Genomic DNA, 223,608 nt, shown 5'->3' with positions numbered 1-223,608 from the left:
AGGGCGCGAACAGCGGCGACTCCACCAGGCCCAGCACATTGGGGAAGGGCAGGGGCGAGCGGTAGATCGGCAACTCGAACACCGCATGGCCGCCGTCCTTGCCGGCCACACGCTCGGCCAGCCGCTTGCCGGCCCAGGTCGAGAACGACACGCCGTTGCCGCCGTAGCCCACCGCATACCAGATGGTCTTGTGATCGTCCGGCTGCGTGATGCGCGGCATCATGTCGTGGCTCATGTCGACCCAGCCCCACCACGAATAGTCGATCGGGATGCCGGCCAGCGGCGGGAACTTGCGCGCGATGGCATCCGTGAGCAGCTTCAGGTGCACCGGGTCTTCGGCGTCGGCGCCGCTGACCGAACTGCGGCTGCCCAGCTGCAGACGGTTGCCCTTGAGGAGGCGGTAGTAGAAGCGCAGCGTGCGCGTGTCGGTCAGGAAGGTGAGGGACTTGAAATGGGTGGCCGCCATTTCCGCATCGGTCAGTGGCCGCGTGACGACCGAGTTCGAGAGGATCGGCATGATCCGGTTCTTCAGCAGCGGGTTCAGCGCCTGGCCGGTGTAGCCGCCGGTGCACACCGCCACCCGCTTGGCCCGGACGATGCCACCGGGCGTGCGCAGGTGGTGCACGCCGTCGATGGTTTCCCAGCCCTGCACCGGGCTCGAGGTGTGGACCTTGACGCCCAGCGCACGCGCCTTGCGCAGCAGGCCGAAGGTGAACTTGAGCGGATGGATGCCCACGCCCTCGGCCTCGAACATCGCACCCACCGTCTCGCGCTCGTCGCAGTAGTTGCTGCGCACCTCCTCGGCGCTCATCATGCGGGTGGCGTAGCCGAAGGTCTCGCGCATCAGCGTGGCCTCGGCCTCGAGTCCGGCCAGCTTCTCGGGACGGTGCGCCAGGTGCAGATGCCCGCCGTCGCAGGCGTCGCAGTCGATCTGCGTGGTCAGGTGCCTGAAGTTCTCGAAGCCGTCGCGGATCTCGGCATCGAGCCGCTTCGCCGTGTCGATGCCCCAGCGTGCGATCCATTGCGAGCGCTTGAGACGGCCGCTGGCGTTCTGGCCCTGGCCGCCGCTGCGGCTGGAACAGCCCCAGGCCGCCTGGTTGGCCTCGAGCACCGTGGCCTGGATGCCGTGCTCCTGCGCGAGATAGAGCGCGGTCGACATGCCGGTGGCGCCCGAACCGATCACCACCACGTCGACGTCGATGTCCCGCACCACCGGTCCGTCGTCCTCCGGCGGCGTGCCGGCGCTGGCCACCCACCAGGTCGGCGCGTAGGCCCGGCCCGCACCGGGGTCGGTCGCTACCAGCGGGTCGTAGCGCGGGTCGTAGGGCTTGCGCGTCGGCGTGGACGGCGCTTCGGTGAACGGCGCGGGAGCGATCGTCGTCATGAGCGGCGCCCCGGCTTACTTGGCGGCCGGCTGGTTGGGCCGCGTCTTGCGGAACACGTTCTTCAGGTGGATCTTCCCGTCCCTGAAGCCGAACACGTCGATGCCGTCGGTCTCGATGCGGCTGCCGTCGGCCGCAGTGCCGGTGAAGGTCCACTGCGAGGTGCCGAAGTCGCCGTGCACGAAGTGCTGGCCGTTCTCCCACTGCGCATCGGGCACCGCCTGCCACGCGGCGGCGAAGGCCTTGCGCACGGCCTCGGTGCCGACATGGCGCGTGCCGCAGGCGTCGGGGCCCGCCGCGGTCTGGAAGATGCAGTCGGGCGTCATGAAGCCCATGAGGGCATCGATGTCGTGGCGGTTCCAGGCCTCGCTGAAGGCGGCGAGGGTGGCGGTGCTGACGGAAGGGGTGGGGGCGGTCAAGGTGGGAACTCCTGGAATGAATGAGGACAAGCGTAGGCAACGCGCTGTCCGCGCGCTAGGGCCAGTTCGGGGGATTCGACCGATCCAGACGCAGCGTCTGGATCGCACGGCGCTTGCGCGCGACCACGCGGGCCGTAGACTGCGGCCCACCATGACCTCCTCGCGATCGACCCAATGGGCCCAGCTTTTCGCGCTGCCCGATCAGCCGGCGCTGCCGCTGCAAGGCCGGCTGCGCGCCGCGGTGGTGCGGGCCATCCTGGAGGGCCGGCTCGGCCCCGGCGCGCCGCTGCCGTCCTCGCGTGAACTGGCCGCGCTGCTCGGGCTCAGCCGCAACACCGTGACCTCGGCCTACCTGCAGTTGATGGACGAGGGTTTTCTCGAGGCGCGCCCGCGCAGCGGCGTGTTCGTGGCGCCCGGCGCGCGGCCGCTGGCGGCGGCGCCGGCCGAACCGCTGGTGGGACGCAGCGGCCAGTCGGGCCAGCCGCCGGACTGGTCGATCCGCGTGCTGCGCTCGCTGCTCGACCAGCCCACGCTGGCCAAGCCCGACCAGTGGCGCAGCTACCCGTACCCCTTCGTCTACGGCACGCACGACCCGCAGCTTTTTCCCACCGAGGATTTTCGTGAATGCTGCGCACGCAGCCTGGCGCGCTCGCAGCTGCCGCACTGGACGCCGGACTTCGAGACCGACGACGTGCCCGACCTGATCGAGCAGATCCGCACCCGGCTGCTGCCCAAGCGCGGTGTGTTCGCGCTCAAGGAAGAGATCCTGGTGACGGTCGGCGCGCAGCATGCCTACTACCTGCTGGCCGAGGCGCTGTTCGACGAGCGCAAGTTCGTCGGCCTCGAGGAACCGGGCCATCCGCACGCGCGCAACAGCTTCTCGCTGCGCAACCCGCGCTGGGTAGAAGTCGCGGTCGACGACGAGGGCCTGGTGGTCGATGCGCTGCCGGCGGTCGACTACCTCTTCGTCACGCCCTCGCACCAGAGCCCGACCACGAGCACGCTGAGCCTGGAGCGGCGCCAGTGGCTGCTGCGCAAGGCCGAGCTGCAGGACTTCGTCATCATCGAGGACGACTATGAAGCAGAAAACCTGTATCAGGGCGCGCCCATGCCGGCGCTCAAGAGCCTGGACAAGACCGGGCGCGTGATCTACGTCGGCTCGGTCTCCAAGAGCCTGTCGCCGGCGCTGCGGCTGGGCTACATCGTCGCGCCCCGCGCGCTCATTACCGAGCTGCGCGCGGTGCGCCACGCGATGGTGCGGCACCCCAGCGCCTTCCTGCAGCATGCCTACGCGCTGTTCCTCTCGCTGGGGCACCACGAGTCGCACGCGCGGCGCGTCAACCAGGCCATGCAGGAGCGGCTGGCGCTGGCGGCGCAGGCGCTGCGCGACCACCTGCCGGATTTCGATTTCCAGCTGCCGCAGGGCGGGGCCTCGCTCTGGGTCCAGGCCCCGGCCTGGGTCGACGCCGCCGAACTGGCATTGATGGCGCGCAGCCACGGCGTGCTGATCGAGGCCGGCGACGTTTTCTTTGCCAAGCCGCCGTACCCCTGTCCCTTCTTCCGCCTGCGCCTGTCCTCCATCGCCACCGCGCAGATCCCGGCCGGCATCCGCGCGCTCGGCCTGGCGGTGGAAGAGCTGGCGCTGGCGCGCGGCGAGCAGCGCCCGCCCATCACGCGGCCGCACTGAACGATCGCGCACAAGGCGCGTGCACGCGGTGCGGCGTGCGCACCACAACGAGGGTAAGTCCCGAGCCCCTGGCTCCATCCCCTCGAGGGTGCTGGCACTTCCGAGCGCGCCGCGATGCGTGCACAGTGGCTTCGCGCAGCAGCGTGGTCTCGCGTCTGCTTCATCCACCCCTTCGAGGAGATATCCGATGAACCGTTCCAAGCGTCTCACCCTGCAAAGCGCAGCCGCCCTCGCCACCGTCGTGCTCTGCGGCGGCGCCCTGGCCCAGGCCAAGGCCAAGGAAGTGACCTTCGCGCACCAGGACATGCTGGTGCCGCTGCGTCTGGTGATGGAGTCGGGCGAGGTCGAGAAGGCGACCGGCTACAAGATCAACTGGCGCATGTTCTCCGGCGGCGGCGACGTGATCCGTGCCATGGCCTCGGGCGACGTGCAGATGGGCGAGACCGGGTCCAGCCCGCTGACCGCCGCGGCCAGCCAGGGCCAGGACATCCAGCTGTTCTGGATCTCGGCCGACATCGCCGACGCCGAGGCCCTGGTGGCGCGCAACGGCAGCAACATCAACGGCATGAAGGACCTGGCAGGCAAGAAGGTCGCGACGCCCTTCGTCTCGACCGCCCACTACCAGCTCATGGCTGCGATGAAGATGGAAGGGGTCGACCCGCGGAGCGTCAACGTGATGAACATGCGCCCGCCGGAAATCGCCGCCGCCTGGGAGCGCGGCGACATCGACGCCACCTTCATCTGGGACCCGGTGCTGTCGAAGGTCAAGGCCAACGGCAAGAGCATCGCCACCTCCGGCAGCATCGGCAAACGCGGCGCACCGACTTTCGAGGGCATCGTGGTCAATGCCAAGTGGGCCGCCGCCAACGAGCCCTTCATGATCGCCTTCGTGCAGGCGCTCAACCGCGCCAACGACGAGTACAAGGCCTCGGCCAAGGGCTGGACCGCGGATTCGCCGCAGGTCAAGGCGATGGCCAAGTGGACCAAGGCCGACCCGAAGGACGTGCTGCCGGTGATGAGCCTCTACAGCTTCCCGACCATGGCCGAGCAGCTGTCGCCAACCTGGCTGGGCGGTGGCGCGGCCAAGGCGATGGCGGGCACCGCGGCCTTCCTGAAGGAGCAGGGCCGGGTGCAGGAGGTCAAGCCCGACTACAGCGCCTTCGTCACCACGACCTACGTCACCAAGGCGATGGCGAAGTAAGCGCGTCATGCCGACGCTCGACATTCGCGACCTCACGGTCAACTACGCGGTCAAGGGCGGCACGCTGCAAGCCCTGGCACCGGTCAACCTGAAGATGCACGACGGTGACTTCGTCGTCGCGCTGGGTGCTTCGGGCTGCGGAAAGACCACGCTGCTCAACAGCATTGCCGGATTCCTCCCGCCCTCGACCGGCGAGATCCTGCTCGATGGCCAGCCCGTGGTCGGCCCCGGCGCCGACCGCGGCGTGGTGTTCCAGAAGCACGCGCTGATGCCCTGGCTCAACGTGCGCGACAACGTGGCGCTGGGGCTGCGCCTGGGCGGCATGGGCCGTGCCGAGCGCGACCGCATCGCCGAGGAGAAGCTGGGCCTGGTCGGTCTGACGCCCTACGCCGACCGCGCCGTCTACGAGCTGTCGGGCGGCATGCAGCAGCGCGTGGGCATCGCGCGCGCGCTGGCCAGCGATCCGGCCGTGCTGCTGATGGACGAACCCATGGGCGCGCTCGACGCTTTCACGCGCGAGTCGGTCCAGGAGATCCTGCTCCGGGCCTGGTCCAAGTCCAACAAGATGGTGTTCTTCATCACCCATTCGGTGGAGGAGGCGCTGTTCCTCGCGACCCGGCTGATCGTGATGAGCCCGAGCCCGGGCCGCATCTCGCATATTTACGACGACATGCCTTTTTCGCGCCAGTTCCTCGCCCATGGCGATGCACGCAAGGTCAAGTCCGAGCCGGAGTTCATCCGCCTGCGCGAAGAGGTGCTGTCGATCATCCATCACCGGGAGGCCGCCCATGTCTGAAGTCACCGTCGCCGTCCCCGTCGCGGTGCCTCCGCCCTCGACGCCGTCCGCCGCACCCGCGCCGGCCGCGGGCGCCGCCCTGCGGACCAGCGCGTTCAAGGTGCCGGGCGAAGGCTCCAGCGGCACCATCAGCGTGGTCACGGTGGTGGCGCTGCTCGCGCTGTGGGCCGTCGTCACCAACATCGGGTGGATCAAGCCGCTGTTCCTGCCTTCGCCGCAGGCGGTCTTCCAGCAGTTCCACGAGTACCTGACCGGCCAGGCCAACGACAAGCCGCTGTGGCAGCACTTCCTGGCCAGCATGTTCCGCGTGTTCTCGGCCTTCCTGCTCGCGTGCCTGACGGCCATCCCGGTCGGCATCGCGATGGGCATGAGCCGCTGGGCGCGCGGCATCTTCGACCCGCCGCTCGAGTTCTATCGGCCGCTGCCGCCGCTGGCCTACCTGCCGCTGATCATCATCTGGTTCGGCATCGACGAGCTGCCCAAGGTGCTGCTGATCTTCCTGAGCTGCTTCGCGCCGCTGGCGCTGGCCGCGCGTTCGGGCATGCGCAGCGCGTCGCAGGAGCAGATCAACGCCGCCTACTCGATGGGGGCGAGCTACCTGCAGGTGATCCGGCACGTGATCCTGCCTTCGGCGCTGCCCGACATCCTGGTGGGCATGCGCATCGCCATCGGCTTCGGCTGGACCACGCTGGTGGCCGCCGAGATGGTCGCGGCCAACATGGGGCTGGGCCAGATGGTGCTGAACGCCTCCAACTTCCTGCGCACCGACATCGTGATCATGGGGATCATCGTGATCGGCGTGGTGGCCTACCTGTTCGACCTGCTGATGCGTTGGCTCGAACGCCGGCTGGTGCCATGGAAGGGGCGCATGTAGGGGCGGAGGCGCACGGCCTGCACGCGTATTGAAAAAGGCCCTCGCATGCGCGAGGGCCTTGTCATTTCAGCGGCTCATCGCACGGCTTCGCGACCGCGGGGCCCCGGTGGGTTGCGAACGGCATCGACCGGGTCGTCGGTGGGCAGCGGCGTGCGTCCGATCAGCCATGCGCACCAGGCCGACACGGCCCCCGCGAACACCACGTACATGCAGATCAGCCAGGGCTGGCCGCCGCCCGACTTGAGCAGCGCGGTCGCGATGATGGGCGTGATGCCCGAGGCGAAGATGCCCGAGAACTGGTAGACGAAGGAGATGCCGGTGTAGCGCACCTTGGCGTCGAACAGGTCGCAGAAGAGGGCGGCCTCGGGCCCGTAGACCGAGGCGTACAGGATGCCGAACGGAATGATGATGGCCAGCCAGATCATGAACATGCTGCCGCCGCTGTGGGTCATCAACCAGAACGCGGGGAACGACGACACCGCCGTGATGAGCGAGCCCCACATGTAGACCCGCGGACGGCCCATGCGGTCGGACAGCCGGCCGAAGAAGGGAATGAAGAAGCACATCACCACGGCGGCCGCCATCACGCCCAGCAGCGCCTCGGTCCGGCTGATCTTGATGGTGCTCGTCAGGTAGTTGATCGAGAACACGCCGAAGATGTTGAAGAACACGCCGTCGATGTAGCGTGCCCCCATGCCCTTGAGCACGTTGCCCGGGTAGCGCCGGAGCATGTCGAAGAAGGGGATGCGCAGCTCGGCGTTCTTGGCCTTCACGGCGGCGAACTCCGGCGTCTCCTGCACGTGCAGCCGGATGTACATGCCGACCACCACCATCACGCCCGAGATCAGGAACGCGATGCGCCAGCCCCAGGCCATGAATTGCTCGTCGGTCAGCAGCCACGACAGCAGCGCCACCACGCCCGAGGCCAGGCACAGGCCGATGGCCAGGCCGATCTGCGGCAGCGAGGCATAGAAGCCGCGCTTCTCCTTGGGCGCGTACTCGTAGGCCATCAGCACCGCGCCGCCCCACTCGCCGCCCAGGCCGATGCCTTGCGCGACGCGCAGAAGCAGCAGCAGCAGGGGTGCCGCGATGCCGATCTGCGCATAGGTCGGCACCAGCCCGATCAGGAAGGTGGCCACGCCCATGATCATCAGCGTGATGACCAGCATGCTCTTGCGGCCGATCTTGTCGCCGAAGTGGCCGAAGATCACGCCGCCCAGCGGGCGCGTGACGAAACCCACCGCGAAGGTGGTGTAGGCCAGCATCGTGGACACCACCGGGTCGCTGCCGGGGAAGTAGAGCTTGTTGAAGACGATGCCCGCCACCACGCCGTACAGGAAGAAGTCGTACCACTCGATGGTGGCGCCGACCAGCGCCGACACCACCACCTTGCGAATCTTCTTCTCTTCCGCTGTCATTGCACTCATGTGTTTGTCTCCAATGAAGTGTCGTTGGGATGCCCTCGCGGGGCCTGCGTGTCTACCGAAATCGTGCGGGTTGCCTTGCGTCTTCGCGGACCATGTCGACGGCCTTCTCGGCCATCATCACGACCGGCGCGTTGGTGTTGCCCGAGACCAGCGTGGGCATCGCCGAGCAGTCGATCACCCGCAGGCCCGCGATGCCGTGCACGCGCAGCCGCGCGTCGACCACGGCCACTGGGTCGTCGCCCATGCGGCAGGTGCCGCTGGGATGGAAGATGGTGGCGCCGTGGTCGCGGCAGAACGCGAGCAGCTCGTCGTCGCTCGCGGCCTGCGGGCCGGGCTTGACCTCGCGCTTCACGTAGGGGCGCATGGCGGGCGCATCGGCGATGGCGCGCGCCGCCTTCAGGCCGGCCACCGCGGTGCGGCGGTCGAGTTCCGTCGACAGGTAGTTCGGTTGCATCGACGGCGGTTCGAAGGGATCGATCGAGCGGATGCGGATGTGGCCGCGCGATTCGGGCCGCAGCTGGCACACCGACATCGTGAAGCCGGAGTAGGGGTGCACCCGGCCGCCCGCCATGTCGGCCGAGAGCGTGGCCACGTGGAACTGGATGTCGGGCGTCGCGCTGACGGGGCGGCCGTGTTCGTCCTTCAACGCCTGCATGAAGCAGCCGCCCTGGTTGATGCCGATGGCCAGTGCGCCGGTGCGATGCAGCAGCCACTCCAGTCCCAGCCTGGCCTGTCCGACCCAGGAGTTGAGCTGGTCGTTGGTCGTGATGGGTCGGGTGCATTCGTAGCCCACGCGGATCTGCAGGTGGTCCTGCAGGTTCTCGCCGACGCCGGCCAGGTCGTGCAGCACCGGTACGCCGCGCGCCTCCAGCAGCGCGCGCGGGCCGATGCCCGAGAGCTGCAGCAGCTGCGGCGACTGGATGGCGCCGGCCGACAGCAGCACCTCGGCACGGCAGCGGGCGGTCTTCATCTCGCCGCCCTGGCGGTAGCGCACGCCCACCGCGCGCCGGCCTTCGGTCAGCAGGCCGGCCGCGAAGGCCTCGGTCTCGATGCGCAGGTTGGGCCGGCGCTTGACCGCCGGCGGGAGATAGGCCTTGGCGGTGCTGCAACGCAGGCCGTGGTGGGTGTTGAGCTGGAAGTAGCCCGCACCTTGCTGGCGTGCGCCGTTGAAGTCCTCGGTGCGCGGCACGCCGATCTGCTGCGCGCCGTCGATGAAGGCCTCGATCAGTTCATGCCGCGCGCCGATGTCCGACACCTTGAGCGGGCCGTCACCGCCGTGCAGCGGACTGCTGCCGCGCTGGTTGCCCTCGGAGCGGATGAAATAGGGCAGCACCTCGTCGTAGCCCCAGCCCGCGTTGCCCAGCGCGGCCCAATGGTCGTAGTCCTCGCGCTGTCCGCGGATGTAGATCAGGCCGTTGATCGAACTGCTGCCGCCCAGCGTCTTGCCGCGCGGCCAGTAGATGCGGCGCCCGTTCATGTTCGGGTCGGGGTCGGTCTCGAAGCGCCAGTTGACCTCGGGGCTCCACATCGTCTTGCCGTAGCCGATGGGCAGATGGATCCAGGGCGAGCTGTCGCGCGGGCCGGCTTCCAGCAGCAGCACGCGGGTGGCCGGGTCTTCGCTGAGGCGGCCGGCGAGCACACAGCCCGCCGAACCGGCGCCCACCACGATGTAGTCGAATTCGTTGAGATTCATTCCGGGACTCGGTTGCGATGGAACAATCGCCGCATCGGTCCGGATCGTAGGTCAATGATTTTCGGAACGCAATGTTCCACTTTAGAGGTTTACCCGCATGACGTCCTCACGACGCGACACTGCTGTCGTCCCGTTTTCCGCGCCCGAGGCGCTGTCCGCGGAGGGCACAACCGGCTCATCCGCCGAGCGCAGCCTGCGGCTGCTGGCGCTGCTCGCGAGCGAAGGCCGGGCCCTGACGCTGGCCGACCTCGCGGCGCGTCTGGCCCTGCCCAAGGGCACCGCGCACCGCATCTGCACACAGCTGCTGGCCGCCGGTTTCCTGGCGCGCGACGTGGACGAGCGCGCCTTCAGCGTCGGTCCGGCGCTGCGCCAGCTGGCCTTCGACACGCTCAACCACGGCGTGGTGCGCGGACTGCGCCACGACGTGCTGTCGGAGCTGGTGCGACAGATCGGCGAGACCTGCAACTTCACCACCCTCGACGGCACCCAGGTGCTCTACCTCGACCGGGTCGAGGCCCAGTGGCCGTTGCGCCTGACGCTCGAGATCGGCTCGCACGTGCCGCTGCACTGCACCGCCAGCGGCAAGCTGCTGCTGGCCCAGATGCCGCGCGAGGAACGCGACGCCGTGATCGCCGGCCTCACGCTCACGCGCATGACGCGCAACTCGATCGTGGCCGCGTCCCGGCTGCGTGCCGAGTGCGACGCCATCATCGAACGCGGCCATGCCTGCGACAACGAGGAGTTCATCGCCGGGCTGGTGGCGGTGGCGGTCCCGGTGCGCAACGCGGCCGGCGCGGTGCGTGCCGCGATCGCGGTGCATGCGCCCTCGGCGCGCATGTCGCTCGACGAGGCGCTGGCGCAGCTCGACGCGCTGCAGACCGCGGCCCGGCGCATGGGCGCGCTGCTCTGAGCGTCGCGGCGCCCGGGGCTACGCCAGCAGACCGTACAGCGACCTCAACACGCTCACCGCCGCCAGTCCGATCAGCAGGTTGAGTACATGCCGGCGGAACTGTTCGGGCGAGACACCCGCGAACGAGCGCCCGCCGAACCAGATGCCTGCGAGCATGGCCGGCGCCAGCCACACCGCCCAGCGCAAGGTGTCCGGGCCAAGCAGACTGCCGCTCGCGTGGGCCGCGCCGGGCATCAGTGCCGCACTGGCCAGCGCCACCACGTCGCTGAACAGCAGCAGGGCGATCATGGTTGCGCGCAGCCGCGCCGGCGGCATGTTGACGGTGCTCAGCAGCACGGCCAGCGCGATGCCGCCGATGGCGGCGACGCCGTTGATGAAGCCCGACAGCACGCCCGCCAGCAGCCGCACGCCGCGGGTCGGCAGCAGCGCCGCGCGGTAGCCGCGCCGAAGCAGCAGGGCCGCTGCCATCAGCAGCGCGCCGATCAGCAGGCGCAGCGGCGTCTCGGGCAGCCAGGCCAGCAGCGCGACGCCGACCGGGATGAACAGCAGGTTGCCGAGCGCGAGCCAGCCGATCCAGCGCATGTCGACATCGCGCGCGATGCCGCGCAGCTGGCTCAGGCTCGCCAGGATCTCCAGCGCGAAGATGGCGGGCACCACCTTCGCCGGCGAGACGATCAGCGACAGCCCTGCCACCGAGATGGCGGAGAAGCCGAAGCCCGCGAAGCCGCGCACCATGCCTGCGGCGAACACCACGCACAGGCTGTAGGCGAGCAGCAGCGGCGGGAGCGGCGCATCGAGCAGCGCTGTCATTCGAACAGGGGCGCGAGCCGCAGCCGCTGCACCTTGCCCGATGGCCCGCGCGGCAGGTCGTCCACGAAACGGAAATGGCCCGGCGTCTTGAAGCGGCCCAGCGTGCCTTCGCAGAAGGCGCGCAGCGCGGCCTCGCTGCAGTCCGCGCCCTCGCGCAGCACGATGCACACGCCGATCTCCTGGCCGTAGTGCCGGTCGGGCACGCCCACGGCCGCAGCCTCGCGCACGGCCGGGTGCTGCAGCAGCGCCTCGTCGATCTCGCGCGGCGCGATGTTCTCGCCGCCCTTGATGATCAGCTCCTTGATGCGGCCGGTGATGAAGAAGAAGCCGTCACCGTCGCGGTGTCCCAGGTCACCGGTGCGCAGCCAACCGTCGGGCGTGAAGCTCTCGCGCGTCGCCTCGGGGTTCTTGTAGTAGCCGCGCATCACGTTGGGGCCGCGCAGCGCGAGCTCGCCGGTCTGGCCATCGGGCACCTCGTTCAGTGCGGCATCGATCACGCGCGCCTCGCAGCCCGAGGCGCGGCCGACCGAGCCGAGCTTGCGCCGCGCCGCCACCATGGGGTTGGAGAAGGCGGGGGCCGCGGTTTCGGTGAGGCCCATGGTCTCGACGATGCCGATGCCGAACATCGCCTCGAATGCGCGATGGTGCTCGGGTGCCAGCGCGGCCGAGGCCGAGCGGCAGAAGCGGAGGTCGGCGGTCAGTTCGCGCGGCACCGGCCCGCCCTCGAGCAGGTAGGAAATCATCGTCGGCACAACGTTGATCCAGGTGCAGTGCGTGGCCGCGGCCTGCGCCCAGAAGCGTCCGGCCGAGAAGCGCGGCGGCATCGCCAGGCTGCCGCCGTGCGCCAGCGGCGCCAGCATGGTCACGACGAAGGCGTTGATGTGATAGAGCGGCAACACCGCCAGCACGCGGTCGGCAGGCGTCAGGCCGTGCTCGAGGCCGATGGCGTGCGCGTTGGCGGCGAGGTTGGCCTGCGTCAGCATCACGCCCTTGGGCTGCCCGGTGGTGCCCGAGGTGTACATCAGCAGCGCCAGTGCCTCGGGCAACGGGGGGGGCAGTTCGACGGCCGTCGCCGCCTGTTCGCCGGGCAGCGTGGGGGCGTCGGGGTCGACGACCCAGAGCGCCACCGTGCGCTCGACGGTCTCGAGCATGGCGCGCACGCGCGCTTCCCATTCGGGCGCGACGCACACCACGCGGCAGTCGGAATGCGCGAGCACATAGCGCATCTGCTCGGGCTGGGCCACCAGGTTCACCGGGTTGACGCACAGGCCCGCATGCAGCGCGCCCAGCAGCAGGCGCAGCGTCTGCAGGCCGTTGGGCATCACCAGCGACACGGTGTCGCCGGGCTGCGCGCCCTGCGCCTGCAGCAAGGCGGCCACGCGTCGGCAGCCTTGTGCCAGCTGCGCGCAGTCGATGGCCTGCCCGGCCGGCTCGGTGGACAGTGCGTAGACGGCCGTCGGCCGCAGGCGCGCCTGCCGCTCGATCAGCGCATGGACGGTGGTGGCTGCCGCCGACGGCATCGCGGCATTCACGCCGCACCGTGCCGGGCGAAGAAGGCGCCGAAGATCTCGTCTTCGGTCGGCATGCGCTCGGGGATGGGCCGCGAGATGCGCGTGATGTTGAGGTAGTGCCGGTAGTTCATGTTCTCGGAGAAATTGTTCTTGCCCCAGGTGCCGCAGCCCATCGAGAGCGAGAAGGGCAGGCCGTTGTCGAAGTTGCCGCCCGTGGCCAGCGCATGCGGCTGGTCGACGATGACGCGCGACACCGGCAGCGTGAGGCCGAGGCGCAGCGCGCGCTCGGGCACCGTGCTGTGCAGGCCGACCGAGTGGCCCGCGCCTTCGTAGCCGTAGATGCGTTCGACCGTGGCGGCGGCGGCATCGAAATCGGCGGCACCGTACACGGTGAGCACCGGGCTGAGCTTCTCGCCCGAGAAGGGATGGTCGTGGCCGACGCCGGACTCCGCCACCATCAGGATGCGCGGGTCGCGCTCGGCGATGGCGAGCCAGGCGGCGCGGCCCGCCGGATCCTGTGCCGCCGCGCGCTCCGCGATGACGCGGGCCGACTGGCCGATCACCGCGGCCGACAGCCGGCCTTCTGGCCACATCAGCGACTGCAGCACGCGCTTCTGCGGCGCGTCGAGCATCACCGCGCCGCGCGCCTCGAGCGCGGCCAGCAGCGCGGGGCGTGCCGCATCGATCACCACCAGGCTGTTCTCGGCCGAGCAACTGGTGGCGTTGTCGAAGGTCTTGGAGCGCAGGATGCGATCGGCCGCAAGGGCCGGGTCGGCGGTCTCGTCGACGATGCTCGCCACGTTGCCCGCGCCCACGCCGAAGGCCGGCGTGCCGCTGGCGTAGGCGGCGCGCACGTTGGCTTGCGAGCCGGTCGCCACCACCAGGTCGCACAGTGTCATCAGTTCGGCGGTCGACTGCTTGCTGACCGGCGAAGGCAGCAACTGCACCAGGTCGCGCGGCGCGCCGATGCGGTCGAATTGCGCATGGATGAACGCGATCAGCCGCGCCGCGGTGGTCCAGCCCTTGGGCGAGGGCGCGACGATGACGGCGTTGCGGCCCTTGAGCGCATTGATGATCTTGTTGGCCGGCGTCGCGCCCGGGTTGGTGGACGGCGTGACGGCGCACACCACGCCCACCGGCCGTGCGATCTCGACGATGCCCAGCGCGTGGTCTTCCGCGATCACGCCGACGGAGCGCGTGCCCTGCAGGTCGCGCAGCAGGCCGAGGGTCTTGCGGTGGTTCTTGCGCACCTTGTCCTCGACGTTGCCCACGCCGGTGTCGGCCACTGCGAGCGCCGCGAGCTCGCGGTTGCGGCCTGGCTCGATGATCGCCCAGCCGGCGGCGGTGACCGCCATGTCGACCTGCTCCTGCGTCCAGGTGTCGTAGATGCGTTGCGCAGCGCGCGCGCGCGCCACGAGATCGGCAATGGGGCTCTGTGCGGAGGAGTTCGAGTGGTCCATGGTCGTCATTGTTGTTTGCTGCGAATGCATTCTTGCGGAATCCTGCGGGAAACACCGCGGAACCGGCTTTGCCGGGCCGCAGGTGTTGCCCCCGGAAGGGGTTGGCGCTGCCACACGAAGTGGGCAAGCCTGGGGGAGAGCCACATTCAATCTACCTTGATGCGGGCCTCTTTCGCCAGCTTGGCCCAGCGCACGAGCTCGGTGTCGACCACCTTGCCCAGCGCCTCGGGGGGGCCGCCCACGCCCTCGCTGCCCTGGGCCAGCAGCTTGTCGCGGATCTCGGGTTCGCGCACCACGGTGTTGATGGCCTTGTTGAGCTTGTCGATCACGGCCCTGGGCGTTTTCACGGGCACGAACATCGCGTACCAGGAATCGACCTCGAAATCGGCGACGCCGGCCTCTTGCATGGTGGGCACGTCGGGGAAGGCCGCGCTGCGCTGGGTGGTCGAGACGGCCAGCGCCTTGAGCTTGCCGGCCTTGACGAACTGCGCGGCCGCGGGAATCGACACCCACAGCAGCGGCACCTGGCCGCCCATCACATCGGTCACGGCCGGTCCCCCGCCGCGGTAGGGAATGTGCGTCATGCGGGTGCCGGTGCGCAGCTTGAGCAACTCGCCCGCCAGGTGGCCGGGCGAGCCGTTGCCCACCGAGGCAAAGGAGATCGTGTCCGGCCGGGATTTGGCCAACGCCACCAGCTCGGCCACGGTGCTGGGCGCGAACTGCAGGTTCGCCACCAGGATCTGCGGCAGCGATGCCACCATGCCGACCGGCTCGAAGTCCTTGGCCGTGTCGAAGGGCAGCTTGGGGTAGATGCTCGGGTTGATGGTGTGGGAGGACAGGGTGAACAGCACGGTGTAGCCGTCCGGCGCGGCCTTGGCCGCCATGTCGGTGCCGATGGAGCCGGCCGCGCCGCCGCGGTTGTCGATCAGCACCGGCTGGCCCATCAGCGTCTGGAAGCGCTCCTGCACGATGCGCGCGATCACGTCGGTGCCGCCGCCTGGCGGGTAGGGCACGATGAGCTTGATCGGTTTGCCAGGGTAGTCGGTGCCGTTCTGGGCCGGTGCGGCGCTAGCTGCCAGCGCGACGGCGGCCAGGAGGCCGGCCCGCAGCAGGGGGACGAGTCGATTCATTCTGCATGTCTCCGTCTTGGGGGGTGAGCGCCGTTGGAAGGCGCGTCGCAGACGCCGGCCCGTGCCGGTAGCCCAGCGTGCCGCTGGCGTCGCGCGCGCAGGCCATGACCTGTTCGGCGAGTTCGCGTGCCTGGGTGCGCGCAAAGCGGATCGAGGGCACGCTCATGCCCAGGGCGGCGACCGCCTCGCCTCGCGCATCGAAGACGGGGACGCCGAGCCCGCAGACCCCGAGGCGCCATTCCTCGCGGTTCTCCGCAAAGCCGCGGCTGCGCGTGCGCACCAGCTCGGCCTGCAGCGTGTCGAAGTCCAGGATGCTGTGCGGCGTGTGGGCCACCAGCGTGCCCAGCCGCTGTCGCAGCGCGGGCAGGTCGGGCTGCGCGGCCGCCAGCAGCGCCTTGCCCGAGGCCACGCAGTAGGCCGGCGCGCGCCCGCCGATGCGCGAGTACGCCGCCACCGGCAGCGGGCTGTCGAACTTGTCGAGGTAGACGATCTCCGCGCCGTCGAGCGTGGCCAGGTGGATGGTCTCGCCGGTGGCCTGTGCCAGCGCCGCGAGGTGCGGGCGCAACAGCGCGGTGATGTCGGACACCTCGGCCACGAGCGCGCCCAGTTCGAACAGCCGCAGGCTCGGCCGGTAGGCGCTGGTGGCCGGGTCCTGCGTGGCCCAGCCGCATTCGACCAGGGTCTGCAGCGTGCGATGCGCGTTGCTGCGCGCCATGCCGAAGGCCTGGGCGAGATCGGTCACGCGGCAGTCGCGCTGCCGGCGTGTCATCCATTCGATGGCGGCGAGGCCCTTGGCCAGTGTGGAGTCCATGGTGCAGAAAAATCAGTGGTGTTCTAAATAACAGAACATTGTTCGCGAATATGGAACAACTTTAGGCAGGTGGACGGACGCTGTCAACCGCGCCAGCCGCGGGGTCGTCCCGGCCCTACCATCGGCAGCCAGGGGAGCCGACACACCGATGCATGCACGGAGGACATCACCATGCGCCTGAAGATCTGGAACGGCCTGCGCTTCGCGCTGGCGCTGCTCACGCTCGCAGCCATCGGCTGGCAACTGACGATCCATCTCGCGCTGGGCTTCCCGGCGCTCAACTTCTTCAGCTACTTCACCAACCTGTCGAACCTGTTCGCGGCGGCCGTGCTGTGCGGCGTGGCATGGCGCGCCAGCAGCGCTCGCGAGCCCTGGCCCGCCGGCGACCTGCTGCGTGCGGTGGCGGTGGTCGACATGGTCGTGGTCGGCATCGTGTTCACGCTGCTGCTGCGCGACGTCGACCTCGGGGCGCTGCGGCCATGGATCAATGTCCTGCTGCACGGCGTGATGCCCTGCGCGATGCTGATCGACTGGCTGCGCGTGCCGCCGGCCCGCCGGCTCGGCATGCGTGCCTGGTGGCTCTGCCAGGTCGTTCCGGCAGCCTACCTGGCCTACGTGCTGCTGCGTGGTGCCGCGACCGGCTGGTATCCCTATCCGTTCCTGGTGCCGGCCAAGGTCGGTGGCTACGGCGGCGTGGCCCTCTATGCGGCGGGCATCGCGCTGACCTTCGCGCTGGTGGGCTGGGCCGTGCTCGCGCTGGGGAACCGGCGGCTGCGAGCCCCGGCCTAGGCTGGCAATGCGCCAGTGCTGGCGCGCAGCATCAGCGTGACCGGCAAGGCCCGCTGCGGGAGCTCGGGCCTGCCGTGCAGCTGTGCCAGCAAGCGCTGTCCGGCCTGCTCGCCGATCTCGCGGATCGGCAGGTGCACGGTGGTCAGCGGCGGGTGCAGGAAGGGCGCGAAGTCGTTGTCGTTGAAGCTCGCGATCGACAGCCGGCGCGGCACCTCGATGCCCGCCTGGGCAAGCGCGGAGAGCGCACCGGCGGCCAGGTAGTCGCTGCCGCAGACGATGGCGGTGACCGGAGGCTGGCGCCGTGCGATGGTGTTCATGGCGTCGAAGCCTTCGCGGAAGCCGTGCTCCGTCTCGCTCATCGCGTCTTCGCACAGCGTCAGGCCCCGCTTGGCGATGGCGAGGCTCAGGTCGCGCAGTCGGCGGCGGGCGCGTTCGCTGTCGACGGTGCGGCCGCCGATGTAGCCGAGGCTGCGGTGGCCGAGTGCAGCCAGGTGGTCGACCACAAGGGCCGCCGCCGCGTACTCGTCGAAGCCCACGCTGTGGCCACCGGCCTCGGGCGGCGCCCACATGGTCACGAACGGCGTGCGGTTGGCGGCGAGCATGGCGAGCACCTGCGGCGGCTGCTCCGCCCCGAGCAGCGCCACGGCGTCGACGCCGCGCTCCAGCAGGGCGCGCAGGATGCTCGTCTCGTAGGCGGGCCGCGGGTCGGGCGCCGACAGCAGCAGCGTGTAGCCCTCGGCCGCCAGCGTGCTCTCGAGCGCCTGCACCAGTGCGGGAAAGGACGAACTCCCGAAGCGCGGCACGATGGCGCCGACCGTCATGGTGCGGCGCATGGCCAGCGCGCGGGCCGCGCCGTTGGCCACGTAGCCGAGCCGTTCGACCGCAGCCATCACGCGCAGCCGCGTCGCCTCGCTGATCATGTCCGGCCTGCTGAGGGTGCGCGACACGGTGCCGGTGGAGACGCCGGCCAGGCTGGCGACGTCGGCCAGCGAGGCGGCGCGCGGGGCGTCGGTGGAAGAGGGTGCGTTCATGTGTGGCGGCGGGAGTGCAAGGATCTTAGCCGCGCGTGCAAGCGCATGCAGCGTCTCGGTGCTAACCCCAGGACAAGGGGGAACCGATCGCGCCTATCCTTGATGCAAGCGCTTGCATTAAGCGCTGGATGGGCGACTTCGAAACGCCCGCACGCCCCACCTGCTGGAGACACACCATGAAGCCGACCGTGCATTCCCGTCGTTGCCTGCTCGCCATCGCCGCCGTGGCCAGCGGCCTTTTCGCGACGCCCGCTGCCTTCGCCCAGGCGACGAACTGGCCGATCGCGGGCAAGCCGATCCGCATCGTGGTGCCGTTCCCCGCGGGCTCGGGCTCCGACGCGACCGCGCGCGTGATCGCCAAGCTGATGACCGACGAACTCGGCGGCGCCAACGTCATCGTCGACAACAAGCCGGGTGCCGGCACCTTCATCGGCGCGCAGGACGTGGCGCGATCGCCGGCCGACGGCCACACGCTGCTCTACACCATCGTCATCACGCACACGCAGAACCCGCACCTCTACGCCAAGCTGCCCTACGACCCGGTGCGGGACTTCACGCCGCTGGCGCAGATGGTCAAGTCGGCCACGGTGCTGATCGCGCCGCCCGATGCGCCCTTCAACAACGTGCAGGAACTGGTGAGTTACGCCAAGGCCCATCCGGGCCAGCTCAACTACGCCTCGTTCTCCCAAGGCTCGACCTCGCACCTCAACGGCGAACTGCTGCAGATGCGCACCGGCACGAAGATGACGCACGTGCCCTACAAGGGCACGGCCGACGCCTCGCGCGCGCTGGTGGCGGGCGAGGTGCAGCTCTACTTCGACGGCACCGCGACCGCGGTGCAGCTGATCAAGGCCGGCAAGGCCAAGGGCCTGGGCACCGCGACACCCACCCGCGTGCCGGTGCTGCCCGACATGCCGACCATCGGCGAGCAGGGCGTGAAGGGGCTGGACATCGTGGGCTGGCAGGGCCTCTTCGGGCCGGGCGGCATGGACCCGGCCGTGGCGAAGAAGATCGGCGACCTGCTCGCGAAGATCGCACGCTCGCCCGACATGCTGAAGCTCATCGAGACGCAGGGCAACGAGCCCTCCGGCGCCGCCGGCCCGGCCTTCGCCGCCATCGTGAAGAACGACAGCGAGCGCTGGGGCGAGGTCATCAGGGCCGCCAACATCAAGCTGGACTGAAGAAAGAGGAATCCCCATGTTCGACACCATCATCCGCGGCGGCACGCTCGTCGACGGCAGCGGGCAGCCGCGTTTCACGGGCGACGTCGGCATCCGCGACGGGCGCATCGCCGAGGTCGGCGGCAAGCTCGGCGCGGGCCGGCGCGAGATCGACGCCAGCGGCGCCATCGTCACGCCCGGCTGGGTCGACGTGCACACGCACTACGACGGCCAGGTCACCTGGGACCCGTACCTCAGTCCCTCGACCGACCATGGCGTGACCAGCGTGGTGATGGGCAACTGCGGCGTCGGCTTCGCGCCGGTGCATGCGGACAAGCGCGACTGGCTCATCAGCGTGATGGAGGGGGTGGAAGACATCCCCGGCACCGTGCTGGCCGAAGGCATCGACTGGCAGTGGGAGAGCTTTCCGGAGTATCTCGACGCGCTGGAGCGCATGCCGCGCGCGCTCGACGTGGGCGCGCAGATTCCGCACTCGGCACTGCGCACCTACGTGATGGGCGAGCGCGGCATCACGCACGACGAGGCCACGCCGGCCGACATCCAGGCCATGGTGGCGCTGGTGCGCGAGGGCATGCGCGCCGGCGCGCTCGGCTTCTCGACCAGCCGCACCATCATCCACAAGTACGAGGGCCGCAAGTACCCGCCGGGCACCTTCGCGTCGCCCGATGAGATTCTCGGCATCGGCCGCGTGCTGGGCGAGGTGGGCCACGGCGTGTTCCAGATGACCTCGAACCACTACCAGATGGAAACCGAGCTGCCCTGGATGACGCAGCTGGCGCGCGACAACAACCTGCCGGTGGCCTTCGCGCTGGTGCAGACCGACCAGACGCCCGACACCTGGAAACGGCTGCTGGCCGCGCTCGACGAGACGCACCGCGAGAACGTGCCGCTGTACGGCGCGGTGGCCGGCCGGCCGGCCGGCATCCTGATGGCCTGGCTCGGCTCCACCCATCCCTTCATGAGCCATCCGCTGTGGCAGCAGATCGCGCCGCTGGCGTGGCCCGAGAAGCTGGCCCGCCTGCGCGATCCCGCGGTGCGGGCGCAGCTGACGGACATGGTTGCGCTCATGGGGTCGGCGCAGTACGACACGCGTACTGCCTACCTGACCCAGAGCTTTCACAAGATGTATGCGCTGGGCGCCGAGCCCGATTACGAACCGCCGCAGTCGCAGAGCATCGCCGCCATCGCGCAGCGCGACGGCCGCACGCCGCTCGAGGTGGCCTACGACATGTTGATGGACCTGGACGGCAAGGGCATCGTCTACTTTCCCAGCTTCAACTACGCCTACAACGACCTGAGCCAGCTGCACACCGAGCTGCAGCACCCGCGCACGATGATCAGCCTGGCCGACGGCGGCGCGCACTGCGGCTACATCTGCGATGTGAGCATGCCCACCTACATGCTCACCCACTGGGCGCGGGATCGGCATCGCGGCCCGACGCTGCCGCTCGAGCTGATGGTGCAGCGGCAGACGCGCGACACCGCGCGCATCTACGGCATGGAGGACCGCGGCCTGCTGCAGCCGGGCTACCTGGCCGACATCAACATCATCGACTTCGATCGCCTGCGCATCCCGCCGCCGTACGTGGCCTTCGACCTGCCCGCCGGCGGCCGCCGCCTGGTACAGACTGCCGAGGGCTACCGCGCCACGCTGAAGGCCGGCGAGACCATCATGGAAGACGGCGAGCGCACCGGTGCGCTGCCGGGCAGGCTGGTGCGCGGGCCGCAGCGGCGAGCCTGAGGCCGCGGGGCCGGTCCCACCGTTTCGCAGCGCCTCGCGGCGCGGTCCGGGGGCACCGGTCGGTCAGCGGCGCAGCCGCGCCATCAGTCCCACGATCTCCGCGAACACCGCGTTGCCCACCGAGGCGGCCACGTCGATCACCTGGCTGTTGCGGTAGCAGAGGCTCAGGTCCAGGCCGACACCGATGCCGCCGATGGCGATGCGGCCGGCCTGCTCGTGGCGCGCCACCACGTCGCGCAGATGATGGTCGAGGTAGTGGGCGTCGTTGGCGAGTTCGGTGGCGCTGTCCATCGGCGAGCCGTCGGTGACCACCAGCAGCAGCTTGCGTTCTTCGCTGCGCGCCAGCAGGCGGGTGCAGGCCCAGTCGACCGCTTCGCCGTCGATGCCTTCGCGGAACAGATCGGCTTTGAGCAGCGCCGCGATCGACGGGCGGGCACGACGCCAGGGCGTGTCGGCGCTCTTGAACACCAGGTGGCAACGCTCGTTGAGCCGGCCCGGGTGGGGCGGCTTGCCGGCGCGCTGCCAGTCGCGCCGTGCGCGGCCGCCGTTCCAGGCGCCGGTGGTGTAGCCGAGGATCTCGCTGGCCACGCCGGCCTGTTCGAGCGCACGGGCGAACACGTCGACCAGCATCGCGACGGATTCCGCGTGCTGCTTCATCGAGCCCGAACAGTCGATCAGGAAGGCGAGGGCGCAATCGGCCATCGGGGCCACGCGCTCCGTGCGGAACAGGCGCCGTTCGGCGGGCGACGCGATCAACTGTGCCAGCCGGCGGCCGTCGATGTGGCCTTCCTCCTGGCCGCCGTCCCAGCCGTCGCGCGCGGGTCGGGCGAGCAATGCGCGCAGCGTACGGGCCAGTCGTGCGACGTTCACGCCCTGGTCCGCGATGCGGCGGTCGAGCTGTTCGCGATGGGCTCCGAGCACCTCCTTGCGTGCGAGCGTCGCGGCCTCGTGCTCGCGGTCCCAGGCGGTCGTGAAGACGCGGTACGCCCCGACGGCATCGTCGAGCACCTGGCTGCGGCCCGACGGGGCGGTGGTGATGCGCTCGACGACGTCGGCATCCATGTCGGCCACCAGGCTGAAGAGGCTGCGCCGGGTCTCGGCCTCGGCGCGCTCCGTTCCGGCATCGGCTTCTTCTTCAGCATCGGCCAGCAGGTCCGCGACGGTGCGGGCAATGGCACGCGCGTGCACCGCGCAGGCGGCCTGGTCGGCACGGTCGCGGCGCAGGCCGGCGAGTGCGTGGCCGATCAGCGGCGACAGCGCGAAGCGCGTGGCTTCGAGCATGTCCTCGGTGGCCTCCACCACCTGCTGGCCGCTCACGCGGGCACGGCAGATCTGCGCCACCGCATAGACCAGCAGCCCGCGCGCGGTGTCGGTCATGCCCGAGTGGTGGAAGGCCAGCGACCAGGCCTCGTGCCGGTGGCGCAGGTTGTGCACCATGCCCGGCATGGCCTCGGGCGCCAGCGCCTCGACGCGGAACTGCTCCAGCATCTCGAACAGGAAGCGCTCGACCTGCGGCTCGGGCTTCAGCCTTTCGTGCAGCGCCGCGTCGGACCGCGACAGCCGAAGGCCGAGGCCGTCGGCCACACCGCGGAAGGAGCCGAGGTCGTCGGTCTCCGGCGACGGGTGCAGGTGCGGCGCGAACCAGGGCAGGGGGTCGCGACCGCGGTGCAGCCGGCGGCCGCGGAAGTGCAGGTCGCGCTCGCCGCTGACCGCGCGCACCACCGCCGCACACAACTCGTCCAGTTGCTGCGCGTGGCGGATGCGCTGCTGCAGGTCGTTCACCGGTCTTCCCTCCGGGCGACACGCACGGGCCCGGCGGAGCTCACAGTTCCTTGTCGAAGCAGCGCTGGAAGTACTCGCCCACCAGCGGCCGTTCGGCCTCGTCGCACTTGTTCACGAAGGACAGGCGGAAGGCCAGCGCGGTGTCCTTGAAGATCTCGACGTTCTCGGCCCAGGTGATGACGGTGCGGGGCGACATCAGCGTCGACAGGTCGCCCGCGGCGAAGCCCTTGCGCGTGAGCTCGGCCACCGCCACCATCGAACGCACGAGCGCGCGGCCGGCGTCGTCGGCCAGCGCAGGCACACGTGCCTGCACGATGGCCACCTCCTCGTCGGCCGCCAGGTAGTCGAGCGAGGCGACGATGTTCCAGCGGTCGATCTGCGCGTGATTGAGCCGCTGCGCGCCGTGGTACAGGCCGTTGAGGTTGCCCAGGCCCACGGTGTTGGCCGTGGCGAACAGGCGGAAGAAGGGGTGAGGGCGCAGCACGCGGTTCTGGTCCATCAGCGTGAACTGGCCGTCGCGCTCCAGGATGCGCTGGATCACGAACATCACGTCGGGCCGGCCGGCGTCGTACTCGTCGAAGATCAGCGCCACCGGCCGCTGCAGCGCCCAGGGCACGATGCCTTCCTGGAATTCGGTGACCTGCTGGCCGTCGCGCAGCACCACGGCGTCCTTGCCCACGAGGTCGAGCCGGCTGATGTGCCCGTCGAGGTTGAGCCGCACGCAGGGCCAGTTCAGGCGTGCCGCGATCTGTTCGATGTGGGTCGACTTGCCGGTGCCGTGCAGGCCCTGCACCATCACGCGCCGGTCGCGCATGAAGCCGGCCAGGATGGCGAGCGTCACGTCGGGATTGAAGCGGTAGACCGGGTCGATCTCGGGCACGTGGGCGTCGCGCTCGCTGAAGGCCGGCACTTGCAGGTCGCTGTCGAGGCCGAAGGTGTCGCGCACGCTCAGCAGACGATCGGGCCGTTGTTCGGTGATATCGCTCATGGGGTGTTCTTTTCGGCGGAGGCCGAGGACTTCAGGCCTGTGCGCGGCGTTCGGGGTCCGCGTCGGCGGCGATGCGGCTCAGCGCCTGGGCCGCGCGCTGCAGCGCGGGCATCAGCGCCTTCGCCTTGGCCGGGTCGAGCCGCATGATCGGCGCCTGCACCGCCACGCACAGGTTCGACGGCCCGCTCGCGCTCGGCACCAGCGCCGCGATGCACAGCAGGCCGGGCAGGAATTCCTCGTTGTCGATCGCGAAGCCGTCCTTGCGCACGCGGGCGATCTCGCGCTCGATCTGTGCCGGGTCGGTCAGCGTCTTGGGTGTGTAGGCCTCGAGCGTGCCGTTGGCCAGCAGGCGCCGGCGCTGGGCCGTCTCCATCTGCGCCAGGAAGATCTTGCCGCTGGCCGAGCAGTGCACCGGAACGCGCGAGCCCGGGTGCAGGTAGAAGCGCAGCGGCGCCACGGTCTCGACCCGGTCGAGGTAGACCACCTCGCTGCCGGAGAGCGCGGTGATGTTGCAGCTCTCGCCGACCTCTTCGACCAAGTGCCGCAGCACCGTGTGGCGCGCACCGTGCAGGCTGTCGTTGAGCAGCAGGTTCTCGGCCAGCCGGCGCAGCCGCGTGCCCATGCCGTAGTGGCGGCCGTCGACCTCGCGCTGCAACAGCCCCGCGTTTTCCAGTTGCTGCAGCATGCGATGCAAGGTCGGTTTGGGCAGGCCGGTCTGTTCGACCAGTCCCTGCAGCGAATAGAGATGGTCTTTTGCGGCAATGGTTTCGAGCAGCCCGAACAGGCGCATCGCGGGCGTGTCGGCGCTGGCATCGACGCCGTCGGGCCGCACCTCGGTCTTGGAACTCTTGACGATCTTCATGGCGCACGATCATACGCAAATGCCAAAAACAGTACAGGGCGTTCCGTTTTCTGAAATTGTTTGACGCGGACACGATGGCGTCCTATAGTCGTCGACAGGAGAAAACGGAACCGCATGTTCCATGTTTTTGAAGTCCGGCAAACCGCCAATCCCGACCCCAGGAGACAGACCATGAGCCAGCAGCCCCCCGCCACCGCCGCCCGCGCCGCCGTCACCGGCGTGCAGAAGATGACCCCCTCCGAAGCCTTTGTCGAGACGATGGTGGCCCAGGGCGTGACCGAAATGTTCGGCATCATGGGCTCGGCCTTCATGGACGCCATGGACATCTTCGCGCCGGCCGGCATCCGCCTGATTCCGGTGGTGCACGAGCAGGGTGGCGCTCACATGGCCGACGGCTATGCCCGCGTGTCGGGCCGCCACGGCGTGGTGATCGGGCAGAACGGCCCGGGCATCTCGAACTGCGTGACCGCGGTGGCCGCCGCTTTCTGGGCGCACAGCCCGGTCGTGATGATCACGCCCGAGACCGGCACCATGGGCATGGGCCTGGGGGGCTTCCAGGAAGCCAACCAGCTGCCGATGTTCCAGGAGTTCACCAAGTACCAGGGGCATGTGGTCAATCCCAAGCGCATGGCGGAGTTCACGGCGAGATGCTTCGACCGCGCCATCTCCGAAATGGGGCCGACGCAGCTCAACATCCCGCGCGACTACTTCTACGGCGAGATCGAGGTCGAGATCCCCAAGCCGATGCGCGTGGAGCGCGGCGCGGGCGGCGAGAACAGCCTGAACGCGGCCGTCGAATTGCTGGCTTCGGCCAAGTTCCCGGTGATCCTTTCGGGCGGCGGCGTGGTCATGGGCGATGCGGTCGAGGAGTGCAAGGCATTGGCCGAACGCCTGGGCGCGCCGGTGGCCAACGGGTACCTGCGCAACGACTCGTTCCCTGCGAGCCATCCGCTGTGGGCCGGCCCGCTGGGCTACCAGGGCTCGAAGGCCGCGATGAAGCTGATCGCGCAAGCCGACGTGGTGATCGCGCTCGGTTCGCGCATGGGCCCGTTCGGCACGCTGCCGCAGCACGGCATGGACTACTGGCCCAAGGACGCGAAGATCATCCAGGTCGAGGCCGACCACACCAACCTCGGGCTGGTGAAGAAGATCACCGTGGGCATCCATGGCGACGCCAAGGCCACGGCCAAGGAGCTGCTCAAGCGCCTGCAGGGCAAGACGCTGGCCTGCGATGCCACCAAGGCCGAGCGCGCGGACAGGATCAAGGCCGAGAAGGCCGCATGGGAAAAAGAACTCGACGAGTGGACCCATGAGCGCGACCCGTACAGCCTGGACGCCATCGAGGAAGCCAAGGGCGAGAAGACGCCGACGGGCGGCAGCTACCTGCATCCGCGCGAGGTGCTGCGCGAACTCGAGAAGGCCATGCCGCCGCGCGTGATGGTCTCCACCGACATCGGCAACATCAATGCGATCGCCAACAGCTACCTGCGCTTCGAGGAGCCGCGCAGCTTCTTCGCGCCGATGAGCTTCGGCAACTGCGGCTACTCGCTGCCCACCATGATCGGCGCCAAGTGCGCCGCGCCCGACCGCCCGGCGGTGGCCTACGCCGGCGACGGCGCCTGGGGCATGAGCATGGTGGAGATCATGACGGCGGTACGCCACGACATTCCCGTGACCGCGGTGGTCTTCCACAACCGGCAGTGGGGCGCCGAGAAGAAGAACCAGGTCGACTTCTACAACCGCCGCTTCGTGGCGGGCGAACTGGAGAGCGAGAGCTTCGCCGGCATCGCCCAGGCCATGGGTGCCGAGGGCATCGTGGTCGACAGGCTCGAGGACGTGGGTCCGGCGCTGAAGAAGGCCATCGACATGCAGATGAAGGAAGGCAAGACCTGCGTCATCGAGATCATGTGCACCCGCGAACTGGGCGACCCCTTCCGCCGCGATGCGCTGGCCAAGCCCGTGCGCTTCCTCGACAAGTACAAGGACTACGTCTGAGCGCGCGCTGACGGTCATCACGCCATGACTTCAGCGCTGCTCTCCGAGACCGGCGCAGCGGCCACGCATCCCCGGCTCGACGACCTGGTTCGCCGAGCGCGGGAGCGCGCGGCCGACGCGCCCCTGCGCATCGCGCTGGTCTATCCGTGCGACAGCGCCGCCATCGACGCGGCGGCGCGCATCGCCGACGCGGCACTCGCCGTGCCGGTGCTGGTCGGCCCGCATGCAGCGATCGCCAGGGCGGCTGAGGCCGCGGGCATCGACATCGCCCGCTTCGAGATCGTCGACAGCGCCGAAACCGACACCGAAGCGGGGCCGGCCGAGGCTGCGCGCCGTGCCGTCGCGCTCGCGCGCGAAGGGCGGGTGCAGGTGCTGATGAAAGGCTCGCTGCACACAGACGAACTGATGTCGGCCGTGGTCGACCGCGCGCACGGCCTGCGCGGCACGCGCCGCATCAGCCACGCCTTCCTGTTCGACCTGCCGCGCTACCCGAAGCTGCTCGGCCTGGCCGACTGCGTGGTCAACATCGCGCCCGACCTGAAGACCAAGGGCGACATCCTCGGCAACGCGGTCGACCTGCTGCAGGCCTTGGGCATCGCGCGGCCCAAGGTCGGCATCCTCGCGGCGGTGGAGTCGGTCAACCCCGGGATCCCGGCGACGCTCGACGCGCAGGCGCTGGTCGCCATGGCCCGGGAGGGCGCATGGCCCGGCGCGTGGGTCGAAGGCCCCTTCGGCTTCGACAACGCGATTTCGGCCGAGGCTGCGCGCATCAAGAAGATGGAGTCGCAGGTCAGCGGCGACGCCGACCTGCTGATCGTGCCCGACCTCAATGCCGGCAACATGCTCTACAAGAGCTTCAACTACCTCGGCGGCGGCGAGTGCGCGGGGCTGGTGCTGGGCGCGCGCGTGCCCATCGTGCTGACCTCGCGCGCCGATTCAGTGCTCGCACGCATCGCGTCGGTGGCGCTGGCGGTCCTGACCGCGCCTCGCTGAAGCCTGCCGCGGGCACGGGCCGATGCCCGTCAGAGCGAGGCCCTCATGCAGTGTTCGACGAAGGCGAGTGCGCTGCGCCCCAGGTGCTTGTCGCGGTGCGTCACGATGGCCAGGTGGCGCAGTGCCTTGGGCAGGCGGGTGCGCAACTCGACCAGCCAGCCCTGCGCCAGCGCTTCCGCCACGGCATAGCGCGACACGCAGCCCAGGCCCACGCTGCGCGCGACGAACTGCTTGATCGCCTCCGTGCTGCCCAGCTCGAAACCGACGTTCAACTGGCCGAGGTGCTCCAGCAGCCAGCGGTCGGCGGCCTCGCGCGTGCCGGAGCCGCGCTCGCGCAGCACCCAGTCGGCTTCGCGCAACTGGCGCAGGCCCGCGACCTGCCCGGCGAGCGGATGGGTCGGCGAGGACACGATGACCATCTCGTCGCTGAGCCAGCGCTGCGTCGACAGTTCGGGGTGCGTCTGCGAGCCTTCGATGAAGCCGAGGTCGACGTCGAAGCCGGCCACCGCCTCGATGGCCTGCGTGGTGTTGCCGATCTGCAGCCGCACCTGGCTGTCGGGGTGCGCATCCTTCCAGCTGGCGACCAGGTCGGGCAGCAGGTACTCGCCGATGGTGAAGCTGGCCGCCATGCGCAGCGGCGCGGGATGCGCATTGGCGAACAGCGACTGCATGTCGGCCGCCTGTTCGAGCAGTGCGGCTGCCTTGGCGCGCAGCGCATGGCCGTTCTCGTTGAGCAGCAGCCGCCGCCCCACCCGGTCGAACAGTTTGACCTCCAGCACGGCCTCGAGTTCGGCCAGCGAGGCACTGGCGGCCGATTGCGAACGCGCCACGCGGGTGGCGGCGCCGCGCGTCGAACCTTCGCGTGCCGTGGCGACGAAGACTTCGAGCTGGCGCAGGTTGAGGCGCAATCGCGAATCGGTCAGCTGATCGGTTTTTCGGGTCATGATAAGAAATATTCTCCGCTTTTTTGTTTGAGCGCAATCCTTAGGATGAACGCGCCCACCCAAAGAACCGAAGGACCGCCAGTGTTCAAGTTCCTCTCGCGCGAGCCGATCCACGATCCGCTCGACGCCCCGACGCCGACCGACGAGACCACGGTCAAGACCACCACCTGCTACATGTGCGCCTGCCGCTGCGGCATCCGCGTGCACCTGCGCGAGGGCGAGCAGGGGCCGGAGGTGCGCTACATCGACGGCAACCCCGAGCATCCGCTGAACAAGGGCGTGATCTGCGCCAAGGGTTCGTCGGGGATCATGAAGCAGGTGTCGCCCGCGCGGCTCACGCGGCCGCTGCTGCGCAAGCCGGGCAGCGAGCGCGGCGCCGGGGAGTTCGAGCCGATCAGCTGGGAGCGCACCTTCGAGATCCTCACCGAACGCCTGGGCAGGATCCGCGCGACCGATCCGAAGAAGTTCGCGCTGTTCACCGGGCGCGACCAGATGCAGGCGCTCACCGGCCTGTTCGCGCGCCAGTTCGGTACGCCCAACTACGCGGCGCACGGCGGCTTCTGCTCGGTGAACATGGCCGCGGGAATGATCTACACGATCGGCGGCAGCTTCTGGGAGTTCGGCGGGCCCGACCTCGAGCGCGCCAAGCTGTTCGTGATGATCGGCACCGCGGAGGACCACCACAGCAACCCGATGAAGATCGCCATCAGCAAGTTCAAGCGCGACGGCGGCCGCTTCATCTCGATCAACCCGGTGCGCACCGGCTATTCGGCCATCGCGGACGAGTGGATTCCCATCAAGCCCGGCACCGACGGCGCGCTGTTCATGGCGCTGCTGCACGAGCTGATCGCCAGCAACCTGATCGACCACGCCTTCCTCAAGCGCTTCACCAACGCGCCGCAGCTGGTGGTGCTGGACGAGGGCGAGCGCGAAGGCCTGTTCGCGTTCGATCCCGACCCCGCGCGCGGCCCGCCGGGCGACGGCCGCCATCCGCACAACAAGCTGATCTGGGACCGCGCCGACGGTACCGTCAAGGCCGCCTACCCCGAAGGCATTGGCGAATGGTGCGACCCGGCGCTCGAAGGCCACTACACGCTGGCCGACGGCACCCGCGTCGCGCCTTCGTTCCAGCTGCTGCGCGAACGCGTGGCCGACTGCACGCCCGAGTGGGCCGCGGCCATCACCGGCATCGATGCCGAGCGCATCCGCAAGCTGGCACGAGAGATGGGCGAGACGGCGCTGCACCAGGCCTTCGAGATGCCCATTCCCTGGACCGACGCCTGGGGCAAGGTGCACCCGACCACGCAGGGCCGGCCGGTCGCCTTCCATGCGATGCGCGGCCTGGCGGCGCATTCCAACGGCTTCCAGACCATCCGTGCGCTGGCGGTGCTGATGAGCGTGCTGGGCACCATCGACGCGCCCGGCGGCTTCCGCCACAAGGCGCCGTACCCGCGCCACATCGTGCCGAACTACCGGGCCTTCAATTCGCCCGAGATGATCAAGCCCAACACGCCGCTCAACGCGGCGCCGCTGGGCTTCCCGGCCAGCCCGGACGAGCTCGCGATCAACGCCGACGGCTCGCCGATCCGCATCGACCATGCCTTCTCGTGGGAGCACCCGCTGTCGGCGCACGGGATGATGCACAACGTGATCACCAATGCGGTCAAGGGCGATCCCTACCGCATCGACACGCTGCTGATCTTCATGGCCAACATGGCATGGAACTCGAGCATGAACACGATGGGCGTGCGCGAGATGCTCAACCGCAAGGACGAGAAGGGCGAGTACATGATCCCCTTCCTGGTGGTGTGCGATGCCTTCCAGAGCGAGACCGTGGCCTTCGCCGATCTGGTGCTGCCCGACACCACCTACCTCGAGCGCCACGACGTGATGGGCATGCTCGACCGGCCGATCTCCGAATTCGACGGCCCGGTCGATTCGGTGCGGATTCCGGTGGTGCTGCCGACCGGCGAATGCAAGCCCTTCCAGGAGGTGCTGATCGAGCTGGCCTCGCGCCTCAAGTTCCCGGCCTTCACCACGCCGGAGGGCGGGCGCAAGTTCACCGGCTATCCCGATTTCGTCGTCAATTTCCAGCCGCAGCCGGGCATCGGTTTCCTGATGGGCTGGCGTGGCAAGGACGGCACCGAGCACCTGAAGGGCGAGCCCAACCCGAAGCAGTGGGATGCGTACGCGAAGAACAACTGCGTGTTCCAGTACCACATGCCCGAGACCATGCACTACATGCGCAACTGGAACCGGGCGTACCTCGACTTCGCCAAGGACCACGGCTGGCGCCAGCGCAACGACCCGGTGCAGATCGCGATCTACTCCGACACGCTGCAGAGCTTTCGCCTGGCCGCGCAGGGCAAGACCGCGGGGCGCCAGCCGCCTGAGGAACTGCGCGAACGCATCGACACCTACTTCGATCCGCTGCCCTTCTGGTACCCGCCGCTGGAAGACGGCGTGACCGACCGCGAGGCCTACCCGCTCAACGCGCTGACGCAGCGGCCCATGGCGATGTACCACTCGTGGGATTCGCAGAACGCCTGGCTGCGGCAGATCCACAGCCACAACTACCTGCACGTCAATCCGGTCACCGCGAAGGCCGCGGGCATCGAGGACGGCGGCTGGTGCTGGGTCGAGAGCCAGTGGGGCAAGGTGCGCTGCATGCTGCGCTACAGCGAGACGGTCGAGCCCGGCACGGTCTGGACCTGGAACGCCATCGGCAAGGCCGACGGCGCCTGGCAACTGGCGCCTGGCGCCGACGAGGCGCGCAAGGGCTTCCTGCTGAACCACCTGATCACCGAGGAGCTGCCTTTCGCCAATTCGCACGGCGGCACCACCATCAGCAACTCCGACCCCATCACCGGCCAGGCCGGCTGGTACGACGTGCGCGTGCGCATCCGGCCGGCCGGGCCAGAGGAGCCGAAGGAGACCTTCCCGCAGATGGCGAGCATGCCCAGCACGCCGGGCGTGGTCGGCAAGGCTGCGAGCGTTCTGACCTACTTCGCCGGAGGGCGCCGGAAATGATCCAGTGGCTCAAGGACCTGATGGCGGGCGCCTCGCAACCGATGGCGCTGGTGGAGGAGGGCGTGCGGCCCGTGTCGATCTCGCGCGGCGGCGGTGCCAGCGTGCGCGCCGACCCGGGCGAGACGCTGGCCAAGCAACTCGCCCTGGTGATCGACCTGAACGTGTGCGTCGGCTGCCATGCCTGCGTGACCTCGTGCAAGCAATGGAACACCTCGGGCAGCGCCGGCCCGCTGGCCGACGAGAAGCCCTACGGCGCGGACCCGACCGGCACCTTCTTCAACCGCGTGCAGACCTACGAGGCCGGCGCGTACCCGGCCACCGAGACCATCCACTTTCCCAAGAGCTGCCTGCATTGCGAGGACCCGCCCTGCGTGCCGGTCTGCCCCACGGGCGCCAGCTACAAGCGCAAGGAAGACGGCATCGTGCTGGTCGACTACGACAAGTGCATCGGCTGCAAGTACTGCGCATGGGCCTGCCCCTACGGCGCGCGCGAACTCGACGAAGAGCGTCAGGTGATGACCAAGTGCACGCTGTGCGTCGACCGCATCTACGACGAGAAGCTGCCCAAGGAAGACCGCAAGCCCGCCTGCGTGAAGGCCTGCCCGACCGGCGCGCGCATCTTCGGCGACGTGAAGGACCCGAACTCCGAGGCGTCGATCGCGATCCGTGAACGCGGCGGCTATTCGCTGATGCCCGAGTGGAACACCAGCCCGGCCAACCAGTACCTGCCGCGCCGCGTGACCGAGGTGGCCGGTGGCGGCTCGACGGTGCAGCCGACCGTGGGAGGCGAGCCATGAATCCGGCCTTCTCCGTCGTCATCTTCACCACCATCGCCGGTGCCGCGCAGGGCATGGTGGTCGCGCTCGCGCTGGCGCGCCTGGCCGGGATGGCGCTGGCGCCGTCGTTCCTCGGCACCGCGCTGATCGTGGCCGAGGCCATGCTGCTGATCGGCCTCGGCGCGTCCTTCGGCCACCTGGGCCGGCCCGAACGCGCATGGCGCGCCGCGATGATGTGGCGCACCTCGTGGCTGTCGCGCGAGGTGATCGTGCTGCCGGCCTTCATCGGGCTGGTCGCCCTCTGGTGGGGGGCGCTGCATCGGGGCATCGACACCGTGTGGCTGCCGCTCGCCGCCATCGTGCTGGCCGCCTTGCTCTGGTACTGCACGGCCATGATCTACGCCTGCCTGCGCTTCATCCAGGAATGGGCGCAGCCGCTGACGCTGGTCAACTTCACGCTCACCGGGCTGTCGTCGGGCCTGGTCCTGACCAGTGCGCTCGCCGCGCTGCTGGGCCAGCCGCAACTGCTGCAGGCCACCGGCCCGGCCGCGCTGGCCGTCACCGTCATCGCGTGGTTCACCCGCACCATGGCGCTGCGCCGCAACGCGGTGCTCAAGCACCGCTCGACGCTGCAATCGGCCACCGGCATTCGCGCGCCGAACCTGGTGCAGAAGTCGATGGGCATGTCGGCCGGCTCGTTCAACACGCGCGAGTTCTTTCACCATGCGAGCCTGCTCGCGATGAAGAACGTGAAGCACGCGCTGATCGTGCTGGGCTTTGCGCTGCCGACCCTGCTGCTGCTGTGGGGCGTGACGGCCGCTTCGGGCCTGGCCTTCGTGCTGGCGCTGGCGGTACAGGTGCCGGGCCTGGTGGCGGACCGGTGGTTCTTCTTCGCGCAGGCGAAACACCCGCAGAACCTCTACTACCAGGTGGTTTCCTGAGCGGACAGGCACCGTCGGCATCGACGCGCCAGAGTATATTCAGGCCGTATCCAGGCCACCGCGGCGACGCTCCGCCGCACCACCGATGCCCGTCATCCCCCTGACCCGTTCCGCCCCCGACGACGATTCCGCCATCCGCGCCGACACGCTGGCCGACCAGGCCTACCGCCGTCTTCACCGTGCCCTCATGACCGGCGGCCTGCTCCCCGAACAGGTGTTGACGGTGCGCGGCATCGCCGAGAGCTACGGTGTGAGCCTGACGCCGGTCCGCGAGGCGGTGCAGCGGCTGGTCGCCGAGCGCGCGCTGACCATCGAAAACGCCCGGACCCTCCGCGTGCCGCGGCTCGGCGTCGAAACGTACCGGGAGATCCTGCGCATCCGGCTGGCGCTCGAACCGATGGCCGCGCGCGAGGCCGCCGCGCGCATGGGCAATGGCGAAATGGACCGGCTGGACCAGGTGGTGGCCACGCACCTCGCGGCGATCCAGGCCGGCAAGGCGCATGAAACACTGAGCGCCAACACGGATTTCCACATGTCGATATATCGTGCCAGCGAGCAGCCCGTGCTGGTCGGCATCATCGAGAGCCTGTACCTGCGCGTGGGGCCCACGCTCAACCTGCTGTTTCCCAGCTACTGCGGCAGCCTGACGGGCCATGAGACCCATCTGGAGGCGATCGACGCCTTGCGGAGGCGCGACGGCGACGCACTGGCGAAGGCCATCCGCGACGACCTCACCGAGGGCGCCAAGTTCCTCGTGCGCCTGCTCAAGCCCTGAGCCGGACACCGCCCAATTCAGAAAATCGCAGATCGATCTGCGGAAAATGCGGTTGAGAATATATTCAAAGAGGCTTATTCTGGATCGGAACCCGGGGTCGACGCCCCGTCCTTCGTTCCCGCCCTCCCTGAAAGGCCTCCGATGAAGCTCAATCTGTCCCGCCGCGAATTCAGTCTGACCGCGGCCCACATGATGGTCGGTTCGATGGCGGGAGGGGCGTTGATCGGCGCCGGCCCGGCCTTCGGGCAGGCGCAGAAGACGGTCAATCTCGGCACCTTCGGCGGCATCGACGTGCAGAACTACATCCGCGCGAAGAACGCGATGGCCAAGACCTTCGGCAACGCCAAGGTCGACTTCGTGACCGTGCGCGCGGGCTCCGAAGTGATCGCTGCGATCGCCGGCAACAGCCTCGACATGTGCAACCTGGGCGCGAGTCCCATGGTGGTGGGCTATGCCAACGGCGTGCAGGCCTCGCTGGTCTACATCTACAAGAACATCATCGACAGCGAGGCGCTGGTGGTGCAGAACAGCGCCAACATCAGGAAGCTGGCCGACCTCAAGGGCAAGCGCGTGGGCTTGCCGTTCAACACCTCGGTGCATTTCGCGGCGCTCGCCGCCTTCAAGACCGCCGGCCTGGGCTTGAACGACGTGCAGCTGATCAACATGCGCGCGGACACCATCGCCTCGGCCTGGACGCGCCGCGAGATCGACGCGAGCTACATCTGGGTGCCGGTGATCCCCAAGCTGGTCGAGGACGGTGGCACCGTGCTGTTTCAGACCGGCGATCTCAACAAGGCCGCGGGCCTGGTGATGTTCGACGCCTTCCTGGTGCGCGACGAATTCAAGAAGAAGAACCCCGAGCTGGTGCTCGCCTTCCTGAAGGATTTCGAGCAGATCGCCGTGACCTTCAAGCAGAACCCGAAGGACGTGGTCGACACCATGACCAAGTTCCTCGGCGTGGACGAGGCGGCCGTGATGCGCTCGCTCAACACCTTCTATCCGGTGCCCGCGAAGGAGCAGCTCAGCGCGCAGTGGCTGGGCAAGCCGGGCGAGAAGAACTCGGCGGTGGTCAAGACGCTGCAGGTGCAGGCCGAGTTCCTGAAGGAGACCGGACAGATCAATGCGCTGCCCAAGGACATGAACGGGCTGATCGACAGCAGCTTCGTCGCGCAGCTCGCCTGATGCACGGCGACCTGCGTGCGAACGGCGGTGCCACGGCGGCGCCGTCGGGGGTCAAGGCCCGCTTCGACAACGTCACCAAGCGCTTCGGCAGTGGAGAAGGGGCCGTGCAGGCGCTGGAGCCGATCTCGCTCGACATCGCCGAGAACGCCTTCGTGTGCCTGGTCGGCCCCTCGGGCTGCGGCAAGAGCACGCTGCTCAACATCCTGGCCGGCTTCGAGACGCCGACCACCGGGCAGGCGCTGATGGACGGTGTGCCGGTGCGCGGCCCAGACCCGCGGCGCGGCGTCGTCTTCCAGCAGGGCGCGCTGTTCACCTGGATGAGCGTGCGCGACAACGTGGCCTTCGGTCCGCTGGCCACCGGCAAGTCCTCGGTCGAGGCCCACCGCATCGCCATGCAATACCTCGAGATGGTGGGGCTCACGGCGTTTGCCAAGCGCTACCCCTACGAGCTGTCGGGCGGCATGCAGCAGCGTGTGGGCATTGCGCGCGCGCTCGCCAACGACCCCGAGATCCTGCTGATGGACGAGCCCTTCGCGGCACTCGACGCACAGACGCGCGAGCTGCTGCAGGAGGAGATCAAGCGCATCTGGCAGAGCACGCGCAAGACGGTGCTCTGGATCACGCACAGCATCGAAGAGGCGTTGTTCCTGGCGACCGACATCGTCGTGATGTCGGCGCGGCCGGGCCGCATCAAGGCCCGGCTGGCGCCGCAGTTCGCGCTCAGCGAAGACCCCGCGGTGGTGGCCAGCGTCGAGTTCGCCCGCATGAAGGCCGAGATCTTCGCGCTGCTGCGCGAGGAGTCGCTGACCGCACAGCGCCAGGAGGTCGAGCGATGAGCGGCGCGACGCATACCGGCAGCCGCCGCACGCGGCGCTCGCTGTGGATCAACCTCGGCTCTTTCCTGGGCCTGCTGGGGCTCTGGCTGCTGGTCACCACGCCGATCGGCGAGAAGCCGATGGTGGCGCCGCTGTTCCTGCCCTCGCCCGGTTCGGTGTGGGACACCTTCCTCACGCTGCTCCGGAACGGCTACCAGGGCAAGACGCTCGGCCACCACCTGGGCATCAGCCTGTATCGCTTCGGCATCGCGTTCGTGGTGTCGGTCGTGGTCGCGGTGCCGCTCGGGCTCTGGATGGGCATGAACGAGACGGTGAAGGCGGTGCTCGATCCGCCCATCGAGATCAGTCGCCCGATGCCCAAGCTCGCGCTGCTGCCGCTGCTGATCATCTGGTTCGGCATCGGCGAGCTGGCGAAGGTGGTGATCATCGTGCTGGCGCTGTTCCCGATCCTGTCGATCAGCGCGATGCAGGCGGTGCGCGGCGTGGGCCGGCGCAAGGTGCAGGCGGCGCTGGCACTCGGTGCCTCGCGCGGGATGATCTTCCGCCGCGTGATCTTTCCGGCCAGCCTGCCCGGCATCTTCACCAGCGTGCGCGTGTGCATCGGCCTGGGCGTGACGATGCTGGTCGGCGCCGAGATGATCGCCACCAGCGCGGGCATCGCCTACATGGCGATGTCGGCATCGGACTTCCTGCTGACCAACGTCGTGATCGTGGGCGCGCTGATCATGGCCGCGCTCGGTTATCTGCTCGACCTGTGCGCCCGCGCGCTCGAGAACCATGTCGTTCACTGGGGCGGCAAGGAGGGCTGACGGCCCGTGTGTCCATCCGAACCCACAAGCGCACACGCGGCGCACTGGAGACTTCAATGACGATGCTGCCCAAGGAAGGCATCCCGTGGCCCGCGCTGAAGGCGCAGTTGCAGGAGGCCGGCAAGAACGACGTCGACTGGCGCGGTGGCCGCGTGCCGATGTTCATCCACTACGCGGGGGAGGACGTGCTCGACGTGGCGCGCCAGGCCTACCAGATGTATTTCTCGGAGAACGGGCTGGGGCTGCGCGCCTTCGGCAGCCTGGAGCGCTTCGAGTCCGAGGTGGTCGCGATGGGCCTCGGCCTGCTGCATGGCGGCCCACTGGCGCGTGGCGCCATGACCACGGGCGGTACCGAGAGCATCTTCCTCGCGGTGAAGGCGGCGCGCGACCAGGCGCGCCAGCGCCTCCCGTCCAGGGCGACGCCGCAGATCGTGATGGCCGCCAGCGCCCATCCGGCCTTCGACAAGGCCGCGCATTTCATGGGCCTCACGCCGATCCGCACGCCCTTGCGTGCCGACTTCACAGCCGACCCGGCGGCCATCGCCGCGGCGATCACGCCCGACACGGTGATGGTGGTCGGCTCGGCGCCTGCCTTCCCGCATGGTGTGGTCGATCCGATCGGCGAGATCGCCGCCGCGGCCAGTGCGCGCGGGGTGTGGATGCACGTCGATGCCTGCGTCGGCGGCTACTTCGCGCCTTTCGCGCAACAGCTCGGCGTGGAACTGCCCGACTGGGACTTCTCGGTGCCCGGCGTGACCTCGATCTCGGCCGACCTCCACAAGTACGGCTACACCGCCAAGGGCGCTTCGACGCTGTTCTTCCGCGATGCCGATGGCTTCGCCGGCATGGGCTGGTACTTCGATCAGTGGCCGCGCGGCCAGTACTTCACGCACACGCTGGTCGGTACCCGGGCCGGCGGCGCCATCGCTGCCGCATGGGCCGTGATGAACTACCTCGGCGAAGACGGCTATCGGCGTGTCGCCGCGCGCGTGCTCGCCACACGGCGCGCACTGCAGGATGGTGCGGCCGCGCTCGGGCTGCCGACGCTGGGCAACCCGCAGCTCTCGATCCTGGCCTACGGTTCGCCCGCGCACGACATCGCGGCCATCGGCGCCGGGCTGACACGTCGTGGCTGGGTGGCGGGTTACGTCACCGAGCCCGCCGGCTTGCACCACATGCTCAATCTCACGCACGAGCCAGTGGTCGGGCGTTATCTGGACGATCTGGCCGCGGCCATCCAGGAAGCGCCGACACCGCGGGGCGCGGCGCCGCGGGTGGACGCGCGCTACTGAAACGCTAGGGCCTGCCCTGGTGCGGCCGAAGCGCGCCGACCTTGAACGAGGTCGTCTCAAGGCGCCACATGGCCGTATCGCTCGTCGACACCGCCACAACACCGGCGGCCAGCGCGCTGCGCACGTCGTCGACAGGACTGCAGTGCTTGCGGCACGCACGTTGAAAACAAATGGCTAACACGTCGTCCGCCAGCCTGAGGATTCGGTCCTTCAGAAAGAAAAGTGATCGGCTTACATTTTTTCACTAGACCGGCCTCTGGCGAATCATTGTCGTTAACATTGCCGCGGCTTTGAGGGGGGCATGCGAGCCAGGCTCCCTGCCTTGCGTCTGGCACGGCAGCCGTCCCCATTCGTTTCGGTGCCCCGCGTCATCCCGTCCTATGAAAAATCTCACCCTTCGCCAGCGCATCCTGGCCAGCTTTGCCGTGATCCTGGGCATCATGGCCTCGATGGCGGCGCTCAACCTCACACGCCTGGTGACGATCGAACGCGAGGCCGACGTGCTGCGCACCGGCTCGGTGCCGGGCCTGTTCTACAGCGCGTCGCTGCGTTCGACCTGGGGTGCGAGCTTCATTCAGTTGCGTGACGTGCTTGAACAGCCGACGCCCGAAAGCCGGCGCAGCCTGCTGGCGGCTCGCGCGCGATTCGACACGCATTTCGACGAATTGCTGGCTGGCTATGACGGCACCTTGCATTCGGCGGAAGAGGCGGTGCTCGCCAAGGATTTTCATCAGGCGGTCGCCGAATACCGGCGGCTGCGTGACGTGCTGCTGGCCGATGAAACGATGGCGGCCCAGGGCCGCGCCCGCGCGGCCGTGCAGGAGCAGCTGCTGCCGCAATTCACCCGCGGCAGCGAGGCGCTGGTGGCGATCCTCGCCGTCAACAAGAAGCAGGCCGACATCGCGAGCGCGAGCATCGGCTCGGCCATCTCGAACGCCGAGAAGGGCATCCTCGTCTCGCTGGCCGTGGCGCTGGTCGCGGCCTTCGCCTGCGGCATTCTGCTGATGCGCGCGATCACCCAGCCCATGGGCAGCATCGTTCGCGGGCTGACGCAACTGGGCGCGGGCGACCTGACCCGGCGGCTCGACCTGGCACGAGAGGACGAGTTCAATGCGATCCAGCTCGGCTTCAACACGACGGCCGACGAACTGTCGACGCTGGTGAGCAGGGCGCAGCGATCCGCGATCCAGGTGGCGACCTCGGTGACCGAGATCGCGGCCACGTCGCGCCAGCAGCAGGCCACCGCGACCGAGATCGCGGCGACGACCACCGAGATCGGCGCGACCTCGCGCGAGATCTCGGCCACCTCGCGCGATCTGGTGCGCACCATGACCGAAGTGTCCGGCGCGGCCGAACGCACGGCCGAACTCGCGGGCAGCGGCCAGACCGGCTTGGCGCGCATGGAAGACACGATGCGCAACGTGGTCGATGCCGCGGGCTCGGTCAATGGCAAGCTGGCCGTGCTCAACGAGAAGGCCGGCAACATCAACCAGGTGGTGACGACCATCACCAACGTGGCGAACCAGACCAACCTGCTGTCGCTGAACGCGGCCATCGAGGCCGAGAAGGCCGGCGAATACGGACGCGGCTTTGTGGTCGTGGCGACCGAGATCCGTCGTCTGGCCGACCAGACGGCCGTGGCCACCTACGACATCGAGCAGATCGTGCGCGAGATCCAGTCCTCGGTGTCGGCCGGCGTGATGGGCATGGACAAGTTCTCCGAGGAAGTGCGCCGCGGCATGGCCGACATGCAGCAGGTCGGTGAGCAGTTGTCGCAGATCATCCAGCAGGTGCAGACGCTGGCGCCGCGCGTGCAGATGGTCAACGAGGGCATGGGCGCGCAGGCGACCGGGGCCGAACAGATCAACCAGGCGTTGTCCCAATTGAGCGAGGCGACGCAGCAGACCGTCGAGTCGCTGCGCCATTCCAGCTCGGCCATCGACGAGCTGAACCTGGTCGCGAACGACCTGCGAAGCGGCGTCTCGCGCTTCAAGGTGTGAGTTTCGTGCGCAGGCTGTTCCTGCTGTTTCGCCTGGGTGACGATCGCTATGCGGTGGCGGCCGATGCGGTGGTGCGTGTGCTGCCCCTGCAAGTGCTGAAGCAACTGCCGGGCGCACCGGACTGGGTGGCCGGCGTGCTCGTGCATCGGGGGGCGCCGGTGCCTGTCATCGACCTGAGCCGCATGGCGCTCGGCCGGCCTTCGCGGCAGCTGACGAGCACGCGCATCGTGCTGGTGAGCCACCGCCATCGCGGTCAGGGGGCGGCGCACACGCTGGCGCTGATGCTCGAAGGCGTGACCGAGACGGGTCACCGCAATCCGGCCGACTTCGTGCCCTGCGGCCTCGACAGTCCGCGGGCCCGCTACCTCGGGCCGGTACGCGACGAACCGGAGGGCATGCTGCAGTGGGTGGACGTCGACGCGTTGCTGAGCGAAGAAGCCCGCGCCTTGTTGTTCCCCGACGCCATCGCAGGGGCGCCCGCATGCAGCTGACGACGAACCCGCGCTTCGGCGAACTGCTCAAGCAGCGCATCGGGCTGGATGCCGCGTCCATCGGCGATGCGGCGATCGCGCGCGCCGTGCGCCTGCGCTCGACCGCCTGCGGCGCCGCCGACGACGAACGCTACTGGGCCCTGCTGCAATCCGACCCGGCCGAGGTGCAGCAGCTGATCGAGGCGGTGGTCGTGCCCGAGACCTGGTTCAACCGCTACCCGGAGTCGCTGGTCACGCTGGTGGACGTGGTGCGCGAGCGCCTGTCGCGCAGCGCGAAGGTGCGCATCCTCAGCATTCCCTGTTCGACCGGCGAGGAGCCGTACTCGATCGTCATGGCTTTGCTCGATGCAGGCCTTCCGGCCGACAGCATCTCGGTGGACGCGGTCGACGTCAGCGAGCGGGTGATCGCGTTCGCGCAGCGTGCCGTGTACGGCGCGAACTCTTTCCGCGGCGACGTGGCGGGCCTGCGCGAGCGCTACTTCACGTCGTCGCCGCACGGCGAGGTGCTGGCCCGGCGCGTGGTCGAGCGCGTCAGCCTGCGCGCGGGCAACCTGTTCGATCCGCAGTCGCTCGCCGGCGGGCAGCCCTACGACATCGTCTTCTGCCGCAACCTGCTGATCTATTTCGATGCGGCCACCCAGGAGCGCGCGCTGGACGTGCTGACGCGCGCGACGCACGCGACGGGCGCGCTCTTCGTCGGGCCGGCTGAAGCCAGCCTGCTGACCCGGCACGGCCTGCGCGCGATGGCGCCGCACGCCTTCGGCTTCCATGTCGCGCGCGCGCCGGTCGCGTCCCGCGCCTTGCCGGCCCGTGCGACATCGCCGATGTCGAGGCCGGCGCCGGTCGCCGCGCGGCGTGCGCCGGTGCGGGCGCATCCTGCGGGCCCGCCATCACCGCCCGTCGTCGCACCGCCGCCGGACAGCGAAGGCATGGAAGCGCTGCGTCGACTGGCCGACCGCGGGCCGGCGATCGAAGCGCTGGCCGCCTGCGAACGCTGGCTCGCGGCACATGCTCCGGCGGCGCAGGTCTATGGCCTGCAAGGGGTGCTGCACGATGCGCTGGGCCAGACCAGACAGGCGGAGGCCGCCTACCGCAAGGCCCTCTATCTCGAGCCCTCGCATGCGGAATCGCTGGTCCATCTGGCCGCGCTGCTGGAGGCGCAGGGCGACCTCGAGGGCGCACGCCGCCTGCAGGCGCGCAGCGCAAGACAGGACCGCCGCCATGTCTGAGGACAGGCCACAGGTGGCAGTGGACGACTGCTGGAATCGCATCGGCATCCATGGCGACAAGCGTTGCGAACTGCTGGCGGCGCACGTGCACTGCCGCAATTGCCCGGTCTATGCGCGCACCGCGAGGGAACTGCTCGACCGCTTTCCGCCGAGCCTGGCGGTGGCGTCGACGCCGGTCGACGAGGATGCTGCGCGCGCTTCGCACAGGGCGCACCACGCGCTCGCGCTGCTGGTGTTCCGCGTGCAGGGCGAGTGGCTCGGCCTGCCGACCCGCGTGCTGGAAGAGGTGGCGCCGGTGCGGCCGGTGCATACGCTGCCGCATCACTGGAGCCCCGCGCTGCTGGGCATGACCAACGTGCGCGGCACGCTGACCGTCTGCGTTTCGCTGGCCCAGTTGCTGGGCATCGACCTGCAGCGCACGCCCGAGGCGCGCGCGCGCCAGGGCGCGCCCCGGATGCTCGTGATGGCCGGCGCCAACGGCATGGGCCGACCCGTCGTGCTGCCGGTGGACGAAGTCGATGCCATCTACCGCGTCGACGAGACCGCGATGCAGGCGCTGCCCGACACCCTGTCGCATGCGAGCGTGAAGTGCGCGCGCGGCATGGTGCGCTGCGGGCCGCGCACGGTCGGCCTGCTCGACGCCGCGCTGCTGGCCCAGGCCATCGATCGGAGCCTGGCGTGAATCCCGATCAGATCCGCGACGCCTCGATGCTGGAGCTGTTCCAGATGGAGGCCGAGACCCAGGTCCAGGTGCTGAACGCCGGCCTGCTCGCGCTGGAGCGCGATCCGCGCGCGGCCGTGCACCTCGAAGCCTGCATGCGTGCGGCCCATTCGCTCAAGGGGGCCGGCCGCATCGTCGACCTCGAACCCGCCGTGCGCATCGCGCATGTGATGGAGGATTGCCTGGTCAAGGCGCAGGAGGGCCGGCTGGTGCTGGCGCCGGCCGACATCGATGCGCTGCTGATGGGGGCCGACCTGCTGCTGCGCGTCGCCACGCCCGGCATCGACCTGACGCCGGAGATCGGCGCGCTGCAGGCACGGCTGAGCGGCCAGCCGGCTGCGGGCACGGCCTTCGCGCCGGCCGCACCCGTGCCCGTGCCCGTGCCGGTCGCATTGCAGAGTCCGGCCGCGCCCGAAGCATCGGCCGCGGTGCCGGACGAGGAGCGCGTGCTGCGCGTGACGGCCGACACGCTCAACCGGCTGCTGGGCCTGTCGAGCGAGACATTGGTCGAGTCGCACCGGCTGGCCCCCTTCAACGCGTCCATGCTGCGGCTCAAGCGCCAGCAGCGCGGCGCCAGCCAGGCCCTCGAGACGGTGCGTGCGCTGCTGTCCGAGCAGCCGGCCGACGCGCGGCTTCAGGCGGCGCTCGATCAGGCGCTGCAGATCATGGGCGACTGCGAGCGCGGTCTGGGTGCGCGCATGGGCGAGCTCGACCAGTTCGGCTGGCGCATGAGCCACCTGGCCCAGCGCCTCTACGACACCACACTGGCCTGCCGCATGCGGCCCTTCGGTGATGGCCTCGGCGTGATGGCGCGCTCGGTGCGCGACCTCGGCCGTTCGCTCGGCAAGCAGGCGAGGCTGGAGATAGACGGCGCCTCGACCCAGGTCGACCGCGACATCCTCGAGAAGCTCGAGGCGCCACTCACCCATCTGATGCGCAATGCGCTGGACCACGGCATCGAGACGCCGGAGGCGCGGCTGGCGGCGGGCAAGCCGGCCGAAGGCGTGGTGCGGCTCCAGGCGCGGCACAGCGCCGGCATGCTGGTGATCGAGATCGGCGACGACGGCAAGGGCATCGACCTCGGTCGCCTGCGTGCCGAGATCGTGCGCCGCCGCCTGTCGACCGCCGAGACCGTGGACCGGCTCAGCGAGTCGGAGCTGCTCGAGTTTCTGTTCCTCCCCGGTTTCAGCACCCGCACCGAGGTCACCGAGATTTCGGGCCGCGGCGTGGGGCTCGACGTGGTGCAGAACATGGTGCGGCAGTTGCGCGGCGCGGTGCGGGTGCACCAGCAGGCCGGGCAGGGCATGCGCTTCGTGCTGGAAATGCCGCTGTCGCTGTCGGTCATGCGCAGCCTGCTGGTGGAGATCGGCGGCGAGAACTACGCCTTTCCGCTGGCCTATGTCACGCATGCGCTCGAAGCGCCGCGCGCCGGCATCGAGCAGATCGAAGGGCACCAGCACCTGCGCTTCCTCGACCGGCACATCGGGCTGGTGTCGGCGCGCCAGCTGTTGCAGTACGACGAGCCTGCCGCCACCAGCGACACGGTGAGCGTGGTGGTCGTCGGCGAGCATGGCGCCATGTTCGGCGTGGTGGTGGACCGCTTCGTCGGCGAGCGCACGCTGGTCGTGCAGCCGCTCGATCCGCGGCTGGGCAAGCTGCAGGACATCCAGGCGGGCGCGCTGATGGAAGACGGCGCGCCGCTGCTGATCCTCGACGTGGAAGACCTGCTGCAGTCGATCCGCAAGCTGATCGCGGGCGGCCGGCTGGCGCGCGTGGACGCGGGCGGCGCGGTCGCCGACGCCGCGCAACGTAAGCGCGTGCTGGTCGTGGACGACTCGCTGACGGTGCGCGAACTCGAACGCAAGCTGTTGGCCAATCGCGGCTACGACGTCGCGGTCGCGGTCGACGGCGTCGACGGTTGGAATGTGTTCCGCTCCGAGCCCTTCGACCTCGTGGTCACCGACGTCGACATGCCGCGCATGGACGGCATCGAGCTCGTGACGCGCATGAAGCGCGACCCGCGCCTGCAGCACATCCCGGTGATCGTGGTCTCCTACAAGGACCGCGAAGAAGACCGTCAGCGCGGCCTCGACGCCGGCGCCGACTACTACCTCGCGAAGAGCAGCTTCCACGACGAGGCGCTGCTCGACGCGGTCGAGGACCTGATCGGAAAGGCGAGCGCATGAAGATCGGCATCGTGAACGACATGCCCCTGGCGGTCGAGGCGTTGAAGCGGGCCATCGCGCTGGAGCCGAGCTTCCAGGTGATCTGGGTCGCCGGCACCGGTGCGGAAGCCGTCGAGCGCTGCGCCGCGCAACGGCCCGAGGTGGTGCTGATGGACCTCCTCATGCCGGTGATGGACGGCGTGGAGGCGACACGGCGCATCATGGCCGAGACGCCGTGCGCAATCGTCGTCGTCACCAGCGACGTCGCGGGGCAGACTGGCCGCGTGTTCGACGCGATGGGTCACGGCGCGCTCGACGTCGTCAGCACGCCGGTGCTGGGGCCGGGCGACATCCGCGAGGCCGCGGCGCCGCTGCTGCGCAAGATCCGCAACGTGGGCTGGCTCATCGGCCGCTACGACCCGGCGCGCGTGCCGCCGGCGCCCGCGGTCGGCCATGGTCCGTCCGCACCGGCGGCGCGGCTGGTCGCGATCGGCGCATCGGCCGGCGGCCCGGCCGCGCTGGCCGAATTGCTCAAGGCGCTGCCGATCGATTTTCCGGCAGCGATCGTGCTGGTGCAGCACGTCGACGCGCATTTCGCCGCCGGCATGGCCACCTGGATCGATGCCCAGACCGTGCTGCCCGTGCGGCTGGCGGTCGATGGCGAAGTGCCGCGCGCCGGCACCGTGCTGCTCGCCGGCACCGACGACCATCTGCACCTGCGGCCCGACGGCCGCCTGCGCTATACGAACGAGCCGGCTGCCGCGTTGTACCGCCCGTCGATCGACGTGTTCTTCCAGGACCTGGCCACCCACTGGCGCGGCGAGGCCGTCGGCGTGCTGCTGACCGGCATGGGGCGCGATGGCGCTCGAGGCCTGAAGGCCATGCGCGATCGCGGTTTCCTGACCATCGCCCAGGACCGCGCCAGCAGTGCGGTCTACGGCATGCCGAAGGCGGCGGCCGAGCTCGATGCGGCGAGCGAGATCCGCCCCCTGCGCGAGATCGCGACCCGGCTGATGGCCAGTTTTCCGACGCCGCGCGCGCCGGCCCCTCGAGGATATTGAATGCTCCCGATCCCAGACCCGTCTTTCGTCCTGCCCGAGCAAGGCGCGCATTCCACGATGGTGCTGCTCGTCGACGACCAGTTCATGGTGGCCGAAGCGGTGCGCCGCGCGCTGGCCGCGGCGCCGGAGATCGCCTTCCACTTCTGCTCCGATCCTGCGCAGGCACTGAGCAGCGCGGTGCAGACCCGGCCGACCGTGATCCTGCAGGACCTGGTGCTGCCCGGCGTGAACGGCCTGTCGCTGGTCGAGGCCTACCGAGCGCACCCGGTGACGCGCGACATCCCGATCATCGTGCTGTCGACCAAGGAAGATTCGGCGGTCAAGAGCGCGGCCTTCAGTGCGGGCGCCAACGACTACCTGGTGAAGCTGCCCGACAGCGTCGAGCTGATCGCGCGCATCCGTTACCACTCGCGTTCGTACCTCGCGCTGATCCAGCGCGACGAGGCCTACCAAGCGCTGAGGCAGAGCCAGCAGCAGCTGCTCGAGTCGAACCTCGAACTGCGTCGCCTGACCAACTCCGATGGCCTGACCGGGCTGGGCAACCGCCGCTACTTCGACGAGTACCTCGACGCCGAATGGGACGGCTGCGTGCGGGATGCACGCCAGATCAGCGTGCTGATGATCGACGTCGACCATTTCAAGGCCTTCAACGACCAGTACGGCCATGTCCCCGGAGACGAGGCGCTCAAGCAGGTGGCACGCACCATCCTGGCCTGCTGCGACGGCTCGTCCGGCCTGGCCGCGCGCTTCGGCGGCGAGGAGTTCTCGCTGGTGCTGCCCGGCCTGCCGATCGGCAGCAGCCGGCTCATCGCTGAGAAACTGCGCCGCGCGATCGAGGCGCTGCAGATCCCGCATTCGGCCTCGTCCTCCGGACCGTGGCTCACGGTGAGCGTGGGGGTGAGCGCGACGGTACCGCAGGTCCGCGGCACCTCGTCGAAGCTGGTGGAGTGCGCCGACCGCGCCCTCTACGAAGCCAAACGGCTGGGACGCAACCGCGTGGCGGTCGGCGAGATCTCGTCCCCGGGGTCTGCCGCAGCCTGATCGGACCCACCTGCGGCGGCGTCTGAAGGCCCTTCGGGCCGGGGCTTCGATCTCGACGTCGCGGCCCGGCCGCGGGCCCGCGCGTCGGCCATGCGATGGCTCAGGTTGCAGGGGGGCGATTCGACTCAGCCATAAACGCTGAGCGACGCCAGGATCTGCGTGAAATAGTCGGTCGCCAACTGCGTGGCCGCCTTGGCGTCGCGGGCCTCGATCGCATCGACGATGGCCGTCAGCTCGCGCAGGGTCTTTTCGCGCACGAAGGCGCCTACGGGGCTGTGCAGGCTGGAGCGTCCGTCGTACTGCACGGCGCGGCGGTCGGTCACCACGGCTTCGAACACCTGCATCAGGAAACGGTTGCGCGTGGCGCGGTAGATCGCCTGGTGCACGCCGTAGATGCCTTCCTTGAAGTCGATCCACTGGTCGGCGTCGCGCACGGCCGCGAGGTGGTGGCGCATCAGCGCGAGGTCCTCTGCATCGGCCCGTTGCGCCGACAGCGCCATCATGGCCGGCTCGAACAGCAGGCGGCCTTCGAGGATCTCGCCATAGGTCGGCACATCGTCGTGGTGGGCGGCAACCGGCAGATCGGTTTCATCGAGCAACTGCAGCAGCGAGTCGGCCAGGAAGGTGCCGCTGCCGACCTTGCGCAGCAGCAGACCCTGGCTGCTCATCATCGCCAGTGCGTGGCGCACGGTGCCGCGCGTGGTGTGGAACTGCGTCGACAGGTCGCGCTCGTTCGGCAGCTTGTCGCCAGGCTTGAGCACGCCGTCCTGTATCGACTGCAGGATCGCACGATAGACCTTCGATGCCGTGGCCTTGTCCTGGGCGCCGATGCGCTCCGACAGGTCGGCCATCGGTCCGGTGGGCGCAGCGCCGGCGTTCGACGGAAGCCCGGAGGTTATGGTTTTATATTTCGCCAAAATGGTTGACCAATGCTGAACTGCAATCCTAGAATAAATCCAGCTCCATGCGGGAACTCGCAAGGAGCATGCACCAGAATTGGTTAACCAATTGCAGTGAACGCTGCGATTTTCCCAGATAACCCGGCCGCTGCACCACCTTGGGGGCGCAAGGGCCCAACTTCACCCTTCATGGCACTGGATTCGAACACCGCGACCGACCTGACGCCCGAGATGCGGCTCGCCGGCCTGGGCCTGGCCTTGCCATCGGCACCCGAGCCGGTCGCCAATTTCGTTGCCTGGCGGCGCGTCGGTCCGTTGCTCTACCTGTCGGGGCAGGGGCCGCTGGAGGCCGATGGACACCTGCATGTCGGCCGCGTCGGTGAAGAGGTCGACATCGAGGCCGCCTACCTGCACGCCCGGCTCACCGGCCTCAACCTGCTGGCCGTCGCGAAGGACGCGCTCGGCGAACTCGGCCGGGTGCGCAGCGTGGTCAAGCTGCTGGCCTTCGTGAACGCGGCACCGGGTTTCGCGCAGCATCCGAAGGTCATCAACGGTTGCTCCGACCTGTTCGTGGCGGTGTTCGGCGAGACGATCGGTCGCGGCGCGCGCTCGGCGATCGGTGCGGGCTCGCTGCCCGGCAACCAGACCGTCGAAGTCGAAGCCATTCTGGAAGTGGACTGACGCATGGCCTACCAGTTCCAGTTCGAGGCGCTTGCGCCGTACACCGGCCAATTGATCGACGGCATGGTCCATACGCTCGCGTATGCCGCGTCGAGCATCGTGCTCGGCATGGCGATCGGGGTGGTGGGCGCACTGGTGCTGATCTACGGCAGCAAGCCGTTGCGCGGCGCGACGCGCGTCTACGTGGAGTTCTTCCGCAACACGCCGGCGCTGGTCCAGCTGTTCCTCATCTACTTCGGCCTGCCGAGCCTCGGGCTGCGGCTCGATGCGCCAGTGGCGGGCGTGATCTCGCTGGCGCTCTATTGCGGCGCCTACATGGTCGAGGTGTTCCGCTCGGGCCTGCTCTCGGTGCCGAACGGCCTGTCCGAGGCGGGGGCCGCGCTCGGCCTGCGTCGCCGGCAGGTGCTGATGCACGTGCTGTTCGTGCCGGCGCTGCGCAACGTTTTCCCGTCGCTGGCGAGCCAGATGGTGCTGACCCTGATCGGCACCAGCCTGATCTCGCAGATCGGTGTCGAGGACATCTTCCATGCGGGCAGCTTCATCGACTCGCGCACCTTCCGCAGCTTCGAGGTCTACCTGGTGATCTGCGCGATGTACTTCGTGGCGGTGCAGGCCCTGCACATCGTGCTGGGTTTCGTGCAGCGTCGCCTCTTTCCGAAGGAGTTCTGAGATGCGAAGTCTCTCCATCGCCGACCTGTGGCTGATCCTCGGCGCGATCCGCTGGACTGTGGCACTGGCACTGACCGCGCTGGTGATCGGCAGCGTGATCGCGCTCGGCATCGCCGTGGCGCGCACCTCGCGCCAGGCCTGGCTGCGGGTCGTGGCACGCATTTACGTGGAACTGGTGCAGGGCACGCCGCTGCTCGGCGTGCTGTTCCTGCTGTACTTCGGCGTGCCGATGCTCATGGGCATCCAGATCGATGCGTTCACCGCGGCGTCCATCGCCTTCTCGCTGTCGGCGGGCGCCTTCCTGGGCGAGATCTGGCGCGGCAGCGTCGAGTCGGTGTCCAAGGGGCAGTGGGAAGCCGCGGCCTGCGTCGGTCTGCGGCGCTGGCAGGTGATGCGCCATGTGGTGTGGCCCCAGGCCGCCCGGGTCGCGCTCGCACCGACCGTGAGCTATCTCGTTCAACTGATCAAGAACACCTCGCTGGCGGCGCTGGTCGGGCTGGTCGAGCTGACGCGTTCGGGCCAGATCGTCGCCGGCTCGACGCTCGCGCATCTCCCTGTCTTCTGCGGCGTGGCCCTGTGCTACTTCGCCATCTGCTATCCGCTGGCTCGCCTGGCACTTTCCCTGGAAGGACGCATGCATGTCGCTCGTGCGAATTGAATCGGTCGAAAAGCACTTCGGTGACAACCATGTGCTGCGCGGCGTCTCGACGGAGGTCGCCAAGGGAGACATCGTGGCGCTCGTGGGCCGCAGCGGGTCCGGCAAGAGCACGCTGCTGCGCTGCGTGAACGGATTGGAGACCATCGGCTCCGGCCGCATCGTGGTCGACGGCGTCGATGTGCACGCGCCATCGACCGACCTGGCGCTGCTGCGCCAGCGTGTCGGCATGGTGTTCCAGAGCTTCAACCTGTTCCCGCACCTGTCGGCATCGGCGAACGTCACGCTGGCGCCAGTGCTCACGAAGAAGATCACGCGCGACGAAGCGCCCGCGCTCGCCCGGCAGATGCTGGAGCGCGTCGGCCTCGGCCAGAAGCTCGATGCCATGCCGTCGCAGCTTTCGGGCGGACAGCAGCAGCGGGTGGCGATCGCGCGGGCCCTGGCGATGTCGCCGCAGCTCATGCTGTTCGACGAGGCCACGTCGGCACTCGACCCCGAACTCGTGGGCGAGGTGCTGCGCGTCATGGAAGACCTCGCACGCGACGGCATGACCATGATGGTGGTCACGCACGAGATGGCCTTCGCGCGCCGTGTCGCGTCCGAAGTGCTCTTCATGAACCAGGGCCGCATCTGGGAGCGCGGCACGCCCGAGCGGATGTTCGGCGCGCCGCAGACCCCCGAGTTCCAGCAGTTCGTCCAGTCGGTCGTCTGACCGCCTTTTGCTTCTTCCCATTCCGTTCACTTCCAGGAGTCTTCCCCATGTCTACACCTGCATCCCTGATCGCTGCCGCGCTGTTGTGCGTCGCGCCGCTGTTCGCGCACGCGGACAAGCTCGCCGACATCAAGTCCAAGGGCGTGATCCGCATCGCGACCACCATCGATGCAGCGCCGTGGGGCTTCACCGACGCGGCCGGCAAGCCGACCGGGCTCGACGTCGAGCTGGCGGAGAACGTAGCGAAGGCGATGGGCGTCAAGCTCGACCTGCAACAGGTGACCGGCGCCAACCGCATTCCGTACCTGCTGTCGAACAAGGTCGACGTGGTGATCGCCGCACTCGGCAGTTCGCCGGAACGCGCCAAGCAGGTCGCGTTCTCCAAGCCCTATGCAGCCGTGTACCTCGGCGTGTATGGCGGCAAGGGCATTGCCAAGGTCGCGAAGCCGAGCGAGCTGGCCGGCCAGACCATCGCGGTGCCGAAGGGCTCGACGCCCGATCTGTCGCTCAGCGAAATGGCACCCGGTGCCAAGCTGATCCGGCTGGAGGACACGGCCTCGACCATCTCGGCCTTCCTGTCCGGCCAGGCGCCGCTGTTCGCCGAGAACAACTTCATCGCGCAGAAGGTCGCCGACGAGAACCCGGCCAAGGGCATCGAGATGAAGACGCTGCTTCGCATCAGCCCGGCCTACATGGCCGTGCAGCCGAGCGAGACCGCGCTGCTGGCCGAGATGAACAAGATCGTCGATGCCAAGACGGCCGACGGCAGCCTTGCCGCCTTGCGCCTGAAGTGGTTCAAGGACGAGCAAAAAGAAGTCAAGTAAGGAGCGGCCAGTGAGCGAGCGCGGAACAACCGTTTTCACGGACATCGACTGGGCGTTGCCCGGCAAGCAGGTCGGCCATGCATGGCTGCCGCATTCGGGGCATGCCGATGCCTGGGGCGCGGTGGCGCTTCCGCTGGCCGTCATCGGGAACGGCGAAGGCCCGACCGTGCTGGTGACGGGCGCCATCCACGGCGACGAGTACGAGGGTCCGATCGTCATCAACGAACTGATCCGTGCGCTCGAGCCGTCGCAGGTGAAGGGTCGGCTGATCCTCATGCCCGCGGCCAACGCACCGGCGCTGCGTGCGGCCTCGCGCGTGAGCCCGCTGGACGGCAAGAACCTCGCGCGCGTGTTCCCGGGCGATCCCTACGGCACGCCGACGGAGCAGATTGCTGCCTTTATCCACGACACTCTCTTTCCGCTGTGCGACGCCTACGTCGACCTGCATGCGGGCGGCAGCTCGCTGTTCATCGACGAGAGCGCCCAGGTGGTGGTCACGCCGACGCTCGACCCGGCCGTGCGCGCGCGCGCCGAGGACATGGCGCGCTGGTTCGGCGCGAAGCTCACGGTCATCACCGACAACATGGGCGATCCGCGCACCAGTTGCGGCGCGGCGGCGCATCTGGGCCTGGCGGCGATCGCCGCCGAGATGGGGGAGAACGGCAGCGTCTCGCCGCATGGCGTGAAGCGCACGCGCGAATGCCTGGCACGCGTGCTGGCGCGACTGGGCGTGGTGCCGGCGGCCCTGCCGGCCGAGGCGCCGCCGAGCCGGCGCGTGCGCATCGTCCCGCGCGGGGGCAACCTGCTGTCGCCTGGAGACGGGTATTTCGAACCGCTGCACGGCCTGGGCGACACGGTGGCCGCGGGCGATGTCGCAGGCTATCTGCATTCGCTCACCGAACCCTCGCTGACGCCGCGCGCGCTTCGCTTCGCCGCGGGCGGGAGCGTCTACTCGCAGCGCACCTTCGGCATCACGCGACAGGGCAACAGCCTGTGCGTGCTGGTCGAGGACGACGCGGAGGTCGCCGCATGAGCGCCGAGCTGTTGCCCATCGCCCTCGAGGACTACGTCGTCGCCCATGCGCGCGTGAAGCCCTTCATCCGGAACACGCCGCTGGTGCCGGCGCACCCCTGGCTTCCGGGTGGCGCGAGCCAGGTCCGGTTCAAGGCCGAATGCCAGCAGGTCACCGGTTCCTTCAAGGCGCGGGGTGCGTTCAATCGCGTGCTCAACCTGCCCGAGGACGTGCGCCGTCAGGGTCTGGCGACCGCCTCGGGCGGCAACTTCGGCGCCGCCGTGGCCTACGTGGGCAAGACCCTGGGCCTGCCGGCCAACGTGTTCGTGATGAACACCAGCACGCCGATCACGCGCGCCCGTATCGAGAGCCATGGCGCCAAGCTGACGGTGCACGGCGACTTCTGGGACCAGAGCTGGGACGCGGCCGGCGCCAACGTGGCCGCGCAGGGCGGTGCCTTGCTGCATCCCTACGCCGACCGCGACGTGGTGATCGGGCAGGGCACGACCGCGCTCGAGATCCTCGAAGCCTGGCCCGAGGTCGAGACGCTGGTGGTGGCCATCGGCGGCGGCGGCCTGCTGGCCGGCATCGCGCAGGCCGCGAAGCTGCGCAAGCCCTCGATCCGAGTGATCGGCGTGGAGGCGGCGGGCTGCCCGACGCTGTTCACCTGCCGCGCCGAAGGCCGCATCGTCAAGCTCGAGAACGTGAAGACCATCGTGCCGATCCTGGCCGCGCGCTCGACCGAGCCGCTCAACTTCGACCTGATCGAGCGCTATGTCGACGAGATCGTGCTGGTCGACGAATCCGTGATCGAGAGCGCGGCCCGCGATGCCTGGCGGCATGCCGGACTCGCGATCGAGCTCGGCGCAGCCACCGCAGTGGCGGCCGTGACCGAGCGCTGCTTCGCGCGGCGGGACGACGAGAAGATCGCGGTCGTGCTGTGCGGAAGCGGCAGCGACGGGATGCCGCGCGACTGACGTCGGTGTGGCGCCGCCGCCTTGGCGAAGGCGGGGCGCTTCAGCGGGCCTGCAGCTCGCGCTCCCGTTCGCGCCGCAGCCGGAAGCGTGGCTCCTCGATGCGCGAGAGCATGAAGACGGCAGTGGCAACGCCCTCGGGCGGCAGGCCCGGAAATTCTCTGAGCCGGATGGTGGTGTCGATCATGGGGAGTGGTCCTTGGTTGGCGTCAGCGCGCGGTGTCGGCCGCCACGATCTCCACCGGCCCGATGCCGGCGTAGACGAGCTGGCCGCTGTCGCGTTCCACGACGCGCACCCGCTCGCCCTTGGCGCTCACCAGGTAGCATTCCGGCCTCAGGTCGAGCCGGATCTCTTCCGTCATGGCCGGTCCGAGCCAGGACGGCATCCGCAGCAGGGCGAGGTGGGGGCGGTCGGTCATGCGGTGTGTTGAATTGTGAAATGACTGTATGAATATACAGCTTTTTGTTAAACTCACGCCATGAATTCCATACCTGAAACCGAATGGATTGCGGCCTGTGCGCACCGGCTGCACCGGCACTGGCGAAGCGTCGATCCCGTGGAGCTGGAGGCGCTGGCCGCGGAGCTCGCGCATGACGAGCGCCTGCGTGCGATGCTTCCCACCTTGGCTGCCGGCGAGTGGCTGAAGCCGATCGAGCAGGCTTGAGGGCTGCGTGCCGACGGCACGCCGGCCGCCCCGGGGAAAGAGGGGTGTCATCGGCCGTCACGCCGGGCGCGGGGCAGGCTGTCGTCTGTCGCCGGACGATGCCCGTACTTCTCAATGGTGTACGCCGTCAGGTGAGCAAGGCAGATCAGCGCCGCGACACCCCAGAAGGCCGGGTGTCTGCGTCGAGCCGGTCCGGGAGCCCCATCAGGGCGCGGACGAGGTCGGCCTGCCGGGTGGCCCCCATCTTCAACATGGCGCGCTGAATATGCGTGCGAACGGTCGGAAGCGCGACACCCGTTCGTGACGCAATGTCCTTGGCATCGGCGCCGGCTGCCAACTGGGCCGCCACACGCCCCTCCGCGGGCGTGAGGTCGAAGCACTCGGAAATGATCTGCGGGTCGAACGAAGGGTGCGCGGCGGCCGGATCGTGCAGGATCACCAGCGCGCGCGCAGTCATGCCGAACGCCCCCATCGACTCCGAGGGCCGCAGCGCGCTGACCAGGGCCAGCAATGGCGGGTGCCTGCTTCGAGGAACCGAGATCACCGATCGTGCCGAAACCTGGCCGGCCGGCACGGCATCGTGAAGTCCGAGGCCACGGATGGCCATCGTCAGCGCGGTGCCGGCCTGGTCGTCGCGGGTGGCCAGCACGCCGCCTCTTTCGAAGACGGCATCGCGCTCCTTCATCAATCGCTCGGCCGCTTCGTTGCGGTACCAGATGCCGCGCGCCTCGTCGACGATCAGCATCGCGTAGTCGAATCTTGCAAGAAGCTGGCGCGCCATGCCCAGCTCGACACCGGTTTCGCGCAGGCACACGAAGTTCCGGAAGGCCTCTGTCAGATGGTGTTTGACCAGGAGATCGCCCAGCGCAGCGGCGCGGCATTGCCCACCGTGCGCACGCAGATCCAACGCGTGATGGAGAAAGCCGGTGTGAGCCGGCAGGCCGACCTGATGCGCCGTCTCCTGAATCTGCCGGCGCTCGCCGCTTGAAACCCGCCGCGCCGGCCGGGGGGCGCCATGCGCCGATCGCGTTGCGGCCATCACAAGAGCGCCGCCCCGACCGACTATCCTCGGGACGGTGAGTACGCCTCTTCATCCCCTGGTTCCCGGTAATTTCTCGCATTTCCTGCTCTGGATGGGCGACAGCAGCCTGGCCACGCTGGTCGTCGGCGCGGTCGCGCTGTGCCTGGCCCTGCGCAAGCAGACGCGGGGGCTGGCCTGGTTGTGGGCGGGCGCCTTCGTGCTCGTGACCTCGCTGGTGTTCGCGACGAAGCTGGGCCTGTTCGGATGGGGCGATGGCTTCGACGCCATCGACTTCCGGGGCCCGAGCGGACATGCCACCTTGTCGGCCTTCGTCTGGCCCATGGTCGCGTGGCTGCTGACGATGCATGCCGGTCGGCACGTCCGCTTCGCGGCCTACCTGCTCGGGGCCGCCTTCGCGATGGGGATCGCCTGGATCCTCGTCGCCTACCGGTTCCACTCCCTGCCTGAAGTGGTCGCCGGCAGCCTGCTGGGCGGCGGCGCGTCGGTGGCGTGCATCGCGGCCTCACGCTTCTTCGCGCCGGCGCCCAAGCACATCACGGTGCTGGCGGCCCTGGTGATTGCAGTCCTGTTCGGCCTGCAGCACGGGACGCAATTCGGGCCGCTGGTTCGGTTCAAGGCAAAGGCCCACCAGCTCGTGGCGGTCGACCGCCACGCACCGACGCAGGGTGCAAAGCTCGGGGCGTCCGGTGGGGCCGGCAAGCGCGACGGCATCTGAATCTGAGGCCCCGCTTCCGAGGGCGGCAGTCGAGCGCTCATTGCTGCGCCAGCGGCAGCCTCACCGTCACCTGCAGGCCCCGGCCAACCGTGGCGTTCGGCGCGAGCGCGATCCGGCCGCCGTGCTTGTCGACCACCGACTTGACGATCGCCAGCCCCAGGCCGCTGCCGGTCTGCGTCTGGTCGGGGGCGCGGAAGAAGCGGTCGAACACGCGCTCCTGCAACGCGGGGTCGATCCCTAGCCCCTGGTCGGTCACGGTCAGCACGGCCTCGTTGCCTTCGCGCACCAGGCGGACCGTGACGACGGTCGCCGGCGGGCTGTACCTGGTGGCGTTCTCGACCAGGTTGTCGACCATCGAGGTCAGCCCCTCGCGCGCACCCAGCACGCACAGGCCGGGGGACGTGACCTCGAGTTCCAGCTCGACGCCGCGAACCTGCGCCAGGCCGGACAGTGCCGCCAGCCGGTCCTGCAGCAGTTCGTCGAGCGCCAGCGTCTCGCTGGGACCGGCATCGCTGTCGGCACTGCTGCGCATCAGCCGCAGCAACTGGCCCACCAGCCGGGTGGCGCGGTCGATGCTGCGCAGCACGCCGTCGAGCAATTCGCTCTGGTGTTCGTTCAGCCGGTGCTGCGCCTGCAGGGCCTCGACGTTGATGCGGATGGCGGCGATCGGGGTGCGCAGTTCATGTGCGGCGTCGGCGATGAAATTGCGCTCGCGCGTCGCACTGTCCGAGAGACGCTGCATCAGCGCGTTGACGCTGTCGAGCAGCGGGCGCAGTTCCGCGTGCGGTGGCGCGAAGGCCAGCGGCGTCAGGTGCTTCGGCCCGCGTGCGGCGATCTCCGCGCTGACCTCGCGCCAGGGCCGCAACGCCAGCCGTATCGACAGCCAGGCCGGCAGCAGCAGCAAAGGGATGCTGATGATCAGCGGCAGCAGGTAGTAGCCGCGCGAGTTGAAGGTCACGATCAGCTGCTGGCGGTCGCTGGGCGTGACCAGCGCGACGCGGGTGTCCGAACGGGGTGATTGCTGCGTGCTGGCCCGCCAGTAGCGGCCGTCGACGAACAGCCGCTCGATGGTGCCGAGTTCGGTGTTCCGGATGGCTTCGGGCACGCTGTCGGACTTGTAGACCAGCCGTCCCGCCTGCCAGACCAGGATGCTCGGCGCCATGGCGGGCTCGTTCTTGTCGCCATAGGCTTCGCGCAGTGCCACGTCGATGGCCTGCAGGCTGGCATGTTGCAGTTCGGGCCGATCGGCCAGGTTCTCGGCAACGGAGAAGACGGCATCGTAGGCGTCGGTGGCGCCATACATATCCTGGTTGAAGGCCTCGACCAGGAACAGTCCCACGAGCACGCTCCAAAGCAGCGCCAGCGTGGCCACCTGTCCCAGCAGCAGGCGGCGCACCAGCGTGGGCCGCGTCCAGCGTTGCCAGCGGGTCGGCGGGTGGCTTGCGGCGGTGCTCATCACGCGGTGGGGCGGGCCGGCACCGGCTGCTCCTGCTGGTCGATCACGTAGCCGACGCCGCGCACCGTGCGGATGTAGCCGTCGCCGATCTTGCGTCGCAGGTTGGAGATGTGCACCTCGAGCACATTGCTTTCGTTGACCATCCCGCCGGGCACCAGCTGTTCCTCGAGCACGCGGCGGGTGATCACGCGGTCCACGCGCCGCATCAGCAGGCTCAGCAGTTCGAACTCGCTGCGCGAGAGCGCCACCGCCCGCCTGCGCACCTGCACGCGCCGGGTCGGCTCGTGCAGCGACAGGCCGCGCACCTCGACCGTTCCGTCGTCGAAGCCATAGCTGCGGCGCACGAGCGCACGCACGCGCGACAGCAGTTCGGCCAGCACGAAGGGCTTGACCAGGTAGTCGTCGGCGCCGCTGTCGAGCCCGTTCAGCCGATCGTCCAGCGCATCGCGCGCGCTCAGGATCAGCACGGGCGTCTTGTGCCGTTCGCGGCGCATCTGCATGAGAAGGCCAAGGCCGTCGCCGTCGGGCAGGCCGAGGTCGAGCAGCACCAGGTCACAGGTGCCCGACTGCAGCGACCGCGTCGCTTCCTCGATCCGGCGCACCCAGACGACCTCCATGTCCTGATCCTGCAACGCCACGCGGATGCCGTTGCCCAGATCGAGGTCGTCTTCCACCAGAAGTATTTTCATCCCGGGAATCTAACCGCCCACCCTAAAGAAAAGCTAAAGGAAGGCGCGGCGCCGCCAGCGGAGATGGCGCGTAGTTCAGCCGATCTTCAGCCAATGCAGAGCCGGTCTTCAGGTGGCGATTCGAGACTTCGAGGACACCGACGCGGCAGGACCTGGACCTGTACGCCGTCATGCCCACCTGGAGTTTCCGTGACGAGAACGCAGATCTGCTCGGCCCTTGCCGCGCTCGTGCTGGGGGGCGCCTCCCTCGGCGCATGTTCGCTCGAACCGGGCAGCGGTCCTCCTGCATCTGCAGGTCGATCGATGACCGGTTCGCACGCGGGCACTCAACCCTCCCGCAAGAATCAGAATGGCAGCCCGGACAGCGCCTACAGCGGTCGGGTAGGGTTTGGTCGTGTCAATCCCTGGCTGTCGGCGCGAAAGAGCCTGCAGCGGCGCCGTCTGTGGCGCGGCAGCGGTGCAGGGTGACGGATGGCTGCACGAGTGACGCACGCGGGGTTCCGGGTCATGTGGCAAACGCTGCGCCAACCGCAGAGCGCAGCAGCCCCCGCCGGGCTCAGGCCTTCAGCGCATGCACGATGTCGCGTGTGGCCGTGTAGAGCTGCAGGTAGAGCGCGAACAGCCGGTCGTAGGTGGCGCGCCGCGCCGGGTCGGGTGCGATCACGCGCCCGGGCCGGACCCACTCGCCGATCGCTTCGGCGGGCAGCAGCCCGGCCGCGCGGCCGGCCAGGAAGGCATCGCCATAGGCGGCGCCCAGCGTCACCTGCGGCACGATCTGCTCGATGCCCGCGATGTCCGAGATGATCTGCAGCCAGGTGTCGGAGGTCGCGCCGCCGCCGACCGCCACCACGCGGTCGATGCGCGCGCCGATCTGGGCGAAGGCCTCGAGGTTGTGCCGCACCCCGAAGCCCACGCCCTCGAGCAGCGCGCGGAACACCTGGTCGCGCGTGTGCGACAGCGTCAGGCCGACGATCATGCCGCTGGCGTCGGGGTCGTTGATCGGCGTGCGTTCGCCGCTGAAGTAGGGCAGGGCCAGCAGGCCACCCGCGCCCGCGGGCACCTGCTCGGCCGCCGCGAACAGCGCGGCGTAGTCGCCCTGCGGCGAGAGCTCGTCCTTGAACCAGCGCGTGAGGCTGCCGGTGGTGCTCATGCCCGCGGCCAGCGCGTAGCTGCCGGGCGTGGCGCCGGCCACGGTCCAGACGCGCGGGTCGGGCGTGGGACGGTCCTGCGTGAGCACGAAGAAGGTGGTGCTGCCGTGCATCAGCATCAGGTCGCCGGCCTGCACCGCGCCCACGCTGATGGCTTCGCTCAAGGCGTCGATGGTGCCGAAAGCGACCGGCGTGCCCGCGGTCAGGCCGGTGGCCTGCGCGGCCTCGGCGCCGACGGTGCCGGCCAGGTCCTCGGCCCAGCCCAGTTCGGGCAGCATGCCGAGGGGGCACACGCCCGCCGCGTGGCGCGCATCCCAGTCGCCGGTCGCGGGGTTGTAGAGCGGCATGAAATGGCTGGCTGAATGCCGGTCCATGCACAGGCGCCCGGTCAGACGGTAGACCAGGTACGAGGTGGCCGACGTCAGCTTCGCGGTGCGTTGCCAGACCTCCGGTTCCTGCTGGCGCAGCCAGCGGATCTTCGGGCCCATGGCCTGGCTGCTGAGCTGCATCAGCGAGAAGGCGGCGATCGTGTCGGTGCCGATCTCCGCCTCGAGTTCGGCGATCTGGTCCGTGGCGCGCGTGTCTACACCGTAGAGGATGCCCGGGCGCAGCGGCTTCATCTGCGCGTCGAGCGGCAGCAGGCAGGGGCCGATCGCGCTCACCGCCATGGCGGCGATGCGCGCAGCATCCACGCCGGGGCGCGCGAGGATCTCGCGGGCGAGCGCGCAGACGTCGTGCCACCAGACGCCGTCGGCGTCCTGCTCGACGTGGCCGGGCGCGGGCAGCGAGATGCCGTGCGGGATCACCGCGGTCTGCAGCACCCGGCCCGCGAGGTCCGTGAGCGCCGCCTTGCTGCTGTAGGTGCCGACGTCGATGCCGAGCAGGAGGTCCTTCATGCCGTGATGCGCCCGCGCGTCAGGGGGCCGGCTGGGCCGGCGCGTTGCCGGCCATGAGCTCGAACAGCTTGAAGATGGCGGTGGCGTTGAGTTCGCCCCAGCCCAGGTTCTGCGCCACCTTGTTGAGTTCGTGCACCGTGTTCGAGAGCAGCACCGGCACGCCGATGGCTTCCGAGTGGTTGCGGATCAGCTCGGTGTCCTTGACCATGGTGCGCAGGTGGAAGGAAACACCGAAGTCGCCGTCGATCATCGAGCGGCCCGCGCCTTCGATGATGGGCGAGCGGAAGTCCGACTCGCCCCACAGCGTGATCAGCTTGTGGCAATCGAGTCCCGACTTGCGCGCCATCGCGAGCGATTCGGCCAGCGCGGCCAGCACCGAGGACACCAGGTGGTTGCCGCTGAGCTTGGCCGCGCAGCCCGCGCCCACCGGCCCCATGTGGTGCACCGTGGCGCCGATGGCCTGCAGCAGCGGCAACGCGGCGGCCCAGCCGGCCGCGTCCGCGCCGGCCATGATCCAGAGTCCGCCCGCGTGCGCCTCGGCCTTGCTGCCGTGCACCGGCGCGTCGACGAACAGCGCGCCCTTGGCCGCGAAGGCCTGCGCCACCTCGCGTGCGGTGGTCGGCAGCTGGGTGCTCATGTCGATGAAGACCTGGCCTTCGCGCGCATGGGCGAGCAGGCCGTCGGGGCCGTCGAGCATCTGGCGCAGGCCGGCCTCGTTCCACACCAGGAGGATCACGTGCGTTGCGCCTTCGGCCGCTTCGCCGGGGCTCGCGCACCAGGTGGCGCCGGCCTTCACCAGTTCCTGCGCATTGACTTCGCTGCGGTTGTGGCAGCGCACTCCGTGGCCCTTGCCGAGCAGCGTCAGGCCGACGCCCGTGCCCATGACGCCGGTGCCGATGACTGCGATCTTCATGAAGAACTTCCGGTGGATGCGGCGGTGAACGCGCGCAGGGTGTCGATGATCAGGACGCCGACCGTGGCGCCCGCGTCCTGCAGGCCCAGCGACTTCTCGGGGAAGCACGCGGCCTTGCCGTGCTGGGCCACCATGGCCTTGGTGGCCTCGAGGCCGTCGGCGGCGGCTTGCGCGGCGGCTTCCAGCGCCGGCGTCAGCGCCACGCCTGCCGCGGCTGAGGCGCGCAACGACGTTGCGATCGGATCGAGCACGTCGAGCAGCGTCTTGTCGCCGCGCTTGGCCTTGCCGCGCTCGGCCACGCCGTCGTGGTACGCGGTCCAGAAGGCCGCGATCTCGGCGGTGCCGATGCTCGGCGCATCGCCCACGGCCTTGCCGCCGCGCATGAAGCCGGTGGCCGTCAGCGTGCCCATGGTCGACGGCGCCGCCTTCGCGATGGCCATGCCCGCGAGCTGCAGGGTCTTGCCGATCGGGTCGGTGGCGTTGGCCTTCACCGATTCCCAGGCCGCGTTGAAGCCCTTGTTCATCGTGATGCCCAGGTCGCTGTCGCCGACCTTGCCGTCGAGTTCGATCAGGAAGCTGCGCTGCGCTGTGAAGGTGTCGCTCAGGCGCTCGAAGAGGTCCGCGAGGTCGTTCTTGGCGATGTGGTCCATGGCAGGGGTCTCAGAGCTGTGGCTGGACGAAGAAGGGCGAGGACGCGGGGGCGGCGACCAGGCGCTTGAGCTCCTCGTCCATGCGCAGCAGCGAGATCGAGGCGCCGGCCATCTCCATCGCGGTCGCGAATTCGCCGACATAGGCGTGGAACACCGAGACACCGCGCTCGTTCAGGATTTGCGACACCTTGCGGAACAGGATGTAGAGCTCTTCCTGGGGCGTCGCGCCCAGGCCGTTCACCAGCACCGTGACCTCGTCGCCGCGGGTCAGCGACAGCTCGGCCAGCAGGGGGCGCATCATCTCCTCGACCACGAGGTCGGCGGCCTGCAGCGGGCCGCGGCGGATGCCGGGCTCGCCGTGGATGCCCATGCCGATCTCCATCTCGTCCTCGCCCAGCGAGAAGGTCGCATGGCCGACTTCGGGCACGATGCAGGGGCTCAGCGCCACGCCCATGGTGCGGGTCTGGGCCTTGGCCTTCTCGGCGACGCGCTTCACCTCGTCCAGCGTCATGCCCTCGGCGGCGGCGGCACCCGCGGCCTTGTAGACGAAGAAGATGCCCGCGACGCCGCGGCGCTTGTGTTCCTCGCCCACCACCGACGAAGCCGCGTCGTCGTTGCCCACCACCGACAGCACGCGGATGTCCTCGATCTCGGCCATCTCGGTGGCCATGTCGAAGTTCAGGATGTCGCCGGTGTAGTTGCCGTAGATGTAGAGCACGCCCGCGCCCTGGTCGATGGCCTTGGTGACCTCGAACATCTGGTCGGCGCTGGGCGACTGGAACACGCCGCCCACGGCCGCGCCGTCGAGCAGGCCCGCGCCCACGTAGCCGAGAAACAGCGGCAGGTGGCCCGAGCCGCCGCCAGTGGCCAGGCCGACCTTGCCCTGGCGACGGGGCGTGGCCGCAACGAGGCAACGGCGGTCGCTGGCCACGAAGCCGACCTGTTTGGGATGCGCGGCGTAGATGCCGTCGAGCATTTCGTCGACGAAGTCCTCGGCCTGGTTGAGGAATTTCTTCATGGGTGGTTCTCCTTGAGGGGGTGCGGGGCGAATGGAGGGTCAGCGGCGGCGGATCGCGAAGAAGGCGCCGGCGACCAGGATGAAGGCGCCGACCACGACGCGCTGCCAGGTGCTGGGGATGCCGGTCATGATCAGCACGTTGTTGATGGCCACGACCAGGAACACGCCCAGCAGCGTGCCGGTGACCGTGCCCGTGCCGCCGGTGATGCGCGCACCGCCCAGCACCACGGCCGCGATCACGTCGATCTCCATGCCGACCAGGTCGAAGGGGTTGGCCAGCCGGTTGCTGCAGACGTGGATGATCCCGGCCAGGCCGGCCAGCGCGCCGGTGTAGGCGAAGATGAACAGGTGCACGGCGCGCAGGTTGTAGCCCAGGCGCTCGGCCACGGCGCGGCTGCCGCCGGTGGCGAAGATCGCGCGGCCCATCAGCGTCTTGTTCAGGATCCACCAGGTCAGGCCGGCCACGATCGGCAGTGCGAGGAAGAACACCGGCAGCACGGCGCGCGCGCCGTCCGTGGTGCGCTCGATCAGCGCGAGCTTGCCGAAGCTGTCCATCTGCTCGGGCAGCGAGGTGACCCAGACCGTGCCGATGAAGGTCAGCAGGAAGCCACGGAACAGGTACTGCGTGCCGATGGTCACGATCAGCGAGGGCGCCCGGAGCGCGTGCACCAGGAAGCCGTTGATCAGTCCCAGCAGCCCGCCGCCCAAAGCGGCCGCGAGGAACACCAGCACCAGCGGCGCACCGGGGAAATAGGTGACGATGAGCTGCGTCACCGAGTACATCGACAGCGCGGCGATGGCCGTGAAGGACACGTCGATGCCGCCCGCGGCCAGGATCACGAACACGCCGAGCGCGAACAGCCCGATCACCACGCTGGAGCGCGCGATGTCGAACAGCGACGAGGCCTGGAAGAAGCTCGGGTTGATGGCGCCGACCACGGCGCACAGGCACACCAGCAGGAACAGCGTGAACAGCTCGGGCCGGCGGTCGAGGCGTCGGCGCAGGCGGTCGCCCCAGGACAGGCTGGGCGCGACGGCGGCGTGGGGCGCCACGGCGGTGGTGCTGGGGGCATTCAAGACAGGGTCTCCTCGGGGATCTTGTGCGGCGCCGCGGGCGCACCGCTGGCGGTCATGGCGTCGTAGAGCGCTTCCTCGCGCGCCGTCGCGGCATCGAAGGCGGCGGCGATCTCGCCGTGCCGCATGACCAGGATGCGGTCGCAGTTCTGCAGCAGCTCGGGCAGGTCGTCGCTGATGACGATCAGCGCCATGCCCTTCTCGGCCAGCGCCTGGATCGCGCGGTAGATGGTGTCCTTCGAGCCGATGTCGACGCCGACCGTCGGGCCGTGCAGCACCAGGAGCCGCGGCGCAATCGTGAGCCATCGGCCGATCAGCACGCGCTGCTGGTTGCCGCCCGACAGCGACTGCACCGGCAGGTCGACGTTGGGCGTGGCGATGCGCAGTTCGTCGACCAGGCCCTGCGCGATGGTGCGCGCCTTGCGCTGGTCGAGCAGGCCCAGGCCGCTGCGCAGCCGGTCGAGCACCAGCGCCACCATGTTCGAGAGGATCGGTTTGTCGAGGAACAGTCCCTCGGCCAATCGGTCTTCGGGCACGTAGCCGATGCCGTGGTCGATGGCGTCGGAGGGCTGGGCCAGGTGCACGGTCTGGCCGTCGAGTCGCATGGTGCCGGCGGTGGCCGCGAGCACGCCCGCGATCGCCAGGCCGAGTTCGTTGCGGCCCGAGTCCATCAGGCCGGTGATGCCCAGCACCTCGCCGCGCGCCAGCGACAGGTCGACGCCGTGGAACTGCGCGCCGCGGCCGAAGCCCTCGAGGCGCAGCAGTTCGGTGTCGGTGGGGCGGCCGGTGCGGTAGCGGCTGCCGTCGATGGTCTTGCCGGTCATGAGCTGGCCCAGGTCGGTCTTGCTGTAGTCGCGGATCGGGCCCTGCGCCACGCACTGGCCGTCGCGGAAGACGATCGCCTGGCCGCCGATGCGGTAGCACTCGTCGAGCTTGTGGGTCACGAACAGCACGGCCACGTGGTCGCGCTGCAGGCCCGCGACCACGCGCACCAGGTTGTCGACCTCGCGCCGCGTGAGCGAGGTGGTGGGCTCGTCCATGATGACCAGCTTGGCCTGGGTGGCGATGGCACGCGCGATGGCCACCAGCTGGCGCACCGCCAGCGGCAGATCGGCCACCACGGTGTCGAGGAAGGCGTCGGTGCTCGGCAGGTCGACCGCCTGCAATGCGCGGCGCGCGGTCTCGTGCAGCGCGGCATGGTCGAGCCGGCGCGCGAGGCGGCCGTTGGCGCGCACCAGTTGTTCGGACAGGGCGACGTTCTCGGCCACTGTCATGTTGGGAAGGAGGGAGAGGTCCTGGTAGACCGTCTCGATGCCGGCGGCCAGCGAGGTGATCGGCGTGAGGGCGGCGTGGTCGACGCCCTCGAGCCGGATCGTGCCCTCGTCGGGCGGCTGGGCGCCGGAGATGATCTTGATGATCGTGCTCTTGCCGCAGCCGTTCTCGCCCAGCAGGTGGTAGATCTCGCCGCGTTCGATCGAGAACGCGACGCCGCGCAGCGCGTGCACGCCGCCGAAGCGCTTGTGGATGCCGCTGACTTCCAGGAAGGCGGGGGTGGGCGTCGACCCGCGCGCGCTGGGGGCGTCGGGCCGGTTCTGGACGGCAGGCATGCGGAAACCTCGGGGCTGTGCGTGAAGGAACGGGAAGCAGGCAGAGGCCCGGCCGGGCCTTCTGCTCAGGCTTCAGCTCAGAACATGTAGGGCTTGTAGGTGGCCTTGTCGACGATCACCATGGCGTTGCCGGTCAGCAGCAGGCCTTTGCCCGGACCCTTGGTCACGCGCACCTTCTCGTAGCCCTTGACGCCCAGGTCGATGCCGTCGGTCAGCGGCTTCTTCTCGAGCAGCAGCTTGGCGGCCTTGTTCATCGCGATGCCTGCGTCCTTCGGGTCCCAGAAGCCGATCGCGCTGATGGCGCCCGACTCGAGCAGCTTGGCCGAGGGGTTGGGCAGGCCGGTGCCGACGAGGCAGACCTTGCCCTGCAGGCCGGCTTCCTCGATCGCGCGGCCGATGCCGAGCACGTCGTTGCCGGCCGAGCTCTGGAAGCCCTTGAGGTCGGGGTGCTTGCGCAGGATTTCCTTGGCCTTCTCGTAGGTCTTGTTGGCGTCGTCGAAGGACTCGTTCTTCGCGTCGACCAGCGTCATGCCGGCGTACTTCTTGGCGTTCTGCGCGCCGGCATCGACCCATTGCAGATGGGTGCGGCTGCCCAGCGAACCGACGAAGGAGGTCCACTTGCCCTTCTGGCCCATGCAGGCGGCGAGCTTCTCGTTGAGCGCGGTGCCGTAGGCAGCGTTGTCGAAGGCCTCGATGTTGGCGTTGGTGTTCTTCTGGTTATCGGCCTCGTGCGTCACGACGACGATGCCGCGGTCCATCGCGCGCTTGAGCACGCCCTCGATCACCGCCGGGTCCATCGGCACCACGGCCAGCGCGTTCACCTTGCGCGCCACCAGGTCGTCGATGATCTTCAGCTGCTGCGCCGCATCGGAGGTCGCGGGGCCGCTCTGGCTGGCCACCACGCTGGGCGTGTTGGCCGCGAATTCCTTGACGCCGACGTCCATGCGGTTGAACCATGGAATGCCGGCGATCTTCACGACGGTCGCGATGACCGGCTTGTCTTGCGCATGGAGCACGCCGACGCTGGCGAGGAGGGCGGCACCGATCAACGATGTCTTGACGCAGGTGATCTTCATGTTGTCTGTCTCCAATGGATGGGGAAAAGGAAAGCCCTCAGGACGGATGCTTCGGCGCAGGAGGGAGCTGCGACGACGAGGTGCCGGACCGACCCGGCAGCCTGAACAGGCTTCCGACGTCGTAGCGACCGATGGCCAGGAAGACGAGCAGCAGCAGGCCCCAGGCGCAGTCGCGGAAGAAATTGGAGAGGTCGGCGAAATTCAGCATGCTCGACAGCAACTGCAGCGCGGTGGCCGACAGGAACAGGCAGGTCATGCGGCCGTAGCCGCCTTCGGGCTTCACGCCGGCCATCACGGTGATCAGGATCGCGATCAGCAGGTAGGACTGGCCGTAGTCCCACTTGACGTTGACATTGCGCGAGGCGATCAGCACGCCCGCCACGCCGGCCAGCGTGCCCGCCAGGCCGTAGGTGGTGAGCAGCAGCCGCGTCTGCGCGAAGCCCGCATAGCGCGCCGCCTTGGGGTTGGTGCCCATGAGGAACAGCCGGATGCCGAAGGGGCTGAACTTGAGCGTGGCGCCGATCAGCAGCGTGATCGCGCAGAAGATCAGGAAGGAGATCGGCACGCCCAGCAGCAGGCCGCTGCCGATTTCCATCAGCGGGTCGGCGCTGCCCACGCGCACCGAGGGGCCGCCCGACAGCGCCACCGCGAGGCCGGTGAACAGCAGCTGCGTACCGAGCGTGCACAGAATCGGCGTGAGCCCGAGCTTGGCAATCAGCAGGCCGTTGAACAGGCCGCCGATGAGCCCAACGATAATCGCCGCCGCGGCGAAGGCGATGGTGAAGAGCATCGGCGAGTCGTCGGCGGAGACGTAGGCCGACACCAGCATCGCGGAGGTCACGCCGGCCAGGTTGGCGAGCGCGATGCCCGAGAGGTCGATGCCGCCGTTGCCCGCGCTCATGGCCAGCATCACGCCGATGGCGAGCAGGCCGAGTTCGGGCAGTTGACCGGCCATCGACTGGAGGTTGTACGGATCGACGAAGGCACCGCGCGACATGGCGGCGCCACCGACCAGGACCGCCACGTTGATGGCCAGCAGGAACAGCAGCTGAGGATCGCGCTTCATCTTCAAGTTCAGTAAAAGTCTTATCGAATTTTAGTGAACTGAATCTCACGCAGGAAGCCGAAATGCCTAGGGCAAACCCGGGTGTGACACTGTACGAAGGCTCGCCTTAATACGAGATTTGCGACTTTTCCAGAGTTCATGCCCTGATGCTTGTATGCAGTTGCTTCTGAAAAATCACTTTAGAATTTACTAAACGTTCACCTTCGATAGCGCGTCACGCATCGAACCCCAGCCAAGGCCCCGATCCCATGTCGTCCACAGTCAAGGACATCGCCCGCATCGCGGAGGTCTCCGCCGCCACCGTCTCCCTCGTCATGAACGGCAAGGGTGGGATTTCCGAAGAGACGCGCGCGCGCGTACTGGCGGCCGCGTCGACGCTCAACTACATGCCGCGCCTGCCCAAGGGCGCAAAGGCGACCAAGCCCGCGCGTCAAGGCACGCTGCGCTTTCTCAAGATTTCCAAGCACGGGCACACGGTGAACCGTGACCACAACACCTTCATCTCCGACTACATCGACGGCATGTCGCTGCAGGCCAGCGAGTACGGCTACCAGCTGGAAGTCGTGAGCCACGAGGGGCAGCCGGTCGAGGACATCGTGGCCTCGCTGGCCGACACCGCGCTGGCCGGCGTGGTGGTGCTGGGTACCGAACTGACGGAAGCGGACATCCTGCTGTTCCAGGGCTGCGGCATGCCGCTGGTGGTGATCGACACCTTCCACGAATTGCTCGAGTGCAATTTCGTCAACATGAACAACGGCGATGCGGTGCACAAGGTGCTGTCGCATCTGGCGGAGCGCGGCTTTCGCCACATCGGCTTCATCGCCAGCAACGTGCAGACGGCCAACTTCCGCATGCGGCGCGATGCCTTCGTCGACGGCATGAAGCGCCTGGGCCTGGGTTTCAGCCCGCGCGACATCGTCACGGTCGACTCGACCTACGACGGCGCCTACCAGGACATGCTGGCCAAGCTCAAGGGCGGCTTCGCGGTGCCCGAGTGCTATGTCTGCACCAACGACATCATCACCTACGGGTGCATCAAGGCCCTGCGCGAGTTCAACATCCGGATTCCGCAGGACCTGTCGCTGGTCGGCTTCGACAACCTGCCGATGAGCGCCACGATGGATCCGCCGCTCACCACGGTCGATGTGTCCAAGCGCAAGATCGGCAACCTCGCGATCACCGTGCTCGACGAGCAGATCCGGGCGCCCGAGAGCCAGTCCGCGGTGAAGATCCTGGTCGGCGCGAACCTCGTGGTGCGCGACAGCGTGGCATCGCGCGCGGGCGCCTGACGGGCAGGGCGGGGCGTCCGGACCCTTCGGCGCCCGGCATCGGCTGCGATGCCCGCAGCGCGCACTTCAGCCGGACACGCGGCGCCCGACCAGCACCGGATCGGCGCGGTAGCGCTCGGGGAACACCTTCTTGAGATTGGCGACCTTGGGCAGGTCGTTGATCACGATGTAGGGCTGGTTCGGGTTCAGCGTCAGGTAGTCCTGGTGGTAGGCCTCGGCCGGGAAGAAGCGCTTCTGCAGTTCGATGGTGGTGGCGATCGGTGCGCCGAAGCTGCCGGCCTTGCCGAGTTGCTCGATGTAGGCCTTGGCGATGCGGGCCTGGTCGGCGTTCTGTGCGAACACGGTCGAGCGGTACTGCGTGCCGCGGTCGGGTCCCTGGCGGTTGAGCTCCGTGGGGTTGTGGGCCACCGAGAAGTAGATCTGCAGGATGCGGCCGTAGCTGATCTGCTTCGGGTCGTAGGTGATCGCGACCGCCTCGGCATGGCCGGTGCGGCCCGAGCCCACCGATTCGTAGCGCGCGGTCTTCTCGTCGCCGCCGGCGTAGCCCGAGACCGCGTTGGTCACGCCCTTGACGTGCTGGAACACGCCCTGCACGCCCCAGAAACAGCCGCCCGCGACGACCGCGGTTTCAGTGGCTGCGACCGTGGCGAGGTCGTCGGCGGGCGCCGGGATGATGACGGCACTCTCCGCCGCCATCGAGGGTGCGATCTTGAAGGCGGCCGCGGCGGCCAGCACCGCCACGGCACCGAGCGCCATGCGGCGCGGCAACTTGTCGGCGAGGGTCCATTGCGTGTTCATCTGAGGTCTTCCTTCGGGGTCAGGTGGGCGTCGAACGGCGAATCCGTGCCCTTCAATTCGGTCGACGCGCGCCTTCGGTTACGCCGGGGCGCATGAAATCTGCGAACCGTGGCTGTAACCGCCGGACGGCCCGGGCCGAACTTCCCCGTGGATGCGGTGCCGCAGGCCGACGCCAGACGGCCCGTCACCATGTACAGCGTTCGAACTTTTGAAGGATTTCCATGACCCCCCAAGGAAGACGTTCGGCACTCCTCGCAGGCGGCTCCACGCTCGCATTGGCCATCGCCTATGCGCTGGGCTGGAACCCGCGCCCCGCGCTGGCCGCCACCGCGGGCGCCTTCGAGCTGAAGCGCACCGAGGCCGAATGGCGCAAGCTGCTCACGCCGCAGCAATACGAGGTCATGCGCGAGGAGGGCACCGAGCGGCCTTACACCAGCCCGCTGAACAACGAGCACCGCGAAGGCATCTTCGCCTGCGCTGGCTGCAGCCTCGATGCCTTCTCGTCGAAGACCAAGTTCGACAGCCGGACCGGCTGGCCCAGCTTCTGGCAGCCCTTGCCCAACGCGGTCGGCGAGAACGTCGACAAGACCTTCGGCATGGTGCGGACAGAAGTGCACTGCAGGCGTTGCGGCAGCCACTTCGGCCATGTGTTCCCCGATGGCCCGAAGCCGACCGGGCTGCGCTACTGCATGAACGGCCTGTCGCTCCGGTTCACGCCGCGCGCGGCCTGAGGCGGGCTCAGGTCGACATCGCATCCAGCGCCTCGAGTGCGAAGAAGGTGTAGGCGACGAAGGCAACGATCGCCGCGTGGTTGGCCGTGGTGGCGAGCTGCTGCGGCCCGATGTCGCGCATCACGGAGCCGCGCCAGACGACGAGCATGCGCAGCCACTGGAGGCGGGGTCGAATGATCCGCGCTGGGGCGTGGATCGATCGCGTGGAAAAAATGCATGGCTGGCCGGAGAACCGATGGCTAGCAAAAAACGACCTTGGAGACTTTTGAGGGTCTCGGGTCGCCCCACGATGAAACTGAATTCTGAGGAAGGGCTGCGGCTGCTTTCAGCTGCTTTTCTTCCGATGGCGCGATCATATCCCAAATGAAAACGCTTCTCATTTAAAAACACCGCATGGCACAGGTTCTTTCCATGGAACCGACACCGGCGCCTACGCATGGCGCAAGAACGTGCCGAGCCGGGCCTCCCCCCATTCGTCGCTTTCGACGATGGCCCGCACGGCCTCGCGGCACAACACTTCCTCGCTTCGATCCTGTGGGAAAAAGGTGAGCGATGGCTTGGAAACTCAATGTGGCCGAGGCCGGATTCCGGGATGAAGTCCGGCGCTTCCTCGACGAAGCCCTGGCGCGCGAACTGCGCACCGCGGGCCGCCGCTGTGCAGGCATCTTCAGCGACTACGACGACGGCATCCGCTGGCACCGCATCCTGGCGCGGCGTGGCTGGAGCGTGCCGAGCTGGCCGGTCGAGCACGGAGGCACCGGCTGGACGCCGATGCAGCACTACATCTTCGCGAGCGAGCTCGCGCTAGCCGATGCGCCGCCGCTCGCGCCCAACAGCACGCGCATGGTGGCGCCGGTGATCATCGCCTTCGGCACCGAGGAACAGAAGCAGCGCTGGCTGCCCGGCATCCGCAACGGCGACGACTACTGGGCCCAGGGCTACTCCGAGCCGCAGGCGGGCTCCGACCTGGCGTCGCTGCAATGCCGCGCAGTGTGCGACGGCGAGCACTACGTGATCAACGGCACCAAGATCTGGACCACGCATGCGCACTGGTCCAACCGCATGTTCTGCCTGGTGCGCACCGCCAGCGGCGGCAAGGCGCAGCAGGGCATCAGCTTCCTGTGTTTCGACCTCGACCTGCCGGGCATCACCGTGCGCCCCATCGTCAGCATCTCGGGCGACCACGAACTCAACCAGGTGTTCTTCGACGATGCGCGCGTGCCGGTGTCCTCGCTGCTGGGCGAGGAGAACCAGGGCTGGAGCATCGCCAAGTACCTGCTCGCACACGAGCGCGGCCATGCCTGGGCGCCGCTGCTGCGCGCCCGGCTGCGGCGGCTGCGCGAGGCGGCACGCACGGCGTGGCCGCACAGCGGGGCCGACGAAGCCCGCGACATGGCACTGCGCCTGGCGGAGGCCGATTGCGCGATCGATGCCGTCGAGGCGCTCGAGCTGCAGGCCCTGCGCGCGCAGGTGCAGGGCGAGCCGCCGGGCATTCGGCCCTCGATGGGCAAGGTGCTGGGCTCCGAACTCCGCCAGCGGCTGACCGAGCTGGGCATCGAGATCGCCGGCCGCTACGCCGCGGTGAACCTGCCGCTGGCCGATTGCCTGCAGGGCGAACTGCCCGTGCCCGAGGAAGCGGCCTTCTCGATGTCGGCCTACCTCAACGACCGCGCCGCATCGATCTACGCGGGCTCCAACGAAGTCCAGCGCAACCTCATCGCCGCACACCTGCTGCGCGGCTGAACGCCATGACCACCGACACCCTTCACAGCGAACGCGACGAAACGCTCGCGATGCTCGGCGACAGCCTCGCGCGCTACCTCGGCGAGCGCTTCGATCTCGACCAACGCCTGCGTTCGCTGGCCGAAGCCGTGGACGCGCCGCCGGCCTTCTGGTCCGGCCTGTCGCGCGAACTCGGCCTGCTGGGCGCGGCCCTGCCCGAAGCGCAGGGCGGGCTCGGCGGTGGCATGGCCGCGCACGTGGCCGTGATGCAGACGCTGGGCGGCGCGCTCGCGGGCGAACCCTATCTGTCGAGCATCGTGATCGGCGCGGGCCTGCTGCAACGCCAGCCGGGCGCGTTCAGCGATGCGCTGCTGGCCGACGTGGTCGAGGGTCGCGCGGTGCTGGCCTTCGCGCATGCCGAGCCCGAGGGCCGCGACGAACGCGCCGAAGTGCGCACGCGGCTGGTGCGCGATGCCGAAGGCTGCGAGGTCGACGGCTACAAGGCGGTCGTGCATGCGGCGCCCTGGGCCACGCACCTGATCGTGTCGGCGCGCAGCGGCGGCCAGCCGGGCGACGCCGAGGGCTTGTCGCTGATCGTGGTGGAGCGCCATGCGCCCGGCGTACAGCTGCGGCCCTATGCGCTGCGTGACGGCACCCGCGCGGCCGAGCTGCGGCTCGACCGCGTGCGTGTGCCCGCCGAGGCACTGCTGGGCCGCGAGGGGGCGGCGCTGCCGCAGATCGAACAGGCGCTCGACGAGGCCACGCTCGCAGTCTGCGCCGAGGCCGTGGGCGTGATGCGCCGGCTGCTGGCCGACACGCTCGACTACGTTCGCGAGCGCAAGCAGTTCGGCGTGGCCATCGCGAGCTTCCAGGTGCTGCAGCACCGTCTGGCCGACATGCACATGGCGCTGGCCCAGGCCGATGCGCTGACCCAGGCGGTGCTCGAGGCGATGGAAGGCACGGCCGACGAACGCGCGCGGGCCGTCTCCTCGGCCAAGGTCGCGGTCGCGCGCGCATGCAGGGCCGTGGGGCAGGGCGCGGTGCAGTTGCACGGCGGCATGGGCATGACCGAGGAGCTGGCCATCGGCCACTGCTTCCGGCGCGCGACGCTGATCGAAGCGCAGTTCGGCTCGGCCGCGTGGCATCTGCGACGGGTCGCGCGGCTCGAAGCGCAGCGCGCGTCGGCAATCGTCCCTTTCGACGATGCCCCGGGGCGATGACGCTTCCTATGATCGATGGCAGAGACCGGCATTGGCCCGGTCGCGCAGGAGATGCAACGCATGACCGCCGTCGACGACCGCACCCCGATCATCGTGGGTGTGGGTGAGATCACCCACCGCAACAAGGAGGCCGAGGCCGGGCTCGAGCCGGTCGAGCTCATGCTCCGCGCGCTGCGCGCCGCCGAAGAAGACGCCGGCGCCGCGATGCTGGCCGACATCGATTCGCTCGACATCGTCTGCGAATACTCCTGGCCCTACACCGATGCCACCGCGCTGCTGGGAGAGCGGCTCGGCCACCTGCCGGCGCGCCGCGTCTACGGCGAGACCGGCGGCGAGTCGCCGGTGCGCTTCATCCACGAGGCGGCGCTGCGCATCGCGCGCGGCGAGAGCCGGGTCGCGGCCGTCACGGGCGCCGAGTCGCGCTACACCGTCGACGCCGCGACCAAGCGCGGCATCGACCTGGGCTGGTCGCCCAGGGACGACACCGTGAAGCTGGTGCGCGGCACGGCGCTGTGCCATCCGGTGGCGGTGCGACACGGCGCGGCGATGCCGATCAGCATCTATCCCTTCTACGAGAACGCGGCGCTCGCGCAATGGGGCCAGACGCCGCGCGAGGGCCAGCAGGAATCGGCCGCGCTCTGGTCGCGCTATTCGGAAGTGGCCGCGGCCAATCCGCATGCCTGGCTGCGTCAGGCCTTCAGCGCCGACGAGGTGGCCGAGCCCAGCGCGGCCAACCGCCTGATCGCCTGGCCCTACACCAAGCGCATGGTGGCCAACCCCGTGGTCAACATGGGCGCGGGCGTGCTGCTGACCAGCGTGGGCCATGCGCGCGCGCTCGGCATCGCGCCCGAGAAATGGGTCTACGTGTGGGACGGTGCCGCGGCACGCGAGCCGCGCGACTACCTGCAACGCGACCAGTTCCACCGCTCGCATGCGCAGGACCTGGTGATGGAGACCGTGCTCGCGCAGGTGGGCGGCGATGCGGCGGCCTTCGAGATGCTCGAGCTCTACAGCTGCTTTCCCATCGTGCCCAAGATGGCGCGCCGCACGCTCGGCCTCGCGCCCGATGCGCAGATGACCTCGACCGGCGGCCTGAGCTTCTTCGGTGCGCCGCTGAACGACTACATGACGCACGCGGCCGCAGGCCTGGTGCGCGCATTGCGCAGCGCGCCGGGCAAGACCGCGCTGCTCTACGGCCAGGGCGAGTACGTGACCAAGCACCATGCGCTGGTGCTGGGCTCCAGCCCGCCGCCCAACGGCCTGCCCAGGGCGGACTACAGCGTGCAGGCCGCGGCCGATGCGCGGCGCGGCCCGGTGCCGGCCTTCATCGAGAGCTACAGCGGCGGCGCCACGCTCGAGACCTTCACCATCATTTACGGGCGCGACGGCCTGGCCACGCACGGCATCGTGATCGCGCGCACGCCGGCCGGCGAACGGCTGATGGCACGCGTCGAGCCCGACGATGCGGGGGCGCTGGCGGTGCTCACCGACCTCGATCGATCACCGGTGGGCAGCACCGGCCACATCACGGCGGGCCCCGACAGCCTGCGCTGGAGCCTTGCATGAACGCAGAACGAAACGATGCGGTGCGCATCGAGAAGCTCCCCGGCCATATCGCGGTCGTCACCATCGACCGGCCCGAGGCGCGCAACGCCATCAACGGCGCGGTCGCGGCCGGCCTCGAGGCGGCCGTCGATGCGACCGAAGCCGACGAGGACATCTGGGTCGTGGTGCTGACCGGCGCGGGGCCTGACGCCTTCTGCGCCGGCGCCGACCTCAAGGAGGTCTCGGCCGGTCGCGGCAGCGCGCTGAGCACCGAGCGCGGCGGCTTCGCGGGCTTCGTCTACCGCGAGCGCAGCAAGCCCTGGATCGCGGCCGTCAACGGCAAGGCGCTCGCGGGCGGCACCGAACTCACGCTGGCCTGCGACCTGGTGGTGGCCGCCGAGCATGCGGCCTTCGGCCTGCCCGAAGTGCTGCGTGGCCTGATCGCGGCGGCCGGCGGGCTGTACCGGCTGCCGCGCGCCATCCCACCCAACATCGCGCTGGAACTGATCCTGACCGCGGGTCAGCTCGACGCGCAGCGCGCGCATCAGTTGGGCTGGGTCAACCGCGTGGTGCCGGCCGCGGGCCTGCACGACGCGGCCCTGGCGCTGGCCGCCGAGATCACGCGCAACGCGCCCACGGCCGTGCGCGAGAGCCTGCGCGTGGCGCGCATGGCCAACGAACTCGACGAGGCCGCGTTGCGCACGCTGACCCGTGCGGCCTTCCAGCGCGTGGCGGCCAGCGAGGATTTCCGCGAAGGGCCGCGGGCCTTCATCGAGAAGCGTGCGCCGCAGTGGACGGGCCGCTGAACAGGAGGTCGCGGCCGGCGGCGGGCTACGATCGCTGCCGACCGATTGCTCCGTCTCACCGCCACAGGACATGCGCCCCTTCCTCTACTACGCCTCGATGCTGCTGCTCGGATTCGCCTGGTACCACTTCGGCCAGAGGCTGCTGCGCAAGGGCTGGCGTGACGAGAAGGGCGAACTGACCGAGGGACTGGCAGGGCCCGCGGGGCTGCTGGTGGCCGCTGTCGCGGCCTGTGGCCTCTTCTTTTTCGCGCTGCGCGCCCTGGTCCGGGGCGAGGTCTCGTGCGTCGGCAAGGGCTGCGCGGGACAGATCTACACCCTGGCGGCGTCGCCTGGCGACTATTGGGCCAATGTGTTCTTCCTGCTGTGGTGCGTTCTTGCGTTGGGCTACGCGGTGTACGTGACGCTCAGGATCTGGTTTCGGGCCTAGCGGAGCGACTGCCCGAGGTCGTCCCCGCGCACGCCGAGGCGCAGGCGCCGGCAGATCGGTGTGGCGAATGCCGCGCAGCACGCTGAGCATCATGAGATGGGCCACCTTGAAGCCGGTGCAGGCGAGGCCGTCGCGAGGTGCCGTGCCCTGCCATCGTGACACCACATGAAACGTATATAATTCGCATACGTTTCATATAGAGGTCTCCGATGGGTATCGTCAAGATTTCAGACCTGATGCACGAGAACCTGCGGGTGGCGGGGAATGCGCTCAGCAGGTCCATCAATGCACAGGCAGAGCACTGGATGCGCGTCGGCATGCTGACCGAGATGCACCCGGAGCTGGACCACCGGGAGATCTGCCAGCTGTTGATCCGGGCCGAGCTCGCGGGCGGGCTGGACATCACGATGGCGGCGACGCCCTCCGTCGGCAAGCCGGTCGCATCACGCGCCGGCAAGCACTGATGGCGCGCACCGTGCCCATCCACGGCGCCGAAGGCCTCGCGATGTCGCGGCGTGCCGCCGGCCTGGCCGCCGAAGTGCTGGCCATGATCGAACCCCACGTGGTGCCGGGCGTGAGCACCGAGGCGCTCGACCGGATCTGCCACGAACACATCGTGAAGGTCCAGGGCGCCATTCCGGCCAACGTGGGCTATCAGGGCTATCCCAAGACCATCCTCACCTCGGTCAACCAGGTGGTGTGCCACGGCATTCCGTCGGCCGACAAGATCCTGAAGAAGGGCGACATCGTCAACATCGACGTCGCGGTGATCAAGGACGGCTGGTTCGGCGACACCAGCCGCATGTTCTTCGTCGGCGAGCCCGGCGTGCTGGCCCGGCGCCTGGTCGAGACGACCTACGAAGCCCTGCGGGCCGGCATGCGGCAGGTCCGGCCGGGCGCGACGCTGGGCGACATCGGTCACGCGATCCAGTCGGTCGCGCAGCGCGAGCATTTCAGCGTGGTGCGCGAGTACTGCGGGCACGGCATCGGCCGGATCTATCACGACGAACCGAACGTGCTGCACTACGGGCGGCGCGGCGAGGGCCTCGTGCTGGAGGCGGGGATGGTCTTCACCATCGAGCCGATGCTGAATGCGGGCCAGGCCGGCACCCGGCAACTGCCCGACGGGTGGACCGTCGTCACGAAGGACCGGTCGCTGTCCGCGCAGTGGGAACACATGGTGGCCGTCACGCCGGAGGGCTACGAAGTGCTGACGGCCTGGCCGGGCGGCACCGGCACCTACCCGCCGATCTGAGCTTCAGCGCATGGCCTGCAGCCGCAGGATCTCCTGCTGGAGCAGCGCGATGAACGGCCCCTTGAGCGCGGCGTCCGCATGCGCGGGCAGCGTCAGGGAAGCCTCCACGTTGTTCAACAGCTGATCGCCTTTTTCCGACAGGCGCAGCGAGCGCGCATCGAGACGTTCCAGCGCGATATGGACCGGCGCTTCCATCAGGTCCTTGCTGTGCAGCGCCTGCGCGGTCAGCGCGAGTCCGTAGGGACCGCCGAACAGCGGGAAGTCCACGAGCGCGAACTGCAGGGCTTCCGCATTCGGGATCTGGAACTTGTCGACGACCTTGCCGAGCTTCTTGGCCAGCTTGGGGTTGGCCGGGTCCAGCAGCGTGTCGACCGCGCCGTGGTCGGCGATCACGCCGCCCAGGGTCCAGACGCGCTGGGGCGCCTGCTGCTGGCTGGCGTGCTGCGCGTGGTAGTCCAGCACGGCCCGGACGACCGAATCCAGCAGCACGTTCAAGCGGCTCGACAGGGTCGCCTCGGGACGTTCGGCCAGCGCGCTCCAGTCCTTCCAGGCCTTGTAGTGCGCGAGCAGCACCGCGACGAATGCGCCGGCATCGTCGGCGCGCGCGGGCAGGGCGTGGCCCTCGGCCAAAGGGGGCGAGGCCGACAGCACGGTGAAGTCGTCCTGGACGTAGATCGCCTGGTCGGTCAGCAGCAGGCCTTGCGACGTGCGGCGGCCGCTCAGTCGGTTCATCGCGTGGTAGCCGACGAAGAGCAGCGGGATCTCGTCGCCGATCCAGGGCCGGGGTCCGTACATCTGCTCGACGGCCTGGACGAAGACCTGCGCGGCGTCCTCGTGCTCGGGGTGGTCGGTCTGGTCGGGCAGGAACAGGAAGGCCGAAAGATCGGCATTGGACGGCCGGCGCACGGCCTGCTCGACGGCAGCGCGCAGGGCGGCGCCGTGGCGCGCGCGTTCGGCCGGCAGCGTGGCCAGATGGTCGGGGAAGGACGAATAGACGAATGCCATGGGGGGGAGGTCTCCGGAAAGCCAATGGAAAGCGTGATCTCGGAACGATCTTAGAGGAGCGCGAAGTCCGTCCCCGACACCGACCCGGTGCGGCCCCAACTTCGTCGCTTTCGACGATGCAAGCCGCGCGGCCACGGGGTCAAGATGCCTCCCATACCAACAGGCCGCCTCGGGCGGCCCAGGAGACATCAAACATGGCAGGTCCGCTCCAGGGGCTTCGGGTGATCGAGATGGCCGGCATCGGCCCGGGCCCGTTCTGCGCGATGCTGTTCGCCGACATGGGCGCCGAGGTGATCCGCATCACGCGGCCCGGCACACCCACCGATCCGAACGACGTCCTCACGCGCAGCCGCGGCACGGTGGCCATCGACCTGCGCACCGACGGCGCGGCGCAGCAGGTGCTCGACATCGTGGCCGGCGCCGATGTGCTGATCGAGGGTTTCCGCCCCGGCGTGATGGAGCGCCTCGGGCTCGGGCCCGAGGCCTGCCACGCGCGCAACCCGCGGCTGGTCTACGGCCGCATGACGGGCTGGGGCCAGCACGGCCCGCTGGCCCAGGCCGCCGGGCACGACATCAACTACATCGCGATCAGCGGTGCGCTGCATGCCATCGGCCGCTCGGGCGAGGCGCCGGTGGCGCCGCTCAACTACGTGGGCGACTTCGGCGGCGGCGCAATGCTGCTGGCCGTCGGCGCGCTGAGCGCGCTCTACGAATCGCAGCGCTCGGGACGTGGCCAGGTGATCGATGCCGCCATGACCGACGGCGCGGCGCTGCTTTCGGCCATGTTCTACGGCTTCAAGGCGGCCGGTCAGTGGAGCAACCAGCGCGGCGAGAACCTGCTCGACGGCGGCGCGCACTTCTACGACACCTACGCCTGCGCCGACGGCAAGTACGTGGCGGTCGGCGCCATCGAGCCGCAGTTCTACGCCTTGCTGCGCGAGCGCTGCGGCATCGCCGACGACCCGGCCTTCGACGCGCAGATGGATGCGGCCCGCTGGCCCTTGCTCAAGCTGCGCATGGCCGACGTGTTCCGCACCCGCACACGCGACGAGTGGTGCGTGCTGCTCGAGGGCAGCGACGCCTGCTTCGCGCCCGTGCTCGACTGGGACGAGGCGCCCGCGCATGCGCACAACGTGGCGCGCGGCACCTTCGTCGATGTCGACGGCGTGATGCACCCCGCACCCGCGCCGCGCTTCAGCCGCACGCTGCCGGCCACGCCCCGCGCCGCGGGCGACGCCGGCCTCGAGGACGGTGCCGCGCTGCTGCGCCGCTGGGCCGAGGTCCGCCGCTCGTCTTCCAACTGAGGGCGCCGCGCCATGAACCTTTACCTGACCCAACCCCTGCACAAGGGCCGGCGCGAGAAGCCCGAGGCGATGGCCGTGGTCTTCGGCGAGCACCGACTGAGCTTCAGCCGCTTCACCGAGCGCGTGGCCCGCCTGGGCGCCGCGCTGCGCGCGCTCGACATGGGGCCGGGCGACCGCGTCGGCATGATGAGCTTCAACTCGCACCGCTTCGTCGAGTTCTTCTTCGGCGTCTGGTGGGGCGGCGGCGTGATCAACCCGGTCAATATCCGCTGGAACCCGAAGGAGGTCGCGTACTCGCTCGATGACTGCGACACGCGCATCCTGCTGGTCGACGACAGCTTCGCGCCGCTCGCGGACGAGCTGTGCACGCTGTCGAGCTCGCTGCGCACCGTGGTCTATTGCGGCGACGGCCCGGTGCCCGAAGGCATGCTGGCCTACGAGGCGCTGCTCGAGAAGAGCGCGCCCTGCGAGGACGCGCCGCACAGCGCCGACGAGCTGGCCGCCATCATGTACACCGGTGGCACCACCGGCCGGCCCAAGGGCGTGATGCTCACGCACGGCAACCTCTACATCGACGCGCTGGGCTCGATCGCGGCGCTGCCGCGCACCGCGCAGAAGCCCGCGATCGTGATCACCACGCCGATGTTCCACGTGGCCGGTTGCGGCCTGTCGATCCAGGCGATGCTGCGGCTCGCGCCTCAGCACGTGCTGCCGATGTTCGACGAAGTTGGGATCCTGCAGGCCATCGAATCGGCCCGTGCGACCGAGATTTTCCTGGTGCCGACCATGATCAAGCGGCTCATCGAGCATCCGCGCTTCGCCGAGTTCGACCTGTCGAGCCTGGACCTGATGCTCTACGGCGCCGCGCCCATCGACGTGCCGCTGCTCGAGAAAGCCATGTTGGCACTGCCGCGCGCGGGCTTTTCGCAGGCCTACGGCATGACCGAGCTCTCGCCCACGGTGGCGGTGCTGCAGCCGCACTGCCACCTGCCGGGCCCCGACCGCGAACGCCTGCTGCGCTCGACCGGCACGCCGCTGCCCATGGCCGAGATCCGCATCGTCGACGGCGAGGACAACGAGGTGCCCACCGGCCAGGTCGGCGAGATCGTCGCGCGCGGGCCGATGGTGATGCGTGGCTACTGGAACAAGCCCAGGGAGACCGAGGAGGCCTTGCGCGGCGGCTGGATGCACACCGGCGACGGCGGCCATGTCGATGCCCACGGCTTCCTGTTCGTGGTCGACCGCATCAAGGACATGATCGTGAGCGGCGGCGAGAACGTCTACTCGGCCGAGGTCGAGAACGCCATCGCCCAATTGCCCCAGGTGCTGATGTCGGCCGTGATCGGCGTGCCCGACGACCAATGGGGCGAGCGCGTGCACGCGGTGGTGGTGCTGCGCCCGGGCGCAGTGCTCGAGGCCGAGGCGCTGATCGCCCATTGCCGCAGTCAGATCGCGGGCTACAAGTCGCCGCGCAGCGTGGAATTCCGCGATGCGCTGCCGCTGTCGGCCGCCGGCAAGCTGCAGAAATTCCAGTTGCGCGAGCCCTTCTGGGCCGGCCGCGAACGCCGCGTCGCGTGAACTGAACCATTCAACAAGGAAAAGACATGCCCATCGACTTCCGCCGTTCCTGGAGCGACGAGGACCTGGAGCTCTACCGCGACAACGTGGTGCGCTTCATCGAAACCGAGATGCTTCCGCACGACGAGGAGGCCCGCAAGCGCGGCCACGTCGGCCACGAAATCTGGCGCAAGGCCGGCGCGCTGGGCCTGCTGTGCTCGGACATCGCCGAGCAATACGGCGGCGGCGGCGGCGACTTCCGCCACGAGGCGGTGTTCTACGAGGAGATGTCGCGGCGCGGGCTGACCGGCATGAGCACTTCGGTGCACGCCATCGTCGCGCACTACTTCCTCAACCACGGCACCGAAGCGCAGAAGCAGAACTACCTGCCGCGCATGGCGCGCGGCGAACTGGTCGGCGCCATCGCCATGACCGAACCCGGCGCGGGCTCCGACCTGCAGGGCATTCGCACCCGCGCGCAGAAGGAAGGCGGCGACTATGTCATCAACGGCTCGAAGACCTTCATCACCAACGGCTTCCTGGCCGGCGTGGTGCTGGTGGTGGTCAAGACCGACCCGACCCAGGGTGCCAAGGGCACCTCGATCCTGATCGTCGAGACGGAGGGCTGCAAGGGCTACCGCGTGGGCCGCGTGCTCGACAAGATCGGCATGAAGGCGCAGGACACTTCCGAGCTCTTCTTCGACGACGTGCGCGTGCCGGCCGAGGCGCTGCTCGGCGGCACCGAAGGGCAGGGCTTCTTCCAGCTCATGGGCGACCTGCCCTACGAGCGCACCATCATCGGCGTGACCGCGCTGGCCACGATGGAAGGCGCGTTCCAGGCCACGCTCGACTACGTGCGCGAGCGCAAGGCCTTCGGCAAGCCGATCGCCGAGTTCCAGAACACCAAGTTCAAGCTGGCCGAGATCGCGACCCAGATCAAGGTGGGTCGTGCCTTCATCGACCGCTGCGTGGAAGATCTGGTGGCCGGCAAGCTCGACACCGCCACCGCCTCGATGGCCAAGCTCTGGGGCTCCGAGACCCAGGGCCGGGTGGTCGACGAATGCCTGCAGCTGTTCGGCGGCTACGGCTTCATGAACGAGTACATGGTCGCGCGCATGTATGCCGACGCGCGCATCCAGCGCATCTACGGCGGCACCAACGAGATCATGAAAGAGGTGATCTCCCGTGCGCTGTGAAACCGTGACGCGGGAGGTTGTTCGATGCGCGTGCTCGAACGGCGCGAGCACTTCGAAGGGCTGAGCGCCCGCAGCAGCACGCGCGTGGTCGTGCTGCAGGGCGCGGAGAAGTGCGCAACGAACGATCTCGGCCGTTGAACGGCCTCCAAGGAGTCTTCTTCATGACCCTCGACGACCTGATGTACAAACCCGGCCTGCTGGCTGGCAGGCGCTACCTCGTGACCGGTGGCGGCAGCGGCCTGGGCCGCGTGATGAGCGAGGCGCTGCTGTTGCTCGGCGCCGAGGTCTACATCTGCGGCCGGCGCGAGCCGCTGCTCGAACAGACCGCGGCCGAACTCATGGCCGCGCACGGCGGCCGCGTGATTCCCAAGGCCTGCGACATCCGCCACGAGGCGCAGATCGGCACCCTGCTCGACGAGATCTGGGCCGACGGCGGCGCGCTCGACGGCCTGATCAACAACGCGGCCGGCAACTTCGTGAGCCGCACCGAGGACCTGTCGCCGCGCGCCTTCGACGCCATCTCGAGCATCGTGTTCCGCGGCAGCTTCTGCATGACGCTCGATTGCGGCAAGCGCTGGCTGGCCGAGGGCAAGTCGGCCTCGGTGCTGTCGATCCTCACGACCTGGGTCTGGAACGGCTCGCCCTTCACCGTGCCCTCGGCGATGTCGAAGGCCGGGCTGCACGCCATGACGCAGTCGCTGGCGGTCGAGTGGGCCGGCCGCGGCATCCGCTTCAACGCGATCGCACCGGGCCTGTTCCCGACCGAGGGCATGAGCGCACGCTTGAATCCCGGCGGCGGCGAGCACAAGGCCGACCGCAACCCGATGGACCGCAACGGCCGCATGCCCGAGCTGGCCAACCTGGCGGCCTTTCTCATGGGCCCGGGCTCCGAGTACGTCAACGGGCAGACCATCGCCATCGACGGCGGCCAGTACCAGGCGACCGGCGGCAATTTTTCGCGCATGGCCGAGTGGACCGACGGCGATTGGCAGCGTGCGCGCGAGAATATCGCCGAACGTGACGCCAAGGACCGAAGACAACGCCATGCCAATGACTGAGACCCAGAGATTCCACGACCGCGTGCACCTGCAGCTGGACGACGACGGTGTCGCCCAGGTTCGGCTGTCGCGCCCCGACAAGATGAACGCCATCGACGCCGGCATGTTCGCCGGCCTCGTCGCTGCCGCCGAGCACCTGGGCCAGATCCACGGCCTGCGTGCCGTGGTGCTGCACGGCGAGGGCCGGGCCTTCTGCGCCGGCCTCGACATGGCGAGCTTCGGCCGCATGAGCGAAGGCGGCGTGGTGGCCGAAGGCCTGACCGATCTGCTCGCGCGCACCCACGGCCTGGCCAATGCGCCGCAGCAGGTGGCCTGGGCCTGGCGCGAATTGGCGGTGCCGGTGATCGCCGCGGTGCATGGCGTGGCCTTCGGCGGCGGTCTGCAGATCGCGCTGGGCGCCGACGTGCGCTACCTCGCGGCCGACACGCGCATGTCGGTGATGGAGATGCAGTGGGGCCTGGTGCCCGACATGGCCGGCATCCCGTTGATGCGCGAGCTGCTGCGCGCAGACGTGGCGCGCGAGCTGGTATTCAGCGCGCGCATCGTCGAAGCCGAGGAGGCCTGCCGCATTGGCCTGGGCACGCGCGTCTGCGCCGACCCGCTGGCCGAGGCACTGGCCTTCGCGCGCGGCATCGCGGCCCGCAGCCCCGATGCGGTGCGCGGCGCCAAGCGGCTGCTCAACCAGTCGGCCGATGGCGATGCGGCGGCGCTGCTGATGGCCGAATCGGTCGAGCAGGCCAGGCTGATCGGCAGCGCGAACCAGCGCGAGGCGGTCAAGGCGGCGATGGAGAAGCGGGCACCGCGTTTCGTCGACTAGGACTTCGCCAGGAACGACGAAGGCGCACGCCCCAGCCGCTTGCGGAACATCGTCGAGAACGCCCCCGGGCTGTCGTAGCCCAGTTCCAGCGCGACCGTGGTCACGGGTGTGCCCGAGGCCAGCCTCGACAGCGCAGCCAGCAGGCAGGCCTGCTGGCGCCATTCGCCGAAAGCCATGCCGGTCTGCTGCCGGAACAGCCGGCTGAAATTGCGTTCGCTCTTGTGCAGCTGCTGTGCCCAGTCGCCGGGCGCCGCATGGATCCGCGGTCGGTGCAAGAAGCCGATGCACAGCGCGGCCAGCCCCGGGTCGCGCGGCAGCGGCGCGAAGAAGGGCAAGGTCTCGGCGCGCGCCAACTCGTGCAGCAGCAACTGCATCAGCATGCCGTCGCGTGTGTGTTCTTCGTAGTCGGCCCGCGTGTCGGTGGCTTCGAGCAGCAACTGGTGCAGCAGCGCCGAAACCTTGAGAACTTCGCATTGCATGCCGGCACGCGGCGCCGCGGCCGGCTCGATGTAGAGGCTGCGCGTGCTCACGCCCACCATGCGCACCCGGTGCGGCTGGCCGGCCGGAATCCAGACGCCGCTGTAGGGCGGCACGACCCAGGCGCCGTCATCGGTGCCCACCTCCATCAGGCCGGTCGCGCCGTAGAGGAACTGCGCGCGGCGATGGCTGTGCGTCTCGAGCAGCACGCCCTTGGCGTAGTCGGTGCCGATGGCCAGCACGGCCTGGGGCAGGGCGTCGACGTCGGCGAGGGGCACGTTGCGCATGGGTGGACGAATTTGGCTGAACGGCGAACATTATTGGCGAATCGGCGCAGGCGGGCCGGGCGTCAGGTCCGGACACTTGGTCTCTTTAGCGAAGAGGTTGCTTGTGTCCTTCTATGTCCTGCTCGGCATGTTCGGTCTTCTGGCCGGCGTCACCACCGTGTTGTTCGGCTTCGGCGGCGGCTTCGTCGTCGTGCCCTTGCTCTACCGGCTGGTGCTGATGGCGAACGGTCCTGAAAGCGCGGTCGGTCGGCCGGCCATGCAGATCGCGGTCGCGACCTCGACCTGCGTGATGGTCTTCGGCGCTGCGCTGGCCACGCGCCGGCACCACCGCGCGGGCACGCTCGACTGGGCCCAGGTGCGGCCGCTGCTCGCGCCCATCGCAGTCGGCGCGGCGATCGGCGCCGTGGCCGCGAGCGCGGCGCAGGGCGAGTGGCTGCGCTGGGCCTTCGTGGGTTACCTGGTGCTGACCCTTCTCGACAGCATGTTCCGCCCGGGCTTCCTTTCACGCCGGCCCGCGCTGGCGCCCGCGCCCTCGGGGCTGGCCACCGCTGCATCGGGCCTGGGCATCGGCACCGTGGCCGCCCTGCTGGGCGTGGGCGGTAGCGTGATGACCGTGCCGCTGATGCGTCGGCGCGGCGTGGCCATGACCCAGGCCACGGCCATGGCCAACCCGCTGTCGCTGCCGGTGGCGCTGGCGGGCACCGCCACCTACTTCGCGCTGGGCTGGCATGCGACGTCGTCGCTGGGCCCCGGCTACATCGGTCTGGTGGACCTGCGCGCGCTGGCCGTGCTGGTCGCGGGCTCGTGGCTGGGCATCCGGCTGGCCGCGCCGCTGATCGGGCGGATTCCCGACGCGGTGCATGCCAGGGTCTACCTGGGCCTGCTCACGGCCGTGCTGCTGGCGATGGTGCTGCGCTGAACAGGCCTCAGCGGATCACGCCCAGCTTGCGCGCGATCGCCACCGCCTGCGTGCGGCTCTTGGCATCGAGCTTCATGTTGATGTTGCGCAGGTGGGTGCGCACCGTGCTGTCGGATACGAAGAGCTTCTCGGCCATCGCGTTGTTCGAGTAGCCCTCGGCCAGAAGCTGCAGCACGCGGATCTCCTTGCGCGTGAGCGGCTCCTTGTTGCCGTCGGCGCTGGGCGCTTCGACATTCGGCGCGACCATCGGGCCCAGCACCTGCAGCAGGCGTTGCAGGTACTCGGCCAGGATCGGGTCGCTGCGCCCGTCGGCCGCCCTGCGTTCCTGCGCCGCGGTGGCGTAGCGATGCACCAGCAGGCCCACGGCCGGGCCCTCGTCGAGGATCAGGCGCATGAAGCCTTCCTGGCTCGCGGTCTGCAGCACCGCGCCGATCTCTTCGAGGGCTGCGGCCACGTCGCCCGCGCGCTGCAGTGCCAGCGCACGCAGCACGCGCAGCTTGAGCGCGCGGCGGCTGCGGGCAGCGGCGAAGGCGGCGTGAAGTTCGGCGTCGAGCGCCGTGAGTGCGACGCGCGGATCGCCGAAGCTGATCTCCCAGCGCGCGCGCGCGAGTGCGAGGTAGTCGAGATCGTGCGCGGGCAGGCGCTGGCGGCGCTCGCGGTCCCACAGGGCCGGGTCGTCGGCGCGCGCCAGTTCGTCGCGCGAGGCCGGGCCGTTGCCCTGCAGCAGCAGCATGCGCGAGCGTTCGAGCTTGGCGCCCGCCACCACGCGTGGCAGCTGGCGGTGGTGGCCCAGGTACTCGAGCTCGGTCAGCGCCTGGAAGGCGGCGTCGATGTCGCCCGTGTAGAAGGCGATCCGCGAGCGCATCACATGGCTCAGGATCATGTGGTCGGGCAGGCCCACGTCGCGCGCCAGCGGCAGGTAGACGTTGAGCAGGTGGTCGGCCTGCGGCAGCTGGTTGGCCTCGTAGACCACGCCCGCGTACAGCACGCCGGCCCAGGCGTTGCCGTGGCTGTGGTTGTACGACACCGCATGGGTGGAGTCGACCGCCATGCGGAAGCGCGCGGTGGCTTGCCGCAGCCGGCCGCCGTGCAGATCGAGCATGCCTTCGAGCGATTCGGTGTACATGCGGTTGAAGGCGCTGTTGCCCTGACGGCTGCGCGCCGCGTCGAGCAGCCGCTGCGATTCGTGCTGGTCGCCCACCACCGAAATGATGTTCGCCATCGCGTTGAGCAGCGCGCTGTCGGCGAAGGGCAGGCCGGTGGGCAGCCGGGCGAGGCTCTCGCGGCCGGCCTCGTAGGCCTCGTCGTAGCGGTCCTGCATGGCCAGCAGCAGCGGGGTCAGCGTGTGGGCGCTGGCGCGCACCTCAGGGATGCCGCTCTCGGCGCAGCCCGACTGCTCGAGCTTCTTCATCGCGTCCCAGGGGCCGTAGGTGAAGCAGGCAGCCCAGAGCGCGATCAGCTGCAGGAAGGGGTGGGCACGCAGCTGGTGCTCGGGGATGGCCGAGAACCAGCGCGAGAGCATGCGCATGCGGCCCTGCTCGAGGAACTCCTCGGCATAACTGTCGAGCAGCGTGAGCGCATGCGGATGGTCGCCGCCCTCGATCGCATGGTCGATCGCGGGCACCGGCCGGCCTTGCGATTCGTACCAGCCCGAGGCCGCGAGGTGCAGCCGCGCGAGTTCGTCGGGCCGTTCGCGCGCCAGCTGCGCGCGCAGGAAGTCGGCGAACAGGCTGTGGTAGCGCCAGGCCGGCGTGTCGCTGGCCACCGGCGTGAGGAACAGGTTGGAGGCCGCCAGCTGGTCGAGGATGGCTGCGCAGTCGACGCGCGGGTTCAGCGTCTGGCAGACCGAGGCGTCGAGCTGGCGCAGGATGCTGGTGCGCAGCAGGAAGTCGCGAATCTCGCGCGGCTGGTGCGCGAGCACGTCCTCGGCCAGGTAGTCGGCGACCGCCCGGTCCGAGCCCGAGAAGCGCTCGACGAAGCCGGTCTCGAGGCCGTGCCGCTCGAGCGCCATCGAGGCCAGCCAGATGGCCGCGACCCAGCCCTCGGTCTTCTGGTGCAACTGCGACAGCATGTCGGCCGGCAGCGCCTGGCCCGCGCGCTGGCCGAAGAAGGCGCTGGTTTCCTCGATGTTGAAGCGCAGGCGGTCGGTGTCGATCTCCATCAGCTGGCCGCGCGCGCGCAGCCGGCCCACGCCCAGGTCGGGCAGGCTGCGCGAGCCGATCACGATCCGGCCGCGGCGCGGCAGGTGGTCGATGACTTCGCGCACCAGGCCCAGCACCGCGGGCTCCTGCACCACCTCGAAGTCGTCGAGGAACAGCGTGAAGGGCGAGTCGTGCGCGGCCAGCGCGGCCACCGCGTCGAAGGGCGCGTTGGCCTGCGGCTCGTCGACGCCCAGGCGCTGCACCGCCTCGCCCAGGCAGATCAGGAAGCGCGAGACGTCGTTGTCGGCCCGGTCGAGCGTGAGCCAGGCCGTGGCCACGCCGTCGGCCTCCATGCGTTGGCGGCTCTGCGCCATGGCCGTGGTCTTGCCGAAGCCCGCGGGCGCGCGCACCAGGACCAGCTTCACCGCCGCCGCCGCGATCTGTTCGCTGATCGCGGTGCGCAGCACCTGCGTGACGACCACGGCCGGCGGGTTGAGCTTGGTTTCCAGGATGCGGGGCGAGGTGGGGGGCATTGCGGGTGGGTCGAATGAGGGTCTGTAGCGGCGTATCGCCTCGGGTCTTGTCTCCTTGGGCGCAGCGCTTCGGGCGGACACCTCGAGGGGACCCATTGTGGGGGTCGCCCGGGCGAGGAATTTCCGTCGGTTCCGACGATTTCGCGCTCCGATTCTGCTTTCTAGACTGGCCATCGACCAACAGAGAAACCCTTGCAGTCCGAGGCTGCAGCGCACCGACATGACCGACGTATTCCTGTATGACCACGTGCGCACGCCGCGCGGCAAGGGCCGCCCCGACGGCGCCCTGCACCCCATCACGCCCGTCCAGCTTGCCGCGCAGGTGCTGCAGGCCCTGCGCGAGCGCAATTCGCTCGACCCGTCGCAGATCGAGGACGTGGGCCTGGGCGTCGTGATGCCGGTGGGCGAGCAGGGCGCCGACATCGCGCGCTTCGCGCTGCTGGCCGCGGGCTACGGCGACAGCGTGGGCGGCTACCAGCTCAACCGCTTTTGCACCTCGGCGCTCGACACGCTCAAGATGGGCTTCGGCCTCGTGGCCTCGGGCCAGGCCGACGCGGTGATCGGCGGCGGCGTGGAGTCGATGTCGCGCGTGCCCATCGGCAGCGACGGCGGCGCGGTCTACACCGACCCGGCGATCGGCCGGCGCTTTCCCTACATCCCCAACGGCGTTGCGGCCGACCTGATGGCTGCGCTCGACGGGGTGGGCCGCGAGGACGTCGACGCCTACGCGGTCGAGAGCCAGCGCCGCGCGGCCCAGGCCCAGGCCGAAGGCCGCTTCGACCGCTCGCTGGTCCCGGTGCGCGACGTGCTCGGGCGCACCGTGCTGGCGCGCGACGAGGCCAACCGGCCCGGCACCACGATGGCCGACCTCGCCAAGCTCAAGCCGGCCTTCGCCGGCGCGGGCGAGCAGGGCTTCGACGCGATCGTGCTGCAGCGCTACCCGCAGCTCGAGCGCGTGCCCCACATCCACACCGGCGGCAATTCGAGCGGCATCGTCGACGGCGCCTGTGCGGTGCTGCTGGGCAACCGCGCCTACGGCGAGCGCAACGGCCTGAAGCCGCGCGCCCGGCTGGTGGCCGCGGCCTCCTGCGCCGACGAGCCGCTGCTGAGCCTGGGTGGCCCGCTGCCCGTGACCGAGCGCGTGCTCGCGCGCTGCGGCATGGCCATCGGCGACATCGATCTGTTCGAGGTCAACGAGGCCTTCTCGGTGGTGCCGATGCGCTATGCGCGGCATTTCGGCATCGACCCGCAGCGCATCAACCCCAACGGCGGCGCGATCGCGCTGGGCCATCCGCTGGGCGCGACCGGCGCCATCCTCGTCGGCACGCTGCTCGACGAACTCGAACGCAGCGGCCGGTCGACCGGCCTGGTCACGCTGTGCGCCGCCGCGGGCCAGTCGACCGCGCTGGTGATCGAACGGGTCTGACCTCCTCTTGAAGCCGTCCTCCATGACCCCAACCCCCAACCTCCGTTTCGAGGTCGACGCCGACGGCATCGCCCTCATCACCCTCGACGTGGCCGACCGGCCGATGAACGTCTTCACGCCCGCCTTCTCGGCCGACCTGCGCGCGGCCGTGGCCGAGCTCACGCAGCGCGCGGACGTGCGCGGTGCCGTCATCACCTCCGGCAAGCGCAACGGCTTCCTGGCCGGTGCCGACCTCAAGGATTTCGTCGGCTTCCATGCGCGCGGCACCACCGCCGTCGAGGCCGCCGAACTGATCGCCGAGAGCGCCCAGCCGCTGCGCGCGCTCGAGCGCTGCGGCAAGCCCGTGGCCGTGGCCGTCAACGGCCTGGCTTTGGGCGGTGGCTTCGAGCTCTGCCTGGCCTGCCACCACCGCGTGCTGGTCGACGACCCGCGCGCCGTGGTCGGTCTGCCCGAGGTCACGGTGGGCCTGCTGCCGGGCGGCGGCGGCACGCAGCGGCTGCCGCGGCTGATCGGCATCGAACGGGCCTTGCCGCTGCTCTTGACCGGGCGCCATGTCGCGCCGGCCGAGGCGCTGGCGCTGGGCCTGGTCGATGCGGTGGTGCCGGCCGGTGAACTGATCGCCACCGCACGGCGCTGGGTGCTCGCGCAGTCCGAGGCGCAGCAGCCCTGGGACATGAAAGGCTACCGCGTGCCCGGCGGCACCGGCGCGCTGGCGCCGCATGCCAACGGCAGCTTCGGCGCCACGGTGGCACGCATCCGGCGCGAGACGCAGGACAACTACCCGGCGCCGCTGGCGATCCTGTCGGCGGTCTACGAGGGCACGCAATTGCCGATCGAACTCGGCCTGCGCATCGAGGCCCAGTACTTCGGCCCGCTGCTCGCCGGCCCGGTCGCGCGCAACCTGATGCGCACGCTGTTCGTGAACCGCGGCGCCGCGCAGAAGCTCGCGCGCCGTCCGGCCGGGGTGCCGCGCCAGCCGGTACAGCGCCTGGGCGTGCTCGGAGCCGGGATGATGGGCGCGGGCATCGCGCAGGTCGCGGCGGCGGCCGGCATCGCGGTGGTGCTGGTCGATGCGACGCAGGCCGCGGCCGAGGCGGCCAAGGCGCGCATCGCCGCGGCCTATGCCAAGGAGAAGGGCGCCGATGCCGAGCAACGGTTGGCACGCATCACCGCGACGGCCGACGTCGCTCTGCTGCGCGGCAGCGACTTCGTGGTCGAGGCCGTGTTCGAAGACCGTGCGGTCAAGGCAGAGGTCATGGCCCGCGCGGCGCTGGCGCTGGGCGATGTGCCCGCCGATTTCGTCTGGGCCAGCAACACCTCGACCTTGCCCATCGACAGCCTGGCCGCGCACTGGCAGAAGCCGGCGCAGCTGATCGGCGTGCACTTCTTCTCGCCTGTGCCGCGCATGCCGCTGGTCGAGATCATCCTGGGCCCGCAGACCGCGCCTGCCGCGCTCGCGCGCGCGCTCGACTTCGTGCAGCAACTGCGCAAGACACCGATCGTGGTGCACGACAGCCCGGGCTTCTTCACCAGCCGCATCTTCTGCGCCTACGTCGACGAAGGCATGGCGATGCTGGCCGAGGGCGTGGCGCCGGCGCTGATCGAGAACGCCGCACGCCAGGCCGGCTTCGCGACCGGGCCGCTGGCCGTGACCGACGAGGTCTCGCTCGATCTGCAACAGCAGGTGATCGACCAGGCCAAGGCCGACGGCCTCGACGCACGCTTCCTGCGCGGCCATGCGCAGGCCGTGGTCGCGCGCATGAACGCGCTGGGCCGGCTGGGCCGCAAGAGCGGTGGTGGCTTCCATGACTTCCTGGCTGAGGGCGGCAAGCAGCTCTGGCCGGGATTGGCCGGTGAATTTCCAATCGCCGCTGTGCAGCCCGCGGTCGAAGAACTCAAGCAGCGTTTGCTCGGCATCCAGGCGCTGGCTTCGGCGCAGTGCGTGGAGGAGGGCGTGGTCACCGAGGCGGCCGACGCCGACCTGGGATCGATCCTCGGGCTGGGCTACCCGTCATGGACCGGCGGCACGCTGTCGTACATCGAGACCGTCGGTCTGCGCGCCTTTGTGGCACAGAGCGACGCGCTGGCCGAGCGCCACGGCGAACGCTTCCGCCCCTCGGCCTGGCTGCGCGCCCGCGCCGAGGCCGGCCAGCCCTTCCATCCCCCGGCCCCGCAGGCCGCCGACTCTCGTCCCCTGAAGAACGCATCGTGAGCAGCATCCGCACCCGTGTCACCGAACAACTGGGCATCGCCTACCCGATCATCCAGGGCGGCATGCAGTGGGTGGGCGTGGCCGAGCTCGCCGCGGCCGTGTCGAACGCCGGCGGCCTGGGCATCCTGACCGCGCTCACCCAGCCCACGCCCGAGGACCTGGGCCGCGAGATCGCGCGCACCCGCCGGATGACCGACAAGCCTTTCGGCGTGAACCTCACGATCCTGCCCTCGATCAAGCCGCCGCCGTACGCCGACTACGTCGAGGCGATCGTCGAAGGCGGCGTGCGCATCGTCGAGACCGCGGGCAACAGCCCCAAGGAATTCATCGCGCGCTTCAAGGAACGCGGCATCACCATCGTCCACAAGTGCACCACGGTGCGCCACGCGCTGTCGGCCGAACGCAATGGCGTCGACATGGTGTCCATCGACGGCCTCGAATGCGCGGGCCATCCGGGCGAGGACGACGTGGGCGGCCTGGTGCTTATCCCGGCCGCGGTGCGCGCGCTGGAGATCCCGATCATCGCCTCGGGCGGCATCGCCGACGGACGCGGGCTGGCCGCCGCGCTGGTGCTCGGCGCCGAGGGTGTGAACATGGGCACGCGCTTCTGCGTGACGCAGGAGGCGCCGATCCACGACAACATCAAGCAGGCGCTGGTGCGCGGCTCGGAGCGCGACACCGCGCTGCTGTTTCGCACGCTCAGGAACACGGCGCGCGTGTTCCGCAACGCCATCGCCGACGAGGTGCGCGCCATCGAGCAGCGCCCAGGTGGCTGCGAGTTCGAGGACATCCGCCCGCTGGTGGCCGGGGCGCGCGGCCGTGCGGCGCTGGCCTCGGGCGCGGTCGACGACGGCGTGATCTCGGCCGGCCAGTGCATCGGCCTGATCGACGACGTGCCCAGCTGCGCCGAACTGATCGAACGCATGGTCGCCGACTGCCGCGAGCGCCTCGACGTGGCCCGGCGCTTCGTCTCGTGAGCCCCTGGGCACCCGGGGAGCGCGGCGCCGCGCTGCAGGCGCTGGTCGCGCAGCTGCGGCTGGAGCAGCTCGAGCACAACCTCTTTCGCGGCAGCAGCAGCGACATCGGCGCGCCGGCCGTGTTCGGCGGTCAGGTGCTGGGCCAGGCGCTGATGGCCGCGGCCCGCACCGTGCCGCAGCATGCGGCGCATTCGCTGCACGGCTACTTCCTGCGACCCGGCGACAAGGCGGCCCCCATCATCTACGACGTCGACCGCATCCGCGACGGCGCGAGCTTCACCACCCGGCGCGTGGTCGCGATCCAGCACGGCGAGCCGATCTTCCACATGTCGGCCTCCTTCCATCGGCGCGAGGAGGGCGTGTCGCACGCGCCCGCAATGCCCGAGGTGCCGTCGCCCGAACAGACCGGCCCGCGCGAGGCCTCGCTGCGTGCGGTCGACGAGGTGTTCGACCTGCGCTTCGTCGACCCGCGCGACCCGGCCACCGCCGGTCCGCGCCCGGCCGTCAACCGCGCCTGGCTGCGCACCGCCGAAACCCTGCCCGACGACCCGGTGCTGCACCAGGCGCTGCTGGCCTATGTGTCGGACTACAGCCTGCTGGGCGTGGCCATGCAGCCGCACGGCCTGCACTTCAAGCAGCCCGGCGTGCAGGGCGTGAGCCTGGACCACGCGATGTGGTTCCACCGCGATTTCCGCTGCGACGACTGGCTGCTCTACGACACCGAGTCGCCTTCGGCCGCGCATGCGCGGGGCTTCTGCCGCGGCAGCCTGTTCAGCCGCGACGGGCGGCTGGTGGCGTCGGTGGCGCAGGAAGGCCTGATCCGCGTGCGGCGCTGAGGCCTCGGCAGCGGGCGGGGCTCAGGCCGTCATGGGCTGGCGCGCGAGGAAGGGCGCGATGTTGCGCATCGCGCGCTCCACATAGGTCTCCTTCTCGCCCACCGGCGCCACGTAGTGCAGGGCGCCGCTGGCCGCCTCTTCGCCTTCCAGCCGCGCGATCAGCCAGGCGGCCAGGTACTGCGCCGCCAGGCAGCCGCCCGCGGTCGCCACGTTGCCCTTGGCCACGAAGGGCCGGTCCAGCACCTCGATGCCCGCGTCCTGGACCCAGGGCTTGGTCGTCAGGTCGGTGCAGGCCGGCAGGCCGTCGAGCAAGCCCAGCCTGGCCAGCACCAGCGTGCCGGAGCATTGCGCGCCCAGCAGCTGCCGGGCCGGGTCGAGCTGAAGCTGTGCCATCAGGCCCGGGTCGGCGACCACCTCGCGCGTGAGCCGGCCGCTGCCGACGATCACCGCATCGGCGTCGCTGGCTTCGCGCAGCGTGGCCTGGGCCTCGACCACGACGCCGTTCATCGAGCGGACATGGCTGGCGGGGCTGGCGATCGAAACGCGCCAGCCGGGCTTCTGGACGCGGCGCAGGATGTTCAGCGCAATGAAGGAATCGAGTTCGTTGAAGCCTTCGAAGGTGAGGATGGCGATGTGCATGAGGGTGTTCCGGCGAGCGGTCGTGGGTGGAGGGTTCCGTCATCGTAGGAAGCACGTTCAATACAATCAAATAATTGTCATGAGTACATTGGTCCATGGCCCACGCCCGCTACAAGTCGCTGGTCGACACCTTCGCGGCCGAGATCCGTGAGGGCCGCCTCGCGCCCGGCACCCGGCTGCCCACGCACCGCAAGCTGGCGGCGCGCGAGGGCGTGGCGCTGGGCACGGCCACCCGCGTGTACGCGGAGCTCGAGGCCATGGGCCTGGTCAGCGGCGAGACCGGCCGCGGCACCTTCGTGCGCGAAGCCCTGCTGCCGCGCCACCTGGAGATCGACCCGTACGCCGTGGCGGCCGACACCACGGACCTGAACTTCAACTACCCCGCGCTGCCCGCCCAGGCCGGCATGCTGCGCAGCGCGCTTCGGCAACTCGCCGCCGATGCGGACCTGGAGGCCCTGCTGCGCTACCAGCCGCACGGCGGTCGCATGTCCGAGCGGTTCGCCGTCGCTCATCACCTCGCGGACCGAGGCCTGGCAGTGGATGCGTCCCAGGTCGCCATCGTGGCCGGCGCGCAGCACGGCCTGGCGACCACGGCGATGGCGCTGTTGCAGCCCGGCGACGTGGTGGCGGTCGATGCCTTGACCTACCCCGGCTTCAAGCTGCTGGCGCAGGCGCAGCACCTCGAGCTGGCGCCGCTGCCCGCGGCCGGCGCGGGGCCCGACCTCGATGCGCTGGAAGCGCTGTGCCGGCGCCGGCGCGTGCGCGCCGTGTACGTCATGCCCACGCTGCACAACCCTTTGGGCTGGGTGATGAGCATCGGCCGCCGGCGGCAGCTGGTGGCGCTGGCGCGCCGGCACGGCCTGCTGCTCATCGAGGACGCGGCCTATGCCTTCCTCGCCGCCGATCCGCCGCCGCCGCTGGCCGCGCTGGCACCGGAGACGACCGTGTACGTCTCGGGCCTGTCGAAGAGCGTGGCCACCGGGCTGCGCGTGGGTTTCGTCGCGGCGCCCGCGGCCTGGATGCCCAAGATCGAACGCGCGATCCGCACCACGACCTGGAACACGCCCGCCGTGATGACGGCCATCGCCTGCGGCTGGCTGGAAGACGGCACGGTCGCGCGGCTCGAGGCCGAGAAGCGCGCGGACGCGAGGCACCGGCAGGCGATCGCTACCGACGCGCTGGCCGGGCTGCGCTGCGTGCGCCATCCCGCGTCGTATTTCCTGTGGCTCACGCTGGCCGAGGAGGTGCGGGCCGACCGCGTGGCCAAGGCGCTGCTGGCAGAACGCATCGCGGTCTCGACGGCCGAACCCTTCGCGACCACCGCGCACGTGCCGCATGCCTTGCGCCTGGCGCTGGGTTCCGTCCCGCTGGAAGGCCTGGGCGCGGTGCTGCGGACGGTCCGGCGGGTGATCGAGGGGCAGACGTTCTGAGGGTGTTCGGATCCGTGAGCGCCCGCGAGGTCAAGCTCCGTTTTTTCTTGGTGATGATGGACGCGTGTGCTGGCCACGAAAGGCATGAGAACAGGTGTTTTTGTTGAGATAACAGAAAAATAGCACGGTAACAGTTGTTGTGTTATTGTGCGGAATTCGAGTTACCAAGGAAGGGATGTGAGCACCCTCGCAACTGCCGTTCTACGCTACCTTCAAGAGGTCCTGGGTGTCGAAGCCTCAGGTCTCAGGCCGTGGGCGCATTCGAACGAGCTGCCGTACTTTCTGCGCGACGCCTTCGAGTTTCATGAGCTGGCGTTGCTGGGCCAGCCCATCCTCCTCGCGACAGGGCGCGTCGAAGCGAAGCAGTCGCTCAAGGACGTTCGGATCTGGCTGGACAAGGTCAAGTCCCTGGCAGGATTGCCGGTGGTCTATGTGACCGATGCGCTGGCCTCGTATGACCGTCGGCGCCTGATCGAGCAAAAGATCTCGTTCGTCGTTCCGGGCAACCAACTCTATCTGCCGGATCTGGGCCTGGACCTGCGTGAGTATTTTCGGCAGCGCGCTCCGGCGGCGGAAGCGGCGCTGAGCCCGTCCGCTCAAGCGATGCTGATCACGGCCTTGCTGCGCCAGCCTTGGCAAGCCGATTGGCAGCCCTCCACGGTCGCAGTCGCCTTGGGCTACACGCCCATGACGCTGTCACGCGCAGTCAAGGAGCTGACGGCGGCCGGACTGGCCATCGCGTACACGGTCGGCCGCACGCGTTGGCTGCGAATGGAACTCTCGCCGGGCCAACTCTGGGAGCGTGCGAAGCCCGCGCTGCGAACGCCGGTCAAGCGCACGGTCTGGGTGGCAGCCCATGGGCGCGGTGCAGCGCGGCCTCAGCGCGTGGCGGGGCTGAGTGCGCTGGCGCATCGCTCGATGCTGACCGAGCCGCAATGCCCGGTGTTTGCCGTGACGGCCGCCGAATGGAAGGCCGCGACGGATGCCGGTGTGCGGACGTTGCCTGAGCCCGAAGCCGACGCGCAGGAATGGCAGCTGTGGCGCTACAGCCCGGCGTTGGTGCCAGACGCCATCACGGTGGATCCGCTTTCGCTGATGCTCAGCCTGCAAGACGCCCCCGACGACCGAGTCCAGCTCGCGTTGGACGAGTTGAAAGGGCAGCTTCCATGGTGAGAGGGCTGCGCATTTTCCAGGAGCGATTTGCGGGTCACGTCGACCAGTACGTGCTGATCGGTGGCACGGCAGCAAGCTTGACGATGGACGAGGCCGGGCTGTCGTTCCGAGCCACCAAAGACCTGGACATCGTGTTGCACGTGGAGGTGTTGACGCCGGCCTTTGGCGAGGCCATCTGGCAGTTTGTAGAAGATGGTGGCTACGAGATCCGCCAGGCCAGCGACACGGGACGACCGATCTTCTATCGATTCCAGAAGCCTGCTGACGATCGCTATCCGGCGATGCTCGAATTGTTCGCGAGAGCGCCCGACGGACTGCGACCCGCCGAAGGCAGTCGGCTGACACCGATACCGCTGGACGAAGCCGTTTCCAGCCTGTCCGCCATCCTGCTGGACGAGGGCTACTACGCATTCATCATGGCCGGGCGGCGCGAAGTCATGGGCCTGCCCTTCATTGGAGAGGATCGCCTCATCCCGCTCAAGGCCATCGCCTGGCTGGAGCTGACGGCGCGCAAGGCGCAAGGCGCCAGGGTGGATGCCAAGGATGTCCGCAAGCACCTGAACGATGTGCTGCGACTCGCGCAGTTGCTGGCGCCCGCCACACGCATTCCGCTCGACCCGAAGATCGGCAGCGACATGAGGCGCTTTCTGGTCGCGGTCGCAGCCGATACGTCCATCGATCCCCAGACGATCCAGCTTGGGAACGTCGCGATGGCCGACGTGGTGGCGCGTATCGCTCAGGCTTTCGGGATCGATTGGCCACCCCCAACCGGCGGATGACGAGCCAACGGCTGCCGGGACTGCAGGCACCGCGTTGACCCTGCGCACATCCATGCAAAATGAACCGCATCAAAGCATGGAACGAGCGAATGAACGGCCCCGACAACGACGCGCGAGAAGAAGACGGAACAGACCTGCATACCGCCTCCGAACCGGGCCAGCCGACCCCCGCGGTCGGGCCGGTGGTCGTCGAGATCGAAGCCGACCCGACGCTCGGCTATGCATCGATCCAGAACGCCGTGCCCGTCGTGCGGGCCCTGCGGGTCACGAACAGTGGTGCCGAAGCGCTCGAGCACATCGAGATCGCCGTGGCCTGCAACCCGCGCTTCGCCGAAGGCATCACGCTGCGCTTCGAGCGCCTGGCGCCCGGTGAATCTCGCCGCATCTCCCCGCTGGACCTGCGCCCGGACCACGCCTACCTCGCCCAGCTGCAGGAGGCCCTGACGGCCACGGTCGGCGTCACCGTCCGTGCGGGTGCGACGGAACTGGGGCGCGCGAGCCACGCGGTCGAGGTGCTGGCCTACGACCAGTGGGCCGGCACCCGCGCCTTGCCCGAACTGCTCGCGGCCTTCTGCATGCCCAACAACCCGGCCGTCGACGTGCTGGTCGGCAAGGCCTCGGCGCTGCTGCGCGAGGCGGAGCACGCGCTGTCGATGAACGGCTACCAGTCGAAGAGCCGCGAGGTGGTGTGGAAGCAGATATCGGCGCTCTACAGCACGCTGGCCGCGGCCGGCTTCCACTACGCCGAGCCGCCGGCCTCCTTCGGCAGCGACGGCCAGAAGATCCGCACGCCTGACCGCATCGTCGAGGCCGGCGTCGCCACCTGCCTCGACCTGGCCATGCTCTTCGCCTCCTGCTTCGAGCAGGCCGGGCTGCGGCCGGTGGTGCTGATCAAGGAAGGCCATGCCTGGGTCGGCGTCTGGCTGCACCCGACCAGCTTTCCCGACCCGCTGACCGACGACGTGCTGGCCGTGCGCAAGCGGGTCGACAGCGGCGAGCTGCTGGTGTTCGAGACCACGGGCATCGCGCGCCATCACAGCCAGCGCGCCAGCCTCCGGATTGCGATGGAGTCCGGCGGCGAGCACCTGCGTGACGAGGACGGCTTCCGCTACGCCATCGACATCCACCGCGCACGCGAGGTGCAGATCAAGCCGCTGCCGTCGCGCGCGGTGCCGGTCGAGCCGGAAAAGGGCCACACCGAGGTGCAAGCCGATGCGGTGATCGAGCCCATGCCGCCGTTGCCGGCGCTGGACCCCGCCGGGCTGGTGCTGGACCTGCCGGTCGACGACACGCCCGAAGGGCGCCTGGCCCAATGGAAGGCGCGCCTGCTCGACCTGACGCTGCGCAACAAGCTGCTGAATTTCAAGCTCACGAAGACCACGCTCAAGTTCGTCGCGCCCGAGCTGGCGCGGCTGGAAGACGTGCTGGCCGAGGGCAAGGACTTCAAGCTGCGCGCGGTGCCCGCGCTGATGGAAGGCGCCGACCCGCGCATGGCGCAGGTCCATGCCGACCGCGGCGGGCGTTCGCCGCTGGACGACATGGCGCTGCAGGCGCTGGACAACCGGGAGCTGCTGGCCGAGGTCAAGGCCGAGGAACTCGACGCCCGGCTGCTGGCCATCCACACCGCGGCGCGCACCGGCCTGGAAGAAGGCGGCGCCAACACGCTCTACCTGGCGATCGGGCTGCTGCGCTGGACGGAAGACGAGAAGTCCGAGCGCCGGAACATGGCGCCCATCCTGCTGGTGCCCGTCACGCTGCAGCGGCAGTCGGTGCGCTCGGGCTTCCGCCTCACGCGGCACGACGACGAAGCCATCGTCAACCCGACCCTGCTGCAGTTCCTCAAGGCCAGCTTCGAGTTGCGCATTCCGGGGCTCGATGCCTTGCCCATCGATGAGAAAGGCGTGGATGTCGAGCGCGTGCTGCAGGCCTTCCGCCTGGCCGTGGCCGAGATCAAGCACTGGGAGGTGCGCGCTGAGGCCTACCTGGGCCTGTTCTCCTTCACCAAGTACCTGATGTGGAAGGACCTGCAGGACCGCACCGAGCAGCTCAAGGCCAACCGCGTCGTCCGGCACCTGATCGACAACCCCGGCCAGCCTTTCGAGCGCCAGGGCGAGGCAGGCGAATTCGACCGGCTCGACCAGAGCTTCCAGCCGCAGGACATCCTGGCGCCGCTGCTGTCGGACTCGTCGCAGCTGAAGGCCCTCTGCGCGGTCGACACCGGCCGCGATCTGGTGCTCGAAGGCCCGCCGGGCACTGGCAAGAGCCAGACCATCACCAACATCATTGCGCACAGCCTCGGCAAGGGGAAGACGGTGCTGTTCGTGTCCGAGAAGATGGCGGCGCTGTCGGTGGTGCACCGGCGGCTGGAAGCCATCGGCCTCGGGCCTTTCTGCCTGGAACTGCACTCGGCGAAGTCGAAGAAGTCGGAGGTGCTCCAGCAACTGGGCATCGCGCTCGACGTGGCGGGCCAGCGCACGACCGAGGACTGGTCGCGCGAGGCCGAGCGCCTGGCGCAGCTGCGGCAGGAGCTCAACGGCCTTGTCGATGCGCTGCATCGGGCCTATCCGAACGGCCTGACGGTCTTCGACGCGATCGGCACCTGCATCGGCACACCGGCGAAGGAACCCTCGGCGATGCCCTGGTCGGACGCCATGACGCACCGGCGCGAAGACCTGGACGCGCTGCGTGAAGTCGCGCGCAGCATGGCGACGCTGGCCGGGTCGATCGGTGGCCTCGACGGCCATCCGCTGCGCCTGGTCGGCATGACCGAATGGAGCCCGACCTGGAGCGACAACCTGTGGGTGACCTGCCAGCAACTGGCGAAGCAGACCGAGACGCTGCAGGCCAGGGCCACCGCGCTGGCGCCCGTGCTGGGTTTCGACCCCGCCGGGCTGGGCATGGAGGGCCTGGCGCAGCTCGATGCGCTGGTCGACGAACTGCTGGGCGCGCCGAAGGTGCCGGTCAGCCTGGCGCGGCAGGCGCACGACAGCGGCGCGCGGGCACGCGTGAATGCGCTGGTGCGCCATGGCACGGCGCGGGCAGGACATTGGGCGCGCATCGGCGCGGGATGGACGCCCACCATCGCCAAACTCAATGGCGCCGAGCTGCTCGCCGAATGGTCTGCCGCCCGCGCGGCCTGGTGGCTGGGTGCGCTGCTCAAGAAGCGCGCCGTGACCGGCAAGCTCGCGGTCTTCCGCACCGATGGCCAGCGGCCCACCGCTGCGCAGGTCGAGGCCATGCTGCAGCCGCTGGTCGATCTCAACGAGGAAGACCAGTTGCTCCGCACGATGCAGGCCGAGGCCCAGAGCCTGCTGGACGAGGCCTATCAGGGCATCGGCACCGACTGGACGGCTCTGGCCTCGCACGAAACCTGGGCCAGGCGCTTCGCCGATGCCGTCGTGCGCTTGGCGGCCGGCGACGAACAGCGGACCGCCGCGCTGCGGTCGTTGCTGCAGCCGCTGGTGTCGGAGAACCGTGCCTTGCTCGAGCCCGGTGGCCGCGTGGCTCAGGACCTGCTGGCCTTCCGCGCGGCCTGGCGCGAGATGCGCGAAGGACTGGGCCAGGTCGAGGCCTTGGCCAGGCCGGTCGCACCGCTGACCGGCGAGGCCGACGCCGATGGCGCACTGCCGCGGATGCTGGGCGTGCTGGCCGGATGGCAATCGGCCAGGCCGCGCCTCCAGGCCTGGTGCCTGTGGCGCCATGCGCGCGACCGGGCCATTGCCAGCGGGCTGCAAGGCTTGGTCTCGGACCTCGAGGCCGGCGCGGTGGCGTTGCAGGACATCGAATCGCACTTCGAGTTCAGCTACCGGACCTGGTGGGCGAAGAAGGCCATCGACGTCGACCCGATCCTGCGTAACTTCGCCAGCGCGGAGCACGAACGCAAGATCCGGGACTTCCGTGCCGCGGACGCGAACTTCCAGAAGCTCACCGAGAAGTACCTGGCGGCCACGCTCGCGGCCAAGGTGCCGTCGTCCGCGGGCGTGGCGGCCAAGCCCACCAGCGAGATGGGCCGGTTGCTGCGCGAGCGGCAGAAGCAGCGGGCGCACATGCCGGTGCGCCAGCTGGTGCAGGCCATGCCGACCCTGCTGCCGCAGCTCAAGCCCTGCCTGCTGATGTCGCCGCTGTCGGTGTCGCAGTACCTCGATGCCGGCTTCTCGCAGTTCGACCTGGTGATCTTCGACGAGGCCTCGCAGATCCCGGTCTGGGACGCCGTGGGCGTGATCGCGCGCGGCAAGCAGGTCGTGGTGGTGGGCGACCCCAAGCAACTGCCGCCGACCAACTTCTTCAACAAGTCATCGGACAGCGACGAGACCGGCGCGGGCGACGACGAGCGCGTGGAAGACCTGGAGAGCATCCTCGACGAGTGCCTGGGCGCGGGCATGAACAAGCTCAGCCTGAAATGGCACTACCGCAGCCGGCACGAGAGCCTGATCACCTTCAGCAACCACCGCTACTACGAGGACTCGCTGGTCACCTTTCCCTCGCCGGTCACGGACGACCTGGCAGTGAAGTTCCAGCGCGTCGCGGGCGTCTACGACCGGGGCGGCAGCCGCACCAACCGGGCGGAGGCCGACGCGATCGTCGACGGCATCGAGGCGCACTACCTCGATCCGAAGCAGCGCGAGCTGACCCTGGGCGTGGTGACCTTCAACCAGACGCAGCAGGCCTTGATCGACACCTTGCTGGATGCGCGCCGGCGCGCCAACCCGGAACTCGACCGCGCCATCGCGGCCCAGACGCGGGAAAAGCTCTTCGTGAAGAACCTGGAGAACGTGCAGGGCGACGAGCGCGACATCATCTTCTTCTCGATCACCTACGGCCCCGATGCCACGGGCAAGACGACGATGAACTTCGGGCCGCTGAACGGGGAGGGCGGCCATCGCCGACTCAACGTGGCGATCTCCCGCGCGCGCGAAGGCGTGGTGATCTACAGCACGTTGATGCCCGAGCAGATCGACCTCGCGCGCGTGCGGGCCGCGGGCGTGCGCGACCTCAAGCACTACCTGGAATTCGCGATTCGCGGCGCGCGCGCCCTTGCGGAGCAGAGCGTGCCCACCGGCCGCGACCCGGACAGCCCCTTCGAGGTGGCCGTGATCAAGGTGCTGCGCGAGGCCGGCTGGACGGTGCATCCGCAGGTCGGCTGCTCCGGCTACCGGATCGACCTCGCGGTGGTCGACCCGCGGGCGCCGGGGCGCTACCTGGTCGGCATCGAATGCGACGGCCGCGCCTACCACTCCGGCGCCACGGCCCGGGACCGCGACCGTCTGCGCCAGCACGTGCTCGAAGGCCTGGGCTGGCACATCCATCGCGTCTGGTCGACGGATTGGTGGATGGACCCCCAGGGCGAGGTGCACAAGCTCACGCGCTTGCTGCAGGCGCTGACGGCCGAAGCGGACGAGGGCGAAGCTGCAGAGGGGGTGGTCGCGCCCTGATGGAAGGGCCGCGGCCCGAAGCGCGTCAGCGCCGCTTCGGGTTCCCGTGCGGATTAGGCCATCGATCCTGAGGCCCTTCGGTGCGCAGCAGCTCGCAGCTCGGCTGCCGGTAGTCCTCGTTCTTCCATTCGGGCGGCGTGCGCCAGATGGCGCGCCACAAAGCGACATGCAGCGGCAGGCCGTCGGCCTTCACGCGTTCCCAATCGTGCTTGAGCAGCAGCGCGATGCGCTCGATGAACACGTCCATGTCCTTCGCGTCCTGGAAACAGGCGATCGAAGTGCTCGAGGATCTGGGTGTCTACGGGGTCCTTGGGGTTGAGCGAGGTCGCCAACCGGGCGCGTAGTTGCCAGATCTGTCCGGGCGCCCGTGCGCAAGCAGCAGAGCGCGCCACAGCCGACGCCATCCCCCCGGAGCAAGAGTCCGGGCGCGCTGGAACAAGAAGCGTGGCGTCGGTCCGCTTAGCCTTTCTCCGCAGGCCGTTGCCACGGCCCACCTTCCTCGTGTTCCCCAGAGAAAAGCACCGCCATGACCTACATCGCCGCCGCCGAGCGCTACCAACAGATGCACTACCGCCACACCGGCCGCAGCGGGCTCAAGCTGCCCGTGCTGTCGCTGGGCCTGTGGCACAACTTCGGAGACAGCACGCCTTTCGAGCGCCAGCGCGACATGCTGCGCACCGCTTTCGATCTCGGCATCACACACTTCGACCTGGCCAACAACTACGGGCCGCCCTTCGGCAGCGCCGAGAGCAACTTCGGCCGCCACCTGAAGGAAGATTTCAGGACGCACCGCGACGAACTGGTGATCTCCACCAAGGCCGGCTGGAGCATGTGGCCCGGGCCGTACGGGCGCGGCGGCGGCTCGCGCAAGCACATCCTGGCCAGCCTCGACCAGTCGCTGGATCGCCTGGGGCTGGACTACGTAGACATCTTCTATTCGCATCGTTTCGATGCCGACACGCCGCTCGAGGAAACGGCCGCCGCCTATGCGAGCGCGGTGCGGCAGGGCAAGGCCCTGTATGTGGGCATCTCTTCGTATTCCGCCCACAAGACGCGCGAGTTCGCGGCGCTGCTGGCCTCGCACCAAGTGCCGCTGCTGATCCACCAGCCGGCCTACAACATGCTCAACCGCTGGATCGAGCCGGAGCTCACCGGCACGCTCGAGACGCTGGGCGCGGGCTGCATCGCCTTCACGCCGCTGGCACAGGGCCTGCTCACGGACAAGTACCTGAACGGCATCCCGGCCGATGCGCGGATCAACCAGCCGGGCGGCGATTCGCTGCCGGCCTCGCACCTGAGCGAACGCAACCTCGCGGCGGTTCGCAGGCTCGACGAACTTGCCCAGGCGCGCGGCCAGACGCTGGCGCAGATGGCGGTGGCCTGGATCCTGCGGGACCCGCGCATGACCTCGGTGCGCATCGGCGCGAGCAGCGCCCGCCAGATCCGCGAGAACGTGAAGGCGCTCGAGCGCCTGGACTTCACGCCGGCGGAATTGGCCGAGATCGACCGCCACCTGATCGATGGCGGCGTGAACCTCTGGGAAAAGCCGTCGACCGACCAGCGGATCTGAGCGATGTCCGGACTTGATCGCAAATGAACGAAAAACCGCCAAAAGAAGTCGATGCGGCGATTTGCAAGTTATGGGACGTATTGGAACAAGAGGGAGCGCAGTGGTCTGAAATAACCTGAAAGCACCGACGAGGCGAAAAGAGTGGAATGAATTCCGGATGCCTGTCGGAACTGCGTTTCTCCCACGTTGAAAACGCATGGTTCTTTCATCTCGGAACACTGAAGGTATTGAAATGATCAAGCGTTGTATTTTCGGTGCTGTCGCTGCCATCTCCTTTGCCGCGCAGGCTCAGAGTTCGGTCACCATTTACGGCATCATCGATGCCGGCCTGACCTACATCGACAATGAACGGGGTTACAGCGAATACCGATTTGCGGATGGTGCCAATTACGGCAACCGGCTCGGCTTTCGCGGCGCGGAGGATATGGGCGGTGGCCTGCGCGCGCTGTTCAACCTGGAAATGGGCTTCAACCTGAAGAACGGCACGCTGGCGCAGGGCGGTCGTGGCTTCGGCCGGCAGGCTTGGGTCGGCCTCGAGAGCGCATCGCTGGGCACCATCACCGCGGGCCGCCAGTACGACTTCGTGCGCGAGTACCTGACCCAGTTCAACTACGGCGGTTTCGCGAGCGTCTACGCGGGCCACCAGGGCGACTACGACCGCATCTCCGGCAAGCAGATGGACAACTCGGTGAAGTACCTGAGCCCGAGCTTCGGCGGCTTCACCTTCGGCGCCATGTACGCCTTCGGCGAGCAGATCGACGCCTTCAAGAAGAAGAGCCAGTTCAGCCTGGGCAGCGGCTACAAGAACGGCGCGCTGAGCATCGGCGCGGCCTACGTGCGCATCAACGACACCACGGTGTTTCCCTACGCCCAGACCGGCGTGTACTCGTTCATGGGCCTGCCCTCGGCGGCGCAGGGCCCGACGGCCAACAGCGTGGTCGACGTCTACCCGGTCACCGGTGCCGGCTTCACCGTCGACAAGCAGGAAGTGGCGGGCATCGGTGCGAGCTACAGGTTCGAGAAGTTCCTGCTGGCGGCCAACACGACGGCCACCCAATTCACCAAGGGCGCCAACAGCACCACGCAGAACGTCTACGAGCTCGGCGGCATGTACTTCCTCGACGGGCCGTGGGCGCTGGTGGGCGGCTACCAGCACGTGACCATGGAAGACGACAAGTGGAACCAGTACACCGGGGCGGTGCGCTACAGCTTCTCGAAGCGCACCACGGTCTATGCCTCGGTGTCGTACCTGCGCAGTTCGTCGACGGTCGATGCCTCGCAGGGCGCCGGCTTCTACATGCAGCCGTCGAGCGACAACGCACAGACGACCTACCGCGTCGCGTTGGTCCACTCGTTCTGAAGGCCGGGGCCGATGAACCCGTCCATGCCCTTGCGCTACTGGTGGCTGTGCGTCTTTCGAACGCCGCCGGCTTCCCTGCCGTCGTCGGCATGTGAATTGCAGCAGGCCCCTGAGCTCGGCATGTCGACTGCATCCCCTTTGACCGCTCCGTCCGAAAGAACCCCATGACCACCGTCGAAACCCTTTCCATTCGAAAACTCAAGGACAACTACGGCGCCGAAGTGCTCGGCATCGATGTGTCCGCCGGCGACGCCGAGACCCTGCGGGAGGTGGTGAACACCTTCAACCTGCACGGCGCGGTGCTGCTGCGCGGCCAGTCGCTCACACCCGAACAGCTGGTGACCTTCGCGCGCGCCTTCGGCGAGCCCGAGGGCCACACCATCAAGGAACACACGATGCCGGGCTTCCCGGAGATCTACATGCTCTCCAACCGCGAGGTCGGCGGCAAGCCGATCGGCAGCCACCGCGACGGCGTGGGCTGGCACACCGACTACTCCTACAAGGCGCAGCCGGTGATGTGCACCATGCTCTATGCGGTCGAGGTGCCGGCCGAGGGCGGAGACACGCTGCTGGCCGACATGTGCGCCGCCTACGACGCGCTGCCCGAGGAGAAACGTGCCGAGCTCGACGGGCTGAAGGTGCACCACAGCTACGAGCATCTGATGACCACGCGGCTCTATGCCAAGCGTGAACTCTCGCCCGAGCTCAAGGCCGAGAACCCCGACGTCATCCATCCGCTGATCCGCACCCATCCGGCCAACGGCCGCAAGGCGCTGTGGCCCAGCAGCGGTACGGTGAAGGGCGTGGTCGGCATGGACAACCCGCAGGGCGTGGACCTGGTCGAGTCGCTGGTCGAATACGCGACGCAGCCGGAGTTCGTCTACCGCCACCAGTGGCAGGTGGGCGACCTGCTGGTCTGGGACAACCGCTGCTCGCTGCACACCGGCTCGCTGTTCGACGACAAGAAGTACATCCGCGAGGCCCATCGGCTCTGGGTCAAGGGCGACAAACCTTACTGATCCGCTTCGCCGCCGCCTTCGCCGTGTCCCGTCGCGCCGGAGGTTCTCTTTTTACGCTGAGGAGCCGCCATGATCCCCCGCCGCCAATTCACGCATTCCGTTTCCACCGGCCTCGCCGGCCTGCTGCTTGCGCAATGGGGCCTCGACGCCAGCGCCGCGGCCGAGCAGGTGCGCATTGCCTATCCGATCGATGTGCCGAGCTGGGACCCGAGCAGGAGCGCCGCACCGAATCCCACGGCGCTGTTCAAGTGCGTGTTCGACCAGCCGCTGGAATACACGGCCGATTCGAAGCTGCAGCCCGGCGTGGTCACGGCCTGGGAATGGCTCGACAAGGACGGGCTGGTGCTGCAGCTGGACTTCCGTGACGACGTGTACTTCCACAACGGCGACAAGCTGACGTCGGCGGATTTCAAATTCACCTTCTTCGACCGGCTGCGCGCCGAGAAGGGCCTGCAGCTGAGCTTCATCTGGAGCGGCATCACGGCCATCGACACGCCGACACCCACGCGGGCGATCGTGCGCTTCGCCAAGCCGATGGTGACCGCGCCGCAGTTCCTTGGCTACAGCGCGGCCTTCATCCTGCCCAAGGCCTACTTCGAGAAGGTCGGGCTCGAAGGCTTCCTCGCCAGACCCATCGGCTCGGGCCCCTACAGGCTGGTCGACCATCAACGCGATTCGAGCATCACGCTCGAGGCCTTCGACAAGTACTGGCGCGGGCCCGCGAAGATCAGGAAGCTCGTCTTCCAGGTCGTGAAGGACCCGACCACGCGCGTCTCGGCCGTGCAATCGGGGCAGGTGCAGGTGGCCGTGGCGCTGCCGATGCGCGAAGCGTTGCGCCTGGGTCAGAGCAAGGGCCTGGCCAACAGCCTCACGCCGACGGTCGATACCTACCTGATCCAGATGGTCAACAGCGGCCCGTTGGTCGACAGGAACGTGCGGCTCGCGATGCACCACGCGATCGACAAGCAGGCGATCTCCAAGGCTTTCTTCAACGGCATCGCGGCGCCGCTGTCGACCGCGGCCGCGCCGGGCACGCCGGCCTATGCGCCCGACTATCGCTTCGCCTTCGATCCAGCCCAGGCGCAGGCTCTGCTCAAGGCCGCGGGCTACGGGCCGCAGAAGCCGGCGCAGTTCCGTTTCTTCGCCACCAACGGCATCTACCCGAACGACTTCGAGATCGCGCGGGCCATCGTGCAGATGTGGAAGAGGGTCGGCATCGAGGCGGCGCTGGAGGTGATCGAGACTGCGCAGTACTACCCCAAGGTGCAGGCCGGCAAGCTCGAGGGCCCAACGCTCTGGTTCTGGACCAATGCCACCGGCGACCCGGAGCTCTCGGCCGGCTACTACCTCGATCCCAAGAAGAGCTTCTCGGTCTGGCGCAGCGCCGACGTGTCGGCCCAACTCGATCCGCTGCTGGTCGAACTCAACGACGAGAAGCGCGTTGAGGGCTATCGGAAGTTCCATGTCTGGGCGGTGGAGCAGGGCTATTCGCTGCCGCTGGTCCAGGGCGTGTCGACGGTCGTCTATGCCAAGGCCGAAGCAGCCTACAAACCCTTCAAGAACGGTTGGATCCTGCCGTATTACTGGCAGGCGGCCTGAGGACCCTGTTCGAGTCTCGAAAAGCCGCGGTGCCGAATTGGCGGACCGCGGCTTTTTCGCGTCCGCTCCAGAGCGATGGCGCGGTTCTCGCTACGGCCTGGATGTCATGTTCCGCTGCCTTCTTTCTTCGATCGCCCCCGGCCCAAGATGGTGCACACCCAGGCCATTGGCCGTGCGCCTGACGGCAAGACCCATTCGGGGTCGACTCCTAAGATCGTTTCATCCAAAAGCCTTTCTTTTCGGAAATTCGATTTCCGCCAAAAGAATCCATCCTGAAAGCGCAGCAATGACTTTTCACCCCACGGACCAATTCTTCGAAGAACTCGACAGCTCGGTCTTGTCCGTTCAAAAAGCGCAGGCATTGCCACCGGTTTGTTATACGGATCGAAATTTCTACGAATTCGAGAAGGAGGCCGTTTTCAATCATGAATGGCTGTGCGTCGGCCGCGAATCGTGGGTGACGAAGGCCGGCGACTACTTCACCACGAAGATCGTCGGCGAGCCGCTGGTGATCGCGCGCAACCGCGGGGGCGAGATCAAGGCCATGTCCTCGGTGTGCCAGCACCGCGCGATGCTGGTGGCCGAGGGCCACGGCAACGCAAAGGCCTTTCTGTGCCCGTACCACCACTGGGCCTACTCGCTCGACGGCGAGCTCATCGGTGCGCCGGCCATGGAGCAGACCGCGGGGTTCGACAAGAAGGCCTTCTGCCTGCCGACCCTGAAGGTCGAGGTCTGGCAGGGTTTCGTGTTCGTGAATTTCGACCCCGCGGCCCAGCCTCTGGCGCCGCGCCTCGCGGAAGTGACCGAGGCGCTGGCGAACTTCGACCTGGCCAGCCTCGACGGCCCGCGCCCCGACAAGCCGGCCCATTTCGCCTGGAACTGGAAGGTCATGTTCGAAAACAACAACGACGGCTACCACGCGAACCGGCTGCACCACGGTCCGCTGCACGACTTCGTGCCAAGCGCGATGGCGAGCTTCCCGGACCTGCCCGAGACCACGGCCGGCTATTACCGCTTCAACGGCACGCTGCATCAGGACGCCAGCTTCAACGCCACGCAGAAGGCGATCCTGCCGGTGTTCCCAAAGCTCACCATCGAAGAGCGCAACCGCATGATGTTCGCCAACATCCCGCCGACGCTGTCGCTGGTGATGATGAGCGACATGGTGATCTACATGATCCTGCGCGCCGACGGTCCCGAGACGCATGAGATGGACACCGGCCTGCTGTTCGCCCCCGGCGCCATGCAGGACCCGCTGTTCCAGCAGCGCATGGCGATGAACATGCATGCGGCGAACGAGATCATCGCGCAGGACCTGCATGTCGACGCGCTGGTGCAGGTCGGCCTGCGCTCGCGTTTCGCGACCCGCGGCCGCTACTCGTGGCAAGAGCAGGCGCAGCGCGAGTTCAACAACTGGCTGGTGCCGCGCTACCAGGCGGCCTGGAAGGCCAGCGGGAAGAAGGGCGTGCGCATTCCGATTCAACCGGTTGCCGACACGGCGTCGGCGCACAGCTGCTGAGCGCCACGGCCGAACGCACCCCATGTCCACTTCCTCCGCGCTTTCCCGCCCTGTGGCGGCCGGTCACCTGGGTGCCATTTCAGGCCGGGCCGTCCGCGCCCTGCCGACCCTGTGGCGCATCCTCTGGCGCATTCCGATGCTGCTGTTCCTCGCGGCGCTGGTGTTCTTCGTGCTGCGCGTGCTGCCGGCCGACCCGATGGGCATGCTGTTGCCGCCCAGCGCGACGCCGGCCGACGTGCAGGCGCTGACCGCGGCGCTGGGGCTCGACAAGCCGATCCCGGTGCAGTTCGGCATCTGGCTCAGCAACGCGCTGCACGGCGACCTGGGCCGCACGATGCAGTCGGGGCTGGCGGTCACGCCGCTGATCCTCAAGGCGCTGCCCACCACGCTGCAGCTCATCGCCTGCGGCCTGCTGCTGGGCATGGTCTTCGGCATCGGGGGCGGGCTGCTGGCCTTCCGCTACCGCGGCACGCGCATCGAGCGCGCGGTGGAGGTGGTCAACAGCATCTCGATCTCGGTGCCGGAGTTCCTCTGGGCCATCCTGCTGATCCTGGGCGTTGGCATCGGCTTGCAGTGGCTGCCCTTCCTCGGCCAGCTCGATGCCGGCCTGATGGTGCAGCCCGTGACCGGCTTCCTGTTGGTCGATGCGCTGGTGGCGGGCGACTTCGCGGCGCTGTGGAGCGCGATGAAGCACTTGGCGCTGCCTTCGATCGCGCTGTCGCTGGGCATCGCGCCGCCGCTGATGCGCATCCTGCACTCGAGCCTGCTCGAGGCCTACACCGAGGACTACGTGGCCGCGGCCCGCCTGCGCGGCCTGAGCGAGAACCGCATCCTGGTGCGGCACGCGCTCAAGAACGCGGCGCTGCCGACGGTCAGCATGCTGGGCATCCAGGCCAGCACGGTGATCGGCGGCACGCTGCTGATCGAAACCATTTTCGGCTTTCCCGGCATCGGCAGCCTGATGGTCAACGCCATCGGCGGCCACGACCTGCCCATGATCCAGGGCCTGGCGCTGACCTATGCCGTCGCCGTGCAGGCGGTGAACATGGTCACCGACGCGGTCCTGCTGCTGCTCAACCCTCGACTGCGCACGCCATGAGCACCTTGTCCCTCTCCGCGCCGGCGCCGATGCGGCGCGTTCTCGGCGAACCCCGCGTCGCGATCGGCGCCGGCCTGTTGTTGCTGCTGATCGCGCTGGCGGTCTTCGCACCCTGGCTCGCGCCGCACGGGCCCAACGAACAGGACCTGCTCAGCACCTTGCTGCCGCCGGCCTGGGCACCAGGGGGCGATCGCGCCTTTCCGCTGGGCACCGACGCGCTCGGGCAGTGCGTGCTGTCGCGCCTGATCTACAGCACCCGCGTCACGGTGATCATCGCGCTCACCGCGCCGCTCGGGGCCGCGCTGCTGGGCTGCGCGCTGGCGTTGATCGCGGGCTACCGCGGCGGGCGCATCGAGTGGGCGATCCTGCGCATGGTCGACCTGTGGATGTCCTTTCCCGCGATCGTGCTGGCACTGGTGCTGATGGTCGCGCTCTCGCCGGGTCTGCTGAACGTGATCATCGCGATCATCCTGGTCGACTGGACGCGCTTCTGCCGCGTGATCCGCGCCGACGTGGTGGTGCTGCGCCGCAAGGACTACGTGGCCGCCGCGCGCATCACCGGCGCCTCGCACTGGCAGGTGGTGATGAAGGACATCGTGCCGGGCATCCTGCCCACGCTGATCTCGCTGATCAGCCTGGAGATGGGCATCTCGGTGGTGGCCGAGAGCATCCTGTCTTTCGTCGGCATGTCGGTCGAACCCAATGTTCCGACCTGGGGCGTGATGATCGCCGACGGCCTGAAGAGCGTCTTCAGTTCGCCCTGGGGACTGATCGCGCCGGTGCTGTGCACGGTGCTGACCGTGCTCGCGACCACCTGCCTCGGCGACGGCCTCCGCCGCACGACCGATCCCCGCCTGTTCAACCGTTCGGGGAGCTGAGCGATGAGCCTTGCCCATGCCATCCCCTTCGAACCCGTTGCATCGCCGCTGCTGCCCATGCAGGTCCAACCCGCGGACGACACGCTGCTCGAAGCGCGCGGCCTTACTGTCTCCGCACCGGGCCGGCCCGAGCGCCTGCAGGTGCTGCGCGACCTGAGCTTCACCTTGCGCGCCGGCGCCACGCTGGGCCTGGTCGGCGAGTCGGGCGCCGGCAAGAGCATGATCGGCCGCGTGCTCGCGCGCCATCTGCCCGACGGCTTCTCGGTCGATGCAGGCTCGCTGCATTTCGGCCGCGACGACCTGCTGGGCATGCCGGCCGACGACCATCGCCGCCTGCTCGGATCGCGCATCGCCTTCATCCCGCAGGAGCCGATGACCGCGCTGAACCCGGTGCTCACCATCGGCCAGCAGCTGCAGGAACACCTGCTGCGCCTGGGCGTCGCGAAGAACGAATGGCGCGAGCGCGCGACCGCGATGCTGGCCGAGGTGCGCATCCACCAGCCCGCGCAGGTGCTCGACAAGTACGCTTTCCAGCTCTCGGGCGGCATGTGCCAGCGCGTGATGATCGTGATGGCCTTTGCGGGCGACCCGCAGCTGGTGGTGTCCGACGAGGCCACCACCGCGCTCGACGCGAGCACCCAGGCGCACATCGTCACGCTGATCCGCGGCCTGCAGGCGCGGCGCGGCACCGGCGTGATCTTCGTGACGCACGACCTGGGTCTGGCCGCGCACGTGTGCGACGAACTGGTGGTGCTCTACGCGGGCGAGATGGCCGAGCGTGGCCCGGCCAAGCAGATCTTCACGCGCTCGCTGCATCCCTACACGCAGGCGCTGCAGCGTGCCAACCCGCACCTCACGGGACCGCGCCGGCTGCTGTTCTCGCTGCCGGGCCAGATGCCGGGGATCAGCGACTTTCCGTCGTTGAAAGGCTGCCGCTTCCAGCCGCGTTGCGCCGTCGCGACCGATGCCTGTGCCACCAGCGTGCCGCCGATGCGCGAGGTGTCGCCCGATCATCATGTGCGTTGCGTGCACGGTGCGGCCGCGCCCGAACCGCTCCTGGCCGCAGACGCGAGCGATGCGACGATCTTCCACGCGCCGCGCATGAGCGAGTCGCCGTTCCTGCAGGTGCAGGGCCTGTCGAAGACCTACCGGCCACGCGGAGGTTGGCTGCGGCGCGACAGCGCCGTGCATGCGGTGAAGGACGTGCACCTCAGCATCGCACCCGGCGAATTCGTCGGCATCGTGGGCGAGAGCGGCAGCGGCAAGTCGAGCCTGGCCCGGCTGGTGATGGGGCTGGAGACGGCGAGCGAAGGCACGATCCTGCTCAACGGCCGCGCACTGGTCGCCAAGGCCGAGGACTGGGAGCGCCGTATCGCCTCGATCCAGATGATCTTCCAGGACGCGCGTTCGGCCCTCAACCCGAGGCGCCGCGTGCAGAGCCTGGTCACGCAGTCGATGGAGAGCCGGCCCAACCTGCACAGCGACCGAGAGGCGCGCGCCCGCGAACTGGTGGGCGACGTCGGCCTCGCGCCCGACATGCTCGCGCGCTTTCCTTCGCAGATGTCGGGCGGCCAGCGACAGCGCGTGAACATCGGCCGCGCACTGTGCGACCTGCCGCAGCTGCTGGTGGCCGACGAGATCGTCTCGGGGCTCGACGTGTCGGTGCAGGCGCAGATTCTCAATCTGCTGCTGCGCATTCGGCGCGAACACAAGATTTCGCTGCTGCTGATTTCGCACGACCTCGCGGTGGTGCGCTATCTGTGCAGCCGCGTGCTGGTGATGCACCAGGGCGTGGTGGTCGAGAGCGGCGAGACCGAGCGTGTGCTGGCCAATCCGCAGCACGACTACACCCGCAGCCTGCTCGCGGCCGTGCCGCCGCGCGACCTCGGCCAGCGCTGGCCGGTGTGAGCGCGCGCGGGGCGCCAGCCCTCAAGTCGCCATGCGCGGCGATGCAAGAGGAATCGGCCAGAGCGCCCAAGAATGAAGTCCTTCAGGAGTGATGTGTTCATGCAATACGAGACGATCCAGGTGGCGCCCATGACGCTCACCATCGGCGCCGAGATCAGCGGTGTCGATCTCACGCAGCCCTTGCATCCGCAGCAGGTGGACGAGATCCACGAGGCGCTGATGGCGCACCAGGTGGTGTTCTTCCGGGACCAGAAGCTGGACTTCGAATCGCACCAGCGCTTTGCGCGCCATTACGGCGACCTGGTGCTGCACACCGGTGGCTTCGGCGTCGAGGGCTACCCCTACGTGGTGCCGATCCATGGCGACGCGAACTCCAAGTCGGTGGCCGGCGAGAGCTGGCACTCCGACCTGAGCTGCAACGAAGAGCCGCCGATGGGCAGCATCCTGCACCTGCACATCGTGCCGCCCGTCGGCGGCGACACGCTGTTCTCGAGCCAGTACGCGGCCTACGAGGCGCTGTCCGAACGCATGAAGGCCTACCTCGAAGGTCTGACGGCGGTGCACGATGCCGAGCACATTTACCGCAAGTACACCAGCGACCCGAGCAAGCGCTTCCCGGCCACCGCGCAGCCCATCGTGCGCACGCACCCGGTGACCCGGCGCAAGTGCCTGTTCGCCGACGCGCAGTACACGACCCACATCGTGGGCGTCGACAAGCCCGAGAGCGACGCGATCCTCAAATTCCTGTTCGCGCACTGCCAGAACCCGAACTTCCAGGTGCGCTTCCGCTGGCAGCCGGACTCGGTGGCGTTCTGGGACAACCGCTGCGTCGAGCACCACGCGGTCTGGGACTACTACCCCCAGACCCGCTCGGGCCACCGCGTGACCATCCAGGGCGACAAGCCCTTCTGACCTGTCCTTCCTTCACGGAGCGCTTTTCCCATGACCCATCGCAGAGACTTCGTCACCAGGCTGCCACTCGCGTTGTTCGGCGCGGCGATGGCCACCACCTTCGGCACCGGCGTCTTCGCGCAGGACGCGCGCACCGTGACCGTTGCGTTCCCGATGGACATCCTGAGCTGGGACCCGGTGTCGCTCAACCCCACGCAGTCGGCCGTCATCAAGTGCGTGTACGACCAGCCGCTCGAGCTCGCGCCCGACCTCAAGTTCGGGCCCAGCGTGGTGTCGGACTTCAAGTGGCTCAACAAGGACTGCACGCTGCTGGAGCTGAACTTCCGCGAGGGCGTGACCTTCCACAACGGCGACAGGCTCACGTCCGCCGATTTCAAGTTCTCCTTCCTCGACCGGCCGCGCGCTCAGAAGGCCTCGCTTCTGGCCGGCGTGTGGTCGGCCATCGAATCGATCGACACGCCGACGCCGCAGAAGGCGGTGGTGAAGTTCAGCACGCCGATGGCGATCGCACCGGTGATGTTCGCCGACATCCCGGCCTACATCCTGCCCAAGGCCTACTACGAGAAGGTCGGCAAGGACGGTTTCGAGGCCAAGCCGATCGGCTCCGGCCCGTACCGGCTCGTCGAGACCAGCGCGACCAGCGCATCGTGCTCGAGGCCTATGAGGGCTACTGGCGCGGCCCGGCCAAGGTGAAGCGGCTGGTGTTCCAGGTCACCAAGGACCCGACCGCGCGCGCCGCCGCGATGCAGGCCGGCCAGGCCGACCTCACGATGAACATCCCGGTGCGCGAGGCCGAGCGGCTCGGCGCGATGCCGGGGCTGTCGCCGCACCTGGACTCGACCACCGGCGTCGTCTTCCTGCAGATGGCCAACAAGGGCGTCCTCACCGACAGGAATGTGCGCCTGGCCTGCCACCATGCGATCGACAAGGCGGCGATCTCGAAGGCGCTGTTCGGCGGCCATGCGACCGCGGTCTCCATGCCCGCCGGCCCGGGCTTCCCGGCCTATGTGCCAGACTTCAGGATCGCCTTCGATCCCGAGAAGGCCAAGGCCTTGCTGGCCGCCTCGGGCTACAACGCGGCGAATCCGGTCAAGCTGAACTTCTACACCAGCAAGGGCGTGTTCGCGAGCGACTTCGACACTGCGCGCGTGATCGCCCAGATGTGGCAGAAGGTCGGCATCGAGGTCAACCTGCAGGTGCTCGACAGCCCGGCGCTCTACGAGTACCAGCGCACCGGCAAGTTCGATGGCCCGGTGCTCAAGCCCTTCAACCCGGCCGCGGGCGACCCGGGCACTTATTCGGGCTACATGCTCGATCCGAAGATGAGCTTCTCGATCTGGAAAGGCGAGGACATCCCGCCCAAGCTGTATCCGCTGATGGGCGAACCCGACTACGCCAAGCGCATCGAGGGCTTCAAGGCCTTCGACATGTGGCAGGTGGAGCAGGGTTATTCGATCCCGCTGTTCCTCGGCCTGAGCACCATCGTCGCGAAGAAGTCGCTGGGCTTCAAGCCATACAGGAGCGGCATCCTGATTCCCTACAGCTGGGTCTGAGCTTCCTTTTCTCTCGCCGCATTTCCGCGGCACTTTCAACGCGCCTCCTCTTTTCTCAAGGACATCACCATGACACTCACCATCGTCGGTTGCGGCAACGTCGGCTCCGGCCTCGCCAAGCAATTCGTCAAGGCCGGCCACAAGGTGACGCTGACCGGCCGCTCGCTCGACAAGGCCCAGGCCGTGGCCGAATCGCTGGGCGCGCAGGCACTGCCGCTCGACCAGGCCGCGAAGAACGTCGAGGTGCTGGTGCTGGCCGTGCCCTACGACCAGGCGCCGGCCGCGCTCGCCGCGCTGGGTGACCTCAAGGGCAAGGTCATCGTCGACGTCTCGAACCCGCTGACGGCCGACTACATGGGCCTGACGGTGGGTTTCAGCACCTCGGCCGCCGAGGAGATCGCCAAGGCCGTGCCGACCGCGCATGTGGTGAAGGCCTTCAACACCCTGTTCGCCCAGGTCATGCATGAAGGCGCGGGCTTCGGCGACGTCAAGGGCAGCGTGTTCTTCGCCGGCGACGAGGCGAAGGCCAAGGACACGGTCAAGGCGCTGATCGAGAGCATCGGTTTCGATGCGGTCGATGCCGGCGGCCTGAAGAATGCGCGCTACCTCGAGCCGGTGGCGGGCCTGAACATCTATTTCGGTTACGGCGCGGGCCTGGGCACGCAGATCGCGCCGGCCTGGCTCAAGCGCTGAGCGTTGCCGAAAGGGGCGCCGAGCCCCGTGCACCGACCCGGCAGCCGCCGGGTTTTTCTTGCGCGACGGGGCCTTTGCTCAGGCGTCCGGCGTCTCTGCGGTCTCGCTTTCGGTGAGGCCCAACTGCGCCTGCCGGTAAGCACGCGGCGTGGTGCCGAACTCGGCGCGGAAGCTGCGGCTGAAGTGCGCCGGGTCGCTGAAGCCCCAGCGGAAGCAGATGTCGGAGATCGACAGGTGGCGGTGCAGCGTGCTCTGCAGGTCGGAGCGGCAGCGCTCGAGCCGGCGCTGGCGCAGGTAGTGGCCGAAGCTGTGGCCCGCGGCCTCGAACAGCTTCTGCACGTAGCGCAGCGAGGCATGCTGCTCGGAGGCGATCTTGCCGACCGTGAGCTCGGGGTCGCCCAGCTGGTCCTCGATCGACTGGCAGATGCGCTGGTAGTGCACCAGCCGCGCTGCGCTGCCGAAGGTCTGTACCGCCGCGCTGCCGGCCAGACTCACGACCACGAACTCGGTCAGCGCCAGCTCGATGGGGCGCAGCTCCGCGGCGTCGAGGGCCTCCATGTTGTCGGCCACCGAGGTCAGCATGCCCGCGAAGATGCGGTTGATGGCCTTGTGCCCCGACAAGGTGCCGGTGCGCAGCGAGCCCAGGTTGACCAGGCGCGGATGGAGCATCAGCTGCGGGATCTTCACGTAGAGCATGCGGAAGTCGCTCTTGAGCGTGAGCGTGGAATCGACCCCGGTCGGGCCGTAGATGATGTCACCGGGCATCAGGTCGATGATCGGCTCGCCTTTGCTGCCGCCGAAGGCGAAGCGGCCCTCCATCAGGATCGACAGCCAGACCGAGAAGGGCTGGTCGGCCGAGCGGCCCGAGATGGTCTGCGGCGACGCGCTCATGCGCGCGAATTCGATGCCCTGCGGCGACACCAGGCTGGCCACGTCGCCATGAAAGGTCGAATGGGTGCCGAGCTGGTCGACGGCGGGCAGGTGCAGACGCGTCAGCGCCTGCTGCCAGATGCGCGAGCGTTCGCCCTGCGCGTAGGTATGGGTGGAAACATTCCAGGCATTCACGGTAGACCTCCGATGGCTGGTTCTGAACGGTGCAATTGCGCCGTTCTTCGACTTGCGTAAAGGTTCTGAGCAATTTCCCGGCCACCCCGGAGACCTTGCGCCGATCGACAAGTCGCCGTGCGTTTTCTGGCGAGTTCGCCGGCACGGCTGTGGCGCGTGTGCACCGCGATGGGGCTCTTTTCGCGCTCTCAACGCCAGCCGGCAGGTCGAAACTCACCGGGCAGGTGGCGCGGTGGACCCCGTGCAGGCCGGCTCAGAACCCCTTGGGCGGAAAGATGTCGCGCGGGATGCGCACGTGCGCGCCCTGCGTGGCGTCGACGACCTGCGTCACGCCGAAGTCGGCCGCCACGCTCATCAGCGAATAGCTGTCGTTGCGCGACAGGCCATGGTGCTCGTTGAGCAGCTTCAGCATGTCGAGCGCGGCGTTGCGCGTGGCCACGTTGAGGTCGGGATCGAAGCCGTGGACGATGAAGGAATCCTCCGTCTCGAGCAGCGGAGAGGGGAAGAAGAAGTCCTTGCGCAGGATGATCTGCATGGTCACGTTGAGCGAACTCTCGATGGCCGTGCCGCTGATTTCGCCGTCGCCTTGCGACACATGCGGGTCGCCGATGGAAAACAGCGCGCCGTCGACCTGCACCGGGTAGTACATGGTCGCGCCCGCGCCGATGCGCCAGTTGTCGATGTTGCCGCCGTGCAGCCCGGGCGGGATGGTGCTCACCCGGCCATGCACGTTGGGCGCCACGCCGGCCGTGCCCAGGTGGGGGCGCACCGGCACCCGCACGCCCTTGAGCGCTTCCTGCCGGTCGCACACCGGGCATTCGGTGACAGTGCCGGGCACCAGGTACTTGCCGGGGAAGTCGTAGGCATACATCGCGCGCGCGTTGTTCGAGTTCGGGTCCAGCTCGTAGATGGTCACGCGCTCCTTCTCCTCGAATTCCTTGTAGAGGTAGCCCCAGTTGGCCGCGAGGTTGGAACCGTAGTTGTTGCGCGGCGTCATGCGGTGGTAGCGCACCTCCAGCATGTCGCCCGGCCTGGCACCTTCGACATGGATCGGGCCGGTCATGATGTGCACGCCGGGGTTTCGGTCTTCCTCGGGAATCTCCTTGAAGATCCTCCACACGGCGTCGTCCATCATCAGCTCGGGCGCATCGCCCGCATGGTGCGTGATGGCTTCGGCATGCACCAGATCACCGCTCTTGACCCTCAGCGAAGGGGCCTGAGCCGGATCGAAGTAGCCCCAGTGCACGTTCTGCGGCGTGGCGCGCAGGATATGCAGCGCGCCGGGTTCGACGGGGGTGCGGCGTTGGTTGTGTTCGCAGATCAGGGCCATCGGGGTGCTCTTGGCAGTGGTGGAGGAAAAAGGGGGGAGAGGAGGGCGTGCGCTCAGAGGTCGAGCACCAGCAGGGGCGTCTTCGAGCGCGAGCAGCAGGGCGTGAACTCGGTGTTGGCGGCCTGCTCCTCGGCGCTCAGCAGCAGGTCGCGGTGGTCGGGCACGCCCGCCAGCACGCGCGTCCGGCAACTGCCGCACACACCGACCTCGCAGGACATCGGGATCTGCACCCCGGCCGCGGCCAAGGCCTGCACCACGCTCTGGTCGGCCGCGACGGGGACGCGGCGGCCGGTGGAGGCGATCTCGACCTCGAAGGCTTCGCAGCCGCCTTCGACCACTGCCTGCGCGGGGGCGCCGAAGCGCTCGAAGTGGATGTGGTCGCCGGCCCAACCCTGCTCGCGCGCGATGCGCCCGGCCGCATCGATCATGCCGCCGGGTCCGCATACGTAGAGATGGCGGCCGGGCCGTCCGTGGCCCAGCAGCGTGGGCAGGTCCAGCGGCGCCACACCCTTGCCGTCGTCCGCGTAAAGGTGCACCCGATGGCCGAACACGCCCGAGCGCAACAGCGGCAGAAAAGCCATGTGCTCGAGCGAACGACCGCTGAAATGCAGTTCGAAATCGATGTCCGCCACCGTCAGCGCCAGTGCCATGCTCAGCACCGGCGTCACGCCGATGCCGCCGGCGAGCAGCAACGGCGGCTGTTCGATGGGGGCGTGCAGAGCGAAGTGATTGAAGGGGCCGCGCACCATCAACGTATCGCCTGCGGCGGCGGTGTCGCACAGCTGCACCGAGCCGCCGCGTCCGTCGGGCTCTCGCTGGACCGCGATGCGGTAGTGCGCGCGATCGTCCGGCGCGCTGCACAGCGAGTAGTGCCGGATGAGCCCCGCGACCTGCACTTCGAGGTGGGCGCCGGCGCTGAAGGCCGGCAGCGCGCTGCCGTCGGTTGGGGCCAGGTCGAACACGACGATGTCGCGTGTTTCGTTGCGCCGTGCTGCGACCCGCAAGTCAAACCATTGGCTCGGATCGACAGTGGGCTCGGAGGTCATGCGGAGAAGGGGCTTGAAGGTCGCTTGGATCACGGTGAAGTGATCGTATGGACGCTGCTTCAGGGTGTCTTGCGCGTGGGTGCACGCAGGCTTGTTGCGGTGCTCTGGTCGAACCCGTGCCAAGGCTGCACAACCTCGAGATCCTTGGAGCGAGACCGCGGGCCCCTGGCGGGCGGATGGTGTGTCGACTTGTCACAGGCAGCGCCGCGCCTCGCCCTCACGCTATGGCACGATCGCCCGATGCCCGAACCCTCTCGACGCGCTCCGTACCGCACCTGGCCGGGCGCGCTCCTCGTCATGCTTGCCATCGGCCTCTACGTCGGTGGCCTGCGTTACTGGGACCGTCACACGCCCGGGGCCCAGCCGCTGCCCGTCGGCGAGACCGTCGAGGTCGGCCAGGCCCGCTTCGTGCCGGTCGAGGGATGGGAGATGGACGTCGCGCGTTCTCGGGCCGGCCGCTCGCTGATGCTGTTCAAGGGCGGCCATCGCTTCCTGGTGACGACCCTGCCCTGGGCCGGCGGACCCGAGGGGCCGGTGGCGCGGCAGCAGCGGCTCATGGAACTGGGGCAGGGTCTGCGCGTGGAGGGCGACCTGGCCGACTTCGTCACGTCGTGGGGCCTGCAGGGCGTGACCTTCGCCTATGACGGTCCCAACCTCTCGGGTCGGTTCTGGCAGGTGGTCGACCTGCATCGGCGATCGCTGGTGCAGGTCAATTTCTACGGCAGCAACGACGGCCTCAACGAGGCCCTGGCCGAGGCGCGCAGCATGCTCGACTCGATGGACCTGGAGGCCTCGATTTGAGCGCGCCCGTCTTCGTTCCGGACGCGAGCCCGTGGCCCGTGGGCACCGATTCCTTCTTCCAGCCGCGCCGCGCGGCCTTCTGGCTGCTGGCCTTGTTGATCGTCAACGGCCTGTTCTACACGGTCCAGATGTTCGCGATGGGCTTTCGCGTGGTGCCGGTCACGGCCTTGCTCGGCGCCTTCGTCTGGGGCCTCTACACGCTGGCGTTCTTCCTCGTGTTCCGCACGCTGGACCTGCTCGAGCAGCACCCGCCCGAGGCCTACCTGCTGGCCTTCGCCTGGGGTGGCCTGGGCGCGGTGTACTTTGCGGCGCCGGCCAACATCGCCATCCAGAGCCTGTGCGCGAAGCTGGTCTCGCCCGAGTTCGCGGCCGTCTGGGGCGCCGCGGTCGCGGGGCCGATCACCGAGGAGTTCCTCAAGCTCGCGGGCGTGATCCTGCTGATCCTCGTGGCGCGCAACCAGTTCCAGACCTACCTGTCGGTGCTGATCGTCGGTGCCATGGCGGGGCTGGGTTTCCAGGTGGTGGAGAACCTGAGCTACACGATCAACGCCTCCATCTCCTTCCCGCTCGAGAACCAGGTCTCGCCAGTGCTGGTCAATCTGCTCACGCGCGGTCTGATGAGCGGGCTCTGGAGCCATGCGGCCTACACGACCATCGCCTCCTTCGGCGTCGCCTGGTACCTGCTGCACCCCGAGCGGCCGATGGTGGCCCGGCTCGCCGTTGCGCTGCTGTGCTTCGCGCTGGCGTGGGGCATGCATTTCGCATGGAACTCGCCGCTGCTCGAGAGCGTGCTGGACGACGGCTACGGCGAGCTGGCGATGCTGCTCGCCATCAAGGGCATTCCTGCCATGGCGGCGGCGGCCCTGTTCTGGCGCGTGGCGGCGCAGGAGAACGGCGCTTATCTGCATGCGCTCGCGAGCTGGTTCGTGCCCGAGCGCGAACTGATCCGCGACGACGAATGGGTGCGCCTGGGCGCCCCCCTGCAGCGCTACCGGATCCGTCGCGAGACCGGCCGCCACTTCGGCCTGCGTGCCCGGCTCATGCGGGCGCGCCTGCAGCGCGAGCAGTTGCGCCTGATCCGCAAGGCCGCGGTCTACGGGCGCGGCGCGCAGACGCTGCGGCACGAGGTGGCGGTGCGGCGCCTGCGCACGCGGCTGGAGTCGCTGATGCAACAGCGGGCGTCTGCAGTCGGCTGAGCACGGCAGATTGCCGAGTACGTGGCAGTTTTTCGTCATGGCGTCGGACATGTGCTCTCACAGCGAGGTCGGCGGTTCGCCGAGATAGGCGCGATGGAGCAGATCGACAAATGCCGGCGCTTCCGGCAGGTCGACGGCGCCGATCCGGTGCACGGCGATACCCGGCGACCACGAGTTCATGACCACAGCGCCCGAGAGTGCCGGCAGGTCCTGCGCGCGGATTTCGCGCTGCGTTTGCGGGATGCCCAGGCGTTCCAGCTGACGCATCACGATGCCCAGCGTGGTGCCTCGCAGCATCGCCGCCCGCGGCCAGACGACGCCTTGACCGTCCCAGAACGCGAGGTTCCAGATCGAGCCCTCGCTGATGCGTCCGTCCCGGTCGACGAACGCCGCATCGTCGAAGCCCTGGGCCGCCGCCTCGCGCAGGAACCAGGTCTTGGCGACTTCCCCCACGTGCTTGATCTCCGCCAGCGTTCTCTCGTGATCGAACATCGCGAGGCTTAGTGGCCCGGCGGGGCCCGACGAGGGAGTCAGGGTGCGAACGAGGATCTGCGGCACGGCCTCGAGGCCGGCCACCGTGAACTCGCCGGCTGGGGAATAGAGGGTGGCGATCAGCGAGAAGTCTTCGGGTGCCAGGGGCAGCACGGCGCGCAACGCGGCGCGCACCTCCTCGTCGGGCAGGGCCTGGCCGAACAAGGTCAGCGAGGCCGTTCGCAGCCGCTGCAGGTGCAGATCCAGCCCGCGCACAGCGCCGCCGCGCACCTGCATCGCAGTGAAGTGCGCATAGCCCGCGAAGGCGAGCGGTGCCAGATCCTCGGCCGTGGCCGGCAGGCCGTTGCGCAGCGCCGTGGCGGTGTGCTGTTTTCTTTCATTGCTTGCATCCATCGTCTTCGACCTCTTGTTCATCAGGAAGTCGAGGCTAAACTTTGACAGTGCTGTCAGAGTCAAGTGACTCGAAGAAAGAAGTCCATGCGGATCGGAGAACTCGCGCGCCGTGCCGGCGTGAGCGAAAGAATGCTGCGTTACTACGAGCAAGCCGGCCTGCTGCGGCCCGCACGCACCGAGGCTGGCTACCGCGACTACGGCGATGCTGAACTCGAGGCCGCGCTGCGCATCCGGCTGCTCAGCGCCTCGGGCCTGAAGATCGAGGCGATCCGCGTGCTGTTGCCGTGCATGGTCGAAGGCCCGGATGTCTTCATGCCTTGCGAAGAGATCCGCGCGACGCTGAAACAGGAAGTGAGGAAGCTCGACGAGAAGCTGCGCGGGCTGCGGGAGAGCCGGCGGATCGTGGCGGATTTCCTCAAGGGCCTGGATGCGGTAGCGATGCAGTGAACGTGGCGACGGCCGTTGCGTCCATGCCTTTGGCTATCACGCTCCTGGGTTCGTCTTGCCATGGCGATCCGCTGTCGCGTGCTGCGGCATGTACGCGTGCACCAACGCCTCGACCAGGTCGGCTTGCAGCCGGTCCTTCGAGCGCTTGAGCGGATCCCGATTCGGGAAGTCGGCCAAGGCGCGCTTGACCGAGACGAAGGCCAAGGGATGCATCGTGGTCATCCACGCCATCTCGCCGTTCGTCGCCACCACCATCTGGCTGAATCGGGTGGCCCCATGAATCCGGTCGCCCGTGGGCGCCTGCACGGCCCAGACGTCGTCCTCGTCGTCGCTGAGGCGCAAGGGATGCGGGTCGCCATCCTTTGCGACTAGGCGGATGACGTCGACCTCGAAGCCCTGGGCGTTTCTGGCCGTCTCCTTCCTGTGCTCGAGCCGCACGAAGGATTTGTCGACCTTCCTGAGGATGCCCATGAAAGAGGCTTCGTTCTCCCGCATCAACGAAATGAAGGCCAGGTGCTTGCGGGCATCGAACAGCAGGTCGATATCGCGCGTCGCCATGGCCTCGGGCGCGAGGCGCACGCCGCAGGCGCTCTCATACGCATAAAGCGCATGGGTTCCGACGACCATGAAGTGCTCCGACAGGCCGGCTGCATCGAGTGCATTCAGCACGCTGACAACCACATTCGGTACCCTGCCAACGCGCAAGGCTCGGTTGAGGCGCCGCTGTTCATCGGCCGTCTGCTCGATGGCGGACAGGCGTTGTGCGACTTCGGCCTTGCGCGAAGTGAAGCGCTCGAAGATCTGAAGCGTTTCCGCACTTTCGGGCCCGAGGGATTTATGCGCTCCCTTGGCCGAGGTACGGATCAGGTATTTATGGCCCTTGATCTCCCGCCAGATCATGCCGCCGCGCAGTTGTACGGCCTCTTTGCGCACGCGACGCCCTTCATCGAAGACGGCCTCGGCATCGATGTACTGTCTCTTTTGGCTCTCGGTGTTCTCGATGGCCTGCTGCATGCGTTTCACTGTAGATTGAGAATTTCGATTTTTACAGTGAAATTCATTTAAAATCAATGGCTTAGTTTTTTACTTCGTCCTTGATTGGTGGGGCTGCGAGCTCCCAAGCTGCCGCAACCACCTACCTCGGCGCCGAGTCCCACCCGATCTCCTGGTCGATCAGTCGTGCGACCTGCCTGGCCGACATCTCGAGCCGCCGGAGTGCCTTCTGGCCCAGCGCAGGGATCGGCTCGAAGCTCAGGCAGCACAGCGTTCCATAGAGCTGGCCGGTCTTGAGCACCACCGGCACCGTCATGTAAGCACCGATCGGGACCGGCGAGGCCGGCAGGTCGTGCGTCTGCGCCAGCGCGGCCATCGACGGGATCAATGCGGGCAGACGGCCATCGAGCACCCGTTGACAGAAGCTCTCCATCGGCGTTTGCGTGAAGCCCTGCATCTTGTCGAACGGCGCTTCGCCGTCGACCCAGCGGAAATGGATGTGCTCGTCGAAATACTGCGTCACAAAGGCAATGTCCATCGCCAGTTCGGCGCGCATGAGACGGAGAATTTCCGCGATGCCGGCATGCAGGAAGTCGGTCCCCTCGGCGGTCAGTCGGGCCAGGCGCCAGCGGGGGGCATGGGTCATGCGGTCCCTTGTGGCTGTTCAGCGCGAACGGGTCCACTGCATGAGCAGGCGAGGGATCTCGTCGAGCATCGCTACGCGATCGGGATGGTCGGCGGACACCGCATGCGAGGGCGCACGTGATGCCACGGCATCGACCGGGCTCTGCACGATGCCCATCCCCCCATGGTTTCCGATGGCTTTCAGGCCTTCCGCGCCATCGGTGTTGTTGCCGCTGAGCACCACCCCGATCACGCGCCGCCCGAACGCGGCTGCGGCCGAGGAAAAGAGGGCATCGACACGGCGCGGCGGACCCTCGACGTCGACTGTCTTCTTTAGCGTGACCACGCCCTCCGGAGAGATCGAGCCCTGGGCATCGGGCGGAAGCAGCAACACCGTACCGGCGATCAACTTCGTGCCCTCTCGGGCGTAGTGACACGGCAGCCGTGTTTGCAGCCCGCCCGGCTTCTGGGACCGCGACACCTCGCTCAATGCGATGGGCGCATCGACGCATGCAATGACGGCCGCAGCGAAATCCTCGGGCAGTGCCAAGAGAATTCGCGCCAACGCATGCGCACTTCCCGTGGACCCGCCAATCACGACGATGTCCCTTGCCGAGGCGCTCTGGGTGTTCATTCCCCATCTGGCGCGTTTGCCGCATGCCTGGTAAAGGCCGATGCGCCGAGTGCTTGTCATCCAATGCGCCGCCGGAGATTCTCGCGGCAGCAGCAACCGACCCTGTGCATGCCCTGCCAAATGGCGCAGTACAGGTCCGAACCGGGCTTTGCTGACACCTTGTCATCACGGTCGGCCAAGGTTCCAGCGTCATGGACTACAGCCGGGTGTCAACACCGACGACGCGTCGGTTCTCGCCTGCGCGCCATGGTCTCACCACGCGCTTGAACAGCGCTTTCACTTCAACTCTGCCTTCGGGCGCAAAGGAAATTCATGGCTGACAACAATGCAGTGGTAAGCGTTCTCAACGACCTGCTCGAGAACGCGCGTGATGGTGAGTACGGCTTCAAGACCTGTGCAGAGCAGGTCGAGACCTCCAACACCAAGGCGCTCTTCGCCAGCCGCTCGGTCGGCTGCGCCGAAGCGGCCCGCGAACTGGAAGGCCTGATCGTCCAGTACGGCGGCGAACCGGCGTCCGGCGGCACGGCGGCGGGTGCGTTGCACCGCGGTTGGGTGCAGGTCAAGGGCGCGGTCGGTGCCGACAGCGAGCTGTCGATCCTGGAATCCTGCGAGAAGGGCGAAGACGCGGCCATCGCGCGTTACCGCAAGGCGCTGAAGGAAGAACTGCCTGCCGACGTGCGTGCGGTGGTCGAGCGCCAGGCCGCCGGTGCGCAGAAGAACCACGACCAGATCCGCGACCTGCGCAATGTCGCTCGCGCCCAGAACTGAGCCACCACGGTTCGGAAAGAAGGCCCTTCAGGGGCCTTTTTTTGTGGGCGAAGGACGCATGCGACAAACAGGTCCGCCGCCCCGTTTCGATACGGATTCGTCGCTTCGGACGATGCCCGTGCGGGGGGCCTTCCCTAAACTTTTTCCCCAAGGCCGGCGTGTCGTCGACCATGAGGAAATATCTTGTTCCAAGGCGAAAGCATCAGCGTCCTGCCCCTGACGGAAGGAGGGCTGGTCGAGCTGCGTTTCGACCGGCGCGGCGAGGCGATCAACAAGCTGGACGCGCGCACCGTCGACGAGTTCCGGCAGGCCACCGCGCTGATCGCGGCGGCGCCCGAGGTGCGCGGCGTGCTGGTGACGAGCGCGAAGGAGGTTTTCATCGTCGGTGCCGACATCACCGAGTTCGGCGCCACCTTCCAGAAGTCCGAGGCCGACATCGCCTCCGGCGTGCGTGCCAGCAACGAACTGTTCAACGCCTTCGAGGACCTGAAGGTTCCGAGCGTGGTCGCGATCAACGGCTTCGCGCTGGGCGGCGGGCTCGAACTCGCATTGCTCGCACCGTTGCGCGTGATGTCCGAGACGGCGCAGGTGGGCGTGCCCGAGGTCAAGTTGGGCCTGTTCCCAGGCTTCGGGGGCACGGTGCGGTTGTCGCGCGTGGCCGGCCTGGCCACGGCGGTCGACTGGGTCGCGAGCGGCAAGCCCGCCGGGGCGGCCGCAGCGTTGGCCGCGGGCGTGGTCGACGAGGTCGCGCGCCCCGACGCGCTGCGCGCACAGGCGCTGGCACTGCTGCAACGCGCGCTGCGCGGCGAGGTCGACTGGCAGGCCGCGCAGCAGCGCAAGCGCGTGAAGCTCTCGATGCGCTCGCAGGAAGCCGAAGGCGTTGTCGAGACGGCGCGCACCGCGCTGCTGGCGCGCGGCCCGAAGCACCAGCCCGCGGCCGTGATCGCGCTGGAAATGATGGCGCAGGCCGCGGGCCAGGACCGTTCCGGTGCGCTGGACCTCGAAGCTGCCGCCTTCGGCCGCGTCGCCAAGACCCAGGCCGCGTCCTCGCTGGTGCAGGCCTTCCTCAACGACCAGGCCCTGAAGAAGCGCTACAAGGCCCATGCGCGCGAAGGCCGCAAGGTCGCGCAGGCGGCGGTGCTGGGCGCGGGCATCATGGGCGGCGGCATCGCCTACACCAGCGCGCTGCGCGGCACGCCGGTGCGCATGAAGGACATCGCGCAGCCGCAGCTCGACCTCGGCATCGCCGAGGCGAGCAAGCAACTGGCCAAGCAGGTCAAGAGCGGCCGGCTCTCGCAGGGGCGCGCCGACGCCGTGCTCGCCTCCATCCAACCGCAGCTCGACGAGGCCGGTTTCGACGCGGTCGACTGCGTGATCGAGGCCGTGGTCGAGAACCTCGCGGTCAAGCGCAAGGTGCTTGCCGCGCTGGAGGGCGTGGTCCCGCCCGGCACGGTGATCGCATCGAACACCTCGAGCCTGCGCATCGACGACATCGCGCAGCCGCTCACGCGGCCCGAGGACTTCGTCGGCATGCACTTCTTCAACCCGGTGCCGGTGATGCAGCTGGTCGAGGTGATCCAGGGCTCGCGCACGCGCGCGTCGGCGGTGTCCACCGCCGTGGGCTATGCGGTGGCCATGGGCAAGACGCCGATCGTGGTCAAGGACTGCCCGGGCTTCCTGGTCAACCGCATCCTCACGCCCTACATCACGGCCTTCACCCAGCTGGTGGCCGACGGCGCCGATTTCGAGAATGTCGACCGCGTGATGGAAGCCTTCGGCTGGCCCATGGGCCCGGCCTACCTGCAGGACGTGGTGGGCATGGACGTGGGCGCGCACGTGGGCGACGTGATCTCGGCCGGCTATCCGCAGCGCATGCGCCCCACGCAGCGCGACGCGGTCAAGCTCATGGTGGCGAACAGGCGCTACGGCCAGAAGAACGGCGCGGGCTTCTACCGCTACGAGAACGATCCCACGGGCCGGCCGCGCAAGTTCTCCGCGCCGGAAGCGCATGCGCTCGTGGCCACGCTGCAGCCCGAGGGCCGACGCGACTTCTCCGACGCCGACATCGTCGAACGGATGATGCTGCCGCTGATCGTCGAGGCCGCGCACGCGCTCGAGGAGGGCGTGGTCGCGACGCCGGCCGAGCTCGACATGGCGCTGCTGCTGGGCATCGGCTTCCCGGCCTATGCGGGCGGCGCCCTCAAGTACGCCGACTGGCTGGGCCTGGCGCGCGTGGTCGCGCTGAGCGAGCGCCATGCGGCGCTGGGCCCGCAGTACGTCGCCACGCCGCGCATGCGCGAGATGGCCGCCAGCGGCGCGCGCTATTACCCCGTCTGATTTCCTTTCTTCTTTCTCCCTCCAGATCCATTCTTCAAGGACTCCCGATGCAACTCGATTCCAGCATTGCCGCCGTCGTCACCGGCGGCGCCTCGGGCCTCGGCGCGGCCACCGCGCGGCGCCTGGCCAGCCACGGCGTGAAGGTCGCGCTGTTCGACCTCAACGAAGCCCAGGGCGAGGCCCTGGCGGCCGAGCTCGGCGGCGTGTTCTGCAAGGTCGACGTGACCTCCGACGAACAGGTCGACGCGGCCTTCGCGAAGGCGCGCGCCGCGCATGGCCAGGAGCGCGTGCTGGTCAACTGCGCCGGCACCGGCAACGCGGTCAAGACCGCGAGCCGCGACAAGGCCTCGGGCGAGGTCAAGCATTTCCCGCTGGCCAACTTCGACCGCATCATCCAGATCAACCTGGTGGGCACCTTCCGCTGCATCGCCAAGTCGGCCGCCGGCATGCTCTCGCTGGCGCCGGGCGTGGACGGCGAGCGCGGCGCCATCGTCAACACCGCCTCGGTGGCGGCGCAGGACGGCCAGATGGGGCAGGCGGCCTACACCGCGTCGAAGGCCGGCATCGTCGGCATGACGCTGCCGATCGCGCGCGACCTGATGGGCGAGGGCATCCGCGTCAACACCATCCTGCCGGGCATCTTCAACACACCGCTGTTGCAGGGCGCGCCCGACAAAGTGAAGGAGGCGCTGGCCGCCTCGGTGCCGTTTCCCAAGCGCCTGGGCGACCCGGCCGAGTACGCGACGCTGGCCGAACTGATGATCACCAACGGCTATTTCAATGGCGAGAGCGTGCGCCTGGACGGCGCGATCCGGATGGCGCCGCGCTAGTCATGCCTCGCACCTCACGGGTGCGGTTTCTGGCGGGCGGTGAGGGGATGGCGCGCAGCGCACGAAAGTGCTTCGGTGGTCGCGTTGGTGACCGGAATTGCGATGCGCATGCCGACAATCGGATGCACTCTGGTGGCCTTTCCGGCCGCCCCTTGAACCCAAGACAACGAGAACGAAGACCGAATGGATTTCAGCCTGTCTCCCGCGCAGTTGGATTTGCAACAGCGCACCCGCAGCTTCATCGCCGATGAAGTGATCCCCCTGGAGTCGGACCCGCGCCAGGGTTCGCACGGACCCAGCGAAGAACTGCGCAACGAGCTTGTCGCACGCGCTCGCCGCCACGGCCTGCTCACGCCGCATGCCTCGAAGTCGCATGGCGGGCTCGGGCTGTCGCACGTCGACAAGGCCATCGTGTTCGAGGAAGCCGGCTATTCGCCGCTCGGACCGGTCGCACTCAACATCCACGCGCCCGACGAAGGCAACGTCCACCTGATGGAAGAAGTCGCGACCGCCGCGCAGAAGGCGCGCTGGCTGCAGCCGCTGATCGACGGCCACGTGCGTTCCTGCTTCTGCATGACCGAGCCGCCCCCTGGCGCGGGCTCCGACCCGTCGATGATGCAGACCATGGCCGTGCGCGACGGCGACCACTACGTCATCACCGGCCGCAAGTGGTTCATCACCGGCGCCACGGGCGCGGGATTCGCGATCATCATGGCGCGCATGGAAGACGGCGCGTCGACCATGTTCCTGGCCGACATGGACCAGCCCGAGATCGTGATCGAGCGCCAGATCGACGCGCTCGACAGCTGCTTCACCGGCGGTCACGGCGTGGTGCGCTTCGACGGCCTGCGCGTGCCCGCCGCTGACGTGCTGGGCACCCTCGGCGAGGGCTTCCGCTACGCCCAGGTGCGGCTCGCGCCCGCGCGGCTCACGCACTGCATGCGCTGGCTGGGCCAGGCGCGCCGCGCCCACGAGGTGGCCAGCGATTACGCGCGCAAGCGCCAGGCTTTCGGCCAGCCGTTGATCGAGCACGAGGGCGTGGGCTTCATGCTGGCCGACAACGAGATGGACCTGCACAGCGCACGCCTGGCCATCTGGCATTGCGCCTGGGTGCTCGACCAGGGCCAGAAAGGCCGCCACGAATCCAGTCTGACCAAGGTGCTGTGCTCCGAAGCCGAATGGCGCGTGGTCGACCGCTCGGTGCAGATCCTGGGCGCGAGCGGCGTGTCCGACGAGACCATCGTCGCGCGCATCTTCAAGGACATCCGCGCTTTCCGGATCTACGACGGCCCGTCGGAGGTGCACCGCTGGAGCATGGCGAAGCGCATCTCGCGGCTTTAAACGCACCACCTCATCCTGAATCGCCGGCTCCGAGCCGGCGATTCCGTTTCAATGGCGCGTGATCTCGGTGCATCACCTCCCTCTCGCACTTGCCCCGCCCGGCCACGGGCGCTCGCAAGGCCATTCCAAAATCGTCCGTTCCGACGACGCTCCATATCGGCACGGCGCCAACAATTCTCCGGACCCTTGACCTCACCGGAGAACTTCCCATGCCCGAAGCCTATATCGTCGCCGCCGCCCGCACCGCCGGTGGCCGCCGCAACGGCCGCCTTGCCGGCTGGCATCCCGCCGACCTGGCCGCCCAGGTGCTCGATGCGCTGATCGCGCGCGCCGATGCCGATCCGGCGCTGATCGAGGACGTGATCATGGGCTGCGTCGGCCAGGCCGGCGAGCAGTCCAACAACATCGCGCGCAACGCGGTCATGGCGTCGCGCCTGCCCGAGTCGGTGCCCGCGACCTCGGTCGACCGCCAGTGCGGCTCCTCGCAGCAGGCGCTGCACTTCGCGGCCCAGGCCGTGATGTCGGGCGCGATGGACATCGTGATCGCAGCCGGCGTGGAAAGCATGACGCGCGTGCCCATGGGCACGCCCAGCATCCTGCCGTACAAGAACGGCCTCGGCAGCTATGTGAGCCCCGGCATGGCGGCGCGCTATCCGGGCGTGGAGTTCAGCCAGTTCACCGGTGCCGAGCAGATCGCCGTGAAATACGGCCTGTCGAAGGACCAGCTCGACGCCTATGCGCTGCACAGCCACCAGAACGCCATCGCCGCCACCCGCGGCGGACGTTTCGCCGACGAGATCGTGCCGATCGCGGTGCGCCTGGCCGACGGCAGCGAGACCGGCGAGATGCACACCACCGACGAAGGCATCCGCTACGAGGCCACGCTGGAGAGCATTGCAGGCGTCAAGCTGATCGCCGAGGGCGGCCGCTGCACCGCGGCCACCGCAAGCCAGATCTGCGACGGCGCGGCCGGCCTGCTGGTGGTCAACGAGCGCGGCCTCAAGACGCTGGGCGTCAAGCCGCTGGCGCGCGTGCACCACATGACCGTGATCGGCCACGACCCGGTGATCATGCTCGAGGCCCCGATCCCGGCCACGCAGCGCGCGCTGCAAAAGGCCGGCATGAAGATCGACGACATCGATCTCTACGAGGTCAACGAGGCCTTCGCGCCGGTGCCGCTGGCCTGGCTGCAGACGCTGGGCGCCGACCCGGCTCGCCTCAATGTGCACGGCGGCGCGATCGCACTGGGCCATCCGCTGGGCGGCTCGGGCGCCAAGCTCATGACCACGCTGGTGCATGCGCTGGGCCAGCGCGGCAAGCGCTATGGGCTGCAGACGATGTGCGAGGGCGGTGGTCTGGCCAACGTGACGATCATCGAGCGGCTGTAGGCCTGGCCCAAAGCCGGCAAGCGCGGGCACACCCCCAGGCTTGCCCACTTCGTGTGGCCTCCCACCCCCTTGCAGGGGGCAACACCAGCGGCCCGGCAAAGCCGGTTCCGCGGTGTTCCTGAAACAGAGCGCGCCACGGTCGTCGATCGCGGCCATCCCCCATAAAAATGAGATCGAAGCATGACCCATGACAACGATCGCGGAGACAAGGCCCTGCTGCACATCGACGGCGTCTCGGTGCGCTTCGGCGGCATCGTGGCGCTCGACGGCGTGTCCTTCGACGTGCAGCGCGGGCAGATCTGCGGACTGATCGGCCCCAACGGGGCCGGCAAGAGCACGCTGTTCAATTGCCTGTCGCGTCTCTACGAATGCAACACCGGCCGGATCACCTTCGACGGCCACCCGCTGTCGACGATGCCGCGCCACCGCATGGCGGGCATCGGCATCGGCCGCACCTTCCAGAACCTGGCGCTGTTCCGCACGATGACCGTGCGCGAGAACGCGCTGGTGGGCTGCCACAGCCAGCACCACGCGGGCTTCCTGCGCAATGCCTTCCGGCTGCCGGGCGCGGCCCGTATCGAAGCCGAGGCGCGTGCGCGCGCCCAGACGCTGATCGATTTCCTCGATCTGGGCCATGTGGCCGAGCGCACCGTGGCCGACCTGCCGTTCGGTACGCAGAAGCGCGTCGAGCTCGCACGCGCACTCGCGGCCCAGCCCAAGCTGCTGCTGCTGGACGAACCCGCGGCCGGCCTCAACCACGAGGAACTCGAGAGCCTGGGCGCGCTGATCCGCGACATCCGCGACCGCCTCCAGGTCACGGTGCTGCTGGTCGAGCACCACATGGGGCTGGTGATGGGCGTGTCCGACAAAGTCGTGGCACTCAACTTCGGCAAGAAGATCGCCGAGGGCACGCCGGCCGAAGTGCGTGCGCATCCGGAAGTGATCCGCGCCTACCTGGGCGCGGACGAGGAGGTCGCCGCATGAGTTCCATCCTCGAAGTGCGCGGCCTGCGCGCGGCCTACGGCGCCACGCGCGTGCTGCAGGGCATCGATCTCGACATCGCCGACGGTGAGATCGTCGCGCTCCTGGGCGCCAACGGCGCGGGCAAGACCACCACGCTGCGCGCGCTGTGCCAGGCGATGGTCTCGACCGAAGGCAGCATCACGCTGGCCGGCCAGCGCATCGACGGCCGCTCGACCGAGCAGATCGCGAAGCTGGGTGTGGGCCACGTGCCCGACGGCCGCGGCACCTTCCTGGGCCTGACGGCCGAGGAGAACCTGCGGCTGGGCGCCTATGCGCGCCCGAGCCGTGCCGGCGCCGAGGCCGACATGGAGCGCATCTACGGCTACTTCCCGCGCCTGAAGGAGCGCCGCGCCCAGCAGGCCGGCACGCTCTCGGGCGGCGAACAGCAGATGCTGGCCATCGGCCGCGCGCTCATGGGCAAGCCCAAGCTGCTGCTGCTCGACGAACCCTCGTTCGGCCTCGCGCCGCTGATCGTCAAGGACATCTTCGCGATCATGCGGCGCATCAACCAGGAGGAGCGCGTGTCGATCCTGCTGGTGGAGCAGAACGCCAAGCTCGCGCTCGACCTGGCCGACCGCGCCTACCTGCTGGAGACCGGGCGCATCGTGCTGTCCGGCCCCTCGAACGACATCCGCCGCGACGACGCCGTCCGTCGCGCCTACCTCGGTGAGTAATGAGCCCACCCCCAGTCTTCGCGCACTTCGTGTCGCTTCGCCAACCCCCTTTCAGGGGGCAACACCAGCGGCCCGGCAAAGCCGGTTCCGCGGTGTCACTGGTCTCACCCCCAGTCTTCGCGCACTTCGTGTCGCTTCGCCAACCCCCTTCCAGGGGGCAACACCAGCGGCCCGGCAAAGCCGGTTCCGCGGTGTCACTGGAACTTGAAACAAAGGCAGCCGCCGCATGAACGCTTTTCTGCATCAACTGCTGGCCGGGCTCGCGTCCGGCGGCATCTACGCCAGCGTGGCGCTGGCCCTGGTGATGATCTACCAGGCCACGCACCACATCAATTTCGCGCAGGGCGAAATGGCGATGTTCTCCACCTTCATCGCCTGGATGCTGATCCAGGCCGGGCTGCCGTACTGGCTGGCTTTCGTCGCGACCGTGGTGCTGTCCTTCGTGCTCGCGGCGGCGGTGGAGTTCACCGTGATCCGGCCGATGCACGACAAGCCCGCGCTCTCGGTGGTGGTGGTGTTCATCGGGCTGCTGGTGATCTTCCACAGCCTCGCGGGTTGGCTCTTCGGCTACACGATCAAGCAGTTCCCGAGCCCGTTCCCGTCCGACGCCTGGTACGGCAGCGCCATGATGTCGGCGCACGAGGTGGGCGCGATCGCCGTCACGCTGGTGGTGGTGGTGGCGCTGTTCTCCTTCTTCCGCTTCACGCCGCTGGGGCTGGCGATGCGCGCCGCGGCGCAGAACGCGGCCTCGTCGCGGCTGGTGGGCATCAACGTCGGCCGGATGCTGATGCTGGGCTGGGGCCTGGCCGGCGCGATCGGCGCGGTGGCCGGGATGATGGTCGCGCCGGTGGTCTTCCTCGACCCCCACATGATGACCGGCGTGCTGCTCTACGCCTTCGCCGGCGCGCTGATCGGCGGCATCGACAGCCCCATCGGTGCGGTGCTCGGCGGCTTCCTCGTGGGCGTGCTGGAGAACCTCATCGGCACCTACGTCGTGGGCACCGAACTCAAGCTGTCCGTCGCGCTGGTGCTCATCGTCGGCGTGCTCATCGTGCGCCCGGCCGGGCTGCTCGGCCGCACCGTCGTCACCCGCGTCTGACCAAGGATTCCTCGACATGAACTCTCTCGACGCCACGTCCCGCGCACCCCTCGTGGCCGCTGCGCCATCGGCCCCCAAGCGCGCACGCCGAGGCGGCTTCGCACCCGGCTGGATCGGCACGCTCGCCGTGCTGGCCCTGCTGGCGATCGGCCTGACCTTCGTCGCCAAGGGCTTCCAGCTGTTCCAGGCCACGATGGTGCTGTCGTACGCGATCGCATTGCTCGGCCTGAACATCCTGACCGGCTACAACGGCCAGATCTCGCTGGGCCACGGCGCGTTCTATGCCATCGGCGCCTACACCACGGCCATCCTCATGGAGCATGGCGGCGTGCCGTACTGGGCCACGGTGCCGGCCGCGGCCGTGGTCTGCCTGGTGGTGGGCTATGCCTTCGGCCGGCCCGCGCTCAAGCTCGAGGGCCTGTACCTCGCGCTCGCCACCTTCGCGCTGGGCGTGGCGATGCCGCAGCTGCTGAAATACAAGCACCTCGAGGCCTGGACCGGCGGCGTGCAGGGCATCGTGCTGATGAAGCCCGACGCACCCTTCGGTCTGCCGCTCACGCCCGACCAGTGGCTCTACCTGTTCGCGCTGTTCGTCACGGTGATCATGTTCGTGATCGCGCACAACCTGCTGCAGAGCGGCACCGGCCGTGCGATCCGTGCGATCCGCGACCATGCGATGGCGGCCGAGGCCATGGGCGTGGACAACAGCCACTACAAGTCGATGACCTTTGGTGTGTCGGCCGCCTACACCGGCGTCGGCGGCGCGCTGTCGGCGATCGCGGTGCAGTTCGTGGCGCCCGATTCGTTCACGCTGTTCCTGTCGATCTCGCTGCTGGTCGGCATCGTGATCGGCGGCGTGGGCACGCTGTGGGGTGCGATCTTCGGCGCCATCTTCATCATGTTCGTGCCCTCGCTGGCCGAGAAGGTGTCCAAGGCCGCGCCCTGGGCCATCTACGGCGTGGTGCTGATCGCGATCATGTTCGCGATGCCCGGTGGCGTGGTCGGCCTGCTGCGAAAGATCCAGGCACGCTTCAAAGCCCATGGGTGAACGCGCTTCGATCGCCACCTGTTCTGCGCCGCATGCTCGAGCAAGACCAGGTGCTCGCCATCTTCGCGCTTTCCATCACGGACTTTTCCCAAGCGCGCATGCTGCGGCCAACTCGCCGCAGAATCGGGATGGGGTCGACGCCTCCTGGCCGCTACGCTTCGGCGGGCGCGCTGGACCCGGTCGGCGACGTGGCCAAGGTCCGATGAAGGCCGGCCGGCCGGTCTTTGCATTTCCCATTCCTACGAGAGACATCCATGAGCGACACCGAAGCCGATCCGTCCCTGTTGTATGAACGCGAGGGCGACGTCGCGGTCCTGAGCCTGCATGTGCCGACGCGGCTCAACCCGCTGACGCTCGACATCCAGCGTGGCCTGCGCGACCGCCTGGCGCGCCTGTGCGACGAGGGCACGACGCGCGCGCTGGTGCTCACCGGTTCGGGCAAGGCCTTCTGCGTGGGCGCCGACCTGTCGAGCATGGGCCCGGCCGCGGGCGGCGGCAGCCTGGGCCAGCGCACGGCCGACACCATGGCAGAGCTGTCGAACCGGCTGATCGCCGACATCCGCGCCTTGCCCTTCCCGGTGGTGAGCGCGGTCAACGGCCCTGCCGCCGGTGCGGGCGTGGGCCTGGCGCTGTCGGCCGACGTGGTGCTCGCGGCGCGCTCGGCCTATTTCTATCTGCCCTTCATGCCGAAGCTGGGCATCGTCCCCGACCTGGGCACGACCTGGTTCCTCGAACGCTCGATCGGCCGTGCGCGCGCGGTCGCGCTCACGCTGCTGGGGGACCGGCTGAGCGCCGAGCAGGCGGCGCAGTGGGGCCTGATCTGGTCCTGTGTCGACGACGCGGTGCTGCGCCAGGAGGCCCTGGCCGTCGCGCAGCGGCTGGCGCGCCTGCCCGCGCATGCGGCGCGCGAGATCCGCCATGCCTACGAGTCGGCGGGCAGCGTGCCGCTGGAGGCGCAGATGCACTACGAGGCCGAGCGCCAGCGCGAACTCATCGACCGGCCCGAGTTCGCCGAGGGCGTGAAGGCCTTTGGCGAGAAGCGCGACCCCGTGTTCGGGCGCAACTGAGCCATGGCGAACGACCACCCCACCGCGGCCACCGTGCCCGAATTCGATGCCGAGCGCCTGGCCATCCACTTGCGCGCGCAGATCCCCGGCCTGAGCGGCCCGATGCGCCTCGCGCGCATCGGCGGCGGCCAGTCGAACCCGACCTTCTTCGTCGACTTCGACCAGCGTGCCCTGGTGCTGCGCAAGCAGCCGCCGGGCGAACTGCTGCCTTCGGCCCATGCGGTCGACCGCGAGTACCGCGTGCTGCGCGCGCTGGCCGGCACCGACGTGCCCGTGCCGAACGCGGTGCTGTACTGCGAGGACCGCAGCGTGGTCGGCACGCCGTTCTACGTGATGGACAAGCTCGAAGGCCGCGTGTTCCCGCACTACACGCTGCCGGAGGTTCCGGCGGCCGAGCGCCGTGCTTGCTACTTCGCCATGGCCGAGACGCTCGCGCGCCTGCATGCGGTCGACTGGGCCGCCGCGGGCCTGGGCGACTACGGCCGGCCCGGCAACTTCTTCCAGCGCCAGGTCACACGCTGGACGCGGCAGTGGGAGGCCTCGCGCACGCGAGAAGACGCCAACATCGACCGGCTCATCGCCTGGCTGCCGGCCAACATCCCGGCCGGCGACCACACCACCATCGCGCACGGCGACTTCCGCTTCGGCAACCTGATGTTCCACCCCACCGAGCCGCGCGTGATCGCGGTGCTCGACTGGGAGCTGTCGACGCTGGGCCATCCGCTGGCCGACGTGGCCTACAGCTGCATGGCCTGGCACACGGCGGCCGACGAGTTCGAGGGGATGCGCGGCGTCGACCTCGCGGCCGAGGGCATCCCGACCCAGGCCGAGTACGCGGCGCACTACCGGCAGGCGGGCGGCCATGCCGAGCCGGTGACCAACTTCCACCTGGCGTTTTCGCTGTTCCGCTTCGCGGTGATCCTCGAAGGCATTGCGGCACGCGCGCGCAGCGGCATCGCGGCGGCCAGCGATGCGCAGCAGGTGGGCGCGCAGGCCGCCGGCTTCGCGCGCCGGGCGGCAGCGCTCATCGACTGAAGTGGTGCACAGGGAGAGGTGGGAAAATCCCGCTGCTCCATGACCGACTCCCTTCTCCTCGCTTCCCCGTCGCCGCTGCTCGACCGCCTGCAGACCCTGGCCGATTGCCCGCAGGCCGAGGGCTATGCCTGCATCACGGCGCGGCGCGAGCATGGCGCGAGTTCGGTGTCCATCGAGGGGCCCACGCTGGCCGTCGTGCTGTCCGGCCAGAAGTGGCTGCGCGGCGCCGGCATCGACCTCACCATCGACCCCGGCCAGCTGTTCCTGGTCACGCGCAGCTGCCGCATCGCCGTGATGAACCGGCCCGATGTCCAGAGTGGCCTCTACCTCACGCTGACCATCCCGCTGTGCGCGGAGGTGATCGATGCGGCACGGTTGCTGTGGTCGGTGCCGGTGGTGCAGGGCGGCGACAGCATCGTCGCCATGCCCGCGGCCCGACTCGAGGCCGACCTGATGGCCTGGAGCGGCGCGCTGCAGGCCGCGCGCTACGGCGAGGCGCGGCTGGCGCTCGCGGCCATGCTGGTGCGCCTGTGCGGCTGGGGACACACGGCCATGCTGGTGCCGCCGCCGCCGAGCCTGGCGGCGCAGGTCCAGGCCCTGGTGTCGGCCCAGCCCGAACGCGAGTGGCGCTCGGCGGACTTCGAGGGCGCGCTGGGCATGAGCGGCGCGACCTTGCGCCGACGCCTCGCGGCCGAGCACACCTCGCTGAGCGACGCGATCACCGAAGCCCGGTTGTCGCATGCGATGACGCTGCTCTACACCACGCGCTGGCCGGTGAAGACCGTGGCCGGGCGCGTGGGCTACCGGTCGAGCGCGAGCTTCGTGCGGCGTTTCGTCGAACGCTACGGGCTGCAGCCCGGCGACATCGGCAACGCCGAATCCTGAGCGCGGGACCGAGGCCAGTGCGAGCGTTTCGCGCACGAACTTGAGCGCCTCGCAAAGCGCATCGCACCGAGGATGAGGGTCCGCGGCGTGGGCCGCTTCTCTGTCTGGACCCGTTCATGTTCTCCCTTGCTTCCTCCCGCCGGCATGTGCCGGCCGCCCTGCGCCTGCTGCTCGCCGCCGCGGCCACGACCTGGGCACTCGCCGCGCCGGCCCAGCCGAGCGCCCAGGTGCCCGGCTACTACCGCCAGGCCATCGGCGACCTGCGCGTGACCGCGCTGTTCGACGGCGTGGTGCCGCTGCCGCGCGCGCAGCTCACCGGCATCGCGCCCGCGCAGGTCGATGCGCTGCTGGCCGACCGCCATGTGCCCGAGGGCGAGAAGGGCCTGCAGACGGCGGTCAACGCCTACCTGGTGGAGCGCGGCGGCCAGCGCGTGCTGGTCGACGCGGGCACCGCGCAGTGCTTCGGCGAGGGCCTGGGCCAGGTGCTGGCCAACCTGCGCGCGGCCGGCTTCCGGCCCGAGGACGTCGATGCGGTGCTGATGACCCATGCCCATCCCGACCACCTCTGCGGCGTGCTCGATGCGCAGGGCGCGGTGGCGTATCCCAACGCCACGCTGTGGCTGGCGCGCGAGGAGGCCGCCCATTGGGAAGACCCGGCCTCGGAGGCCGCCACGCCCGAGGCGCTGCGCTTCCTGTTCGGCATGGCGCGGCGCGCGATCGCGCCCTATGCGGCGGCGGGCAAGCTGCGCCGCTTCGGCCTCGGCGATGCGTTGCCGGCGGGCTTCACGGCGTTGGCATCGCACGGCCACACGCCGGGCCACACCTCCTTCCTGGCCGAAGGCGGCAAGGACAGCGCACAGAAGCTGCTGGTCTGGGGCGATGTGCTGCACTACCACGCGGTCCAGTTCGCGCGGCCCGAAGCCTCCTTCGAGGCCGACACCGACCGCCCGCAGGCCATCGCCTCGCGCCGCAGCCTGCTCGAACGCGCGACCCGCGAAGGCTGGTGGGTCGCGGGCGCGCACCTGCCGTTCCCGGGGCTGGGCCATGTGCGGCGCGAAGGGCCGGCCTTCGCGTGGGTGCCGGCCGAGTTCTCGCCCCTGCCCGCGGGGCGCTGAACGAGTTGTTCAACCCACTTTGCGCTCGCGGCCGGCCCAGTGCGGCTCGCGCAGCTTGTACTTGAGGATCTTCCCCGTCGGCGACAGCGGAAGTTCGCTCTCGAAGGCCACGCTGCGCGGGCACTTGTAGCCCGCGATCAGCGTGCGGCAGTGCGCGATCAGCGCCTCGGCCGTGAGCGCCTGGCCTTCGCGCAGCACGACCACCGCGTGCACGCGCTCGCCCCAATGCGCATCCGGCACGCCGACCACCGCGCACATCGACACCTGCGGCAGCTGCGTGATGGCGTTCTCTACCTCGGCCGAGTACACGTTCTCGCCGCCGGTCACGACCATGTCCTTGAGCCGGTCGACGATGTAGAGGAAGCCGTCGTCGTCCATGCGGCCGCCGTCGCCGGTGTGCATCCAGCCGTCGCGCAGCGCCTCGGCCGTCTGCGCGGGCTTGTTCCAGTACCCGGCCATCACAATCGGGCCGCGCGCCGCGATCTCGCCCACCGTGCCGTGGGGCACCGGCACGCCTTCGGCATCGACGATGCGCACCTCGGCGATCGGCACCGGCCGGCCGGCCGAGCGGCGGCGGTGCGCCGGCTGGTCGGGGTGGTGGCACCAGGCGGGCAGCACGGTCACGACGGGCGAGAGCTCGGTCATGCCGTAGAGCTGGCAGAAACCGGCCTGGGGCAGCTTCTCGATGGCCTGCATCAGCAGCGCGTCGTCGATGGGCGCCGCGCCGTAAAGCACCAGTTGCAGGCTCGACGTGTCGTAGTCGCGGAAGCGCGGATGCTCGATCAGGCGCTTGACCATGGTGGGCACCATGAAGGTCTCGCTGGCGCGCTCGTTCTGGATCGCCTCGAGCACCTGGACCTCGTCGAAGGCCGGCATCACGACCTGGGTGCAGAGCCGCAGCATGAGCTGCAGCGTCAGGCCCACGCCGCCCACATGGAACATCGGCGCCATGTTCAGGCCCACCGCATCGACCGGGCGCGTGGCCGCCATGTTGGCCGAGAGCTGGCCTGCGTAGAGGTTGGCGTGCGTGAGCATCACGCCCTTGGGCTGGCCGGTGGTGCCGCCGGTGTACATCACCGCCGCAAGGTCGGCACCGCCACGGCGCGCATCGGCCACTGGCACGGCCCGCGCCATCAGCGCCTCGGCGTCGTGCATGCCCTCGGGGGCAGGGCCGTCGTCGAACCAGAGCAGCGTCTGCAGTGCGCGTGACAGGCCGTGCTGCTGCGCACCGAGTGCCGCGTGTTTGGCATCGACCAGCAGCAGCCGCGTGTCGCAGTCGTCGAGCGAGTAGGTGACCTCGCGCGCGCTCCAGCGGATGTTGACCGGGTTGACCACCGCGCCGGCCCACCAGGCCGCGTAGAAGAACTCGACATAGCGGTCGGAGTTGAGCGCCATCATGCCGACCCGGTCGCCGGGCTGCACGCCCTGCGCCTGCAGCACCGCGGCCAGCCGCGCCACGCGGTCGACGAAGGTGGCGAAGCTGCTGCGACGCGCGCCGCAGACCAGGGCCGTGGCCTGGGGTTTTTCCTGCAGGGCCTTGTGCAGGGGCTGGGTGAGTTCCATGAAAAAGCGTCTCCGGGAGGGCGTGGAAGGGCGGGGCGCGCGAGGGTCCCGCCCGGCCTCGATTCTTGTGTGCCGCCGGCGGCTTGGCTGTCGTCCAAATCGACGATTCGGCGTGTGGCACGCATGACTGTGTTTGCGAACAGCCGCGCCAAATTCGTCCCTTTGGACGAGCGTTCACCACGGGGCCCCGGCCGAGAATTCTCCGAGGCCGCAGCACGCGGCAGGCGACACACAGGAGACAAGACAATGCCCAAACATCCAGCCATCCGCGCCGCCGCTCTCGGCAAGCGCGGCTTCTGCCGCGGCGCCATGGCCGCCGCCGCGGTCGTGCTCTCGCTCTCGCTCTCGTTCCACGCGCAGGTGCAGGCGCAGCCCTCGGCGCCGTTTCCGTCGAAGCCGATCACGCTGCTGCTGCCGTTCACCGCGGGCGGCGCCACCGATGTGCAGATCCGCGCGCTTGCGCAGGCCGCCTCGCAGACGCTGCGCCAGCCCGTGGTGGTGGTCAACCAGCCGGGCGTGGCCGGCACCATGGCACCCGCGGCGATGGCACGCAGCGCCGCGCCCGACGGCTACACGATCTCGATGATCCCCTCGACGCTGTTCCGGCTGCCGCATGTGCAGAAGGTCAACTACGACCCGGTGGCCGACTTCAGCTACATCATCGGCGTGACCAGCTACAGCTTCGGCATCGTGGTGGCCGCGGATGCGCCCTGGAAGACCTTGCCCGAGCTCATCGCCGCGGCCAAGGCCACGCCCGACAAGATCTCCTTCGGCGCGATCGGGCAGGGCAGCTCGGGCCACATCGGCATCTCGCGGCTGTCGCGCGCCGCGGGCTTCCCGCTCAACTACATCCCGTTCAAGGGCGCCTCCGAAGTGGTGCAGGCCACCATGGGCGGCCACATCCAGGTCATGACCGAGGCCGGCTGGGGCACCATGGTGGAAGCGGGCAAGCTGCGCCTGCTGGCCGTGATGGACGAGCAGCGCTCGCCGCGCTGGCCGCAGGTGCCGACGCTCAAGGAACTGGGCTACGACATCGCGGTGCGCTCGCCGGTCGGCCTGGCCGGCCCCAAGGGCATGAGCCCGCAGGTCGTGAAGACGCTGCACGACGCCTTCCTGGCCGCCAGCGCCGACCCGCAATTCCTGAAGGCGCTCGAAGTGCAGGGCCAGCCCGCGGTCCACATGGACAGCGAGCAGTACCGCCGCTTCGCCATCGCGCAGACGGCCAGCGACAAGCGCTTCGTCGAGGAACTCGGCTTCAAGCTCAACGAGTGAACGTCGTGAACCCTGCGGGTGGCGTAGGGGCGCCCCGGATCGTTCCGGCCGATGGGGTGGCGGCGGGCGCCCGCCATCTCGACTTCGCTTCGCTCAGGCCGTCGCCTCGCGCGACCCGACACGTCTTGTTTGCAGCCACAGGACCGCGACCGCCGCAGCAGCAGCCGACGCACCCGCCAAGGGAACCAGCGACAGATCGGCATACGAGATGGTGAGGCTGCCCAGCGCCCCGCCCAGTGCCGTTCCCAGATTGAAGGACGCGATGTTCAAGCCCGCAGCCACGGCCGTCGACTCCGGCGCAAGGGACTGGGCCAGCTTCAGGAGACGCAGGGTCAGCAGGGTCACGATGCAGAAGAAGAACATGCCCAACGATCCGACAAGGACCATCATCGCGACGGGAGAACAGTTCAACCCATACAGGCCGAGCAGGTTCAACGTCAGTCCGACCAACGCGGCCAGGCTGCTGCCGACGGGCCCCATCGCATCCGCCAGATAGCCGCCGAGAAGGTTACCGGCGATGGCGCACACGCCGAACACGAGCATGCCGGCGCTCAGCCATCGGAGGTCGACACCGGTGATGTCCAGCAGGTAGGGCGAAACGAAGGTGAAGAAGGAAAAGGTCGCGACGCTCACCAATGCGCTGACGCCGGCCGTGATCATCAACTGCGGATGCGTGACGGCCTTGAGGCCGTGCCACGCACTCGCCCGACGGCCACTGTGCCGGTCGGCCTCGCGAACGGGCATGAAGAACAGCAAGCCGAACATGCTGAGGGTGCCCAGCGCCCCGATGGACAGAAAGATGAGTCGCCACGACCAGATGCTGCCGAGGAATGTGCCCATCGGGACGCCGACGGCGAGCGCAAGCGTCAGTCCGATCCAGACCACCGAGAGCGCGCGGCCGGCGCGTTTCGGGTCGACCAGCTTCGTCGCCGCATCCGAGGCGACCGCCATGAAGACGCCGTGCCCCAGACCCACCACGAAGCGGATGGCAAGCAGCGTCGGCAGGTTCGGCGAAAGGCTCATCAGCACGCTGCCGAAGGCCAGCACCGCCACGGCCGCCATCAGGACGTGCTTGTCCCGCCAATGCGAGACGAGCGCCGTGACGAAGGGGGCGCCGATGGCCGCGCCCAAGGCATAGGCGGCGATGGCCGTCCCCACCGCGGCGATCTGGGCATGAAGGTCCGTGGCCATGGCCGAGAGCAGGCCCGCGACGACGAATTCGGAAAGTCCGAACGCGAACGTGCACAGTGAAAAAACATAGATGGCTGCAGGCATGGCGGTTCCAGGATCGACGACGGAAAGAAGACCCTGGAACGCCTCGCCGGCAATGGCCGGCGCTGTCCCAATTTTCGGATGCGGCATGCGCCGGCACGGGTCACGACATTGCGATACACCGCGTGGGGCGGTGGGTGCCGAGGCAGCTTAGTGCCGGCAATGGCGTTCGTGAAATACCGTTCGTGTCGCGGAACGAGACGTCGAAAGTCTCAGTGCGTCAGGGCTGCGGGACGAGCCGCCGTATCTCCTCGATCAGCCTGTCTCTCAGCGGCGATGCCTGCGACCCGTTCCATGCCATCAGGAGGTCCAGCTGCAACAGGTGCTCCGATCCGGACGCGGTGATGGAGCGAAACACGACGTCCTCCCGCGCCTCGCTGGCCAGCGATGCGGGGATCAGCGCCATGCCGAAGCCGCTCGCGACCAAGGCGATCAAGGTCTGCAGTTTCCGCGCGTGCTGCACGACCCGAGGTTGGAACCCCGCCGCCTGGCAAAGACGGACGAGTTGATCGTGAAAGCCCGGCCCCAGCGGCCTGGGCGAGGCGACGAAATCCTCGTCTTTCAGCAGCGCCAGTTCGATGGATGCATGGCCCGCGAGCCGATGCCCTGCCGGCAGCGCCACCCATATCGGCTCGCGCGCGACGGTCTCGAAGCGCAAGGTCGGCGTGGATGTCCCGGGTGTACGCATGAACCCGATGTCGGCGGTGCCGTTCTCCAGGGCCTCGACCTGCTCACGCGTCGTCGCTTCGATCATCTCGAACGCGACGCCGGGCGACGCGGCCCGGAAATGGCGCAACGCACGCAGCAGCGGTGCGTACGGCGTGATGTGGATGAAGGTCAAGGTCAGCCGGCCGTCGATCCCCTGCGCGACGCGGCGCGTGTGCGCGACGCTCTCGTCCAACGACTGAAGAATGCTCCTTGCCCTTTCCAGGAAGGAGGTGCCGGCCGGCGTCAACGCGACGCTGCGCTTGGTGCGCTCGAACAGCGGGGATCCGATCTCGCTTTCCAGTCGCCGGATGGCCTGGCTCAAAGGCGGCTGGGCCATGTGCAGGCGCTCCGCAGCCCGGCTGAAATGAAGCTCTTCCGCGACGGCGATGAACTGTTGGAGTAAGCGGGTTTCCAGCATCGAAGTTATCCGGTGTTCTTTCCTGTAGGGGCGCAGTGTGGGGCAGGCGAGCGCGACGGGGACCACTGTCGCGCGGGCTCCGGCACGTGCGCAGCGACGTCGTGCCGAAGCGCGACGCACGCCGAAGCACCGCCCGCTGCGTTGTTCGTTGCACCCTTCTCTCGCCGCACTAATCCGCAAAGTTCTCGGTGTAGCCCAACAGCAAGGTGTTGCACCCTGTCAGCAACAGTGCGAGGGCATCCCAGGCGACGGCTGCTGCCGCCGCGTCGTCGGAGGGGTAGACCAGCGAGAGATCGTCCACCAGGCGGCGAGCCTCCGCCTCGTCGGGCGCCTGCGTGCGCACGAAGCCGAGCCATGACGCGCCGATGCCGAAGAAGCGGTAGCCGTGCGTGGTGGCGATGTGGCGGATGAGGGCGTGGTTCTGGAACACATTCCAATCGGCGCTGAAGTAGCCGTTGGGCAGGCCGGCAATGAGCAGGTCGTCGCGCGCAACCGGCACGCGCTGTACGTAGACCACGTCGTCGTGGGCCAGCAGCCGATCGGGATCGCGGTTCATCGCGAGCAGTGCGTCCACGTCGTCCTGCGAACTCAAGCGCGCCTCCGCCAAGGCGCGCCAATCCTGGCGCAGCGCAGGGACGTCGAGTTGGGCCGCCACATGCGCGAGCTGCCGCGCCTCGTGGCCGTGCAGCGCGACCGGGTCGTCGTAGTCAAGGTCCTCGTCCGCGCCTTCATCGTCGGGCGTGAGCCGCTCGTCTTCGCGGGCGTGCATGCTGGTGTAGCAGCATTGGTCGAGGTCATCGAGCGTGCAGAGGAACCGGTGCCCCGGTTGGCGCCTGTGCAGGTCGTCCAGGCAGGCCAGCACCTCGGCCAGCGAGCGCACCTCGCTCAAGCGCAGGTGGCTGAAGGTGTTGACCGGCTTGAACGGTGAGGGGGTGCGAAAGTCGATGGCGTCTTCTTGCATGGGAGTTCTCCTGAGGGGCTGGTGTGCCCGGACAGACCGAGCGTAGCGGAGCAGGGCGGCGCCCAGCGAGATGATTGTTGGATGTGCCTCCGGCTGGCTGTTGGAATGCGATGGCGCAATGGTCCTCCGAAGACAGCGTGCAGTACCTGCTGACCGGCCGCACCGCGGCCTTCGGTGCGATGGTCGCCGTGGTGCAGAACAGCACGCAGCACATGTCGACGCCGGGCCTGCAGGCGATTGCAGGCGATCTGCGAGCGCTGGGCGCCAAGTCCGGAGGGCCGGCCGTGCCGACGCAGGCGGCATTGGTCGCCGCAGCGCCGCAGCACCCGACGACGCAGGCCCTGCGCAACGGCAGGGTCGAGGCCAACAGCGGGGCGATGGTCTACCTCAACAACTGCAACGCGTGCCACCGCTCGGACGGCACGGGCGCCACCAAGACCTTTCCTGCGCTCGCGGGCAACAGCGTGGTGAATGCCAAGGACCCGACGTCGCTGATACGCCTGGTGCTGGCGGGCTCGGCCATGCCGAGTACCACGCAGGCACCGTCACCTATCGCCATGCCGGACTTCGGTTGGCGTTTGACCGATTCGGACGTGGCCAGTGTGTTGAGCTTTGCGCGGGCCAGTTGGGGCAACCAGGGGGACGCGGTGACGGCGGGGCAGGTGGCTAAGGTTCGGGAATCGCTCAAACCTGTGGCTACGGCGAAGGGACCGTGAGACGCTGCACCTGATTTGTGGAGGGCATTTGTTCGGGGCGCGTGCGCAGGCCACCGGGTACTCCCCTCCGCGAATGTCCCCCGCCTTCGACTCCTCCTTTATTTCGCTGCGGGGAGCACCCGATGGCCTGTGCACGGGGGCAGGCTGCTGGTGGGCGAGCGATCAAAGACCGCTGCTCATTACGCTCATGTAGATTGGGTGGCCTAAAAGGGCTGCCCGCCGCTGATGGTCGACATCCTGAACAGCCAGGTGCAGGGCGGATCGTCACCATCGGCGAAGCGCTGCCGCACGCCAAGTCGGGCTGGGTAGAGCGTTTCGGCGTTCTCGGTACCGGTCGCATGTCGTTGGAGCCGCAGATCTAGCCTTTCACGAAGCGAGGTTGCGAAGGCTATGAGCGTGCGCGTTCTCGGCTTTTCTGCGCCGACCGGCACGCTGCAGGCGTCGATCGACAAAGTTGCGGTTGCGGTTGCGCGCCCGGATTTCAGAAGCGGACGGTGGGACCAAGGTTGTCGGGGAAGCTGATGGAGACGGGGAAGATCGGTTGCGGCGGATGAGGATCTGAGTTGGAGATGAAGCTAGCCTCGGAGTGTTAGAGCGCAACAGTTTGCTGCTCGGCCGTACCCCACGCTTGATGAACGCAAGCGGTATTAGATAGCAACACTGAAAGGCTGCTTCGCAGGGCGGATTCAACCGGTCGACGCAACACAATAACCACTGCTGAGGCAGAAGGAGTGTTGCAGATGAAGTATCGGACGCGAACCCACTACACGGACGCCCAAAAGGCATTGATGTGGGAGCGCTGGAAGGAAGGCTGGACTCTGCATCAGATCGGCCATCTGTTCGACCGACCTCACACCTCGATCCACACCATCCTGTCGAAGACCGGTGGCATTCGACCACCGGACCGGCGGCGCAGCGCGAAGGCGCTGACCTTGGCGGAGCGAGAAGAGATCTCTCGTGCTCTAGTGATCGGTGAATCGATGCGCTCGGTGGCCGCCCGACTTGGCAGGGCACCGTCGACCATAAGCCGCGAGATCGGTCGCAACGCAGGGCAAGACTGCTATCGGGCGAGCGTCGCCGACGAAGCAGCCTGGAACCGTGCCCTGCGGCCGAAGCGCTGCAAACTGGTCAAGAATCGGGCGCTGGCTGGCGTCGTGGCGGACCTGCTTCGAATGCGGTGGTCGCCGGAGCAGATCGGCGGTTGGCTCAAGCATACTTATCCGAACGACCCGGGCCTTCATGTGTCACACGAGACCATCTACCGCAGCCTGTTCATTCAAGCGCGTGGCGCGTTGAAGAAGGAACTGCTGGAGCATCTCAGACGCACACGCGGCATGCGACGCTCTCGTTCCTACACACAGAAGACGGCGATCCATGGGCAGATTACTGATGCCGTGTCGATCAGGGAGCGCCCTGCATCTGTCGAAGATCGGGCGGTGTCTGGCCATTGGGAGGGAGACTTGGTCTTCGGGAGCGGCAACAGCCAAATCGCCACGTTGGTCGAGCGACAGACGCGATACGTGATGCTGGTCAAACTCGAAGGCAAGGACTCGCAGTCGGTCGTCAACGCGCTGATCAAGAACGCACGCAAGTTGCCGCAGGAGCTCTACAAGTCATTGACTTGGGATCGAGGCACGGAGATGCACGGTCACAAATGGGCTGCTGCGGCAGTACATGCCGAAGGGCATCGACATCTCCGGCTACTCACAGCTCCAACTCAACGCGATCGCGCGACAATTGAACGAGAGGCCGCGCAAGACACTCGGCTTCCACACACCCGCTGAGATGTTCAGCGAATGTGTTGCGTCGACCGGTTGAATCCGCCCTGCAAAGCGGACGCCAGCCATCGAGGTCAAGCAAATATCTCTGTTCTCGAAATCAACGGGCCGACATGCTCAAGCCCCCTATGGCGTAGGCATCTTGACGGTCTCTTGCGCCGGTACTACCGTGCGTTTCTGCATCTCCGTAGGCCTACCAAGCCATGTCCGCAGCCTGCTCGAACCGACGAGTCAGGCCGTCGACGAAACTGAGCATGTCCTCCTCGGACCGCATAGCGCGTGCGTAGGTACCATCAGTCGCGTACGACAGAATGCTAGGAAGGACACTGAAGAGATAGTGCCTTGCGGGGGCCAGTGCTCCCGCCCATAGGTGGTCAAGAAACGAACCGATCTCCGTTATCGCCGACGCCTCATCGAAGGCCACGCGACCTGTGAAGCTAACTTGCTGGTCTCGGTCGTTGGTCAGCAGAACGGAGACGGAGCCCGCACCCGAGTGGAAACGAAACGCTTGGCCCTCTTTGCCGAACGCCCCGTGAGCCACGAAGTTCCTTACCTGTGCACGAAGATCCAAGAGCTTGTCGTAATGCGCTTTGGCGTCTTTGTCCGAGATGTCGAGTGCGGCCTTGAATTTCGCATTCCAGTTGTCCTCGGCGAGCACTGCAACTTGCGTACCTACGGTCAGCTTTCCCTGAAGTATCGCGAGATGGATAAACGCGTGCTCAGTCCAACTGAAGAAAGCGTCGATGGCAGCCAGCGCATACCAGTTCACTTGCTTGTTAACCGACAACCACGATGAGATGAGCTCGAAGTTGAACGTCCCAGGGGATTCGCGTCCTCTGTCCTTTGCCTTACTTTCTAGCTCTTTTCTTTCAACGACCTGTGCGTTGAACTGGTCGCGAAAATACTCGTAGCGTTCGAAAAGATCAGAGTTTTTGTTGACGACGTTCAGATCAGATGTCGCAATTGCTTCCTTTGCACGCCACTGGAAGTATGGGGCCGCAACTGAGACGGCCTTCTTGATCGCTTCGACAATAGCGGTCGCGTCCTTCTCGCCTTGCTGACTTGGCCGACCGCTCATTCTCGCGTTGGGGTCGAGATTGGGTTCGAAGACTCCGAGCCCCATCTTTCGATGCTCTATGCCGTACAGGCGACCGCGGAACCTGACGGGTACCGTCCACGCGGTCTTTTCCCATTGACTAAGACGCGGGAACTTGAGTAGATCAACGAGAAGAAAATAGACAAGGTAGTAGGGCGGAAGGCCTTGACCGGCCTCTGTTCGCGCCGACAACATTAGCCCGCGTCCTTCCTCAGGCGAACGCGGAGGCCCGGCGGGCTCCAGCTCTTGGAGTGCCGCTCGTGCCATGTCGCTCATATTTGCAGGCAGTTCCGGTACAGCGATCGACTTTCTGGCTTTCACACCTATTCCCATTCTTGAGCCACGGTTCAGACCTGCGCGTCTAGGAAGTCGCGGGACTGCGTCAAGAACGAGCGCAGGTTGCGCGAGAGCACGCGCTGCAGGGCTACCGGATATGCTGGGTATCGGAAACTCGCGAAGGTCAATCAGCCTCCCTCCGGTAGCGCTGAGTCAGAGGTGGGCGAAGCAGCTCCTGTTGCCTGTGCTGCAGCAGGTCCCTTGAAGCGGATATGGTTTGCCTGTCCGTTCGCCTCGGCCCAGTGCTTGATCTTGATCCCCAACCAGGTCAGGTAGTCGCCGGTACCCAGCGCGCCGTCAGCGAATGGCTCGTGCTGGTCTGAGTCCTGCAAGTCCGCCATTAGGATCTGGACTCGCAGCGCCATGGCATCGTCCTTGGCCACCGTCAGGTAGGTGTTCAGCGGCTTGTCCTTGGACTCCTCCTCACCGCCGAGGAAGCGCTCGAAGTCGGGCACGCTGATCCTGTGCCGGGCGGCCAGGCCAGCCTTTCGGGCCTTGAGCACTGCCTCGCGGATTTTGCCGTTCTCGGTCCACATGCCGTTGCGGTGCCCGTTCGATTTGTATGGCGGGTCTACATCGTGCACGATGCCGAAGTCAATCTTGAAGTGGGTCATGACCTTTATAAGCGGCACCAGTATGGCTTTGCCCCTAGCGCGGATGACTGTCACCTCGTCCATGAGTCCGTGCCCACGCTCAATGATGGACGACATGAAGGCGGCATGCTCCGTATCACCCTCGACGAGCACGGGGTAGGAGCCGAAGAACACTTCGGAGAAGCTCGGGTCGATGTGCTGGAGGGCCTGCAGGCGCTGCTTGTCGTCGTCTTGGAACTCGAATTCAATCTCGTCCGAACGATAGGTCTTAGGCGCCATCGGCGCGTCGTCATCTTCACTCTCGCGTTCGAGGCGAACGATGGTCGTGTGATCCTCGAACGGGTTGACGAAGTGGGGCGAATGGGTGGTCATGATGACTTGCCAGTCGGGATGCTTCGCCAGTTCGTACAAGTGGCGTTGCGCAGCCCGTGCGGCCATTGGGTGCAATGCGTTCTCCGGCTCATCGATCAGCAGTAAGTAGCCCGGAAACGCCGGGTCGTCCTCGCTGTCGGGAATGTTGCCGTCTTCGTCGTGAGCTTTCAGGCGTGACGTAGATTCCGCGATGATCTTGTCGTAGGCGTGCAGATCAGCTTCCTTGGCTTTCCCCGGCCCCTTGTCCGCCTCCTTCTTGCGCTTCACCCGGGCTGCTTCCAGTTCCTTCTCCAGCCGCTTCCTGTACTCCTGCCGGACCTCGTTGTCGCGTGACAACTCGTTGTGGACCTGGAGCATGGACCAGAAGAGCGCGCGCCGTGCGCCGGTTCCCTGCTGGTGGAGCGACGTCTGCGTCTTTCCATCCTGGACGATGAGACTTGAGCCCGTTTTGAGGAGGTCGGCGAGCTTGGGCACGATCGGACTCGCCGCGACGTTCAGCTTCACGTCCAGGCGCGGGAACACTCGCTTGAACCCTTGTGCCACTCGGCCTGATATGCCGTTGAAGTGCTTCTCGTGCACGCCGCTGAGTGATTTGACTCGCGTCGTGACGCTTGCGAGAGCGAGGGAAAGCGCGGACGCCGGATCGATCCGCTCCTTCTCGAGGCCGGCCAACAGCGGACCCAGCGCTAGGGTGAGCAGCATCTCCTCGGTCTTCGCTGCGTCATCCAGCGAACCGATGCGAAGCGGACGGGGCAACCTGGAATTGAAGACTGGATCCGCGCCTCCGGCCTTGCCGTCCTCAGCCCACGCCCCCTTTCCGTCGGCACCTCCAGACGGATCCCACGTTGTGCGGACCTTCTGATACTTGTCGGGTGCCCATTGCCAGCGGCTCTTGACGACTAGCAACCCGTCCTTTGACTCCTTCCACCGCGAGTCGACGTTACCAATGCCGTCTGGGATGTGAACCTCCAGAAGCACTTCGGAGGGCTTGTCCGACGGCGCATGCAGGCAGCGGTCCTTGTTCTCATCAAACTGGACTGAACCTTTGGCCAGTTCGTAGGCGCGCAGGATGGTGGATTTGCCTGCGTTGTTCTTGCCGACCAGGCAAACAACATTGTCTAGTTCGATCTCTACGCCATCGTCGCCGATGCATCCGATGTTGCGCACGGTGATGCGTACAAGCCTGGATCGATTTGCACCTGCCATGTTTACCCCTATGACACGAATATGTTGTTGGTAAACAAGCGTAACAGCAGTGGCGGCTGGGCGATAAACGCCGGACTTCACCGGGCGCCTGGCCGCCAAGTCAGCGGTACTAGGTAACCGGTGTTGGCGAGAGCCGTAGCTCAGGCCAAGAACCGTGAATGACTCAGATCAGTCTTAAGCAGTCGTCCAACTCGACTTAGTTCCCTCAGGCCGGTAGCCGCTATCGTCCCTCGGCTGCCTGTCGCTAGCTCCTGTTCTATCTCCGACCACACATGCACCATTGCATAAATGACGAGCGTCTGAATGGGGCAAGAAGCACATCGAGGAAACGGCCAAGCTATCGGCGGTTGCTGCGTTCCGAACCCAGTGCAGCCTGCTTTGCGTAGAAGCCGATTGATATTGAAATCCGGCCGTGCCTTGAGATCCTCGACCCCCTCACTCCTCCACCCGAATCCCCGTCCCCTCAATCACCCGCCTCCAAGTCCCCGCATCTTCCCGCAGCACCACAGAAAACTCCGCCGCCGTGCTCCCCACCGGCTCGATGTTCATCTCCCGCATCTTTTTCTGCATTTCCGGCTTGGCGATGACCGCGGCCACCGTGGTCGACATCTTGTCGATGCGTGCCTGCGGTGTGCCGGCGGGCAGGAAGAGGCCGATCCAGGCATAGGGCTCGAAGCCCGCGTAGCCGGCCTGTTGGAAGGTCGGCACCTGGGGCAGGGCTTCAGAGCGGCGCGTGCCCAGGGCTGCAAGGGCGCGCAGCTTGCCGCTCTGCAGGTACGGCAGCGCGGTGCCGGTGTCGAGCACCGCGACGCGGATGTGGCCACCGAGCAGGTCGGTCACCATCGGTGCCGCGCCCTTGTACGGCACGTGCGGCATGTCGAGGCCGGCTTCCTTCTTGAACAGCTCGCCGTAGATGTGCGAGGTGGTCGCGACGCCGGTCGAGCCGTAGGCGTACTTGCCGGGCTCGGCCTTGAGCACAGTGACCAGTTCCTTCAACGTGGTCGCGGGAAAGTCGGGCGTCACGATCAGCGCCGAGGTCGACATGCCGATCTGCGAGACCGCCGCGAAATCCTTCACCGCGTCGTAGGGCAGGGCGCGCCGCAGCGCGGCCATCTGCACGTGGGTGGTGATGGTGAAGAGGGCCGTGTGGCCATCCTTGGGCGCACGCGCTACGGCCGCAGCGCCGATGGTGCCGCTGGCGCCCACGCGGTTGTCCACCACCACGGGCTTGCCCCAGGCCGTGCCCAGTTCCTGCGCAACCAGGCGGGCGATGTTGTCGGTGATGCCGCCGGCGGGGAAGGGCACGAGCAGCGTGACGGTCTGCGTGGGGTAGTCGGCCGCGGGGGCCTGTGCGGCTGCGGGGAGTGCGGTGAAGGCGGTCAGTGCGCCGAGGGCCAGTCCCAGGCCGAGGGTGAGCGAGCGGTGTGCCATCGTGTTCCTTGCGTTTTTCATTCGAGCCGGATGTTCTTCGCCTGGATCACCTGGCTCCAGCGCTGGTGGTCCGCACGCATGGTGGCGGTCAGTTGCGCAGGCGTGCTGCCCACCGGTATCACCCCCATGGCCTCGAGCCGCGCCTTGGCGTCGGCGCTTTGCACGACCTCCGCGACATCGGTCGACAGGCGCTTCGCGATCTCGGGCGGAGCGCCCGCAGGCAGGTACAGGCCGAACCATCCCACCGACTCCATGCCGGCATAACCCAGTTCCTTGAAGGTCGGCACCGTGGTGATCAGTGGCGCGCGCGCCGTGCCCACCACTGCCAGCGAGCGGGCCTTGCCGGCCGCCACATGCTGGCTCACACCCTTGGCCGAGACGAAGACCGCGTCGACGTTGCCGCCCAGCAGGTCGGTGATGGCCGGTGCCTCGCCCTTGTATGGCACGTGCAGCAGGCGGATGCCGGCGGCGTCCTGCAGCACCTCGGCATAGAGGTGCGCGCTCGATCCGTTGCCGAAGGAGCCGTAGGAATACTTGCCGGGCGCGGCCTTGGCCAGCTTGATGAAGCCCTCGAGCGTGTCCACGCCCAGTTTCTCGTTCACGGTGAAGACGATCGGCAGGCGGCCGAGCTCCGACACCGGCACGAAGTCCTTGAAGGGGTCGAAGCCCACGTTGGGATAGAGCAGCGGGTTCTGGATGATCGAGGTCAGCGAGAACAGCAAGGTGTAGCCGTCGGCCGGTGCGCGCTGCACGGCCGTGATGCCGAGCATGCCGTTGCCGCCCGGGCGGTTGTCGACGATCACGTTCTGGCCCAGCTTGCGGCCCAGGCCCTCGGCCACGAGGCGCGCGAAGACGTCGGTACCGCCGCCCGCGGCGTAGGGCACGATCATGCGGATCGGCTTGGTGGGCCAGGCGGCCGGCTGGGCCCGCGCCGGCCATGCGGCGCTGGCGGCCAGGGCGCTGCCGAGCGCGAGCATGCGGCGGCGGGTGAGGGTCTTGTGTTCTTGCACGGGATGTCTCCGGGTTCTTCTTGTAGGGGGTGGGTGGCGACTCAGGCCGGCAGGCTCACGACCACGATCCCCGGCCCGACCGAGACTCCGTGGCGGTTCTCGCTCCAGACCTGGAGTTCGAGCCGATGGCGCTGCGCTTCGTCGGCGCTGTCGTCGATCCACTTGCGTTCGACGCGGCCCTGCACCACCACTGTGTCGCCCGCGGTGTTGAAGGACCTCATGCGAAAGCCGCGGATGGCATGCAGCGTGCCGGCCAGGCCGATGTACGCGCGCACCGTGCGCTCCCACATGCCCTGCAGGAACATCACGTTGGCGTACATCTCGGGCGCGCCGGTGGACTGCGCATGCGCGGTGTTGTGGTGGATCGCGTTGAAGTCGCGGTTCGCGCCCGCGGCCATCACCATGCGGTAGACGGTCAGCGGAAAGCGCAGCGGCGGCAGCGTGTCGCCGACCTCGACGTCGGCCCAGCTGCGCTGCCGGGCCCAGTCGATGCACGGGTTCTGTTCGTGGCTCATGCGCTTCCTGCGGCGTGCGGGTTGTAGTGGTACATGCTGAAGCGGCAGCGCGCCACGACTTCTGCGTGCTGGTCGACGATCTCGTATTCCCAGGTCGTGAAGGCGCCGCGGCCGACCTGCGTGGCCTTGGGCTGGCAGCGCACCAGGCGGTTGCCGCGCCGGGCGAGCCGGTCGCCGACATGCACCGGCCGCAGGTAGTCGACCTCGTAGTCGGTCGCCATGTAGGCGCTGGTCGGGGGCATGCCGGGCGGGCGAACGCCCTTGAGCGGGCTGCGCTCGGGTTCGGCGTCGCGCGCGTCGCTGCTGAAGATGGGTGGCTGGCCGGGCGACCACATGGGCGGCAGGGTCCAGGTCATGAGGCTGGTCGACGGCACGGTCGGCGCCGCATGGCCGTGCGCTCGTGCCACGGCCGCATCGGTGTGCAGCGGGCAGTCGAACTCCAGCACCTCGAGGTAGCGGCGCACCGCGCTAGCGTCGATGGCGTCGGCGCCGTGGAAGGTCTCGGCGCTGCCGAAGTCCTCGCCCACGCGCGCCATCAAGGGCTGCCAGGCGGCTTGCCAGTCGGTGTCGGGTGTATTGGGTGTTTGCATCTCAGTGGCCTTGGTGCGCAATGAATGGCCTGCGGCGCATGGAGCCCGCACGGCCCCATGCCAGGGATACCGCGGAACCGGCTTTGCCGGGCCGCCGGTATCGCCCCCTTGAGGGGGAGGCGCCGCAGGCGCTTCGGGGGTGTTTCATCCCTAGATCCCGATGAACTCGGCGACTTCGGCCAGTGGCGCGCGCTCGGTCGTGAAGCCCTCCAACGCGTGGTCCGGGTCCGCATAGCCGATCGACATGCCGGTGAACAGCATGCGCTCGGCCGGCAGCGAGAGAAAGTTGCCGATCGTCTTCGGGTAGATCGCCCAGCATTCCTGCGCGCAGCTGTCCAGGCCCTCGCCGCGCAGCAGCAGCATCACGTTCTGCAGCAGCATGCCCAGGTCTGACCATTGCGGCGGGCCCATGCGGCGGTCGACGCTGCAGAACAGCGCGAGCGGGGCGCCGAAGAACTGGTAGTTGCGCCCGAACCATTGAAGCCGCGCGGCCTTGTCCTCGCGCGGGATGTCGAGACGCGCGTACATCTGCTCGCCGACCGCATAGCGCCGGTCGCGGTAGGGCGCGACCAGTTCGCGCGGGTAGATGTCGTACTCGCTGCCTTCGCCCGTGGGCGCCTGCTGCACGCGCTCGCGCATCAGCGCCTTGAGTTCGGCGAGCCGCTCGCCGCCCACGACGTGCAGGTGCCAGGGCTGGAGGTTGCCGCCCGAGGGGGCGCGCAGCGCCTGTTCGAGCACGCGCCGGATGGCGTCGGCCGGCACGGGCCGGTCGAGGAAGTGGCGCACCGAGCGGCGGCTGGCGATCGCGTCCTGGATGTTCATGGCATGTCCGATGGAAGAGGGGATGTCAGGGTGCGTCGCGCGCGGGCATCACGACGCCCAGCTCGGCCGCGACCTCGGCGCTGTGCTGACCCGACGCGGCGGCATGGCCGAGCTCGGCGTAGTCGAAGGCCGAGAACTGCACCGGCGGGCGCACCTCGAGATACTCGCCCTCGGTAGGATGGGTGCGCTGGCGGAACAGGCCTGTGGCCTGCAGTTGAGGGTCGGTGGGCAGGTCGTCGATGTCGTTGACGCGCATGGCCGGGACGTTGGCCTGGCGCAGGATCTCCAGCCACTCGTCGGTGCCGCGCTCGGGCAGGATCGCGGCCGCGGCCTCGTACATGCGGCTGGTGTTCTTCCGGCGCAGCGCCTTGTCGGCGAACTGCGGCTGCTGCAGCACCTCGGGATGGCCGGTGGCCTCGAAGAAGCGCACCCAGCGCTCGTCGAGGTACGGCGCGAGCGCGAGGTAGCCGTCGCGGGTCTTCATCGGCTGGCGCGTGGGGTCGACCTGGCGCGGGTAGCACGAGGGGCCGGTGGGCGGCACGAAGGTCATGTCGCACAGGTGTTCGACCAGGTTGAAGCTGGTGACCGACTCGAACATCGGCACCTCGACCTTCTGGCCCTCGCCGGTGCGCAGCCGGTGGATCACCGCGGCCAGCACCGCATAGGCCGCGTGCAGGCCCGAGACCTTGTCGGCCATGGTCATCGGCACATAGCGCGGCTGCGGGTTGCCGTCCACGCGCGGCGGCAGCGAGGCCACGCCCGAGGCGGCCTGGATGATGTCGTCGTAGGCCTGCAGCTTGGCGTAGGGGCCGCGCTGGTCGAAGCCGGTGCAGTGCACGTAGATCACGTCGGGCCGGATCGCGCGCACCTCTTCGTACGACAGTCCGGCGCGCGCGATGGCGTCGCTGCGCACGTTGTGGATGAAGATGTCGCTGGTCTCGATCAGCCGGTGCATCGCGGCGCGGCCGGCCTCGCTTTTCAGGTCCCAGTCGACCGAGCGCTTGCCGCGGTTGAGCCGCAGGTGCACCGGGCTCATGAGCGGCGTGTGCGGCGGCGTGCCGATGACGCGGATGCTGTCGCCCTCGGGCGGTTCGACCTTGATCACCTCGGCACCGAGGTCGGCCAGGATCTGCGTGCAGTAGGGGCCGAAGATCACCGTCGTGAGGTCGGTGACGCGCAGGCCTTCGAGCATGCGGGGCGATGTCATGTTGTTTCCTTCGTTGCTGCTGAATCTTGGAGTTGCGCGGCGCGTTGCCGCAGCCGCTCGGGTCCACCCAGGACCTGGCGGTTGAACCCGACGCGCTTGAACCAGAAGTGCAGGCCCAGCAGGTCGGTGATGCCCATGCCGCCATGCACCTCGGTGGCGGTGCGCGCGACGAAGGTGCCGATCTCCGACAGGTGGGCCTTGGCATGTGCCGACAGCAGCTCGGCCTCGTCGGGCAGCGCATCGAAGGCATGGGCCGCGTACCAGACCAGCGCGCGGCCGGGCTCCAGGCCCGCGGCCATTTCGGCACACAGGTGCTTCACCGCCTGGAAGGAGCCGATCACGCGGCCGAACTGCCGACGTTCCTTCGCATACGCGACGGCCTGGTCGATCATGGCCCAGCCCGCGCCCAGCGTGTCGGCTGCGAGCAGGGCCCAGGCGGCGCTGCGCAGCCGCGCCAGCGTGGCGGGCGTGGCGTCGGGCAGGGCCTGCGCGGGCACGTTGTCGAACACCAGCTCGCCCAGCGGGCGGGTCGCGTCGATGCTGCGCAGGGCCGTGCGTTGCAAACCCGGTGCATCGGCTGCGACCAGGTGCAGGGCGCCGCCGCGGTCGGCCACGACGAAGACATCGGCCTGCGCGGCGTCGAGCACGAACAGCGCGCTGCCGTTCAGCCGGCCATCGCCGGCCCGCACGCCCGCGCCGTCGCGCGCACCGGCCACGCTTTCGGCGATGGCCACGCCCGCGATGCATTCGCCGCTGGCCAGGCGCGGCAGCCATTCGGCCTGCTGTGCCGCGCTGCCGGCCTCGCGCAGCGCCAGCGGAGCGAGCACCGCGCTGCCGAGGAAGGGCACGGGTGCCACATGGCGGCCCAGTTCTTCGGCCACCAAAGCGGCATCGAGCAGCGAGAGGCCGAGGCCCCCATGCGCTTCGGGCACCAGCAGCGCGGGCACGCCGATCTCGCAGAGCGTCTGCCAGACCGCGGGGTCGAAGGGCTTGTCGGTGGCGGCCACGGCGCGCACGCGCTCGAGCGGGCAGGCGCGTTCGAGGCTGCGGCGCACGCTGTCCTGCAGGGCGCGCTGGTCGGGGGAGAGGGCGAATTCCATGGGGGTGATGTCTCCGTGCGCGTCAGGCGGCCAGGCGCGGCTCACGCGGCATGTCGAGGCCGCGCTCCGCGATGATGTTTTTCTGGATCTGCGCGGTGCCGCCGCCGATGATCAGGCCGAGGTCGAACATGTAGCGCTCCTGCCAGATGGCCTGCGCGCGCAGGTGCGGGCTGCCGTGCATCAGCAGGCCGAGCTCGCCCAGCGCGTCGATGGCCAGCCCGGCCAGCTGGTGGCGCAGCTCGCAGCCCTGCAGCTTGACCACCAGCGCGGCCAGGCCCAGGTCTTCGCCTGCCGCGGCCGCGGTGAGCAGCCGCAGGCCGTGGCACTTCTGCGCCAGCACCTGGCCCTGCAGCCGCATCAGGCGATCGCGCAGCACCGGCAGGTCGATCAGCCGCGTGCCGTCGACCGTCTCGGCCTGCATCAGTTCGACCAGTTCCTGGTAGCGCTGGGTCGTGACCGCGGCATTGCCGAGCGAACCGCGCTCGTGCTTGAGCGTGGCGTTGGCCACCTTCCAGCCTTCGCCGCGCTGGCCGACGATCTGGTGTTGCGGCACGCGCACGTCGGTGAAGAAGACCTCGTTGAACTCGGCGTGGCCGGTCATGGTCCTGAGCGGGCGCACCTCGATGCCCGGCGTCTTCATCGAGAACAGCAGGTAGCTGATGCCCGCGTGCTTGGCCGCGCCGGGCTCGGTGCGAACCAGGCAGAAGATCATGTCGGCCACGTGCGCGGTCGAGGTCCAGATCTTCTGGCCGTTGATCAGGAAGTCGTCGCCGTCCTCGGTGGCGCGGGTCTGCAGCGCCGCCAGGTCGGAGCCCGCGCCGGGCTCGGAATAACCCTGGCACCAGAGCACCTCGCCGCGCAGCGTGGGCGCGATCCATTCGCGCCGCTGCGCCTCGGTGCTCAACTCGAGCAGCGTGGGCACCAGCATCGAGATGCCCTGGTTGCCCATGGGCGGGGCGGCGCCGGCACGCGTGAACTCCTCGGTGATCAGGTGGGCCTCCATCACGTCGGGCGCGGCGCCATGGCCGCCGTATTCGCGCGGCACGGTGCGGCCCGCGTAGCCGTGTTCGAGCAGCAGGCGCTGCCACGCCAGCGCGGCGGCGGGCGGGCGTTGCGCGGTCGGGGCCGTGGCCGAGAGGTGGCCGTGGGTCCGGAGGAAGGCGCGGATCTCCTGGCGGAAGGCTTCGTGGCGCGGGTTCGGGCTGAGGTTCATCGGCTGTGGTGGCGGCAGGCGCGGGCCTGCGGCTTGTCTCTGGTCTGGCTGTTGTGCGGCCCATGCTAGGACCAAGGCCCGGGCCTCTCAATCGTCCTTTCCGACGATGCCGCCGGCCGAAGCGGCTGCCTACGATCCGTCCCGACGCCGACCGTGGCGCAACAGAAAAACCCAGGAGACCGTCATGCCCGTATTCCCATCCCGCCCGTCGAAGGGCTTCGTGCGCACCGGTGCCGCGCTGCTGCTCGGCGTGGTCGCGGTGTTCGCCGCGCACGCGCAGAAGCGCTACGACACCGGCGCCACCGACACCACGATCAAGATCGGCCACATCGTTCCATACTCGGGCCCGGTCTCGGCCTACGGCACGATCGGCAAGGCCGCCAGCGCCTGGTTCGCCAAGATCAATGCCGAAGGGGGCATCAACGGCCGCAAGGTGGAGTTCATCTCGCTCGACGACGCCTACACGCCGTCCAAGACCGTCGAACAGGCGCGCAAGCTGGTCGAGCAGGACGAGGTGCTGGTGCTCTTCGGCCCGCTGGGCACGGCGCACAACATGGCGATCCGCCGCTACATGAACGCCAAGAAGGTGCCGCAGCTCTTCGTGGCCACGGGCGCCACGCGCTTCGGCGACCCCAAGGACTTTCCCTGGACCATGGGCTGGCAGCCGACCTACCAGACCGAGGGCCTGATCTACGCCGAGCACATCCTGAAGACCAAGCCCGACGCGAAGATCGCGGTCCTGATGCAGAACGACGACTTCGGGAAGGACTTCCTCAAGGGCTTCCTCGACGGGCTGGGCGACAAGGCCAAGCGCATGGTGGTGGCGCAGTCGACCTACGAGGTGACCGACCCGACCATCGACAGCCAGATGGTCAACCTCAAGGCCTCCGGCGCCGACACCTTCTTCAGCATCACCACGCCCAAGTTCGCGGCGCAGGCGATCCGCAAGGCGGCCGACATCGGCTGGAAGCCGACGCAGTACCTGTCGAGCGTGTCGGTGTCGGTCTCGGCGGTGATCAAGCCGGCCGGCTACGAGAACGCCCAGGGCGTGATCTCTGCCACCTACCTGCGCGACCCGGCCGACGAGCGCTGGAAGAACACCAAGGAATTCGACGACTACAAGGCCTTCATGGCCAAGTACTACCCGGGCGGCGACATGACGGATTCGCTCAACGTGCTGGGCTACTCGTCGGCCCAGACGCTGGAAGCCGTGCTGCGCAAGGCGGGTGACAACCTCACGCGCGAGAACATCATGAAGATCTCGGCCAACCTGCAGCTCACGCTGCCCATGCTCTACCCGGGCATCGACGTCAAGACTGCCGCCGACGACTTCTACCCGATCGAGCGCATGCAGCTGCTGCGCTTCACCGGCACGCACTACGAGCCCTTCGGTCCGGTGATGGGCCGTTGAGCCTGGAGAACGACATGACACATCCGATTCACACCCTCCATCGGCGTGCCGCGCTGCTGCTGACCGGCACGGCCTTCCTGCTGGGCTGCGGCGCGGCATTCGCGCAGAAGAAGTACGACACCGGCGCCTCCGACACCGAAATCAAGCTCGGCATGGCCATGCCCTACAGCGGCCCGGTTTCGTCGTACGGCATCGTCGGCAAGGTCAACGAGGCCTACTTCAAGATGGTCAACGACAAGGGCGGGATCAACGGCCGCAAGGTCACGCTGATCAGCTACGACGACCAGTACACGCCGCCGCGCACCACCGAGGTGGTGCGCAAGCTGGTCGAGCAGGACGAGGTGCTCGCCGTCTACGGCAACCTGGGCTCCGCGTCCAATGCGGCCATCATGCGGTACATGAACGCGAAGAAGGTGCCGCACCTCCTGCTGGGTGTGGGTGCGGACCGCTTCAACGACCCGAAGAACAATCCCTGGACCACGCCCTACATGCCGAGCTACGAGGGGGAGGGCAGCCTCTACGCGAAGAACATCCTGAAGACGATGCCCGGCGCGAAGATCGCCGTGCTCTACCAGAACGACGATTTCGGCAAGGACCTGCTCAAGGGCCTCAAGAAGGGCCTGGGCGACAAGGCCGCGTCGATGATCGTCGGCGAGGCCTCGTTCGAGATCGCCGACCCGACGGTCGACTCGCAGATCATCATGCTGCAGGCGTCGGGCGCCGACGTGTTCGTCAACTTCGCCACCGCACGCTTTGCCGCGCAGGCGATCCGCAAGGTCTACGACATCGGTTGGCGCCCCAAGCAGCAGTACCTGACCTATGTGTCGGCCTACGTGAAGATGACGCTGGAGCCGGCCGGCCTGGACAAGTCCAACGGCATCATGGCCATGGCCTTCTTCAAGGACGCGACGCAGCCGCGCTGGGCCGACGATCCGGCCACCAGGGAATTCCTGGCCTTCATGAAGAAGTACGCCCCGGACCAGGACGTGACCAACGCCGCCGGCGTGTACGGCTACGGCGTGGCGCAGGCGATGGAACAGGTGCTGAAGGCGGCAGGCGACAACCTGACGCGCGAGAACGTGTTGAAGCAGGCCACCAGCCTCAAGTCGGTGAGCACGGGCATGCTGCTGCCCGGCGTGGCGCTCAACACATCGAGCACCGACTATTGGCCGTTCAGCACCCTGCAACTGGTGCGCTTCAACGGCAAGGAATTCGAGCCGATGGGCCAGTCGATCGCCGTGAAGTAAGCGCCTTTCCAAGAACCACCGGAGACACAAGAATGCTCGGACTGATGCAGGACCGCCCGCTGATGATCTCGTCGCTGATCGATCACGCGGCCACCTTCCACCCGGAGACCGAGATCGTCGCGCGCACCGTCGAAGGCCCGGTGCACCGCACCAACTACCGCGAGGTGCAGCGCCGCGCCAAGCGCGTGGCCAACGCGATGCAGGCGCTGGGCATCACGCCCGGCCAGCGCGTGGGCACGCTGGCCTGGAACACGCACCGTCACCTCGAGCTGTACTACGGCGTTTCTGGCACGGGCGCTGTGCTGCACACGGTGAATCCGCGGCTGTTCCCGGAGCAGATCGACTACATCGTCAACCATGCCGAAGACCAGGTGCTGTTCTTCGACATCTCCTTCGCGGCGCTGGTCGCGCAGCTCGCGCCCGCGCTCAAGACCGTCCACACCTTCGTGGCCATGACCGACCGCGAACACATGCCCGCGATCGATCTGCCCAATTTGCTGTGCTACGAGGAGCTGATCGCCGCGCAGAGCGAGGACTACACCTGGCCCGAGTTCGACGAGCGCACCGCTTCGTCGCTGTGCTACACCTCGGGCACCACCGGCAACCCCAAGGGCGTGCTGTATTCGCACCGCTCGACCGTGCTGCATTCGCTGATGGAATGCGCGCCCGACACCTTCAACGTGAATTCGGGCATGACGCTGCTGCTGGCCGTGCCCATGTTCCACGCCAACGCCTGGGGCATGCCGTACTCGGCCGCGATGGCGGGCGCCAAGCTGGTCATGCCCGGCCCCAAGCTCGACGGCCAGAGCCTCTACGAACTCATGCGCGACGAGAAGGTGACCTTCTCGCAGGCCGTGCCCACGGTCTGGCTGATGCAGTTCCAGTATTTCGATGCGCACCCCGAGATCGACACGCTGGCGCTGGGCCTGAAGCGCATCGGCGTGGGCGGTGCGGCCACGCCGCGCAGCATGATCGAGCGCTTCGAGCGCGACTTCGGCGCCGACTTCGTGCAGGGCTGGGGCATGACCGAAACCAGCCCCATCGGCGTGATCGGCAACCTGCTGCCCAAGCACCGCGGCCTGTCGAAGGAGGCGCAGACGACGGTCAAGATGAAGCAGGGCCGCGGCGTCTGGGGCGTGGAGCTCAAGATCGTCGACGAGGAAGGGCGCCGGCTGCCGCACGACGGCCAGGCCTTCGGCCACCTGCACGTGCGCGGCCCGTGGATCGCGAGCGGCTATTTCAAGAGCGAGGGCGGCGCGGTGCTCGACACCGAAGGCTACTTCCCGACCGGCGATGTGGCGACGGTCGACACCGACGGCTATGTGCAACTGGTGGACCGCGCCAAGGACGTGATCAAGTCGGGCGGCGAGTGGATCTCGTCGATCGACCTCGAGAACGCGGCCAATGCGCATCCGGCGGTGGCCGAGGCGGCCGTCATAGGCATCCCGCATCCCAAGTGGCAGGAGCGGCCGCTGCTGGTGATCGTCAAGCGCGCGGGCGCCGAGGTGAGCGGTGCCGAACTGCAGGCTTTCCTCGCGCAGCGGGTTGCGAAATGGTGGCTGCCCGACCACGTCGCCTTCGTCGATGCGCTGCCGCACACCGCGACCGGCAAGCTGCTCAAGACCAAGCTGCGGGAACAGTTCAAGGACCAGGTCTTCGATCCCGTCTGAGCAGGGCGCCGCCGGCCCTGTGTCTCCATAGAATCGTTCATCGTTTAGGGCCTGTTCACCCTATTTCCGGGGTCGCCCGGAAATAGTGTGAACAGGCCCTATGCCATCGGGCTGGATGCTTCAGTGCAAACGATGTCTCCGCTTCCGGGGTTGCCGATGTATGGTGGCACCACCGGGCCTTTTTCGGAGAACACGATGATGAGAACTGTCAGTCGGCGCGCCTTTCTCGCGGGGTCTTCCGCCTTGGCGCTCGGCTTGTCGGGACCATCGATCGCCGGGGCGCCGATCCTGCTGGTGCGCGGTGCCATCGATGGCGCCGACGCCGCAGGCAACCGGCGCTTCGACCTCGAGGCGCTGCAGGCCATGCCGCAGACCGCCTTCAAGACGGCCACGCCCTGGAACAGGACACCGGTCACCTACAGCGGCGTGGCGGTGGGCACCTTCCTGTCGACGCTCAAGGCCAAGGGCACGCGCATGCGGTTGATCGCGCTCAACGACTACGCGGTGGTGGCCGACATCGACGACCTGGCCCGCAACGGCGCGATCCTGGCCATCGCGAAGGATGGCGCCGCGTTGCCGATCTCGGACAAGGGCCCGATCTTCGTGGTCTTTCCCTTCGACCGCGACTCCAGGCTGCGCTCCGACAGCTTCTACATCTACGCGGTCTGGCAGCTGTGCCAGATCGACGTTCTCTAGGCGCATGCGAATGATGCGCTTGCGTGCCTCGGCCCTGCCTCTGCGATCGCCATGTCAGGGCAGCGGGGCGACGGTCGTCGCGGTCATCCGGGTGCGCCCTCGCTGGTTCCAGAGAGGATCGCGACCTTGAGACCTCCGCGCCGCTTTCGAAGCCTGCTGATGGCGGTGGTGGTGCTGGTGGTGGCAGGCATCGCGGTGACGGTCACGCTGGCCAATTACCTGATGTGGAGTTCGCAATCGACGCGCTTCAACATCACGATCGAGAGCGGGCAGCTCTCGGCCGAGCTGTTCCGCTTCGAGCTGTCGGTGGCCGAGCGCTTTCTGCCGGGCTCGCAGACGACCCAGGCCGAAGTCGAACTGCGCTACCAGATCCTGCTCAACCGCCTCGAGATCATCCGCAACAGCGAGACCTTCGCGGCGCTGACCCAGGTGCCGGAGGGCGCCGCCGAGTACGCGAACGCAGTGACGACGATCCGTCGCGTGGAGCCCCGGCTGGCCGACCTGGGCGAGCCGTCGGCGGCGCGCGAGGTGCTGAGCGAACTGCTGCCGCTGAACGGCCGCATCCTGCGGCTGGCCTCGAGCGCACAGACCGTGCTGACCGACAACATCGCGCGCAAGCAGGAGAGCCTCGGCCGGGTCATCGCCGGTGTATCGCTCATCGTGGTGGTGCTGGTGCTGATCGGCCTGGCGCTGATGGTCTTCGTGCTGCGGCTGAAGCGCCTTTCGGACCGCGATGCGCGGCACGACGCCTTGACGGGCGTGTTGAATCGGCACGGCTTCAATGTCGCGCTGGCCAGCCAGCCGCCCGGCGGGGCCTGTGCGATCGTGCTGCTCGACATCGACCATTTCAAGGACATCAACGACCGCTTCGGGCATGACGCCGGCGACGTCTTCCTGATCCAGTTCGCGGCGCGGCTGGCCGAGGTCGTCGACCGTGGGCAACTGGTGGCGCGCTTGGGTGGCGACGAGTTCGCGATCGTCTTCCTGGGCGGCCGTGCGGGCGAGGAGGCCGAAGCCTGCTGCGAGCGCATCGCGAAGGCCCTGACGGTGCCCTTCGACGTGGGCGAGGCCCATCTGACGGCAACGGCCAGCATGGGCATCGCCTTCAAGATGTCGGGTCAGCTCGACGACGCCGGGGTCCTGATGAAAAGCGCCGACATCGCGCTCTACGCGGCGAAGGGCGCCGGGCGGGCGCGCCACCTGGTCTTCGATCCCGCGATGCGCGACCGGGCACTGCGCGAGCAGAAGCTGCGCCAGGGGCTGCCGGAGGCCCAGAGCCGGTCGGAATTCCATCTACGCTTCCAGCCCATCGTCGACATCGACAGCGGTCGCACCGTCGGCTTCGAGGCGCTGCTGCGGTGGACGCACCCCGAACTGGGCCATGTGTCGCCGGGCGATTTCATCCCGGTTGCCGAGCGCAGCGGCCAGATCGTTTCCATCGGCCGTTGGGTGGTCGAGGAGGCCTTCCGCGACGCCGCCACCTGGCCCGACGACGTCTTCATCTCGATCAACCTCTCGGCCCGGCAGTTCGCCGATGCCACGTTCTGCCTGTTCGTGGAACGGGCGCTGGTGCGCTTCGCGATCCGGCCCGAACGGGTGATCTTCGAGATCACCGAGAGCGTTCTGCTGCACAACAACGCGGCCGGCATCATCAGCCGCTTCCGGAGCCTGGGCGTGCAGGTGGCGCTCGACGATTTCGGGACCGGCTTTGCCTCGCTGAGCTACCTGCGGCGTTTCGAACTCGACAAGATCAAGATCGACCAGTCCTTCATGCAGGCCGGGCACGGCGATCCGCGCAATGCGGTGATCGTGCGTGCCATCTGCAGGCTGGCGGAGGAGCTCGAGCTGGGGGTCATCGCGGAGGGCGTCGAGACGCTCGAGCACCTCGCCTTCGTCCGGTCCATCGGCTGCCGTCTGGTGCAGGGCTTCTACTTCAGCCGCCCATTGCTGGCGCAGGACTGCGCCAGCCGGTGGCAGACCGTCCCGGCTGCCTGAGCGAAACGCGCCCGGACATCGCGAAAAAAGCTTGACTTAACGCAAGAAACTGCCGGAAAAGGCCCTCGGGCGGGTGTCGCGCGACCGGCTTTGCACAGACACTCGGCGACTTGTTCACGAGGAGATGTCATGCAGTTCGTGGTCCACAACGTCTCGGGGAATCAATGGTTCTGGGAGCTTCGGTCGAAACACGACAACGCGCTCTTCGCGCGCAGCACGCAAGGCTTCGCTGACCACGATGCGGCCGTGGCATCGGTCCTGGCCGTGCGCGCGGCCGCGGGCATGGCACCCACCTTCGACGAGGCCGGCAGCCCGATGGCTCCGCCCGCTGAGGCCGCGTAAAGAGAATCAAGGCCTATTGAAAAACGCGGGATTTGTCACCGAATACGGCGCAGGCTGCGTCTCAAAAAGCACACGCCAGCGCAAAAGAACGGCTTAATCGACATGTCGGCAAGGTGTGTCATCGATTGTTAAATGTGAACTTATTCCTTCACCTCAATCGAACCCTCATCACCTCTCGCCAAACCCTGTTTTCAAGCCGGAAAAAGACATGACGACTGACCTGCGCCGCATTGCATTGACCGTGGACGAGCCGTGGCCCGGCATGTACTTCTGGGTGCTTCAGGAAGAAAACGACGATGCCGGCATCTACGAGCCGATCGATTCGGCGGCGGCGCCTGCGAGCAGCTATCACTCGGCGCTGGCCGCAGGCTACATCGCGTTGCAGGCCGTGTGCGGCCTGACCGGGCCGCGCCGGGGCGTCGCGGTCGCGCCCCTGTTCATCAGTCCTTCGATCGACCTGCAGCACACCACGCTCCAGTAGGCCTGCGTAACCCGGCAAAGGGCCACGCCCGTCGGTCGGGCCCGGCTCGGCCCTGGTTCATCGCCCGGACGGGGAAGACCTTCAGACGTTCCGCGGTCGCAGGGGGGGCGCATGGCCATCGGACGGCTGACGGAGCGACACGGACAGTTCGCCCGCCGCCGACACTTCACCCGCGGAAGTCTGTGCAAACGCCCGCTGCTGGTACATCGTCTGCCGCCGCGCGCGCGCGTTGCGTACCGCGATGCTCTGGCGCCTGACCAGTTCGCGCACGCCGTCTTCGGCCGCGATCAGCGCATTGCGGGCCTTGAGCATCATGCCGACGCGGTCCGGTTCCGGCCACATCCAGGTCGGCAACAGCGCCCAGGACGCCTTCAGCGGGTCGCGCAGATCGTCATAGGCGCGCTGATCGGCCTTGTAGGCCGCTTCCAGCGCTGCGACGGCTTCCGCAAATTCCGATTCCCACTGACTCATAAGATCTCCCGTTGACGCACCAGTATGATTGCGACGAACTGTTACCCAATGTTAACTTCTTCACGGCCGCGCGCTTTGTTCACCGAGCGCGTTCAGGCTTTTTCGGTGGATGGCGCGGCGGGCCGAGTGGGTGCGGAGACGGTGGGGTGGGGGGAGCTCTTGGGTCAGGCGGACCCGCGTTCGCCCCCAAGAAGCAGGCAATGGTTGCCATTGCCTCGACCGCGCACGATTCGTGGTGCGGCCACGGCGCGGCGATGAGAACGCGACGCGCCTCAGCGGCTATGTCGACGAGCCTTCCTGAAGCGTGGCGATCGACCGCCTGACGCGACGAGCCAGGGCATCCGTCAAGGGACCGTTCGGAAGGGCAAATGCGATCACCGCGCCGAGTCCCACCACGGCCAGTGCGAACCAGAGGGCCAAAAACTCTGCCTGTGTGAGCGTTTGCATGGTGTGTTCCTCGAACGGAGCCCGGCATGGGCTGGCGAACGCAGTCTGCGCCGCCTTTTTTCTCGCTTCAATACGCCGTTTGGCCTAGCGCAAAGGGCGCTGGCTGTTCCATCCATCCGGCCCCACCGCAAGAGGGCGGAAGGATCAGACGTCCTTGTCGTCGATGGCCGCGCTCCAGCGCGAGCCCCAGCTGCGCGAAGCCTCGTCGAGATGGCGCCGTTCCTTCTTGGTCGGGCGGCCCTGCTCGATGCTCAGCGCCGGTTCGCTGCCCAGGCGCCGCTGTTCGCGTGCCGCGGCCTGCGCCGCCAGGCTCTCGGGTGTTTCTTCGTAGAGCTGTTGCGCCACCGGCGCCGGACCGCGCTGGCCGCTGACAGCCAGGACCCGCACGATGCGCTGGGTCGGACCCTGGCGTAGCGCCACGGTGTCGCCGGCCTTGACCTCGCGCGAGGCCTTGGCCACGTCGCCGTTGACCTGCACCCGGTTCTTGCCGATTTCCTCGGCGGCCAGCGACCGGGTCTTGTAGAAGCGCGCGGCCCAGAGCCACTTGTCGATGCGCAAACGGTCCATTCCTGTCCTTATCCTTTGTCCAGCGGCAGATGCACGACGGCATCGAGGCCGACGACGCGGCCGTCGGTCACACGATTGTCCAGTGTGATCCTTCCCTGAAGCGCGTGCACGATTTCGCGGCAGATCGTCAGGCCCAGCCCGGAGCCGCTGGCCATGTCGCCGGCCGCGAAGGGCGCGAACAGACGCTGCCGCAGGTCCGACGAGATGCCCGGGCCCGCATCGCGCACGCGCAGCACGGCGTGGTCGCCGTCGGCGCGCACCTGCACCGAGAGTTCGCCGCCCGCCGGGCTGTGCTTGATGGCGTTGTGCAGCAGGTTGCGCGAGAGTTCCTGCAGCATCCATCGGTGCGCGTGCACCGGCACGGCCATGGCGTCGAGGTCGAAATCGAGCGCGCTGTCGGCGATCAGCGGCGAGATGTCGAGCGCCACCTGGCGCACGATGTCGCCGAAATCCAGCGTGCTCGATTCGGGCTGCTGGCGCAGCTGCTCTACCTTGGCCAGCGACAGCATCTGGTTGGCCAGCAGCGTGGCGCGGCGCACCGTGCCGGCGATCTCGTCGAGCGCCTGCTCGGCCGGCACGTCGCCGCGGCGGGCCGACTGGACCTGGGCCGTGAGCACGGCCAGCGGCGTGCGCAACTGGTGGGCGCTGTCGCGCACGAAGCGCTTCTGGTGGTCGAGCAGCGCCTGCAGCCGGCCCATCACGCGGGTGGTGGCCTCGACCAGCGGGCGCAGCTCGCGCGGTGCGCCGGCCGCATCGATGGGCGACAGGTCGTCGGCCGGCCGTGCCTCGATGGCCTCGCCCAGCGTGCGCACCGCGCGCGTGGCACGCTGCACCACCAGCGCGGTCACCGCGGCGATCACGCCCAGCAGCACGGCCTGCCGCCAGAGGGTGTCGAGCAGCAGCTTGCGCGCCAGCGTCTCGCGCAGCTCCAGCGTCTCGGCCACCTGCACCACCGCCATGCCGCGGCCGGTCGAGCTCGCCACCGGCTGCAGCAGCACCGCCACGCGCACCGGGTGTTCGCGAAACTCGGCGTCGTAGAAATCGACCAGCGAGGCATAGGGCGGCCGGATCGGCAGCTGCCCACGCCAGAAGGGCAGCTCGTCGAAGCCGGAAATCATCTCGCCGCGCATGCTGGAGACGCGGTAGTACATGCGGCTCTGGTTGTCGGCCTCGAAGGCCTCGAGCGCGGAGTAGGGCACCACGGCACGCAGCACCGCGGCATCGTCGTAGCCCACCACGTCGAGCTGCTCACCGATGGTCTTGGCCGAGGCCAGCAGCGTGCGGTCGTAGGCCAGGGTGGCGGCGGCCAGGCTCTGCCGGTACAGGCTCACGCTGTTGATGGCGATCACGACGGCGACCGGGACCAGGATGCCGAGCAGCAGTCGCGCGCGCAGCGAGGACGCGCGTGCGCGCATCACGGCTTCTCTTCGCGCAGGAGGTAGCCCAGCCCGCGCAACGTCATGAGCAGCGTGCCGGTGCCCGCGAGCTTCTTGCGCAGCCGGTACACCACCACCTCCACGGCTTCGTACTGCACGTCGGCTTCGCCCGGGAACACGAGCTCGAACAGCCGTTCCTTCGAGACCGCATGGCCCGGGTTCATCATCAGCGCCTTGAGCAGCGCGAGCTCGCGCGGCGTGAGCTCCAGCACGTCGGCGCGGTGGTAGATTGCGCCGCTGTCGGCTTCGTAGCGCAGGCCGCCCACGGGCCGCGGCCCGTCGGGCATGGCGCTGCCTGCATCGGCATGGCGCCGTCGCAGGGCGCGCAACCGTGCTTCCAGCTCGTCGAGGTCGAAAGGCTTGGGCAGGTAGTCGTCGGCGCCGGCATTGAGTCCGACGATGCGGTCGCCCACGGTACCGCGCGCGGTCAGCAGCAGCACCGGCGTGCGCAGCCCGGCGGCGCGCGCCTGCGCGAGCACCTGCAGGCCGTCGAGGTTCGGCAGGTTGAGGTCGAGCGCCACCACGTCGGGTTCCAGCGCCTGCCACTGCGCGACCGCGAGCGCGCCGTCGCCGCACACGCGCACGTCGATGCGGCGGCGGCCCAGCGTGCGTTGCAGCGTGGTTTGCATCGTGAGGTCGTCTTCGACCAGCAGCAGCTTCATGGGGGAGGGTGGTTCGGTGTTTACCCCAGTCTGCCGGACAGCCAACTGACAGCGGGGCGGCGCATCATAGCGGCGTTCAGCTTCTACTCAGCTTTCACCGCACAAGGAGACACTCGATGCGTCGCGATACCTTTCTGAAGTCATTGGCCGCACTGGCCGCCGTGGGCGCCTTGCCCCTGTCGGCGCACGCCGCCGCCAACGTCAAGATGATGATCCCGGCCAACCCGGGTGGCGGCTGGGACACCACCGGCCGTGCGCTCGGCAAGGCCCTGACCGATTCCAAGGCCGCCGACACCGTGACCTACGACAACAAGGGCGGCGCCGCCGGCGCGCTCGGCCTGGCTCAGTTCGTCAACGGTTCCAAGGGCGACCCCAACGCGCTGATGGTGATGGGCTCGGTCATGCTGGGCGGCATCATCACCGGCAAGCCACCGGTCAAGCTCGAGCAGGCCACGCCGCTCGCGCGCATCACCACCGAATACAACGTGTTCGTGCTGCCGGCCAATTCGCCGCTGAAGACCATGAAAGACGTGGTCGAGCAGCTCAAGAAGGACCCGGGCAGCGTCAAGTGGGGCGGCGGTTCGCGCGGCTCCACCGAGCACATCGCCGCGGCCATGATCGCGCAGAAGGTCGGCGCCGACCCGTCGAAGATCAACTACGTGGCCTTCCGCGGCGGCGGCGAGGCCACCGCGGCCATCCTGGGCGGCAACGTCACGGTCGGCGGCAGCGGCTACAGCGAGTTCGCCGAGTACATCGCAGCCGGCAAGATGCGCGCGATCGCCGTCACGTCGGCGCAGCGGCTGCCGGGCATCAACGTGCCCACGCTCAAGGAACTGGGCATCGACGTCGAGATCGGCAACTGGCGCGGCGTCTATGGCGCACCCGGCCTGACGGCCGAGCAGCGCAAGGCAGCGATCGACATGCTGCAGGCGGCCCTGAAGAGCAGCGCCTGGGCCGAGGCGCTGAAGAAGAACGACTGGACCTCGTCGGTGCTGACCGGCGACGCGTTCGCCAAGTTCGTCGACGACGACTTCGCGAGCCTGCGGGCGATCATGGCCAAGTCCGGGATGGTCTAGCTCGCCCCCAGTCTGCGGCGCACTTCGTGTCGCCTTCGCCAACCCCCTACCGGGGGCGACACCTGCAGCCCGGCGAAGCCGGTTCTGCGGTGTCCCTGGTGTTCTTTGGGCTCGCGCACTTCGTGCCCTTTGCCTTGGCCCTCGAGCGGGGCCGTTCTGTTTTTTTCCACGACTGTGGGAGTAAAAAATGACAACTCCAGAATCCTCGGTCGCGTCGCCTGCTGCGGCGCTGTGGCCGCAGACGCTGGTCGGCGCGGGTGTGCTGCTGACCGGCATGGCGCTGGCCTTCGGGGCCATCGACATTTCTTCCGAGGCCGGCTATGGCGGCGTCGGGCCCAACTTCCTGCCTTGGCTGGTGTCGATCGTGCTGATGCTGTGCGGCGCCTGGATCCTCTGGGAAGCGCGCACCGGCGGCTTTCGCGAGCTCGATGCGCCCACGGGGGCCGACCGGGCCTACTGGCCCGGCTTCGTCTGGGTGTCGGCGGGGCTCTTGCTCAATGCGGCGCTGATCACCTCGCTGGGTTTCATCCTCAGCTGCACGCTGTGCTACGTGATGGCGGTGCAGGGGCTGCGCCGCGCCAGCGGGCAGGGCGGCGCGAACGCCCCGCGCACCTGGGTCACCGATGCCGTCACCGGTGCGCTGATCGCGGCGCCGGTGTTCTGGATGTTCACGAAATTCCTGGCCATCAACCTGCCAGGCCTGACATCGACGGGCTGGATCTGACATGGAAATCTTCAACGCCCTCATGGCGGGCTTCGCCACCGCCATCACCCCCATCAACCTGCTCTGGTGCCTGGTCGGCTGCGCGCTGGGCACGGCCGTCGGCGTGCTGCCCGGCATCGGCCCGGCGGTGGCCGTGGCGATGCTGCTGCCGATCACCGGCAAGGTCGACATCACGGCCTCGATGATCTTCTTCTCGGGCATCTACTACGGTGCCATGTACGGCGGCTCGACGACCTCGATCCTGCTCAACACGCCCGGCGAAACAGCCAGCATGGTGACGGCGATGGAAGGCAACAAGATGGCCAAGAGCGGCAGGGCGGGCGCTGCGCTCGCGACCGCGGCCATCGGCTCCTTCGTGGCCGGCACCATCGCTACCGTGATCGTCACGCTGTTCGCGCCTTTCGTGGCCGAGTTCGCCGTGAAGCTGGGCCCGCCCGAGTATTTCCTGCTGATGCTGCTGGCCTTCACCACGGTGAGCGCGGTGCTTGGCAAGAGCACGCTGCGCGGCATGACGGCGCTGTTCATCGGCCTGGCCGCGGGTTGCGTGGGCCTCGACCAGATCTCGGGTCAGGGCCGCTACACCGGCGGCATTCCCGAGATGCTCGACGGCATCGAGATCGTGCTGGTCGCGGTCGGTCTGTTCGCGGTGGCCGAGGTGCTCTACGCCGTGCTGTACGAGGGCAAGGTGGTCGAGGGCCAGAACAAGCTCAGCCGCGTGCACATGAGCAAGCGCGACTGGAAGCGTTCGATTCCGGCCTGGCTGCGCGGCACCGCCATCGGCACGCCCTTCGGCTGCATCCCCGCGGGCGGCACCGAGATTCCGACCTTCCTGAGCTATGCGATGGAAAAGAAGCTGGTCAAGAACCCCGAGGACAAGGCGGAATTCGGCACCAAGGGCGCGATCGAAGGCGTGGCCGGCCCGGAGGCCGCCAACAACGCGACCGTGACCGCGGCGCTGATCCCGCTGCTCACGCTGGGCATCCCGACCAGCAACACCACGGCCATCCTGCTGGGTGCGTTCCAGAACTACGGCATCCAGCCCGGGCCGCAGCTGTTCACCACCTCGGCCGCGCTGGTCTGGGCGCTGATCGCCTCGCTCTACATCGGCAACGTGATGCTGCTGGTGCTGAACCTGCCGATGGTGGGCCTGTGGGTCAAGCTGCTCAAGATCCCCAAGCCCCAGCTCTACGCCGGCATCCTGATCTTCGCGACGGTCGGTGCCTACGGCATGCGCCAGAGCGCCTTCGACCTGTTCCTGCTGTATGCCATCGGCGTGCTGGGCGTGATCATGCGGCGCTTCGATTTCCCGACCGCGCCCGTGGTGGTGGGCATGATCCTGGGCCCGCTGGCCGAGGCGCAACTGCGCAACGCGATGTCGATCGGCGAGGGCAGTGCGATGGTCTTCTTCCAGCGCCCGATGTCGATCACGCTGGTGGTGGTGATCCTGGCGGTGCTGACGCTGCCGCGCATCGCGAAGGCGATGGCGATGCGCAAGGAGCGCGCGCAGCTCGCCTGAACCACGCCGCCGCCGGCCCTTTCCGCAGGGGCAGCGTCTTCTCTCGTCGGGGCAGCCTCATGGCTGCCCCGACGTCGTTTGCATGCGCCGATCGCAGCCGGGGACTTCTCCGCTACTTGGATGCGGCGGGCTTCAGGTCCTCGTCGATGTGCGCATCGGCAGGCTGGCCGCGCAGCCGGCGCACGCTGCGCCGGATCCAGTGCTCGATGTCGTCGATGTAGGTGAACACGGCCGGCACCACCAGCAGGCTCAGCACGGTGGAGGTGATCAGCCCGCCGATCACGGCCATCGCCATGGGCGAGCGGAAGCTCGCGTCGGCCGCGCCCCAGCCGAAGGCGATCGGCATCATGCCGGCGCCCATCGCGATGGTGGTCATGATGATCGGGCGGGCCCGCTTGTGGCAGGCGTCGCGCAGCGCGTCCCAGCGGCTCATGCCATGGTCGCGGCGCGCGACGATCGCGTACTCCACCAGCAGGATCGAGTTCTTGGTCGCCACCCCCATCAGCATGATCAGCCCGATCAGCGAGGGCATCGACAGGGCCTTCTGGCCGATCAGCAGGCCGACGAAGGCGCCGCCCAGCGCGAGCGGCAGCGCGCACAGGATGGTCACCGGGTGCAGGAAGTCCTTGAACAGCAGCACCAGCACGATGTAGATGCACAGCACGCCGGTCAGCATCGCGAGGCCGAAGCTGCCGAACAGTTCGGTCATGACCTCGGCGTCGCCGATCTCGGCCACGCGCACGCCCGGCGGCAGGCTGCGCATCGAAGGCAGGGCGGCGACCATGGTCTTGGCATCGCCCAGGCCGACCTTCGAGAGCTCGATCTCGAAGTTGACGTTGCGCGAGCGGTCGTAGCGGTCGATCACGGCCGGGCCGCCCTCGACCGTGATCTTGGCCACCTGGCCCAGCATCACCGGGCCGCGCGTGCCGGGCACGGTCAGCCGTTCGAGCAGCGCCAGGTCCTGGCGCGCGCTGTCCTCGAGCTTGACCACGATCGGGACCTGCCGCTGCGCGAGGTTGAGCTTGGGCAGCGACTGGTCGTAGTCGCCCAGCGTCGCGACGCGCAGCGTCTCGGCGATGGCAGTGCTGGTCACGCCCAGGTCGGCGGCGCGCGCGAAGTCGGGGCGTACCGCGATCTCGGGGCGCACCAGGCTGGCGGTCGAAGTGATGTTGCCCAGGCCGGGCACGGTGCGCAGGTCGCGCTCCACCGCACGCGCCGCGGCGCCGAGTGCGACCGGGTCTTCGCCCGACAGCGCCAGGATGTACTTCTCGCCCGAGCCGCCCAGGCCGACCGTGCTGCGCACGCCGGGCAGGGACTCGAGCGCGGTGCGCATCTCGTCCTCGATCAGCTGCTTGCGCGGGCGTTCGCCGCGCGGGTCGAGCTGGATGGTCAGCGTGGCCTTGCGCGTCTCGGGCGTGCCCAGGCCGGCGAAGGGATCGCCGCCCGCGCTGCCGCCCGCCACCGTCGTGTAGACGCTCTTCACATGCGCAACCTTCATCACGCGCAGGCGCGCCTCCTCGGCCGTGGCCGTGGTCTGCGACAGCGTGGCGCCGGGCGCGAGCGACAGGTAGACCTGCGTCTGCGAGCCGTCGTCCGGCGGAATGAAGCCGGTCTTGAGCAACGGGATCATCGCGATCGAGCCGAAGAAGAAGAGCGTGGCCATCACCATGGTGGCGAAGCGGTGCCTCATGCACCACTCGGCCGCGCGCATGTAGAGCGTGAGCCAGCCGGCTTCCTTCTCCTGCGTGACGATGGGCTTCAGGATGTAGGCCGCCATCATGGGCGTGAGCACGCGTGCCACCACCAGCGAGGCGAACACCGCGAGCGAGGCGGTCCAGCCGAACTGCTTGAAGAACTTGCCGGCCACGCCGCTCATGAAGGCGGTCGGCAAAAACACCGCGATCAGCGTGAAGGTGGTGGCGATCACCGCCAGCCCGATCTCGTCGGCCGCCTCCATGGCCGCCTCGTAGGGCGACTTGCCCATGCGCAGGTGGCGCACGATGTTCTCGACCTCGACGATCGCATCGTCGACCAGGATGCCGACCACCAGCGACAGCGCGAGCAGCGAGATGATGTTGATCGAGAAGCCCAGCAGGTGCATGCCGATGAAGGCCGGAATCACCGACATCGGCAGTGCGATGGCCGAGACGAAGGTGGCGCGCCAGTCGCGCAGGAAAAGCCACACCACGATCACGGCCAGGATCGCGCCCTCGTACAGCAGGTGCAGCGAGCCGTCGTACTCCTCCTGCACCGGCGTGACGAAGTTGAAGGCCTCGTTGAGCTGGATGTCCGGGTGTTGCGCGCGCATCTCGGCCAGCGCGCCCTGGATCAGCTTGCCCACGGCCACTTCGCTTTCGCCGCGGCTGCGCGCGACCTCGAAGCCGACCACGGTCTTGCCGTCGAGCAGCGCGGTGGCGCGAGGCTCGGCGATGGTGTCGCTGATGCGCGCCACCTGGTCGAGCCGGATGCGGCGCCCGTCGGTCAGCGGGATCTGGATGTCGCGCAGCTCGTCGGCCGACTGCACCGTGGCCAGCGTGCGCACCGGCTGCTCGCTGCCCGACAGGTCGAAGCGGCCGCCCGCGCTCTCGGTCTGCACCAACCGCAGCTGGCGCGAGATGTCGGCCGCGCTGGCGCCCAACGCCTGCAGCTTGGCCGGGTCGAGGTCGACGTGCACCTGGCGCGTCACACCGCCCACGCGGTTGACCGCGCCCACGCCGGGCAGGCTCAGCAGTTTCTTGGTCACGTCGTTGTCGACGAACCAGCTCAGGCCCTCGGCGTCCATCTTGGTCGACGAGATGGTGTAGGCCAGCACCGGCTGCGCCGCGAAGTCGAGCTTGGTGACGACCGGGTCGCGCACGTCGGCCGGCAGGTCGGAGCGCACGCGCTGCACCGCGGAGCGCACGTCGTCGACCGCCTCCTGCACCGGCTTCTCGAGGCGGAACTCGATGATCAGCGTGGCCGCGCCGTCCTGCACCTTGGTCGTGATGTGCTTGAGGCCCTGGATGGTGGCGATCGCGTTCTCGAGCTTGCGCGCGACGTCGGTCTCGAGCTGCGAGGGCGCGGCGCCGGGCAGCGCGGCCGTGACCGTGACGGTCGGCAGGTCGATGTCCGGGAAGTTCTGTACCTTCATCGCGTTGAAGGACAGCAGCCCACCGAAGGTGAGCAGCACGAACAGCATCACCGCGGGAATCGGGTTGCGTATGGACCAGGCGGAAACGTTCATGGTGAGCGAGGCTCCTTACTTGGCCGCGGCCGAGGCGGCCGGTGCCGGGGAGGCCGGGGCGACGGCCGCGGGCGTGTCGACCACGCGCACCAGGTCGCCGTCGTTGAGGAAGCCCGCGCCTTGCACCACCACCCGCGCATCGACCGGCAGCGGGGTCAGGACTTCCACGCGTTCGCCGACGCGGCGGCCGGTCTGGATCTTGAGTTGCAAGACACGCTGGTCGGGCTGCAGCACCAGCAGGTGGTTGAAGCCGTCGCGCGGCACGATGGCCGCTTGCGGCACGGTCAGCGCATTGCTGCGACCGAGCTGGAATTCACCGTTGGCGAACATGCCCGCCTTCAAGGCCCCCACGCTTGTCGCTTCGCGTACTGCGCTGCCCCCCGAGGGGGCGCTCGCGCCTTCGGGCGGCCGTGCGGCGCTCGAGCCGGTGTTCTGCATCAAGGAGGGAATGTCGACGTAGACCAGCGCATTGCGCGTCTGCGGATCGACCGTCGGCGCGATGCTGCGCACCGTGCCCTGCACTTCGGCACCACTCGCGCTCACGACGACCGCCGGCGTGCCGACCACCACGCGGCCCAGCTCGGCCGAGGTGACTTCGGCGCGCCATTCGAGCCTGCCCTTGCGGATCAGCTTGAACAGTTCGGTGCCGGCGGCGACCACGCTGCCCACGGTGGCGGTGCGCGCCGAGATCACGCCGTCGTCGGGCGCCAGCACCTGCGTGTTGCGGCCACGCACCTGCTGCGCGGCCAGCACGGCCTCGGCCGCCTCGACGCGCGCCTTGGCGGTCTGCTCGGTGGTCTGGTACTGGTTGATCTGCTGCTGGCTCAGCGCGCCGGTCTGCGCCAGCGTGCGGGCACGCGCCGCATTGCCGGCCGCGTCGGCCGCGGTGGCCTTGGCCTCGGCCAGCGAGGCGCGGGCCTGTGCCACGTCGGCGTTGATGGTCTCGGGCGAGAACACGGCCAGCACCTGGCCCTTCTTGACCACGTCGCCGATGTTCACCCGCACCTCGGCCAGCCGCAGGCCGTTGGATTCGGAGCCGATGCTGGCCTCCTGCCAGGCCGCCACGTTGCCGTTGGCGCTGAGCGTGACCTTGAGTTCGCTGGGCTCGGCGCGGGCGACCGTCACGGTCAGCGCCGGGCGCGGGGCGCCATCCTGCGTGGCGGCGGCATTGGGGGGCGGCGTGGCCGTCTTGTCGGCCGGCTTGCGCAGCAGCCAGAAGGCGAGCGCGGCGACGACCACGACGGCCAGCAGCACGGCGATGAGGGTGGAGCGGTTGAGTCTTTTCATGGCGTCGTCGAGGAAAGGGAGGAGGTGTTCTGGGCCAGTGCGGCATCGGGTCGCGTCCAGCCGCCGCCGGTCGAGCGGTAGAGCGCGACCCAGGCTTCGGCCCGTTCGCGTTGCAGCGCCACGCGGGCGGTCTGCGCCGCGAACAGCGTGCGGCGTGCGTCTTCGAGTTCGAACAGGCTGGCGAGCCCACTCTCGTAGCGGGCCTGCGTCGCGTTGAACGAGGCCTGGTAGTTCTGCACCGCGGTGTCGGCGTCGCCGGTGCGGGCATCGGTGGCCTGCAGGTTGACCAGCGCCTCCTCGACTTCGCGCACCGCCGTGCGCACGCTGCCGCGGTAGAGCGACACGGCTTCTTCGTAGCGGGCCTTGGCCGATGCGGCGTTGGCCGCACGCGTGCCGCCGTCGAAGATCGGCAGCGTGAGTGCGAGCGGGCCGATGGTCCAGGTCTGCAGGTCCTGGCTGGCGCCGCCGCTGCGCAACTGCAATGCCGCGACCGAGCCCTGCAGCGTGAGCCGCGGATAGCGGTCGGCCTCGGCCGCGCCCACGTCGGCGCTGGCTGCGGTCACCGCGAGCTCGGCGGCGAACACGTCGGGCCGCTGGGCCAGCATCTGCGCCGGCACGCTGGCGACCGCGTGCACCACGGGCAAGGGGCGGTCGGACGCCACCGTGGCCAGTTGCTGATCGAGTGCGCGTGCGTCGAGCCCGCTCAGCGCGACCAGACCCTTGCGCAACACCGCGCACTGCGCGCCTTGCTGCTTGAGCCGGCCCGAGGCGTCGGCTGCGCTCGCACGCGCCAGTGCCGCATCGGCCGGAGCGGTGAAGCCGGCCTTGGCCGACAGGTCGGTGAGCCGCGCGGTCTCGCTGCGCGAGCGCGCATCGGATTCGGCCACCGCCAGTTGCCGCTGGCAGGCGCGCTCGGCGAAGTACTGGTTGGCCGTTTCGGCCGCCACCGACACGCGGGCGTCGTGCCACTTCGCGTTGGCGCTCTGCAGCCGCGACTGCGCGGCGTCGCGGCTGGCGCGCCGGCCACCGAACAGGTCGATCTCCCAGCTCGACTGCAGACCTGCCTGCAGCGTGGTCACGCCCGGCAGCGAGGTGCCGGACTCGGTCGCGCCGCCGCCCGCGCCGCTCGTGGGCGAGTTGCCGCGCTGTGCCGACAGCGTGCCGTCGAGCGTGGGCAGCAGCGCCGCGCCCGACTGCACGCGGGTGGCGCGCGCCTCGACGATGCGTGCCGAGGCACTGGCGACCGTCGGGCTGGCGGCCTGGGCGGCTTCGACCAGTGCGACCAGCACCGGGTCGTCGAGCTGGCGCCACCAGTCGCTCAGGCCGGGCAGCGAGCCGGCGTGGGGCAGGGTGGCCGTGTCGACGACCGCGGTGGCGGGCAGCGGTGCGTTCCACTGCGCCGGGATGGGCGCACTCGCGGTGGCGGGCGGACGCGTGATGCCGCAGGCGGCGAGGGCCAGCGGCAGGCACAGCAGCGCCAACCGACGCGTGCGCGCGTGCAGGGTCAGGGCGTTGAGGTTCATGGACTTTTCTTCCGGGAAGGCTTGGGGGCGGCTGGCTTCGTGGCTGGCGGGGGGAGGGGGGCGGCGCGCCGGGCCGCCTCGGCATCGATCATGGCCATCGCATAGCGGTGCAGCCGATCGGCCCAGGTGTCGATGCTCTGCGCGGACTTCAGCAGCGACGGCCGCAGCGTGTCGACGATGTCCTGCATCACGAACAGCTGCATCGCGAGACCGCTCACGGCCAGCGCCAGCCGGTGCACATCGTCGTCGGCCTTCTTGACGCCCAGGTGACGGCACAGGATGCCCACCAGCGCCTCGTGCGGGCCGCGCACATCGCGCTCCAGCTCCTCGGCCCATTGGCTGGTCGGCTCGACCATCTCGCGCATGTGCAGCCGCATGCACTGGCGCACGATCTCGCCGCGCTTGAGTGGCTCGACGTAGGCATTCATGCACAGCCTCAGCGCCTCGTGCATCGGCAGCTCGGGGTCCTCGAACAGCTTCACCAGGTCGCCGGGATTGCCACCCATCGGTTCGTTGAAGGTGGCCGAATACAAGCCGGCCTTGTCGCCGAAGTAGTAGCTGATCGCGGCGATGTTCACGCCCGCGGCCTTGGCGATCTCGCGGGTCGAGGTCTTGGCGAAGCCACCCTCGGCGAACAGGCGCAGGGCGGTGTAGAGGATGCGCGAGCGGGCCTCGACGCCATCGCTGCGCGGACCGCGGGTCTGCGGCGGTGGGGGGGGAGGAGGAGTCATGCGGCGCCCATTACAGCATGAACATCAATCGATTGATTGACTTATTTTGTTTCTGCGACCGAAACATTCGGAGGCTCGGCAGCCGCTGGCGGACGTTGGTCCTCGCGGAAAAGCGTGAATGCCGCGCTCTGCAGTCACCGCCTGCACGACCTCAGCACACCTAAAACCGTCCCGTGACGGCTTCTGCTCACGGGGAGAGGTGTGATTCGAGGAAGCGCGGCACCGGCCGGCCCTGCGACGCCAGAAACTTCATCATCGGTCCGACCACCGCGCGCACCGCCGGGCGCTGGCCGATGCGGTCACGCCAGGCGACGAGGCGCGGCGTGGCATCGGTCATGCCGGCGCCTTTGCGGTCCGCGAAAACATGGGCCATGTACAGGGCGATGTCGGCGTAGGAGTAGTCGCCCACGAGATACTCCCGCTCGGTGAGCAGCCCATCCATCGCCTCGTAGTGCCGCGCGCAAGCCGCACAGGCTGCCATCGCGGGGGTGCTCTGCATCGCGTCCTGCAGGCTGAACAGCTGGACGACGTTCGGGAAAAAGACCTCGTCGGACAGGTGCTCGAGCTTGCGTGCCTGTGCACGCGCCGCCGCGCCGCTCGGCCAGAGGGCGGGGTGCGGCTGCAGGTCCTCGAAGTACTCGAAGATCTGAGTCGAGTCGAAGATTTCGACGGCACCGTCGATCAGCACCGGCACCTGTTGCTTGGGGTTGATGCGCAGCACCTCGGGGTGGCGCGGTTCGTAGCGGTCGTCACGGTCGAAGGGCACCATCACGCGCTCGAACCTCAGTCCTTTTTCGAGCGCCGCGATCTCGACCTTGGCGCCGAACATGCTGAGCGGGCCGGTAAACAATTGCATGGGGTCACATGTCAAAGGGAGAGGAAGCGTGTCGACCGGATCGTATCCGGGCAACGAGCGCGCAATGGCCGGCGTGAATCAGGCCATGGCCCGCACTTCGGTGCCGTGCCCGAGCGGCGGCTTCGGGCCGACTGTAGCCGGTCGTGCCGACGTCGCGAAGGGGCCCGAAACGAACATGCTCCGTCACATTCGGGGCGCTGGGAAGCACCCATTGGCCCTTGGCTCTTGCAGTCAAGTCGAAGGCTTTGCCCGGCGTCCCGTTCTCGCGGTCGCACCACTCCCACGGCGCGCGAATGTCGACGGGGGTGCCTTCAGCCGCTGGAGTGCCAATCTCAACCATGGGTCGGTGCCGTAGGCGCGCACCAGATCATGGCCAGTTGCGGCCCAGGCCCCGTCGCGGGGATCCAGTCCGAGTGCTTGGATGAAGGGGTCGCCCGCCACGATGAACTGCCTCTGGTAGGGAAGCAGCACGGCCCCCTGGTGGGCCGCCAGAGCCGAACACGCCTCGTCGTAATTCGCGAACCATTGGTTCAGCAGCGCGTTGCAGGCAGGAGCGTGCCAGAGCCGCCCCATGTCGTCGCCAACCTGCGCTTCGCGGCCCAGGACGCTGCGCCCCTGATCCCAGTGTGCGAATCCGACCTCCCTGGCCACCTGATGGAGGCAGTCGCGCAGTCGCAGATCCGTCTGCTCGCGCCGAGCGCTGTTGAGCCGCAGCCGGGCCCGCGTCTTGAGCTCCACCAACAGTGCGGTCATGATGCAGCTTCAGGCCGCCAGCGCCGTGGTGACGCAGAGGTGAGCCAAGGCCGCTTCCGCATGCGACCGTGCCTCGTGCGACAGACCGTGCACAGCGCTGGCGCACACCGCTTCTGCCGTGACGAGCGCTTCATTCAGCAGCCTCCGTGCGACCGGCCGAATGAGAACGACGCGGCTGCCGTCGTCCGCCGCGGTCTCACGCTGAACCCAGCCCATCTTTTCCAGGCGCACCAGCTCTCGCGTCACCGTAGACAGTTGCATGCCCATGGGACGCTGCAACCTGGCGACGGGCATTCGACCGTCTTCGGTTCTTGACAGCAGACGCAGCAGGATGAAGTCGCTCAGGCTGATGCCGTGGAACGTACCGAGTTCGGCGTCGAGCTTCAAGGCGAGGCTGGCATGCGCCAGGCTGATGCGCAGGCATAGATCGATGGCGTTCGTGGTCATGGGCTTGCCGTGAAGAAGGCGTCGGAAGAAGAGACCCCGGTTTCGCGTTGTCCATCGAGCTCCTCGCGCCACAGGGCCAGCAACGAAGCAAGTTCGGCTTGGGGATCGAAGGCGGGATCGTCGCGCTTCTTCAAGATGTCGATGACTTCGAAGCGCAAGCCGTCGGCCCCCCAACGAAGCCAGTCCTCGAGCAGCCGCTTGTTGCGGTGCGTCTTGTTCTTGAGTTCGAAGCGATCACGGTTCATCGCCCCGTCGACGTTCAGGCTCGCCCCAACGAAGACGACTTTGCCGGCCCCGTTTCGGATGGCGTATACGCCCATGCGCGGGCCTGTTTCCTTGTACTGCTTCGACAGCTCGCGTCTCTGGGTCATGCCGGCGCTCCAAAGTCGTCGAAGGGTGGGCGGTTCTGTTCGATGGTCTTGTGGCGGGCGTCGATCCATGCGCGAGACTCAGGATGCGTCAGCCAGTAAAAAGGGGCGTCCTGGTCCAGCCCTTGCAGCACGCGCTCGGCGAAATCCGATGCCGGTTCGGCGGGGTGCATCGTCCGCGCGACGTGCGCTGCAAACGGATCGGCGGGGGTACCAATGCCGGAGCCGGAGCCGGCACCCGTGACGAGTGCGGGGAGCGAAGAGGACGCGAGAGGAGAGGAGGCCATGACGATGATCCATGTTTCGTTGATGGCCACTACCGCGATGGGCCAACGATAACAATGATCTGTCAGGTCGAAAACGAGACGAAACGAGGGTGAGAGCCTCTTGTGCGGAACGGCGCCCCTCAGCACCGAGTCGAGATTGTGCCCGAGGAGGGGGCGCTCATGCAAGACCGACCGCGCCGATGTCCCGGGGCCGACGCATGCGCATGGGTGGCGCGTGAGGCGACAGAAAGCTGCCGGTCACGAACGCTCGTTCCTGGCCGAGAGGCGCGTCAGTCGTAGGTGACCGTGGCTGCGGACGATGGATACATCGCTTGCGCTCGAGTGAGTGCCTGCCGAAGCATTTCGGCCTCCCGTGGCAGCCATCGCTCCAGTTCGAGCCAACCTCTGAGTCGCAGGTGACGTGGCATCTCTACCAAGCCGGTGATGGCGTCCCAGAACGCATCCCAGTTGTGCCCGTAGAAGTCGGGGAACCGAAGATCGGTCATCAGACGCTCGTGAAGCGCGCGAGAACTGCGAATGCCGATCAGCTCGATGGTCAGCTCTGCTTCTCGCGTTTCCATTCGGAGTCCTTGCAACGTTGGGGGGAGCCACGGATTGTCCGGTGTCGGCCGACTGTAGCCGGCAGCGATGGGCATGTGCTCGACGCCCGGTGGAGTTCAGGCCCGGCGTGCCAAGGCAGCGCTCGCGCTACGATCCCGCGCATGCCTACCGTCCCGGCGCCGCCGCCCGCGCTCCCCCTCGACCCCCAGGGCATCCTCGCGCTCGCCGCGCGCTCGATGTTCCACCTGTTCTCCAGCATCAGCCAGGGCATGTTCCTGGTCGACCGCAGCGGCCGCATCGTCTGGGTCAACGAGGGCTACAAGCGCTTCCTGCCGGCGCTGGGTTTCAGCTCGGTCGACCAGTTCGTGGGCCGACCGGTGGAGGAGGTGATCCACAACACGCAGATGCGCGAGGTGCTGGAAAGCGGCAAGCCGATCCTGATCGACCTGCTGACCAACAAGGCCGGCACCTTCGTCGTGAGCCGCATCCCGCTGCATGCCGAAGTGGCGGGCGCCGAGGGCGACGCGGCGCTGGGCGAGGTGATCGGCGCGATCGGCATCGTACTGTTCGACCATCCGCAGACCACGCTTCAGCCATTGATCAGCAAGTTCGCGATGCTGCAGCGCGACCTCGACGACGCGCGCCGCGAGCTCGCGACGCAGCGCAACCATCCGCTGTGGAAGCAGGCTGGCGCCGACGGCCAGCGGCGCGCCAAGCACACCTTCGCCAGCTTCATCGGCAGCAGCCCGGCCGCCGTCGACGTCAAACGCCACGCGCGGCGCGCGGCGCAGTCCTCGAGTCCGGTGCTGCTGCTGGGCGAGACCGGCACCGGCAAGGAGTTGCTGGCGCATGCGATCCATGCGGCCTCGGCGCGCGCCAATGGCCCTTTCGTGAGCCTCAACATCGCGGCCGTGCCCGACACGCTGCTCGAGGCCGAGTTCTTCGGCTTCGCGCCGGGCGCCTTCACCGGCGCCGACCGCAAGGGGCGCGAGGGCAAGTTCAAACTGGCCGACGGCGGCACGCTGTTCCTCGACGAGATCGGCGACATGCCGCTCGCGCTGCAGGCCAAACTGCTGCGCGCGCTGCAGGAGGGCGAGATCGAGCCGCTGGGTTCGAACAAGCTGGTGCCTTTCGATGCACGCGTGATCGCCGCCACCTCGCGTGATCTGCCGGCGCTGGTGCGCAACGGGCGCTTCCGCGAAGACTTGTACTACCGCCTCAACGTGCTGCCGCTGCGCGTGCCGCCCCTGCGCGAGCGGCGCAGCGACATTCCCGCACTGGTCGAGGCGCTGGGCGAAGACATGGCCCAGCGCAGCGGCGAAGCCCCGCCCGAGCTGCTGCCCGACGCGCTGGCCTTGCTGGCCGCGCAGCACTGGCGCGGCAACACGCGCGAACTGCGCAACGTGCTGGAGCAGCTGGCGATGCGCAGCGACGCGACCCGCATCGACGCGGCCGAGGTCAAGCGCGTGCTGGCCGAGACCGGCCTCGAGAAGATCGCAGCGCCCGAGCCGCTGGTCACGACCGGCGACGACGCCGACCAGGCCCGCCTGCTGCGCCCGATGGCCGAGCAGATCGCCGAACTGGAGCGCCGCGCCATCGCCGCCGCGATGGCGACCACCGGCGGCAACAAGCTCGCGGCCTCGCGGCTGCTGGGGATCTCGCGCGCCACGCTGTACGACCGCATATTGGACGATTGAGCGACGTCGGCCTCAGGGCGCGGCCACGCACGCCGAGCAGGGTCCCGGGCGCGGCAGCGCAAGGGCTTTCGTCATGTCAGGCGGTCGGCACCGTCCCGCCGTCGATCACGTACTCGGCACCGGTGATCGCAGCGGCGCGCGACGACACCAGGAACCCGACCAGCTCGGCCACTTCTTCCGGCAGTGCCGGGCGGCCCAGCGGGATGCCGCCGAGCGAGGCCATCAGCGCCTGCTTCGCGCCTTCGTAGTCGGTGCCGCCGTTGCGCGCGATCTCGGTGACCAGGCCGACTGCCGCCTCGGTCTCGACCCAGCCGGGCGACACGCGCACCACGCGCACGCCCTGGGGGCCGACCTCCTTGGACAGGCTCTTGCTGTAGGTCGACAGCGCCGCCTTGGCCGCGGCGTAGGCAGTGGTGGCTTCATGCAGCGGCAGCTGCCGCTGGATCGAGGTGATGTGCACGATCACGCCGCTGCGTTGCGCCAGCAGGCCGGGCAACAAGGCGCGGTCGAGCCGCACCGCGGGCATCAGGTTCTGGTCGAGCGCCCACTGCCACTCGCGGTCGTCGAGCACCGCGAAGCCGCCGGCCGGGGCGGAGGAGCCGCCCACCACATGCACCATGATGTCGATGCCGCCGAGTTGCGTCTGCACCGCCTCGGCCACGGTGGCGCAGCCAGCGGCGCTCGATACATCGGCTTCGACGAAGTGCACGCCTTCGGGCAGTGCGCCGGCCGGCGGCCGTTGGCGTGCAGTCGCCAGCACCGTGGCACCGGCACGCGCCAGATGGGCGACGATGGCCTGGCCGATGCCCTTGCTGCCGCCGGTGACCAGCGCGCGGCGGCCCTGGAGATCGGTGAGGAAAGAAGGAGCGGAAGAGGGGGACGAGTGTGTCATGCGGAGGTGCTTTCAAGGGCTGGATGGCAAGGCGTCGATGCTCGCGATACCCTCGTGCCATGACAAGAACGCACCTCGAAGTAAGCGCTCCAGAAAAGGGCAAGCAACGCCCGCGCTACACGCCGCTGTCGGCCGCCATCGACGTCGAAGCCGCGCTGGGGGTGCTTGAAGGTCGATGGAAGCTGGTCATCCTGTTCCAGCTGTTCGACGGGAAGGTGCAGCGCTTCTCCGATCTCGAGAAAGGCATCGACGGCATCTCGCAGAAGATGCTGGTCCAGCAGCTGCGCCAGCTCGAGGCCGATGGCCTGGTGGCGCGCACGGTCTATGACGAGTTGCCGCCGCGCGTCGACTACCGCATGACGCCCTGGGGCCAGGCGCTGTGCCCGGCGCTCGACGCAATCCTGTTGTGGACCGAGGCGCGGGACCGGTCAGCCTGCTGAAGCCAGGGCCAGCACCATCGACACCTCGACCACGCCGCCACTCGGCAGCGAGGCCACGCCGATGGTGGTGCGCGCGGGCAGCGGCGCATCGGGGAAGGCGCGCTGCAGCGCGGCCGAGGCGGCGTTCATCACCGCGGCGTGCTGTGTGAAGTCGGCGGTGGCTTGCAGGTAGCCGGTCAGCGTGACGACCTTGCTCACCGCGGCGAGGCTGCCGAACTCGTCTTCCACGGCGCGCAGGATCGCGCCGACCGCGGCCACCGCGGCGGCCTCGCCCCGTGCCACGTCGTCGGGGCCGGCCAGCACGCCGGTGATCGGCTTGCCGTCATGGCGTCCGACCACGCCGCTCGAATGCAGCAGGCCGCCGGCCTCGGAAAAACTGGCGTAGAGGCCTGCGGGCCGGGCGCGTTCAATGGCTGTCATGGGGTGTCTTTCAAAGGAGGGGACATCGCCTGGGCTTCGCCGCGCAGCCAGCAGCCTTCCGTGATCGCGGTCGCTGCCGGCAGCCGCACGAAGATGGCCGAGGGCGAACCCATGGCCTCGCCCTGGCGCACGGTGACGAGTGTCGCAGCGTCGCCCACCAGTTGCGCTTCGCGCAGGCCCCAGGCCAGTGCCGCGGCGGCGATGCCGGTGGCCGCATCCTCAGGGTAGCCGGAGGACTTGGGGAACTGGCGCGCGCTGACCGTGGCCGGTGTATCGTTCGCGACCGCGTAGGGGTACAGGCCGGTCGAGCCCAGGCGCTCGCACAGGGCTTCGACCCCGGTGAAGTCGGGCTGCAGCGCATGCAGCGCCTCGACGCTCTGCAGTCGGATCAAGGTCTTCACGCGGCTGGTCGAGGCGTTGAGCACCGGGCCGATGATCTGCGTGGGCGCGATGTGCAGACAGCGCGCAATCTCGTCGCGCAGCGCATCGCCCACGGTCTGCACGGTGGCGCGCGGCTGGCTGATCTCGACCCTGCCGTCGACATGGCGGCCGTGCACCGTGCCGCTCAGCGTCTCGACGGTGGTGGGCTGGCCGCGCCAGTGGCCGTCACGGTGCAACAGCCACAGTGCGCCGATGGTCGCATGGCCGCACATCTCCATCTCGTGGCGCGGCACGAAGTGGCGCATGCGCCAGTCGTGCGCCGCAGGGTCGGATGGGCGCAGCACGAAGACCGATTCGTGGCCGCTGTCGCGGGTGCGTTCGAGCATCTGCGCGGACGACAGGGCATCGGCTGCGAGCCATACGGGGGCCGGGTTGCCGCCGCGGTCGCTGCCGGGCATGGAGAAGACGCGAATCAGTTCCATGGGCTCAATCCGCCTTGGCGTTGACGGAACGCGCAATGCCGCCCCATAACGCGATGTCGGTCCTGATCTGCGCAGCGAACTGCGCCGGGTTCAGTGTGAGCGGCGCGACGCCCTTGGCCAGCATGTCGGCGCGCAGCGCGCGGTCCTGCAGCGCGCGGTCGAGGGCGGTGCGCACGCGCAGCACCAGGTCCGCAGGCGTGGCGGCCGGCGCCATCAGGCCGTACCAGAGCGCGGGCTTGAAATCCTTCACGCCGCTGGACTCGAAGGTCGGCAGGTCCTGGAACACGGCCGACGCTTCGCTGATGGCCAGCGCGCGCATGCGTCCGGCGCGGACCTGCGGCACCAACGCCGTCGGGTTGTCGAACAGCACCTGGATCTGGCCACCCATCAAGTCCGACTGCGCGGGCGCCGCACCGCGGTAGGGGATGTGCGTCATCTCGATGCCGGTGCGCTGCTTGAACAGCTCGGCCGCCAGGTGGCTGGAAGTGCCGTTGCCGATGCTGCCGTAGTTGAGCGCGCCGGGATGTTTCTTGGCGTGGGCGATGAATTCGGCGAGGGTGCGCACCGGCAACGCGGGCGTCACCACCAGCACGAAGGGCGTGGTGCCGATGGTGCCGACGGGCGTCAGATCGGCCAGCGGGTCGTAGGGCAGCTTGGGGTAGACGGCCTGTGCCGATGCGATGGTGGTGGTGGTCGCGGCCACCAGCGTGTAGCCGTCGGCGGGTGCCTTCGCGCCGTAGCCCGTGCCCACCGTGCCGCCCGCGCCCGCGCGGTTGTCGATGATCACCGGCACGCCGAGTTCGGCCTGCAGCCGCACCTGCACCGAGCGGAAGATCACGTCGGTGCCGCCGCCGGCCGGAAAGGGCACGACGATGGTGATCGGCCTGGCCGGGTAGGGCGCGGCCGACCAGGCGATGGCCGGCGCGAGCAGGGTGCCGGCCGCGGTGGCTGCGGCGGCGATCAGCCAGGGACGGCGAAGGGTGAGGGAGGTCATTGCATGTTCCTTGCATGTGCGGGGCGACGGCTTTTGATTCTGTCGAGCGCCGCGCGCCGCATGCACCCGATCGCGACGCCGGCAACACGAATTGCGACAATCCCATGACCATGCAACGCCAGCCACCGTCCGCGCCAGCCTCGCCGCCGATGTCGCTCTTCGCCGAAGGGGCGGCCCGGCGCGCGACCATGGTCGCGAACACGCGCGAGGGCTATGCGACCGCGCTGCATGCGCACGATTGCGACATGCTCTTCGTGCCGGTCGCGGGCCGCTTCGACGTGCTCGACGCACGTGGCGAAGCGATGCAGTCCGCGCCCGGCGATTTCGTCTGGTTCGCCGCCGGCGCCGCGCATGCGACCGCCGCGCAGACGCTGCGCCAGACCCACGTCGCGGTCTACATCGATCCCGATTTCTGGAGCACGGCCTTGCGTGCGCACGGTGTGCAGCGGCCGCTGCAAGGCATGCGCGCGGGCAGTGCTGCGCTCAACATGCTGTCGCAGAGGATGCTGGAGGTGGCCCGTGCGGGCACGCCCGCGGACAGTGACAACGGCGCGGTGTACTGCGGCGCGCTCATCATGGAAGCGGCGCGCCTGAGCGCCAACCCGCTGCTGCAACAACGACGCACGCCGGCGCGCATGGTGGCGGAGTCCCTGGCCGAGGCGATCGAATCGGACCTCTCGCAATCGCTGTCGCTCGAGGTCTTCGCGGCCCGCCACCAGCTCTCGCGCCGCCAGGTCGAGCGCAGCTTCCGCGCCGCGTTCGGCATGTCGCCGCTGGCCTTCCAGCAGATCAAACGGGCGGACCGTGCGCGCTACCTGCTGGCCACCACATCGGATTCGGTGCTCTCGGTCGCGCAGCAGGTGGGTTGGGAATCCGGCTCCCATCTCGCGCGGGTGCTGCAGAAGACCTGGGCGTTGACGGCGGCCGAAATCCGCAACGCCGCGCCCTTGCGACCCTGAACGAAAAAAGGCCCCGCTGCGCGGGGCCCTCGTTCCTGCGGCACCGAGACCGGGCGTGCCGGTCTGCGGTGGCGGGACTTACAAGCTCACTTCGGTGATCTTGGCGCCCGAGATCGACACGCCGGCTTCCAGGCCCACGTTGGTCAGCACGAAACCGACGACGGGTTGACGGACGGTGTTGGTGTCGACCGAGCCATTGGCGCCGACGTTGGCCACTGCCACGGTGGCATCGGCACCGGCAGTCCAGCCCTTGCTTGCACGGAACTTGGCCAGTGCGTCCTGGGTGTTGAACAGGTAGATCACGGCCTTGGATTGCGCGCCGGCCTGGAAGCCGATCGAGCCTGCGGTCGTGCTGTAGTAGGCCTGGGTGCGGCCACCGGTGCGCAGCGAGCCGCGACCGTATTCGGCGCCGACGCCGAAGCTGGCGCCGACCACGGCCGGGAAGACGAGCACGCCGGCCGACTTGGCCACCATTTCGCGCGAACCCGGCACGGTGTCATAGAGCTTCGACAGCGACGCGTCGACCTGGGCGTCGATCGAGGCGCGCGAGGAAGTCTTGGTGCCGGTGTCGCCGGGACGGGTCGTCGTGCAGCCGACGAAGGCCACGCTGCAGGCCGCGATCGCGGCGGTGGTGACAAGGGTGCGGAGCGTGAAGCTTTTTTGCATGGTTCGAATTCCTTATATGAACGGGCCTGCCGGTTCCGCATCTGCGGCGAGAAATCAAGCGGCCCGGACGGATGCTAAGTCGCCTGGCGCTGCGAAAAACGCACTGAGGGAGACGGCCTACGCGAAGTCGGGCGGTTTGGGAGCCTGCGCGACGGCAATCGTCTTATCCCTGGAAAACCCTGATCAAATTTCAGTCATATGCCTGAATAGAAGACAGTTCAATTGCCTGAAAGAAGGTCGATCCAAGCGCTTCAGAGGGAAAAGTCGTTTGCAATCAAGTGTTTCCGAGTTGGCACGACATGTGCAATATTCAGTCATTCCAACCAGGAGACATCCACCATGAACCGTCGCCATCTCGTCGCGCTGGCCGCCTTGGCCACCTGCACCGTCGCCCTTACGGCGCACGCGCAGTCCAACGAAATCCGCATCGCCCACGTCTACAGCAAGACCGGCGCCCTCGAAGCCTACGGCAAGCAGACGCAGACGGGCCTGATGATGGGCCTGGACTACGCCACCGGCGGCACGATGATGGTCAACGGCAAGAAGCTGGTCGTGATCGAGAAGGACGACCAGGGCAAGCCCGACCTCGGCAAGTCGCTGCTGGCCGCCGCCTACTCCGACGACAAGGCCGCGCTGGCCGTCGGCCCGACGGCTTCGGGCGTGGCGCTGGCCATGCTGCCGGTCGCCGAGGAATACAAGAAGATCCTGATCGTCGAGCCCGCGGTGGCCGACTCGATCACCGGCGACAAGTGGAACAAGTACATCTTCCGCACCGGCCGCAACAGCTCGCAGGACGCGATCTCCAACGCGGTCGCGGTCGACAAGGCCGGCGTCACCGTCGCCACGCTGGCCCAGGACAACGCCTTCGGCCGCGATGGCGTGAAGGCCTTCGCCGGCGCGCTGAAGAAGGCCAAGCTGGCGCACGAGGAATACCTGCCGCCCGCGACCACCGACTTCACCGCCGGTGCGCAGCGCCTGATCGACAAGCTCAAGGACGTGCCGGGCCGCAAGATCATCTGGATCGTCTGGGCCGGTGCGGGCAATCCGTTCAAGATCGTCGACCTCGACCTCAAGCGCTACGGCATCGAGATCGCCACCGGCGGCAACATCCTGCCGGCCATGGCGGCCTACAAGAGCCTGCCGGGCATGGAAGGCGCGGCCTACTACTACTTCGGCATCCCGAAGAACCCGGTCAACGAGGCCCTGGTTTCGGCTCACTACAAGCAGTTCAAGTCGCCGCCGGACTTCTTCACGGCCGGCGGTTTCTCCGCCGCGATGGCGGTGGTGACGGCGCTCAAGAAGACCAACGGCGACACCAGCACCAACAAGCTCATCGGCACCATGGAAGGCATGAGCTTCGACACGCCCAAGGGCAAGATGACCTTCCGCAAGGAAGACCACCAGGCGATGCAGTCGATGTACCACTTCAAGATCAAGGTCGACCCGGCGTTCGCCTGGGGCGTGCCGGAGCTGGTGCACGAGATCAAGCCGGAAGAAATGGACATCCCGATCAAGAACAAGCGCTAGTCCTGGGCTCACCCCCAGTCTTCGCGCACCTTGGCCCGCCCTGAGCTTGTCGAAGGGTGTCGCTTCGCCAACCCCCTTCCGGGGGCAACACCAGCGGCCCGGCAAAGCCGGTTCCGCGGTGTTCCTGAACCAAACCTCCATGCTCGTCACCCAAGACCTGACCATTCGTTTCGGCGGCCATGTGGCCGTCAACGCGGTGTCCTGCGCCTTCGCCCCCGGCACCCTGACGGCCATCGTCGGGCCCAACGGGGCGGGCAAGACCACCTACTTCAACCTGATCTCCGGCCAGCTCAAGGCCAGCGCCGGCACGGTGTCGCTCGATGGGCGCGACCTGTCGGGCCTGTCGCCTTCGGCGCGCACGCACGCCGGGCTGGGCCGTGCCTTTCAGCTGACCAATCTGTTCCCCAATCTCACGGTGCTGGAGAACGTGCGCCTCGCGGTGCAGGCGACGCGCGCGGGTGCGCACCGGCGCGGGCTCAACCTCTGGAGCATCTGGAGCGACCACCGCGCACTGACCGAGCGCGCCGACGAACTGCTGCTGCAGATCAACCTCAAGGCCAAGGAGCACGCTACCGTGGCGAGCCTGCCGCACGGCGACCAGCGCAAGCTCGAGGTCGCGCTGCTGATGGCACTCGAGCCGCAGGTCTTCATGTTCGACGAACCCACGGCCGGCATGAACGCCGCCGAAGCGCCGGTGATCCTCGACCTGATCCGCCAGCTCAAGCAGGACAAGACCAAGACCATCCTCCTGGTCGAACACAAGATGGACGTGGTGCGCGAACTGGCCGACCGGATCATCGTGCTGCACAACGGCACGCTGGTGGCCGACGGCGAACCGGCCGAAGTCATCGCCTCGCCGATCGTGCAAGAGGCCTATCTCGGCGTGGCGAAGGAAGCGGCATGACCATACCCACGAACACATCCAACCTTCTGACCCTCGAAGCCGTGCAGACGCACATCGGCGCGTACCACATCCTCCACGGCGTCGACCTCGTGGTGCCCAAGGGCCAGCTCACCATGCTGCTCGGGCGCAACGGCGCGGGCAAGACGACCACGCTGCGGACCATCATGGGCCTGTGGCACGCGTCGAAGGGCAGGGTGCATTTCGCAGGCAAGGACATCACCGCACTGCGCACGCCCGAGATCGCCGCACTGGGCATCGCCTACGTGCCGGAAACCATGGGCATCTTCGCGGACCTCACGGTCAAGGAGAACATGCTGCTGGCAGCGCGCGCTGCCAAGAACGCCGACGCGATCGACGACACGCGGCTGAAGTGGATCTTCCAGCTGTTCCCGGCGGTCGAGAAGTTCTGGAACCACCCGGCCGGCAAGCTGTCGGGCGGGCAGAAGCAGATGCTGGCCGTGTCACGCGCCATCGTCGAGCCGCGCGAGCTGCTCATCATCGACGAGCCCAGCAAGGGCCTGGCGCCCGTGATGATCAACAACATGATCGACGCCTTCGCCGAGCTCAAGCGCAGCGGCGTGACGCTGCTGCTGGTCGAACAGAACATCCACTTCGCGCAACGCCTGGGCGACAGCGTGGCGGTGATGGACAACGGCCGTGTGGTGCACAGCGGCGCGATGGCCGCGTTCTCCGCGGACACGCAACTGCAGCAATCGCTGCTCGGACTCGCTCTATGAAGTATTCGACGTCTGGTCCCCTCTCCCTCCGGGAGAGGGCTAGGGTGAGGGCCCGCGGCCTGTGCAACGGGCACACCCTCATTTTGGTCCCGTTGGCCCTCACCCCAACCCTCTCCCAAAGGGAGAGGGAGCAAGAGGGAGCGCAGCAATGAAAGCCACCGATCTCGACTGGAAGCCCTTGCTCCTGGTTCCCGTGCTCGCGCTGGTCGCGCTGCCGCTCACTGGCTCGCTCTCGACCTGGCTCACGCTCACGGTCGCGGGCCTGGCGATGGGCATGATCATCTTCATCATCGCCTCGGGACTCACGCTGATTTTCGGCCTGATGGACGTGCTGAACTTCGGCCACGGCGTGTTCATCGCGCTGGGCGCCTTCGTCGCGAGCAGCGTGCTCGGCCTGATGGGCGACTGGACCGGCTCGGGCGAGCTCTGGCGCAACCTGGTCGCGGTGTTCCCGGCCATGCTGGTCGCGATGCTCGTGGCCGGCGCGGTCGGCCTGGCCTTCGAGCGCTTCATCGTGCGGCCGGTCTACGGCCAGCACCTGAAGCAGATCCTGATCACCATGGGCGGCATGATCATCGGCGAAGAACTGATCAAGGTGATCTGGGGCCCGGCGCAGATTCCGCTGCCGCTGCCCGAGGCGCTGCGCGGCTCGGTCTTCGTGGCCGAGGCCGCGATCAGCAAGTACCGGCTGCTGGCGGTGGCGGTGGGCCTGGTGGTGTTCGGCCTGCTGGCCTGGACGCTGGGCCGCACCAAGATCGGCCTGCTGATCCGCGCCGGCGTGCAGGACCGCGAGATGGTCGAGTCGCTGGGCTACCGCATCGGCCGGCTGTTCGTCGGCGTGTTCGTGGTCGGCAGCGCGCTGGCCGGCCTGGGCGGCGTGATGTGGGGCCTGTTCCAGCAGAACCTGATCCCGCAGATGGGCGCGCAGGTCAACGTGCTGATCTTCATCGTGATCATCATCGGCGGCCTGGGCTCCACGGGCGGGGCGCTGATCGGCGCGCTGCTGGTGGGCCTGATGACCAACTACATCGGCTTCCTGGTGCCCACGCTCACGCAGTTCGCGAGCATCTTCCTGATGGTCGCCGTTCTGCTTTGGCGGCCGCAGGGTGTGTACCCGGTCGCGAGCAGTCGCTGAGGAAGAAGCCATGTTGAGACGTCTCCTTTCCAACGACATGCCACGCAGCCGCGTGCTCGCGCTGCTGCTGCTCGCGGTCCTGCTGGGCCTGGCCTTCGCGCCCTTCGCGTTCCCGGGCGTCAAGGCGCTCAGCGTCGCGGCCAAGATCCTGGTGTTCGTGGTGCTGGTCGCCAGTTTCGACCTGCTGCTGGGCTACACCGGCATCGTGAGCTTCGCGCACACGATGTTCTTCGGCATCGGTGCCTACGGCATCGCGATCGCGGCCAGCCGCATGGGGCCGAGCTGGGGCGCGGTGGCCACGGGCCTGGGCGGTGCGCTGGCGCTCTCGCTGGTGCTGGCACTGGCGATCGGCCTGTTCTCGCTGCGGGTGCGCGCGATCTTCTTCGCGATGATCACGCTCGCGGTGGCTGCGGCCTTCCAGACGCTGGCATCGCAGCTGTCGGAGTTCACCGGCGGCGAGGACGGCCTGACCTTCAAGCTGCCCGAGCTCATCTCGCCGAGCTTCGAGTTCGCCGAGGAACCCTTCTTCGGCGTGTCGCTCGACGGTCGGCTGCTGTGCTACTACCTGCTCTTCGTGGTGGCGGTGGTGCTGGTGCTCGCGCTGCTGCGCATCGTGAACTCGCCCTTCGGCCGCGTGCTGCAGGCGATCCGCGAGAACGAGTTCCGCGCCGAAGCCATCGGCTACCGCGTGGTGGTCTACCGCACCACGGCCGCCGTGCTGTCGGCGCTGTTCGCCACGCTGGCCGGCGCGATGCTCGCGATCTGGCTGCGCTACAACGGGCCCGACACCTCGCTGAGCTTCGAGATCATGGTCGACGTGCTGCTGATCGTGGTGATCGGCGGCATGGGCACGATCTACGGCGCGGCCATCGGCGCAGTGCTGTTCGTCATCGCCCAGAGCTACCTGCAGGACCTGCTGCGCATGGGCAACGAGGCCGCGAGCGGCCTGCCATGGCTGGCGGCGTTGCTCTCGCCGGACCGCTGGCTGCTGTGGCTGGGCGTGCTGTTCGTGCTGTCGGTCTACTACTTCCCGACGGGCATCGTCGGCAAACTGCGTACGCGTGCTGCACGATGAACCCGATCTCCCCTTCGTCTCACTACGCACCACTGCTCGGCCGCGAGATCCATTGGATGGACTGGGGCCCGAAGGAGGGCGCCGCCGTGATCGCCTGGCACGGCCTGGCACGCACCGGCCGCGACATGGACGAACTGGCCGCGCACCTGGCAGGGCAGGGCTTTCGCGTGATCTGCCCCGACACGATCGGCCGGGGCCTGAGCCAATGGAGCCCGCTGCCTGACGAGGAGTACCAGCTCTCGTTCTACGCCCGGCTGGCCGAGGCGCTGTGCGACGCGCTGCAGCTCGACCGCGTGCACTGGGTCGGCACCTCGATGGGCGGCGCGATCGGCACCGTCTGCGCATCCGGCCTGTTCGTGCCGCGCATGAAGCAGCGCATCGCGAGCCTGGTGCTCAACGACAACGCGCCCGAACTCGCATCGGCGGCCATCGAGCGCATCAAGGCCTACGCGGGCAATCCGCCGGCGTTCGACACCGTCGCCGAGCTCGAGGCTTTCTTCCGCACCGTCTACAAGCCTTACGGCTGGCTCAGCGACGCGCAGTGGCGCCGGCTCACCGAGACCTCGACGCGCCGCCTGCCCGACGGCCGCGTGACGCCGCACTACGACCCGAAGATGGTGCGTCAGTTCACCGCGCACGACGACGACTACGGCATCTGGTCGCACTGGGACGCGATCGAGACGCCGGTGCTGTGCTTGCGCGGCGTCGATTCCGACCTGGTGCTGCGCGAAACGATCGTCGAGATGCGGGGACGCGGTCCCGGTGCGGCCGGCCGGCTGCAGGTGATCGAGGTGCCCGATTGCGGCCATGCGCCGGCGCTCAACGTGCCGGCGCACCTCGATCCGATCGAAGCCTTCATTCGCGCGGCACCGCCCTGAGCGGGCCGATCGCGTCGGTGTGCGCACGCAAAACCCATCCGTGCACGCCGCGGGTCTTTGGGCGACAGGGCACAGTGCTGCCTTTTCGTCGAAAGGATCTGCATGACCTGGCTCTACCTTGCCTTCGCGATCGTGGCCGAAGTGGCCGCGACCTCGGCACTCAAGGCCTCCGAAGGTTTCACCCGCCTCGGCCCCTCGGTGCTGGTGGTCGTCGGCTACGGCATCGCCTTCTTCCTGCTTTCGCTGACGCTGCGCACCGTCAGCGTGGGCGTGGCCTATGCGATCTGGTCGGGCGCCGGCATCGTGCTGGTGTCGCTGGTCGGCCTGGTGCTGTTCAAGCAGCGGCTCGACGGCCCGGCGATGCTCGGCATGGGCCTGATCGTGGCCGGCGTGGCGGTGATCCAGCTGTTCTCGAAGACCACCTCGCACTGAGGCCGGGGCGCCGGCTCAGCGCTTCTTCGCGCCGAAGATGCTGCCCAGCACGCCGCGCAGAATCTCCTTGCCCAGGCCGGTGCCCGCAGTGCGCACGGCCGACTTGGCCATGGTCTGCACCAGGCCGTCGCGCTTGCCGCCGCGCGGGCCGGTCGAGCCGAACAGCAGGTCGTTCAGGCCGCCCATCATGCCGCCGGCCTCCGCTGCCGCGCCGGGCTTGCCGCCGGCCACCACCGGCGGCGCATCGGGCGCCGTGGCTGTGCGTGCCTTGAGCTTCTCGTAGGCCGATTCGCGGTCGGCCGTCTTCTCGTAGACGCCGGCAACCAGCGAATTGGCGATCAGCTGCTGGCGCTGCGCTGCAGTGATCGGGCCGAGCTGGCTGGCCGGGGGCAGCACGAAGACGCGCTCGGTCACGCTGGGCCGCCCCTTTTCGTCGAGCAGGCTCACCAGCGCTTCGCCCACGGCCAGCTCGGTGATCGCGGCCTCGATGTCCAGCCCCGGCTTCGGACGCATGGTGGTGGCCGTGGCCTTGACCGCCTTCTGGTCGCGCGGCGTGAAGGCACGCAGCGCGTGCTGCACCCGGTTGCCCAGTTGGGCGAGCACGGTGTCGGGGATGTCGAGCGGGTTCTGCGTGACGAAGAACACGCCCACGCCCTTGGAGCGCACCAGGCGCACCACCAGTTCGATGCGTTCGACCAGCGCCTTGGGCGCGTCCTTGAACAGCAGGTGGGCCTCGTCGAAGAAGAACACCAGCTTGGGCTGCTCGGGGTCGCCGATCTCGGGCAGTTGCTCGAACAACTCGGACAGCAGCCACAGCAGGAAGGTCGCATAGAGCCGCGGCGCGTTCATGAGCTTGTCGGCCGCCAGCACGTTGACCACGCCCTTGCCGTCCACGGTCTGCATGAAGTCCTGGATGTTGAGCATCGGCTCGCCGAAGAACTTGTCGCCGCCCTGGCTCTCGATCTGCACCAGGCCGCGCTGGATCGCGCCCACGCTGGCCGCGCTGATGTTGCCGTAGGCGGTGGTGAACTGGCTCGCGTTGTCGCCCACGTGCTGCAGCATCGCGCGCAGGTCTTTCAGGTCGAGCAGCAGCAGGCCGTTGTCGTCGGCGATCTTGAACACCAGGTTCAGCACGCCGGCCTGCGTCTCGTTGAGGTCGAGCATGCGGCCCAGCAGCAGCGGCCCCATGTCGGAGACGGTCGCGCGCACCGGGTGGCCCTGCTCGCCGAACACGTCCCACAGCGTGACGGGGCAGGCCTGCGGGGCAGGGGGCTCGATGCCGCGTTCCTTGAGCGTGGCTGCGAGCTTCTCGCCGATGTTGCCGGCCTGGCTGATGCCGGTCAGGTCGCCCTTCACGTCGGCCATGAAGACCGGCACGCCGATGCCCGACAGTTGCTGGGCGAGGGTCTGCAGCGTGACCGTCTTGCCGGTGCCGGTGGCACCGGTGACGAGGCCGTGGCGGTTGGTCAGGCCGGGCAGCAGGAAGCACTCGGTGCTGTCGTGGCGGGCAATCAGAAGCGGGTCGGCCATGGGGGCTCCGGTCGGGTCGAAAACGGTCAGTCTATCCAAGGCGCGCTCCTATAATTCGCCGCTTAACGCCTTTGTTTCGTGAAATCGTTCAGGAGTCTCCGTGTCATCGACCCCCATCCCCTCCGTTTCCGCCGAAGGCGTCAGCCCTGAACAGACGCCGCTCGAACTCGAGCTGGCAACGCTGCTGGTCGAATCCCTGAACCTGGAGGTCGCACCCGCCGAGGTCGACCCCAACGCACCGCTCTACGGTGAAGGCCTGGGCCTGGACTCCATCGACATCCTGGAAGTGGCACTCGAAGTGTCGCGCCGCTACGGCTTCCAGCTGCGCTCCGACGACGAGCGCAACCAGCAGATCTTCACGTCACTGCGCACGCTTGCGACGCACGTGGCACAGAACAAGACCACCGCCTGATGACGGGGCAGGGCGCGGCGATCTCCGGTGGTGGTCCGCGCGCGGGCCGCATCACGGCGCGGGCCTGACCGATGTCCCGTTGGCGCCTGGCGCTCCTGCTGACTGCAGGCGCGGCGTATGCCGGTCTGTCGCACTGGCTGATGCTGTTCCACCCGCATGCGCCCTGGGCCATGGCGGTGCTGCTCGGCCCCTTGTGGCTCACGGCGCTGGGCCTGGGCGGTTCGCGCTTCGGCGGCTGGGGCCTGGTAGGCGCTACTGTCGTCGGCGCGCTGGTCTTCGTGCTGCTGTGGCGCGGCGGCGCGGGCGATCCGAACCGGCTCTATGTGCTGCAGCATGTGGGCATCAACGCGGTGCTGGGTTGCTGGTTCGGTGGCACGCTGCGCGGCGGCGGGCTGTCGCTGATCGGCCAGTTCGCGCAGCGCGTGCACACGCTGGGGCCGGGCATGCCCGAATACACGCGCCACGTCACCTGGGTCTGGACCGTCTATTTCGCGCTCACGGCCGGCATCTCGATCCCGGTCTACCTGTGGCTGCCGTTCTCGGTCTGGTCGCTGCTGGCCAACGTGCTGAGCCCCGTGATGGTGGTGGTGCTGTTCGTCGGTGAACACCTGCTGCGCTACCGCCTGCATCCCGAATTCGAGCGCACCCGCATGATCGATGCGGTGCGCGCCTTCTATGGCGCCAACGCCGCCGCGGCCGATCCGGTCGCCAAGCGCTAGGCGTGTCGTCCACCGGACCGCGCATGTCGAAGAACGATTCCCTTTCCCTGGCGCTGCTGGCGCCGCGTGACCTGGCCGCGCCGCTGGCCTGGCGGGCCGGCGTGCCGGTCTCGGGCCATGCCTTCCTCGCCGACGTGGCGCGGCAGGCCGAGCGCATGCCCGCCACCGGGCCGGTGGTCAACCTCTGCAACGACCGCTATGCCTTCTCTGTGGCGCTGGGTGCGGCGCTGCTGCGTGGGCTCGCCAGCCTGCTGCCGCCCGATGCGCGGCCCGAGACGATGGCACGCCTCGTCGAAACGCACGGCGCACTCGTGGCCGTGACCGACGAGCCCTCGCTGTCCACCCCGGGCATGCCCAAGGTGCTGGTCGAGATCGGCGGGGATGCGCCGCGCGAGGGCGATGGCGTCGCGGTGCCGGCGATCGATGGCGGCCTGCACGCGGTGAGCCTGCTCACCTCGGGCTCGACCGGCACGCCGCAGCCGCATGCCAAGCGCTGGGACACGCTGGTCGGCGACGTGGCGGCGGCGGTCGGACGATTGGCGGACTTCCTGCAGCGCCCGTCGCTGGCCGGCGTGACGGTGGTCGCGACAGTGCCGGTGCAGCACAGCTACGGCCTCGAGTCCTCGGCCCTGCTCGCGCTGATCGGTGGCGCGGCCTTCGACGCGGGCCGGCCCTTCTTCCCGGCCGACATCGTCGCCGCGCTGGCCGCGGTGCCCCGTCCGCGCGCGCTGGTCACCACACCCTTTCATCTGAAGACGCTGCTGCTGTCGGGCCTCGAGATTCCGCCGGTGGACCTGGTCCTTTCGGCGACGGCACCGTTGTCGCCACAGCTGGCCGTGCAGGCCGAGCAGGCGACCGGCGGCGTGCTGGTCGAGATCTACGGCAGCACCGAGTCGGGCCAGGTCGCGACGCGGCGGCCCACGCAGAGCGAGGTCTGGGAGACCTTCGGCGAGATCCGCGTGACGGCACAGGTCGGGGCCGACGGCGCGGAGCAGTTCGTCTTCGGCGGCGATTTCATTCCCGAGCCCACGCCCATGGCCGACGTGCTCGAGCTGCTGGACGACCGACGTTTCCGCCTGTTCGGCCGCGCCAACGACCTGATCCACGTGGCCGGCAAGCGCAGCTCGCTGGGCCACCTCAACTACCACCTCAACAGCATTCCCGGCATCGAGGACGGCGCCTTCTGGCTGCCCGACGAGGTCAGCGACGGCGTGGTGCGGCCCGTGGCCTTCGTGGTCGCGCCCTCGCTGTCGAGCGCCGAGGTCGTCGCGGCCCTGCGCCATCGGCTGGAATCGGTCTTCGTGCCGCGCCGCGTGGTGCATGTGGCTGCGTTGCCGCGTGAGGGCACGGGCAAGCTCACCGTGCGTTCTCTGCGCGAATTCGCGCTGTCCCAACTGGCGGTCGACGACACGCCGGTGCTGCTGAGCCACGAGGTGCCGGTCGATCACCCGGTGTTCGCGGGCCACTTCCCCGGCCAGCCGCTGGTGCCCGGCGCGCTGCTGGTGTCGGAGGTGATGGAGGCGATGCAGCGCGTGCCTGCCATGGCTGCGCGGCTGGGGCCGCATCCGACCTTGGCGGCGGTCAAGTTCCTGTCGCCGGTGCGGCCCGGCGCCCGCATCGACATCGCACTGCAGCCCGAATCCGGCGCCGCACGCGGCGTGAAGTTCGAGGTGCGCTGCGGCGACGTGGTGGCGGCCAGCGGGCGCTGGACCGCATCGGACCCGGCCTGATGGCGGGCGAAGACATCGGCGTGAAGAAGGCCGAGGCCGGCGACTGGGCCCATCGGCCCGAGCGCAGCAACATGGTCGCGCTGCGCTTCATCTGCTGGCTCGCGCTGACCTGCGGGCGGCGGCTCACGCGGCTGGTCCTGCCCCCGATCTGCCTCTATTTCCTGCTGTTCGACCCGACACCGCGGCGCCACATCAAGCGCTATCTGTTCCGCGCGATCGGTCCGAAGGCCGGCTGGGCCGACGGCTACCGGCTGCTCCACACCTTCGCCTCGACCGTGCTCGACCGCGTCTACTTCCTGCGCGGTCGCATGGACCTGTTCGACGTGCGGATCAGCGGGCAAGAGGCGGTGCACGCCGAGATCGACGCGGGCCGGGGGGCTTTCATGCTCGGCGCCCACATGGGCAGCTTCGAAGCCATGGGGGCCTGCCGCCAGCACAGCGACGACCAGTCGCAGCTGCGGCTGGCGATGCTGATGTTCACCGACAACGCGCAACGCATCTCCGCGATCCTCGAAGCGCTGAGCCTGCCCGAACTGCGGCCGCACATCATCGCGCTGGGCCGCCCGCATTCGATGCTCGACCTGCGCGACTGGCTCGACGGCGGTGGCCTGGGCGGCATGCTGGTCGACCGCACGCTGCCGGGCAACGAGGAGGCGGCCCAGCGCAGCAACGACATCGTGCTGCCCTTCCTGGGCCAGCCCGCGACTTTCAGCGACGGGCCGTTCCGGCTGGCCGCGCTGCTGCGCCGCAAAGTCTTCTTCATGGCCGGGCTGTACCTGGGCGGCGCCCGCTACGATGTCCGCTTCGAGCCCCTGGCCGATTTCAGCGAACGCGTGGCCGACCCGGCCGAACGGGAACGCCGCATCCGCGCCGCGGTCGAAGCCTATGTGCTGCGACTCGAGGCCCTGTGCCGTGAGCACCCCTACAACTGGTTCAACTTCCATGATTTCTGGCTTGAAGATGCGCATTGACGGCGGCCTGCGCCGCGCCCGCTGGGCGGTGGTCGCGTTGCTGTGCGCCGCCGCGCCGGCCTGGGCTTTCGACTTCAACGAGCTGATGGGCCTGCTGGCCCGCCAGAAGCAGGGCGAGGCCAGCTTCACCGAGCAGCGCTACGTGCGCGGCGTCGACGGCCCGCTCGCGGCGAGCGGCACCCTGAGCTTCACCGCCCCCGACCGGCTGGTGCGGCGCACGCTCACGCCGCGGCCCGAGACCATGGCGGTCGACGGCAACAACCTCGTGCTGTCGCGCAGCGGCCGCACCCGCAACATGACGCTCGACAGCGTGCCGGAACTGCAGGGCCTGGTCGAGGCCATGCGCGCCACGCTGGCCGGCAACCCGCAGGTGCTGCAGCGCTACTTCAAACCCACCGTGAGCGGCAACGCCGACGCGTGGGCGCTCGACCTGGCACCGCTCGATGCGCGCCTGTCGTCCCAGATCGCGGCGCTGCGCCTGAGCGGCAAGGCCGGCGAGGTGCTGGGCGTGGAGATGGAGTTCCGCGGCGGCGACCGCTCGATCATGACCATCTCGCCCAAGCGATGAATATCGGCCCGAGCCGCGCGCGTCGCACCTGGGTGCTGCTGCTCTGGCTGGCTGCGGTGCTGGCCGGCGTGGCCGTGATCTCGCGCACGCACTTCAGCGCCGACCTCTCGGCCTTCCTGCCCGCCAGCCCCGATGCGCGCCAGCGCGTGCTGATCGAGCAATTGCAGAGCGGCGTGGCCTCGCGCACGCTGATGGTCGGGCTCGAAGGCGGCAAGGATGCGGCGCAGCGTGCCGACGTGTCGCGCGCCCTGGGCAAGGGCATGCGTGCGAGCGGCCTGTTCGAGCAGGTGCAGAACGGCGACCACAGCGAGTGGAAGGAGGCCGGCACCTTCGTGTTCGATCGGCGCTACCAGCTCTCGCCCGACGTTTCGCCCGAGCGCTTCAGCGTCGACGGCCTGCGCGACGCGATCACCGACACGTTGTCGATGCTCGGCACGCCGGCCGGCAACATGGTCCGGCCGCTGTTCGAACGCGACCCGACCGGCGAGACCCAGCGCATCGCCGAAGAGATGATCCCGGCCACCTCGCCGCGCACCGAGGAGGGCGTGTGGGTCTCGCGCAGCGCGCCGCGCGCGATGCTGCTGGCCACCACCACCGCCTCGGGCAGCGACCTCGACGCCCAGGGCGCGGGCATCGCCCGCATCGAAGCCGAGTACGCGAAGGCGACCCAGGGCATGGGCGCCGACGCGCCCAGGCTGCTGCTGAGCGGTGCGCCGGTGTTCTCGGTGCAGAGCCGCGACAAGATCAAGGGCGAGGCGGTCCACCTCGCGATCGTCGGCGCCATCGTCATGGGCTGCCTGCTGCTGGCCGCCTTCGCCTCGCCGCGCGCGCTGGTGATCGCGGTGTTGCCGGTGCTGACCGGCGTGGTGGCCGGTACGGCTGCCGTGGCGTTGGTCTTCGGCTCGGTGCACGGGCTCACCATGGGCTTCGGCAGCACGCTGATCGGCGAGACCGTCGACTACGCGATCTACTACCTGATCCAGGCACGGGGCGCGGCGGTGCGCGGCACCGGCTGGCAGCGCTGGCGCGACCTCAACTGGCCGACCGTGCGGCTCGGCCTGCTGACTTCGGTCTGCGGCTTCGCGGCGCTGCTGTTCTCGGGCTTCCCCGGCCTCGCGCAACTGGGCGTGTTCTCGATCGCGGGCCTGGTGGCCGCGGCCATGGTCACGCGCCACGGCCTGCCGATGCTCGCACCCGACGGCGCCACCGGCATGGGCATGCGCCGCCAGATGGCGCGCGTGGCCGGCAGCATCGTCGATGCCTTGCCGCGCCTGCGCCTGAGCTTCATCGTGCTGGGCGTCGCGGCCGTGGCCTTGATGGTCTGGCAGGGCGGCGAGCTCTGGCGCGCCAGCCTGTCGTCGATGAGCCCGCTCTCCAAGGCGTCGCAGGACCTCGATGCCTCGTTGCGCGCCGACATCGGTGCGAGCGACGGCGGCACGCTGGTGGTGATCCAGGCGGCGGACGAGCAGGCCGCCTTGCGCGCCACCGAGGCCGCCAGCCAGCGGCTCGACACGCTGGTCGGCGAGGGCCAGCTCAGCGGCTTCGAGACCGTGACCCGCATGCTGCCCAGCATCGCCACGCAGCAGGCGCGCCTCGCGAGCCTGCCCGACGCGGCCACCTTGCGCACCCGGCTGGCCGAGGCCACGACCGGCATGCCGCTGAAACCCGAGCGTTTCGAACCCTTCATTGCCGCGGTCGATGCCGCGCGCGCGCTGGCGCCGATCACGCGTCAGGATCTGGACAAGGGCCCGATGGCACCGGTGGTGCGCGCGCTCCTGTTCGAGCGGCCGGGAGGTGGCTGGTCGGCGCTGATCGCGCTCCATCCGACCGATCGCTTCGACAAGCGCAAGCTCGCGGCCGCGCTGGCGCCGCTGCCCGAAGTGCAGGTGGTCGACATCGGCGACGAACTCGGCAGCCTCTACACGCGCTACCTGCACGAGGCCTTCGTGCAGGTGCTGCTGGGCGCGCTCGCCGTGGTCGTGCTGCTCGGCCTCTACCTGCGCTCGTGGCGCCGCCTGGTCGCGGTCTGCCAGCCGCTGCTGCTGGCGGTGGTGCTCACGCTGGGCGGCATGGCCGTGCTGCAGGTGCCGCTGGGCATCCTGCACCTGGTCGGCCTGCTGCTGATCGTGGCCGTGGGCTCCAACTACGCGCTCTTCTTCGACCAGTTGCAGGAGACCGGCCGCGCCGACGAGGACACGCTGGCCTCGCTGATGCTGGCCAACCTCACGACCGTGGTGTCCTTCGGGTTGATCGCGATCTCCGACATCCCGGCGCTCTCGGCCATCGGCCGCGTGGTGGCGCCGGGCGCGCTCTTGGCCTTGCTGTTGTCGGCGGCATTCGGCAAACGACGCGCGCGCTGAGGTACAAAGGCGCGTCATGTCTTCCGCCACCGACACGCCCCTCGCACCGCTGCCGCCCGTGTTCACGGTCAGCGCGGTGGTCCACCTGGCCGGGCTGGGCGCGGCTTTGTGGGTGCCCGGCGCGTGGCCCTGGGCCCTCGGCGCGGTGGTGCTCAACCATGCGCTGGTCACGGGCGCCGGCCTCACGCCGCGCAGCCGGCTGCTGGGGCCCAACGTCACGCGACTGCCGGCCGCGGCCGTGGCGCGCCGCGAAGTCGCGCTGACCATCGACGACGGCCCCGACCCCGAGGTCACGCCACAGGTGCTGGACCTGCTCGACGCGCACGGCCAGCGCGCCACCTTCTTCTGCATCGCCGAGCGCGTCGCCGCCCATCCCGAACTCGCGCGCGAGATCGTTGCGCGCGGCCACGGGATCGAGAACCACACGGCGCAGCACCGGCACAACTTTTCGCTGCTCGGGCCACGTGGCTATTCGGCCGAAATCTCGCGCGCGCAGGACCTGCTGACCGAAGTCACGGGCCGGCGGCCGCGCTGCTTCCGGGCACCGGCCGGCCTGCGCAATCCTTTTCTTGCGCCGGTGCTGCACCGGCTCGGCCTGTCGCTGGTGAGCTGGACGCGGCGCGGCTTCGACACCCGCGAGCACGATCCCGCCAAGGTGCTGGCGCGGCTCACGCGCGGTCTCGCGGCCGGCGACATCCTTCTGCTGCACGACGGCAATGCCGCGCGCACGGCCGCCGGCCGACCGGTGCTGCTCGAGGTGCTGCCGCCGCTGCTGGCGCGTTTCGAGGCCGACGGCCTTCGCGCCGTCACGCTGACCGAAGGACTTGCCGGATGAGCGTGGCATCGACCGACGCGGCCTGGCGCCGCCTGCACGAGACGGCTTCGGCGCCGTACCGCCAGTCCGGCCGCTTCGCCTGGCATTTCGCGCGCGGCAAACTGGGGCGCGACCCGATCTTCCGCGGCGTGATCGAGCGCGGCCTGATCGATGCCACGCGCGGCCGCGTGGTCGACATCGGCAGCGGCCAGAGCCTGCTCGCGAGCCTGCTGTCGGCCATGGCGGGGATGCAGGCCCAGGGGCACTGGCCCGCGCATTGGGCCTCGACGCCCGCGCGTGCCGAATACACCGGCATCGAATTGATGCCCAACGACGTGGCGCGTGCGCGCGCGTCGATCGCGCATCTCGAACCGGCGCCGAAGCTGCTGTGCGCCGACATGCGGACCACCGTGCTGCCGGCCTGCGACCTGGTCGCGATCTTCGACGTGCTGCACTACGTCGACCTGCCGGCGCAGGAGGCCGTGCTGCAGCGCGTGCGCGATGCGCTGGCACCGGGCGGCCGGCTGCTGCTGCGCGTCTGCGATGCGTCGGCGCCGCGCGCCTTTGCCTTCACGCAATGGGTGGACCGCGCCGTGCTGTTCGTGCGAGGCCACGGCACCGCGCGCACCTGGGGCCGGCCGCTGGCCGAATGGACCGCGCTGCTGGCGCGCTTCGGCTTCAGCGTGCAGATCGTTCCCATGAGCCAGGGCACGCCGTTCGCGAACGTGCTGCTGGTGGCCGACCTTCCGACCGCCTCCGAATGACCCCTCAGACCCTCGACCGCGTCGGCATCGCCCGTCGCATTCCCCACAGCGGCACGATGTGCCTGCTCGACCGCCTCGACGCCTGGGACGCGGAAGCGATCCACTGCAGCACCGAGAGCCATCGCTTGCCCGACAACCCGCTGCGCACCGCCAGCGGCCTGATGGCGCCCAACCTGATCGAGTACGCCGCGCAGGCCATGGCACTGCATGGCGGCCTGCTGGCACCCGAGGGCGCCGAGCCCTCGGCCGGCTTCCTGGCCAGCGCGCGCAACGTGCGCTTCGCGGTCGACCGCTTCGATGACGTCGACGGCGCGCTGCAGGTGCATGCACGCCGGCTGTCGGGCGATACACGCCAGGTGCTCTACGAATTCGCGGTGAAGAACGCGGTGGACGCCGTGCTGGCCGAAGGCCGTGCCGTTGTCGTGCTCAACACACCGCTCGCTCCCGCCCCCAACGAATGACCGCCATGAGCCTTACCGGAAAACGTGCCTTGATCACCGGCGCCAGCGGCGCCCTGGGCGCGGCCATCGCGCAACGCCTGGCGCGCGACGGCGCGACCGTGCTGCTGCATGCGAGCTCGCGGCCGCAGGCGATCGAGGAACTGGCCGCCACGATCACCGCGGCCGGCGGCAGCGCCGAATGCCATGTGTTCGACCTGCGCAGCGACGAAGGCACGGCCGCCGGCTGTGCCGCGATGCTCGCGGGTGGGCCGGTGCAGATCATCGTGAACAACGCCGGGGTGCACGACGATGCGGTGCTGCCGGGCATGCGCCCCGAGCAGTGGCACAAGGTCATCGACGTCTCGCTCAACGGCTTCTTCCGCGTGACCCAGCCGTTGCTGCTGCCGATGCTGCGCACGCGCTGGGGCCGGATCCTCAACATCTCCTCGGTCGCCGCGCTGACCGGCAACCGCGGCCAGGTCAACTACGCAGCCGCCAAGGGCGCGCTCAACAGCGCGACCAAGGCACTGTCGCTGGAGGTCGCGGCACGCGGCGTGACGGTCAACGCCATCGCGCCCGGCATCATCGCCTCGCCGATGGCCGACGCGGTGTTCGACCCGGCGCTGATCCAGCAGATGGTGCCGGCCAAGCGCGCCGGCACGCCGGAGGAAGTCGCATCGCTCGCGGGTTTCCTGGCGAGCGCGGAGGCGGCCTACATCACGGGCCAGGTCATCTCGATCAACGGTGGAATGATCTAGCGCGTGAAGAGCAGCGCCGAGTTCGTGCCGCCGAAGGCGAAGGAACTGCTGATCGCGGCTTCGAGCGCAGGCGCCTGAACGCCTGTCTCGCGCACCAGGTTCAGTGCGCAGGCCGGGTCGGGCGCATCGCAATGCGCATTCGGCGGCAGCTGCCGTTCGCGCAGGGCCATCACCGTGATCACGGCTTCGAGCGCGCCGGCGGCGCCCAGCAGGTGGCCGTGCAGGGCCTTGGTCGAGCTCACGCGCAGCCCGTCGAGCTGCTCGCCCCAGACCAGCGCCAGCGCATCGCGCTCGACCACATCGCCGATGCGCGTGGCGGTGCCATGCGCATTGCAGTAGCCCACGTCGCTGGGTTGCAGATCCGCCTGTTTCAGGGCCTGGCGCAAAGCGCGGGCCTGGCCTTCGGCATCGGGCTTGGTGAGGTGGGTGGCGTCGCAGCTGCTGCCCCAGCCGCCCAGCGTGGCATGGGCGCGGGCACCGCGCCGGCGCGCATGCTCGGCGGATTCCAGCACCAGGAAGGCCGCGCCTTCGCCCAGCGCGAAACCACTGCGGTCGGCGGAGAAGGGGCGCACGGCCGTGGCCGCCGCGCCGGGCTCGAAGCCCGCAAGGGTCTGCATGGCCTGCCAGGCCAGCACCACGCCCGGCACGATCAGCGCTTCGCTGCCGCCCGCGATCGCGATGTCGACTTCGCCGCGCTGCACCGCCTTGGCAGCTTCGGCGATGGCCAGCGACGACGAGGCGCAGGCCACCGAATAGGTCAGCACGGGGCCTTGCGCACGCTGGCGCATCGCGACGTGCGAGGCCGGCGCGTTGGGCATGAAGGCGGGGATGGTCAGCGGCGGCACGCGGCCGTTGCCGCGGTAGGCGGCTTCGAGCGCGGCCGCGCCGCCCATGCCGCAACCCGCGAAGACGCCGATGCGTTCGGGGGCGATCGCGCCGGCCTCGATGCCGGCGTCGCGCATCGCCAGATCGGCGGCGGCCACGGCCAGCTGGCTCACCCGGTCGACGCCTGCGAGCTGCAGCTTGGTGAACCAGCGCGAGGCATCGAACGCGACCGTCGCGGCGGCCGCGGGCTTGGGCAGTTCGGGGAAGACCGGGTGGATGGCGGACTCGGCGCGCATCAGCGCGGCGAACAGGGCCTCGGGCGTGTCGCCGTGCGGCGCCACCACGCCGAGGCCGGTGACGGCCACGGAATGCATGCTCACGCGACCTTCGCGGCCCGGACCTTGTCCACGAGAGCCGCGAGCTCGGCCAGCGTGTCGATGTTCGGGTTGTCGTCGGGCACTTCGATGCCGAACTTGTCCTCGATCTCGAAGATGAACTCGGCCAGCGCCAGGGAGTCCAGGCCCTTCTCCCGCATGGAGGCGTGCGGATCGAGTTGAGACGACGGAATGCCGTACTTCTCCTGGATCAGATCCTGCAATTCCTTCAACGAACTCATGGTGATGTTTCCCCCCTGTGCGATGCTCGTTCGATGATAGCGGTTGCGGTGCCGGTCTCCAGCGCAGCGAGAGGAGGGCAAACGCGATGCCCAGCAGCGCGCCGGCCAGCGCATCCAGCGCCACGTGCTGCTTCACGGCCAGCGTCGACCAGGCGATCGCGACGAACCAGAGCAGGTTGAAGCCGCGCAGCCAGCGTGGGGCGGCTGCATCGCGCAGCACCTGTTCGACGCGGATCACGGTGAACATGGCCGTCGCCACGTGCAGCGAAGGGCAGGCATTGCCCGCCGCATCGACCCCCTGCAGCATCGCGAAGCCCGCAAAGCCCGAGACGTCGAGGTCCAACGGCGGCACGGCGGTCGGCCAGAAGCGGAAGAAGGCCAGGCCTGCGAGGCACATCGCGCCGAGCCAGAGGCCGTAGACGCTGAGCTCCGTGAAGTTGCGCTGAAGGCCGGGGCCGACGCCGATGTAGAGCCACAGCGTGAGGTAGATGAACAGCGCCTCGGGCTGGAAGCTGATCCAGCGGTCGAGCTGCGTCAGCGGCATCTCGAACACGGGGTACACGGGATTGCGCAGCACGTAGAAATAGCCGACGAAGAACAGCGAGGTGATGGCGGTGGTGCCGATCAGCTTGAGCCAGAACAGCTTGCGCATGCGCAGGCCGATCTCGGCGGTCCAGGGGGTCAGGGCGTAGGGCGACATCGGCGACGGGGGGAGGGGCGGTCAGGGACCCGCGAGCGCGCGCTGGCGGGCACGGCGGACGAAGGAATGCGGAAGGGCCGGGTCGGGCCCGTTCACGGCTGGAAGGGAGGCAGGCGGCGCAGGCGCTTCCAGGCCAGCCAGGGCAGCCGCAGCACGAACTCGGCCATCAGCCGCGTGTGCATCCACGAGAGCAGGATGTTGTCGCGCACGTAGTTGAAGTGCGAGACACCGCCTTCCGCGGCGCTCAGGTATTTCACCGGCGCATCGATGTTGATCGGCTTGACGCCGCCCCAGACCAGGCGCACCACGGCCTCGGTGTCGAAGTCGAAGCGGCGCATCCAGGGCTGGCGCTCCATCACCTCGATCAGCGGCGTCACCGGATAGATCCGGAAGCCGTAGAGCGAATCGCCCACGCCCGCGCACAGCGTCTCGATGTGGGTCCAGCCGTTGGACAGCTTGCGGCCGCGCACCCGCAGCAGCGGTGCGCTGGCGTCGAAGATCGGACGGCCCAGGACCATGGTGTCGGGCCGCGCCTGCGAGGCCTGCATGAAGGCCGGGATCAGGTCGGCCGGATGCTGGCCGTCGGAGTCCATGGTCAGCGCATGCGTGAAGCCGGCCTCCTGGGCGGCCTTGAGTCCCAGCAGCACGGCCGCGCCCTTGCCCTGGTTCTGCGGCAGCACCCAGACCCGCAGGCCCGGGTCCTCGGCCGCCATGCGCTGCAGGCGTTCGCCCGTGCCGTCGGTGCTGCCGTCGATCACGACCCAGACAGGGTTCCATTGGGTGCGTGCGGAACTGACGGTGGAGAAGAGCCGTTCTCCGGTGTTGTAGCTCGGGATCAGGACGAGATGGGTGCGCGAAGGGTCTGACATGCGGGCGGCGCTTCGGAGGCGCTCTGTTCCAGGGAATGGCGAAAGTACTGTTCTAGCTGAACCAGCAGCGCGGCGCTGTCGGGCGAAGGCGCGAAGCGCTCGCCCAGGCGCAGCGTGAAGACCAGCGGCAAGGGCGGAACGCGCCACAGGGGCCATCCCTTGCCGAGATAGGGCGAGTCGGTGTCGATGAAGACGGTCTGGATGGGTGCCGGCGCGAGCTTGGCGATCAGCGTGATGCCGGGCATGAAGGCATCGAGCGGCGGCACCACGGTGCGCGTGCCCTCGGGGAAGATCACGAGCTGCCCGCCGCGCCGCAGGTCCTGCACCGCCAGCCGCACCATGGTGTGGGCCGAGTCGTTGCGGATGTAGTGCGCGAGCCGGGCGCCAGCGCCGAGGAAGACGTTCTTCATCAGCCCGGCCTTCATGATGCAGGCGCTGCGCGGCAGCCGGGCCACCAGCAGCAGCGCGTCGAGCATGCTCGGGTGGTTGGCCGCGATGATCAGCCCGGGCTCGTCGCGCAGCGCGTCGAGGCTGCGCGCGTCGATGCGCATCATCCCGGTCAGCGAGGCGACGGTCCAGAAGGTGCGATAGGCGCCCGCGATCACACGGCGGCCCAGCGGGCGCCCGATATGGGGCGGCAGCAGCGGGTGCAGCACCATCGCGGCGAGGTTCCAGACGAGCGAGATCAGGCCCAGGCCAAGCAGCAGGCTGTAGAGCGGCAGCGCGAGGGCGACCGACCGCCCCTGGCGCATCACCTTTCTCATCGACCCGTCCTGGCGCTCATCGGCGAATGGCACCCGCGGCCACGGCATGGGCCTCGATTTCCACCAGCAGATCCTGCCGGCAGATGTCGGCCTCGAGGTAGACCCCGTGGCGCACCGTCGGGGCGTCGGCGCCCAGCACGGCTTCGAGCACCTCTCGCACGACCGGCGCATCGGCCACGTGGCGCACGTACACCACGGTTTCCAGTTCGGGCAGCGCGAAGCGCGCATCGGTGCGCTCGTTCGCGGCGCCGATCACGGCCCCGAGGTTGCGCAGCGTTTCCTCGGTCTGTGCACGCACGTCGCCCTGGTGCACGGTTTCGTGCCCGACGATGCTGGCGGTGCCCGAGATGAACAGCGCCACCTGGCCGTCGCCGAGTTCGGCCAGTGCCGCGCGCGAGAAGGTCGGGGAGCGCGGGCCGTAGGTTTCGGGGTAGCGATAGGCCGACACCTGGCGCGGGTTCTCGACCGGCAGCGGCGCGATCTGGCCGGCCAGGAAACGGATGCAGAGCGCCCCTTGCCGGATGCCCAGTGCGCAGGCGGCCGGCGCGCCCTCGAAGGCCGCCTGGCCCGCGTCGAGGAAGGCCTGCTGGCGGCCCATGTTGAACTGGCGGTAGCGCTCCAGGCCACCGCCGTCGCCGTTGATCTGGGGCAGGTAGTTCCAGACGCGCTGCAGATGCGGGCAGCCGCTCTGCTGCAGGGCGACGAACAGGTCGGTGTAGGCGCGCTCGGCCAAGCGGGCCACGCCTTGCTTCTCGGTCGCCTCGTCGAGGTCGATCGCGCCCAGCATCCAGTGGCCGTCGGTGCGCCAGCGCACCACGCCGGTGGTGCCGGAGCGCACCTCGCCGCGCGCCTGCCATACGTCGGCCATCGGGCCGCCGTCGGACAGCACGCGTGCATCGACGCCGGGCATCCAGGGCAGGTTCTCGTGCAGGCCGTAACCCAGCCCGCCGAAGGGCGGGTGGCCGCTGTCGGCCATGGCCAGGCCCTGGGCGAGCGAGAGGCGCTCGAGCCGCAGCGGCGGCACCTTGACGGGTTCGCGCGCGCTCATCGTGTGCGCTCCTTCATGGAGGTGGTTCCTGGCAAGTTCATTCGGGTTTGACGGCGGTGTATTCGGAGAAGACGCCGAGCTCGACATGGCGCTGCACGTCGCGGAAGCCGGCGGCGCGCAGGGCGTCCATCACTTGCGCGGGCGGGATGCAGGCCTCGATGGTGTCCCAGTAGTAGCGCCAGAGCTCGGCCGTGTCGCTGCGCTTGCCGATGAAGCGCGCGATCAGCGGCACGACGGCGCGCATGTAGCCCTTGAGCAGTTGCGTGCCGAGGCGGCTTTCGGGTTTGCTGATCTCGAGCACGACCACGCGGCCGCCCGGACGCAGCACGCGATGGAATTCGCTGAAGGCGGCGGCCACGTCGCTGATGTGGCGCAGCGCATAGCCCATGCTGAGGAAGTCGCTGCTGGCGTCGGCGCGCGGCAGGGCCTCGGCCTTGCCCTCGACCAGTTCCACACCGGGCAGGTCGATCTGCTTCATCATGCCGGCGCTGGGATCGACGCCGACCAGCCGGCCCGTGGGGCCGATCAGCGTCAGCGCCTCGCGGGCCACCAGACCGGTGCCGATGCCCACGTCGAGCACTTGCGCGCCGGTCGCGAGGCCGGCCCGTTTCAGGGCGCTGCGGCGGTACCAGGGGCCCGAGCCGAAGGCCAGCACGCGCTCGATGCGGTCGTAGTCGGGCGCGGTGTCGTCGAAGATGCGGCGCAGGAAGGCTTGGTGCTCGTCCTCGTCTCCGTAGTAGAGCGGCAGTGGCGCATGCGGGGGCAGCAGGGCCGCGTCGGCGGGCACAGGGGTAGGCGATGGCGTCATCGGCGGATTATGACCAAAAGCGTTGCTTGTCCCGTCGCATGTGCGGCAAGGGCGCGGACAGTAAACTCGCAGCTGCTTTGACAACACACGACAGCGAGAGAGAAAGCCATGGCCGGACACAGCAAATGGGCGAACATTCAGCATCGAAAAGGCCGGCAGGACGAGAAACGGGGCAAGCTCTGGACCCGCGCCATCCGTGAAATCACCGTGGCCGCGCGCGCCGGTGGCGGCGACCTGAGCGCCAACCCCCGGCTGCGGCTGGCGGTCGAGAAGGCCAAGGCGGTCAACCTGCCGATCGACACGGTCAAGCGCAACATCGACAAGGCCACCGGCAACCTCGAAGGCGTGAACTACGAGGAAATCCGCTACGAGGGCTACGGCATCGGCGGCGCGGCGATCATCGTCGACACCATGACCGACAACCGCGTGCGCACCGTGGCCGAAGTGCGCCACGCCTTTTCCAAGTACGGCGGCAACATGGGCACCGAGAACTCGGTGTCCTTCCAGTTCAAGCACTGCGGCCAGTTCGTGTTCGCGCCCGGCACCAGCGAGGACAAGGTCATGGAAGTGGCGCTCGAGGCCGGCGCCGAAGACGTGCTGACCGACGAGGAGGGCGCCATCGAGGTGCTTACCGCGGTCGCCGATTTCGAGGCGGTGAAGAACGCGCTGGAGGCCGCCGGCCTGCAGCCCGAGATCGCCGAGGTCACGATGCGGGCCGAGAACACCATCGCGCTGTCGGGTGAGGAGGGCGCGAAGATGCAGAAACTGCTCGACGTGCTCGAGGACCTGGACGACGTCCAGGATGTATTCCACAACGCGGCCATCGAACAATGAACCCCCACGCTTCCCACTTCGTGCATTCGCTGCCCCACGAGGCGGCTCCGTGGAGGACGCAATGAAAGTCCTCGTCATCGGCGGCGGTGGCCGCGAACATGCACTCGCCTGGCGCCTCGCGCATTCGGAGCGCGTGTCCAAGCTCTACGTCGCACCGGGCAATGGCGGCACCGCCACCGACCGGCGCTTCGAAACCGTCGACATCACCGACCCCGTGGCATTGCGCCAATGGGCGCAGCAGGAAAAGATCGCGCTGACCGTGGTCGGCCCCGAGGGCCCGCTGGCGGCCGGCGTGGTCGACGAGTTCCGCGCGCATGGCCTGCGCATCTTCGGCCCGACCAAGGCCGCAGCCCAGCTCGAGAGCTCGAAGGCCTTCTCCAAGGCGTTCATGCAGCGCCACAAGATCCCGACGGCCGAGTACCAGGCCTTCACCGATGCCGCGCTGGCCCACGCTTACATCGATGCCAAGGGCGCGCCGATCGTGGTCAAGGCCGACGGCCTGGCCGCGGGCAAGGGTGTGGTGGTCGCGATGACGGCGGCCGAGGCGCACGAGGCGGTCGACTTCATGCTGGTCGACAACAAGTTCGGCGTGGCGCACAACGATGGCGGCGCACGCGTGGTGATCGAGGAATTCCTGCAGGGCGAGGAAGCCAGCTTCATCGTGCTGTGCGACGGCAAGAACGTCACGGCCCTGGCCACCAGCCAGGACCACAAGCGCCTGCTCGACGGCGACGAAGGCCCGAACACCGGCGGCATGGGCGCCTACTCGCCCGCGCCCGTGGTGACGGCCGAAGTGCATGCGCGCGCGATGCGCGAAATCATCCTGCCGACCATCCGCGGCATGGAAAAGGACGGCATCCCCTTCACCGGCTTCCTGTACGCCGGCCTGATGATCGACGGCGCGGGCCGGCCCAAGACGCTGGAATTCAATTGCCGCATGGGCGACCCGGAGACGCAGCCGATCATGATGCGGCTCAAGTCCGACCTGTTCGAGGTCTTCTGGCACGCGACCGACGGCACGCTCGACCAGGTCGAGCTGCAGTGGGACCGGCGCGTGGCGCTGGGCGTGGTGCTCGCGGCGCACGGCTACCCGCTGGCGCCGCGCAAGGGCGACCGCATCGACGGCATCCCCGTCGAAGTGCCCGATGCCATGGTGTTCCATGCCGGCACCACGCTGGACAAAGGCGAACTCAAGACCAGCGGCGGCCGCGTGCTCTGTGTGACCGTGCTGGCCGACAGCGTCAAGCTCGCGCAACAGCGCGTCTACGAAGTCGCGGCCCAGGTGCGTTTCGACGGCGTGCAGTACCGCCGGGACATCGGCTACCGCGCGCTGCAGGCGCGCAACACTTGATGCAGGCCGATCCGACGGCCGTCGGCGACTATCTGCGCGGGTTGCAGCAACGCATCGTGGGCGCGGTCGAAGCGACCGACGGCGGCGTGGCGGTGCGCGATGCCTGGGAAAAGGCGCCCGGCGAGCCCTTGCAGGGCCGGGGCCTGACCTGCATCCTCGAAGGCGGCGAACTGTTCGAACGCGCGGGCTGCGGCTTCTCCGAGGTGCGCGGCCCGAAGCTGCCGCCCTCGGCCACGCAGCACCGGCCCGAACTGGCGGGCGCCCCGTTCGAGGCCATGGGCGTGTCGCTGGTGTTCCACCCGCGCAACCCCTATGTGCCGACGGTGCACATGAACGTGCGCATGCTGGCCGCGCTGCCCGAAGGCGGCGCGCCGGTCTGCTGGTTCGGCGGCGGCATCGACCTGACGCCGTACTACGGCTTCGAGGACGACGCGGTGCATTTCCACCGCAGCTGCCGCGATGCACTCGCGCCCTTCGGCGAGGACAAGTACCCGCGCTTCAAGACCTGGTGCGACGACTATTTCTTCTTGAAGCACCGCAACGAGCAGCGCGGTGTCGGCGGCATCTTCTTCGACGACTTCTCCGAGCTGGGCTTCGAGCACAGCTTCGCGATGCTGCGCTCGGTGGGCGATGCCTTCCTGCCCGCCTACATGCCCATCGTCGAACGCCGCCGCGACACGGCCTACGGCGAGCGCGAGCGGGCCTTCCAGCTCTATCGCCGCGGGCGCTATGCCGAGTTCAACCTGGTGTGGGACCGCGGCACGCACTTCGGCCTGCAGTCGGGCGGGCGCACCGAGTCGATCCTGCTGTCGATGCCGCCGCTGGCCAGCTGGGCCTACCGGCAGACGCCCGAAGCGGGCACGCCCGAGGCCGCGCTCTACAGCGATTTCATTGTGCGTCGGGAATGGCTCTGACGTGGCTGTGACACCGCCGCGCATCGGTGTCTTCGGCGGCGCCTTCGATCCGCCGCACAACACGCACCTGGCGCTGGCTTCGGCCGCGCTGGCGCAGCTCGGCTTGTCCGAACTGCGCGTCTTCCCCACTGGCAATGCCTGGCACAAGTCACGCACGCTGAGCCCGGCGGCCGACCGCCTGGCCATGGCGCGCCTGGCCTTCGGTAGCCTGCCGCAGGTGGTGGTCGATCCACGCGAGACGCTGCGCACCGGCCCCACCTACACACTCGACACGCTGCGCGAACTGCGGCGTGAATTTCCCGCCGCGCAGCCCGTGCTGATCATGGGCAGCGACCAGGCCGCGGCGCTGCCGCAATGGCATGGCTGGCAGGAGATCCTGTCCATTGCTATTGTTTCCATAGCTGAGCGGTTAGAATCCGCCGGCTCCGATGGATCGGCAACCCGCTTCGATCCGCGGACGCTGCCCGGCCTCCCGGCCGCTGCGCGCTTCGAAACCCTCGAATTGCCCCCGGCCGACACCAGTGCCACCGATATCCGCGCCCGTGCCGCACGCGGCGAGGACATCGGCGCGCTGGTTCCCGACGCCGTTGCGCGCTATATTGACCAACACCACCTCTACGCCTCTGCCTGATGACCACTGAAGCCGCCGCCAAGAAAGACACCCAGAAACTCCAGCGAGCCATCGTCGATGGGCTCGAAGACGTCAAGGCGCAGGACATCCAGGTTTTCGACACCGAGCATCTCTCGCCGTTGTTCGAGCGCGTGATCATCGCGTCGGGTACCTCGAACCGCCAGACCAAGGCGCTGGCCGCCAGCGTGCGCGATGCGGTGCGCGAAGCCGGCTTCCCCAAGCCGCGCGTCGAGGGTGAAGGCAATGGCGAGTGGATCATCGTGGACTGTGGCGCCGCCGTGGCGCACATCATGCAGCCGGCCATTCGCCAGTACTACCACCTCGAAGAGATCTGGGGTGACAAGCCGGTGCGCAGCAAGCTGGGCGCGGCCAAGCCGGCAGCGGCCGCAGCCGTGAGCGAAGAGGCCGAAGACAAGAAGAAGCCCGCGCCCGCCAAGACCCTGCGCCGTGCAAGCGCCGCCAAGACCGCCATCCGCGCCGCCGAGCAGGCCGCCAAGGCCGAGAAGGAAAAGGCCAAGCCCGCACGCAAGACGTCCAGCCGCAAGCCGGCCGGCGCCAGCGCTGCACCGGCCAAGAAGATCCCGGTGAAGAAGATCGGCAAACCGCCGGCGAAAAAGGCCGCTGCCAAGAAGGCGCCCGCGCGCAAGACTGCTCCGCGCAGCAAATGAAGCTGCTGGTGGTCGCGGTCGGGCAACGCATGCCCGACTGGGCGCAGACCGCCTGGGACGACTACGCCAAGCGCTTCCCGCCCGAGATCAAGCTCGAGCTGCGCGCCGTCAAGACCGAGCCGCGCGGCTCCAAGACCCTCGAGACGCTCTACGCCGCCGAGCGCGAGCGCATCGAAGGCGCCATCGCGCGCGGCATGCGCATCGTGGTGCTCGACGAACGCGGCACGTCGCTCACCACCAAGGCCCTGGCCACGCGGCTGCGGTCCTGGCAGGAGGAGAGCGACGACGTCGCGCTGGTGATCGGCGGCCCCGACGGCCTCGACCCCGCTTTCAAGGCCGCGGCCCACGAACGCATCCGGCTGTCCGACCTGACGCTGCCACATGCCATGGCCCGCGTGCTGCTGGTCGAGCAGCTCTACCGTGCCTGGTCGGTGAATGCCGGCCATCCCTACCATCGCGAATGAGCGCAGCGCCGCGCGTGCGCCACGCACGCTCGCGTCGCTGTGCGGAAGTGATCGAATGAGCGACGCCTTTCTCTACCTCGCCTCGCAAAGCCCGCGCCGCGCCCAGTTGCTGGGCCAGCTCGGCGTGCGCCATGAACTGCTGCTCGCGGCGCCCGACGAGGACGCGGAAGCGCTCGAAGCCGTGCTGCCGGGCGAGTCGCCCACGGCTTACGTGCAGCGTGTGACCGGCCTCAAGCTCGATGCCGCCGTGGCACGCCACCGACGCCTCGGCCTGCCGAATGCGCCCATCCTGTGTGCCGACACCACGGTCGCACTGGGCCGCGACATTCTGGGCAAGCCTGCGGATGCCAAGGATGCCGAGCGCATGCTGGCGCGGCTGGCCGGCACCACCCACCGCGTGCTCACGGCCGTGGCGGTGCAGAAGGGCCGCAGCCGGCATGCGGCGCTCAGCGTGTCGCGGGTGCGCTTCGCGCCGATGACACGCGCGCAGATCGCGCGCTACGTCGCCAGCGGCGAGCCGCTGGGCAAGGCCGGGGCCTACGGCATCCAGGGCGCCGCAGCGGCGTACGTCGAGCACATCGGCGGTTCCTATTCGGGCATCATGGGACTGCCCATGTTCGAGACCGCCGCGCTGCTGCGCAGCGTCGGTCTGCTCAAAAGCTAACCATGACGCTCCCTTTCTCCATCTGCATCTCCATCTTCATGCCAGGGCCGCTGCAGATCCGGCTTTGCCGGTCTGCCAGCGGCGCCCCCGGAAGGGGCGGGGCGAAGCGACACGCAGTGCGCGAAGCCTGGGGGAGAGCCTGACATGCAGGATATTTTGATCAACTGGTCGCCGCAGGAGACCCGCGTTGCGCTGGTCGAGCACGGCGCGGTGCAGGAACTGCACATCGAACGCACGCTGGAGCGTGGGCTCGTGGGCAACGTCTACCTGGGCAAGGTCTCGCGCGTGCTGCCGGGCATGCAGTCGGCCTTCATCGACATCGGCCTGGATCGCACGGCCTTCCTGCACGTGGCCGACATCGTGGCGCCGTTCACGCCGGGCTCGCGGCCCAGCGCACAGGCGCCGGAGCGCGACCCGCGCGGCGGGGCGATCGTGCCCATCGAGAAGCAGGTGTTCGAAGGCCAGTCGCTGCTGGTGCAGGTCATCAAGGACCCGATCGGCACCAAGGGTGCGCGGCTGTCGACGCAGATCAGCATCGCGGGGCGGCTGCTGGTTTTTCTGCCGCAGGACAACCACGTCGGCGTGTCGCAGAAGATTCCGCTGGAGCAGCGCGAGAAGCTGCGCAGCCGCCTGCAGGCGCTGATCGATGCGGCAGCGGCAGCCGACAGCGGCGGCGTGGTGCCGGCCAACACCGGCGGCTTCATCCTGCGCACCAACGGCGAAGACTCGAGCGACGCCGAGCTGGCCGAGGACATCGCCTACCTGCGCAAGACCTGGTCGCGTATCCGCGAACTGTCGGGCAAGCTGCCCGCGATGTCGCTGCTGCACCAGGACCTGAGCTTGCTGCAGCGCGTGCTGCGCGACATGACGGGCGAAGACACCCAGACCATCCGCATCGATTCGCGCGAGCAGTTCGAATCGATGCGCAAGTTCGGCCTCGAGTTCATGCCGCAGGCGGCGGACAAGCTGCAGCACTACAAGGGCGAGCGCCCGATCTTCGACCTCTACTCGGTCGACGAGGAGATCGCCAAGGCCCTGGGCCGGCGCGTGGACCTCAAGTCGGGCGGCTACCTGGTGGTCGACCAGACCGAGGCGCTGACCACTGTCGACGTGAACACCGGCGGCTTCGTCGGTGCGCGCAATTTCGACGACACCATCTTCAAGACGAATCTCGAGGCGGCCCAGGCGATCGCGCGGCAGCTGCGACTGCGCAACCTGGGCGGCATCGTGATCGTCGACTTCATCGACATGGGCCGCGACGACCACCGCGAACAGGTGCTGGGCGAGTTCCGCAAGCAGCTGGCACGCGACCGCGTGAAGACCAGCGCCGGCGGCTTCTCGCCGTTGGGCCTGGTCGAGATGACGCGCAAGCGCACGCGCGAATCGCTGGCCCACATGCTGTGCGAACCCTGCACGGCCTGTGGCGGTCAGGGCATCGTGAAGACGGCCCGCAGCGCGGCCTACGACGTGATGCGCGAGATCCTGCGCGAGGCGCGCCAGTTCACGCCGCGCGAGTTCCGCATCGTGGCCGCGCCGCAGGTGATCGAACTGCTGCTCGACGAGGAGAGCCAGCATCTGGCCAGCCTCAGCGACTTCATCGGCAAGACGATTTCGCTGCAGTCGGAGCCGGCGATGGGGCAGGGCCAGTTCGACATCGTGTTGTTGTGACCACCCCGGTGGCGGCTCACTTCGTGTAGCCGCCATCCCCTCAAGGGGCAACACCTGCGGCCCGGCAAAGCCGGTTCCGCGGTGTTCCACGAGCGGGCGTGGCTTCGCCCGCCGTGGGTTCAGATCGTGGGTGTTTGGCCGGGTGGGGTGGTGCTGACGGCACGCGTCTGCAGTCGCGCATACAGCCCGTCCAGCGCCATGAGCTGCGCGTGGCTGCCTTGTTCG

General features: G+C 68.6%; 207 protein-coding genes and 3 pseudogenes (2 of these 210 only partly in view). 126 read left to right on the top strand and 84 right to left on the bottom strand.

The window, feature by feature from the left end; translation table 11 throughout:
- Window positions 1–1,384: the 5' portion of an NAD(P)/FAD-dependent oxidoreductase gene (locus tag ACSFBC_RS02625; protein ID WP_435508747.1), read on the bottom strand. 59 nt of this gene lie to the left of the window's left edge; 1,384 of the gene's 1,443 nt are visible here — the first part of the coding sequence; the start codon lies at window positions 1,382–1,384; the stop codon falls past the left edge of the window.
- Window positions 1,385–1,399: 15 nt separating this feature from the next.
- Window positions 1,400–1,801, bottom strand: coding sequence for a nuclear transport factor 2 family protein (locus ACSFBC_RS02620; protein ID WP_435508746.1), 402 nt, complete (start codon window positions 1,799–1,801; stop codon window positions 1,400–1,402).
- A gap of 151 nt (window positions 1,802–1,952) precedes the next feature.
- Here ACSFBC_RS02620 and pdxR point away from each other — a divergent pair, with 151 nt between their 5' ends.
- The 4 genes from pdxR (at window position 1,953) to ACSFBC_RS02600 (ending at window position 6,359) form a co-directional block, all read left to right on the top strand.
- Window positions 1,953–3,488: a MocR-like pyridoxine biosynthesis transcription factor PdxR gene (gene pdxR, locus ACSFBC_RS02615; protein WP_435508745.1), complete on the top strand. Its 1,536-nt coding sequence runs from the start codon at window positions 1,953–1,955 to the stop codon at window positions 3,486–3,488.
- A gap of 187 nt (window positions 3,489–3,675) precedes the next feature.
- On the top strand, window positions 3,676–4,689 hold the full coding sequence (gene tauA, locus ACSFBC_RS02610) for a taurine ABC transporter substrate-binding protein (protein ID WP_435508744.1): 1,014 nt from the start codon (window positions 3,676–3,678) through the stop codon (window positions 4,687–4,689).
- A 7-nt stretch (window positions 4,690–4,696) separates the two neighbouring features.
- Window positions 4,697–5,485: a taurine ABC transporter ATP-binding protein gene (locus ACSFBC_RS02605; protein WP_435508743.1), complete on the top strand. Its 789-nt coding sequence runs from the start codon at window positions 4,697–4,699 to the stop codon at window positions 5,483–5,485.
- On the top strand, window positions 5,478–6,359 hold the full coding sequence (locus ACSFBC_RS02600; RefSeq protein ID WP_435508742.1) for an ABC transporter permease subunit: 882 nt from the start codon (window positions 5,478–5,480) through the stop codon (window positions 6,357–6,359). Before ACSFBC_RS02605 ends, ACSFBC_RS02600 begins: the two co-directional genes overlap by 8 nt.
- A 74-nt stretch (window positions 6,360–6,433) precedes the next feature.
- Here the strand turns inward: ACSFBC_RS02600 and ACSFBC_RS02595 are convergent, their stop codons facing one another.
- Both ACSFBC_RS02595 and ACSFBC_RS02590 read right to left on the bottom strand, forming a co-directional pair.
- Window positions 6,434–7,777, bottom strand: coding sequence for an MFS transporter (locus ACSFBC_RS02595; protein WP_435509253.1), 1,344 nt, complete (start codon window positions 7,775–7,777; stop codon window positions 6,434–6,436).
- Window positions 7,778–7,838: 61 nt separating this feature from the next.
- Window positions 7,839–9,479 carry a GMC family oxidoreductase gene (locus ACSFBC_RS02590; protein WP_435508741.1) on the bottom strand — a complete coding sequence of 547 codons (1,641 nt, stop codon included), beginning with the start codon at window positions 9,477–9,479 and terminating at the stop codon, window positions 7,839–7,841.
- A gap of 97 nt (window positions 9,480–9,576) precedes the next feature.
- Between ACSFBC_RS02590 and ACSFBC_RS02585 the strand changes: the two genes are divergently transcribed.
- Window positions 9,577–10,389, top strand: a complete 813-nt coding sequence (locus ACSFBC_RS02585; RefSeq protein WP_435508740.1) for an IclR family transcriptional regulator — start codon at window positions 9,577–9,579, stop codon at window positions 10,387–10,389.
- 18 nt (window positions 10,390–10,407) lie between these two features.
- On the opposite strand, the gene ACSFBC_RS02580 is transcribed toward ACSFBC_RS02585, so the two are convergent.
- The 5 genes from ACSFBC_RS02580 to ACSFBC_RS02560 form a co-directional block, all read right to left on the bottom strand.
- On the bottom strand, window positions 10,408–11,199 hold the full coding sequence (locus tag ACSFBC_RS02580) for a TSUP family transporter (RefSeq protein ID WP_435508739.1): 792 nt from the start codon (window positions 11,197–11,199) through the stop codon (window positions 10,408–10,410).
- Window positions 11,196–12,719, bottom strand: a complete 1,524-nt coding sequence (locus tag ACSFBC_RS02575) for an AMP-binding protein (RefSeq protein WP_435509252.1) — start codon at window positions 12,717–12,719, stop codon at window positions 11,196–11,198. Before ACSFBC_RS02575 ends, ACSFBC_RS02580 begins: the two co-directional genes overlap by 4 nt.
- An 8-nt stretch (window positions 12,720–12,727) precedes the next feature.
- Window positions 12,728–14,170, bottom strand: coding sequence for an acylating sulfoacetaldehyde dehydrogenase (gene sauS, locus ACSFBC_RS02570; RefSeq protein ID WP_435508738.1), 1,443 nt, complete (start codon window positions 14,168–14,170; stop codon window positions 12,728–12,730).
- A gap of 146 nt (window positions 14,171–14,316) precedes the next feature.
- Window positions 14,317–15,300, bottom strand: a complete 984-nt coding sequence (locus tag ACSFBC_RS02565) for a tripartite tricarboxylate transporter substrate binding protein (RefSeq protein WP_435508737.1) — start codon at window positions 15,298–15,300, stop codon at window positions 14,317–14,319.
- The gene (locus tag ACSFBC_RS02560; RefSeq protein ID WP_435508736.1) at window positions 15,239–16,111 is read right to left on the bottom strand and encodes an IclR family transcriptional regulator; all 873 of its coding nucleotides are present in this window, start codon (window positions 16,109–16,111) and stop codon (window positions 15,239–15,241) included. Before ACSFBC_RS02560 ends, ACSFBC_RS02565 begins: the two co-directional genes overlap by 62 nt.
- Before the next feature lie 171 nt (window positions 16,112–16,282).
- Between ACSFBC_RS02560 and ACSFBC_RS02555 the strand changes: the two genes are divergently transcribed.
- A complete protein-coding gene (locus ACSFBC_RS02555) occupies window positions 16,283–16,900 on the top strand; it encodes a Pr6Pr family membrane protein (RefSeq protein ID WP_435508735.1) in 618 nt (205 codons plus the stop codon).
- Here the strand turns inward: ACSFBC_RS02555 and ACSFBC_RS02550 are convergent.
- A complete protein-coding gene (locus ACSFBC_RS02550; protein ID WP_435508734.1) occupies window positions 16,897–17,931 on the bottom strand; it encodes a LacI family DNA-binding transcriptional regulator in 1,035 nt (344 codons plus the stop codon). The two genes, ACSFBC_RS02555 and ACSFBC_RS02550, sit on opposite strands and share 4 nt — an antisense overlap.
- Window positions 17,932–18,107: 176 nt before the next feature.
- Here ACSFBC_RS02550 and ACSFBC_RS02545 point away from each other — a divergent pair, with 176 nt between their 5' ends.
- Entirely contained in the window at window positions 18,108–19,112 is a 1,005-nt protein-coding gene (locus tag ACSFBC_RS02545) for a Bug family tripartite tricarboxylate transporter substrate binding protein (RefSeq protein WP_435508733.1), read from the top strand.
- Window positions 19,113–19,128: 16 nt separating this feature from the next.
- Window positions 19,129–20,853: an N-acyl-D-amino-acid deacylase family protein gene (locus tag ACSFBC_RS02540; RefSeq protein ID WP_435508732.1), complete on the top strand. Its 1,725-nt coding sequence runs from the start codon at window positions 19,129–19,131 to the stop codon at window positions 20,851–20,853.
- A 63-nt stretch (window positions 20,854–20,916) separates the two neighbouring features.
- On the opposite strand, the gene ACSFBC_RS02535 is transcribed toward ACSFBC_RS02540, so the two are convergent.
- From ACSFBC_RS02535 to ACSFBC_RS02525, 3 genes are read right to left on the bottom strand one after another with little or no spacing between them, the layout of a single operon-like run.
- Window positions 20,917–22,635 (bottom strand): cobaltochelatase CobT-related protein, encoded by a 1,719-nt coding sequence (locus ACSFBC_RS02535; protein WP_435508731.1) that lies wholly within the window; start codon window positions 22,633–22,635, stop codon window positions 20,917–20,919.
- Window positions 22,636–22,675: 40 nt separating this feature from the next.
- Entirely contained in the window at window positions 22,676–23,623 is a 948-nt protein-coding gene (locus tag ACSFBC_RS02530; protein WP_435508730.1) for an AAA family ATPase, read from the bottom strand.
- Window positions 23,624–23,654: 31 nt separating this feature from the next.
- A complete protein-coding gene (locus tag ACSFBC_RS02525) occupies window positions 23,655–24,485 on the bottom strand; it encodes an IclR family transcriptional regulator (protein ID WP_435508729.1) in 831 nt (276 codons plus the stop codon).
- A 171-nt stretch (window positions 24,486–24,656) separates the two neighbouring features.
- Between ACSFBC_RS02525 and xsc the strand changes: the two genes are divergently transcribed.
- A complete protein-coding gene (gene xsc, locus ACSFBC_RS02520) occupies window positions 24,657–26,480 on the top strand; it encodes a sulfoacetaldehyde acetyltransferase (protein ID WP_435508728.1) in 1,824 nt (607 codons plus the stop codon).
- 24 nt (window positions 26,481–26,504) lie between these two features.
- Complete coding sequence (locus ACSFBC_RS02515; RefSeq protein WP_435508727.1) at window positions 26,505–27,473, top strand: bifunctional enoyl-CoA hydratase/phosphate acetyltransferase; 969 nt, start codon at window positions 26,505–26,507, stop codon at window positions 27,471–27,473.
- A 29-nt stretch (window positions 27,474–27,502) separates the two neighbouring features.
- Here ACSFBC_RS02515 and ACSFBC_RS02510 read toward each other — a convergent pair whose 3' ends face one another.
- Window positions 27,503–28,417 carry a LysR family transcriptional regulator gene (locus ACSFBC_RS02510; protein WP_435508726.1) on the bottom strand — a complete coding sequence of 305 codons (915 nt, stop codon included), beginning with the start codon at window positions 28,415–28,417 and terminating at the stop codon, window positions 27,503–27,505.
- A gap of 81 nt (window positions 28,418–28,498) precedes the next feature.
- Here ACSFBC_RS02510 and ACSFBC_RS02505 point away from each other — a divergent pair, with 81 nt between their 5' ends.
- From ACSFBC_RS02505 to ACSFBC_RS02435, 15 genes are all read left to right on the top strand, one after another.
- Complete coding sequence (locus ACSFBC_RS02505; protein WP_435508725.1) at window positions 28,499–31,447, top strand: molybdopterin oxidoreductase family protein; 2,949 nt, start codon at window positions 28,499–28,501, stop codon at window positions 31,445–31,447.
- The gene (locus ACSFBC_RS02500; RefSeq protein ID WP_435508724.1) at window positions 31,444–32,244 is read left to right on the top strand and encodes a 4Fe-4S dicluster domain-containing protein; all 801 of its coding nucleotides are present in this window, start codon (window positions 31,444–31,446) and stop codon (window positions 32,242–32,244) included. Before ACSFBC_RS02505 ends, ACSFBC_RS02500 begins: the two co-directional genes overlap by 4 nt.
- Window positions 32,241–33,164, top strand: a complete 924-nt coding sequence (locus tag ACSFBC_RS02495; protein WP_435508723.1) for a dimethyl sulfoxide reductase anchor subunit family protein — start codon at window positions 32,241–32,243, stop codon at window positions 33,162–33,164. The genes ACSFBC_RS02500 and ACSFBC_RS02495 overlap by 4 nt, the downstream gene beginning before the upstream one ends.
- A gap of 85 nt (window positions 33,165–33,249) precedes the next feature.
- The gene (locus tag ACSFBC_RS02490) at window positions 33,250–33,939 is read left to right on the top strand and encodes a GntR family transcriptional regulator (RefSeq protein ID WP_435508722.1); all 690 of its coding nucleotides are present in this window, start codon (window positions 33,250–33,252) and stop codon (window positions 33,937–33,939) included.
- Between the two features lie 141 nt (window positions 33,940–34,080).
- Window positions 34,081–35,121, top strand: coding sequence for a taurine ABC transporter substrate-binding protein (locus ACSFBC_RS02485; RefSeq protein ID WP_435508721.1), 1,041 nt, complete (start codon window positions 34,081–34,083; stop codon window positions 35,119–35,121).
- Complete coding sequence (locus tag ACSFBC_RS02480; protein ID WP_435508720.1) at window positions 35,121–35,957, top strand: ABC transporter ATP-binding protein; 837 nt, start codon at window positions 35,121–35,123, stop codon at window positions 35,955–35,957. The genes ACSFBC_RS02485 and ACSFBC_RS02480 overlap by 1 nt, the downstream gene beginning before the upstream one ends.
- A complete protein-coding gene (locus tag ACSFBC_RS02475) occupies window positions 35,954–36,766 on the top strand; it encodes an ABC transporter permease (RefSeq protein ID WP_435508719.1) in 813 nt (270 codons plus the stop codon). The genes ACSFBC_RS02480 and ACSFBC_RS02475 overlap by 4 nt, the downstream gene beginning before the upstream one ends.
- Window positions 36,767–36,822: 56 nt before the next feature.
- Window positions 36,823–38,058, top strand: coding sequence for a pyridoxal phosphate-dependent decarboxylase family protein (locus ACSFBC_RS02470; RefSeq protein WP_435508718.1), 1,236 nt, complete (start codon window positions 36,823–36,825; stop codon window positions 38,056–38,058).
- 380 nt (window positions 38,059–38,438) lie between these two features.
- Entirely contained in the window at window positions 38,439–40,058 is a 1,620-nt protein-coding gene (locus tag ACSFBC_RS02465; protein WP_435508717.1) for a methyl-accepting chemotaxis protein, read from the top strand.
- A 5-nt stretch (window positions 40,059–40,063) separates the two neighbouring features.
- Window positions 40,064–40,549: a chemotaxis protein CheW gene (locus tag ACSFBC_RS02460; protein WP_435508716.1), complete on the top strand. Its 486-nt coding sequence runs from the start codon at window positions 40,064–40,066 to the stop codon at window positions 40,547–40,549.
- Window positions 40,540–41,778, top strand: coding sequence for a CheR family methyltransferase (locus ACSFBC_RS02455; protein ID WP_435508715.1), 1,239 nt, complete (start codon window positions 40,540–40,542; stop codon window positions 41,776–41,778). Before ACSFBC_RS02460 ends, ACSFBC_RS02455 begins: the two co-directional genes overlap by 10 nt.
- On the top strand, window positions 41,771–42,460 hold the full coding sequence (locus tag ACSFBC_RS02450; RefSeq protein ID WP_435508714.1) for a chemotaxis protein CheW: 690 nt from the start codon (window positions 41,771–41,773) through the stop codon (window positions 42,458–42,460). Before ACSFBC_RS02455 ends, ACSFBC_RS02450 begins: the two co-directional genes overlap by 8 nt.
- Window positions 42,457–44,685, top strand: coding sequence for a hybrid sensor histidine kinase/response regulator (locus ACSFBC_RS02445; RefSeq protein WP_435508713.1), 2,229 nt, complete (start codon window positions 42,457–42,459; stop codon window positions 44,683–44,685). Before ACSFBC_RS02450 ends, ACSFBC_RS02445 begins: the two co-directional genes overlap by 4 nt.
- A complete protein-coding gene (cheB, locus tag ACSFBC_RS02440) occupies window positions 44,682–45,725 on the top strand; it encodes a chemotaxis response regulator protein-glutamate methylesterase (protein WP_435508712.1) in 1,044 nt (347 codons plus the stop codon). The genes ACSFBC_RS02445 and cheB overlap by 4 nt, the downstream gene beginning before the upstream one ends.
- A complete protein-coding gene (locus ACSFBC_RS02435; protein WP_435508711.1) occupies window positions 45,726–46,766 on the top strand; it encodes a diguanylate cyclase in 1,041 nt (346 codons plus the stop codon).
- Between the two features lie 125 nt (window positions 46,767–46,891).
- On the opposite strand, the gene ACSFBC_RS02430 is transcribed toward ACSFBC_RS02435, so the two are convergent.
- On the bottom strand, window positions 46,892–47,617 hold the full coding sequence (locus tag ACSFBC_RS02430; RefSeq protein ID WP_435508710.1) for a FadR/GntR family transcriptional regulator: 726 nt from the start codon (window positions 47,615–47,617) through the stop codon (window positions 46,892–46,894).
- Between the two features lie 237 nt (window positions 47,618–47,854).
- On the opposite strand from ACSFBC_RS02430, the gene ACSFBC_RS02425 reads away from it, so the two are divergent.
- The 7 genes from ACSFBC_RS02425 to ACSFBC_RS02395 are packed head-to-tail and all read left to right on the top strand — an operon-like array spanning window position 47,855 to window position 53,195.
- Window positions 47,855–48,346, top strand: a complete 492-nt coding sequence (locus tag ACSFBC_RS02425; RefSeq protein ID WP_435508709.1) for a RidA family protein — start codon at window positions 47,855–47,857, stop codon at window positions 48,344–48,346.
- Window positions 48,347–48,349: 3 nt separating this feature from the next.
- Window positions 48,350–49,015, top strand: coding sequence for an amino acid ABC transporter permease (locus ACSFBC_RS02420; RefSeq protein ID WP_435508708.1), 666 nt, complete (start codon window positions 48,350–48,352; stop codon window positions 49,013–49,015).
- A gap of 1 nt (window position 49,016) precedes the next feature.
- Window positions 49,017–49,673 (top strand): amino acid ABC transporter permease, encoded by a 657-nt coding sequence (locus ACSFBC_RS02415; RefSeq protein WP_435508707.1) that lies wholly within the window; start codon window positions 49,017–49,019, stop codon window positions 49,671–49,673.
- On the top strand, window positions 49,654–50,382 hold the full coding sequence (locus ACSFBC_RS02410) for an amino acid ABC transporter ATP-binding protein (RefSeq protein WP_219212088.1): 729 nt from the start codon (window positions 49,654–49,656) through the stop codon (window positions 50,380–50,382). Before ACSFBC_RS02415 ends, ACSFBC_RS02410 begins: the two co-directional genes overlap by 20 nt.
- A gap of 47 nt (window positions 50,383–50,429) precedes the next feature.
- Window positions 50,430–51,206 carry a transporter substrate-binding domain-containing protein gene (locus ACSFBC_RS02405; protein ID WP_435508706.1) on the top strand — a complete coding sequence of 259 codons (777 nt, stop codon included), beginning with the start codon at window positions 50,430–50,432 and terminating at the stop codon, window positions 51,204–51,206.
- A gap of 10 nt (window positions 51,207–51,216) precedes the next feature.
- Window positions 51,217–52,239, top strand: a complete 1,023-nt coding sequence (locus ACSFBC_RS02400) for a succinylglutamate desuccinylase/aspartoacylase family protein (RefSeq protein WP_435508705.1) — start codon at window positions 51,217–51,219, stop codon at window positions 52,237–52,239.
- Complete coding sequence (locus ACSFBC_RS02395; protein WP_435508704.1) at window positions 52,236–53,195, top strand: threonine ammonia-lyase; 960 nt, start codon at window positions 52,236–52,238, stop codon at window positions 53,193–53,195. Before ACSFBC_RS02400 ends, ACSFBC_RS02395 begins: the two co-directional genes overlap by 4 nt.
- 40 nt (window positions 53,196–53,235) lie before the next feature.
- Here the strand turns inward: ACSFBC_RS02395 and ACSFBC_RS02390 are convergent, their stop codons facing one another.
- Window positions 53,236–53,379: a hypothetical protein gene (locus ACSFBC_RS02390; RefSeq protein ID WP_435508703.1), complete on the bottom strand. Its 144-nt coding sequence runs from the start codon at window positions 53,377–53,379 to the stop codon at window positions 53,236–53,238.
- Between the two features lie 22 nt (window positions 53,380–53,401).
- Complete coding sequence (locus tag ACSFBC_RS02385) at window positions 53,402–53,611, bottom strand: hypothetical protein (protein WP_435508702.1); 210 nt, start codon at window positions 53,609–53,611, stop codon at window positions 53,402–53,404.
- A gap of 60 nt (window positions 53,612–53,671) precedes the next feature.
- Between ACSFBC_RS02385 and ACSFBC_RS02380 the strand changes: the two genes are divergently transcribed.
- Window positions 53,672–53,857, top strand: coding sequence for a hypothetical protein (locus ACSFBC_RS02380; RefSeq protein WP_435508701.1), 186 nt, complete (start codon window positions 53,672–53,674; stop codon window positions 53,855–53,857).
- 145 nt (window positions 53,858–54,002) lie between these two features.
- Here ACSFBC_RS02380 and ACSFBC_RS02375 read toward each other — a convergent pair whose 3' ends face one another.
- Entirely contained in the window at window positions 54,003–54,896 is an 894-nt protein-coding gene (locus tag ACSFBC_RS02375; RefSeq protein ID WP_435508700.1) for a helix-turn-helix transcriptional regulator, read from the bottom strand.
- Between the two features lie 37 nt (window positions 54,897–54,933).
- On the opposite strand from ACSFBC_RS02375, the gene ACSFBC_RS02370 reads away from it, so the two are divergent.
- Window positions 54,934–55,614, top strand: coding sequence for a phosphatase PAP2 family protein (locus ACSFBC_RS02370; protein WP_435508699.1), 681 nt, complete (start codon window positions 54,934–54,936; stop codon window positions 55,612–55,614).
- Between the two features lie 37 nt (window positions 55,615–55,651).
- On the opposite strand, the gene ACSFBC_RS02365 is transcribed toward ACSFBC_RS02370, so the two are convergent.
- The 10 genes from ACSFBC_RS02365 to ACSFBC_RS02320 all read right to left on the bottom strand — a co-directional run bounded on the left by ACSFBC_RS02365 (window position 55,652) and on the right by ACSFBC_RS02320 (window position 67,207).
- Entirely contained in the window at window positions 55,652–57,070 is a 1,419-nt protein-coding gene (locus ACSFBC_RS02365; RefSeq protein WP_435508698.1) for a sensor histidine kinase, read from the bottom strand.
- Complete coding sequence (locus ACSFBC_RS02360) at window positions 57,070–57,759, bottom strand: response regulator (protein WP_435508697.1); 690 nt, start codon at window positions 57,757–57,759, stop codon at window positions 57,070–57,072. Before ACSFBC_RS02360 ends, ACSFBC_RS02365 begins: the two co-directional genes overlap by 1 nt.
- Window positions 57,760–58,315: 556 nt before the next feature.
- Complete coding sequence (locus ACSFBC_RS02355) at window positions 58,316–59,803, bottom strand: FGGY-family carbohydrate kinase (protein WP_435508696.1); 1,488 nt, start codon at window positions 59,801–59,803, stop codon at window positions 58,316–58,318.
- 19 nt (window positions 59,804–59,822) lie between these two features.
- On the bottom strand, window positions 59,823–60,716 hold the full coding sequence (locus ACSFBC_RS02350; protein ID WP_435508695.1) for an NAD(P)-dependent oxidoreductase: 894 nt from the start codon (window positions 60,714–60,716) through the stop codon (window positions 59,823–59,825).
- Entirely contained in the window at window positions 60,713–61,366 is a 654-nt protein-coding gene (locus ACSFBC_RS02345; protein WP_435508694.1) for a dihydroxyacetone kinase subunit L, read from the bottom strand. The genes ACSFBC_RS02350 and ACSFBC_RS02345 overlap by 4 nt, the downstream gene beginning before the upstream one ends.
- 10 nt (window positions 61,367–61,376) lie before the next feature.
- Window positions 61,377–62,384: a dihydroxyacetone kinase subunit DhaK gene (locus tag ACSFBC_RS02340; RefSeq protein ID WP_435508693.1), complete on the bottom strand. Its 1,008-nt coding sequence runs from the start codon at window positions 62,382–62,384 to the stop codon at window positions 61,377–61,379.
- A gap of 39 nt (window positions 62,385–62,423) precedes the next feature.
- Window positions 62,424–63,461 (bottom strand): ABC transporter permease, encoded by a 1,038-nt coding sequence (locus ACSFBC_RS02335; protein WP_435508692.1) that lies wholly within the window; start codon window positions 63,459–63,461, stop codon window positions 62,424–62,426.
- Window positions 63,458–65,065: a sugar ABC transporter ATP-binding protein gene (locus tag ACSFBC_RS02330; protein ID WP_435508691.1), complete on the bottom strand. Its 1,608-nt coding sequence runs from the start codon at window positions 65,063–65,065 to the stop codon at window positions 63,458–63,460. Before ACSFBC_RS02330 ends, ACSFBC_RS02335 begins: the two co-directional genes overlap by 4 nt.
- A 77-nt stretch (window positions 65,066–65,142) precedes the next feature.
- Window positions 65,143–66,141 carry a substrate-binding domain-containing protein gene (locus ACSFBC_RS02325; protein ID WP_435508690.1) on the bottom strand — a complete coding sequence of 333 codons (999 nt, stop codon included), beginning with the start codon at window positions 66,139–66,141 and terminating at the stop codon, window positions 65,143–65,145.
- Window positions 66,142–66,178: 37 nt separating this feature from the next.
- Entirely contained in the window at window positions 66,179–67,207 is a 1,029-nt protein-coding gene (locus ACSFBC_RS02320) for an ABC transporter permease (protein WP_435508689.1), read from the bottom strand.
- Window positions 67,208–67,455: 248 nt separating this feature from the next.
- Between ACSFBC_RS02320 and ACSFBC_RS02315 the strand changes: the two genes are divergently transcribed.
- Window positions 67,456–68,496, top strand: coding sequence for a LacI family DNA-binding transcriptional regulator (locus ACSFBC_RS02315; protein WP_435508688.1), 1,041 nt, complete (start codon window positions 67,456–67,458; stop codon window positions 68,494–68,496).
- 66 nt (window positions 68,497–68,562) lie between these two features.
- Here the strand turns inward: ACSFBC_RS02315 and msrA are convergent, their stop codons facing one another.
- The gene (gene msrA / locus ACSFBC_RS02310) at window positions 68,563–69,294 is read right to left on the bottom strand and encodes a peptide-methionine (S)-S-oxide reductase MsrA (protein ID WP_435508687.1); all 732 of its coding nucleotides are present in this window, start codon (window positions 69,292–69,294) and stop codon (window positions 68,563–68,565) included.
- Window positions 69,295–69,515: 221 nt separating this feature from the next.
- Between msrA and msrB the strand changes: the two genes are divergently transcribed.
- Complete coding sequence (gene msrB, locus ACSFBC_RS02305) at window positions 69,516–70,025, top strand: peptide-methionine (R)-S-oxide reductase MsrB (RefSeq protein ID WP_435508686.1); 510 nt, start codon at window positions 69,516–69,518, stop codon at window positions 70,023–70,025.
- Window positions 70,026–70,032: 7 nt separating this feature from the next.
- On the opposite strand, the gene ACSFBC_RS02300 is transcribed toward msrB, so the two are convergent.
- Window positions 70,033–70,173 (bottom strand): hypothetical protein, encoded by a 141-nt coding sequence (locus ACSFBC_RS02300; protein ID WP_435508685.1) that lies wholly within the window; start codon window positions 70,171–70,173, stop codon window positions 70,033–70,035.
- A 404-nt stretch (window positions 70,174–70,577) separates the two neighbouring features.
- On the opposite strand from ACSFBC_RS02300, the gene ACSFBC_RS02295 reads away from it, so the two are divergent.
- From ACSFBC_RS02295 to map, 7 genes are all read left to right on the top strand, one after another.
- A complete protein-coding gene (locus ACSFBC_RS02295; protein ID WP_435508684.1) occupies window positions 70,578–71,768 on the top strand; it encodes an acyl-CoA dehydrogenase family protein in 1,191 nt (396 codons plus the stop codon).
- 5 nt (window positions 71,769–71,773) lie between these two features.
- Window positions 71,774–72,967, top strand: a complete 1,194-nt coding sequence (locus ACSFBC_RS02290) for an acyl-CoA dehydrogenase family protein (protein WP_435508683.1) — start codon at window positions 71,774–71,776, stop codon at window positions 72,965–72,967.
- 60 nt (window positions 72,968–73,027) lie between these two features.
- Window positions 73,028–74,533 (top strand): acetyl-CoA acetyltransferase, encoded by a 1,506-nt coding sequence (locus ACSFBC_RS02285; protein ID WP_435508682.1) that lies wholly within the window; start codon window positions 73,028–73,030, stop codon window positions 74,531–74,533.
- Window positions 74,530–75,318 carry an enoyl-CoA hydratase-related protein gene (locus ACSFBC_RS02280; protein ID WP_435508681.1) on the top strand — a complete coding sequence of 263 codons (789 nt, stop codon included), beginning with the start codon at window positions 74,530–74,532 and terminating at the stop codon, window positions 75,316–75,318. The genes ACSFBC_RS02285 and ACSFBC_RS02280 overlap by 4 nt, the downstream gene beginning before the upstream one ends.
- A 70-nt stretch (window positions 75,319–75,388) precedes the next feature.
- The gene (locus ACSFBC_RS02275; protein WP_435508680.1) at window positions 75,389–75,745 is read left to right on the top strand and encodes a hypothetical protein; all 357 of its coding nucleotides are present in this window, start codon (window positions 75,389–75,391) and stop codon (window positions 75,743–75,745) included.
- Between the two features lie 209 nt (window positions 75,746–75,954).
- Window positions 75,955–76,209, top strand: coding sequence for a ParD-like family protein (locus tag ACSFBC_RS02270; RefSeq protein ID WP_435508679.1), 255 nt, complete (start codon window positions 75,955–75,957; stop codon window positions 76,207–76,209).
- Window positions 76,209–77,000 carry a type I methionyl aminopeptidase gene (map, locus tag ACSFBC_RS02265; protein WP_435508678.1) on the top strand — a complete coding sequence of 264 codons (792 nt, stop codon included), beginning with the start codon at window positions 76,209–76,211 and terminating at the stop codon, window positions 76,998–77,000. The genes ACSFBC_RS02270 and map overlap by 1 nt, the downstream gene beginning before the upstream one ends.
- Before the next feature lie 3 nt (window positions 77,001–77,003).
- Here the strand turns inward: map and ACSFBC_RS02260 are convergent, their stop codons facing one another.
- Window positions 77,004–78,005 (bottom strand): hypothetical protein, encoded by a 1,002-nt coding sequence (locus ACSFBC_RS02260; protein ID WP_435508677.1) that lies wholly within the window; start codon window positions 78,003–78,005, stop codon window positions 77,004–77,006.
- Window positions 78,006–78,199: 194 nt separating this feature from the next.
- Between ACSFBC_RS02260 and ACSFBC_RS02255 the strand changes: the two genes are divergently transcribed.
- The 5 genes from ACSFBC_RS02255 (at window position 78,200) to ACSFBC_RS02235 (ending at window position 83,937) form a co-directional block, all read left to right on the top strand.
- Window positions 78,200–79,309 (top strand): CaiB/BaiF CoA transferase family protein, encoded by a 1,110-nt coding sequence (locus tag ACSFBC_RS02255; RefSeq protein ID WP_435508676.1) that lies wholly within the window; start codon window positions 78,200–78,202, stop codon window positions 79,307–79,309.
- Window positions 79,310–79,321: 12 nt separating this feature from the next.
- Window positions 79,322–80,887, top strand: a complete 1,566-nt coding sequence (locus tag ACSFBC_RS02250; RefSeq protein ID WP_435508675.1) for a long-chain-fatty-acid--CoA ligase — start codon at window positions 79,322–79,324, stop codon at window positions 80,885–80,887.
- 26 nt (window positions 80,888–80,913) lie between these two features.
- The gene (locus tag ACSFBC_RS02245) at window positions 80,914–82,062 is read left to right on the top strand and encodes an acyl-CoA dehydrogenase family protein (protein ID WP_435508674.1); all 1,149 of its coding nucleotides are present in this window, start codon (window positions 80,914–80,916) and stop codon (window positions 82,060–82,062) included.
- 161 nt (window positions 82,063–82,223) lie between these two features.
- Window positions 82,224–83,120 (top strand): SDR family oxidoreductase, encoded by an 897-nt coding sequence (locus ACSFBC_RS02240; RefSeq protein WP_435508673.1) that lies wholly within the window; start codon window positions 82,224–82,226, stop codon window positions 83,118–83,120.
- Window positions 83,113–83,937 (top strand): crotonase/enoyl-CoA hydratase family protein, encoded by an 825-nt coding sequence (locus ACSFBC_RS02235; protein ID WP_435509251.1) that lies wholly within the window; start codon window positions 83,113–83,115, stop codon window positions 83,935–83,937. The genes ACSFBC_RS02240 and ACSFBC_RS02235 overlap by 8 nt, the downstream gene beginning before the upstream one ends.
- On the opposite strand, the gene ACSFBC_RS02230 is transcribed toward ACSFBC_RS02235, so the two are convergent.
- Window positions 83,934–84,701, bottom strand: coding sequence for an AraC family transcriptional regulator (locus ACSFBC_RS02230; protein ID WP_435508672.1), 768 nt, complete (start codon window positions 84,699–84,701; stop codon window positions 83,934–83,936). The genes ACSFBC_RS02235 and ACSFBC_RS02230 overlap by 4 nt on opposite strands.
- Window positions 84,702–84,828: 127 nt before the next feature.
- Here ACSFBC_RS02230 and ACSFBC_RS02225 point away from each other — a divergent pair, with 127 nt between their 5' ends.
- Window positions 84,829–85,620: a sulfite exporter TauE/SafE family protein gene (locus ACSFBC_RS02225; protein WP_435509250.1), complete on the top strand. Its 792-nt coding sequence runs from the start codon at window positions 84,829–84,831 to the stop codon at window positions 85,618–85,620.
- Window positions 85,621–85,627: 7 nt separating this feature from the next.
- Here the strand turns inward: ACSFBC_RS02225 and ACSFBC_RS02220 are convergent, their stop codons facing one another.
- Window positions 85,628–88,294 (bottom strand): winged helix-turn-helix domain-containing protein, encoded by a 2,667-nt coding sequence (locus ACSFBC_RS02220; RefSeq protein WP_435508671.1) that lies wholly within the window; start codon window positions 88,292–88,294, stop codon window positions 85,628–85,630.
- A 220-nt stretch (window positions 88,295–88,514) separates the two neighbouring features.
- Here ACSFBC_RS02220 and ACSFBC_RS02215 point away from each other — a divergent pair, with 220 nt between their 5' ends.
- Genes ACSFBC_RS02215 through ACSFBC_RS02200 form a run of 4 tightly spaced genes read left to right on the top strand, consistent with a single transcriptional unit; the run spans window position 88,515 to window position 93,745 of the window.
- Window positions 88,515–89,720 (top strand): acetyl-CoA C-acetyltransferase, encoded by a 1,206-nt coding sequence (locus tag ACSFBC_RS02215; protein WP_435508670.1) that lies wholly within the window; start codon window positions 88,515–88,517, stop codon window positions 89,718–89,720.
- Between the two features lie 22 nt (window positions 89,721–89,742).
- Window positions 89,743–91,932: a 3-hydroxyacyl-CoA dehydrogenase NAD-binding domain-containing protein gene (locus ACSFBC_RS02210; RefSeq protein ID WP_435508669.1), complete on the top strand. Its 2,190-nt coding sequence runs from the start codon at window positions 89,743–89,745 to the stop codon at window positions 91,930–91,932.
- Window positions 91,933–91,937: 5 nt separating this feature from the next.
- Window positions 91,938–92,909: an NAD(P)H-dependent flavin oxidoreductase gene (locus ACSFBC_RS02205; protein ID WP_435509249.1), complete on the top strand. Its 972-nt coding sequence runs from the start codon at window positions 91,938–91,940 to the stop codon at window positions 92,907–92,909.
- Window positions 92,906–93,745, top strand: coding sequence for an acyl-CoA thioesterase (locus ACSFBC_RS02200; protein ID WP_435508668.1), 840 nt, complete (start codon window positions 92,906–92,908; stop codon window positions 93,743–93,745). Before ACSFBC_RS02205 ends, ACSFBC_RS02200 begins: the two co-directional genes overlap by 4 nt.
- Window positions 93,746–93,766: 21 nt before the next feature.
- On the opposite strand, the gene ACSFBC_RS02195 is transcribed toward ACSFBC_RS02200, so the two are convergent.
- Window positions 93,767–94,384 carry a DJ-1/PfpI family protein gene (locus tag ACSFBC_RS02195; RefSeq protein WP_435508667.1) on the bottom strand — a complete coding sequence of 206 codons (618 nt, stop codon included), beginning with the start codon at window positions 94,382–94,384 and terminating at the stop codon, window positions 93,767–93,769.
- A 95-nt stretch (window positions 94,385–94,479) separates the two neighbouring features.
- On the opposite strand from ACSFBC_RS02195, the gene ACSFBC_RS02190 reads away from it, so the two are divergent.
- From ACSFBC_RS02190 to ACSFBC_RS02175, 4 genes are all read left to right on the top strand, one after another.
- Window positions 94,480–95,814 carry an aminotransferase-like domain-containing protein gene (locus ACSFBC_RS02190; RefSeq protein WP_435508666.1) on the top strand — a complete coding sequence of 445 codons (1,335 nt, stop codon included), beginning with the start codon at window positions 94,480–94,482 and terminating at the stop codon, window positions 95,812–95,814.
- A gap of 177 nt (window positions 95,815–95,991) precedes the next feature.
- Window positions 95,992–96,987 (top strand): hypothetical protein, encoded by a 996-nt coding sequence (locus ACSFBC_RS02185; protein ID WP_435508665.1) that lies wholly within the window; start codon window positions 95,992–95,994, stop codon window positions 96,985–96,987.
- The gene (locus ACSFBC_RS02180) at window positions 96,981–97,766 is read left to right on the top strand and encodes a hypothetical protein (RefSeq protein ID WP_435508664.1); all 786 of its coding nucleotides are present in this window, start codon (window positions 96,981–96,983) and stop codon (window positions 97,764–97,766) included. Before ACSFBC_RS02185 ends, ACSFBC_RS02180 begins: the two co-directional genes overlap by 7 nt.
- An 89-nt stretch (window positions 97,767–97,855) precedes the next feature.
- Window positions 97,856–103,198: a DUF4011 domain-containing protein gene (locus ACSFBC_RS02175; protein WP_435508663.1), complete on the top strand. Its 5,343-nt coding sequence runs from the start codon at window positions 97,856–97,858 to the stop codon at window positions 103,196–103,198.
- A 25-nt stretch (window positions 103,199–103,223) separates the two neighbouring features.
- Here ACSFBC_RS02175 and ACSFBC_RS02170 read toward each other — a convergent pair whose 3' ends face one another.
- A complete protein-coding gene (locus tag ACSFBC_RS02170) occupies window positions 103,224–103,445 on the bottom strand; it encodes a hypothetical protein (RefSeq protein WP_435508662.1) in 222 nt (73 codons plus the stop codon).
- Window positions 103,446–103,724: 279 nt separating this feature from the next.
- Here ACSFBC_RS02170 and mgrA point away from each other — a divergent pair, with 279 nt between their 5' ends.
- From mgrA to ACSFBC_RS02115, 11 genes and pseudogenes are all read left to right on the top strand, one after another.
- A complete protein-coding gene (mgrA, locus tag ACSFBC_RS02165; protein ID WP_435508661.1) occupies window positions 103,725–104,768 on the top strand; it encodes an L-glyceraldehyde 3-phosphate reductase in 1,044 nt (347 codons plus the stop codon).
- Window positions 104,769–105,000: 232 nt separating this feature from the next.
- Window positions 105,001–106,128, top strand: coding sequence for a porin (locus tag ACSFBC_RS02160; protein ID WP_435508660.1), 1,128 nt, complete (start codon window positions 105,001–105,003; stop codon window positions 106,126–106,128).
- Between the two features lie 164 nt (window positions 106,129–106,292).
- Window positions 106,293–107,147 (top strand): TauD/TfdA dioxygenase family protein, encoded by an 855-nt coding sequence (locus tag ACSFBC_RS02155; protein ID WP_435508659.1) that lies wholly within the window; start codon window positions 106,293–106,295, stop codon window positions 107,145–107,147.
- A gap of 69 nt (window positions 107,148–107,216) precedes the next feature.
- Window positions 107,217–108,746: an ABC transporter substrate-binding protein gene (locus tag ACSFBC_RS02150; RefSeq protein ID WP_435508658.1), complete on the top strand. Its 1,530-nt coding sequence runs from the start codon at window positions 107,217–107,219 to the stop codon at window positions 108,744–108,746.
- A 286-nt stretch (window positions 108,747–109,032) separates the two neighbouring features.
- Complete coding sequence (locus ACSFBC_RS02145) at window positions 109,033–110,265, top strand: aromatic ring-hydroxylating oxygenase subunit alpha (protein ID WP_435508657.1); 1,233 nt, start codon at window positions 109,033–109,035, stop codon at window positions 110,263–110,265.
- A gap of 22 nt (window positions 110,266–110,287) precedes the next feature.
- Window positions 110,288–111,364, top strand: coding sequence for an ABC transporter permease (locus ACSFBC_RS02140; protein ID WP_435508656.1), 1,077 nt, complete (start codon window positions 110,288–110,290; stop codon window positions 111,362–111,364).
- On the top strand, window positions 111,361–112,242 hold the full coding sequence (locus tag ACSFBC_RS02135; RefSeq protein ID WP_435508655.1) for an ABC transporter permease: 882 nt from the start codon (window positions 111,361–111,363) through the stop codon (window positions 112,240–112,242). Before ACSFBC_RS02140 ends, ACSFBC_RS02135 begins: the two co-directional genes overlap by 4 nt.
- Before the next feature lie 3 nt (window positions 112,243–112,245).
- Window positions 112,246–114,150, top strand: a complete 1,905-nt coding sequence (locus ACSFBC_RS02130; protein ID WP_435508654.1) for a dipeptide ABC transporter ATP-binding protein — start codon at window positions 112,246–112,248, stop codon at window positions 114,148–114,150.
- A 99-nt stretch (window positions 114,151–114,249) separates the two neighbouring features.
- Window positions 114,250–115,062, top strand: a complete 813-nt coding sequence (locus ACSFBC_RS02125) for a TauD/TfdA dioxygenase family protein (RefSeq protein WP_435508653.1) — start codon at window positions 114,250–114,252, stop codon at window positions 115,060–115,062.
- Window positions 115,063–115,092: 30 nt separating this feature from the next.
- A pseudogene (locus tag ACSFBC_RS02120) lies at window positions 115,093–116,615 on the top strand (ABC transporter substrate-binding protein).
- A 60-nt stretch (window positions 116,616–116,675) separates the two neighbouring features.
- Window positions 116,676–117,308 (top strand): annotated as a pseudogene (locus ACSFBC_RS02115) (NADPH-dependent F420 reductase); the annotation flags it as partial.
- A 78-nt stretch (window positions 117,309–117,386) separates the two neighbouring features.
- Here ACSFBC_RS02115 and ACSFBC_RS02110 read toward each other — a convergent pair.
- The 3 genes from ACSFBC_RS02110 to ACSFBC_RS02100 form a co-directional block, all read right to left on the bottom strand.
- Window positions 117,387–118,373, bottom strand: a complete 987-nt coding sequence (locus tag ACSFBC_RS02110) for a helix-turn-helix domain-containing protein (protein WP_435508652.1) — start codon at window positions 118,371–118,373, stop codon at window positions 117,387–117,389.
- A gap of 253 nt (window positions 118,374–118,626) precedes the next feature.
- A complete protein-coding gene (locus ACSFBC_RS02105; RefSeq protein ID WP_435508651.1) occupies window positions 118,627–119,703 on the bottom strand; it encodes an acetamidase/formamidase family protein in 1,077 nt (358 codons plus the stop codon).
- A gap of 53 nt (window positions 119,704–119,756) precedes the next feature.
- On the bottom strand, window positions 119,757–120,749 hold the full coding sequence (locus tag ACSFBC_RS02100; protein WP_435509248.1) for a PDR/VanB family oxidoreductase: 993 nt from the start codon (window positions 120,747–120,749) through the stop codon (window positions 119,757–119,759).
- 240 nt (window positions 120,750–120,989) lie between these two features.
- On the opposite strand from ACSFBC_RS02100, the gene ACSFBC_RS02095 reads away from it, so the two are divergent.
- Both ACSFBC_RS02095 and ACSFBC_RS02090 read left to right on the top strand, forming a co-directional pair.
- Window positions 120,990–121,550, top strand: a complete 561-nt coding sequence (locus ACSFBC_RS02095; protein ID WP_435508650.1) for a hypothetical protein — start codon at window positions 120,990–120,992, stop codon at window positions 121,548–121,550.
- On the top strand, window positions 121,547–122,746 hold the full coding sequence (locus tag ACSFBC_RS02090; protein ID WP_435508649.1) for a PrsW family intramembrane metalloprotease: 1,200 nt from the start codon (window positions 121,547–121,549) through the stop codon (window positions 122,744–122,746). Before ACSFBC_RS02095 ends, ACSFBC_RS02090 begins: the two co-directional genes overlap by 4 nt.
- Before the next feature lie 57 nt (window positions 122,747–122,803).
- On the opposite strand, the gene ACSFBC_RS02085 is transcribed toward ACSFBC_RS02090, so the two are convergent.
- Entirely contained in the window at window positions 122,804–123,631 is an 828-nt protein-coding gene (locus ACSFBC_RS02085) for an aminotransferase class IV family protein (RefSeq protein WP_435508648.1), read from the bottom strand.
- Between the two features lie 84 nt (window positions 123,632–123,715).
- Here ACSFBC_RS02085 and ACSFBC_RS02080 point away from each other — a divergent pair, with 84 nt between their 5' ends.
- Window positions 123,716–124,078, top strand: a complete 363-nt coding sequence (locus ACSFBC_RS02080; protein ID WP_435508647.1) for a MerR family transcriptional regulator — start codon at window positions 123,716–123,718, stop codon at window positions 124,076–124,078.
- A gap of 36 nt (window positions 124,079–124,114) precedes the next feature.
- On the opposite strand, the gene ACSFBC_RS02075 is transcribed toward ACSFBC_RS02080, so the two are convergent.
- From ACSFBC_RS02075 to ACSFBC_RS02065, 3 genes are all read right to left on the bottom strand, one after another.
- The gene (locus ACSFBC_RS02075) at window positions 124,115–125,092 is read right to left on the bottom strand and encodes a GSU2403 family nucleotidyltransferase fold protein (protein ID WP_435508646.1); all 978 of its coding nucleotides are present in this window, start codon (window positions 125,090–125,092) and stop codon (window positions 124,115–124,117) included.
- Window positions 125,093–125,213: 121 nt separating this feature from the next.
- Window positions 125,214–125,717, bottom strand: coding sequence for a GAF domain-containing protein (locus tag ACSFBC_RS02070; RefSeq protein WP_435508645.1), 504 nt, complete (start codon window positions 125,715–125,717; stop codon window positions 125,214–125,216).
- 18 nt (window positions 125,718–125,735) lie between these two features.
- On the bottom strand, window positions 125,736–126,329 hold the full coding sequence (locus ACSFBC_RS02065; RefSeq protein WP_435508644.1) for a chemotaxis protein CheB: 594 nt from the start codon (window positions 126,327–126,329) through the stop codon (window positions 125,736–125,738).
- Between the two features lie 312 nt (window positions 126,330–126,641).
- Here ACSFBC_RS02065 and ACSFBC_RS02060 point away from each other — a divergent pair, with 312 nt between their 5' ends.
- From ACSFBC_RS02060 to ACSFBC_RS01995, 14 genes are all read left to right on the top strand, one after another.
- Window positions 126,642–127,097, top strand: coding sequence for a ferritin-like domain-containing protein (locus tag ACSFBC_RS02060; protein WP_435508643.1), 456 nt, complete (start codon window positions 126,642–126,644; stop codon window positions 127,095–127,097).
- 183 nt (window positions 127,098–127,280) lie between these two features.
- Window positions 127,281–129,434, top strand: coding sequence for a fatty acid oxidation complex subunit alpha FadB (gene fadB / locus ACSFBC_RS02055; protein ID WP_435508642.1), 2,154 nt, complete (start codon window positions 127,281–127,283; stop codon window positions 129,432–129,434).
- 47 nt (window positions 129,435–129,481) lie between these two features.
- Window positions 129,482–130,264: an SDR family NAD(P)-dependent oxidoreductase gene (locus ACSFBC_RS02050; RefSeq protein WP_435508641.1), complete on the top strand. Its 783-nt coding sequence runs from the start codon at window positions 129,482–129,484 to the stop codon at window positions 130,262–130,264.
- A gap of 183 nt (window positions 130,265–130,447) precedes the next feature.
- Entirely contained in the window at window positions 130,448–131,605 is a 1,158-nt protein-coding gene (locus ACSFBC_RS02045) for an acyl-CoA dehydrogenase family protein (protein ID WP_435508640.1), read from the top strand.
- Between the two features lie 209 nt (window positions 131,606–131,814).
- A complete protein-coding gene (locus ACSFBC_RS02040) occupies window positions 131,815–132,993 on the top strand; it encodes an acetyl-CoA C-acetyltransferase (protein WP_435508639.1) in 1,179 nt (392 codons plus the stop codon).
- A 180-nt stretch (window positions 132,994–133,173) separates the two neighbouring features.
- Window positions 133,174–133,977: an ABC transporter ATP-binding protein gene (locus ACSFBC_RS02035; protein ID WP_435508638.1), complete on the top strand. Its 804-nt coding sequence runs from the start codon at window positions 133,174–133,176 to the stop codon at window positions 133,975–133,977.
- Complete coding sequence (locus tag ACSFBC_RS02030) at window positions 133,974–134,690, top strand: ABC transporter ATP-binding protein (RefSeq protein WP_435508637.1); 717 nt, start codon at window positions 133,974–133,976, stop codon at window positions 134,688–134,690. Before ACSFBC_RS02035 ends, ACSFBC_RS02030 begins: the two co-directional genes overlap by 4 nt.
- Before the next feature lie 226 nt (window positions 134,691–134,916).
- Entirely contained in the window at window positions 134,917–135,789 is an 873-nt protein-coding gene (locus tag ACSFBC_RS02025) for a branched-chain amino acid ABC transporter permease (protein ID WP_435508636.1), read from the top strand.
- Between the two features lie 16 nt (window positions 135,790–135,805).
- On the top strand, window positions 135,806–136,837 hold the full coding sequence (locus tag ACSFBC_RS02020) for a branched-chain amino acid ABC transporter permease (RefSeq protein ID WP_435508635.1): 1,032 nt from the start codon (window positions 135,806–135,808) through the stop codon (window positions 136,835–136,837).
- A 32-nt stretch (window positions 136,838–136,869) separates the two neighbouring features.
- Window positions 136,870–137,043, top strand: a complete 174-nt coding sequence (locus ACSFBC_RS02015) for a hypothetical protein (RefSeq protein WP_435508634.1) — start codon at window positions 136,870–136,872, stop codon at window positions 137,041–137,043.
- Between the two features lie 48 nt (window positions 137,044–137,091).
- Window positions 137,092–137,904, top strand: a complete 813-nt coding sequence (locus ACSFBC_RS02010; RefSeq protein WP_435508633.1) for an enoyl-CoA hydratase-related protein — start codon at window positions 137,092–137,094, stop codon at window positions 137,902–137,904.
- A 3-nt stretch (window positions 137,905–137,907) separates the two neighbouring features.
- Window positions 137,908–138,939 (top strand): phosphotransferase family protein, encoded by a 1,032-nt coding sequence (locus ACSFBC_RS02005; RefSeq protein WP_435508632.1) that lies wholly within the window; start codon window positions 137,908–137,910, stop codon window positions 138,937–138,939.
- A 39-nt stretch (window positions 138,940–138,978) separates the two neighbouring features.
- Window positions 138,979–139,824, top strand: a complete 846-nt coding sequence (locus ACSFBC_RS02000; protein ID WP_435508631.1) for a helix-turn-helix transcriptional regulator — start codon at window positions 138,979–138,981, stop codon at window positions 139,822–139,824.
- Window positions 139,825–139,940: 116 nt separating this feature from the next.
- Window positions 139,941–140,939 carry an MBL fold metallo-hydrolase gene (locus ACSFBC_RS01995; RefSeq protein WP_435508630.1) on the top strand — a complete coding sequence of 333 codons (999 nt, stop codon included), beginning with the start codon at window positions 139,941–139,943 and terminating at the stop codon, window positions 140,937–140,939.
- A gap of 9 nt (window positions 140,940–140,948) precedes the next feature.
- Here ACSFBC_RS01995 and ACSFBC_RS01990 read toward each other — a convergent pair whose 3' ends face one another.
- Window positions 140,949–142,502 carry an acyl-CoA synthetase gene (locus ACSFBC_RS01990; protein WP_435508629.1) on the bottom strand — a complete coding sequence of 518 codons (1,554 nt, stop codon included), beginning with the start codon at window positions 142,500–142,502 and terminating at the stop codon, window positions 140,949–140,951.
- A 246-nt stretch (window positions 142,503–142,748) separates the two neighbouring features.
- On the opposite strand from ACSFBC_RS01990, the gene ACSFBC_RS01985 reads away from it, so the two are divergent.
- The gene (locus ACSFBC_RS01985; RefSeq protein ID WP_435508628.1) at window positions 142,749–143,774 is read left to right on the top strand and encodes a tripartite tricarboxylate transporter substrate binding protein; all 1,026 of its coding nucleotides are present in this window, start codon (window positions 142,749–142,751) and stop codon (window positions 143,772–143,774) included.
- Between the two features lie 93 nt (window positions 143,775–143,867).
- Here ACSFBC_RS01985 and ACSFBC_RS01980 read toward each other — a convergent pair whose 3' ends face one another.
- The 3 genes from ACSFBC_RS01980 to ACSFBC_RS01970 form a co-directional block, all read right to left on the bottom strand.
- Complete coding sequence (locus tag ACSFBC_RS01980; RefSeq protein ID WP_435508627.1) at window positions 143,868–145,136, bottom strand: MFS transporter; 1,269 nt, start codon at window positions 145,134–145,136, stop codon at window positions 143,868–143,870.
- A 130-nt stretch (window positions 145,137–145,266) separates the two neighbouring features.
- Window positions 145,267–146,172 (bottom strand): LysR family transcriptional regulator, encoded by a 906-nt coding sequence (locus ACSFBC_RS01975; protein ID WP_435508626.1) that lies wholly within the window; start codon window positions 146,170–146,172, stop codon window positions 145,267–145,269.
- Between the two features lie 169 nt (window positions 146,173–146,341).
- Entirely contained in the window at window positions 146,342–147,133 is a 792-nt protein-coding gene (locus tag ACSFBC_RS01970; protein WP_435508625.1) for a hypothetical protein, read from the bottom strand.
- A 137-nt stretch (window positions 147,134–147,270) separates the two neighbouring features.
- On the opposite strand from ACSFBC_RS01970, the gene ACSFBC_RS01965 reads away from it, so the two are divergent.
- Window positions 147,271–147,849 carry a c-type cytochrome gene (locus ACSFBC_RS01965; RefSeq protein ID WP_435508624.1) on the top strand — a complete coding sequence of 193 codons (579 nt, stop codon included), beginning with the start codon at window positions 147,271–147,273 and terminating at the stop codon, window positions 147,847–147,849.
- Window positions 147,850–148,052: 203 nt separating this feature from the next.
- Here the strand turns inward: ACSFBC_RS01965 and ACSFBC_RS01960 are convergent, their stop codons facing one another.
- Complete coding sequence (locus ACSFBC_RS01960; RefSeq protein ID WP_435508623.1) at window positions 148,053–148,301, bottom strand: hypothetical protein; 249 nt, start codon at window positions 148,299–148,301, stop codon at window positions 148,053–148,055.
- 288 nt (window positions 148,302–148,589) lie between these two features.
- On the opposite strand from ACSFBC_RS01960, the pseudogene ACSFBC_RS01955 reads away from it, so the two are divergent.
- Window positions 148,590–149,667 (top strand): annotated as a pseudogene (locus tag ACSFBC_RS01955) (IS30 family transposase).
- A gap of 153 nt (window positions 149,668–149,820) precedes the next feature.
- Here the strand turns inward: ACSFBC_RS01955 and ACSFBC_RS01950 are convergent.
- From ACSFBC_RS01950 to ACSFBC_RS01905, 10 genes are all read right to left on the bottom strand, one after another.
- On the bottom strand, window positions 149,821–151,044 hold the full coding sequence (locus ACSFBC_RS01950; RefSeq protein WP_435508622.1) for a hypothetical protein: 1,224 nt from the start codon (window positions 151,042–151,044) through the stop codon (window positions 149,821–149,823).
- 143 nt (window positions 151,045–151,187) lie between these two features.
- A complete protein-coding gene (locus tag ACSFBC_RS01945; protein ID WP_435508621.1) occupies window positions 151,188–153,311 on the bottom strand; it encodes an ATP-dependent nuclease in 2,124 nt (707 codons plus the stop codon).
- A gap of 354 nt (window positions 153,312–153,665) precedes the next feature.
- Window positions 153,666–154,661, bottom strand: a complete 996-nt coding sequence (locus tag ACSFBC_RS01940; protein ID WP_435508620.1) for a tripartite tricarboxylate transporter substrate binding protein — start codon at window positions 154,659–154,661, stop codon at window positions 153,666–153,668.
- A 17-nt stretch (window positions 154,662–154,678) separates the two neighbouring features.
- A complete protein-coding gene (locus tag ACSFBC_RS01935; RefSeq protein WP_435508619.1) occupies window positions 154,679–155,671 on the bottom strand; it encodes a Bug family tripartite tricarboxylate transporter substrate binding protein in 993 nt (330 codons plus the stop codon).
- 41 nt (window positions 155,672–155,712) lie between these two features.
- Window positions 155,713–156,186: a hotdog family protein gene (locus ACSFBC_RS01930; RefSeq protein WP_435508618.1), complete on the bottom strand. Its 474-nt coding sequence runs from the start codon at window positions 156,184–156,186 to the stop codon at window positions 155,713–155,715.
- Window positions 156,183–156,776 (bottom strand): FAS1-like dehydratase domain-containing protein, encoded by a 594-nt coding sequence (locus tag ACSFBC_RS01925; RefSeq protein WP_435508617.1) that lies wholly within the window; start codon window positions 156,774–156,776, stop codon window positions 156,183–156,185. The genes ACSFBC_RS01930 and ACSFBC_RS01925 overlap by 4 nt, the downstream gene beginning before the upstream one ends.
- A gap of 150 nt (window positions 156,777–156,926) precedes the next feature.
- Complete coding sequence (locus ACSFBC_RS01920) at window positions 156,927–157,598, bottom strand: nitroreductase (RefSeq protein ID WP_435508616.1); 672 nt, start codon at window positions 157,596–157,598, stop codon at window positions 156,927–156,929.
- A 25-nt stretch (window positions 157,599–157,623) separates the two neighbouring features.
- Window positions 157,624–158,805 carry a CaiB/BaiF CoA transferase family protein gene (locus tag ACSFBC_RS01915; protein WP_435508615.1) on the bottom strand — a complete coding sequence of 394 codons (1,182 nt, stop codon included), beginning with the start codon at window positions 158,803–158,805 and terminating at the stop codon, window positions 157,624–157,626.
- The gene (locus tag ACSFBC_RS01910; protein WP_435508614.1) at window positions 158,802–159,905 is read right to left on the bottom strand and encodes an acyl-CoA dehydrogenase family protein; all 1,104 of its coding nucleotides are present in this window, start codon (window positions 159,903–159,905) and stop codon (window positions 158,802–158,804) included. Before ACSFBC_RS01910 ends, ACSFBC_RS01915 begins: the two co-directional genes overlap by 4 nt.
- A gap of 22 nt (window positions 159,906–159,927) precedes the next feature.
- The gene (locus ACSFBC_RS01905) at window positions 159,928–161,118 is read right to left on the bottom strand and encodes an acyl-CoA dehydrogenase family protein (protein ID WP_435508613.1); all 1,191 of its coding nucleotides are present in this window, start codon (window positions 161,116–161,118) and stop codon (window positions 159,928–159,930) included.
- Between the two features lie 184 nt (window positions 161,119–161,302).
- On the opposite strand from ACSFBC_RS01905, the gene ACSFBC_RS01900 reads away from it, so the two are divergent.
- The 7 genes from ACSFBC_RS01900 (at window position 161,303) to ACSFBC_RS01870 (ending at window position 168,960) form a co-directional block, all read left to right on the top strand.
- Window positions 161,303–162,529, top strand: coding sequence for an ABC transporter substrate-binding protein (locus ACSFBC_RS01900; RefSeq protein ID WP_435508612.1), 1,227 nt, complete (start codon window positions 161,303–161,305; stop codon window positions 162,527–162,529).
- Window positions 162,530–162,543: 14 nt separating this feature from the next.
- A complete protein-coding gene (locus tag ACSFBC_RS01895; protein WP_435508611.1) occupies window positions 162,544–163,776 on the top strand; it encodes an ABC transporter substrate-binding protein in 1,233 nt (410 codons plus the stop codon).
- Window positions 163,777–163,808: 32 nt separating this feature from the next.
- Entirely contained in the window at window positions 163,809–165,446 is a 1,638-nt protein-coding gene (locus ACSFBC_RS01890) for a long-chain-fatty-acid--CoA ligase (RefSeq protein WP_435508610.1), read from the top strand.
- Between the two features lie 195 nt (window positions 165,447–165,641).
- Window positions 165,642–166,142 carry a putative pterin-binding protein gene (locus tag ACSFBC_RS01885; RefSeq protein WP_435508609.1) on the top strand — a complete coding sequence of 167 codons (501 nt, stop codon included), beginning with the start codon at window positions 165,642–165,644 and terminating at the stop codon, window positions 166,140–166,142.
- Between the two features lie 126 nt (window positions 166,143–166,268).
- The gene (locus ACSFBC_RS01880) at window positions 166,269–168,137 is read left to right on the top strand and encodes a putative bifunctional diguanylate cyclase/phosphodiesterase (RefSeq protein WP_435508608.1); all 1,869 of its coding nucleotides are present in this window, start codon (window positions 166,269–166,271) and stop codon (window positions 168,135–168,137) included.
- Between the two features lie 129 nt (window positions 168,138–168,266).
- A complete protein-coding gene (locus ACSFBC_RS01875; RefSeq protein WP_435508607.1) occupies window positions 168,267–168,479 on the top strand; it encodes a hypothetical protein in 213 nt (70 codons plus the stop codon).
- A gap of 208 nt (window positions 168,480–168,687) precedes the next feature.
- A complete protein-coding gene (locus ACSFBC_RS01870) occupies window positions 168,688–168,960 on the top strand; it encodes a hypothetical protein (RefSeq protein ID WP_435508606.1) in 273 nt (90 codons plus the stop codon).
- An 81-nt stretch (window positions 168,961–169,041) separates the two neighbouring features.
- On the opposite strand, the gene ACSFBC_RS01865 is transcribed toward ACSFBC_RS01870, so the two are convergent.
- The 5 genes from ACSFBC_RS01865 to ACSFBC_RS01845 all read right to left on the bottom strand — a co-directional run bounded on the left by ACSFBC_RS01865 (window position 169,042) and on the right by ACSFBC_RS01845 (window position 172,543).
- Window positions 169,042–169,431, bottom strand: a complete 390-nt coding sequence (locus ACSFBC_RS01865; protein WP_435508605.1) for a hypothetical protein — start codon at window positions 169,429–169,431, stop codon at window positions 169,042–169,044.
- Window positions 169,432–169,710: 279 nt separating this feature from the next.
- Window positions 169,711–169,878, bottom strand: coding sequence for a hypothetical protein (locus ACSFBC_RS01860; protein ID WP_435508604.1), 168 nt, complete (start codon window positions 169,876–169,878; stop codon window positions 169,711–169,713).
- A 144-nt stretch (window positions 169,879–170,022) separates the two neighbouring features.
- Entirely contained in the window at window positions 170,023–170,445 is a 423-nt protein-coding gene (locus tag ACSFBC_RS01855; RefSeq protein WP_435508603.1) for an RNA-binding S4 domain-containing protein, read from the bottom strand.
- A gap of 8 nt (window positions 170,446–170,453) precedes the next feature.
- Window positions 170,454–171,860: a sensor histidine kinase gene (locus tag ACSFBC_RS01850; protein WP_435508602.1), complete on the bottom strand. Its 1,407-nt coding sequence runs from the start codon at window positions 171,858–171,860 to the stop codon at window positions 170,454–170,456.
- Window positions 171,860–172,543, bottom strand: coding sequence for a response regulator (locus tag ACSFBC_RS01845; protein ID WP_435508601.1), 684 nt, complete (start codon window positions 172,541–172,543; stop codon window positions 171,860–171,862). The genes ACSFBC_RS01850 and ACSFBC_RS01845 overlap by 1 nt, the downstream gene beginning before the upstream one ends.
- Window positions 172,544–172,659: 116 nt before the next feature.
- On the opposite strand from ACSFBC_RS01845, the gene ACSFBC_RS01840 reads away from it, so the two are divergent.
- The 3 genes from ACSFBC_RS01840 (at window position 172,660) to ACSFBC_RS01830 (ending at window position 175,859) form a co-directional block, all read left to right on the top strand.
- Window positions 172,660–173,619, top strand: a complete 960-nt coding sequence (locus tag ACSFBC_RS01840) for a tripartite tricarboxylate transporter substrate binding protein (protein WP_435508600.1) — start codon at window positions 172,660–172,662, stop codon at window positions 173,617–173,619.
- Between the two features lie 187 nt (window positions 173,620–173,806).
- A complete protein-coding gene (locus ACSFBC_RS01835; RefSeq protein ID WP_435508599.1) occupies window positions 173,807–174,343 on the top strand; it encodes a tripartite tricarboxylate transporter TctB family protein in 537 nt (178 codons plus the stop codon).
- Between the two features lies 1 nt (window position 174,344).
- Window positions 174,345–175,859 carry a tripartite tricarboxylate transporter permease gene (locus tag ACSFBC_RS01830; protein ID WP_435508598.1) on the top strand — a complete coding sequence of 505 codons (1,515 nt, stop codon included), beginning with the start codon at window positions 174,345–174,347 and terminating at the stop codon, window positions 175,857–175,859.
- Between the two features lie 112 nt (window positions 175,860–175,971).
- Here the strand turns inward: ACSFBC_RS01830 and ACSFBC_RS01825 are convergent, their stop codons facing one another.
- The 10 genes from ACSFBC_RS01825 to ACSFBC_RS01780 all read right to left on the bottom strand — a co-directional run bounded on the left by ACSFBC_RS01825 (window position 175,972) and on the right by ACSFBC_RS01780 (window position 185,894).
- A complete protein-coding gene (locus tag ACSFBC_RS01825) occupies window positions 175,972–179,082 on the bottom strand; it encodes an efflux RND transporter permease subunit (RefSeq protein WP_435508597.1) in 3,111 nt (1,036 codons plus the stop codon).
- Between the two features lie 15 nt (window positions 179,083–179,097).
- Window positions 179,098–180,369 carry an efflux RND transporter periplasmic adaptor subunit gene (locus ACSFBC_RS01820; RefSeq protein WP_435508596.1) on the bottom strand — a complete coding sequence of 424 codons (1,272 nt, stop codon included), beginning with the start codon at window positions 180,367–180,369 and terminating at the stop codon, window positions 179,098–179,100.
- A complete protein-coding gene (locus ACSFBC_RS01815; protein ID WP_435508595.1) occupies window positions 180,366–181,892 on the bottom strand; it encodes an efflux transporter outer membrane subunit in 1,527 nt (508 codons plus the stop codon). The genes ACSFBC_RS01820 and ACSFBC_RS01815 overlap by 4 nt, the downstream gene beginning before the upstream one ends.
- The gene (locus ACSFBC_RS01810) at window positions 181,889–182,623 is read right to left on the bottom strand and encodes a TetR/AcrR family transcriptional regulator (protein ID WP_435508594.1); all 735 of its coding nucleotides are present in this window, start codon (window positions 182,621–182,623) and stop codon (window positions 181,889–181,891) included. The genes ACSFBC_RS01815 and ACSFBC_RS01810 overlap by 4 nt, the downstream gene beginning before the upstream one ends.
- A 187-nt stretch (window positions 182,624–182,810) precedes the next feature.
- Window positions 182,811–183,479 carry a glutathione S-transferase family protein gene (locus tag ACSFBC_RS01805; RefSeq protein ID WP_435508593.1) on the bottom strand — a complete coding sequence of 223 codons (669 nt, stop codon included), beginning with the start codon at window positions 183,477–183,479 and terminating at the stop codon, window positions 182,811–182,813.
- A gap of 231 nt (window positions 183,480–183,710) precedes the next feature.
- Window positions 183,711–184,232 (bottom strand): hypothetical protein, encoded by a 522-nt coding sequence (locus tag ACSFBC_RS01800; RefSeq protein WP_435508592.1) that lies wholly within the window; start codon window positions 184,230–184,232, stop codon window positions 183,711–183,713.
- A gap of 9 nt (window positions 184,233–184,241) precedes the next feature.
- Entirely contained in the window at window positions 184,242–184,679 is a 438-nt protein-coding gene (locus ACSFBC_RS01795) for a MarR family winged helix-turn-helix transcriptional regulator (protein WP_435508591.1), read from the bottom strand.
- Window positions 184,676–185,050, bottom strand: coding sequence for a GIY-YIG nuclease family protein (locus ACSFBC_RS01790; RefSeq protein ID WP_435508590.1), 375 nt, complete (start codon window positions 185,048–185,050; stop codon window positions 184,676–184,678). The genes ACSFBC_RS01795 and ACSFBC_RS01790 overlap by 4 nt, the downstream gene beginning before the upstream one ends.
- Complete coding sequence (locus tag ACSFBC_RS01785; RefSeq protein ID WP_435508589.1) at window positions 185,047–185,364, bottom strand: hypothetical protein; 318 nt, start codon at window positions 185,362–185,364, stop codon at window positions 185,047–185,049. Before ACSFBC_RS01785 ends, ACSFBC_RS01790 begins: the two co-directional genes overlap by 4 nt.
- A 239-nt stretch (window positions 185,365–185,603) precedes the next feature.
- On the bottom strand, window positions 185,604–185,894 hold the full coding sequence (locus tag ACSFBC_RS01780; RefSeq protein ID WP_435508588.1) for a barstar family protein: 291 nt from the start codon (window positions 185,892–185,894) through the stop codon (window positions 185,604–185,606).
- A 141-nt stretch (window positions 185,895–186,035) separates the two neighbouring features.
- Here ACSFBC_RS01780 and ACSFBC_RS01775 point away from each other — a divergent pair, with 141 nt between their 5' ends.
- Window positions 186,036–187,571 carry a sigma-54 interaction domain-containing protein gene (locus tag ACSFBC_RS01775; protein WP_435508587.1) on the top strand — a complete coding sequence of 512 codons (1,536 nt, stop codon included), beginning with the start codon at window positions 186,036–186,038 and terminating at the stop codon, window positions 187,569–187,571.
- Window positions 187,572–187,647: 76 nt separating this feature from the next.
- Here ACSFBC_RS01775 and ACSFBC_RS01770 read toward each other — a convergent pair whose 3' ends face one another.
- Window positions 187,648–188,463, bottom strand: a complete 816-nt coding sequence (locus tag ACSFBC_RS01770; RefSeq protein WP_435508586.1) for an SDR family oxidoreductase — start codon at window positions 188,461–188,463, stop codon at window positions 187,648–187,650.
- 59 nt (window positions 188,464–188,522) lie between these two features.
- Here ACSFBC_RS01770 and ACSFBC_RS01765 point away from each other — a divergent pair, with 59 nt between their 5' ends.
- Window positions 188,523–188,903 (top strand): winged helix-turn-helix transcriptional regulator, encoded by a 381-nt coding sequence (locus ACSFBC_RS01765; protein WP_435508585.1) that lies wholly within the window; start codon window positions 188,523–188,525, stop codon window positions 188,901–188,903.
- On the opposite strand, the gene ACSFBC_RS01760 is transcribed toward ACSFBC_RS01765, so the two are convergent.
- From ACSFBC_RS01760 to ACSFBC_RS01750, 3 genes are read right to left on the bottom strand one after another with little or no spacing between them, the layout of a single operon-like run.
- On the bottom strand, window positions 188,892–189,323 hold the full coding sequence (locus ACSFBC_RS01760) for a RidA family protein (RefSeq protein ID WP_435508584.1): 432 nt from the start codon (window positions 189,321–189,323) through the stop codon (window positions 188,892–188,894). The genes ACSFBC_RS01765 and ACSFBC_RS01760 overlap by 12 nt on opposite strands.
- Window positions 189,320–190,186 carry a PhzF family phenazine biosynthesis protein gene (locus ACSFBC_RS01755; protein ID WP_435508583.1) on the bottom strand — a complete coding sequence of 289 codons (867 nt, stop codon included), beginning with the start codon at window positions 190,184–190,186 and terminating at the stop codon, window positions 189,320–189,322. The genes ACSFBC_RS01760 and ACSFBC_RS01755 overlap by 4 nt, the downstream gene beginning before the upstream one ends.
- A 4-nt stretch (window positions 190,187–190,190) precedes the next feature.
- Entirely contained in the window at window positions 190,191–191,180 is a 990-nt protein-coding gene (locus tag ACSFBC_RS01750) for a Bug family tripartite tricarboxylate transporter substrate binding protein (RefSeq protein WP_435508582.1), read from the bottom strand.
- Between the two features lie 104 nt (window positions 191,181–191,284).
- Between ACSFBC_RS01750 and ACSFBC_RS01745 the strand changes: the two genes are divergently transcribed.
- Window positions 191,285–192,139 (top strand): AraC family transcriptional regulator, encoded by an 855-nt coding sequence (locus ACSFBC_RS01745; RefSeq protein WP_435508581.1) that lies wholly within the window; start codon window positions 191,285–191,287, stop codon window positions 192,137–192,139.
- A gap of 78 nt (window positions 192,140–192,217) precedes the next feature.
- Here the strand turns inward: ACSFBC_RS01745 and ACSFBC_RS01740 are convergent, their stop codons facing one another.
- Window positions 192,218–192,805: a BPSL1445 family SYLF domain-containing lipoprotein gene (locus ACSFBC_RS01740; RefSeq protein WP_435508580.1), complete on the bottom strand. Its 588-nt coding sequence runs from the start codon at window positions 192,803–192,805 to the stop codon at window positions 192,218–192,220.
- A 339-nt stretch (window positions 192,806–193,144) separates the two neighbouring features.
- Here ACSFBC_RS01740 and ACSFBC_RS01735 point away from each other — a divergent pair, with 339 nt between their 5' ends.
- From ACSFBC_RS01735 to ACSFBC_RS01705, 7 genes are all read left to right on the top strand, one after another.
- Window positions 193,145–194,332, top strand: coding sequence for a substrate-binding domain-containing protein (locus ACSFBC_RS01735; RefSeq protein ID WP_435508579.1), 1,188 nt, complete (start codon window positions 193,145–193,147; stop codon window positions 194,330–194,332).
- Between the two features lie 139 nt (window positions 194,333–194,471).
- Window positions 194,472–195,236 (top strand): ABC transporter ATP-binding protein, encoded by a 765-nt coding sequence (locus ACSFBC_RS01730; RefSeq protein ID WP_435508578.1) that lies wholly within the window; start codon window positions 194,472–194,474, stop codon window positions 195,234–195,236.
- Window positions 195,233–195,973 carry an ABC transporter ATP-binding protein gene (locus ACSFBC_RS01725; RefSeq protein WP_435508577.1) on the top strand — a complete coding sequence of 247 codons (741 nt, stop codon included), beginning with the start codon at window positions 195,233–195,235 and terminating at the stop codon, window positions 195,971–195,973. Before ACSFBC_RS01730 ends, ACSFBC_RS01725 begins: the two co-directional genes overlap by 4 nt.
- Window positions 195,974–196,121: 148 nt before the next feature.
- Window positions 196,122–197,108, top strand: coding sequence for a branched-chain amino acid ABC transporter permease (locus ACSFBC_RS01720; RefSeq protein WP_435508576.1), 987 nt, complete (start codon window positions 196,122–196,124; stop codon window positions 197,106–197,108).
- A gap of 10 nt (window positions 197,109–197,118) precedes the next feature.
- Window positions 197,119–198,183 carry a branched-chain amino acid ABC transporter permease gene (locus ACSFBC_RS01715; RefSeq protein ID WP_435508575.1) on the top strand — a complete coding sequence of 355 codons (1,065 nt, stop codon included), beginning with the start codon at window positions 197,119–197,121 and terminating at the stop codon, window positions 198,181–198,183.
- Window positions 198,180–199,061 (top strand): alpha/beta fold hydrolase, encoded by an 882-nt coding sequence (locus ACSFBC_RS01710; RefSeq protein ID WP_435508574.1) that lies wholly within the window; start codon window positions 198,180–198,182, stop codon window positions 199,059–199,061. Before ACSFBC_RS01715 ends, ACSFBC_RS01710 begins: the two co-directional genes overlap by 4 nt.
- Window positions 199,062–199,163: 102 nt before the next feature.
- Window positions 199,164–199,493, top strand: coding sequence for a DMT family transporter (locus tag ACSFBC_RS01705; protein ID WP_435508573.1), 330 nt, complete (start codon window positions 199,164–199,166; stop codon window positions 199,491–199,493).
- Between the two features lie 15 nt (window positions 199,494–199,508).
- On the opposite strand, the gene ACSFBC_RS01700 is transcribed toward ACSFBC_RS01705, so the two are convergent.
- On the bottom strand, window positions 199,509–201,023 hold the full coding sequence (locus ACSFBC_RS01700; protein ID WP_435508572.1) for a helicase HerA-like domain-containing protein: 1,515 nt from the start codon (window positions 201,021–201,023) through the stop codon (window positions 199,509–199,511).
- Window positions 201,024–201,123: 100 nt separating this feature from the next.
- Here ACSFBC_RS01700 and ACSFBC_RS01695 point away from each other — a divergent pair, with 100 nt between their 5' ends.
- The 10 genes from ACSFBC_RS01695 to fabG all read left to right on the top strand — a co-directional run bounded on the left by ACSFBC_RS01695 (window position 201,124) and on the right by fabG (window position 210,559).
- Entirely contained in the window at window positions 201,124–201,435 is a 312-nt protein-coding gene (locus tag ACSFBC_RS01695; RefSeq protein WP_435508571.1) for a phosphopantetheine-binding protein, read from the top strand.
- Between the two features lie 71 nt (window positions 201,436–201,506).
- Complete coding sequence (locus tag ACSFBC_RS01690) at window positions 201,507–202,154, top strand: COG4648 family protein (protein ID WP_435508570.1); 648 nt, start codon at window positions 201,507–201,509, stop codon at window positions 202,152–202,154.
- A 23-nt stretch (window positions 202,155–202,177) separates the two neighbouring features.
- Entirely contained in the window at window positions 202,178–203,884 is a 1,707-nt protein-coding gene (locus ACSFBC_RS01685) for an ApeI family dehydratase (RefSeq protein ID WP_435508569.1), read from the top strand.
- Window positions 203,884–204,855 (top strand): acyl-CoA synthetase, encoded by a 972-nt coding sequence (locus tag ACSFBC_RS01680; RefSeq protein ID WP_435508568.1) that lies wholly within the window; start codon window positions 203,884–203,886, stop codon window positions 204,853–204,855. The genes ACSFBC_RS01685 and ACSFBC_RS01680 overlap by 1 nt, the downstream gene beginning before the upstream one ends.
- On the top strand, window positions 204,845–205,423 hold the full coding sequence (locus ACSFBC_RS01675) for a LolA-related protein (RefSeq protein WP_435509247.1): 579 nt from the start codon (window positions 204,845–204,847) through the stop codon (window positions 205,421–205,423). Before ACSFBC_RS01680 ends, ACSFBC_RS01675 begins: the two co-directional genes overlap by 11 nt.
- Window positions 205,420–207,783 (top strand): MMPL family transporter, encoded by a 2,364-nt coding sequence (locus ACSFBC_RS01670; RefSeq protein WP_435508567.1) that lies wholly within the window; start codon window positions 205,420–205,422, stop codon window positions 207,781–207,783. The genes ACSFBC_RS01675 and ACSFBC_RS01670 overlap by 4 nt, the downstream gene beginning before the upstream one ends.
- Window positions 207,784–207,799: 16 nt before the next feature.
- Window positions 207,800–208,618: a polysaccharide deacetylase family protein gene (locus tag ACSFBC_RS01665; protein WP_435508566.1), complete on the top strand. Its 819-nt coding sequence runs from the start codon at window positions 207,800–207,802 to the stop codon at window positions 208,616–208,618.
- Window positions 208,615–209,361 carry a class I SAM-dependent methyltransferase gene (locus ACSFBC_RS01660; RefSeq protein ID WP_435508565.1) on the top strand — a complete coding sequence of 249 codons (747 nt, stop codon included), beginning with the start codon at window positions 208,615–208,617 and terminating at the stop codon, window positions 209,359–209,361. Before ACSFBC_RS01665 ends, ACSFBC_RS01660 begins: the two co-directional genes overlap by 4 nt.
- The gene (locus ACSFBC_RS01655) at window positions 209,358–209,822 is read left to right on the top strand and encodes a hotdog family protein (RefSeq protein WP_435508564.1); all 465 of its coding nucleotides are present in this window, start codon (window positions 209,358–209,360) and stop codon (window positions 209,820–209,822) included. The genes ACSFBC_RS01660 and ACSFBC_RS01655 overlap by 4 nt, the downstream gene beginning before the upstream one ends.
- Window positions 209,823–209,827: 5 nt before the next feature.
- Window positions 209,828–210,559, top strand: a complete 732-nt coding sequence (fabG, locus tag ACSFBC_RS01650) for a 3-oxoacyl-ACP reductase FabG (protein ID WP_435508563.1) — start codon at window positions 209,828–209,830, stop codon at window positions 210,557–210,559.
- On the opposite strand, the gene ACSFBC_RS01645 is transcribed toward fabG, so the two are convergent.
- The 5 genes from ACSFBC_RS01645 to ACSFBC_RS01625 all read right to left on the bottom strand — a co-directional run bounded on the left by ACSFBC_RS01645 (window position 210,556) and on the right by ACSFBC_RS01625 (window position 216,189).
- Complete coding sequence (locus tag ACSFBC_RS01645) at window positions 210,556–212,700, bottom strand: beta-ketoacyl synthase N-terminal-like domain-containing protein (protein ID WP_435508562.1); 2,145 nt, start codon at window positions 212,698–212,700, stop codon at window positions 210,556–210,558. The genes fabG and ACSFBC_RS01645 overlap by 4 nt on opposite strands.
- 92 nt (window positions 212,701–212,792) lie before the next feature.
- Window positions 212,793–213,569, bottom strand: a complete 777-nt coding sequence (locus tag ACSFBC_RS01640) for a glycosyltransferase family 2 protein (RefSeq protein WP_435508561.1) — start codon at window positions 213,567–213,569, stop codon at window positions 212,793–212,795.
- A complete protein-coding gene (locus tag ACSFBC_RS01635; RefSeq protein WP_435508560.1) occupies window positions 213,536–214,333 on the bottom strand; it encodes a lysophospholipid acyltransferase family protein in 798 nt (265 codons plus the stop codon). The genes ACSFBC_RS01640 and ACSFBC_RS01635 overlap by 34 nt, the downstream gene beginning before the upstream one ends.
- A gap of 16 nt (window positions 214,334–214,349) precedes the next feature.
- Window positions 214,350–215,381 (bottom strand): chorismate transformation FkbO/Hyg5 family protein, encoded by a 1,032-nt coding sequence (locus ACSFBC_RS01630; protein ID WP_435508559.1) that lies wholly within the window; start codon window positions 215,379–215,381, stop codon window positions 214,350–214,352.
- 37 nt (window positions 215,382–215,418) lie between these two features.
- Window positions 215,419–216,189 (bottom strand): class I SAM-dependent methyltransferase, encoded by a 771-nt coding sequence (locus tag ACSFBC_RS01625; RefSeq protein ID WP_435508558.1) that lies wholly within the window; start codon window positions 216,187–216,189, stop codon window positions 215,419–215,421.
- 108 nt (window positions 216,190–216,297) lie between these two features.
- Here ACSFBC_RS01625 and ACSFBC_RS01620 point away from each other — a divergent pair, with 108 nt between their 5' ends.
- The 8 genes from ACSFBC_RS01620 (at window position 216,298) to rng (ending at window position 223,383) form a co-directional block, all read left to right on the top strand.
- Window positions 216,298–217,023, top strand: coding sequence for a YebC/PmpR family DNA-binding transcriptional regulator (locus ACSFBC_RS01620; protein ID WP_435508557.1), 726 nt, complete (start codon window positions 216,298–216,300; stop codon window positions 217,021–217,023).
- A gap of 61 nt (window positions 217,024–217,084) precedes the next feature.
- On the top strand, window positions 217,085–218,374 hold the full coding sequence (gene purD, locus ACSFBC_RS01615; protein ID WP_435508556.1) for a phosphoribosylamine--glycine ligase: 1,290 nt from the start codon (window positions 217,085–217,087) through the stop codon (window positions 218,372–218,374).
- Complete coding sequence (hemF, locus tag ACSFBC_RS01610) at window positions 218,374–219,288, top strand: oxygen-dependent coproporphyrinogen oxidase (RefSeq protein ID WP_435508555.1); 915 nt, start codon at window positions 218,374–218,376, stop codon at window positions 219,286–219,288. The genes purD and hemF overlap by 1 nt, the downstream gene beginning before the upstream one ends.
- 7 nt (window positions 219,289–219,295) lie before the next feature.
- Window positions 219,296–219,919 carry a nicotinate (nicotinamide) nucleotide adenylyltransferase gene (gene nadD / locus ACSFBC_RS01605; RefSeq protein WP_435509246.1) on the top strand — a complete coding sequence of 208 codons (624 nt, stop codon included), beginning with the start codon at window positions 219,296–219,298 and terminating at the stop codon, window positions 219,917–219,919.
- Window positions 219,919–220,587 (top strand): ribosome silencing factor, encoded by a 669-nt coding sequence (rsfS, locus tag ACSFBC_RS01600; RefSeq protein WP_435508554.1) that lies wholly within the window; start codon window positions 219,919–219,921, stop codon window positions 220,585–220,587. The genes nadD and rsfS overlap by 1 nt, the downstream gene beginning before the upstream one ends.
- The gene (gene rlmH, locus ACSFBC_RS01595; protein ID WP_435508553.1) at window positions 220,584–221,051 is read left to right on the top strand and encodes a 23S rRNA (pseudouridine(1915)-N(3))-methyltransferase RlmH; all 468 of its coding nucleotides are present in this window, start codon (window positions 220,584–220,586) and stop codon (window positions 221,049–221,051) included. Before rsfS ends, rlmH begins: the two co-directional genes overlap by 4 nt.
- A 55-nt stretch (window positions 221,052–221,106) precedes the next feature.
- Entirely contained in the window at window positions 221,107–221,715 is a 609-nt protein-coding gene (locus ACSFBC_RS01590; RefSeq protein ID WP_435508552.1) for a Maf family protein, read from the top strand.
- A gap of 144 nt (window positions 221,716–221,859) precedes the next feature.
- Window positions 221,860–223,383, top strand: coding sequence for a ribonuclease G (rng, locus tag ACSFBC_RS01585; protein WP_435508551.1), 1,524 nt, complete (start codon window positions 221,860–221,862; stop codon window positions 223,381–223,383).
- A gap of 119 nt (window positions 223,384–223,502) precedes the next feature.
- Here rng and msbA read toward each other — a convergent pair whose 3' ends face one another.
- A protein-coding gene (gene msbA, locus ACSFBC_RS01580) for a lipid A export permease/ATP-binding protein MsbA (RefSeq protein ID WP_435508550.1) crosses the window boundary here: on the bottom strand, window positions 223,503–223,608 show its 3' end. 1,679 nt of this gene lie beyond the right edge of the window; the window shows 106 of its 1,785 coding nt (coding positions 1,680–1,785); its start codon lies beyond the right edge, outside the window — the gene reads right to left on this strand; it ends in the stop codon at window positions 223,503–223,505.

The organism is Variovorax frigidus (genome assembly GCF_051216515.1).
Classification (GTDB): domain Bacteria; phylum Pseudomonadota; class Gammaproteobacteria; order Burkholderiales; family Burkholderiaceae_C; genus Variovorax.
Note: the sequence above shows the minus strand (reverse complement) of the source record. Positions and strands in the feature narration are given on the sequence as shown.

Bases quoted from the DNA above. Each gene is read 5' to 3' on its own strand.
- ACSFBC_RS01850 (WP_435508602.1), bottom strand. From the start codon at position 171,860: ATGCGCGCACGCGCGTCCTCGCTGCGCGCGCGACTGCTGCTCGGCATC.
- ACSFBC_RS02080 (WP_435508647.1), top strand. From the start codon at position 123,716: ATGCGGATCGGAGAACTCGCGCGCCGTGCCGGCGTGAGCGAAAGAATG.
- ACSFBC_RS01625 (WP_435508558.1), bottom strand. From the start codon at position 216,189: ATGACGCCATCGCCTACCCCTGTGCCCGCCGACGCGGCCCTGCTGCCC.
- xsc (WP_435508728.1), top strand. From the start codon at position 24,657: ATGAGCCAGCAGCCCCCCGCCACCGCCGCCCGCGCCGCCGTCACCGGC.
- ACSFBC_RS01900 (WP_435508612.1), top strand. From the start codon at position 161,303: ATGCCCGTATTCCCATCCCGCCCGTCGAAGGGCTTCGTGCGCACCGGT.
- ACSFBC_RS02175 (WP_435508663.1), top strand. From the start codon at position 97,856: ATGAACGGCCCCGACAACGACGCGCGAGAAGAAGACGGAACAGACCTG.
- ACSFBC_RS02585 (WP_435508740.1), top strand. From the start codon at position 9,577: ATGACGTCCTCACGACGCGACACTGCTGTCGTCCCGTTTTCCGCGCCC.
- rsfS (WP_435508554.1), top strand. From the start codon at position 219,919: ATGACCACTGAAGCCGCCGCCAAGAAAGACACCCAGAAACTCCAGCGA.
- cheB (WP_435508712.1), top strand. From the start codon at position 44,682: ATGAAGATCGGCATCGTGAACGACATGCCCCTGGCGGTCGAGGCGTTG.
- ACSFBC_RS02485 (WP_435508721.1), top strand. From the start codon at position 34,081: ATGAAGCTCAATCTGTCCCGCCGCGAATTCAGTCTGACCGCGGCCCAC.
- ACSFBC_RS02015 (WP_435508634.1), top strand. From the start codon at position 136,870: ATGCTCGAGCAAGACCAGGTGCTCGCCATCTTCGCGCTTTCCATCACG.
- ACSFBC_RS02280 (WP_435508681.1), top strand. From the start codon at position 74,530: ATGAACGCAGAACGAAACGATGCGGTGCGCATCGAGAAGCTCCCCGGC.
- ACSFBC_RS02455 (WP_435508715.1), top strand. From the start codon at position 40,540: ATGCAGCTGACGACGAACCCGCGCTTCGGCGAACTGCTCAAGCAGCGC.
- ACSFBC_RS02500 (WP_435508724.1), top strand. From the start codon at position 31,444: ATGATCCAGTGGCTCAAGGACCTGATGGCGGGCGCCTCGCAACCGATG.
- ACSFBC_RS01925 (WP_435508617.1), bottom strand. From the start codon at position 156,776: ATGCAAACACCCAATACACCCGACACCGACTGGCAAGCCGCCTGGCAG.
- ACSFBC_RS02470 (WP_435508718.1), top strand. From the start codon at position 36,823: ATGACGATGCTGCCCAAGGAAGGCATCCCGTGGCCCGCGCTGAAGGCG.
- ACSFBC_RS01825 (WP_435508597.1), bottom strand. From the start codon at position 179,082: ATGAACGTTTCCGCCTGGTCCATACGCAACCCGATTCCCGCGGTGATG.
- ACSFBC_RS02180 (WP_435508664.1), top strand. From the start codon at position 96,981: ATGGTGAGAGGGCTGCGCATTTTCCAGGAGCGATTTGCGGGTCACGTC.
- ACSFBC_RS01770 (WP_435508586.1), bottom strand. From the start codon at position 188,463: ATGACACACTCGTCCCCCTCTTCCGCTCCTTCTTTCCTCACCGATCTC.
- ACSFBC_RS02350 (WP_435508695.1), bottom strand. From the start codon at position 60,716: ATGAAGATCGCAGTCATCGGCACCGGCGTCATGGGCACGGGCGTCGGC.
- ACSFBC_RS02240 (WP_435508673.1), top strand. From the start codon at position 82,224: ATGACCCTCGACGACCTGATGTACAAACCCGGCCTGCTGGCTGGCAGG.
- ACSFBC_RS01905 (WP_435508613.1), bottom strand. From the start codon at position 161,118: ATGAACCTCAGCCCGAACCCGCGCCACGAAGCCTTCCGCCAGGAGATC.
- tauA (WP_435508744.1), top strand. From the start codon at position 3,676: ATGAACCGTTCCAAGCGTCTCACCCTGCAAAGCGCAGCCGCCCTCGCC.
- ACSFBC_RS01640 (WP_435508561.1), bottom strand. From the start codon at position 213,569: ATGTCAGACCCTTCGCGCACCCATCTCGTCCTGATCCCGAGCTACAAC.
- ACSFBC_RS01895 (WP_435508611.1), top strand. From the start codon at position 162,544: ATGACACATCCGATTCACACCCTCCATCGGCGTGCCGCGCTGCTGCTG.
- ACSFBC_RS02270 (WP_435508679.1), top strand. From the start codon at position 75,955: ATGGGTATCGTCAAGATTTCAGACCTGATGCACGAGAACCTGCGGGTG.
- ACSFBC_RS02140 (WP_435508656.1), top strand. From the start codon at position 110,288: ATGTCCACTTCCTCCGCGCTTTCCCGCCCTGTGGCGGCCGGTCACCTG.
- ACSFBC_RS02060 (WP_435508643.1), top strand. From the start codon at position 126,642: ATGGCTGACAACAATGCAGTGGTAAGCGTTCTCAACGACCTGCTCGAG.
- ACSFBC_RS01665 (WP_435508566.1), top strand. From the start codon at position 207,800: ATGTCTTCCGCCACCGACACGCCCCTCGCACCGCTGCCGCCCGTGTTC.
- ACSFBC_RS01915 (WP_435508615.1), bottom strand. From the start codon at position 158,805: ATGACATCGCCCCGCATGCTCGAAGGCCTGCGCGTCACCGACCTCACG.
- ACSFBC_RS01885 (WP_435508609.1), top strand. From the start codon at position 165,642: ATGATGAGAACTGTCAGTCGGCGCGCCTTTCTCGCGGGGTCTTCCGCC.
- ACSFBC_RS01970 (WP_435508625.1), bottom strand. From the start codon at position 147,133: ATGCAAGAAGACGCCATCGACTTTCGCACCCCCTCACCGTTCAAGCCG.
- ACSFBC_RS02600 (WP_435508742.1), top strand. From the start codon at position 5,478: ATGTCTGAAGTCACCGTCGCCGTCCCCGTCGCGGTGCCTCCGCCCTCG.
- ACSFBC_RS02210 (WP_435508669.1), top strand. From the start codon at position 89,743: ATGACCCCAACCCCCAACCTCCGTTTCGAGGTCGACGCCGACGGCATC.
- ACSFBC_RS01720 (WP_435508576.1), top strand. From the start codon at position 196,122: ATGAAAGCCACCGATCTCGACTGGAAGCCCTTGCTCCTGGTTCCCGTG.
- ACSFBC_RS01685 (WP_435508569.1), top strand. From the start codon at position 202,178: ATGTCGAAGAACGATTCCCTTTCCCTGGCGCTGCTGGCGCCGCGTGAC.
- msrA (WP_435508687.1), bottom strand. From the start codon at position 69,294: ATGAACACGCAATGGACCCTCGCCGACAAGTTGCCGCGCCGCATGGCG.
- ACSFBC_RS02225 (WP_435509250.1), top strand. From the start codon at position 84,829: ATGTTCGGTCTTCTGGCCGGCGTCACCACCGTGTTGTTCGGCTTCGGC.
- ACSFBC_RS02035 (WP_435508638.1), top strand. From the start codon at position 133,174: ATGACCCATGACAACGATCGCGGAGACAAGGCCCTGCTGCACATCGAC.
- ACSFBC_RS01715 (WP_435508575.1), top strand. From the start codon at position 197,119: ATGTTGAGACGTCTCCTTTCCAACGACATGCCACGCAGCCGCGTGCTC.
- ACSFBC_RS02020 (WP_435508635.1), top strand. From the start codon at position 135,806: ATGAACTCTCTCGACGCCACGTCCCGCGCACCCCTCGTGGCCGCTGCG.
- ACSFBC_RS01875 (WP_435508607.1), top strand. From the start codon at position 168,267: ATGCAGTTCGTGGTCCACAACGTCTCGGGGAATCAATGGTTCTGGGAG.
- ACSFBC_RS01620 (WP_435508557.1), top strand. From the start codon at position 216,298: ATGGCCGGACACAGCAAATGGGCGAACATTCAGCATCGAAAAGGCCGG.
- ACSFBC_RS02220 (WP_435508671.1), bottom strand. From the start codon at position 88,294: ATGCCCCCCACCTCGCCCCGCATCCTGGAAACCAAGCTCAACCCGCCG.
- ACSFBC_RS02395 (WP_435508704.1), top strand. From the start codon at position 52,236: ATGAGCGCCGAGCTGTTGCCCATCGCCCTCGAGGACTACGTCGTCGCC.
- ACSFBC_RS02155 (WP_435508659.1), top strand. From the start codon at position 106,293: ATGACCACCGTCGAAACCCTTTCCATTCGAAAACTCAAGGACAACTAC.
- ACSFBC_RS02410 (WP_219212088.1), top strand. From the start codon at position 49,654: ATGTCGCTCGTGCGAATTGAATCGGTCGAAAAGCACTTCGGTGACAAC.
- ACSFBC_RS02135 (WP_435508655.1), top strand. From the start codon at position 111,361: ATGAGCACCTTGTCCCTCTCCGCGCCGGCGCCGATGCGGCGCGTTCTC.
- ACSFBC_RS02330 (WP_435508691.1), bottom strand. From the start codon at position 65,065: ATGCCTGCCGTCCAGAACCGGCCCGACGCCCCCAGCGCGCGCGGGTCG.
- ACSFBC_RS02490 (WP_435508722.1), top strand. From the start codon at position 33,250: ATGCCCGTCATCCCCCTGACCCGTTCCGCCCCCGACGACGATTCCGCC.
- ACSFBC_RS01730 (WP_435508578.1), top strand. From the start codon at position 194,472: ATGCTCGTCACCCAAGACCTGACCATTCGTTTCGGCGGCCATGTGGCC.
- ACSFBC_RS02580 (WP_435508739.1), bottom strand. From the start codon at position 11,199: ATGACAGCGCTGCTCGATGCGCCGCTCCCGCCGCTGCTGCTCGCCTAC.
- ACSFBC_RS01980 (WP_435508627.1), bottom strand. From the start codon at position 145,136: ATGCCGCATCCGAAAATTGGGACAGCGCCGGCCATTGCCGGCGAGGCG.
- ACSFBC_RS02605 (WP_435508743.1), top strand. From the start codon at position 4,697: ATGCCGACGCTCGACATTCGCGACCTCACGGTCAACTACGCGGTCAAG.
- ACSFBC_RS01705 (WP_435508573.1), top strand. From the start codon at position 199,164: ATGACCTGGCTCTACCTTGCCTTCGCGATCGTGGCCGAAGTGGCCGCG.
- ACSFBC_RS01870 (WP_435508606.1), top strand. From the start codon at position 168,688: ATGACGACTGACCTGCGCCGCATTGCATTGACCGTGGACGAGCCGTGG.
- rlmH (WP_435508553.1), top strand. From the start codon at position 220,584: ATGAAGCTGCTGGTGGTCGCGGTCGGGCAACGCATGCCCGACTGGGCG.
- ACSFBC_RS01835 (WP_435508599.1), top strand. From the start codon at position 173,807: ATGACAACTCCAGAATCCTCGGTCGCGTCGCCTGCTGCGGCGCTGTGG.
- ACSFBC_RS02285 (WP_435508682.1), top strand. From the start codon at position 73,028: ATGACCGCCGTCGACGACCGCACCCCGATCATCGTGGGTGTGGGTGAG.
- msrB (WP_435508686.1), top strand. From the start codon at position 69,516: ATGACCCCCCAAGGAAGACGTTCGGCACTCCTCGCAGGCGGCTCCACG.
- rng (WP_435508551.1), top strand. From the start codon at position 221,860: ATGCAGGATATTTTGATCAACTGGTCGCCGCAGGAGACCCGCGTTGCG.
- ACSFBC_RS02040 (WP_435508639.1), top strand. From the start codon at position 131,815: ATGCCCGAAGCCTATATCGTCGCCGCCGCCCGCACCGCCGGTGGCCGC.
- ACSFBC_RS02275 (WP_435508680.1), top strand. From the start codon at position 75,389: ATGCGCCCCTTCCTCTACTACGCCTCGATGCTGCTGCTCGGATTCGCC.
- ACSFBC_RS01795 (WP_435508591.1), bottom strand. From the start codon at position 184,679: ATGACCACGAACGCCATCGATCTATGCCTGCGCATCAGCCTGGCGCAT.
- sauS (WP_435508738.1), bottom strand. From the start codon at position 14,170: ATGGACCACTCGAACTCCTCCGCACAGAGCCCCATTGCCGATCTCGTG.
- ACSFBC_RS02030 (WP_435508637.1), top strand. From the start codon at position 133,974: ATGAGTTCCATCCTCGAAGTGCGCGGCCTGCGCGCGGCCTACGGCGCC.
- ACSFBC_RS02105 (WP_435508651.1), bottom strand. From the start codon at position 119,703: ATGGCCCTGATCTGCGAACACAACCAACGCCGCACCCCCGTCGAACCC.
- ACSFBC_RS01845 (WP_435508601.1), bottom strand. From the start codon at position 172,543: ATGAAGCTGCTGCTGGTCGAAGACGACCTCACGATGCAAACCACGCTG.
- ACSFBC_RS02355 (WP_435508696.1), bottom strand. From the start codon at position 59,803: ATGAAGGACCTCCTGCTCGGCATCGACGTCGGCACCTACAGCAGCAAG.
- ACSFBC_RS02575 (WP_435509252.1), bottom strand. From the start codon at position 12,719: ATGCCGTCGGCGGCAGCCACCACCGTCCATGCGCTGATCGAGCGGCAG.
- ACSFBC_RS01820 (WP_435508596.1), bottom strand. From the start codon at position 180,369: ATGAAAAGACTCAACCGCTCCACCCTCATCGCCGTGCTGCTGGCCGTC.
- ACSFBC_RS01660 (WP_435508565.1), top strand. From the start codon at position 208,615: ATGAGCGTGGCATCGACCGACGCGGCCTGGCGCCGCCTGCACGAGACG.
- ACSFBC_RS02005 (WP_435508632.1), top strand. From the start codon at position 137,908: ATGGCGAACGACCACCCCACCGCGGCCACCGTGCCCGAATTCGATGCC.
- ACSFBC_RS02000 (WP_435508631.1), top strand. From the start codon at position 138,979: ATGACCGACTCCCTTCTCCTCGCTTCCCCGTCGCCGCTGCTCGACCGC.
- ACSFBC_RS01725 (WP_435508577.1), top strand. From the start codon at position 195,233: ATGACCATACCCACGAACACATCCAACCTTCTGACCCTCGAAGCCGTG.
- ACSFBC_RS02375 (WP_435508700.1), bottom strand. From the start codon at position 54,896: ATGGCCGCAACGCGATCGGCGCATGGCGCCCCCCGGCCGGCGCGGCGG.
- ACSFBC_RS02235 (WP_435509251.1), top strand. From the start codon at position 83,113: ATGACTGAGACCCAGAGATTCCACGACCGCGTGCACCTGCAGCTGGAC.
- ACSFBC_RS02075 (WP_435508646.1), bottom strand. From the start codon at position 125,092: ATGCAGCAGGCCATCGAGAACACCGAGAGCCAAAAGAGACAGTACATC.
- ACSFBC_RS01680 (WP_435508568.1), top strand. From the start codon at position 203,884: ATGGCGGGCGAAGACATCGGCGTGAAGAAGGCCGAGGCCGGCGACTGG.
- ACSFBC_RS01860 (WP_435508604.1), bottom strand. From the start codon at position 169,878: ATGCAAACGCTCACACAGGCAGAGTTTTTGGCCCTCTGGTTCGCACTG.
- ACSFBC_RS02195 (WP_435508667.1), bottom strand. From the start codon at position 94,384: ATGCACATCGCCATCCTCACCTTCGAAGGCTTCAACGAACTCGATTCC.
- ACSFBC_RS02125 (WP_435508653.1), top strand. From the start codon at position 114,250: ATGCAATACGAGACGATCCAGGTGGCGCCCATGACGCTCACCATCGGC.
- ACSFBC_RS01675 (WP_435509247.1), top strand. From the start codon at position 204,845: ATGCGCATTGACGGCGGCCTGCGCCGCGCCCGCTGGGCGGTGGTCGCG.
- ACSFBC_RS02475 (WP_435508719.1), top strand. From the start codon at position 35,954: ATGAGCGGCGCGACGCATACCGGCAGCCGCCGCACGCGGCGCTCGCTG.
- ACSFBC_RS02365 (WP_435508698.1), bottom strand. From the start codon at position 57,070: ATGAGCACCGCCGCAAGCCACCCGCCGACCCGCTGGCAACGCTGGACG.
- ACSFBC_RS02065 (WP_435508644.1), bottom strand. From the start codon at position 126,329: ATGAACACCCAGAGCGCCTCGGCAAGGGACATCGTCGTGATTGGCGGG.
- ACSFBC_RS02230 (WP_435508672.1), bottom strand. From the start codon at position 84,701: ATGCGCAACGTGCCCCTCGCCGACGTCGACGCCCTGCCCCAGGCCGTG.
- ACSFBC_RS01765 (WP_435508585.1), top strand. From the start codon at position 188,523: ATGACAAGAACGCACCTCGAAGTAAGCGCTCCAGAAAAGGGCAAGCAA.
- ACSFBC_RS01975 (WP_435508626.1), bottom strand. From the start codon at position 146,172: ATGCTGGAAACCCGCTTACTCCAACAGTTCATCGCCGTCGCGGAAGAG.
- ACSFBC_RS02530 (WP_435508730.1), bottom strand. From the start codon at position 23,623: ATGAGCGATATCACCGAACAACGGCCCGATCGTCTGCTGAGCGTGCGC.
- ACSFBC_RS02145 (WP_435508657.1), top strand. From the start codon at position 109,033: ATGACTTTTCACCCCACGGACCAATTCTTCGAAGAACTCGACAGCTCG.
- ACSFBC_RS01865 (WP_435508605.1), bottom strand. From the start codon at position 169,431: ATGAGTCAGTGGGAATCGGAATTTGCGGAAGCCGTCGCAGCGCTGGAA.
- ACSFBC_RS02315 (WP_435508688.1), top strand. From the start codon at position 67,456: ATGTCGTCCACAGTCAAGGACATCGCCCGCATCGCGGAGGTCTCCGCC.
- ACSFBC_RS02255 (WP_435508676.1), top strand. From the start codon at position 78,200: ATGGCAGGTCCGCTCCAGGGGCTTCGGGTGATCGAGATGGCCGGCATC.
- ACSFBC_RS02360 (WP_435508697.1), bottom strand. From the start codon at position 57,759: ATGAAAATACTTCTGGTGGAAGACGACCTCGATCTGGGCAACGGCATC.
- ACSFBC_RS01890 (WP_435508610.1), top strand. From the start codon at position 163,809: ATGCTCGGACTGATGCAGGACCGCCCGCTGATGATCTCGTCGCTGATC.
- ACSFBC_RS02340 (WP_435508693.1), bottom strand. From the start codon at position 62,384: ATGAAGAAATTCCTCAACCAGGCCGAGGACTTCGTCGACGAAATGCTC.
- ACSFBC_RS02345 (WP_435508694.1), bottom strand. From the start codon at position 61,366: ATGGACCACATCGCCAAGAACGACCTCGCGGACCTCTTCGAGCGCCTG.
- ACSFBC_RS01985 (WP_435508628.1), top strand. From the start codon at position 142,749: ATGCCCAAACATCCAGCCATCCGCGCCGCCGCTCTCGGCAAGCGCGGC.
- ACSFBC_RS02540 (WP_435508732.1), top strand. From the start codon at position 19,129: ATGTTCGACACCATCATCCGCGGCGGCACGCTCGTCGACGGCAGCGGG.
- ACSFBC_RS02170 (WP_435508662.1), bottom strand. From the start codon at position 103,445: ATGGACGTGTTCATCGAGCGCATCGCGCTGCTGCTCAAGCACGATTGG.
- ACSFBC_RS01645 (WP_435508562.1), bottom strand. From the start codon at position 212,700: ATGTCGCCCTACGCCCTGACCCCCTGGACCGCCGAGATCGGCCTGCGC.
- ACSFBC_RS02545 (WP_435508733.1), top strand. From the start codon at position 18,108: ATGAAGCCGACCGTGCATTCCCGTCGTTGCCTGCTCGCCATCGCCGCC.
- ACSFBC_RS02550 (WP_435508734.1), bottom strand. From the start codon at position 17,931: ATGAACGCACCCTCTTCCACCGACGCCCCGCGCGCCGCCTCGCTGGCC.
- ACSFBC_RS01830 (WP_435508598.1), top strand. From the start codon at position 174,345: ATGGAAATCTTCAACGCCCTCATGGCGGGCTTCGCCACCGCCATCACC.
- ACSFBC_RS01760 (WP_435508584.1), bottom strand. From the start codon at position 189,323: ATGACAGCCATTGAACGCGCCCGGCCCGCAGGCCTCTACGCCAGTTTT.
- ACSFBC_RS02010 (WP_435508633.1), top strand. From the start codon at position 137,092: ATGAGCGACACCGAAGCCGATCCGTCCCTGTTGTATGAACGCGAGGGC.
- ACSFBC_RS01745 (WP_435508581.1), top strand. From the start codon at position 191,285: ATGACCATGCAACGCCAGCCACCGTCCGCGCCAGCCTCGCCGCCGATG.
- ACSFBC_RS01630 (WP_435508559.1), bottom strand. From the start codon at position 215,381: ATGAGCGCGCGCGAACCCGTCAAGGTGCCGCCGCTGCGGCTCGAGCGC.
- hemF (WP_435508555.1), top strand. From the start codon at position 218,374: ATGCAGGCCGATCCGACGGCCGTCGGCGACTATCTGCGCGGGTTGCAG.
- ACSFBC_RS01815 (WP_435508595.1), bottom strand. From the start codon at position 181,892: ATGAACCTCAACGCCCTGACCCTGCACGCGCGCACGCGTCGGTTGGCG.
- ACSFBC_RS01670 (WP_435508567.1), top strand. From the start codon at position 205,420: ATGAATATCGGCCCGAGCCGCGCGCGTCGCACCTGGGTGCTGCTGCTC.
- ACSFBC_RS02245 (WP_435508674.1), top strand. From the start codon at position 80,914: ATGCCCATCGACTTCCGCCGTTCCTGGAGCGACGAGGACCTGGAGCTC.
- ACSFBC_RS02480 (WP_435508720.1), top strand. From the start codon at position 35,121: ATGCACGGCGACCTGCGTGCGAACGGCGGTGCCACGGCGGCGCCGTCG.
- ACSFBC_RS01930 (WP_435508618.1), bottom strand. From the start codon at position 156,186: ATGAGCCACGAACAGAACCCGTGCATCGACTGGGCCCGGCAGCGCAGC.
- ACSFBC_RS01800 (WP_435508592.1), bottom strand. From the start codon at position 184,232: ATGACCGCACTGTTGGTGGAGCTCAAGACGCGGGCCCGGCTGCGGCTC.
- ACSFBC_RS01775 (WP_435508587.1), top strand. From the start codon at position 186,036: ATGCCTACCGTCCCGGCGCCGCCGCCCGCGCTCCCCCTCGACCCCCAG.
- ACSFBC_RS02390 (WP_435508703.1), bottom strand. From the start codon at position 53,379: ATGATCGACACCACCATCCGGCTCAGAGAATTTCCGGGCCTGCCGCCC.
- map (WP_435508678.1), top strand. From the start codon at position 76,209: ATGGCGCGCACCGTGCCCATCCACGGCGCCGAAGGCCTCGCGATGTCG.
- ACSFBC_RS02095 (WP_435508650.1), top strand. From the start codon at position 120,990: ATGCCCGAACCCTCTCGACGCGCTCCGTACCGCACCTGGCCGGGCGCG.
- ACSFBC_RS02565 (WP_435508737.1), bottom strand. From the start codon at position 15,300: ATGAATCGACTCGTCCCCCTGCTGCGGGCCGGCCTCCTGGCCGCCGTC.
- ACSFBC_RS02290 (WP_435508683.1), top strand. From the start codon at position 71,774: ATGACCACCGACACCCTTCACAGCGAACGCGACGAAACGCTCGCGATG.
- ACSFBC_RS02450 (WP_435508714.1), top strand. From the start codon at position 41,771: ATGTCTGAGGACAGGCCACAGGTGGCAGTGGACGACTGCTGGAATCGC.
- pdxR (WP_435508745.1), top strand. From the start codon at position 1,953: ATGACCTCCTCGCGATCGACCCAATGGGCCCAGCTTTTCGCGCTGCCC.
- ACSFBC_RS01635 (WP_435508560.1), bottom strand. From the start codon at position 214,333: ATGAGAAAGGTGATGCGCCAGGGGCGGTCGGTCGCCCTCGCGCTGCCG.
- ACSFBC_RS02250 (WP_435508675.1), top strand. From the start codon at position 79,322: ATGAACCTTTACCTGACCCAACCCCTGCACAAGGGCCGGCGCGAGAAG.
- ACSFBC_RS01840 (WP_435508600.1), top strand. From the start codon at position 172,660: ATGCGTCGCGATACCTTTCTGAAGTCATTGGCCGCACTGGCCGCCGTG.
- ACSFBC_RS01655 (WP_435508564.1), top strand. From the start codon at position 209,358: ATGACCCCTCAGACCCTCGACCGCGTCGGCATCGCCCGTCGCATTCCC.
- ACSFBC_RS02295 (WP_435508684.1), top strand. From the start codon at position 70,578: ATGGCTTGGAAACTCAATGTGGCCGAGGCCGGATTCCGGGATGAAGTC.
- ACSFBC_RS01755 (WP_435508583.1), bottom strand. From the start codon at position 190,186: ATGGAACTGATTCGCGTCTTCTCCATGCCCGGCAGCGACCGCGGCGGC.
- ACSFBC_RS01700 (WP_435508572.1), bottom strand. From the start codon at position 201,023: ATGGCCGACCCGCTTCTGATTGCCCGCCACGACAGCACCGAGTGCTTC.
- mgrA (WP_435508661.1), top strand. From the start codon at position 103,725: ATGACCTACATCGCCGCCGCCGAGCGCTACCAACAGATGCACTACCGC.
- ACSFBC_RS02380 (WP_435508701.1), top strand. From the start codon at position 53,672: ATGAATTCCATACCTGAAACCGAATGGATTGCGGCCTGTGCGCACCGG.
- ACSFBC_RS02325 (WP_435508690.1), bottom strand. From the start codon at position 66,141: ATGAAGATCACCTGCGTCAAGACATCGTTGATCGGTGCCGCCCTCCTC.
- ACSFBC_RS02100 (WP_435509248.1), bottom strand. From the start codon at position 120,749: ATGACCTCCGAGCCCACTGTCGATCCGAGCCAATGGTTTGACTTGCGG.
- ACSFBC_RS02215 (WP_435508670.1), top strand. From the start codon at position 88,515: ATGACCGACGTATTCCTGTATGACCACGTGCGCACGCCGCGCGGCAAG.
- ACSFBC_RS02130 (WP_435508654.1), top strand. From the start codon at position 112,246: ATGAGCCTTGCCCATGCCATCCCCTTCGAACCCGTTGCATCGCCGCTG.
- ACSFBC_RS02070 (WP_435508645.1), bottom strand. From the start codon at position 125,717: ATGACCCATGCCCCCCGCTGGCGCCTGGCCCGACTGACCGCCGAGGGG.
- ACSFBC_RS02595 (WP_435509253.1), bottom strand. From the start codon at position 7,777: ATGACAGCGGAAGAGAAGAAGATTCGCAAGGTGGTGGTGTCGGCGCTG.
- ACSFBC_RS02435 (WP_435508711.1), top strand. From the start codon at position 45,726: ATGCTCCCGATCCCAGACCCGTCTTTCGTCCTGCCCGAGCAAGGCGCG.
- ACSFBC_RS01790 (WP_435508590.1), bottom strand. From the start codon at position 185,050: ATGACCCAGAGACGCGAGCTGTCGAAGCAGTACAAGGAAACAGGCCCG.
- ACSFBC_RS02385 (WP_435508702.1), bottom strand. From the start codon at position 53,611: ATGACCGACCGCCCCCACCTCGCCCTGCTGCGGATGCCGTCCTGGCTC.
- ACSFBC_RS01590 (WP_435508552.1), top strand. From the start codon at position 221,107: ATGAGCGACGCCTTTCTCTACCTCGCCTCGCAAAGCCCGCGCCGCGCC.
- ACSFBC_RS02590 (WP_435508741.1), bottom strand. From the start codon at position 9,479: ATGAATCTCAACGAATTCGACTACATCGTGGTGGGCGCCGGTTCGGCG.
- ACSFBC_RS02045 (WP_435508640.1), top strand. From the start codon at position 130,448: ATGGATTTCAGCCTGTCTCCCGCGCAGTTGGATTTGCAACAGCGCACC.
- ACSFBC_RS01990 (WP_435508629.1), bottom strand. From the start codon at position 142,502: ATGGAACTCACCCAGCCCCTGCACAAGGCCCTGCAGGAAAAACCCCAG.
- ACSFBC_RS02320 (WP_435508689.1), bottom strand. From the start codon at position 67,207: ATGAAGCGCGATCCTCAGCTGCTGTTCCTGCTGGCCATCAACGTGGCG.
- ACSFBC_RS02555 (WP_435508735.1), top strand. From the start codon at position 16,283: ATGCGCCTGAAGATCTGGAACGGCCTGCGCTTCGCGCTGGCGCTGCTC.
- ACSFBC_RS01910 (WP_435508614.1), bottom strand. From the start codon at position 159,905: ATGGAATTCGCCCTCTCCCCCGACCAGCGCGCCCTGCAGGACAGCGTG.
- ACSFBC_RS01810 (WP_435508594.1), bottom strand. From the start codon at position 182,623: ATGACTCCTCCTCCCCCCCCACCGCCGCAGACCCGCGGTCCGCGCAGC.
- ACSFBC_RS02510 (WP_435508726.1), bottom strand. From the start codon at position 28,417: ATGACCCGAAAAACCGATCAGCTGACCGATTCGCGATTGCGCCTCAAC.
- ACSFBC_RS02465 (WP_435508717.1), top strand. From the start codon at position 38,439: ATGAAAAATCTCACCCTTCGCCAGCGCATCCTGGCCAGCTTTGCCGTG.
- ACSFBC_RS01920 (WP_435508616.1), bottom strand. From the start codon at position 157,598: ATGAACATCCAGGACGCGATCGCCAGCCGCCGCTCGGTGCGCCACTTC.
- ACSFBC_RS01750 (WP_435508582.1), bottom strand. From the start codon at position 191,180: ATGACCTCCCTCACCCTTCGCCGTCCCTGGCTGATCGCCGCCGCAGCC.
- ACSFBC_RS01995 (WP_435508630.1), top strand. From the start codon at position 139,941: ATGTTCTCCCTTGCTTCCTCCCGCCGGCATGTGCCGGCCGCCCTGCGC.
- ACSFBC_RS02430 (WP_435508710.1), bottom strand. From the start codon at position 47,617: ATGGCCGACCTGTCGGAGCGCATCGGCGCCCAGGACAAGGCCACGGCA.
- ACSFBC_RS01735 (WP_435508579.1), top strand. From the start codon at position 193,145: ATGAACCGTCGCCATCTCGTCGCGCTGGCCGCCTTGGCCACCTGCACC.
- ACSFBC_RS01855 (WP_435508603.1), bottom strand. From the start codon at position 170,445: ATGGACCGTTTGCGCATCGACAAGTGGCTCTGGGCCGCGCGCTTCTAC.
- ACSFBC_RS01780 (WP_435508588.1), bottom strand. From the start codon at position 185,894: ATGGAAACGCGAGAAGCAGAGCTGACCATCGAGCTGATCGGCATTCGC.
- ACSFBC_RS02420 (WP_435508708.1), top strand. From the start codon at position 48,350: ATGGCCTACCAGTTCCAGTTCGAGGCGCTTGCGCCGTACACCGGCCAA.
- ACSFBC_RS02150 (WP_435508658.1), top strand. From the start codon at position 107,217: ATGATCCCCCGCCGCCAATTCACGCATTCCGTTTCCACCGGCCTCGCC.
- fabG (WP_435508563.1), top strand. From the start codon at position 209,828: ATGAGCCTTACCGGAAAACGTGCCTTGATCACCGGCGCCAGCGGCGCC.
- ACSFBC_RS02260 (WP_435508677.1), bottom strand. From the start codon at position 78,005: ATGGCATTCGTCTATTCGTCCTTCCCCGACCATCTGGCCACGCTGCCG.
- ACSFBC_RS02495 (WP_435508723.1), top strand. From the start codon at position 32,241: ATGAATCCGGCCTTCTCCGTCGTCATCTTCACCACCATCGCCGGTGCC.
- purD (WP_435508556.1), top strand. From the start codon at position 217,085: ATGAAAGTCCTCGTCATCGGCGGCGGTGGCCGCGAACATGCACTCGCC.
- ACSFBC_RS02405 (WP_435508706.1), top strand. From the start codon at position 50,430: ATGTCTACACCTGCATCCCTGATCGCTGCCGCGCTGTTGTGCGTCGCG.
- ACSFBC_RS02425 (WP_435508709.1), top strand. From the start codon at position 47,855: ATGGCACTGGATTCGAACACCGCGACCGACCTGACGCCCGAGATGCGG.
- ACSFBC_RS01805 (WP_435508593.1), bottom strand. From the start codon at position 183,479: ATGCAATTGTTTACCGGCCCGCTCAGCATGTTCGGCGCCAAGGTCGAG.
- ACSFBC_RS02190 (WP_435508666.1), top strand. From the start codon at position 94,480: ATGGCCCACGCCCGCTACAAGTCGCTGGTCGACACCTTCGCGGCCGAG.
- ACSFBC_RS01690 (WP_435508570.1), top strand. From the start codon at position 201,507: ATGTCCCGTTGGCGCCTGGCGCTCCTGCTGACTGCAGGCGCGGCGTAT.
- ACSFBC_RS02415 (WP_435508707.1), top strand. From the start codon at position 49,017: ATGCGAAGTCTCTCCATCGCCGACCTGTGGCTGATCCTCGGCGCGATC.
- ACSFBC_RS02525 (WP_435508729.1), bottom strand. From the start codon at position 24,485: ATGAAGATCGTCAAGAGTTCCAAGACCGAGGTGCGGCCCGACGGCGTC.
- ACSFBC_RS01740 (WP_435508580.1), bottom strand. From the start codon at position 192,805: ATGCAAAAAAGCTTCACGCTCCGCACCCTTGTCACCACCGCCGCGATC.
- ACSFBC_RS02300 (WP_435508685.1), bottom strand. From the start codon at position 70,173: ATGCTCGTCGTCTGGCGCGGCTCCGTGATGCGCGACATCGGGCCGCAG.
- ACSFBC_RS01710 (WP_435508574.1), top strand. From the start codon at position 198,180: ATGAACCCGATCTCCCCTTCGTCTCACTACGCACCACTGCTCGGCCGC.
- ACSFBC_RS02515 (WP_435508727.1), top strand. From the start codon at position 26,505: ATGACTTCAGCGCTGCTCTCCGAGACCGGCGCAGCGGCCACGCATCCC.
- ACSFBC_RS02560 (WP_435508736.1), bottom strand. From the start codon at position 16,111: ATGGACTCCACACTGGCCAAGGGCCTCGCCGCCATCGAATGGATGACA.
- ACSFBC_RS02025 (WP_435508636.1), top strand. From the start codon at position 134,917: ATGAACGCTTTTCTGCATCAACTGCTGGCCGGGCTCGCGTCCGGCGGC.
- ACSFBC_RS01940 (WP_435508620.1), bottom strand. From the start codon at position 154,661: ATGGCACACCGCTCGCTCACCCTCGGCCTGGGACTGGCCCTCGGCGCA.
- ACSFBC_RS02085 (WP_435508648.1), bottom strand. From the start codon at position 123,631: ATGGATGCAAGCAATGAAAGAAAACAGCACACCGCCACGGCGCTGCGC.
- ACSFBC_RS02050 (WP_435508641.1), top strand. From the start codon at position 129,482: ATGCAACTCGATTCCAGCATTGCCGCCGTCGTCACCGGCGGCGCCTCG.
- ACSFBC_RS02160 (WP_435508660.1), top strand. From the start codon at position 105,001: ATGATCAAGCGTTGTATTTTCGGTGCTGTCGCTGCCATCTCCTTTGCC.